This is a genomic window from Marinobacter sp. MIT930201, assembly GCF_047122665.1.
GTDB classification, from domain to species: Bacteria; Pseudomonadota; Gammaproteobacteria; order Pseudomonadales; family Oleiphilaceae; genus Marinobacter; species Marinobacter salarius.
On sequence record NZ_CP138916.1, the window covers coordinates 3047383 to 3275954 of the forward strand.

At 57.3% G+C, this 228572-nt stretch carries 215 protein-coding genes, 1 tRNA gene and 2 pseudogenes (2 of these 218 only partly in view); 114 read left to right on the plus strand and 104 right to left on the minus strand.

Annotated features, from left to right (window positions below; translation table 11 throughout):
- The 5 genes from SIC19_RS13865 to SIC19_RS13885 all read right to left on the minus strand — a co-directional run.
- Positions 1-305 carry the 5' portion of a calcium/sodium antiporter gene (locus tag SIC19_RS13865; RefSeq protein WP_127401863.1) on the minus strand. It extends 667 nt beyond the left edge of the window, so only the first 305 of its 972 coding nucleotides appear in the window; it begins with the start codon at positions 303-305; its stop codon lies off the left edge, out of view.
- A 276-nt stretch (positions 306-581) separates the two neighbouring features.
- Positions 582-657, minus strand: a tRNA-Phe gene (locus tag SIC19_RS13870).
- 106 nt (positions 658-763) lie between these two features.
- Complete coding sequence (locus tag SIC19_RS13875) at positions 764-1036, minus strand: oxidative damage protection protein (RefSeq protein WP_127401862.1); 273 nt, start codon at positions 1034-1036, stop codon at positions 764-766.
- Positions 1037-1088: 52 nt separating this feature from the next.
- Positions 1089-2153, minus strand: a complete 1065-nt coding sequence (gene mutY / locus SIC19_RS13880; protein WP_127401861.1) for an A/G-specific adenine glycosylase — start codon at positions 2151-2153, stop codon at positions 1089-1091.
- A complete protein-coding gene (locus tag SIC19_RS13885) occupies positions 2150-4351 on the minus strand; it encodes an AsmA family protein (RefSeq protein WP_127401860.1) in 2202 nt (733 codons plus the stop codon). The genes mutY and SIC19_RS13885 overlap by 4 nt, the downstream gene beginning before the upstream one ends.
- A gap of 185 nt (positions 4352-4536) precedes the next feature.
- Here SIC19_RS13885 and SIC19_RS13890 point away from each other — a divergent pair, with 185 nt between their 5' ends.
- From SIC19_RS13890 to hisF, 5 genes are all read left to right on the plus strand, one after another.
- Complete coding sequence (locus SIC19_RS13890) at positions 4537-4998, plus strand: SRPBCC family protein (protein WP_036208759.1); 462 nt, start codon at positions 4537-4539, stop codon at positions 4996-4998.
- A gap of 113 nt (positions 4999-5111) precedes the next feature.
- Positions 5112-5705, plus strand: a complete 594-nt coding sequence (hisB, locus tag SIC19_RS13895; RefSeq protein ID WP_007153401.1) for an imidazoleglycerol-phosphate dehydratase HisB — start codon at positions 5112-5114, stop codon at positions 5703-5705.
- A gap of 51 nt (positions 5706-5756) precedes the next feature.
- Entirely contained in the window at positions 5757-6398 is a 642-nt protein-coding gene (hisH, locus tag SIC19_RS13900) for an imidazole glycerol phosphate synthase subunit HisH (RefSeq protein WP_127401859.1), read from the plus strand.
- Positions 6392-7129: a 1-(5-phosphoribosyl)-5-[(5-phosphoribosylamino)methylideneamino]imidazole-4-carboxamide isomerase gene (gene hisA, locus SIC19_RS13905; RefSeq protein ID WP_036208766.1), complete on the plus strand. Its 738-nt coding sequence runs from the start codon at positions 6392-6394 to the stop codon at positions 7127-7129. The genes hisH and hisA overlap by 7 nt, the downstream gene beginning before the upstream one ends.
- Before the next feature lie 8 nt (positions 7130-7137).
- On the plus strand, positions 7138-7911 hold the full coding sequence (gene hisF, locus SIC19_RS13910) for an imidazole glycerol phosphate synthase subunit HisF (protein ID WP_127401858.1): 774 nt from the start codon (positions 7138-7140) through the stop codon (positions 7909-7911).
- 9 nt (positions 7912-7920) lie between these two features.
- Here hisF and SIC19_RS13915 read toward each other — a convergent pair whose 3' ends face one another.
- The 4 genes from SIC19_RS13915 to gpmM form a co-directional block, all read right to left on the minus strand.
- On the minus strand, positions 7921-8730 hold the full coding sequence (locus SIC19_RS13915) for a divergent polysaccharide deacetylase family protein (RefSeq protein ID WP_127401857.1): 810 nt from the start codon (positions 8728-8730) through the stop codon (positions 7921-7923).
- The gene (locus SIC19_RS13920; RefSeq protein WP_127401856.1) at positions 8727-10127 is read right to left on the minus strand and encodes a S41 family peptidase; all 1401 of its coding nucleotides are present in this window, start codon (positions 10125-10127) and stop codon (positions 8727-8729) included. Before SIC19_RS13920 ends, SIC19_RS13915 begins: the two co-directional genes overlap by 4 nt.
- Before the next feature lie 104 nt (positions 10128-10231).
- Positions 10232-11338 (minus strand): murein hydrolase activator EnvC family protein, encoded by a 1107-nt coding sequence (locus tag SIC19_RS13925; RefSeq protein ID WP_091642870.1) that lies wholly within the window; start codon positions 11336-11338, stop codon positions 10232-10234.
- A gap of 26 nt (positions 11339-11364) precedes the next feature.
- A complete protein-coding gene (gpmM, locus tag SIC19_RS13930; protein ID WP_091642873.1) occupies positions 11365-12912 on the minus strand; it encodes a 2,3-bisphosphoglycerate-independent phosphoglycerate mutase in 1548 nt (515 codons plus the stop codon).
- Positions 12913-13073: 161 nt separating this feature from the next.
- On the opposite strand from gpmM, the gene SIC19_RS13935 reads away from it, so the two are divergent.
- Both SIC19_RS13935 and secB read left to right on the plus strand, forming a co-directional pair.
- Positions 13074-13490 (plus strand): rhodanese-like domain-containing protein, encoded by a 417-nt coding sequence (locus SIC19_RS13935; RefSeq protein ID WP_007153393.1) that lies wholly within the window; start codon positions 13074-13076, stop codon positions 13488-13490.
- A 142-nt stretch (positions 13491-13632) separates the two neighbouring features.
- Positions 13633-14133: a protein-export chaperone SecB gene (gene secB / locus SIC19_RS13940; RefSeq protein WP_007153391.1), complete on the plus strand. Its 501-nt coding sequence runs from the start codon at positions 13633-13635 to the stop codon at positions 14131-14133.
- Between the two features lie 59 nt (positions 14134-14192).
- Here secB and SIC19_RS13945 read toward each other — a convergent pair whose 3' ends face one another.
- The 6 genes from SIC19_RS13945 to SIC19_RS13970 form a co-directional block, all read right to left on the minus strand.
- Positions 14193-14939, minus strand: a complete 747-nt coding sequence (locus SIC19_RS13945) for a substrate-binding periplasmic protein (RefSeq protein WP_177190627.1) — start codon at positions 14937-14939, stop codon at positions 14193-14195.
- The gene (trmL, locus tag SIC19_RS13950) at positions 14917-15381 is read right to left on the minus strand and encodes a tRNA (uridine(34)/cytosine(34)/5-carboxymethylaminomethyluridine(34)-2'-O)-methyltransferase TrmL (RefSeq protein ID WP_075194389.1); all 465 of its coding nucleotides are present in this window, start codon (positions 15379-15381) and stop codon (positions 14917-14919) included. The genes SIC19_RS13945 and trmL overlap by 23 nt, the downstream gene beginning before the upstream one ends.
- Before the next feature lie 7 nt (positions 15382-15388).
- On the minus strand, positions 15389-16567 hold the full coding sequence (locus SIC19_RS13955; protein ID WP_007153388.1) for an acetyl-CoA C-acetyltransferase: 1179 nt from the start codon (positions 16565-16567) through the stop codon (positions 15389-15391).
- 107 nt (positions 16568-16674) lie between these two features.
- Entirely contained in the window at positions 16675-17421 is a 747-nt protein-coding gene (locus tag SIC19_RS13960) for a pteridine reductase (RefSeq protein ID WP_091642876.1), read from the minus strand.
- Between the two features lie 7 nt (positions 17422-17428).
- Entirely contained in the window at positions 17429-18538 is a 1110-nt protein-coding gene (locus SIC19_RS13965) for a multifunctional CCA tRNA nucleotidyl transferase/2'3'-cyclic phosphodiesterase/2'nucleotidase/phosphatase (RefSeq protein ID WP_091642879.1), read from the minus strand.
- Positions 18539-18670: 132 nt separating this feature from the next.
- Positions 18671-19930 carry a conjugal transfer protein TraF gene (locus SIC19_RS13970; protein WP_177190628.1) on the minus strand — a complete coding sequence of 420 codons (1260 nt, stop codon included), beginning with the start codon at positions 19928-19930 and terminating at the stop codon, positions 18671-18673.
- A gap of 251 nt (positions 19931-20181) precedes the next feature.
- On the opposite strand from SIC19_RS13970, the gene SIC19_RS13975 reads away from it, so the two are divergent.
- Both SIC19_RS13975 and SIC19_RS13980 read left to right on the plus strand, forming a co-directional pair.
- Positions 20182-20724, plus strand: a complete 543-nt coding sequence (locus tag SIC19_RS13975) for an LPP20 family lipoprotein (protein ID WP_075194393.1) — start codon at positions 20182-20184, stop codon at positions 20722-20724.
- Between the two features lie 14 nt (positions 20725-20738).
- Positions 20739-21935, plus strand: coding sequence for a flagella assembly protein FlgT (locus SIC19_RS13980; protein ID WP_126811620.1), 1197 nt, complete (start codon positions 20739-20741; stop codon positions 21933-21935).
- Positions 21936-21945: 10 nt separating this feature from the next.
- Here SIC19_RS13980 and SIC19_RS13985 read toward each other — a convergent pair whose 3' ends face one another.
- Genes SIC19_RS13985 through sufB form a run of 7 tightly spaced genes read right to left on the minus strand, consistent with a single transcriptional unit; the run spans position 21946 to position 28198 of the window.
- Positions 21946-22407 carry a SufE family protein gene (locus tag SIC19_RS13985; RefSeq protein ID WP_007153381.1) on the minus strand — a complete coding sequence of 154 codons (462 nt, stop codon included), beginning with the start codon at positions 22405-22407 and terminating at the stop codon, positions 21946-21948.
- Positions 22407-22949: a putative Fe-S cluster assembly protein SufT gene (sufT, locus tag SIC19_RS13990; protein WP_007153380.1), complete on the minus strand. Its 543-nt coding sequence runs from the start codon at positions 22947-22949 to the stop codon at positions 22407-22409. Before sufT ends, SIC19_RS13985 begins: the two co-directional genes overlap by 1 nt.
- A 40-nt stretch (positions 22950-22989) precedes the next feature.
- The gene (locus tag SIC19_RS13995) at positions 22990-23343 is read right to left on the minus strand and encodes a HesB/IscA family protein (RefSeq protein WP_007153379.1); all 354 of its coding nucleotides are present in this window, start codon (positions 23341-23343) and stop codon (positions 22990-22992) included.
- 13 nt (positions 23344-23356) lie between these two features.
- Positions 23357-24610, minus strand: a complete 1254-nt coding sequence (locus SIC19_RS14000; RefSeq protein WP_127401855.1) for an aminotransferase class V-fold PLP-dependent enzyme — start codon at positions 24608-24610, stop codon at positions 23357-23359.
- Positions 24611-24616: 6 nt separating this feature from the next.
- Positions 24617-25903: a Fe-S cluster assembly protein SufD gene (sufD, locus tag SIC19_RS14005; RefSeq protein WP_085679189.1), complete on the minus strand. Its 1287-nt coding sequence runs from the start codon at positions 25901-25903 to the stop codon at positions 24617-24619.
- A 12-nt stretch (positions 25904-25915) separates the two neighbouring features.
- The gene (gene sufC, locus SIC19_RS14010; RefSeq protein WP_041334000.1) at positions 25916-26689 is read right to left on the minus strand and encodes a Fe-S cluster assembly ATPase SufC; all 774 of its coding nucleotides are present in this window, start codon (positions 26687-26689) and stop codon (positions 25916-25918) included.
- Between the two features lie 60 nt (positions 26690-26749).
- The gene (gene sufB / locus SIC19_RS14015) at positions 26750-28198 is read right to left on the minus strand and encodes a Fe-S cluster assembly protein SufB (protein WP_075194399.1); all 1449 of its coding nucleotides are present in this window, start codon (positions 28196-28198) and stop codon (positions 26750-26752) included.
- Positions 28199-28651: 453 nt separating this feature from the next.
- On the opposite strand from sufB, the gene SIC19_RS14020 reads away from it, so the two are divergent.
- Entirely contained in the window at positions 28652-29005 is a 354-nt protein-coding gene (locus SIC19_RS14020; protein WP_041334002.1) for a helix-turn-helix transcriptional regulator, read from the plus strand.
- A 62-nt stretch (positions 29006-29067) separates the two neighbouring features.
- Here SIC19_RS14020 and fabB read toward each other — a convergent pair whose 3' ends face one another.
- The 6 genes from fabB to SIC19_RS14050 form a co-directional block, all read right to left on the minus strand.
- Positions 29068-30279: a beta-ketoacyl-ACP synthase I gene (gene fabB, locus SIC19_RS14025; RefSeq protein ID WP_085679192.1), complete on the minus strand. Its 1212-nt coding sequence runs from the start codon at positions 30277-30279 to the stop codon at positions 29068-29070.
- A 10-nt stretch (positions 30280-30289) separates the two neighbouring features.
- Complete coding sequence (gene fabA, locus SIC19_RS14030) at positions 30290-30799, minus strand: bifunctional 3-hydroxydecanoyl-ACP dehydratase/trans-2-decenoyl-ACP isomerase (RefSeq protein WP_007153372.1); 510 nt, start codon at positions 30797-30799, stop codon at positions 30290-30292.
- A gap of 159 nt (positions 30800-30958) precedes the next feature.
- Positions 30959-31789 carry an ion transporter gene (locus tag SIC19_RS14035; protein ID WP_041334003.1) on the minus strand — a complete coding sequence of 277 codons (831 nt, stop codon included), beginning with the start codon at positions 31787-31789 and terminating at the stop codon, positions 30959-30961.
- A gap of 79 nt (positions 31790-31868) precedes the next feature.
- On the minus strand, positions 31869-32324 hold the full coding sequence (locus SIC19_RS14040) for an EVE domain-containing protein (protein WP_127401854.1): 456 nt from the start codon (positions 32322-32324) through the stop codon (positions 31869-31871).
- Positions 32325-32403: 79 nt separating this feature from the next.
- On the minus strand, positions 32404-33093 hold the full coding sequence (gene trhA / locus SIC19_RS14045) for a PAQR family membrane homeostasis protein TrhA (protein ID WP_081899296.1): 690 nt from the start codon (positions 33091-33093) through the stop codon (positions 32404-32406).
- Between the two features lie 91 nt (positions 33094-33184).
- Positions 33185-33895, minus strand: a complete 711-nt coding sequence (locus tag SIC19_RS14050) for a Crp/Fnr family transcriptional regulator (protein WP_085679204.1) — start codon at positions 33893-33895, stop codon at positions 33185-33187.
- 147 nt (positions 33896-34042) lie between these two features.
- On the opposite strand from SIC19_RS14050, the gene SIC19_RS14055 reads away from it, so the two are divergent.
- Entirely contained in the window at positions 34043-34963 is a 921-nt protein-coding gene (locus SIC19_RS14055) for an AEC family transporter (RefSeq protein WP_127401853.1), read from the plus strand.
- Here the strand turns inward: SIC19_RS14055 and rrtA are convergent.
- Positions 34953-35540, minus strand: coding sequence for a rhombosortase (rrtA, locus tag SIC19_RS14060; protein WP_127401852.1), 588 nt, complete (start codon positions 35538-35540; stop codon positions 34953-34955). The two genes, SIC19_RS14055 and rrtA, sit on opposite strands and share 11 nt — an antisense overlap.
- A gap of 93 nt (positions 35541-35633) precedes the next feature.
- Between rrtA and SIC19_RS14065 the strand changes: the two genes are divergently transcribed.
- On the plus strand, positions 35634-37295 hold the full coding sequence (locus SIC19_RS14065) for a M12 family metallo-peptidase (protein ID WP_127401851.1): 1662 nt from the start codon (positions 35634-35636) through the stop codon (positions 37293-37295).
- On the opposite strand, the gene SIC19_RS14070 is transcribed toward SIC19_RS14065, so the two are convergent.
- The 3 genes and pseudogenes from SIC19_RS14070 to thpD all read right to left on the minus strand — a co-directional run bounded on the left by SIC19_RS14070 (position 37267) and on the right by thpD (position 39397).
- Positions 37267-37917, minus strand: a complete 651-nt coding sequence (locus SIC19_RS14070; RefSeq protein ID WP_041334016.1) for a cation transporter — start codon at positions 37915-37917, stop codon at positions 37267-37269. The two genes, SIC19_RS14065 and SIC19_RS14070, sit on opposite strands and share 29 nt — an antisense overlap.
- 80 nt (positions 37918-37997) lie before the next feature.
- Positions 37998-38450, minus strand: coding sequence for a Cd(II)/Pb(II)-responsive transcriptional regulator (gene cadR, locus SIC19_RS14075; RefSeq protein WP_085679212.1), 453 nt, complete (start codon positions 38448-38450; stop codon positions 37998-38000).
- A gap of 33 nt (positions 38451-38483) precedes the next feature.
- A pseudogene (gene thpD, locus SIC19_RS14080) lies at positions 38484-39397 on the minus strand (ectoine hydroxylase).
- Between the two features lie 282 nt (positions 39398-39679).
- Here thpD and SIC19_RS14085 point away from each other — a divergent pair.
- Together SIC19_RS14085 and SIC19_RS14090 are read left to right on the plus strand one after the other, a co-directional pair.
- Positions 39680-40273, plus strand: coding sequence for a DUF2845 domain-containing protein (locus tag SIC19_RS14085; RefSeq protein WP_036208860.1), 594 nt, complete (start codon positions 39680-39682; stop codon positions 40271-40273).
- Positions 40274-40275: 2 nt separating this feature from the next.
- On the plus strand, positions 40276-41964 hold the full coding sequence (locus tag SIC19_RS14090; protein ID WP_127401850.1) for an HAD family hydrolase: 1689 nt from the start codon (positions 40276-40278) through the stop codon (positions 41962-41964).
- Between the two features lie 2 nt (positions 41965-41966).
- On the opposite strand, the gene SIC19_RS14095 is transcribed toward SIC19_RS14090, so the two are convergent.
- Positions 41967-43214, minus strand: coding sequence for a substrate-binding periplasmic protein (locus tag SIC19_RS14095; protein WP_127401849.1), 1248 nt, complete (start codon positions 43212-43214; stop codon positions 41967-41969).
- A 141-nt stretch (positions 43215-43355) separates the two neighbouring features.
- On the opposite strand from SIC19_RS14095, the gene SIC19_RS14100 reads away from it, so the two are divergent.
- From SIC19_RS14100 to SIC19_RS14135, 8 genes are all read left to right on the plus strand, one after another.
- On the plus strand, positions 43356-44072 hold the full coding sequence (locus tag SIC19_RS14100) for a response regulator (protein WP_091642905.1): 717 nt from the start codon (positions 43356-43358) through the stop codon (positions 44070-44072).
- Positions 44059-45528 (plus strand): ATP-binding protein, encoded by a 1470-nt coding sequence (locus SIC19_RS14105; protein WP_127401848.1) that lies wholly within the window; start codon positions 44059-44061, stop codon positions 45526-45528. Before SIC19_RS14100 ends, SIC19_RS14105 begins: the two co-directional genes overlap by 14 nt.
- A 109-nt stretch (positions 45529-45637) precedes the next feature.
- On the plus strand, positions 45638-46144 hold the full coding sequence (locus SIC19_RS14110; protein ID WP_267285177.1) for a carbohydrate porin: 507 nt from the start codon (positions 45638-45640) through the stop codon (positions 46142-46144).
- Between the two features lie 10 nt (positions 46145-46154).
- Entirely contained in the window at positions 46155-46502 is a 348-nt protein-coding gene (locus SIC19_RS14115; protein WP_267285176.1) for a carbohydrate porin, read from the plus strand.
- A 41-nt stretch (positions 46503-46543) separates the two neighbouring features.
- Complete coding sequence (locus SIC19_RS14120; RefSeq protein ID WP_127401847.1) at positions 46544-47803, plus strand: ABC transporter substrate-binding protein; 1260 nt, start codon at positions 46544-46546, stop codon at positions 47801-47803.
- Positions 47804-47857: 54 nt separating this feature from the next.
- Positions 47858-48784: a carbohydrate ABC transporter permease gene (locus SIC19_RS14125; RefSeq protein WP_036208877.1), complete on the plus strand. Its 927-nt coding sequence runs from the start codon at positions 47858-47860 to the stop codon at positions 48782-48784.
- Entirely contained in the window at positions 48777-49646 is an 870-nt protein-coding gene (locus SIC19_RS14130) for a carbohydrate ABC transporter permease (RefSeq protein WP_036208880.1), read from the plus strand. Before SIC19_RS14125 ends, SIC19_RS14130 begins: the two co-directional genes overlap by 8 nt.
- Before the next feature lie 6 nt (positions 49647-49652).
- Positions 49653-50768, plus strand: coding sequence for an ABC transporter ATP-binding protein (locus SIC19_RS14135; protein ID WP_127401846.1), 1116 nt, complete (start codon positions 49653-49655; stop codon positions 50766-50768).
- A gap of 22 nt (positions 50769-50790) precedes the next feature.
- Here SIC19_RS14135 and SIC19_RS14140 read toward each other — a convergent pair whose 3' ends face one another.
- Both SIC19_RS14140 and moaA read right to left on the minus strand, forming a co-directional pair.
- On the minus strand, positions 50791-52323 hold the full coding sequence (locus SIC19_RS14140; RefSeq protein ID WP_127401845.1) for a cryptochrome/photolyase family protein: 1533 nt from the start codon (positions 52321-52323) through the stop codon (positions 50791-50793).
- A 100-nt stretch (positions 52324-52423) separates the two neighbouring features.
- Positions 52424-53416, minus strand: coding sequence for a GTP 3',8-cyclase MoaA (moaA, locus tag SIC19_RS14145; RefSeq protein WP_127401844.1), 993 nt, complete (start codon positions 53414-53416; stop codon positions 52424-52426).
- A 185-nt stretch (positions 53417-53601) separates the two neighbouring features.
- Here moaA and SIC19_RS14150 point away from each other — a divergent pair, with 185 nt between their 5' ends.
- Entirely contained in the window at positions 53602-54039 is a 438-nt protein-coding gene (locus SIC19_RS14150; protein WP_127401843.1) for an RrF2 family transcriptional regulator, read from the plus strand.
- On the opposite strand, the gene SIC19_RS14155 is transcribed toward SIC19_RS14150, so the two are convergent.
- Both SIC19_RS14155 and SIC19_RS14160 read right to left on the minus strand, forming a co-directional pair.
- Positions 54036-55130: a fatty acid desaturase family protein gene (locus tag SIC19_RS14155; RefSeq protein ID WP_127401842.1), complete on the minus strand. Its 1095-nt coding sequence runs from the start codon at positions 55128-55130 to the stop codon at positions 54036-54038. The genes SIC19_RS14150 and SIC19_RS14155 overlap by 4 nt on opposite strands.
- Before the next feature lie 68 nt (positions 55131-55198).
- A complete protein-coding gene (locus SIC19_RS14160; protein ID WP_127401841.1) occupies positions 55199-56302 on the minus strand; it encodes a ferredoxin reductase in 1104 nt (367 codons plus the stop codon).
- Positions 56303-56484: 182 nt separating this feature from the next.
- Here SIC19_RS14160 and SIC19_RS14165 point away from each other — a divergent pair, with 182 nt between their 5' ends.
- Positions 56485-57111 (plus strand): TetR family transcriptional regulator, encoded by a 627-nt coding sequence (locus SIC19_RS14165; protein WP_036208900.1) that lies wholly within the window; start codon positions 56485-56487, stop codon positions 57109-57111.
- 19 nt (positions 57112-57130) lie between these two features.
- Here SIC19_RS14165 and SIC19_RS14170 read toward each other — a convergent pair whose 3' ends face one another.
- Both SIC19_RS14170 and SIC19_RS14175 read right to left on the minus strand, forming a co-directional pair.
- Positions 57131-57724: an HD domain-containing protein gene (locus SIC19_RS14170; RefSeq protein WP_127401840.1), complete on the minus strand. Its 594-nt coding sequence runs from the start codon at positions 57722-57724 to the stop codon at positions 57131-57133.
- Between the two features lie 13 nt (positions 57725-57737).
- Complete coding sequence (locus SIC19_RS14175; protein WP_007153342.1) at positions 57738-58508, minus strand: class II aldolase/adducin family protein; 771 nt, start codon at positions 58506-58508, stop codon at positions 57738-57740.
- Between the two features lie 110 nt (positions 58509-58618).
- Between SIC19_RS14175 and SIC19_RS14180 the strand changes: the two genes are divergently transcribed.
- Positions 58619-59311 carry a Crp/Fnr family transcriptional regulator gene (locus tag SIC19_RS14180; protein ID WP_075194420.1) on the plus strand — a complete coding sequence of 231 codons (693 nt, stop codon included), beginning with the start codon at positions 58619-58621 and terminating at the stop codon, positions 59309-59311.
- 26 nt (positions 59312-59337) lie between these two features.
- Here the strand turns inward: SIC19_RS14180 and SIC19_RS14185 are convergent, their stop codons facing one another.
- Positions 59338-60795 (minus strand): WS/DGAT/MGAT family O-acyltransferase, encoded by a 1458-nt coding sequence (locus tag SIC19_RS14185; protein WP_127401839.1) that lies wholly within the window; start codon positions 60793-60795, stop codon positions 59338-59340.
- 267 nt (positions 60796-61062) lie between these two features.
- On the opposite strand from SIC19_RS14185, the gene SIC19_RS14190 reads away from it, so the two are divergent.
- The 4 genes from SIC19_RS14190 to SIC19_RS14205 all read left to right on the plus strand — a co-directional run bounded on the left by SIC19_RS14190 (position 61063) and on the right by SIC19_RS14205 (position 65229).
- A complete protein-coding gene (locus tag SIC19_RS14190) occupies positions 61063-61974 on the plus strand; it encodes a bile acid:sodium symporter family protein (RefSeq protein ID WP_127401838.1) in 912 nt (303 codons plus the stop codon).
- 64 nt (positions 61975-62038) lie between these two features.
- Positions 62039-62419, plus strand: a complete 381-nt coding sequence (locus SIC19_RS14195; RefSeq protein WP_075194425.1) for a CidA/LrgA family protein — start codon at positions 62039-62041, stop codon at positions 62417-62419.
- The gene (locus tag SIC19_RS14200) at positions 62412-63137 is read left to right on the plus strand and encodes an LrgB family protein (protein WP_036208912.1); all 726 of its coding nucleotides are present in this window, start codon (positions 62412-62414) and stop codon (positions 63135-63137) included. The genes SIC19_RS14195 and SIC19_RS14200 overlap by 8 nt, the downstream gene beginning before the upstream one ends.
- Positions 63138-63156: 19 nt before the next feature.
- Entirely contained in the window at positions 63157-65229 is a 2073-nt protein-coding gene (locus SIC19_RS14205) for a TonB-dependent receptor family protein (protein WP_228712262.1), read from the plus strand.
- A gap of 16 nt (positions 65230-65245) precedes the next feature.
- Here SIC19_RS14205 and SIC19_RS14210 read toward each other — a convergent pair whose 3' ends face one another.
- The 4 genes from SIC19_RS14210 to tmpT all read right to left on the minus strand — a co-directional run bounded on the left by SIC19_RS14210 (position 65246) and on the right by tmpT (position 70928).
- On the minus strand, positions 65246-66793 hold the full coding sequence (locus tag SIC19_RS14210; RefSeq protein WP_127401837.1) for a SpoVR family protein: 1548 nt from the start codon (positions 66791-66793) through the stop codon (positions 65246-65248).
- A complete protein-coding gene (locus tag SIC19_RS14215; RefSeq protein WP_208855183.1) occupies positions 66790-68079 on the minus strand; it encodes a YeaH/YhbH family protein in 1290 nt (429 codons plus the stop codon). Before SIC19_RS14215 ends, SIC19_RS14210 begins: the two co-directional genes overlap by 4 nt.
- Positions 68080-68118: 39 nt before the next feature.
- Complete coding sequence (locus tag SIC19_RS14220; protein ID WP_127401836.1) at positions 68119-70041, minus strand: PrkA family serine protein kinase; 1923 nt, start codon at positions 70039-70041, stop codon at positions 68119-68121.
- Positions 70042-70274: 233 nt separating this feature from the next.
- Entirely contained in the window at positions 70275-70928 is a 654-nt protein-coding gene (gene tmpT / locus SIC19_RS14225; protein ID WP_036208925.1) for a thiopurine S-methyltransferase, read from the minus strand.
- Between the two features lie 97 nt (positions 70929-71025).
- Between tmpT and SIC19_RS14230 the strand changes: the two genes are divergently transcribed.
- The 4 genes from SIC19_RS14230 to SIC19_RS14245 all read left to right on the plus strand — a co-directional run bounded on the left by SIC19_RS14230 (position 71026) and on the right by SIC19_RS14245 (position 76511).
- Complete coding sequence (locus tag SIC19_RS14230) at positions 71026-71961, plus strand: D-2-hydroxyacid dehydrogenase (RefSeq protein WP_036208928.1); 936 nt, start codon at positions 71026-71028, stop codon at positions 71959-71961.
- Positions 71962-72123: 162 nt separating this feature from the next.
- Positions 72124-73341, plus strand: a complete 1218-nt coding sequence (gene malE, locus SIC19_RS14235) for a maltose/maltodextrin ABC transporter substrate-binding protein MalE (RefSeq protein ID WP_036208930.1) — start codon at positions 72124-72126, stop codon at positions 73339-73341.
- A gap of 11 nt (positions 73342-73352) precedes the next feature.
- On the plus strand, positions 73353-75089 hold the full coding sequence (locus tag SIC19_RS14240; RefSeq protein WP_036208933.1) for a methyl-accepting chemotaxis protein: 1737 nt from the start codon (positions 73353-73355) through the stop codon (positions 75087-75089).
- A 99-nt stretch (positions 75090-75188) separates the two neighbouring features.
- Entirely contained in the window at positions 75189-76511 is a 1323-nt protein-coding gene (locus SIC19_RS14245; RefSeq protein WP_041334063.1) for a YihY/virulence factor BrkB family protein, read from the plus strand.
- On the opposite strand, the gene SIC19_RS14250 is transcribed toward SIC19_RS14245, so the two are convergent.
- The 4 genes from SIC19_RS14250 to SIC19_RS14265 all read right to left on the minus strand — a co-directional run bounded on the left by SIC19_RS14250 (position 76508) and on the right by SIC19_RS14265 (position 81249).
- Positions 76508-77548: an HDOD domain-containing protein gene (locus tag SIC19_RS14250; RefSeq protein ID WP_036208938.1), complete on the minus strand. Its 1041-nt coding sequence runs from the start codon at positions 77546-77548 to the stop codon at positions 76508-76510. The genes SIC19_RS14245 and SIC19_RS14250 overlap by 4 nt on opposite strands.
- Positions 77549-77662: 114 nt before the next feature.
- Positions 77663-78892 carry a DUF445 domain-containing protein gene (locus SIC19_RS14255; protein ID WP_127401835.1) on the minus strand — a complete coding sequence of 410 codons (1230 nt, stop codon included), beginning with the start codon at positions 78890-78892 and terminating at the stop codon, positions 77663-77665.
- A gap of 261 nt (positions 78893-79153) precedes the next feature.
- Complete coding sequence (locus SIC19_RS14260) at positions 79154-79888, minus strand: 16S rRNA (uracil(1498)-N(3))-methyltransferase (RefSeq protein WP_127401834.1); 735 nt, start codon at positions 79886-79888, stop codon at positions 79154-79156.
- Positions 79889-79896: 8 nt separating this feature from the next.
- Positions 79897-81249, minus strand: coding sequence for an adenosylmethionine--8-amino-7-oxononanoate transaminase (locus tag SIC19_RS14265; protein ID WP_041334068.1), 1353 nt, complete (start codon positions 81247-81249; stop codon positions 79897-79899).
- Positions 81250-81431: 182 nt separating this feature from the next.
- Here SIC19_RS14265 and SIC19_RS14270 point away from each other — a divergent pair, with 182 nt between their 5' ends.
- Positions 81432-81920 (plus strand): DUF2505 domain-containing protein, encoded by a 489-nt coding sequence (locus tag SIC19_RS14270; RefSeq protein ID WP_036208948.1) that lies wholly within the window; start codon positions 81432-81434, stop codon positions 81918-81920.
- A gap of 18 nt (positions 81921-81938) precedes the next feature.
- Here SIC19_RS14270 and SIC19_RS14275 read toward each other — a convergent pair whose 3' ends face one another.
- From SIC19_RS14275 to SIC19_RS14305, 7 genes are all read right to left on the minus strand, one after another.
- The gene (locus SIC19_RS14275) at positions 81939-82685 is read right to left on the minus strand and encodes an amino acid ABC transporter ATP-binding protein (protein WP_036208977.1); all 747 of its coding nucleotides are present in this window, start codon (positions 82683-82685) and stop codon (positions 81939-81941) included.
- A 13-nt stretch (positions 82686-82698) separates the two neighbouring features.
- Positions 82699-83370: an amino acid ABC transporter permease gene (locus tag SIC19_RS14280; protein ID WP_041334074.1), complete on the minus strand. Its 672-nt coding sequence runs from the start codon at positions 83368-83370 to the stop codon at positions 82699-82701.
- A gap of 69 nt (positions 83371-83439) precedes the next feature.
- The gene (locus tag SIC19_RS14285; protein WP_075194435.1) at positions 83440-84198 is read right to left on the minus strand and encodes a transporter substrate-binding domain-containing protein; all 759 of its coding nucleotides are present in this window, start codon (positions 84196-84198) and stop codon (positions 83440-83442) included.
- A gap of 228 nt (positions 84199-84426) precedes the next feature.
- On the minus strand, positions 84427-85296 hold the full coding sequence (gene metF, locus SIC19_RS14290; RefSeq protein ID WP_041334077.1) for a methylenetetrahydrofolate reductase [NAD(P)H]: 870 nt from the start codon (positions 85294-85296) through the stop codon (positions 84427-84429).
- A gap of 15 nt (positions 85297-85311) precedes the next feature.
- A complete protein-coding gene (gene ahcY, locus SIC19_RS14295) occupies positions 85312-86706 on the minus strand; it encodes an adenosylhomocysteinase (protein WP_127401832.1) in 1395 nt (464 codons plus the stop codon).
- A 57-nt stretch (positions 86707-86763) separates the two neighbouring features.
- On the minus strand, positions 86764-87954 hold the full coding sequence (gene metK, locus SIC19_RS14300; RefSeq protein ID WP_127401831.1) for a methionine adenosyltransferase: 1191 nt from the start codon (positions 87952-87954) through the stop codon (positions 86764-86766).
- 147 nt (positions 87955-88101) lie between these two features.
- The gene (locus tag SIC19_RS14305) at positions 88102-89103 is read right to left on the minus strand and encodes a metalloregulator ArsR/SmtB family transcription factor (protein WP_091642941.1); all 1002 of its coding nucleotides are present in this window, start codon (positions 89101-89103) and stop codon (positions 88102-88104) included.
- Positions 89104-89348: 245 nt separating this feature from the next.
- Between SIC19_RS14305 and tkt the strand changes: the two genes are divergently transcribed.
- The 4 genes from tkt to fba all read left to right on the plus strand — a co-directional run bounded on the left by tkt (position 89349) and on the right by fba (position 94818).
- Positions 89349-91349: a transketolase gene (gene tkt, locus SIC19_RS14310; protein WP_127401830.1), complete on the plus strand. Its 2001-nt coding sequence runs from the start codon at positions 89349-89351 to the stop codon at positions 91347-91349.
- Positions 91349-92377 (plus strand): type I glyceraldehyde-3-phosphate dehydrogenase, encoded by a 1029-nt coding sequence (gap, locus tag SIC19_RS14315; protein WP_036208995.1) that lies wholly within the window; start codon positions 91349-91351, stop codon positions 92375-92377. Before tkt ends, gap begins: the two co-directional genes overlap by 1 nt.
- Positions 92378-92404: 27 nt before the next feature.
- Positions 92405-93565 carry a phosphoglycerate kinase gene (locus SIC19_RS14320; RefSeq protein WP_127401829.1) on the plus strand — a complete coding sequence of 387 codons (1161 nt, stop codon included), beginning with the start codon at positions 92405-92407 and terminating at the stop codon, positions 93563-93565.
- 188 nt (positions 93566-93753) lie between these two features.
- A complete protein-coding gene (gene fba / locus SIC19_RS14325) occupies positions 93754-94818 on the plus strand; it encodes a class II fructose-bisphosphate aldolase (RefSeq protein ID WP_127401828.1) in 1065 nt (354 codons plus the stop codon).
- 139 nt (positions 94819-94957) lie between these two features.
- Here the strand turns inward: fba and SIC19_RS14330 are convergent, their stop codons facing one another.
- Both SIC19_RS14330 and SIC19_RS14335 read right to left on the minus strand, forming a co-directional pair.
- Positions 94958-95740 (minus strand): substrate-binding periplasmic protein, encoded by a 783-nt coding sequence (locus SIC19_RS14330; protein WP_127401827.1) that lies wholly within the window; start codon positions 95738-95740, stop codon positions 94958-94960.
- Positions 95741-95788: 48 nt separating this feature from the next.
- Positions 95789-95962, minus strand: a complete 174-nt coding sequence (locus SIC19_RS14335) for a DUF6435 family protein (RefSeq protein WP_127401826.1) — start codon at positions 95960-95962, stop codon at positions 95789-95791.
- A 283-nt stretch (positions 95963-96245) separates the two neighbouring features.
- On the opposite strand from SIC19_RS14335, the gene SIC19_RS14340 reads away from it, so the two are divergent.
- Entirely contained in the window at positions 96246-98186 is a 1941-nt protein-coding gene (locus SIC19_RS14340) for a methyl-accepting chemotaxis protein (RefSeq protein ID WP_127401825.1), read from the plus strand.
- A gap of 15 nt (positions 98187-98201) precedes the next feature.
- Here the strand turns inward: SIC19_RS14340 and SIC19_RS14345 are convergent, their stop codons facing one another.
- Positions 98202-99167, minus strand: a complete 966-nt coding sequence (locus SIC19_RS14345) for an NAD(P)H-dependent flavin oxidoreductase (RefSeq protein WP_036209028.1) — start codon at positions 99165-99167, stop codon at positions 98202-98204.
- Between the two features lie 107 nt (positions 99168-99274).
- Here SIC19_RS14345 and SIC19_RS14350 point away from each other — a divergent pair, with 107 nt between their 5' ends.
- The 3 genes from SIC19_RS14350 (at position 99275) to SIC19_RS14360 (ending at position 101980) form a co-directional block, all read left to right on the plus strand.
- A complete protein-coding gene (locus SIC19_RS14350; RefSeq protein ID WP_127401824.1) occupies positions 99275-100006 on the plus strand; it encodes a DsbA family protein in 732 nt (243 codons plus the stop codon).
- Positions 100007-100215: 209 nt separating this feature from the next.
- Positions 100216-101226, plus strand: coding sequence for a rhodanese-related sulfurtransferase (locus tag SIC19_RS14355; RefSeq protein ID WP_075194440.1), 1011 nt, complete (start codon positions 100216-100218; stop codon positions 101224-101226).
- Between the two features lie 19 nt (positions 101227-101245).
- A complete protein-coding gene (locus SIC19_RS14360; protein WP_041335563.1) occupies positions 101246-101980 on the plus strand; it encodes a YdiY family protein in 735 nt (244 codons plus the stop codon).
- A 7-nt stretch (positions 101981-101987) separates the two neighbouring features.
- Here SIC19_RS14360 and SIC19_RS14365 read toward each other — a convergent pair whose 3' ends face one another.
- The 5 genes from SIC19_RS14365 to SIC19_RS14385 form a co-directional block, all read right to left on the minus strand.
- Positions 101988-102935, minus strand: coding sequence for a YbgA family protein (locus tag SIC19_RS14365; RefSeq protein WP_127401823.1), 948 nt, complete (start codon positions 102933-102935; stop codon positions 101988-101990).
- A 92-nt stretch (positions 102936-103027) separates the two neighbouring features.
- Positions 103028-105244 (minus strand): glycosyltransferase, encoded by a 2217-nt coding sequence (locus SIC19_RS14370; protein WP_127401822.1) that lies wholly within the window; start codon positions 105242-105244, stop codon positions 103028-103030.
- A complete protein-coding gene (locus SIC19_RS14375) occupies positions 105241-106299 on the minus strand; it encodes a lysylphosphatidylglycerol synthase transmembrane domain-containing protein (RefSeq protein WP_127401821.1) in 1059 nt (352 codons plus the stop codon). The genes SIC19_RS14370 and SIC19_RS14375 overlap by 4 nt, the downstream gene beginning before the upstream one ends.
- A gap of 65 nt (positions 106300-106364) precedes the next feature.
- A complete protein-coding gene (locus tag SIC19_RS14380; RefSeq protein WP_127401820.1) occupies positions 106365-107417 on the minus strand; it encodes a DUF6160 family protein in 1053 nt (350 codons plus the stop codon).
- A 423-nt stretch (positions 107418-107840) separates the two neighbouring features.
- A complete protein-coding gene (locus SIC19_RS14385; RefSeq protein WP_127401819.1) occupies positions 107841-108506 on the minus strand; it encodes a GntR family transcriptional regulator in 666 nt (221 codons plus the stop codon).
- A gap of 351 nt (positions 108507-108857) precedes the next feature.
- Here SIC19_RS14385 and SIC19_RS14390 point away from each other — a divergent pair, with 351 nt between their 5' ends.
- The 10 genes from SIC19_RS14390 to gloA all read left to right on the plus strand — a co-directional run bounded on the left by SIC19_RS14390 (position 108858) and on the right by gloA (position 131908).
- Positions 108858-109685, plus strand: a complete 828-nt coding sequence (locus SIC19_RS14390; RefSeq protein WP_127401818.1) for an OmpA family protein — start codon at positions 108858-108860, stop codon at positions 109683-109685.
- A 76-nt stretch (positions 109686-109761) separates the two neighbouring features.
- Entirely contained in the window at positions 109762-121407 is an 11646-nt protein-coding gene (locus SIC19_RS14395; RefSeq protein ID WP_412535526.1) for an Ig-like domain-containing protein, read from the plus strand.
- Positions 121404-122678, plus strand: a complete 1275-nt coding sequence (locus SIC19_RS14400; protein WP_127401817.1) for a TolC family protein — start codon at positions 121404-121406, stop codon at positions 122676-122678. Before SIC19_RS14395 ends, SIC19_RS14400 begins: the two co-directional genes overlap by 4 nt.
- Positions 122675-124837 carry a type I secretion system permease/ATPase gene (locus SIC19_RS14405; RefSeq protein WP_127401816.1) on the plus strand — a complete coding sequence of 721 codons (2163 nt, stop codon included), beginning with the start codon at positions 122675-122677 and terminating at the stop codon, positions 124835-124837. The genes SIC19_RS14400 and SIC19_RS14405 overlap by 4 nt, the downstream gene beginning before the upstream one ends.
- Positions 124830-126020 (plus strand): HlyD family efflux transporter periplasmic adaptor subunit, encoded by a 1191-nt coding sequence (locus SIC19_RS14410; RefSeq protein WP_085679371.1) that lies wholly within the window; start codon positions 124830-124832, stop codon positions 126018-126020. Before SIC19_RS14405 ends, SIC19_RS14410 begins: the two co-directional genes overlap by 8 nt.
- A 199-nt stretch (positions 126021-126219) precedes the next feature.
- Positions 126220-127179 carry a TAXI family TRAP transporter solute-binding subunit gene (locus SIC19_RS14415; protein WP_036209044.1) on the plus strand — a complete coding sequence of 320 codons (960 nt, stop codon included), beginning with the start codon at positions 126220-126222 and terminating at the stop codon, positions 127177-127179.
- A gap of 127 nt (positions 127180-127306) precedes the next feature.
- A complete protein-coding gene (locus SIC19_RS14420) occupies positions 127307-127714 on the plus strand; it encodes a DUF1850 domain-containing protein (RefSeq protein WP_052479571.1) in 408 nt (135 codons plus the stop codon).
- On the plus strand, positions 127711-129750 hold the full coding sequence (locus tag SIC19_RS14425; RefSeq protein WP_228712260.1) for a TRAP transporter permease: 2040 nt from the start codon (positions 127711-127713) through the stop codon (positions 129748-129750). The genes SIC19_RS14420 and SIC19_RS14425 overlap by 4 nt, the downstream gene beginning before the upstream one ends.
- A 145-nt stretch (positions 129751-129895) precedes the next feature.
- Entirely contained in the window at positions 129896-131032 is a 1137-nt protein-coding gene (locus SIC19_RS14430; RefSeq protein WP_127401814.1) for an alkane 1-monooxygenase, read from the plus strand.
- 318 nt (positions 131033-131350) lie between these two features.
- Entirely contained in the window at positions 131351-131908 is a 558-nt protein-coding gene (gene gloA, locus SIC19_RS14435) for a lactoylglutathione lyase (protein WP_007155583.1), read from the plus strand.
- A gap of 19 nt (positions 131909-131927) precedes the next feature.
- Here gloA and SIC19_RS14440 read toward each other — a convergent pair whose 3' ends face one another.
- The 5 genes from SIC19_RS14440 to SIC19_RS14460 form a co-directional block, all read right to left on the minus strand.
- Entirely contained in the window at positions 131928-132848 is a 921-nt protein-coding gene (locus SIC19_RS14440) for a DMT family transporter (protein WP_127401813.1), read from the minus strand.
- Positions 132845-133504 (minus strand): LutC/YkgG family protein, encoded by a 660-nt coding sequence (locus SIC19_RS14445; protein ID WP_127401812.1) that lies wholly within the window; start codon positions 133502-133504, stop codon positions 132845-132847. The genes SIC19_RS14440 and SIC19_RS14445 overlap by 4 nt, the downstream gene beginning before the upstream one ends.
- Positions 133501-134952, minus strand: coding sequence for a LutB/LldF family L-lactate oxidation iron-sulfur protein (locus SIC19_RS14450; protein WP_127401811.1), 1452 nt, complete (start codon positions 134950-134952; stop codon positions 133501-133503). Before SIC19_RS14450 ends, SIC19_RS14445 begins: the two co-directional genes overlap by 4 nt.
- Positions 134949-135725, minus strand: coding sequence for a (Fe-S)-binding protein (locus tag SIC19_RS14455; protein WP_041335553.1), 777 nt, complete (start codon positions 135723-135725; stop codon positions 134949-134951). The genes SIC19_RS14450 and SIC19_RS14455 overlap by 4 nt, the downstream gene beginning before the upstream one ends.
- Before the next feature lie 168 nt (positions 135726-135893).
- On the minus strand, positions 135894-136163 hold the full coding sequence (locus SIC19_RS14460) for a ComEA family DNA-binding protein (RefSeq protein ID WP_041335550.1): 270 nt from the start codon (positions 136161-136163) through the stop codon (positions 135894-135896).
- Between the two features lie 802 nt (positions 136164-136965).
- On the opposite strand from SIC19_RS14460, the gene urtA reads away from it, so the two are divergent.
- From urtA to urtE (SIC19_RS14535), 15 genes and pseudogenes are all read left to right on the plus strand, one after another.
- Positions 136966-138276: an urea ABC transporter substrate-binding protein gene (gene urtA / locus SIC19_RS14465; protein ID WP_036209057.1), complete on the plus strand. Its 1311-nt coding sequence runs from the start codon at positions 136966-136968 to the stop codon at positions 138274-138276.
- A gap of 97 nt (positions 138277-138373) precedes the next feature.
- Entirely contained in the window at positions 138374-139972 is a 1599-nt protein-coding gene (urtB, locus tag SIC19_RS14470) for an urea ABC transporter permease subunit UrtB (protein WP_127401810.1), read from the plus strand.
- 3 nt (positions 139973-139975) lie between these two features.
- Complete coding sequence (gene urtC, locus SIC19_RS14475) at positions 139976-141112, plus strand: urea ABC transporter permease subunit UrtC (protein WP_127401809.1); 1137 nt, start codon at positions 139976-139978, stop codon at positions 141110-141112.
- Complete coding sequence (gene urtD, locus SIC19_RS14480) at positions 141109-141933, plus strand: urea ABC transporter ATP-binding protein UrtD (protein ID WP_127401808.1); 825 nt, start codon at positions 141109-141111, stop codon at positions 141931-141933. Before urtC ends, urtD begins: the two co-directional genes overlap by 4 nt.
- A gap of 17 nt (positions 141934-141950) precedes the next feature.
- A complete protein-coding gene (gene urtE / locus SIC19_RS14485; RefSeq protein WP_127402419.1) occupies positions 141951-142649 on the plus strand; it encodes an urea ABC transporter ATP-binding subunit UrtE in 699 nt (232 codons plus the stop codon).
- A complete protein-coding gene (locus tag SIC19_RS14490) occupies positions 142646-143557 on the plus strand; it encodes an urease accessory protein UreD (RefSeq protein ID WP_127401807.1) in 912 nt (303 codons plus the stop codon). Before urtE (SIC19_RS14485) ends, SIC19_RS14490 begins: the two co-directional genes overlap by 4 nt.
- 351 nt (positions 143558-143908) lie before the next feature.
- On the plus strand, positions 143909-144211 hold the full coding sequence (gene ureA / locus SIC19_RS14495; RefSeq protein ID WP_007152777.1) for an urease subunit gamma: 303 nt from the start codon (positions 143909-143911) through the stop codon (positions 144209-144211).
- Positions 144212-144221: 10 nt separating this feature from the next.
- A complete protein-coding gene (locus SIC19_RS14500) occupies positions 144222-144536 on the plus strand; it encodes an urease subunit beta (RefSeq protein WP_075194453.1) in 315 nt (104 codons plus the stop codon).
- 213 nt (positions 144537-144749) lie between these two features.
- A complete protein-coding gene (gene ureC, locus SIC19_RS14505) occupies positions 144750-146453 on the plus strand; it encodes an urease subunit alpha (protein ID WP_075194499.1) in 1704 nt (567 codons plus the stop codon).
- 10 nt (positions 146454-146463) lie between these two features.
- The gene (ureE, locus tag SIC19_RS14510) at positions 146464-146994 is read left to right on the plus strand and encodes an urease accessory protein UreE (RefSeq protein WP_075194454.1); all 531 of its coding nucleotides are present in this window, start codon (positions 146464-146466) and stop codon (positions 146992-146994) included.
- On the plus strand, positions 146984-147679 hold the full coding sequence (locus tag SIC19_RS14515; protein ID WP_178380757.1) for an urease accessory protein UreF: 696 nt from the start codon (positions 146984-146986) through the stop codon (positions 147677-147679). The genes ureE and SIC19_RS14515 overlap by 11 nt, the downstream gene beginning before the upstream one ends.
- A 38-nt stretch (positions 147680-147717) precedes the next feature.
- Positions 147718-148356, plus strand: coding sequence for an urease accessory protein UreG (gene ureG / locus SIC19_RS14520; RefSeq protein ID WP_075194456.1), 639 nt, complete (start codon positions 147718-147720; stop codon positions 148354-148356).
- 45 nt (positions 148357-148401) lie between these two features.
- Positions 148402-148986: a HupE/UreJ family protein gene (locus SIC19_RS14525; protein ID WP_075194457.1), complete on the plus strand. Its 585-nt coding sequence runs from the start codon at positions 148402-148404 to the stop codon at positions 148984-148986.
- A gap of 112 nt (positions 148987-149098) precedes the next feature.
- Positions 149099-149230 (plus strand): annotated as a pseudogene (locus SIC19_RS14530) (ABC transporter ATP-binding protein); the annotation flags it as partial.
- Entirely contained in the window at positions 149230-149916 is a 687-nt protein-coding gene (gene urtE / locus SIC19_RS14535) for an urea ABC transporter ATP-binding subunit UrtE (RefSeq protein ID WP_075194458.1), read from the plus strand. The pseudogene SIC19_RS14530 and the gene urtE (SIC19_RS14535), both read left to right, overlap by 1 nt.
- A 310-nt stretch (positions 149917-150226) precedes the next feature.
- Here urtE (SIC19_RS14535) and SIC19_RS14540 read toward each other — a convergent pair whose 3' ends face one another.
- Both SIC19_RS14540 and SIC19_RS14545 read right to left on the minus strand, forming a co-directional pair.
- The gene (locus tag SIC19_RS14540; protein ID WP_178380753.1) at positions 150227-152698 is read right to left on the minus strand and encodes a toll/interleukin-1 receptor domain-containing protein; all 2472 of its coding nucleotides are present in this window, start codon (positions 152696-152698) and stop codon (positions 150227-150229) included.
- 178 nt (positions 152699-152876) lie between these two features.
- Complete coding sequence (locus SIC19_RS14545) at positions 152877-154223, minus strand: hypothetical protein (protein WP_228712259.1); 1347 nt, start codon at positions 154221-154223, stop codon at positions 152877-152879.
- Between the two features lie 419 nt (positions 154224-154642).
- Here SIC19_RS14545 and SIC19_RS14550 point away from each other — a divergent pair, with 419 nt between their 5' ends.
- The 3 genes from SIC19_RS14550 (at position 154643) to SIC19_RS14560 (ending at position 156399) form a co-directional block, all read left to right on the plus strand.
- Positions 154643-154957 carry a hypothetical protein gene (locus tag SIC19_RS14550; RefSeq protein ID WP_075194460.1) on the plus strand — a complete coding sequence of 105 codons (315 nt, stop codon included), beginning with the start codon at positions 154643-154645 and terminating at the stop codon, positions 154955-154957.
- A gap of 246 nt (positions 154958-155203) precedes the next feature.
- Positions 155204-155644: a thioredoxin TrxC gene (trxC, locus tag SIC19_RS14555; protein ID WP_075194461.1), complete on the plus strand. Its 441-nt coding sequence runs from the start codon at positions 155204-155206 to the stop codon at positions 155642-155644.
- A gap of 125 nt (positions 155645-155769) precedes the next feature.
- A complete protein-coding gene (locus SIC19_RS14560) occupies positions 155770-156399 on the plus strand; it encodes a glutathione S-transferase (RefSeq protein ID WP_412535611.1) in 630 nt (209 codons plus the stop codon).
- A 23-nt stretch (positions 156400-156422) separates the two neighbouring features.
- Here the strand turns inward: SIC19_RS14560 and SIC19_RS14565 are convergent, their stop codons facing one another.
- The 3 genes from SIC19_RS14565 to SIC19_RS14575 all read right to left on the minus strand — a co-directional run bounded on the left by SIC19_RS14565 (position 156423) and on the right by SIC19_RS14575 (position 159868).
- The gene (locus SIC19_RS14565) at positions 156423-157622 is read right to left on the minus strand and encodes an MFS transporter (RefSeq protein WP_075194462.1); all 1200 of its coding nucleotides are present in this window, start codon (positions 157620-157622) and stop codon (positions 156423-156425) included.
- 258 nt (positions 157623-157880) lie between these two features.
- Entirely contained in the window at positions 157881-158981 is a 1101-nt protein-coding gene (locus SIC19_RS14570) for a mandelate racemase/muconate lactonizing enzyme family protein (protein WP_127401806.1), read from the minus strand.
- A gap of 119 nt (positions 158982-159100) precedes the next feature.
- The gene (locus SIC19_RS14575; RefSeq protein WP_075194464.1) at positions 159101-159868 is read right to left on the minus strand and encodes an SDR family oxidoreductase; all 768 of its coding nucleotides are present in this window, start codon (positions 159866-159868) and stop codon (positions 159101-159103) included.
- A 440-nt stretch (positions 159869-160308) separates the two neighbouring features.
- Between SIC19_RS14575 and SIC19_RS14580 the strand changes: the two genes are divergently transcribed.
- On the plus strand, positions 160309-160635 hold the full coding sequence (locus SIC19_RS14580) for a hypothetical protein (protein WP_075194465.1): 327 nt from the start codon (positions 160309-160311) through the stop codon (positions 160633-160635).
- Positions 160636-160984: 349 nt separating this feature from the next.
- Positions 160985-161164: a hypothetical protein gene (locus tag SIC19_RS14585; protein WP_412535527.1), complete on the plus strand. Its 180-nt coding sequence runs from the start codon at positions 160985-160987 to the stop codon at positions 161162-161164.
- 61 nt (positions 161165-161225) lie between these two features.
- Here SIC19_RS14585 and istB read toward each other — a convergent pair whose 3' ends face one another.
- Both istB and istA read right to left on the minus strand, forming a co-directional pair.
- Complete coding sequence (gene istB / locus SIC19_RS14590; RefSeq protein ID WP_127400812.1) at positions 161226-161966, minus strand: IS21-like element helper ATPase IstB; 741 nt, start codon at positions 161964-161966, stop codon at positions 161226-161228.
- Positions 161967-161975: 9 nt separating this feature from the next.
- Positions 161976-163517, minus strand: coding sequence for an IS21 family transposase (istA, locus tag SIC19_RS14595; protein WP_127401805.1), 1542 nt, complete (start codon positions 163515-163517; stop codon positions 161976-161978).
- 224 nt (positions 163518-163741) lie between these two features.
- On the opposite strand from istA, the gene SIC19_RS14600 reads away from it, so the two are divergent.
- The 3 genes from SIC19_RS14600 to SIC19_RS14610 all read left to right on the plus strand — a co-directional run bounded on the left by SIC19_RS14600 (position 163742) and on the right by SIC19_RS14610 (position 165328).
- Positions 163742-163906, plus strand: coding sequence for a hypothetical protein (locus tag SIC19_RS14600; RefSeq protein ID WP_412535528.1), 165 nt, complete (start codon positions 163742-163744; stop codon positions 163904-163906).
- Positions 163907-164004: 98 nt separating this feature from the next.
- On the plus strand, positions 164005-165033 hold the full coding sequence (gene rho / locus SIC19_RS14605; protein WP_228712258.1) for a transcription termination factor Rho: 1029 nt from the start codon (positions 164005-164007) through the stop codon (positions 165031-165033).
- A gap of 172 nt (positions 165034-165205) precedes the next feature.
- The gene (locus SIC19_RS14610) at positions 165206-165328 is read left to right on the plus strand and encodes a metallophosphatase family protein (protein WP_228712257.1); all 123 of its coding nucleotides are present in this window, start codon (positions 165206-165208) and stop codon (positions 165326-165328) included.
- Positions 165329-165381: 53 nt separating this feature from the next.
- Here SIC19_RS14610 and SIC19_RS14615 read toward each other — a convergent pair whose 3' ends face one another.
- The gene (locus tag SIC19_RS14615; RefSeq protein WP_156105514.1) at positions 165382-165555 is read right to left on the minus strand and encodes an RSP_7527 family protein; all 174 of its coding nucleotides are present in this window, start codon (positions 165553-165555) and stop codon (positions 165382-165384) included.
- A gap of 126 nt (positions 165556-165681) precedes the next feature.
- Here SIC19_RS14615 and gcvA point away from each other — a divergent pair, with 126 nt between their 5' ends.
- On the plus strand, positions 165682-166560 hold the full coding sequence (gene gcvA, locus SIC19_RS14620; protein ID WP_041334084.1) for a transcriptional regulator GcvA: 879 nt from the start codon (positions 165682-165684) through the stop codon (positions 166558-166560).
- 63 nt (positions 166561-166623) lie between these two features.
- On the opposite strand, the gene rlmF is transcribed toward gcvA, so the two are convergent.
- Together rlmF and SIC19_RS14630 are read right to left on the minus strand one after the other, a co-directional pair.
- Positions 166624-167556 carry a 23S rRNA (adenine(1618)-N(6))-methyltransferase RlmF gene (gene rlmF / locus SIC19_RS14625; protein WP_075196940.1) on the minus strand — a complete coding sequence of 311 codons (933 nt, stop codon included), beginning with the start codon at positions 167554-167556 and terminating at the stop codon, positions 166624-166626.
- Positions 167557-167761: 205 nt separating this feature from the next.
- Positions 167762-168193 (minus strand): tautomerase family protein, encoded by a 432-nt coding sequence (locus SIC19_RS14630; RefSeq protein ID WP_075196941.1) that lies wholly within the window; start codon positions 168191-168193, stop codon positions 167762-167764.
- 148 nt (positions 168194-168341) lie between these two features.
- Between SIC19_RS14630 and SIC19_RS14635 the strand changes: the two genes are divergently transcribed.
- Together SIC19_RS14635 and SIC19_RS14640 are read left to right on the plus strand one after the other, a co-directional pair.
- Positions 168342-168797: a metallophosphoesterase family protein gene (locus SIC19_RS14635; RefSeq protein ID WP_075196942.1), complete on the plus strand. Its 456-nt coding sequence runs from the start codon at positions 168342-168344 to the stop codon at positions 168795-168797.
- A gap of 158 nt (positions 168798-168955) precedes the next feature.
- Positions 168956-169192, plus strand: a complete 237-nt coding sequence (locus SIC19_RS14640; RefSeq protein WP_075196943.1) for a PAAR domain-containing protein — start codon at positions 168956-168958, stop codon at positions 169190-169192.
- A 135-nt stretch (positions 169193-169327) separates the two neighbouring features.
- On the opposite strand, the gene SIC19_RS14645 is transcribed toward SIC19_RS14640, so the two are convergent.
- Both SIC19_RS14645 and SIC19_RS14650 read right to left on the minus strand, forming a co-directional pair.
- Complete coding sequence (locus tag SIC19_RS14645) at positions 169328-170470, minus strand: hypothetical protein (protein WP_075196944.1); 1143 nt, start codon at positions 170468-170470, stop codon at positions 169328-169330.
- 216 nt (positions 170471-170686) lie between these two features.
- Entirely contained in the window at positions 170687-172414 is a 1728-nt protein-coding gene (locus SIC19_RS14650; RefSeq protein ID WP_075196945.1) for a tetratricopeptide repeat protein, read from the minus strand.
- Positions 172415-172868: 454 nt separating this feature from the next.
- Here SIC19_RS14650 and SIC19_RS14655 point away from each other — a divergent pair, with 454 nt between their 5' ends.
- Positions 172869-174137: a dicarboxylate/amino acid:cation symporter gene (locus SIC19_RS14655; RefSeq protein ID WP_085679442.1), complete on the plus strand. Its 1269-nt coding sequence runs from the start codon at positions 172869-172871 to the stop codon at positions 174135-174137.
- A 36-nt stretch (positions 174138-174173) separates the two neighbouring features.
- Here the strand turns inward: SIC19_RS14655 and SIC19_RS14660 are convergent, their stop codons facing one another.
- Positions 174174-174626, minus strand: a complete 453-nt coding sequence (locus SIC19_RS14660) for a DUF3010 family protein (protein ID WP_075197071.1) — start codon at positions 174624-174626, stop codon at positions 174174-174176.
- 538 nt (positions 174627-175164) lie between these two features.
- Between SIC19_RS14660 and SIC19_RS14665 the strand changes: the two genes are divergently transcribed.
- Positions 175165-176166 (plus strand): nuclease-related domain-containing protein, encoded by a 1002-nt coding sequence (locus SIC19_RS14665; protein WP_228712256.1) that lies wholly within the window; start codon positions 175165-175167, stop codon positions 176164-176166.
- A 32-nt stretch (positions 176167-176198) separates the two neighbouring features.
- On the opposite strand, the gene SIC19_RS14670 is transcribed toward SIC19_RS14665, so the two are convergent.
- Entirely contained in the window at positions 176199-176759 is a 561-nt protein-coding gene (locus tag SIC19_RS14670; RefSeq protein WP_127401801.1) for a hypothetical protein, read from the minus strand.
- 247 nt (positions 176760-177006) lie between these two features.
- Between SIC19_RS14670 and SIC19_RS14675 the strand changes: the two genes are divergently transcribed.
- Entirely contained in the window at positions 177007-177459 is a 453-nt protein-coding gene (locus SIC19_RS14675; RefSeq protein ID WP_228712255.1) for a hypothetical protein, read from the plus strand.
- Between the two features lie 357 nt (positions 177460-177816).
- Here the strand turns inward: SIC19_RS14675 and SIC19_RS14680 are convergent, their stop codons facing one another.
- Positions 177817-178473, minus strand: coding sequence for a GntR family transcriptional regulator (locus tag SIC19_RS14680; RefSeq protein ID WP_075196948.1), 657 nt, complete (start codon positions 178471-178473; stop codon positions 177817-177819).
- A gap of 135 nt (positions 178474-178608) precedes the next feature.
- Here SIC19_RS14680 and SIC19_RS14685 point away from each other — a divergent pair, with 135 nt between their 5' ends.
- From SIC19_RS14685 to SIC19_RS14695, 3 genes are all read left to right on the plus strand, one after another.
- Complete coding sequence (locus SIC19_RS14685; RefSeq protein WP_075196949.1) at positions 178609-179970, plus strand: FAD-dependent oxidoreductase; 1362 nt, start codon at positions 178609-178611, stop codon at positions 179968-179970.
- A gap of 10 nt (positions 179971-179980) precedes the next feature.
- Complete coding sequence (locus SIC19_RS14690; RefSeq protein ID WP_075196950.1) at positions 179981-181207, plus strand: benzoate/H(+) symporter BenE family transporter; 1227 nt, start codon at positions 179981-179983, stop codon at positions 181205-181207.
- 221 nt (positions 181208-181428) lie between these two features.
- Positions 181429-183207, plus strand: coding sequence for a DEAD/DEAH box helicase (locus SIC19_RS14695; protein ID WP_127401800.1), 1779 nt, complete (start codon positions 181429-181431; stop codon positions 183205-183207).
- Between the two features lie 106 nt (positions 183208-183313).
- Here the strand turns inward: SIC19_RS14695 and SIC19_RS14700 are convergent, their stop codons facing one another.
- Entirely contained in the window at positions 183314-185725 is a 2412-nt protein-coding gene (locus tag SIC19_RS14700) for a response regulator (protein WP_127401799.1), read from the minus strand.
- Between the two features lie 216 nt (positions 185726-185941).
- On the opposite strand from SIC19_RS14700, the gene SIC19_RS14705 reads away from it, so the two are divergent.
- Positions 185942-186421 carry an FKBP-type peptidyl-prolyl cis-trans isomerase gene (locus tag SIC19_RS14705; RefSeq protein WP_085679461.1) on the plus strand — a complete coding sequence of 160 codons (480 nt, stop codon included), beginning with the start codon at positions 185942-185944 and terminating at the stop codon, positions 186419-186421.
- A 90-nt stretch (positions 186422-186511) separates the two neighbouring features.
- On the opposite strand, the gene SIC19_RS14710 is transcribed toward SIC19_RS14705, so the two are convergent.
- From SIC19_RS14710 to SIC19_RS14725, 4 genes are all read right to left on the minus strand, one after another.
- Entirely contained in the window at positions 186512-187990 is a 1479-nt protein-coding gene (locus tag SIC19_RS14710; protein WP_127401798.1) for a flavin-containing monooxygenase, read from the minus strand.
- A gap of 4 nt (positions 187991-187994) precedes the next feature.
- Positions 187995-188921 carry a ferritin-like domain-containing protein gene (locus tag SIC19_RS14715; RefSeq protein WP_127401797.1) on the minus strand — a complete coding sequence of 309 codons (927 nt, stop codon included), beginning with the start codon at positions 188919-188921 and terminating at the stop codon, positions 187995-187997.
- A complete protein-coding gene (locus SIC19_RS14720; protein ID WP_127401796.1) occupies positions 188914-189786 on the minus strand; it encodes an SDR family NAD(P)-dependent oxidoreductase in 873 nt (290 codons plus the stop codon). The genes SIC19_RS14715 and SIC19_RS14720 overlap by 8 nt, the downstream gene beginning before the upstream one ends.
- Before the next feature lie 206 nt (positions 189787-189992).
- Positions 189993-191984, minus strand: a complete 1992-nt coding sequence (locus SIC19_RS14725) for a hypothetical protein (RefSeq protein WP_127401795.1) — start codon at positions 191982-191984, stop codon at positions 189993-189995.
- 221 nt (positions 191985-192205) lie between these two features.
- On the opposite strand from SIC19_RS14725, the gene SIC19_RS14730 reads away from it, so the two are divergent.
- The 12 genes from SIC19_RS14730 (at position 192206) to SIC19_RS14785 (ending at position 200266) form a co-directional block, all read left to right on the plus strand.
- Positions 192206-193354: a mechanosensitive ion channel family protein gene (locus tag SIC19_RS14730; RefSeq protein WP_127401794.1), complete on the plus strand. Its 1149-nt coding sequence runs from the start codon at positions 192206-192208 to the stop codon at positions 193352-193354.
- A 187-nt stretch (positions 193355-193541) separates the two neighbouring features.
- On the plus strand, positions 193542-193826 hold the full coding sequence (locus tag SIC19_RS14735) for a hypothetical protein (RefSeq protein ID WP_075197073.1): 285 nt from the start codon (positions 193542-193544) through the stop codon (positions 193824-193826).
- A 74-nt stretch (positions 193827-193900) separates the two neighbouring features.
- Positions 193901-194797 carry a DUF692 domain-containing protein gene (locus tag SIC19_RS14740; protein WP_198324909.1) on the plus strand — a complete coding sequence of 299 codons (897 nt, stop codon included), beginning with the start codon at positions 193901-193903 and terminating at the stop codon, positions 194795-194797.
- Positions 194794-195597, plus strand: a complete 804-nt coding sequence (locus SIC19_RS14745; RefSeq protein WP_036209219.1) for a DNA-binding domain-containing protein — start codon at positions 194794-194796, stop codon at positions 195595-195597. Before SIC19_RS14740 ends, SIC19_RS14745 begins: the two co-directional genes overlap by 4 nt.
- 58 nt (positions 195598-195655) lie before the next feature.
- Positions 195656-195991, plus strand: coding sequence for a DUF2282 domain-containing protein (locus tag SIC19_RS14750; RefSeq protein ID WP_127401793.1), 336 nt, complete (start codon positions 195656-195658; stop codon positions 195989-195991).
- Positions 195992-195993: 2 nt separating this feature from the next.
- A complete protein-coding gene (locus tag SIC19_RS14755) occupies positions 195994-196833 on the plus strand; it encodes a DUF692 domain-containing protein (RefSeq protein WP_127401792.1) in 840 nt (279 codons plus the stop codon).
- Positions 196826-197611 carry a DUF2063 domain-containing protein gene (locus tag SIC19_RS14760; RefSeq protein WP_007152731.1) on the plus strand — a complete coding sequence of 262 codons (786 nt, stop codon included), beginning with the start codon at positions 196826-196828 and terminating at the stop codon, positions 197609-197611. The genes SIC19_RS14755 and SIC19_RS14760 overlap by 8 nt, the downstream gene beginning before the upstream one ends.
- Positions 197595-198122 carry a DoxX family protein gene (locus SIC19_RS14765; RefSeq protein WP_127401791.1) on the plus strand — a complete coding sequence of 176 codons (528 nt, stop codon included), beginning with the start codon at positions 197595-197597 and terminating at the stop codon, positions 198120-198122. The genes SIC19_RS14760 and SIC19_RS14765 overlap by 17 nt, the downstream gene beginning before the upstream one ends.
- 84 nt (positions 198123-198206) lie before the next feature.
- On the plus strand, positions 198207-198362 hold the full coding sequence (locus tag SIC19_RS14770) for a hypothetical protein (RefSeq protein WP_007152729.1): 156 nt from the start codon (positions 198207-198209) through the stop codon (positions 198360-198362).
- 45 nt (positions 198363-198407) lie between these two features.
- Entirely contained in the window at positions 198408-199340 is a 933-nt protein-coding gene (locus SIC19_RS14775; protein WP_228712254.1) for a DUF4124 domain-containing protein, read from the plus strand.
- 51 nt (positions 199341-199391) lie between these two features.
- A complete protein-coding gene (locus SIC19_RS14780) occupies positions 199392-199772 on the plus strand; it encodes a DUF6152 family protein (RefSeq protein ID WP_127401790.1) in 381 nt (126 codons plus the stop codon).
- A gap of 8 nt (positions 199773-199780) precedes the next feature.
- Complete coding sequence (locus SIC19_RS14785; protein ID WP_127401789.1) at positions 199781-200266, plus strand: hypothetical protein; 486 nt, start codon at positions 199781-199783, stop codon at positions 200264-200266.
- Positions 200267-200312: 46 nt separating this feature from the next.
- Here SIC19_RS14785 and SIC19_RS14790 read toward each other — a convergent pair whose 3' ends face one another.
- Positions 200313-200720 (minus strand): hypothetical protein, encoded by a 408-nt coding sequence (locus SIC19_RS14790; protein WP_127401788.1) that lies wholly within the window; start codon positions 200718-200720, stop codon positions 200313-200315.
- Positions 200721-200871: 151 nt separating this feature from the next.
- On the opposite strand from SIC19_RS14790, the gene SIC19_RS14795 reads away from it, so the two are divergent.
- Both SIC19_RS14795 and SIC19_RS14800 read left to right on the plus strand, forming a co-directional pair.
- Positions 200872-201654 carry a helix-turn-helix domain-containing protein gene (locus SIC19_RS14795; RefSeq protein ID WP_085679478.1) on the plus strand — a complete coding sequence of 261 codons (783 nt, stop codon included), beginning with the start codon at positions 200872-200874 and terminating at the stop codon, positions 201652-201654.
- Between the two features lie 178 nt (positions 201655-201832).
- Entirely contained in the window at positions 201833-202282 is a 450-nt protein-coding gene (locus SIC19_RS14800; RefSeq protein WP_007152723.1) for a hypothetical protein, read from the plus strand.
- 43 nt (positions 202283-202325) lie between these two features.
- Here SIC19_RS14800 and SIC19_RS14805 read toward each other — a convergent pair whose 3' ends face one another.
- Genes SIC19_RS14805 through phnD form a run of 6 tightly spaced genes read right to left on the minus strand, consistent with a single transcriptional unit; the run spans position 202326 to position 207407 of the window.
- A complete protein-coding gene (locus tag SIC19_RS14805) occupies positions 202326-203108 on the minus strand; it encodes a DeoR/GlpR family DNA-binding transcription regulator (protein WP_228712253.1) in 783 nt (260 codons plus the stop codon).
- Positions 203109-203122: 14 nt separating this feature from the next.
- Positions 203123-203932, minus strand: coding sequence for an HAD-IIB family hydrolase (locus SIC19_RS14810; protein ID WP_127401787.1), 810 nt, complete (start codon positions 203930-203932; stop codon positions 203123-203125).
- 17 nt (positions 203933-203949) lie between these two features.
- Entirely contained in the window at positions 203950-204759 is an 810-nt protein-coding gene (gene phnE / locus SIC19_RS14815) for a phosphonate ABC transporter, permease protein PhnE (RefSeq protein ID WP_007152720.1), read from the minus strand.
- Complete coding sequence (gene phnE / locus SIC19_RS14820) at positions 204753-205571, minus strand: phosphonate ABC transporter, permease protein PhnE (protein ID WP_085679484.1); 819 nt, start codon at positions 205569-205571, stop codon at positions 204753-204755. Before phnE (SIC19_RS14820) ends, phnE (SIC19_RS14815) begins: the two co-directional genes overlap by 7 nt.
- A complete protein-coding gene (gene phnC, locus SIC19_RS14825; RefSeq protein WP_127401786.1) occupies positions 205568-206362 on the minus strand; it encodes a phosphonate ABC transporter ATP-binding protein in 795 nt (264 codons plus the stop codon). Before phnC ends, phnE (SIC19_RS14820) begins: the two co-directional genes overlap by 4 nt.
- A gap of 52 nt (positions 206363-206414) precedes the next feature.
- A complete protein-coding gene (phnD, locus tag SIC19_RS14830) occupies positions 206415-207407 on the minus strand; it encodes a phosphate/phosphite/phosphonate ABC transporter substrate-binding protein (protein WP_007152717.1) in 993 nt (330 codons plus the stop codon).
- Positions 207408-207630: 223 nt separating this feature from the next.
- Between phnD and SIC19_RS14835 the strand changes: the two genes are divergently transcribed.
- The 7 genes from SIC19_RS14835 (at position 207631) to SIC19_RS14865 (ending at position 215199) form a co-directional block, all read left to right on the plus strand.
- Positions 207631-208773, plus strand: a complete 1143-nt coding sequence (locus SIC19_RS14835; RefSeq protein ID WP_040474320.1) for an iron-containing alcohol dehydrogenase — start codon at positions 207631-207633, stop codon at positions 208771-208773.
- A gap of 86 nt (positions 208774-208859) precedes the next feature.
- Entirely contained in the window at positions 208860-209912 is a 1053-nt protein-coding gene (locus SIC19_RS14840; protein WP_041334125.1) for a helix-turn-helix domain-containing protein, read from the plus strand.
- 223 nt (positions 209913-210135) lie between these two features.
- On the plus strand, positions 210136-211722 hold the full coding sequence (locus SIC19_RS14845; protein WP_127401785.1) for a parallel beta-helix domain-containing protein: 1587 nt from the start codon (positions 210136-210138) through the stop codon (positions 211720-211722).
- Between the two features lie 13 nt (positions 211723-211735).
- Complete coding sequence (locus tag SIC19_RS14850) at positions 211736-213019, plus strand: SO2930 family diheme c-type cytochrome (protein WP_036209259.1); 1284 nt, start codon at positions 211736-211738, stop codon at positions 213017-213019.
- A gap of 106 nt (positions 213020-213125) precedes the next feature.
- Entirely contained in the window at positions 213126-213581 is a 456-nt protein-coding gene (locus SIC19_RS14855) for a CopD family protein (RefSeq protein WP_127401784.1), read from the plus strand.
- Positions 213582-213718: 137 nt separating this feature from the next.
- Entirely contained in the window at positions 213719-214672 is a 954-nt protein-coding gene (locus SIC19_RS14860) for an adenosine deaminase (RefSeq protein ID WP_127401783.1), read from the plus strand.
- 92 nt (positions 214673-214764) lie between these two features.
- On the plus strand, positions 214765-215199 hold the full coding sequence (locus SIC19_RS14865; RefSeq protein WP_007152710.1) for a DUF4399 domain-containing protein: 435 nt from the start codon (positions 214765-214767) through the stop codon (positions 215197-215199).
- Positions 215200-215213: 14 nt separating this feature from the next.
- On the opposite strand, the gene SIC19_RS14870 is transcribed toward SIC19_RS14865, so the two are convergent.
- Positions 215214-215705 (minus strand): MOSC domain-containing protein, encoded by a 492-nt coding sequence (locus tag SIC19_RS14870; RefSeq protein ID WP_036209269.1) that lies wholly within the window; start codon positions 215703-215705, stop codon positions 215214-215216.
- A gap of 92 nt (positions 215706-215797) precedes the next feature.
- Entirely contained in the window at positions 215798-216763 is a 966-nt protein-coding gene (locus SIC19_RS14875) for a DUF6635 family protein (protein WP_127401782.1), read from the minus strand.
- 186 nt (positions 216764-216949) lie between these two features.
- On the opposite strand from SIC19_RS14875, the gene SIC19_RS14880 reads away from it, so the two are divergent.
- Together SIC19_RS14880 and SIC19_RS14885 are read left to right on the plus strand one after the other, a co-directional pair.
- Positions 216950-218086: a zinc-dependent alcohol dehydrogenase family protein gene (locus SIC19_RS14880; protein WP_127401781.1), complete on the plus strand. Its 1137-nt coding sequence runs from the start codon at positions 216950-216952 to the stop codon at positions 218084-218086.
- Positions 218087-218101: 15 nt separating this feature from the next.
- Positions 218102-218518 (plus strand): acyl-CoA thioesterase, encoded by a 417-nt coding sequence (locus tag SIC19_RS14885; RefSeq protein ID WP_007152706.1) that lies wholly within the window; start codon positions 218102-218104, stop codon positions 218516-218518.
- 27 nt (positions 218519-218545) lie between these two features.
- Here the strand turns inward: SIC19_RS14885 and SIC19_RS14890 are convergent, their stop codons facing one another.
- Positions 218546-219043: a DUF2780 domain-containing protein gene (locus SIC19_RS14890; RefSeq protein ID WP_127401780.1), complete on the minus strand. Its 498-nt coding sequence runs from the start codon at positions 219041-219043 to the stop codon at positions 218546-218548.
- 160 nt (positions 219044-219203) lie between these two features.
- Positions 219204-219872 (minus strand): glutathione S-transferase family protein, encoded by a 669-nt coding sequence (locus tag SIC19_RS14895; RefSeq protein ID WP_091640794.1) that lies wholly within the window; start codon positions 219870-219872, stop codon positions 219204-219206.
- Positions 219873-220113: 241 nt separating this feature from the next.
- On the opposite strand from SIC19_RS14895, the gene SIC19_RS14900 reads away from it, so the two are divergent.
- The 4 genes from SIC19_RS14900 to SIC19_RS14915 all read left to right on the plus strand — a co-directional run bounded on the left by SIC19_RS14900 (position 220114) and on the right by SIC19_RS14915 (position 223384).
- Positions 220114-221244, plus strand: coding sequence for a M14 family zinc carboxypeptidase (locus tag SIC19_RS14900; protein WP_127401779.1), 1131 nt, complete (start codon positions 220114-220116; stop codon positions 221242-221244).
- A gap of 161 nt (positions 221245-221405) precedes the next feature.
- On the plus strand, positions 221406-221861 hold the full coding sequence (locus tag SIC19_RS14905; protein ID WP_075196972.1) for a GatB/YqeY domain-containing protein: 456 nt from the start codon (positions 221406-221408) through the stop codon (positions 221859-221861).
- Positions 221862-221907: 46 nt separating this feature from the next.
- The gene (locus SIC19_RS14910; protein ID WP_127401778.1) at positions 221908-222603 is read left to right on the plus strand and encodes a VWA domain-containing protein; all 696 of its coding nucleotides are present in this window, start codon (positions 221908-221910) and stop codon (positions 222601-222603) included.
- A 58-nt stretch (positions 222604-222661) separates the two neighbouring features.
- Entirely contained in the window at positions 222662-223384 is a 723-nt protein-coding gene (locus tag SIC19_RS14915; protein ID WP_127401777.1) for a DnaJ domain-containing protein, read from the plus strand.
- 23 nt (positions 223385-223407) lie between these two features.
- On the opposite strand, the gene SIC19_RS14920 is transcribed toward SIC19_RS14915, so the two are convergent.
- Positions 223408-223731 carry a 2OG-Fe(II) oxygenase gene (locus tag SIC19_RS14920; RefSeq protein ID WP_127401776.1) on the minus strand — a complete coding sequence of 108 codons (324 nt, stop codon included), beginning with the start codon at positions 223729-223731 and terminating at the stop codon, positions 223408-223410.
- Positions 223732-223921: 190 nt separating this feature from the next.
- Here SIC19_RS14920 and SIC19_RS14925 point away from each other — a divergent pair, with 190 nt between their 5' ends.
- A complete protein-coding gene (locus SIC19_RS14925) occupies positions 223922-224347 on the plus strand; it encodes a GFA family protein (RefSeq protein WP_127401775.1) in 426 nt (141 codons plus the stop codon).
- 143 nt (positions 224348-224490) lie between these two features.
- Positions 224491-224835: a PBPRA1643 family SWIM/SEC-C metal-binding motif protein gene (locus SIC19_RS14930; RefSeq protein ID WP_085679529.1), complete on the plus strand. Its 345-nt coding sequence runs from the start codon at positions 224491-224493 to the stop codon at positions 224833-224835.
- Positions 224836-224846: 11 nt separating this feature from the next.
- On the opposite strand, the gene tenA is transcribed toward SIC19_RS14930, so the two are convergent.
- The 4 genes in view from tenA to SIC19_RS14950 are tightly spaced (at most 41 nt apart) and all read right to left on the minus strand, a layout consistent with a single transcriptional unit that may run on beyond the window.
- Positions 224847-225515, minus strand: a complete 669-nt coding sequence (tenA, locus tag SIC19_RS14935; RefSeq protein WP_085679532.1) for a thiaminase II — start codon at positions 225513-225515, stop codon at positions 224847-224849.
- Between the two features lie 15 nt (positions 225516-225530).
- The gene (locus SIC19_RS14940; protein ID WP_127401774.1) at positions 225531-226511 is read right to left on the minus strand and encodes a ribonuclease Z; all 981 of its coding nucleotides are present in this window, start codon (positions 226509-226511) and stop codon (positions 225531-225533) included.
- A 2-nt stretch (positions 226512-226513) separates the two neighbouring features.
- Positions 226514-227695 carry an AAA family ATPase gene (locus SIC19_RS14945; protein WP_127401773.1) on the minus strand — a complete coding sequence of 394 codons (1182 nt, stop codon included), beginning with the start codon at positions 227693-227695 and terminating at the stop codon, positions 226514-226516.
- 41 nt (positions 227696-227736) lie between these two features.
- Positions 227737-228572, minus strand: partial view of a diguanylate cyclase gene (locus SIC19_RS14950; RefSeq protein WP_127401772.1) — the 3' portion only. It continues 4219 nt past the right edge of the window; only the last 836 of its 5055 coding nucleotides appear in the window; its start codon lies off the right edge, out of view; the stop codon is at positions 227737-227739.

Genomic DNA, 228572 nt, shown 5'->3' on the forward strand with positions numbered 1-228572 from the left:
CGCATTACCTGCGAGTGAACCGCAATCGGGCTGATCAACGCCGTAATACCCAGAATCAGGGCGATGTTGGTGATATTCGAGCCATAGGCGTTACCCAGAGCCAGTCCCGGATTACCCTGAGTGGCGGAAAGGGCAGACACCACCATCTCCGGCGCCGATGTGCCAAAACCAACCACCACCATGCCGATCAACAGCGGTGGCATACCAAAGTATCCGGCCATGGCCGCGGAACCCTCAACAAACTTGCCGGCGCTCCACACCAGAACGGTGAGGCCGATGGCGATAGCCAGAAACGAAAGAAGCATGGATGGTTCCCTGAAAAATCGCGCTGTTGGCAGTGGTGTTAATGATGTAAGTTATTCTGGTTCCAGAGAATGTTAGATGCAAATATGAGCGTTGTTATCTCAGCAGTTATGCGGATGGAGCGGTAGAGGATAAAAGCAGGTATTTTCCCGTGTGTGGCAACACGCATTCGGGTTCGGCGAGAAAAAGGCACCGGTCTCGTTTAAGCCGGTGGAGCAAAAGTAGGGCGACAGAAATAACAAAGCCCGCACAATGGCGGGCTTCGTCAGAAATCTTAATGGTGCCCGGAGGCGGAATCGAACCACCGACACGGGGATTTTCAATCCCCTGCTCTACCGACTGAGCTATCCGGGCGTGTTGCGGTGCTGCTGCAACGGGGCGCTATTAAACCGGTTTAGGTTGCCTGAGTCAAGGCCGTTCCGGGAAAATTTTGATAGGCGCTTCCACAAGTTGGGTGCGCCTACTTCTCTGGCGGCACATAGCCCTCAGCCTTATCGAACGGCTCGTTGTTGAAGAAGCGTTCCATCTGCGCCTGCAGGTACTTGCGGGCGTTGGGGTCCATCAGGCTCAGGTGTTTTTCGTTGATGAGCATAGTTTGCTGGGCCTGCCACTCTTCCCAGGCTTTCTTGCTGACGTTCTCGTAGATGTCTTCGCCTTTCTTGCCGGGCATGGGGGGGAAGTCCAGCCCTTCGAGTTCTTCCTGGTATTTGCGACAGAATACGGTGCGGCTCATGTCTGCTCCTGTTTGGAGGTGGTGTTGCTGAATCTGCTGGGATGATAACAGATCAAAGCAAGAGGGTTTGTTCCGGCGCGGTCAGCAGTGTGCGAATGGGGGCCGGCAGGCCGAGGGTAAGGGCCTGGCCCCGGTGGACCCATTTGTAGCTGTCCCGATCATTGATGTGAGCGGGGCTTTGTACGGTGAGCCGTGCCGGCTGGATATGAAGGTGGTAATGGCTGAAGGTGTGCCGAAAGCCGCTGGTGAGTTCCGGTTCGCCACAGTGGAAGCCGAAGGCCTGTTCGCAGGCGTCTGGCAGTTCTTCCGGGCCGTAGGCCGGGTCCAGTTCCGGAAGGCTCCAGAGGCCGCCCCAGATGCCGCTGGGAGGCCGGCGTTCCAGCAGGATGCGCCCTTGGTGATCTTCCAGTATCACCATCCAGGTGGTTTTTTTGGGCTTGGTTTTCTTTGGTTTTGAGCCAGGGTAGAGGCTGGTTTCGTTGTTGGCATAGGCGTCGCATCCGTCTTGTAGCGGGCAGCTGTCGCACGCTGGACGGCTGCGGGTGCAGACCATGGCGCCCAGGTCCATGATGGCCTGGGTGTAGTCGCGGATGCGTGCATCGGGCGTGTGTTCTTCAGCGCGCTCCCAAAGCTGGTTGAGCACGTCGGTCTTTCCTGGCCAGCCGGGGATGGCGTGGTAGCGGGCCAGCACCCGTTTTACATTGCCATCCAGTATGGCCGCCCGTTGCTGGAAGGCCTGGGCAAGGATGGCCGCGGCAGTGGAGCGGCCAATGCCGGGCAGGGCCTGGAGTTGTTCCAGGTTGCCGGGAAACTCGCCTCCGTGCTCGTTGGCCACCTGTTGCGCCGCTTTCTGGAGATTGCGGGCGCGGGCGTAGTACCCAAGGCCGGACCAATGGCTGAGAACGTCATCCACCGGTGCAGAAGCGAGCGCCTTCACATCTGGAAAGCGCTGCATAAAGGCTTCGAAGTAGGGAATAACAGTGGTCACCTGGGTTTGCTGAAGCATGATTTCCGAAACCCACACGCGGTATGGGTTCCGGTCATGATGCCAGGGCAGGTCGTGCCTGCCGTTTTCGTCGTACCAGGCGAGAAGCTTTTGGGCAAAACCGTCGTTCATTGACCGAACAGGCCCTTGAGGGCGTCTTTCACCTTTTCGCCACTCTCTTCACCCAGCTTTTCTTGCAGTTTTTCGGAGACTTTGTCTTCCGCTTTGGATTTGGCCTCGTCCACTTTTTCGCGGGCCTTGGCTTTTGCAGCGTTGGCGGCAATGGTTTTCAGGGTGTCGCGGAAGCGCGACCCGTCAAAGGAGCAGAGGCCGGCCGGGTCTTCCGCGAAGTCGCCGCGGCACTCAACCGGGATCACCACGTTTTCCACGTATTCGGTCACTCGGCAAGCTTCGTCCCGGTGGATCTCGCCCACGATCCGCAGGCCAACTTCGTAATCCAGATCGGAAGCAGCCAGGTCCACCGTGCCGTCGCCTTCCAGTCTCATGCCGGCGAGGGCAGCCACAAGGTCCGTGTTGTTCAGGGTGTTGCCGTCAATCTTGAGGGTGCCCTTCATGTCGTTGAACGGCGTGCTGGTGCCCCAGTCTGATGTAGAGAGGCTTTCCTGATTGGCCAGTGCAATGCCCTGGCACGCTATGCGTGTGAGGTTCATGCGGGTGAACTCACCCTCGGCCAGATCAAAGTTGATGTTGCCTTTGGCATTGCTACGCAGGGCGGAAATGCGATTGCCTGTGGTATTCACATCCACGGACAGGTTGGCGCCACCGGCAAGCATGTCCACTTCGGCAAGGTCGGTCAGCAGTGGCAAAGTCTGTACGTTGTTGACCTTGGAACCGATGGTCCACTTCGGATTGTCGGTGCGGGCATCCAGGGTCACTTTGGCGCCGAAGGAGCCTTCGTACAGTTTGCCGCTGAAGTCCTGCACTTGCAGCACACCATTGCGTGCGGTGATGACCGATTTGATTTCCTTGATGGTGAGATTGCTGACAATCAGTTCGCCCAGCCCGAGTTTGATGTCCAGAGCCAGTGACCGGAGGGTTTCCAGGGGCAGCAAATCGCCCTCTTCCGCCGGGGCGCCACCACCTTGCGGTGCTTCCTCGGCAGCCGCTTCGGTCTGTTCCTCACTGGCAGGCGGCAGATAGCGGTCGGCATTGATCGCGTCGCCCTGCAAGTCCAGGCCAATACCGCTGTTGGCCAGGGCGTAACTGGCACTGCCCTGGAAGGTGGTGTCGTCCAGGCTGATGGTCAGATCGCTGAGTTCCACGGTGCCGGCGGGGCCACCGATGTTGGTGGAGAAAGCGACGGCCTTCATGACGTCAGGGTCTTCTGTTTCGATGGCGGGTTGGCCAAGGGCCGCCAGAAGCGCTTTGAGGGAAAATTCGTCAATGCTGAGGCTGCCTTCGAGTTTCGGTTTGTCGCCAAAGCCGTTCACCGTCAGGTCTGTGTTGAGCGTCAGGTCGGCCAGGCTGGCGGTAAAGCCATTAAGCGTGGCGGTTTCGTTTTCCAGATTAGCTTCCACGGAGCCAGCTATTTCGGCGCGAACGGATTCGCCGCCAAAAGGCTCGCCGTTCATGTCGAAGATGGCTTCCAGGTCAGACACGCCAAATTCGTTTAACGCTTCATTGGCGGCCAGGCGGGCACTGATGTCGCCCTGAACTTCAAACTGCGGCTGGTTGGTGGCGAAGCGGAACGAGACGTCCAGTGGGAAGCTTGAACCCAGGGTGATCTCGCTGGCGTTTACGGTGAAATCTTCCAGGGTAAATGCCTGGCCCGTGCCCTTGTCTTCGTAATGAACGCGGGCGTTGCTGATTTCCACGCTCTCTACGTTGAAGTTCAAGGGCTCGCTGGCGCCGCTGCTCTCTGGCTGTTCTTCAGCGGTTTCGGCTGGCGTGGCGGGTTCTTCCTGCTGCGGCTGTTCTTCACCTTCCGGCATGATGCGGGTCCAGTTACCGGTACCGTTGGCATCAACGGACAGGTTGGCGTCCAGCCCGCTCAACAGGAACGTATCCACCCGGGGCGACATGGTTACCAGGGACCAGAAGCTGACCTGGGCCACCAGTTGGTCAAGCTTGACCAGGCGTTCGTCTTCCAGGGTGGCCTCAACGTCGTTCAGTTCCAGGCCCAGTGGGATGAAAGACCAGCCAATATCCCCGGCCAGTATCAGGTCCAGATTGGTCTTACTTTCGACCACTTTCTCAATCTGTGGCTTGTAGGTGTTTGGGTCAATAACGGCGACCGCGATAGCGACGGCGGCAACGGCAAGAATGAGCAGGCCAACGATGGCAAGAGCCACATAGCGAACAGCTTTCATGATTTTGGCGTCCTTCCGATAATTCGTGTCCGGTAACTGGGCTTGTGATTAGCCCAAGGATAACCCAGGGGTAACAAAATAAAAGCCTGAGTGTATGACAATACGTTAGTGATCAGCCAAAATAGGCACCTTATTTCTACACAACGATATAAAGCGCGTCTTACAACGATAAAAAGGAGTAAACAGTGGCTATTACTGTCTCTATTGAGCTTAACCGGGAACTGGATCTGCCGGCCGGATATGACGAAGTATTCGAGCTGCTGGCGGACGTGCCCGCATCGGCCAGCCATTTTCCCAAGGTGCATAACCTGGTGGATCTGGGCGACAACGCCTATCGCTGGGAAATGGAAAAGGTGGGCGTGGACAAGCATGCCATCCAGTCTGTATACGCGTGCAAATACTTCGCGGACAAGGACAACGGCAGGATTACCTGGGAGCCGGTGAAAGGCGAGGGTAACGGTGTGGTAAAAGGCTCCTGGACCCTCAAGAAGAAAGACGACAACACTACTTCAGTGAAATTCCAGACCAGCGCCGAGTTGACCGTTCCGCTGCCGAGCCTGTTGAAACTGGCCATCAGCCCCGTGATCAAGCACGAGTTCAACAGCCTGGTCGATACCTACATGAGTAACCTCAAGAAAGCGTTCTGATGGTCGTCGCTATCAAGGCTATAAAGGCCATTGCGGGACGCGGGGAATCATAAAAGGTATAATGCGCGCAGACACTTTTCCGGCATGTGCCGACTGATGACTTTGGAGTCCCCATGGCCGAACGCAAGGCTCGGGTAGAAAGAAATACCCTGGAAACACAGATCACCGTCGAGATCGATCTCGACGGCACCGGCAAGTCCAGCTTCGACACGGGCGTGCCTTTCCTTGAGCACATGATGGATCAGATTGCCCGCCACGGGCTGGTGGACCTGAACATTGTCTCGAAGGGCGACCTGCACATTGATGACCACCACACGGTGGAAGACATTGGTATCACCCTGGGCCAGGCCTTCAAACAGGCGGTTGGCGACAAGAAGGGCATCCGTCGTTACGGCCATGCCTACGTGCCGCTTGACGAAGCACTGTCCCGCGTGGTGATTGACCTGTCTGGCCGTCCCGGCCTGATGATGGATGTGCCCTATACCCGTGGTGCTGTGGGAGGCTTCGACGTCGACCTGTTCGAGGAGTTCTTCCACGGCTTTGTGAACCACTCCATGGTCACCCTGCACATCGATAACCTGAAGGGTAAGAACACCCACCACCAGATCGAAACCGTGTTCAAGGCCTTCGGTCGTGCCCTGCGTATGGCCATTGAAATGGACGAGCGAATGGCGGGTATTACCCCGTCCACCAAGGGGTCGCTGTAAGCGGCCCTGGGCTCAACTAAAAGAACCACGATTCAGGAAGTCTCTCTTCGCATGAAAACCGTTGCCATTATCGACTACGGCATGGGTAACCTTCATTCCGTCAGCAAAGCGGTTGAACACGTCGCGCCGGATACACAGGTGCTGGTCACCGACAACGCCGAGCAGATCCGCAGCGCGGACCGGGTGATCCTCCCTGGCGTGGGTGCCATCCGCGACTGCATGGCGGAAATCCGCCGCCTGGGAATTGATGAGTTGGTGCGGGAAGTCTCCGCTGACCGTCCGTTGCTCGGCATTTGCGTAGGCATGCAGGCGCTGATGTCCCGCAGCGAGGAAAACGGCTGGGTGGATTGTATCGACCTGTTCCCGTCGGAGGTGCGCTTCTTCGGTGACAATCTCACCGAGAACGGCGAACGCCTGAAAGTGCCTCATATGGGCTGGAACGAAGTGCGCCAGACCATGGATCACCCGCTTTGGCACGATATTCCCGACGGCGACCGCTTCTATTTCGTGCACAGCTACTACGCTGAAGCCGAGGGCAACCCGGATATTGCCGGCCGTACCCATTACGGCGTTGACCTGGCTGCAGCCGTGGCGAGAGATAACATCTTTGCGGTGCAGTTCCACCCTGAAAAAAGCGCTCGGGCGGGGCTGCAGTTACTGAAAAACTTTACCAACTGGACTGGAACATGCTGATCATCCCGGCCATAGATCTGAAAGACGGCAAATGCGTAAGACTGCGCCAGGGCCGTATGGACGACTCCACCGTTTTCGGTGACGATCCTGTTGATATGGCAACCCGCTGGGTGGATGCTGGCGCCCGCCGCCTGCATCTGGTGGACCTGAATGGTGCCTTCGCCGGTGAGCCCGTCAACGGCGAAATCGTCCAGGCCATCGCTCGCAAATACCCGGATTTACCCATCCAGATTGGCGGCGGTATTCGTTCGGCGGAAACCATCGAGGCCTATCTGAAAGCCGGTGTACAGTGGGTCATTATTGGTACCAAGGCGGTGAAAGAACCGGAATTCGTCACCGAGATGTGCAAGCGCTTTCCCGGCCACATTATCGTGGGCCTGGACGCCAAAGACGGCCGCGTTGCCACTGACGGCTGGGCGGAAGTGTCTGAAGTCATGGCGACCGACCTGGCGAAACGTTTTGCCAACGACGGCGTCGAGTCCATTGTTTACACCGACATCAGCCGCGACGGCATGATGCAGGGCGTGAACGTGGAGGCCACCGCTGCACTGGCGGAAGAAGGCGGCATTCCCGTGATCGCTTCTGGCGGCGTTACCAACATGGACGATCTCAAGCGCCTTGCTACCGTGGCTGACAAGGGCATCCTCGGTGCGATTACCGGCCGAGCCATCTATGAAGGCACCCTGGATGTGGCCGAGGCCCAGGCCTTCTGCGACAGCCTGAAGGGGTAAAACGAATTATGGCTCTGGCAAAACGCATTATTCCCTGCCTGGATGTCGATAAAGGCCGCGTTGTAAAAGGCGTGAACTTCGTCGATATCCGCGATGCCGGTGACCCGGTGGAAGTGGCCCGCAAGTACAACGAACAGGGCGCCGACGAAATCACTTTCCTGGACATCACCGCCAGTCACGAAAGCCGCGATACCACCTATGAAACCGTGGAGCGCATGGCGGCTGAAGTGTTTATCCCGCTGACAGTGGGTGGTGGTGTGCGCACTGTTGAGGACATCCGCAAGCTCCTGAATGCAGGCGCGGACAAGGTTTCTATCAATACTGCGGCGGTGTTCAATCCGGACTTCGTGCGCGAAGCGTCTGACCGTTTTGGTAGCCAGTGTATCGTTGTCGCCATTGATGCCAAACGTGTCACTGGTGAAGGAGAGGAGCCCCGATGGGAGATCTTCACCCACGGTGGGCGCAAGCCGACAGGGCTGGATGCCGTTGAATGGGCTCGCAAGATGACCGCGATGGGTGCCGGTGAGTTGCTGCTGACCAGCATGGACCGTGACGGCACCAAAATCGGATTCGACCTGGGGCTGACCCGCGCCATCAGCGACGCTGTATCAGTGCCGGTCATTGCTTCAGGGGGTGTGGGCGAGCTTCAGCATCTGGCAGACGGTGTGACCGAAGGTCGCGCGGATGCCGTACTGGCGGCGTCCATCTTTCACTTCGGTCAGCATACGATTCCCGAAGCAAAGGCATTCATGAAGGCCCAGGGGATTGTGGTGCGGGATTGAGGCCGGGCCTCATTCCTGCTTCGCCAGCGCGGGCCGAATCGCCCGCTTTTCCCCTTCCGCAAACATTGGCCGGTTGCCATTCCTCATCGCCCATACGCCGCTGACGGTCGCTACGGCAATTCCCTGCTCGTCCAGCTCTGGCAGACGTTTCTCCAGATAGTCCACCGTTACCTTGTGAGGATGGCCAATGCCGATGGCGCTGCCGTTTTCCTTTGCCCGCTTGATAAGAAGCTCGAACTGCTGATTCACGAATTCCTCGGTTTGCTCGTGATCCAGGAACACGTCGCGGGTGAGGGTGGGTATGCGGTAAGCGGCTGCGACTTCGCCCGCAATGGAGGAAGCGATGGTGCGGCTGTCCACGAAGTAGACCGGGTAGTGATCGAGTTCAGACATCACCCAGTCCATCGGCTGAAGTTGTTGAGTTAGCAGGCTGCCCATATGGTTGTTCACGCCCTGCACATGGGGAATGGACTGAAGCGCTCGCCGCAAGGTAGTGGCCAGGCTGTTCTGGTCCATGTCCGGGTTCAGGCCGCCGGGCCCAAGGCCGATGTTACGGGTATTGGCCATTGGCGCATGCAGCATGATTTCCTTGTGCTTCTGGTGCGCCAACTCCGCCAGTCTGGTGGTGTATCTGCGGTAGGGCAGAAAAGCCAGGGTGATGGGCTGATCCAGGGCGATCAGTCGCTCACCCTCCACCAGGTTATGTCCCATGTCATCGATGATGATGGCAATAGTGGGCGGGAGTTGCCCCTCGTGCTCCCCGGCAACAACCGGGGAGGTGGCCAAAAGGGCGGCAATCAGTGTTGCTAGAACTTTCAATCCGCGCTTTCCTGTGTCGGCTTGTTACGCTTGTTGAGAATGCCCATGCCTTTCAGCAGGTTCAGTGCAGAGCGTAGCTGGAAGTCCTTGTTCGCCGGCGACGTGCTTTGTGCGTCCTCCTGCTTTTGCGGTTCTTCCTGCTTCCCCTCATCCTGCCCCTCAAGGTGGCCGCTGAGATCCGCCTCGGTAAAGAACGGCTGACTGTCGAGCTCCGTCAGTTGCGCCGGCTTCACTTCAATATCCGGTTTGATCCCCTTGGCCTGGATGGAGCGCCCATCCGGGGTGTAATAGCGGGCGGTGGTCATCTTGATGGCGTGAGTCTCATCCAGGGGGATGACGGTTTGCACGCTGCCTTTGCCGAACGACTGGGTGCCCATGACCACGGCACGCTGGTGATCCTGAAGCGCGCCCGCAAGAATCTCGGATGCAGAGGCGGAACCGCCGTTAATCAGAACGACAATGGGCGTATCCGGCATCACATCTCCGGGTTTGGCGTTGAAGCGCAGGCGCGAGCTCTGGATGCGGCCTTCCGTGTAGACGATCAAGCCGCTATCCAGCAGGGCATCCGCTGCTTCAACCGCCGCCTGGAGAATGCCACCGGGGTTGTTGCGCAGGTCGATCACCAGGCCGTCCAGGTCGCTGCCATGTTCTTTCTCCAGGGCTTCCAGTGCCTTGGTGAACTGGGTGCCGGTATCCGCCTGGAACTGGGTTATGCGAACGTAGCCATAGCCGTTCTCGATGATGCGGGATTTGATGCTGGTGACCTTGATGATGTCACGTTCCACATCAATCTCGATCGGCGCTGATTCTCCCTCGCGTATGATGGTCAGGGTGAGGACGGTTCCGGGCTTGCCGCGCATCAGTTTAACGGCTTCTTCCAGCGACATGCCTTTCACCGGCTGGTCACCCAGCTTGATGATCAGGTCACCCGCCTGTACGCCGGCCTTCTGAGCAGGGGTGTCATCGATGGGGGAGATAACTTTTACGAAGCCATCTTCCATGCCCACTTCGATGCCCAGGCCGCCAAACTCGCCGGAGGTGCTCTCTTCGAGCTGTTCGTAGTCTTTCGGGGCCAGATAGGTGGAGTGCGGGTCCAGGTCAGACAACATGCCTTTGATCGCGCTTTCGAGGAGCTGTCGGTCGTCCACCTCTTCCACATAGGCGTCCTTGATTCGGCCAAACACTTCGGCGAATTTGCGAAGGTCGTCCAGTGGTAGCTGTTCTTCCGGATCGGGCAGCTGTATTTCCACCTGCTCACCGTGCTGGATGCCTTCCAGCAGGCGTCGGGTTTCTTCATCGGCTTCCTGGGCATGAATAAGGCCGGGCAGAACGGTTAAGCAGGTGGCAAGGGCGAGTGCGCGTGTGCTGGCGTGGTGTAGACTTCTTACCCGTCTCATTCACATGTCCTGTGTTAATCCGATGACTGGTTGTTCCCAAGTATTGCTGGACAGTATGGCGTTACCGGGCTGATTTGTCAGCCTTTGGGGTAGCGTGAACCAGTTCATCGGTTGCCGAGCCAGCGTCGGGGATTGTCCGGTTTTCCATTGTGGCGGACCTCGAAATACACCGCGGGGTCATTGGTCCCGCCGGTTCGGCCAGCCTGGGCAATTGCCTCGCCCGCTTCAACCCAGTCTCCGGGGCTGGTGAACAGGCTACTGCTGTGGCCGTAGAGCGTCATGTAGCCGTCGCCGTGGTCGAGGATGGTGATCAGGCCAAACCCGCGTAGCCAGTTGGCGAAAACAACGCGGCCATAGTGAACGGCTTTTACGTCGCCTTCCTCGGCGGTGTTGATCAGCAGTCCGTTGTGCTTGAGTTTTCCGCTGGCGTAACTGTCTCCGAAGTTGCGGACGACTTTGCCTTCCGCCGGCCACGGCAGTTTGTTCTTGAGTGATCCGAACGGATCTGACTCATTGGGCGTGGGGATGTTGGCGATGGCCTCTTCGACCTCCCGCAGCAGTTTTTCCAGGCGCTTGCGATCCTCTTCCAGTTCCTCGCGTTCGCTCAGCCGATTGCTGATGTCGGTTTTCAGGGCCGCCAGGGTCTGTTCCCGTTCCTTTTTGCTGCTGCTCAGCTTTTGTTGGCGGTCGGCGACATTCTCTTCCAGTTCTGCCAGCCGCATCCGCCCGGCCTTGACCTGCTTTTGCGTTTCTTTCAATTGGCGGAGATTGGCAGCGAACGCCTCGAGGCGGTCAATGGTGTCCCGGCTGAGGTACTCGTAGTAGGTCATCGTGCGGGCGATCTTGTCCGGGTCAATCTCGTTGAGCAGGACTTTGACGGCGGGTGCGTCGCCTTCCATCCAGGCGGCGCGGATCTGTTTCTTCAGGCTGTCGCGCTGGCTTTCCAGCACGCGGGTGAGTTCGGTCTCTTCCTTGCCGAGCTTGGTCAGGCGCTGTTGCTGTTCCCGTGCCTGCTGGCGGAGCTCCCGGCGTTCGCGGGTGAGCCGGCCTATTTCCTGTTCGAGCCCGGAGAGCTGTTGCTCCAGCGAGGAACGGTCTTCCTCGGCGTCGGCAAGCCACTCATCAATATCGGCAATCTCTTCCTTGAGATCTTCTATCTGGCCAGGTGTGACCTGTTGCTCCGCCAGTGCTGGCGTGACGACTGCAAGCATCGTCACCGCCAGCCAAAGACGCAGACTCAACCGATCTCCACCAGGCTGTGCCCGGTCATTTCAGCCGGTTGTTCGAGGTTCATCAAGCTCAGCAGGGTGGGTGCCACGTCGCTGAGGCTACCGTCGTCCCTGAGGTTGACCTTGCGTGGGCCAACGTAGATAAGCGGTACGGGGCCGATCGTGTGGGCCGTGTGTACCTGGCCGGAATTGGGGTCGGTCATCTGTTCGCAGTTGCCGTGGTCAGCGGTGATCAATGCTTCACCGCCCACTTCCTGCAAGGCTTCGGTAATACGGGCTACACACTGATCGATGCATTCCGCGGCCTTGATGGCGGCATCCAGCTTGCCGGTGTGGCCCACCATGTCGCCATTGGCATAGTTACAAACAACCAGGTCGTATTTCCCGCTCTTGATCGCCTCGACCAGCTTGTCAGTGACCTCGGGCGCACTCATTTCCGGTTGCAGATCGTAAGTCGCCACTTTGGGCGAAGGAACCAGGATTCGGTCCTCACCTTCAAACGGTGTTTCGAGACCGCCGTTAAAGAAGAAGGTAACGTGTGCGTACTTCTCGGTTTCGGAAATCCGCAGCTGGGTTTTGCCGAGGCTGGCCACATACTCGCCCAGGCCATTGGTCAACTGCTCCGGGGGATAAGCGCAGGAAGTGTTAATGTCGGCTGCGTACTCGGTCAGCATGACGAAGTCAGCCAGTTCCGGATGCTTGCGACGCTCAAAACCGTCGAAGTCCTTTTCCACGAAGCAGCGTGTCATCTCGCGGGCGCGATCGGCGCGGAAGTTCATGAATATAACGGTGTCACCGTCGTTGATGGTGCCTTCGTTATCGCCGCTGGCCATGATACGGGTGGCTTTTACAAACTCGTCGTTCTCGCCGCGCTCGTAGGCTTGCTCCAGCGCGGACACCGGATCAGCTGAGGTGAACTCTGCTTCGCCCAGGGTCATAACGTTGTAGGCTTCTTCCACACGGTCCCAGCGATTGTCTCGGTCCATGGCGTAGTAGCGGCCAACAATGGAGGCCACCCGGCCCACGCCCAGGTGCTTGAGTTTGGTGGCGGCTTTTTCCAGTGACGCTTTTGCACTGCGGGGAGGCATGTCGCGGCCATCGAGGAAGGCGTGGATATAGACTTCCTTCGCGCCGCGCTTGGCTGCCATCTCAGCGGCCGCCAGTACGTGGTCTTCATGGCTGTGAACGCCGCCGGGGGAAAGCAGGCCCATCAGGTGCACAGCACGGTTGCTGCTGACGGCTTTATCAATGGCGGCGCAAAGTACGGAATTTTCCGTAAAACTACCTTCTTCTACATCTTTGTCGATGCGTGTCAGGCTCTGATAAACCACCCGGCCAGCGCCCAGGTTCATGTGCCCAACCTCGGAATTACCCATCTGTCCCTGGGGCAGGCCGACAAACATGCCGGAGGTGTTGATGAGTGTTTTCGGCTGATTTTCCCAGAGCTTATCCCAACACGGGGTGTTGGCGTTGCTGATGGCGTTGTCTTCAGCCGGGTCACGGTGGCCCCAGCCATCAAGAATGATCAGTGCGGTAGGCTTACGCGTGGCAGTCATCACTTAGTCCGATGGTAGTTTGGTAAATTTACTAAAACGAACATTGATTCTAAACATTTTCGCACCCTCCGGCCAGTGGCGTCACCTTCGGCCTGGTCACCTTCTGTCCTTGGGGAAGGGTGTGTATAATCCCGCCACAAACTATTCAGCAAGGTGTTTTCATGGAAAGGGTGTTCGAGTTCGCGGTTAACCATTACATTCTGGTATCTCTGTTTGTCGCTTTCCTGCTGGCCATATTGGTGCTCGAGTCTCGCCGTGGCGGCAAGAAAATCTCTGCGCAGGGAGCCGTGAATCTGATTAACCGCGACGAAGCTGTCGTCGTCGATATCCGTGATCGCAAGGATTTTAACGAGGGCCGGATAACCGGTTCAATCAATATTCCCCTTAATAGTATCAAAAGTCGTGCGTCGGAACTGAAGAAGTTCAAGGACAAGCAGATTATTGTGGCTGACAAGATGGGTCAGCATTCCGCCATGGCGGTCAAGCAGTTGAATGCGGAAGGCTACGCCAATGTGGTTCGCCTCAACGGTGGCGTTGCGGACTGGAAAGGCAGCAATCTGCCGTTGGTGAAGAAGTAACGGCCCTGCCAGGCCTTGAACTGAACGGTAAACTGTCGCACTGTTTCACATCGGCCGGCGGAGCCAGGCATTACACTGTTCCGGCAGCACTGACATAACAACGGGCCCTGGTTGCCCCTTATCGAGAATGAAAGGATAGAACATGGCTGAAAATGAGCAGGCCGCAGCAGGCAACGAAAACCAGAATCAACCACAGTTCGCGCTCCAGCGTATCTATGTGAAGGATCTGTCGTTCGAGTCGCCGAATTCCCCGACGGTTTTTCAGGACCAGTGGAAACCTCAGGTTAATCTGGATCTGAACACCTCCCACAACAAGATCAGCGATAACCAGTACGAAGTGGTCCTGTCTCTGACTGTGACCGCGAAAGTCGATGAAAAAGTGGCTTACATCGTCGAGATTCAGCAGGCGGGCGTTTTCCTGGTGAAAGGTATTGAAGGCCCGCAGCTTGGCCAGATGCTGGGTGCCTATTGCCCCAACATCCTGTTCCCCTACGCTCGGGAAGCCATTGACGGCGTGGTCGGTCGGGGTAGCTTCCCGGCGCTGATGCTGGCACCGGTTAACTTTGATGCCATCTACGCACAGGCATTGAAGCGCAAGCAGGAAGAGGCGTCAGGGGAAGCGAAGGAAGAGCAGACTCACTGATACGCTCTCGTCACAAGCGTCAGAAAAACCCCGCCAACGGTTCAGGTTCGTGGGGTTTTTTATTGGGCGATTTCCTGCCCGATACCGTCACTGATTATCTGGTCGATCTCGCCGGATGCCTTCATGGACTCCAGCGCCCGGGACAGGCAAGGGATATCGTCTTTTCGGGATTCATGAACCCAGTGATAGAGGGGGGCTTGCAGCAGTGGCTCGCCAATGGACAGGTTTGGGTTCTTGCGTTTGGCCGCCAGGGCATCCCACTCCAGGGTCAGTGCCACGTCGATACGGCCTCGTTCCAGCAGATCGATCAATTGAAAGGTGTCACTGGTGGCAACCTGTGTCACATCCTCGGGCAGCACCCGCGCAATCATTCGATAGCCATTGAGGAAACCAATCCGTTTTCCCTTCAAAGAGGCCTTTGAATCGCCGGCCTTGCCGTTGAGAACCACCGAAACCAGGCGCGCCTCCTGGATGGGCGTCGTCAGCGGTAGCAGCGGGGCATTGTCGTTGACGGCCATCGGGATTCGGGCAAGCTCGCCGTCTGACTGGCCTTTCTCCGCCATAAGCACGGCCCGTGCAGCCGGGACATCCAGATATCTTATGTCCAGCCCGCAGCTGTCATAGAGCTTTCTGATGATCTGTTTGCCAAGGACCACAGACACTTCTGACGTTGTCGAGGGCGTGGTGATAACACGGGTAGCCAGCGTATTGTTATTGGACCAGGCGTTGCTGGTGGTCAGCATGAGCAAAACGGCAAAAACGGGCCATCCGCTCTGGCGAGGGTTACTGCGACCCTTCAAATCCAAACTGCCTCCACGCTTCATAAACCACCAGTGCTACCGTGTTGGATAGGTTAAGGCTGCGACTTTCCGGTCGCATGGGCACTCTCAGGCGATGGTGCTCCGGCATCGCCTCTCGGACGTCCTGTGGCAGCCCGCGAGTTTCGGGGCCGAACATCAGATAGTCACCGTTCTGGTATTCGACATCATGATAGCCGCGGCTACCTTTGGTGGTCAGCCCGAAAAGCCTTGAAGGTTGCTCACTCTCCAAAAAGGCCTGGTAGTCGGAGTGTACCGTTACCGTTGCGTACTCACTGTAGTCCAGGCCCGCCCTGCGCATCTGCTTGTCCTCCAGGGTAAAACCCAGGGGTTCAATCAGATGCAGCCGGCAGCCGGTGTTGGCGCAAAGCCGGATGATATTGCCGGTATTCGGCGGTATCTCCGGCTCGAACAGCACCACGTTCAACATCCTGTGATCAACGCTCCACGGCGAGGGCAACACCCATGCCGCCGCCAATGCACAGGGTGGCAAGACCCTTCTTTGCATCCCGGCGAGCCATCTCGTGCAGCAGGCTGACCAGAATCCGGCAACCGGAAGCCCCGATTGGATGGCCCAGTGCGATGGCACCACCGTTCACATTGACCTTCGCGGTATCCCATCCCAAGTCCCGATTAACGGAAATGGCCTGGGCGGCGAAGGCTTCGTTCGCTTCCACCAGATCCAGATCGTCCACCGACCAACCGGCCAGTTTCAGGCAGCGTTGGCTTGCCGGGATCGGGCCGGTGCCCATAATGGCCGGGTCGACACCGGCATTGGCATGAGCCCTGATCGTGGCCAGAGGCTCAAGCCCAAGTTCCTTGGCCTTGTCGGCGCTGCACACGATGACGGCCGCCGCGCCGTCGTTAAGGGAAGACGCATTGCCGGCGGTGACGGTTCCATCCTTTTTGAACGCGCCACGAAGCTTGCCCAGGCTGTCCGCGGTTACGCCAGCGCGCGGGTTCTCGTCCGTGTTGACGATCAGTGGATCGCCCTTGCGCTGAGGAATAGTGATGGGAACAATCTGGCTTTCGAAGTAGCCCGCGTCGATCGCGGCGGCCGCCTTCTGTTGGGACGCGGCAGCAAACTCATCCTGTTCTTCACGGGTGATGCCGTACTTCTCCACGATGTTTTCTGCGGTGACGCCCATGTGGTAGTCGTTAAAGGCGTCCCAAAGGCCATCGGAAATCATGGTGTCCACCATGTTCCAGTTACCCATGCGCTGGCCGTTGCGGCTGTTGGGCAGCACGTGGGGAGCCTGGCTCATGCTCTCCTGACCACCGGCAATCATCAGCTCGGCATCGCCGCAGCGAATGGCCTGGACCGCCATGTGCACCGCCTTCAGTCCCGAGCCACATACCTTGTTGATCGTCATTGCCGGTACAGAGGCGGGGATGCCGGCGTTGATGGACGCCTGGCGTGCCGGATTCTGTCCGCAACCGGCCGTCAGAACCTGGCCAAGGACCACTTCGTTGACCTGATCGGCAGCAACACCGGTTTCTTCAAGCAGGGCTTTGATAACGGCGCTGCCCAGCTTATCGGCACTCAGGCTGGACAGCCCGCCGCCGAAGCTGCCGACGGCGGTACGTTTGGCGGCTACGATAACTACATCACGCATGGAGTCTCTCCGGTTTGCACGCAGATTTTAAAAGCTGGCTTCATTGTATCGGAAAGCGAGAGTGGGCCAAAGCAGGCAGCTGCGATGGTCTTAAATATTGAGGGATCTTACATATTGAGGCTGCGTCCGCCATCCACCGCGAGGATCTGGCCGGTGACAAACGGGGCGTCGCACAGCAGGAAGGCGATGGCGCCAGCAATGTCCTCCGGCTTGCCGGTACGGGCCAGGGGCGTTTTGGCCAGTATACTCTGCTGGTAACCTTCGTCGATCGCCGCATCACCCTCTGGCCAGAGGATCGCGCCCGGTGAAACCCCATTTACACGTACCTCCGGTGCCAGGTCCTTCGCCCACGACTGGGTCAGTGAAGCGAGCCCGGACTTGCTGGCGCAGTAAAGCGGATGGTCGGCCAGCGGTCGTTGGCTGTAGATATCGATAAGATTCACGATGGCGCCCTGTGACTGTTTCAAGGCAGAGAGGCAGGCCTGGCCGAGAAAAAAAGGCGCCCGCAGGTTGGTGTTCATGATCGCGTCCCAGTCACCTGCGCTGGCGTCCTGTGTAGGGTTCGGGTAGAACACCGAGGCGTTGTTCACCAGGCCATCAAGCCGACCCCAGGTGGAAATTGCCTTGCGGGCCAGCAGTTCTGTCTGATCCGGGGCGGCAAGATCGGCCTGGATGACAACCGCCGATTTCTGTCGGATGCTGTTGAGCTCGTCACGAAGGGCATCCGCGTCCGCCTCCCGCGAACGGTAATGAATGACCAGGTTCCAGCCGCGTTGGTGGAGATGTCTGGCGGTATGGGCGCCAAGCCGATGCGCTGCGCCGGTAATGAGCACTACAGGTGTTGAGGATGCCATCGCGTGTCTACTCTTTGTTGAGAAATGCGAGGATACGCCGCAACCGCTCTTTGCGGATTGCTTCACCCAGTTCTTTTCCACGAAACCCCTGTTCCATCAGGGTTTTCGCCTGCACCCCGGTGGCGGCGTGTTGCGCGGATTCCAGCCAATCCACCTTGTGCCGCTCTGTCTCCGGCAGCGCGCATTTCAGAGCAACCAACAGGCCGGAAAATCGGTCTGCCCGACGCCACACGTCTGCTCCATCCAGCATGTCCAGCAACAGGTCGGCGTCGTGAGACGTCATAGTGTGAATCTTTGGTATCACGTCGGTGATGAGGCGGGTGAGATCCTGGCAGTCGTTGGGGGCTTTCAGTGCCCTGGCTCGATTCCGGGCTTCGGCTGGCGCCAGGGGGGAAAGCAGCGCGGCGAAGCGGACACTGGTGTCGTCGCTGCTTTCGTGGGCACGGCGCAAGGCGCCGATGGCGCCTGAAAACGCCTTGAGTGGCTCAAGCTCCGGTATAAGGATGGCCAGTGCGCCGCATTCATGCAGGACCTCGAAGAAGGTGCCGGGTTCCTGCTCATGCAACGCTCGCTGGATTTCCTGCCATACCCGCTCCGGCACCAGGTCGCCGACCTCTCCCTGGTCCACCATCTGCCGCATCAGCGCCATGGTGGGTTCGGCAATGGTGAATCCCTGGGGCTGCAGGCGGGCAGCAAAGCGTGCAGTGCGCAGTATGCGCAGCGGGTCCTCGGCGAAGGCCTCGGAAACGTGGCGTAGTTTGTGATCCTGCAGGTCCTGGCGGCCGTGGAAGGGGTCGACAATTTCACCTGCGGTGGACTTTGCCATGGCGTTGATGGTCAGGTCACGGCGCTTCAGATCGTCCTCAAGGGGCACGTCCGGGGCGCTGTACACGGCAAACCCGTGGTAGCCTCGTCCCTGCTTTCGTTCCGTTCGTGCTAATGCGTATTCCTCCCGCGTGTCTGGGTGAAGGAATACCGGAAAATCCGCGCCTACCTGCTTGAAGCCCTGTCGCAACATGTCTTCCGGCGTTGCACCGGTGACCACCCAGTCCCGGTCTTTGACCGGCAGACCAAGAAGTTCATCACGGACGGCTCCGCCCACCAGATAGGTTTTCATGGATCGGGTTCTGCTCCTTGAGGGATGTTGCTCTAGGGATTATCCCGGCAAGGCGGGCCACAGGCAAACCGGTTGGCCACAAAAAAGCCCGGTATCAAACCGGGCTTGGTGGACTGCTTCTATACAACAGGCTCAGAATGCAGCACCGAGCTCAATCGCCGCGCCCAGATCGGCATCGCTGATCAGGCCGCCGATATCGAGGCGGGCACCGAAGGGCGACAGGCCGATACCGGCCGTAAACTGGGTGTCTTCCTCGATGCCATCGTTGTCGTCATTGCTGGCCAGGTTCTGGCGCACGCCGAAGCGAAGTTGGGCGTAGCGGAAAGCGTCGAATTCCGCGCCGAGGGCAACCCACTGGGTGTCATCCTCATAGCCGAAGGCTTTCTTTTCCGTCAGGTCCACTTCTGCGGTCAGCACGTGGAAGTCGCCTTTATGGGCGATGCCCGCGGTTACCATCGGGTCAAGTTCCAGAGTGCGCTTTTCCTCGTCGGGGCGGCTGGCTGCAGAGTCCAGCTCCATGGGGATCAGGTTCTTGACCGCAATGCCGGCATTCCACTGGTTGCGGGATCCGAAAGCGTAGGCGGCGCCCACGTCCAGGTTGAACCCGCTCTTGTCGGTCTGGTATTCGTCGCTGTCGAACTCGTCGTCTTCAAACCCGGAGACGGTTTCGGTGTATTGGAAGGTGCGCAGTTGAACGTATTTTGGCGATACGCCGAGTTGCAGCCGTGAGCTGTCCTGAAGCTCTATGGAAGTGGCGATGGAAAGGCCTACTTCGGCGACAGCGGAGGCCAGGATGCGGCCGCGGGACTCCAGGTCACGGTCGAGATCGGCGGCAATCAGGTCGACGGTGCTTGCGGTTTCCAGGTCGGCCAGAAACTGCTCGTCGTCCTCGTCAAACTCCCCGCGGACGGTGGCGCGGATGTTGCCGTTGGTGAAAAAGCCGACGGCAAAAGACTCCGTGGGCACGGCCAGGGCGACGCCCAGGCCGCCGTCAATCCGCACGGTGTCGCGGTCAAAGTCGTTGAGCTGACGTCTCAGGTCGCCGGCGGCTTGGCGGGCATCGTCCGGGTTGGACGTCTTGTCCAGTTCCTGGAAGCGATCAATCGTGTCCTGAATATCGTCGATCTGGTCAACGGTTTCCTCTTCGTCCGCAAAGCGGGCGTTGACGGAGGGCAGCATCAGACCAAAATCGTTGGACCATTCATGGTGGTCCGCAGCCATCATCGCCGGATTGGTGGCGCCCGCCGCAGCCGGATGGGCGACGGCGACACCGGTGCCGCCCATGGCAAAGGAGCGTGACGACATGAACGCCTGCGGGCTCGCGATGGCGGAGGTGGTGGCGATGGAAAGGCCGATGGCCAGTGATAGCTTGGTCAGACGGGTTGGGGTCATGATGAGTCCTGATGAAGCGATGATGCTAAGTTAAAAGTGACATGCAGTTCAGGTTAATCCAGTTGCCGCCGTGACTCACCGGTGATGCGGTAACGGTTTGTTTTTTTACTGTAAATAGCGGTAGTTTTTTGCCGCCTGGTTTCTGTGTGGCGGGCCCGGTGGGACATGAAATTATGGAATTCAGTCGGTTACAAAGGTTGGCGTGAATTTTTCATAAGGGCAGTGAACAGATGTTTTTTCGGAGAACCAACATGACCCTGCGGTGGATACTGATACCTGCGCTGATGGTGACAATGATCGGCTGCGCCCCCGTGGGCCAGCACCGGAACGCCGGTGCCGACGGGCAGCAGACCGAACTGGACCCGATTACCGTGCGAGTTAGCGGCTTCGGGACCTATGAGGAAGTGTCGAAAGATCGCCTGAACACGCGCAAGCGCCTGCTTGCCCGGCGTGCGTCCCAGTTGGATGCCTATCGCAACCTGGCGGAGCGGGTTTATGGCACCGTGATCTACGGCAGCTCAACGGTTAACGATTTCGTATTGCAGAACGATATGTTCCGCACCTACGTTGATAGCTACATCCGTGGCGCCAAAATGGTTGCCGTGAATGAACACAGTGACGGCGTGGTGGAAACCGTTATGGAACTCAAGCTGGAGCCCAGGTTCCGTGCCTGTGTTTCCCGCGTAACCGATCGGGAAGTGCAGGACCTGTGCCCAATTCCGATGCCCAGAGGCAATGACAGCACCGGAGATTTCCAGAGCCGGGGCGTTGATTCCCTCTACTACCTCGAATAAGAGAACGATTTCCCATGAAGCTGGCTATTTCCGTTGTCACAGCACTGTTGGTAATTGCGTGTGGCGGTGCCCAGGCAGTGGTGCTGGAGGGCGTCGGCCACGCCACCATTTACAACGATGACGTCGACAGCGCACGGCAGGAGGCTAAGAAGGCGGCGTTAAGGGATGTTTCCCTGCAGTACGAAGCCAGGATCAGTAGCCGCGACACCATGGAAAACGGTGTGGTGACGGAATCCCGCCTACAGGTTGCCTCGTCAGCGCGGGCAAAGTCCGTTGAAGTGGTGGACGAGTACCGGCGGGGCAATCTGTTACGTGTCACGGTTCGCGCCGACATGTCGGCCGGCGGCCAGTGCCAGGCCGGCGATGCCGCAGAGTTGAGAAAGCGCGTGGCCGTGACCGGTTTCCCCATGGTGTATCCGGATCAGGCCCGGATAGGGCGCATAGGGGATGCCGGCGAAGTCTTGCCGCAATTGTTGCAGGCAGATCTACAGAGTGGTGGCCAACTCCAGGTTTTTGGTGCGACCACCCAGCGCCTGTTTGATGACCTGCTTAATGCCCCAACGCACCAGAAATTCAACAATCGATTGAGCAACGTGATCCAGGTGGCTCGCGAGCTTGGGGTGCAGTTTGTGGTTACCGGTGTCATCCGTGATGTTGGCGTGTCTGACCCGGACGCCTGGGGAAGTTCTGTTATCGACCGCCTGCAACGGGGCATTGGTGCGGCGAACCAGAACCGGCGGTTTGTGGTGGACATGATGGTTTATGACGGCTTCAGCGGCGCACCTGTCTATCAGGAGCGGTTTTCGGCGGAGGCACGTTGGAATGCTGGGCCGGGGTCTTCTGATGGGTTCGGGTCGGCGGGTTTCCGGGAAACCGAGTACGGACAGGCTGTTGCGGGATTGATGAACAACATGGTGTCCGCGGTCAATGATGCGCTTGCTTGTCAGCCATTCATCACGCGGGTGACGAGAGTCGACGGTAACAAGGTCACGCTCGATTCCGGAGCCACGGCAGGCTTGCGCCCGGGGGATGAGCTGAAACTCTATCGCAGTGCCAGTTTCTTCGATTCACCCGGGGCGACCCCGGAACTGGTGGACAGCCGCGCCACCATGACAGTGAACAACGTTCACCCGGATTTCAGTAACGGCAGCATTCCTGTCTTTGGCGGGCTGATTAATATACAGCGGGATGACGTGGCTATCGTCTGGTAGGGCTGCTCAATCACGCTGCGGCGGTTTCCGCAGCCACATCCCGGATTTTGCCAACCATGGCTCTCAGGCCGTTGCCCCGTGTGGGCGAGATGTGGCGGAACAGATCCAGTTGTTCGAACAGCTCGTCGATGTCCGTGGCCAGCAGGTCCCTGGGAGACTTGCCATTCAGGGCCACCAGGATAATGGCGGCAAGGCCGCGAACGATGATGGCGTCAGAGTCAATCAGCAGGTACAGCTTGCCACTTTGCTCATCGTAATGATGGATCAGCCACACCTGGCTCTGACAGCCGTGAACGTAATTCTCTTCCCTGCGCTCGTCGTCCGGAAATGCCGGTAGCTGCTTGCCAAGGTCGATAATGAACGCGTAACGCTCTTCCCAGTCGTCCAGGAATTCAAAGCCATCGAGGACGTCTTCGAGGGTGGTGTCTTTCCCGAGCGGATTGTTCAAAAACTCCTGTTCAGCGGCAGTCATTACAGCATCCCCAATTCAAGCTTGGCTTCGTCGGTGAGCATGTCATTGTTCCAGGGTGGATCGAAGGTCAGTTCGACGGTCACCTTGTCCACATTGGGTACATGCTCAAGCTTGGTCTTGACGTCTTCAGTGATCACCGGGCCCATGCCGCAGCCGGCGGCCGTGAGTGTCATCTTGACGTACACATGGTTGCCGTCTTCCGTGCCATTCTGTATTTCACACTCGTAGATCAGGCCCAGCTCCACCACGTTGACCGGAATTTCCGGGTCGTAGCAGTTGCGCATCGCTTCCCACACCTGGTTTTCGTTCACCGTACCGTCTTCAGGGGTGTCGAAGCTGCTTTCAAGGGGTTTCTTGCCCAGGGCATCGGCATTGTGGCCTTCAATACGAGCGAGGTTGCCGTTCACGGCCACGGTGAAGCTACCACCCAGTGACTGTGTGATGGTGACGAAGGTGTCCGACGGAATCATGATTTCGGTTCCGGCGGGCACCAGGCGCGCCTCTACTTCGCGTTTGGTCAGGACCACTTCCCGTTCTTGCATGCCTTAATGGGCCTCGTATTCGCTATCTGGTTTGTCGGGTTCAGGCGACTGTAAAGCTCTCGCCACAACCGCACTCTGCCGTCGCATTCGGATTCCGGAACTGGAACAGGGAGTTCACCCCTTCGGTCACGAAATCAATTTCAATGCCGTTCACCAGAGGCAGGTGCTCTTCCTTTACAAAGACGTCCACACCGTCGATGTGAAACACCTTGTCGTCCGCTGCGGCTTCTTCCACCCACTGGGTTTCATACTTGAAGCCGGAACAGCCGCTTTTCTTGATCGCCAGGCGGATACCTTTCGCCTCAGGCTTCTTGTCCAGTTGTTTGCGTACGTGTTTCACCGCTGTCGGGGTCATGGTGACCGCCACGGTTGGTGTGAAGACTTCGGCTGTCATATTTCCACCTCCATCAGGCAAACAGACGCTGGATTTTCTGCAGGGCAGTGAATAATTGTTCCACTTCCTCCAGCGTATTGTAAAACGCAAAGGATGCCCGGGCTGTACCGGGAACCCCGTAAAAGTCCATCAGCGGCATGGCGCAGTGGTGGCCAGTGCGAATCGCGATGCCCTGCTGATCCAGCAGTGTTCCTATATCACTGGGGTGCAGGCCGGCGATTTTAAAGGACATGACTGGCACCTTTTGGCTGGCCGTACCGATGATTTCCATACCCGGGACCGACTCGACCAGTTCGTTGGCACGGGTGAGAAGCGCGTTTTCCGCCGCTTCCATGCCATTGCGATCCAGGTCGCCCAGATAATCAATGGCCGCGCCCAGGCCGATGGCCTCGGCAACCGGCGGTGTGCCGGCCTCGAACTTGTAAGGCAGCACGTTCCAGGTGGTGCGCTCGAACGACACCCGCTCAATCATTTCACCGCCACCCTGGAACGGGGGCATTTCTTCCAGCAACTGGGCCTTGCCGTACAGCACGCCAACGCCCGTCGGGCCGAACAGCTTGTGGGACGAGAACACGTAGAAATCACAGCCCAGAGCCTGTACGTCCGGCTGGAAGTGCGGCACCGCCTGTGCGCCATCGATAACGGTGATCACGCCGTGAGCCTTGGCCTGCTCAATCAGCGGTGCAATCGGGTTCACCGTGCCCAGGACGTTGGACACGTGCGTCAGTGCCAGTACCCGGGTGCGGTCGCCCAGCAAACTATTGAACGAGTCCGGATCCAATTCACCCTGTGGAGTGATCTGGATGGGAACCACCTTCGCGCCCGTGCGCTCGGCCACCATCTGCCAGGGCACGATGTTGGCGTGATGTTCCATATGGCTGACGAGAATTTCGTCACCAGGCTTGAGGCGGCCGGCCAGGCCATTGGCCACCACGTTGATGGCCTCGGTGGTGCCACGGGTCCAGATAATCTCGCGGGTGCTGTCAGCGTTCAGGAACGCGCGAACCTTCTCCCGGGCGCCCTCGAAGGCGCTGGTGGCGCGGTCGCCAAGCGTGTGGGCGCCCCGATGGACGTTGGAATGCATTTCCCGGTAATAGCGATCCATGGCGTCCAGCACGGCGATGGGCTTCTGTGACGAAGCGCCGTTGTCCAGATACACGAGGGGCTTGCCGTTGATCTGCTGATCAAGAATCGGAAAGTCCCGGCGAATGGCCTCGACGTCGAACGCCGCAGTGCCCGCCTTTTTGGCCATGGAAAGGTCTGTCATAACCGGTCAGGCCTCCTGAAACGTCTGATCGAAAAATTCATTCAGCCGGAGCTGGGCAGCGTCTTTGACCGCCTGAACCGGAATCTGTTCAACAAGTTCGTTAATAAAGGCCATTGTCAAAAGGGTATTGGCCTCACGGCGACCGATGCCGCGGGATACCAGATAGAACAGGGAAATCCTGTCGAGCTGGCCGATGGTGGCACCATGGGCGCATTTGACGTCGTCCGCGTAAATCTCCAACTCGGGCTTGGTGTCGATTTCGGCGCCGGTGGAGAGCAACAGGTTCTTGTTGTTCATGTTCGCGTTGGACTTCTGGGCATCCTCGTGGATATGGATGCGGCCATTGAACACCGCGTGGGACTCGTCTGCAGCGATATTGCGATAGGTTTCCTCGCTGTCGCAGTGGGCGGCCACGTGTTCAATAGAGGTATGGTTGTCGTAGTGCTGCTTGCCCTGGGTGACAACCACGCCGTTCAGCTTGCACTCACCGCCTTCGCCTTCCAGCCGAACCTGCAGGTCATGGCGACGCAGTGGCCCACCGAAGCCCACGCAGTGGCTCTCGAAGCGGGAATTGGCGGCCTGGCGAACACCGGTAGCCCCGATGTGCTGTACATTTTCGCCTTCCATTACCAGCCGCACATTCGTGACCTGGGCTCCATCTGCCAGTACAAACTCGGTGACGGTATCCACCATGACCGGCTCCTCGCCACTGGAGAGGTATTCCTCTACCACCGTAATCTGGCTGTGACGCGCGGCATCCACATAAATGCGCGGGTACGCCGAGCCGGAAGCTGTGCCGGTCACTTCGTGCACGATGAACAGCGGCTGATCGAGAACCGCTTCCTTGTCCAGCTGGATGTACAGGCCGTCTTCAAAGCGAGCGGAGTTCAGTCGCGCCATCTGTACGGCACGGGTGTCCAGCGTGTTGTCCAGGCGTTCGGCCAGGGCCGCGGCCTCGTCATCGTCCAGATCGGCGAAGCGTTGAATGCGGATGCCATCCAGGTCCGGAAAGTCCGAGGCCTCCGGAATCATCACGCCGTTGTGGAACACCACGCGATAACCGGGAATCGACAAGCTGCAGCCGTCCTTGCCGGTTGCGGGCAGGGTGGTGGCCAGTTCGTCGGTCAGCTTCAGGTGCCGGCTGGAGTATTTCCAGTTCTCGGTTTTGCGGGTGGGCAATGGCATATCCACCAGTGCCGTGCCCCGCTGTTTGCGCAGTTCAAGCAACGGCTCGGGCAGCGAATGCCCGCCCGGCTCAAGGAAGGCGCTGGAAATGGTTGGTGCTGGTTTCATTCCACGGCCTCCTTAGCTGGCTGCACTGGGGGTGGCTTCTTCGTCTTTCACGCCGAGCCAGCCGTAGCCACGCTCTTCGAGCTCGAGGGCCAGCTCGCGACCCCCGGATTTGACGATCCTGCCACCGGCCAGTACATGAACATGGTCTGGCACGATGTGGTTCAGCAGACGCTGGTAGTGAGTCACCATCAGAATGGCACGGTCTTCGGCGCGCAGGGCGTTTACGCCCTTGGAAACCACCTGCAGGGCATCAATGTCGAGCCCTGAGTCTGTCTCATCCAGAATGGCCAGCTTTGGCTGCAGCAACAGCGCCTGAAGAATCTCATTGCGCTTCTTCTCGCCACCGGAGAAGCCTTCGTTGACACCGCGCTTGAGGAACGCCGGGTCCAGGTCCACCTGTTTGGAAACCTCTTTGGCCAGCTTCATGAACTCCGCGGCGTTCATTTCCTGCTCGCCGCGGTGTGTGCGCATGGCGTTGACGGCGGTGCGCAGGAACTGCAGGTTGCTGACGCCGGGAATCTCCACCGGATACTGGAACGCCAGGAAAATACCTTCACGAGCCCGCTCTTCGGTTTCAAGGTCCAGCAGGTTCTCGCCGTTCAGGCTGATTTCGCCCTGGGTTACCTCAAATGTCTCATTGCCTGCCAGCACCTGGGACAGGGTGCTCTTGCCTGAGCCGTTGGGGCCCATGATGGCGTGAACTTCCCCGGCCTTGATCTCCAGGTTGATGCCCTTGAGGATCTCTTCACCCTCAACGGATGCGTGCAGGTTCTTGATGCTTAGCATTTCTGGCGTCTCTCTATAATCTGAAAACTGGAATCTGAATATCTGTATATGAGCCTGGGCTTAACCAACGGACCCTTCAAGGCTGACTTCAAGCAACTTGCCAGCTTCCACGGCAAACTCCATCGGCAGCTCCTTGAACACCTCTTTACAGAAGCCGTTCACAATCATGGAAACCGCCTGCTCCGGGTCGATGCCACGCTGGCGGCAGAGGAACATCTGCTCGTCGCTGACCTTGGAGGTGGTTGCCTCGTGCTCAACGATGGCCGACTTGTTCTTGCTCTCGATGTACGGGAAGGTGTGGGCGCCACAGCGGTCGCCGATCAGCAGCGAATCACACTGGGTATAGTTACGTGCACCTTCCGCACCCGGGCCGAACTTCACCAGCCCGCGATAGGCGTTGGAGCTCTTGCCGGCGGAAATGCCCTTGGAGATGATGGTGCTGGACGTGTTCTTGCCCAGATGAATCATCTTGGTACCGGTATCCGCCTGCTGGTAATTGTTGGTCAGTGCCACCGAGTAGAATTCGCCCACGCTGTTGTCACCACGCAGCACGCAACTCGGATACTTCCAGGTCACCGCGGAACCGGTTTCGACCTGGGTCCAGGAAATCTTGGAGTTCTTGCCAATAGCGGCGCCTCGCTTGGTGACGAAGTTGAAGATGCCGCCTTTGCCATTCTCATCGCCCGGGTACCAGTTCTGCACCGTGGAATATTTGATCTGTGCATCGTCCAGGGCTACCAGTTCAACAACGGCAGCGTGAAGCTGGTTTTCGTCGCGCATCGGCGCGGTGCAGCCTTCCAGATAACTGACGTAGCTGCTGTCCTCGGCGATGATCAGGGTGCGCTCGAACTGCCCGGTATTGGCCGCGTTAATGCGGAAGTAAGTGGACAGTTCCATGGGGCAACGAACACCCTTGGGTACGTACACGAACGTGCCATCTGAAAACACGGCGGAGTTCAGGCCCGCGAAAAAGTTGTCGCCTGCAGGAACCACAGAACCCAGATACTTTTTCACCAGTTCCGGGTAGTCCTGGATGGCCTCCGAAATGGAGCAGAAGATTACGCCTGCCTTGGCCAGCGGCTCCTTGAAGGTGGTCGCCACCGAAACGGAGTCGAATACGGCGTCAACAGCCACGCCGGCGAGCTTTTCACGCTCGTGCAGGGGAATGCCCAGTTTCTCGTAGGTCTTGAGCAGCTCAGGGTCGACTTCGTCGAGGCTCTGGGGCATGTCTTCCTTGCGCTTGGGCGCGGAGTAATAGGAAATCGAGTTGTAGTCGATTTTCGGATAACCCACGTGTGCCCAGTCCGGCTCGTCCATTTCCAGCCAGCGACGGTAGGCCTTCAGGCGCCATTCCAGCATCCATTCCGGCTCTTTCTTAATGGCGGAAAGGCGGGCAATGACGTCTTCGTTCAGGCCGGGCTCGAACGTGTCGGCTTCGATGTCTGTTACGAAACCGTGTTCGTATTCCCGTTTGATCAGCTCGTTCACCTCTTTATCGGTGGTCGCCATGATCGTCGCTCCGTATTCTCTCATCTCGGGCCTTGCAGCCCCTGGTGTCGCCGGTAGTCTCGTGTTCAGGGCTGCCGGGCGGATGTCATAAATTCATGCGTCGCAGTGATCGCCCCAGATCTGGGTGCGCCCTGCAATCGGTTTTTGGATGACGGATTGGGTGCGGCCCTGTTGAAAATCAAGGGCAATATCCGTTTCTTCTGGTGAGTGAGTATACAATACCAGAGTAAAATAGTCAGGTATTAAATTGCGCGTGTCGTGATTATACCTTAATCGACCCTTGTGGCACTAAGGGTGCGGTAATCGGGTCGATAGCCCGGCTCTTTGTGCTATTAGGCGGAGTGTGTCTTCCTGTCTGCGACTAAAGCCCAATATGGTTATTTTCGGCTAACATGTGTACGCTGACCAGCGCAGGTAAAGCGTGCCTGCAGGGAATGATCAGGAGACCGTGACATGCACTCAGAACCGATGAAGCCCCGCGCGGCTATGGCACCGTTCAGTGCGCGAGTGACTTCGTTGATTGCCGGGCATCTGGAGCGAGGTCGGGTAGGGGTGGAGGCTGTTGCCTCTCAACTGCACATGAGCCGGCACACGCTCCATAAAAGATTGAAAGAAGAAAATCTGACCTTTGCTGCGTTGCTTGAGGACATCCGGCGTGAACGGGCGCTGGCCTACCTGAAGGATCGCAGTAAGCCCCTGGTGGAAATCGCTGAACAGCTCGGGTTCTCCGAACTCAGTGCTTTCAGCCGTGCGTTCAAACGCTGGATGGGTAAATCGCCAGGAGCCTACCGCTCGCGGGTTGCTTAAGGAATATTGAAAACGCCGGGGCCGCAAATTTGTGCGTGCCCCGGCGGCTTGCTGCCGGGTGGTCAGGCTTTCTTGAAGATCAGCGTGCCATTGGTGCCGCCGAAGCCAAAGCTGTTGCTCATCACCAGGGGCAGATCCACGTTGTCCTGCCGTTCCCGCACGATGGGGTAGCCTTCGGCGCCCTCGTCCAGGTTCTCGATATTGGCTGACGGAGCAATAAAGTTCCCCCGCTGCATGATCAGGCTGTAGATGGCCTCGTGCACACCGGCTGCGCCCAGAGCATGGCCGCAAAGTGGCTTGGTTGAGCTCAGTGGCGGTATCTTGTCGCCAAAGGTTTCCTTCAGGGCTTTGAGTTCGGTGACATCCCCCGCTGGCGTGCTGGTGCCGTGGGTGTTGATGTAGCTGATCTCGCCATCGATGTTTTTCATCGCCTGCTGCATGCAGCGAATGGCGCCTTCACCGCTGGGCGCCACCATATCGGCGCCGTCAGAGGTTGCGCCGAAGCCCACCAACTCGGCCAGGATGTTGGCTCCGCGAGCTTCCGCATGCTCCAGGGCTTCCAGTACCAGGATGCCGCCGCCGCCAGAGATGACGAAACCGTCCCGGTCCCGATCGTAGGTGCGGGAGGCTTTTCCGGGGGTGTCGTTGTATTTGGTGGACAGCGCACCCATGGCGTCGAACATCAGGCTCAGCGTCCAGTGGATGTCTTCACCGCCACCGGCAAACATCACGTCCTGGCGGCCCAGGGCAATCATATCGGCAGCATGGCCAATGGAGTGGGCACTGGTGGCGCAGGCTGAGGTGATACCGTAGTTGATGCCGGTAATGCCAAATGCCGTAGCAAGAGAGGCGTTGATAGCGCTGCCCATGGTGCGGGGCACACGATAAGGCCCTACACGACGGATGCCTTTCTCACGGTGGGTGTCGATGGCGTCCATCAGCTCCACCGTTGATGCACCGCCAGCGCCGGTAATGACGCCGGTAGAGTTGGCGCGGATATGCTCTTCTGTCAGCCCGGCTTGTTCAATGGCTTCTTTCATCGCCAGGTAGGTGTAGCCGGAGGCCGGGCACATGAAGCGCATCAGTTTGCGGTCGATCAGTTCCGGCAGATTCAGGTCAATCTGTCCGCATACATGGCTGCGCAGACCGTTGTCCTTGGCTTCCTGGCTAAAGCCAATGCCAGGAATTGAATCCCGCAGGGACCGGGTTACTTCGTCTTGATTGGTTCCGAGGCTGGAGACGATTCCCATGCCTGTAATAACAACACGACGCATTTAATGGCTCCTAGAAGTCATCCGTAGAATTGAACATGCCGACCTTCAGGTCTTTGGCGGTGTATATTTCCCGGCCATCCACTTCCATACGGGCATCGGCAATGGCCATGGTGAGCTTGCGGCGGATGACCCGTTTGATGTCGAGGTGATACCGAACGAGTTTGTTCGTGGGTAGCACCTGGCCGGAAAACTTCACCTCACCGCTTCCAAGCGCACGCCCCTTGCCTTCACCTCCGGTGGCTGCCAGGAAAAAACCCACCAACTGCCACATGGCGTCCAGGCCCAGACAGCCGGGCATGACCGGATCGTCCACAAAATGAACCTTGAAGAACCAGAGGTCCGGGTTGATGTCCAGCTCCGCAACGATGCTGCCTTTGCCATAGAGCCCGTCGGTTTCGCTGAAATGGGTAACGCGGTCCATCATCAGCATTTCATTGATGGGCAGTCGCATCTTGCCGGGGAAGAGCGTGCCTTGTCCGCAGGCTTCCAGATCGGCCTTGGTAAAGTGATCAGGGGTCATAATGCCAGTGTTCCTGTTACAAAATGGTTTCTTATACTTTAGCTGGTATTACCGCTAAGGCTATTGACCATTGGTTGCAGTTTGCAGTCGGGCACAAATTTTCTGTGACGATTTTTCACTTCGCCATGGCGACGCCACCCTGGCCAACGACTCCGGAGGTCAGCGCCCCCCGGATTTCTCGGATACCTGCTTCGTCAGTTCCTGCAACTGTTGCTGAACCGCCTTTAACTGGCGTGCGATCTCGTCCCGTTCATCGTGGGCTTTTTGGGCCTGCTCCGCATTCTGTTCCTCACTCATGACTTCCAGGATAGCCCCGATCATCATGTTGAGGAATACGAAGGCCGTCAGGAATATGAACGTCAGGTAGTAGAGCCAACTGAGCGGGTAGGATTCCATCGTGGCATACATCACATCCGTCCAGTCCTCGAAGGTTGCCACCCGGAACAGAGTAAGCATGGCTATGGCGACATCGCCCCAAAGGGTCTCGTCCACGTCGGCAAAGAACATTGAGCCCATGGCCGCATAAATGTAGAAAATGATAAACATCAACAGGGCGATGTAGCCCATGCGCGGGATGGCTTTCAGAAGAGAGTTGATCAGGAAGCGCAGCTCTGGCACCACAGAGACCAGGCGCAACACCCGGAACACACGCAACAATCGACCAAGCAGCACGGCGTCGGAGTTGTCCAGGGGGATGAGGCTACCAACCACGACCAGTGTATCGAACAGGTTCCAACCATCCATCAGAAAGCGTTTCTTGTTGGGGCAGGCAGCAAAGCGGAACAGGATTTCTATCAGAAAAAATACGGTGATGGCGCTGTCCATCACGCTAAGGGAACCCTCCACCAGTGGCGGAAGCTCATAGGTCTTTGCGCCAATGGTGAGCGCCGACAGGATGATAATGCCGATAACCACGCTCTGGAAGATCCGGCTGGACTCTATGCGGCGCAGTTGTTCGAATCCGGTTGTAGGGCTTGGTTGGGCAGACATGGGAAAACAGCAACTCCATAACGATCGCGGAGCCTGAATTCTAAAGGGAGTAGGGCGGATTGGGTAGCGGGAACTTTGCTCAGGCGTTGGCGAGTATGATCCGCCACTGCTCTTCAGTAACGGGCATCACCGACAGGCGGTTGCCACGCCTGATCAATGCCAGACCCTCAAGCCCTGGCAGGGACTTGATTTCATCCAGTGGGATCAGTCGTGGCAGTTTTTTTTCAAAGGCCATATTCACGGCCTGCCAGCGCGGTTTTTCCGGTGTGCTTTTGGGGTCGTAGTAGGGCGAATCTTCCCGGAACTGGGTCGGGTCCGGATAGGCGGAAGTCACGACGCGGACAATCCCCGCCACGCCAATGTGTTTGCAGCTGGAGTGGTAAACAAACACGTCGTCCCCCTCGGCCATTTCCCGCAGGAAATTTCGCGCCTGATAGTTGCGCACTCCGTCCCAGGGGATGGTCTGATCCTTCGCGTTCTCAAAGTCATCGATGCTGCATTCGGACGGTTCGGTCTTGACCAGCCACTTTGCCATTGTTCGGCTCCCGACATGGTGAGGTTATACAGTATAACCAAAATCCGGCTCGTCTGGCCGTTATGGCACGGTCACGCTGTCACAGGGTATGGGGCAGGACGCCGTAGTAGATTGCGCTGAAGTGCAGGGCGCTGCCGCCGATGACGAACAGGTGCCATACCGCATGCATGTAGGGAATGCGGTCCGCAAGGTAGAAGCCGACGCCGGCTGTATAGACCACGCCACCCGCGATGGTCAGGTAGAGGGCTGTCTCGCTGATGCTAGCTACCAGGTCCGATGAGGCGAAGGTGATCAGCCAACCCATGGCAATGTAGATACCTACACGTGCCAGTTTGAAGCGGTTCTGGAAGATGACTTTCAGAACCACGCCGGTAGCCGCCAGGGACCAGATGATGGCAAACAGGGTCCAGCCGCTGGTGCCGCGCATGTTGACCAGCAGGAAAGGGGTGTAGGTGCCGGCGATCAGCACGAAGATGGCGCAGTGATCCAGGGTCTTGAACAGTGCTCGCATCCGGGGATGGCGAGCGCCATGGTAAAGCGCCGATGCCAGGTAAAGCATGATTAGGGACGCGCCAAAAATGCTGAAGCTTACAACCTTCCAGACATCACCCAGTTGGCTGGCCGCGACGATCAATGCAACCGTGCCGATCACGCTAAGAAGGGCGCCGAGGCCGTGGGTGGCACTGTTCAGCCATTCCTCGATACGGTGATGGACGGATTCTTCGGGGTTCTCGCGAGCTTTCATGGGTACCTGGTTCGGTTCTGTCATGCCGCTACGGTACTTCAGCGTACAGGTGTACGCAATAGACGAAGTGTGACGTGTTGTTCAGCTCGAACCTGTAATGACACTGTTCGATGGATTATCCCGAGCTGCGGCCGTTGCCGGACGCCTTTTTCAGCCTTGAGAAGGTTGCCGGCACCACGCCCAGCCACGACGCCAGCTGGTTGTCCGGCACCCGCTTGATCAGCTCGGGATACTCGTCCAGCAACAGCCGGTAACGCTCCTGGGCCGGCATGGTTTGCTTGCGGAACTCCCTCATGCTGGTCAGCTCGGCGACTTCCTCCGTCAGCACAATGGCGAACTTTTCCCAGGCGCCATCCCCCTGTGCCTGGACTGCTGCCCGGAACGCGGAAAAATCGGCCACCCAGAGTGTTGCGGGGGTAACGGCTGTGAGGCACAGGGTGTTGCGGGAAGTTCGGCTTCTGCCAAAGACAGGCCAGATCAGATCCCCTTCCGTGAAAAAATGGTGGATGGCCACCTTTCCCGCCAGTGATTCCCGGAACAGTCGAAGCACACCGTGCTGGATCAGGTACACGTTACCCCAGGGGCGGTTGTGTCGCTCCAGATCGGTTTCAGCGTCCACCCGGCATTTCTGGAACAGTCCGCCCAGTTCACTGACGAAGCGCTGTTGGGGGTTGTCGCTGTCGTTGCTCAGATGAATGCCAAAGCAGTGGCTGAGCCCACTGAGTAACGCATGGGACTCCGGCGCGGGCTCATGCCAGATAATATCCCGGTGTCGCTCTGCCAGCATGCAGGGGGGCGATGAGCTGGCAATCGGTTCCTGTTTCATGGGAGCACCTTGGCTGAGTCGGTTGTCGGAGTTTGGCATCTGGATAGGTACATTCAAAATAAATTAAACCAGTTTGTCTTAGCGGCTGAATCAATATTCCTGCTGGTGTTAAACTCGGTGCCTTTCTTGCCCTGTACCGGAGTCAGCATGGCCGCGGCCCTCGCACTGTTCTACAAACTGCTCCCCCTGTATATCACGGTTGCCCTGGGTTGGGTTGCCGGGCGTTATCTTCAGGCCAGCGGTAAACACATCGCCGGTATCATGCTCTACATTGTAACGCCCTCTGTGGTGTTTTCCGGCGTTATGGCGGCACCGCTCTCGACGGAAGTGATCCTGTTGCCACTACTGGTTTTTACGCTGTGTTCGGTGCTCGGTTTTGCGCACATGAGGATTGCCCGCGGAATAATCTCGGACGGCAGTGCCAGTCTTATTCCGTTGTCGGTGGGCACGGGCAATACCGGTTATTTTGGCATACCGGTGGCATTGCTGCTGTTTGGTCAGGAAGGACTGGCGCTTTATATCGTGTGCATGCTGGGTACGACGCTGTTCGAGAATTCCGTGGGCTTCTATCTGGCCGCCCGGGGACGGTACAGCCTCAAGGATTCCCTCGTGAGGGTGGCGCGGCTGCCTTCGGTCTACGCCTTTATGTTGGCGGTTGTGCTGAACCTGAACGGATTTTCCATCCCGGATGTTTTCACGCCGCTTTTCGACAACCTTCGTGGGGCCTACAGCGTCCTCGGCATGATGATTATTGGCATGGGGATTCTCAGTTTTCGCGGGCTGGCGGGCAACCCGCGTTTTACCGGCCTGGCGTTCTTCGGCAAGTTCGTGTCCTGGCCGCTGGCAGCCATCCTGCTCTGGTGGCTGGATGCCCGTTTCTTCGGTATCTATAACCTGGCCGTCTACCAGGCGATTTTCCTGATTTCCATAACGCCCATTGCCGCCAATACGGTGGTCATAGCCACGCTGCTGGACACCGCGCCAAAACAGGCCGCCGGCACTGCCTTGCTGAGCACCTTGTTTGCCCTGGCGTTTATTCCGGTGATGGTGGCCCTGGTTATGCCGTAACCCGGGGAGCGGTGCGTAAGGTGAACAAGCCCGCTATCAGGCCGGTGAGCGCGCCAAGCCAGTGGGATTGGACGATGACATGGCCCCCAATCAATGGGTTTTCGCCAACCGCCGGGTATAGAAACACCTCCGTTGCCATCTTCAGCAGAATGAATGCCAGTATGGTGATGCTCCAGCGGGTATCCGTTTTGATATTGAACAAGGCCGTAAACACCAGAAGCCCATGAAGACAGCCTGAAAACCCCCGATACCAGTCAACCTCGGGCGCCGCCAGAAACAGGCCTGAAGAGATGGCGAGAGGGGAGAGAATCAGGTAGCTTATCCAGCTCGGCAGGGGGGGATGCCTTGTGAACAACAGGCCGGTTACCAGTAGCCCCGCCAGGTTGAGTAGCAGGTGGTTCGGGCCCAGGTGGGTCCAGTGGCCGGTGAGCAGCCGCCAGTACTCGCCGCCAGGAATACCCTCACGAGACCATTCCAGAGCGCTTGCCGGCCACAGGAATGCAGCCGCCAGCAGCGCTGCCAGTACCGTGAATCTCGGCCAGTAAGGGAACAGTTGTGGTGATCGTGTGTGTGTCATAAATACACGGCGTTACGCAAAACGCCTGGTGCCCTGTTTGCGAAGTGATTAGATTTTGTGCACCCCCTTTAAACAACAAAACAGGGATGTTCAATGCAGTTCAAGTTTATACAGGTTGTTGCGGCCATAATCACCCTCATGCTCCTTGCTGTAACCCCTGTGGTTGCGGACACCAGCACGGCTCGTGATATCTGGATCGACGGCCATGATTACGCAGCGGTGTTGGAGGAGAACTTGCGGGTGGACAACACCCGGGATTCCGACCTTGCCGGCACTCACTATAAAGGGCACTTCCCGGAAGACCCGGACAGTTGGGTGAGGGTTTCCCGCCTGGACAGCGGTTGGGAAGGCTTGGCGTACGTTTTCGGGCGTATGCATGCCATCGGCGATGCCCCTCGTGCCAGTCGCGTGACCAGTTTTAGTACCAGCCAGTTGGAGGCGCCGCAGTGCGGTCTTGATCATCTCCATGGCCGAACATTCATCACTCCGCAAAGCTTGACCGGTCGTGCCATGGCGCAGGCGGTCTCCGCCAGTTACGACACACTCTGCGCAAACAAGGTAGACGGCGCCTGCTTGATGCTGGAACTTGAGCTGGCATTTGACCAGCAGTTCCAGGATCGCTTCCCGGGCGACTTCCAGGGCCGTGCAGGAGCCATACTGAATATGGTGGAGGGCTTCTACGCCGATCAGTTCGGGATTGTGTTCGATACCTTATCGCTGACGTTCACCGGGCCGGGGACGTTCGACAGCACCACGGATGCGGGAACCCTGCTGGACGACGTAACTGCCCGGAGAGGCAGCCGAATTTTACCGTTCCTGGAAAGCGAACGGTCGATATTTCACCTGATCAGTGGTCGCGATTTTGCTGGCTCCACGGCAGGTCTGGCGTGGGTTGGTACGGTGTGTTACTCGCAAGGCTATGCCTCCGGTATTACCAATGCTTATAACTCTAACGCAACCACTGCGGTTGTGATCGCCCACGAGATTGGCCATAACCTGGGGGCAAGCCACGACTCGCCAGATAATGGGTGCGATGAAGGCGTAAATATCATGAGCCCTTATGTGGTGTCCTCGGCCACGCAGTTTTCCCAGTGCTCCGACGATGCCATTACCAACAGGATTTCCCAGCTAAATTCGGTCGAACAATGTTTTAACTTCCCGGCGGATGCGGGGCTCACCGCCGTCTCCGGAAACCCGAGTGAGGTTCAGGCTCAGTCGTCGTTTCAGGCGCATTTCGACATTGCGTATCGCCGGGCTGCCGAGCCAGCAGACGGCCTTGTCGTTGCAGGGGCTATCGGTGATCAGGAGGGGCGCTTGCTTGGCGTCAGTGTAGGTGGCGCAGCCTGTACCTTGCTGGGCACCGATGCCTATGACTGTGGTGAAATACAGGCTAGAACGGGGCTTCAGCTCAGCGTTCACGCGGTTGCCGGCGATCGCCCGACTTTCAGTTTGCTGCAGAATGTGAGTCTGGCCAGCAACAGCGGTGACGTTAAGGATATCCGGCCGATAAACGATTCGATACTGACGGAAATTGCGGTTACCGACAATGAGTCTGGGACGACGGGAGATCCGGACGACGCTGAACCGACATCAGGCACGCCGGAAGCCACCGGCTCGGATTCCGGAGGCGGTGGTGGCGGTGGTTCCGTTTCCTGGTGGTGGCTTGTGGCCGCAGTATTCGCGGCAGGCCTTCGTGGTCAGGGCCGTGTGGGCCAGCCAGTACGAGTTATCGGACTTCCGGGCTGGCGGAACTGACTGACGCCTGTTTGGCGCCTTCAATATCCTTCCGGGCATGACGCACTACGCTGACACCCGCGGTAATAGCCAAGCCGCCCATGATGGTCGCCACGGCCAGGTCAGGCCACGCGGTGCCAGTACCAAATACCCCCAGGGCGGCCACCATGACAGCGACATTGCCGATAGCATCGTTGCGACTGCACAGCCACACCGAGCGCATGTCAGAATCACCGTCCCGATAGCGGAACAGTATCAGTGCCACAACGACGTTTGCCACCAGTGCCATAAGGCCCACGACCCCCATGGTCAGCGGCTCCGGTGTGATGCCGCTCTGAAGTACCCAGATGGCCCGGGCGAGTACGATGACACCGAAAACGGCCATCGTAATACCTTTCACCAGGGCGGCCCGGCCGCGCCAAAGCATACCCATGGAAAGTACGGTCAGGGACAGCACGTAGTTGGCGCTGTCGCCAAAGAAGTCGATGGCATCGGCCATCAACGACACCGACCCGGATTGAAGGCTTGCGATGCCTTCCACCAGAAACATTGCAAGGTTGACCCAAAGCGCAATCCACAATGCCTTTCGAAAGCCTGGAGCGGGGGATTTTGGGTTGGGGGCGGAGCAGCTACTGCAGGCCATGAATACCTCCTTATGTGAGACTGTATTCATTAAAAACCCTGTAGCTACTACAGAGTCAAACCCCGTCGCGAAAATGGTGTTCAACGAGAGCCGTGAGTGCCGGGAATATGGTTGTGGTTGCCGGAGGACGCTTCGTGGGCCGGCTCCGAAGTCAGTCCGCCGAGGATGCCGCACTCGCTGACTGTACGGCCTTCGGAGCAGGCATGCTGCAGTTGTTCAAGGGTATCTTCCAGGCTTTCAAGCTCCTGCAAACGCTCGCGTACATGGCTGAGGTGCCGAGCCAGAAGGGCATCCACCTCACTGCAATCAGAGTCCGGCTGGTCGGCCAGGCGTATGAGCTCCCGGATTTCGTCCTGTGCCATATCCAGGTTACGGCAACGTTTGATGAACAGCAGACGATCAAGGTGGCTTTGCCGGTATTGGCGATAGCCACTGGCCAGGCGGTCGGGTGCCGGCACCAGCCCGATTTTTTCGTAGTAGCGAATGGTTTCTACCGGAATGCCTGTGGTTTTCGAAATTTCGCCAATTTTCATGGTTGTTCGCCTGCCGTTTGTCCGCCAAGACCGTTATGGGTTCCTGACCGGCTTCAATGGTTCCAGATTTTTCCGGTTGGCCAGAAATTCAGGCCGTGGTTTATTGCCACAATAAGGCTCTTCCAGAGTATTGTGAACGCTGTTGTAAACGAAAAACAGGTTGCTTCGCGGCCAGCACGACATATTCACGTTGGAACCATGCAGCGTGTTGCACTCGAAGATGATCAACGACCCCGGTGGGCCCTTCGGTGCCTCAATGGCGTTCTCGTCCATCAACCGGGTCAGACTGGCGGCGTCCGGCACCCCGAGATCCTGGCTCTTGAGGGATTCCTTGTAGTTGTCCTCCGGCGTGCGACCGACGCAGGGGATAAAATACTTCTGGGAACCCGGAATCAGCATCAACGGGCCGTTGAACTCGTTGTTGTCGGTCATCACGATGGAACAACTGAGGCTGCGCATGCGCGGCATGCCATCCTCGCTGTGCCAGGTTTCGAAATCGGAATGCCAGTTGAACCCCTTGCCTTTGAAACCGGGCTTGTAGTTGATCCGCGACTGGTGAATGTAGACCTCGCTGTCCAGCAACTGACGCACGATGTTGAGAAGGTGAGCATCACGGGTCAGCCGGTCAAAGCGCTCCGAAATGTCATGAATGCCGAAGATGGATCGAATCTCCTCCTTTCCGGGCTCAAGAATGGTGCCCTCAGACAGCTTGAGGTCGTCATCGTCCTCGTAGTCTTTAAGCTCTTTGATAAACCCGTCCATCTCGTCCTTGGAGAAGAAGGAATCAAAAAACAGAAACCCCTCTCGTCGAACTCTCGCACCTGCTTGGCGGACAGTGGGCCGTCTGACAGGCGCTCCGAAGGGGTGTGTACCACAGGATCCAGTCGCTCAAACATGCCCAGTTTGCGTTCGAGGCGTGTCGGAAACAGGTCTTGTGGGCGTGCCATATGTGTCCTCCTTATTGCGTAGGTAACCTGATTCGTTGGGGTCTTAAGATGTATTTCAACCGTTGATATGGAGGAGACCCTTGAAACATCTTCGAGCGAGGCCGCAGTTTGAAAAGTCCACTACCAACCCAACCGGCCATGAGTCGTGGTCCTTTGAACAGTGAACGTTGATTGCCGAGGATCAGACGGTGGTTGTTTACGTGTTTTTTACGATTTACGGGTGCCCAACTCCTTTTCATGCTTCTACTATGGAAGGTTAGGAGCGTTCAGGGGAGGAAAGGTATGCGGTTGCCGTTATCAATCAGAGTGTTGTTACTTTTGGTTCTTCCGGGGTTGGCTGCCTTGCCGGGTGCCGCCAATGGTGCTTTTCGCTGTGGCTCGTCACTGGTGGACGTCGGCGACTGGCCAGTGGAGGTTGAAGAGCGCTGCGGTGCGCCGGATTACGTAGCGACCTACCCAACGGCCACCGTTCCCGGAATAGGTGTTGTGGGCGAAGTCGAGCATTGGTACTACAACCCCGGCCCACAGGGATTTATTCGCCGCCTTGAATTCAGGAATGGCAAGCTCCGGCATGAGCACAGCCTGGGCTATGGCTTCGCCGGCGACAGTGCCGGTGACTGCTCTCCGGCGCGGCTGCAAAGCGGGCTCAGCGAATTCGAAATGGTGGCCTATTGCGGCGAGCCGCTTTCCCGGCGGGTCACCTGGGAACCCGTTGGCCGTGGATCAACGGTCGCCGGTCACTACCGTGCCGATCAACTGGTGCCTGTGGAAGAGTGGCTGTACGAGACTGGAAAGACCCAGTTCCGCCGCATCGTCAAGTTGCGTAATGGGCGGGTGGTTCACGTGGAGACCGCGAAGAAACCAACGGGAAACTGATTATGGCCCGATTCAGCGATGGACTGCCCGCACCCTCGGTATTGATGTTTGACTGGCATGGCACGCTGGTGGATACGCACGACGCCATGTTCAGCGCCATGGAAGAGGTGCTGCCGCAGCTGGAAGACCTGGGCCTGGTGGACCGGCTGCTGCCCGAGGACAAATGTCGCACCTCAGACGATGCTCGCCTGGTCCGTTACATACGGATCTTCAGGCGGCTGCACCCGCGCATTCTGGCGGAACGGCGGGTATCACGAACCGATATCTTCAACGCCATCTTTGGCGACGATAAAGACGCCAAGCTGATTGCCCATAAAGCCTACAATGATTGTTACCGGAAATACTTCGGCAAGGTGCGGCCCTTCCAGCAGGGCGCCTACGAGTACCTGACCGCCATGAAGGAAATGGGCATCCAGCTGGCGGTGTCCACCAACCGCAACCGGGAGTTCCTGGACAAGGAGCTGAGCATGGTGGACGAGGGGCGCTGGAGCAACCTGTTTGACGCTACGGTGTGCGCTGACGATGTCACCGAGTACAAGCCCGACCCGGAAGTGATTACCCGCGTGCTGGAGAAACTGGGGCTGCCAGTCGACGAACAGGCCTGGTATGTGGGCGATAGCTACGTGGATATGCTCACGGCCAACCGTGCCGGGGTATCGGGTGTTTTCTACAATGGCGCCTGTTGGGAGCCGGATCGAATTGACAGTTGGTTCAGTTATCGCGACGCTCCGGCCGCCATACTGGACAGCTTCGAAGACCTCATAGACCTGTTGGCGTTGCTGGAGCGACATCAGCCAAAGGCGTTTCGGGCCACTCCGGCGGAAGTCCGGCCACGGCCCTATCCTCGGCCGGAACCGCCACAGCCCCGCATTGAGCCGGATTGGCATCCTGCCGTTGTCAGCCTGATCCGCCCGTCGGTGGTGTTGTTCGACTGGCACGCCACGCTGGTGGATACCCTGGACGCCATGTATCACGCGGTGGATGATATGTTCCCGGAATTCGAGGAACTGGGCCTGGTCAGCCGTATGCTGGCGCCGGAAGACAGCAAGACACCGGAAGACGCTCGGCTGGTGGCTTACGTGCGGGAGTTTGCCAAGCTTCACCCCAAGGTTCGGGCCGACCGCAAGATTTCGCGCACCGATATTTTCGAGGTCTTGTTCGGGGAGGATCAGGAGGCCAAGCAGATCGCCCACAAAGCGTTCAATCGTCACTACCGCGAGCACTACGGCACGGTGAAAGCCTTTGAGCCGAAGGTGCGGGCCGTTCTTGAGGGACTTCGGCGGATCAATATTCAGGTGGGTGTTATTACCAATCGTGACCGGGAGTTCTTCGAGCATGAGTTGGCCGCCGTAGAGGACACCGGTTGGACGCATCTGTTTGATGTGGACGTCTGTGGAGACGACACGCCGCTGAGAAAACCTCATCCCGATCAGCTTTATCTTGCCGTGCAGAAGCTGGATTACCCGCCAGACCCGAGCGTCTGGTACGTAGGTGACAGCACCACAGACGTGATAGCCGCCAAACGCGCCGGCATGACGGCGGTGTTTTTCAACGGTGCGCAGTGGGATTTGCCCTGGCTGAACCGGATCTTTCCGGGCACTCACAAGCATCCGGATAAGCCGGATGTGGTGGTCAATGACTTTTCGGAATTCTGGGCGCTGGTGCTGGCCTGCGAAATCGGCCCGCCGTAATCTCAGTGAGGCCGGCTGTTCGCCAGCGCCTCTTCGATGTCGAGTCCAAGGGAGATAACGCCCTTTGGCAGCTTGTCGGTAACGGGCCCAACGGGGGCGCTGACCGTCACCTGAAAGCGGGACGTCGAGGCATCGTATCGAATGTCCGAAAGGTACATGGCCTCCAGCCCGGTTAAGCCGGAGCGGATGTTTGATACGACAGCGTTGAACTTTGGCTCATCCCCCTGCCAGTAATCCGAGGTAAGTTGGCTCATGGCGACCAGAGTGCCCATGTTATTGGAGAGCAATGCCTCGGTGACCAGTTCCGGGTGAGTAAGCGTCCAGGCATTCAGAGTTCGCGATCCCGGCAACTCAAGTATGGTAGTGGCAAGGTCGGTTGCCTTTTCCGGTGCCCGTGCCTGCCACATGCTGTCGAAGGTCAGTACGTCCGCCAGGGTTTCGAGGCGTGGGCCGGCATCAATGGCTTGTTGCAGGTCCAGCATGCTGTCGAGCTCGCTGAACAGCCGGTCCGCCAATTGCCTTATGCGCTTGTCCTCCTCTGCGGAGAGTGTAATCTGCCCCTCCATGCACCCGGGTAGATAGCGGTTAAAGCTTGAGATGAAGCCCGGGTTGTTGGCGGTGAAATTCTCGCTCATATACAGATACAGCGGCGCGTAGCGAAGAAAGTGTGCGTTCAACTCGTTGTAACCCGTACCCTCCATGTGTTGCAGGCCACTCATGGTTCGCTCATCCATCAGAGCGGCGTCAATTCGCCCGCGCCTGAGCAGGGCTGGCAATTGGCTTGGTGATGACACGCTCAGAAAAATGTTATAACCATTGGCTTCGAGCCAGGCTTTCTCGTTGCTGCCGTCGACAACGCCGATACGGGCGGTGTCTGGGATGGGGCCGGGTTCTGTGTTGAAAAGGTACCACTTCTCCAGCGATACCGGGTCACTTCTTTTTGCCGTGATATCCAGCTCTGTGGACGGATCTATGGCAAAGTATCCGTCAATGAGATTGCGGCTGAGTGAGTGCGCAGCCCGGTTCTGGGGAGCGAGCCGAATGTTCGTGGACCAGCCGGCCTGGTTGGCCGCGCAGGTCACGGTATCTACGGTTTCGCCAACCACATTCGCTACGCCATCCGCTGTCTGTGCAGGCATCTGGTAAGGCGGGGATTCAAATGTGTAGAGAGTGAGTGTGGGAGGCCCGGCGTGGCACACGGAAACAGCTAGGGTGCCGAGTACGCTCAGGGCCATAGGCCGAAGATCCATGATGACCGTGTCATCCCTTTTGTTGACAATGCTGACTGAAGACTAGCATTTGGATGTGGGTTTTGCGTTATTTTGTCTGACAGCGGCCCGACAAAGTTCAGGCATCTCCCCGCTCGAATGAATAACAATAAAGGCTTATGAATGTCTGATGTAAAAACATCGATTCTGGTTGTTGACGACGACCTGGCAATCCGTGAATTGTTGCATGAGCACCTGTCTCGTGTCGGCTACGATGTCATGACCGCGGCCGAGGGCGACAGTATGCGCCGCACTCTGTCAGAGGCACGGGTCGATCTGATTGTCCTTGATGTCATGTTGCCGGGCGACGATGGCTTCACGCTGTGCCGTGAGATTCGTGAGCACTCACAGGTGCCGATCATCATGCTGACCGCGAGCTCGGACGAAACCGACCGTGTGGTCGGCCTTGAAATCGGTGCCGACGACTACCTGGCCAAGCCCTTCAGCGCCCGGGAGTTGCAGGCCCGGGTCAAGGCACTGTTGCGACGCTCCGGGTTCAATCGTGCGGACAATCCCCGGTTCGTATGCTTTGATCGCTGGCGGCTGGACACCCAGGCCCATGAGCTTATCTCGGACCAGGGAGAGGCCACGCCGTTGTCCGGCGCGGATTTTTCGTTGTTGCAACTGTTCCTGGCACACCCCAATGAAGTCCTGGACCGTGACACCATTTCCGGCGTTACCCGGGGGCGGGAGTCCATGCCGCTGGACCGGGTGGTGGATGTGGCGGTCAGCCGCCTGCGCCAGCGCTTGGGAGATCAGGGGCGCAGCCCCAGGCTAATCAAGACGGTGCGAGGGGCAGGGTATCTGCTGGCGGCAACGGTGACCCATGGCGCGGAATAATGAGGGGGCCGTAGAAACCGGCCGCAAGGTCTGGCGTCTTGTGCCCTCGTCGCTTCTCGGACGCATCCTGTTGCTGACTCTGCTGGCAATGGGCGTTGCCCAGGTCGCCTCCAGTGTGATCTGGGTAGGCACATTCCGCGCCCAACAGGTGGAGGGCCTGGTGAACACCACCCGCAACCTGGCCTCATCAGCGGCGGCAACGACACAGTTCTTCAAGTCTCTGCCACTGGAATACCGGCATATCGTGCTGGACCAGCTGCGGGATATGGGAGGCTCCCGCTTTTTTGTCTCCCTCAACGACAAACACATCGATATGCGTGCGTTGCCTGACAGTGAACGCAAGCGCCTGGTGACAGACGAAGTCGTGGCGGTGTTGAAAAGCCGGTTGGGCAAATCGATCAATCTGCACGTGGAATTTGTTCACCCCGATGATCTGCGAATACTGAATACCCAGTTGCCATTGGATGCGTTGCCGAAATCCTGGGCTCACTATGCTTTGACACTGGAACCCATCAAACCACCTGTTCTGGTGACCCAGGTGGAGATTGCTACAGGAGAGTGGCTGTACCTGGCTTCGCTGTTGCCGGCGCCCTATGTCTCGCTGGATGATGAAAGCATCCCGGGCCAGCAGATCGTGTTTATCCTGGTGATGATAGGGGTTCTGTTCCCGGTGCTGGCCTGGCTGGTGCGTCGCCAGACCCGACCACTGCACAAGCTGGCCAGGGCAGCGCGGGACCTGCCACTGGATGAACACCGATCACCATTGAGAGAGCAGGGTAGTGCGGAAATTGTGGCGGTAACCCGTGGCTTCAATACCATGCATCGGCGGCTACAAAGTTACATCAGCGACAGGGATCAGCTGTTCCGCGCCATCTCCCATGATCTGAAAACCCCGATAACCCGGCTTCGCCTGCGCGCCGACCTGATTGACGATGCCGACATTCGCGAGCGATTCGAGAGCGACCTTCAGGAGCTGGAATTGCTGGTGAAGGGGGCCTTGCAGGGGATGAAGGACACCGACATCCATGAAAACGTGGAGTTGGTTGATATTGACGGCATGTTACGGCGAATGGCGGAAGCGTATGGAGGAGAGAGCCCGCGGGTAGTCGTGGAAGGAAACTGCGCGGCTTATCGCGGCAAACCACTGGCGCTCAAACGATGCCTGGGTAACCTGGTGGACAACGCTGTCAAGTATGGGGACTCTGCGACCATCTGTGTGGAGGACTCTCCAGAGCAGTTGACGATCCACGTCAGGGATTACGGGCCGGGTATTCCGGAGGCCGAACTTGGACGGATTTTCGAGCCCTACTACCGCCTGGGCCAGGAACACCGGCGGGGGCATGGGCTTGGTCTCGGCATAGCCCGTAACATTGCCCAAAGCCATGGTGGCGACCTTGAAATCGCGAATTGGCCAGGCGGTGGCCTGGACGTCACCCTCACGCTGCCCCGACATTGAGGTGGCATGTAACAACCGTGTTACATCGGCCTTTCAGTTTGATACGTTCCTCCCCGAGGTATTGCCATAGACTCCGATATTGCTAATACAACAAAAACAAGGAGTCATTATGAATACCCATAAAACGTATCGTTCTGCCCTGATCCTGGGCGCCAGTCCCCTTCACAGACTGACAGCCGCCGTAGGCGTGGCGTCGTTGGGGTTGTTTGCCGTCCAGGCGCATGCCCAGGAGAGCGTGGAAGAACGCTTGTCCGCCCTGGAGCAACAATTGGCTGAGGTCGAACCCCATGCCAAGGGTGAGCAGGGCTTCTCCTTCAACACCTACGCCCGTTCGGGCCTGCTGCTCAACAGCGATGGTAAAAGTGCTCCCGGCGGCCCCTACCTGACCCCCGCTGGCTCTGTTGGTGGGGCCGTGGGTCGGCTGGGTAACGAGCCGGATACCTATCTCGAAGCCATCCTTACCGCCAATAATTATTTCGGCAACGTGCAGTGGCTGATCAATGGTATGTCTGCTGCGGATAACGATGAGCGTGTCGTAGGGGGCGTTATGGAGGCCGCTGACTCAGGTGTGCAAACCATGCTGGCCTACCACGGCAATCCTGGCAGAAACCAGTAAGGACCGCTACGTGGAAGGGGCCGAGTACCAATGGCTGACCTTCAACACCCGCCTGGCCAACGAACTGGGCGCCAACTTTGAAATGCAGTACGAAGCCTCCTGGCAGGTGATGGACCTGCAAACCGAAGGCTACGAAGGCCGTGGTGATGTGGATGGCGACTACGCCCGCTTTACCATTGCACCGACTTTCAAGCCTCAGGTAGGCGGCTTCTGGAACCGCCCGGAAATTCGGGTTTTTGCTACCTACTCCACCTGGGACGACGAGCTTAACCGCTACGACGGCGGCGATGCCCTGGGGCAGGAAGACTTTGGTGGCAGCCAATGGACCTTTGGTACCCAGATGGAAGTCTGGTTCTGAGCCTGACAAACGTCTCCACGACAAGAATAAGGAGTCATGATATGAAATCGTTCAAGCGTCATCTTACAGCTCTGGCGGTCTCTGCCGCCCTGATGCCAACAGCGGCCGTTCAGGCCGGAGAAGTCGAGGTTCTGCACTGGTGGACCGCCGGCGGTGAAGCGCGTGCTGCGGCCGCTCTCAAGAAAATGATGGAAGAGCAGGGCCACACCTGGAAAGACTTTGCCGTAGCCGGCGGTGGTGGTGAAGCCGCCATGACCGTCCTGAAAACCCGCGCCGTTTCTGGCAATCCTCCTGCTGCCGCCCAGATCAAGGGCCTGGATATTCGTGAATGGGCGGAGCTGGGTTTTCTGACCAGCCTCGACGGCGTCGCTGAGGCGGAGAACTGGGATCAGCTCATACCGCCAATGATTTCCGACGTTATGAAATACGAAGGCGAGTACGTGGCTGTGCCCGTGAACGTCCACCGGGTGAACTGGTTGTGGGTGAACCCGGAGGTCATGAAAGATGTTGGTGTTGAGGTTCCCACTACGCTGGACGAGTTCTTTGAAGTGGCCGATAAGCTGAAGGCTGAAGGCTATATTCCGCTCGCGCACGGTGGCCAGCCCTGGCAGGACGCAACGGTATTCGATGCCGTGGCGCTGGCTGAGCTGGGCCCCGATGATTACCGCAAGGCGTTTGTCGAGCACGACATGGACGTGATCAACAGCGCCAAAATGGAAGAGGTCTTCGCACAGTTCGCCAAGGTCATGAGCTACGTGGATGACGATGCCGCGGGCCGTGACTGGAATACGGCGACGGGCATGGTGATTCGCGGTGAGGCGGCCATGCAGATCATGGGCGACTGGGCCAAGGGCGAATTCACCGCGGCCGGCCTGACACCGGGAGAGGATTACCTGTGCGCACCGGCGCCGGGCACCGCAGGCCAGTTCACCTTTAACGTGGATTCCTTCGCGATGTTCACGCTGTCCGAGGAGGAGGACATCAAGGCCCAGAAGGATCTCGCCCGAACCATCCTGGAACCGGAATTCCAGACCCTGTTCAACCAGAACAAGGGCTCAATCCCGGTTCGTACCGACATGGACATGAGTGATTTCGATACCTGTGCCCAGGCGTCGATGGATACCTTCAAATCCAGCGCGGATGACGGCGGTCTGGTGCCAAGCTTCTCCCACGGCCTGGCGACCACCAGCTACATCCAGGGCCAGATCTTCGATGTGGTCACCAACTTCGTAAACTCCAACAACCCGGACCCGGCAAAAACCACGGACCAGCTGGCAGCCGCCATCCAGTCCGCCATGTAATGCCGTATCAGGCCGCCCGGTGGGCGGCCTTCGGGTTTCTTCAGGGGATTCCTCATGGAACACACTCAACGTCGCGCCACCGGGGTGGCCAGGGCATCGTCTGGCCTGATGGATGGCCTGCAGCGCTGGTTGCCCAAACTGGTGGTGGCCCCGACCTTCCTGCTGGTTGGCATCGGGATCTATGGCTACATGCTATGGACGGGCGTGCTGTCATTTACCAATTCCAGCTTCCTGCCCAGTTACAATTTCGTCGGCCTTGAGCAATACGCCAAGCTGATGGAGAGCGAGCGCTGGATCGTCGCTTCATGGAATCTGGCGATATTTGGCGGGCTCTTTATCGGCATCTGCCTGTTGATCGGCGTGGTGCTGGCGATCTTTCTGGACCAGCGCATCCGCCAGGAAGGCGCGATCCGGACTATTTATCTCTATCCCATGGCGCTGTCCATGATTGTCACCGGCACCGTCTGGCGCTGGATTCTTAACCCGCGCCTGGGCCTGGAAAAACTGATGCACGACTGGGGCTGGACGTCCTTCAGCTTCGACTGGCTGGTGAACTCCGACTTCGCCATCTACACCATTGTGATGGCCGCTGTCTGGCAGGCCTCCGGCTTTGTGATGGCGCTGTTTCTGGCCGGGCTGCGGGGCGTCGACTCATCCATTATCCGTGCTGCCCGAGTGGATGGTGCCAGCCTGCCGGTGATCTACTGGAAAATCATCCTGCCGTCCTTGCGGCCGGTGTTCTTCAGCTCCGTGATGGTGCTGGCCCACATTGCTATCAAGAGTTTTGACCTGGTGATGGCGATGACGGCGGGTGGCCCGGGCTATTCCACCGACCTGCCGGCGGTGTTCATGTACGCCCATACCTTTACCCGTGGCCAGATGGGGCTGGGCTCTGCCAGCGCCATGCTGATGCTGGGTGCGATTCTGGCATTGCTGGTGCCTTACCTGTATTCCGAACTGAGGGAGAAACGCCATGACTGATATGGTTCGTACCGGCTTTCGCCCCAGCCGCATTGCCATCTATGGCGTGCTGCTTCTGGCCTGCCTGGTGTACCTGATTCCGCTGATCGTGATGTTGATCACCAGTTTCAAGACGCCCATGGATATCCGCTCTGGCAACCTGTTGGCACTGCCCACCGACTGGACAACCATCGGTTGGACCAAGGCCTGGTCCGAGGCCTGCACCGGTGTGCAGTGTGAGGGCGTGAAAGGGTATTTCTGGAACTCGTTCAAGATGACGGTGCCAGCGGTGATGATTTCCACCCTGCTGGGTGCCTTTAACGGCTACGTGCTGTCGAAGTGGAAATTCAAGGGCTCGGATCTGTTGTTCGGGATGTTGCTGTTCGGCTGTTTTGTGCCCTTCCAGGTGGTGCTGCTGCCCATGGCGGCCACCCTTGGCAAGCTGGGCATGGCCAACACCACCGCTGGATTGGTGCTGGTCCACGTGATCTACGGGGTGGCCTTTACCACGCTGTTTTTCCGCAACTATTACGTGGCCATTCCCGACGCTTTGGTGAAGGCGGCCCGGCTCGACGGCGCCGGCTTTTTCACCATCTTCTTCCGCATCCTTCTGCCCATGTCCACGCCTATCTTCATGGTGTCGCTGATCTGGCAGTTCACTCAGATCTGGAACGACTTCCTCTTCGGCGTGGTGTTCGCCAGTGGCGACAGCCAGCCCATCACCGTGGCCCTGAATAACCTGGTGAACACCAGCACCGGGGTGAAGGAATACAACGTGGATATGGCCGCCGCCATGATTGCCGCCCTGCCAACGCTGGTGGTGTACATCGTGGCCGGCAAGTACTTTATACGCGGCCTGACGGCCGGCTCCGTTAAAGGGTAAAACAACATGTCACAACTTGAACTGCGGGACATCCGCAAGACATACCCGGGGGCCCTCGATGAGACCCTCAAGGGCATCAACATCGACATTGCATCCGGTGAGTTCCTGACCCTCGTTGGGCCGTCCGGCTGCGGCAAGTCGACCCTGATGAACAGCATCGCCGGCCTGGAAACCATTACCGGCGGCTCAATCGTGGTGGATGGCAACGACATCTCCAACATGGAGCCCAAGGACCGGGACATCGCCATGGTGTTCCAGTCCTACGCGCTGTACCCCACCATGTCGGTGCGCGAGAACATTGCCTTCGGCCTGAAAATCCGCGGCATGCCGAAAGACGAGATCCAGCAGGAAGTGGAGCGGGTGGCCGACCTGTTGCAGATTTCCGCATTGCTGGACAAAAAACCAGCCCGGCTTTCAGGCGGTCAGCAGCAGCGAGTCGCCATGGGGCGCGCCCTGGCTCGCAGGCCGAAGATCTATCTGTTCGATGAGCCGTTGTCCAACCTGGACGCCAAGCTGCGGGTGGAAATGCGCACCGAAATCAAGAAGCTGCACCAGCGCCTGAAAACCACCATTGTGTACGTGACCCACGACCAGATCGAAGCCATGACGCTGGCGGACCGGATCGCGGTGCTCAAAGACGGCGAACTGCAGCAACTGGGCACGCCGAAGGAAGTGTACGACACGCCGGAGAACCTGTTTGTGGCGGGCTTTATGGGCTCGCCGTCCATGAGTTTTATCAATGTGACGGTAGAGCAGGCTGGATCAGGCCTGGTGGTCAACGTTGAGGGTAGCGATGGCCGGAAACTTGCCCTGCCAGTGCCGGATTACCTGAAGGGCTGGGCCGGTAAACAGGTGGTACTCGGCATCCGACCGGAGCACATAAGCCAGCCAGATGAACAGAAAAGGGATAGCCAGATGGTGGCCGAGAGCCGGTTTACGGTGGAGGTGACCGAACCCACCGGGCCGGACATCCTCGCCGTGATTCGCCTTAACAATGTTGATGTGCAGTGCCGGCTGGATGCGGAACACCCGGTGAACTGGGGTGAAGAAGCGGAGCTGATGTTCGACATGAGAAAGGTCGTGTTTTTCGACCCGGACAGCGAGAAGCGCATCCGCCCATAGTCGCGCCAGCCCCTCTCCGTTTTCAGAGTTGCTCCAGGTGTGCCAGCAAGTTGTCGGCACGCTGGAGCAGCGCCTCCCTCCTTTCTGGTTTCTGCTTGTCCCAGTTGCGGTACATCATGCCCATGCGCGGATTGCTGGCAAAGTCTGCCCGATGACGATTGATGAAATGCCAATAGAGCGCATTGAACGGGCAGGCGTCGTCTTCCGTGGCCTTGTTGACCTTGTAGTGGCAGTTGCTGCAGTGGTCCGACATGCGCTGGATGTATTTGCCGCTGGCGGCATAGGGTTTCGATCCCAGATAGCCACCGTCTGCGTGCATCACCATGCCCAGCACGTTGGGTAGCTCCACCCAGTCGTAGGCATCGGCATACACGGCCAGGTACCAGTCACAGATCTCCTCCGGCTTGACGCCGGCCAGCAGCGCAAAATTACCGGTCACCATCAGCCGCTGGATATGATGTGCATAGGCGTTGCGACGAGTGGCATCAATGGCCTTGTGCATGCAGCGCATCCTGGTGTTCCCGGTCCAGTAGAACCAGGGCAGGGAACGGGTATTACCGAGCCGGTTTTCCTGTGCGTACCCTGGCATATGCAACCAGTAGATACCCCGCACAAACTCACGCCATCCCAGGATCTGGCGGATAAAGCCCTCCACTGCGTTAATCGGCGCACGCCCCGAATACCAGGCCTGTGCGGCGGCCTCGCAGACGGCCAGTGGATCCAGCAAGCCGCAATTGATGTAGGGCGACAGGATGGAGTGGAACAGCCAGTCTTCATTGTCGGACATGGCATCCTGAAAGTCGCCGAAACAGGGCAGGGCGAAATCGATGAAGTACTCCAATGCCTGCTCTGCGTCCTCGTGGGTGACGGCAAAGTGAAAATCCTCTGTGGTGCCGAAGTGTTCGGTAAAGTGTTGCTCTACCAACTCAATCACCTCCCGAGTCACCTTGTCGGGCTCAACGCGGTAGGGAGCCGGAGCCGCCGGTTTTCCCGTCCACTTACGGCGGTTGTCGGCGTCGAAATTCCATTCGCCGCCCTCAGGCTTGCCATCTGGCGTCATCAACAAACCGGTTTTTCGTCGCATTTCCCGGTAGAAGAATTCCATTCGCAGCTGTTTACGCCCCTCTGCCCAGTCCGAAAACGCCTGCTTGCTGGCGATAAAACGCGTATCCGGCCGGATCTCGACCGGCACACCCAGGCGCTTATGCCAATGGCTAACCTGCTCGTGCAATCGCCACTCGCCGCACTCTGTCGTGATCACCCTGTCAGCGCCGGTTTCCTTGAGCTGATTGGCGATGACAGACTCGAGATTTCGGGTTTCGTTATCGGGGTGGTAAGTCTGGTAGTGAACCTGCCAGCCATCATCCTCCAGCCGCTGTGCGAAATGGCGCATGGCGCTGAACAGCAGAACCAGTTTTTTCTTGTGGTGATTGGTGTAGCTGGCCTCGTCGTGGACCTCTGCCATCACGATTCTGTCTCGTTTTCTGTCAGCGTTGTCGAGTGCGCTGATGGCGGTGGTCAGCTGGTCACCGAGTATCAGAATCAGATTGGACATAGCGGGAAACGACCTCCATACCTGGGGCAGCAATCACCCATGATCGCCACGATGTGGTACGAAGGATACGCCAGCGGCGCAAGGCTGGTTCAGCTGGAAGCTAGCCGCCGGTCATATTCATAAACCGAAGAATCTGAACGTCACCCTCGCTGGAAAAGTGATGGCGCTCCGGTTTCAGGTCCATGGCGTTGATGATGGTTTCACGGAGTTTGTCATCGGTTTCCGGGTGGCCGCGCAGCACGCGGCGCAGATCAACGGAATGCTCGTTGCCCAGGCATAGCAGCAGACGGCCTTCCACCGTGACCCGAACGCGGTTGCAGGTAGAGCAGAAATTGTGGGAATGGGGCGAGATGAAACCGACCCGAATGTCGCTGTCCGGCATGCGGTAGTAGCGGGCGGGGCCGCCGGAATCTTCCGGTGTGGGAACCAGCTCATGGCGCTGGCTGATGATATCGCGCACTTCGTCGCTGGTGCACAGCACCTGACCACGATCATGATCGGAAATTTCACCCAGTGGCATTTCCTCAATGAAGGTAATGTCCACTTTCTTTTTGCGGGCAAACTCAACCAGCTCTGGTACTTCCTGGTCGTTGCCACCTTTCATGACAACGGTATTGAGTTTGATGCCCTCAAACCCCGCCTCTTTTGCAGCGTCTATACCATCAAGAACCTGGGCAAGCCGGCCGGTGCGGGTGATGCGGCTGAATTTCTCGGCATCCAGGGAATCCAGGCTGATATTCAATCGTTTGAGCCCGGCCTTGCGCAGTGGCTCTGCCATGGTGGGCAACTGGCTGCCATTGGTGGTCATGGCGAAGTCCCGTAGGCCAAATGTGCCGATTTCCTTGACCAGTTCCAGAATGCCCCGTCTGACAAGCGGCTCTCCCCCGGTCAACCGAATCTTTTCGGTGCCCAGGGATACGAAGGTCTTTGCCACCTGGGCAATCTCTTCAAGCGTCAGCACCTGCTGCCGTGGCAGGAAGGTCATCTCCTCGGCCATGCAGTACACGCACCGGAAATCGCAGCGGTCTGTGACGGACAGACGCACATAGTTGACGGTGCGACCAAAACGGTCTGTCAGCGCGGCGTTGGGCATGGGTAAGTTCCCCGTCTGGCTTTGTATACAACAAGCATAACCAATGTGTGGCGAATAACCCAACCCAATATCGACAAAAGAACCATTCGGGCATAAGAACCGGTTTCATGAATCCTGCGTATACAAGTATCGGTTTAGCCACTTTCGGTGTGAACCTGATATCGATGACTTATTGGAGTTGATGAATGCACATCACCCGTTACACCGATTACTCCCTGCGTGTTCTGGTTTACCTGGCGGTCCAGGGTGAAGAGCTGGCGACCATTCAACAGATCGCCGACAGCTATGAGATCTCCAAGAATCACCTGATGAAAGTCGTTCATCAACTCAACAAGAAGGGCTACATCGAAACCGTCCGTGGCAAGAAAGGAGGGATGCGCCTGCAAATGGCGCCGGAGGACATTAATGTTGGCATCCTGGTCAGGGAAACCGAACAGGATCTCAGTGTTGTGGAGTGCTTTTCCTCCAGGAATGCCTGCCGCATCACGCCGGTCTGTGGGTTGAAATCAATGTTTGGCGAGGCCTTGACGGCATTCCTGGAAGTGCTGGACCGATACACGCTGGCCGATATTATTCACGACCAGCATCGCCCTCAGTTGCTACGACTTTTGCAGATCGCTTAACTCAAGGCCCGGTTGCTGAATTCCGGTAGCAGCCGGTTGCGCATCCGGTCCGGCAGTGAATAGCCGAAAATGCGTTTCAGCACGGTTGAATACTGTTTGGCGAAGGTGCCAGTGTTGTAGGGAATGCCGTGCTTTTTACACACCGCTTGAACTTTCTCCGACATTTCGGGGTAGCGGTGGGCCGGCAAGTCCGGGAACACATGGTGTTCAATCTGATAGCTCAGATGGCCGCTCAGCAGGTGCACCCACTTACTGCCGGTAAAGTTGCTGGAGCCTGTCAGTTGGCGCAGGTACCAGTGCCCCTTGCTTTCTCCTTCGCACTCTTGTTCGGTGAACGTCTCCGCATCCTGGGTAAAGTGGCCACAGAAAATGACCGTGGACGACCACAGGTTACGGATCAGGTTGGCGCCAATGTTGCCTGCCAGTACCACCGGAGCCACCGGAAAGGTGATCAGCGGGAAGAACACATAGTCCTTGAAGGCCTGACGGCCGCCCTTGCGGAAGAAGTCCTTCAGGAACGGAATCTTTTCCCGTACCGAGATTTCCCGGCGGCGGATTCGTTCAGACTCCAGCTCATGCAGCCCCACGCCCCACTGGAAGAACACGCTCAGCAGGATATAGTTGATGAGCTGCAAGCTATGGGCCGGCTTCCATTTGTCGTCGTCGCTCAGGCGCAGCAGCGCATAGCCATAGTCCCGGTCCTTGCCAATAATATTGGTGTAGGTGTGGTGCTCGTAGTTGTGGGTGCGGCGCCAGGAATCGCCAGTGCACACCGTATCCCATTCATAGGTCTGCGAGTGGAGCGACGGGTCGTTCATCCAGTCGTACTGGCCGTGCATGACGTTGTGGCCGATCTCCATGTTTTCGATAATCTTGGAGATACCCAGCGCCGTGGTGGCGGCCAGGAACACGGGTGGGATAAACCCGAAGGGCATCAGCACCCGGCCACCGATTTCCAGGGATCGGTGAAGCCGAACGATCCTGCGGATGTAACGTGCATCCCGTTCGCCAAGATCGGAGATCACCTGATCACGAATGGTGTCCAGGTCGTTTTCAAGCTCTTTCAGTTGTGTTTCGTTCATCGTTTTCATGGTGACTCCTTGCAGAATGGTCGAACCATGTCTGCCAATAATGGGTTCAGGCGTTGTGGTGCGGCCGGTCAGAGTTCAACAGACACCGGCCCGCTCGGAACAGACACACAAAGCTGAATGGTTTCCTCGCCCGGGCCGGAGGCTTTCCCGGTCAGGCGGTTGATCACAGTGCCGCTGGTCTTGCGGCAACTGCACTGGTGACAGATGCCCATGCGGCAGCCGTAGCGTGGCGAGAGTTTCGCGGCCTCGGCAATGTCCAGCAGCACCGCATCGCCTTCGGACGAGACATCCAGGTTGCTGCGTTGGAAATGCACCGCTCCTCCGAGGGACTCGGTGTCGAGATTTGCGGACGGTGCGGAGAAGAAGGTGCTGTGAATGCGGTCTTCGCCAATCCCCCGCCGATACAGGAGATCGTTGGCCAGATCCATGAGCCCTTTCGGCCCGCAGAGATAGCACCGCCGGGCCGCAATGCCGGGAACCTCATCCAGGTGTTGCTCGCTGAGGAACTGGGGCGGGTGGGTGTCGCTGGTGGCAAACACCTTCAGGGTGAAGGCCGGCCAGCGACTGGCCAGCGCGTGCAGCTTTTCAGCAGCAATCACATCGGCCTGGGTGCGCACGAAATACAGCAGGGTCACCGGTGCCCGATAGTCTGATGCCGCCATGGTTTCCAGCTGGCTCAGCACCGGGGTGATGCCGCTGCCACCGGCGATGTACAGGGCTGGCTCCTGCGGATCGGGAATCTGGAAGTCGCCGAACGCCTCGCCCAGCCCGATGACAGCGCCTGGCTCCAGGTGGTCGTGCATCCAGTTGGTCACCAGGCCACCGGGAAGCCGTTTGATGGTCAGGGTGACGGTGCCGTCTGCGCGCCATTGAATGGGCGAACTGGAGAGGCTGAAGGTTCGGTTGCGACGCACGCCGTCGACATTGATGCCAATATTGACGTGCTGGCCGGCGGCAAAGCCTTTCCAGCGGCCGGCCGGCGCCAGGACAAAGGTTTTGGTGTCGGCGGTTTCGTTGTAGATGGCCTTCACCCTGGCCGGCGTGTATTGCCGTACCCACATCGGGTTGATGCGCTCCAGCAGGGGATCAAAAAAGGCAGCCGGGTCGTCCCGGTTAAAAAGCTGCCTGCCCAGCCAGTGCAGGGTCGGTGACTTTTCCAGTACAGATATCATGATTGCTCTCCTTTGTACTGATGTGTACAAGTGTTCACTAATGTGTACGACTGTACACACCGAGGTGTTAGGCGGCAATCAAGCCACTAACATTGTCCTGTAATGACAAGTTCGGGTTATTTTTAGTGTGGGCCTGTGTACACTTGTTGGCTTGTGATCAACCGATGAGCTAGTTCCAGGCGATGGCAGAAAAACAACGACGTAAGCCGGGTGAAACCCGCGAGAAACTGATGAACGCGGCATTGGCCCTGGTGGGAAAGGGGCGGCATTTTGCCAGCCTGGGCATCCGCGAAGTCACCCGACAGGCAGGCGTGGTGCCGACGTCTTTTTACCGGCACTTCCGCAACATGGATGACCTTGGGCTGCAGTTGGTGGACGAATTGGGGCTGGTGCTTCGACGGATGATGCGCGAGGCGCGGGCGAACGTATTGCAGGCGGACAAACTGATCGACGAATCAGTCGGTATTTTTATCTCCCATGCCCGCAATAATCGCAGCTTTTTCATGTTTATGGCCCAGGGGCTGGCGGGGGAGAGCCGGGCGGTACAGGAAGGCATCCGCAGCGAAATGCGTTATTTTGCCAGCGAACTGGCCAATGATCTTCGGCGTCTGAAAGTGGCGGATCACCTGAGCGATGCCGACCTGGATATGACCTGCGACCTGGTGGTGCGCAGTGTGGCCTTCAGCCTGACGGACATCCTGGGGATTTCTCCCGACGACGACTATCAGGAAGAACAGGTGCGGCAGCGAACCGCACGCTTTCTACAGCTGATATTTGTGGGCGCAGCCAACTGGAAGAGTCAGTCCTGAGCCCACGTTGTGTTCCGGGTCACATGACGCTTTCGGCCTCCTTGTAGAGGGATCGCACAGGCTGAGCGAACACCCGTTGCACCATGGGCTCGAAGTAGGAAAGCGGTAGCGTTTCCGCATCAGGGTCGAACGCGGGTGAGTCATACTTGTGAACAAACTCGATGGTGCGTTCGAAGTGTGGATGGTCCCGGTACTGGTCTCTCATATCCCGGTTCATACCGAGATAGTGAAAGAAAAAGTAGCCCTGAAAGATGGCGTGGTGTTTTACCATCCAGTAATTAGCGTCGCTGACGAACGGTTCCAGTAGCACTGCGGCGACATCCGCATGGTTGTAGGTGCCCAGGGTGTCACCGATGTCGTGTAGCAGAGCGCAAACCACATACTCGTCGTCCTTCCCGTCCCGGTGTGCCAGGGTAGCCGTTTGCAGGCAGTGCGTCAGCCGGTCAACCGGAAAACCACCAAAGTCGCCCTCCAGCATTTTGAGGTGCGATAGAATTCGATCTGGCAGGCCTTTGGCGAATTCCCCGAAAGACGACGCGATGACCTGCCAGTCTTCGGCCTTGCCGTCTTTCATATGAGTAAACGTGGCCTGGTTCTTTGTCGGTTGGTTCATACTGTTCTCCCCCTTATTCCCGGAAACTGGCATCAATGCGGTCGAGCTTGCGTAGCAGGCCCGGCCAGGCCAGCTTGCCGCCCAGGCCTTTGGTCACCTGATCCGCCTGTTGCCGGATGGTATCCACAATGCCGGCAGGAATTGGCGTCAGTGGGCGATCGCCCGACAGTGCCCTGATCTGAATCTGACAGGACGTTTGCAGTATGTACATGGCCAGGAAGGCATCGGGAATACTGGAGCCGGTGGTCAGCAGGCCGTGGTTGCGAAGAATCATGAAATTGGTATTACCGAGATCCTTTTGCAGGCGGGCCTTCTCGTCTTCCCTTAGCGCCACACCTTCATAGTCGTGATACGACAGGCTCGCCAGTGCAAACAGGCTCTGCTGGGATAGCGGCAGCAGGCCCTCCTGTTGGGCGGATACAGCAATACCGTCGGTGGTGTGCAAATGCATGACGCAGGCGGCATCGTCCCTGACCTGGTGGATGGCGCTATGGATGGTAAAACCCGCGGGATTGATATCGAAGTCGTCGGGGTTGATCTTGTTGGCGTCCTGATCCACTCGCACCAGGCTGGAGGCTGTAATTTCCTCGAACATCATACCGTATGGATTAATAAGGAAGTGGTGCTCGTCACCGGGTATCCGTGCGGAGATATGGGTGAATACCAGATCGTCCCAGCCGTATAGGGCGACCAGACGATAGGCCGCGGCGAGATCGACTCGGAGCTGCCATTCCTCCTTGCTGACCTGATCTCTTTTTGACGGAATTGAAAGTTGTTCGGACATGGTGCGGCCTCTCAAATCGGGTGTTCTTGTTGTGGTGAGTGTTTAGCCATTCATTGAGTGTAGGTGCGAGTGATCGGCGAAGACTGTCAAATCGTTTACAATTCTTTCCCATGAAGAATATCAAGACTGTCCTTGCCCGCTGCCCTTTATTCTCCGGCTTTTCAGAGTCGGCGATTGATGACCTGGAAGGTATCGCACGGATTCGCCGTTTTGAGGCTAACGAACTCATCTACAGTAAAGGTTCGGCAATATCGACCCTCAACATCATTGCCAGCGGGGTGGTTCGCATCAGTTCTGTGAACCCTGCAGGTCGGGAAGCCACCCTGATCATGTTCAGCGCGGGTACCTGGTTCGGAGATTCGGTGTTTTCTCCCGGGATGCGACGGGTATACGGCGCTACTGCCCACGAGGCCGTAACGCTGATAGAAATACCGGGCGAGGCATTTCGCGAACTCATGGCGACATACCCGGAAAGCTACCCGGTTATTCTTGATATGGTCAGCCGGCGGCTATGGGCCGCTATGTCCATTATTGAGGATGATGCACTACGAGGTGTTGCCGCCAGGATAGGGCGACGACTGTTGTTTCTGGCGGAAATCCAGGGCAATGGCGACGTCGGCACTGACCCGGTCACGATCTGGATCACCCGCGAGCACATTGCCAATATGATGGGCATGACCCGCCAGGGCGTGCATAAGTGGATTAAAGACTTTGAGCGTTCAGGGCTGCTGGAGCTGGCTTACGGCCGGATCGTATTACCGGATCCGACCGCATTGCAGCGACACCTGGAGACCATTGAGTAACTCTCTCCACGGGCACCGGAGCCCTGTTAGCTCTTTTCCGCAGTCTTTTTGCGAGGCGCCTTTCGAGCGTTGGATTTGGTCTGATTTGGTGGTGGCGAAACCAGGCTTTCCAGTTCATCCAAAGCCTCACCGGTGTAGACCGCCAGCTTCTGCATACTGGGCAACGTATCGCGGCAGCCCGTGAAACCGAAGTTGAGCGAGCCGGCGTAGCTCAGGCAAGTAATGTTGAGCGCACCGCCGTGGGCAATAAGCGAAACCGGGTACATCGCCTCCAGTCGTGCTCCTTCATAGTAAAGGGTTTCCCCTGGCCCTGGCACGTTGGAGATGGTCACGTTGAACACCGGGCGCATTCGCCCGCCCAGGCCTGACATCAACTGCAGGATGTAGGGCGACATCAGTAGCATGGTGTATTGGGTCAGGGCTTTACGCGGCAGTTTCTGAAGGTGCTGTTTGGCCCTGCGGGTAGAGTGTTTGATGTTCTTCAGCCGCTCGAGGGGATCGGCTTCGTCGGTCGCCAGTGAGGCAATCATGAAGCTGATCTGGGTGCCCGTGCCCTGATCATCGGAGGGGCGGATATTCACCGGAATTCCGGCGGTGAGTGGCGTATCCGGCAAACCATCCTGTTCAACAAGAAAGCGGCGCAGGGCAGTGCCACAGAGGTAGAGCACAATGTCGTTCAGGGAGCCGTTGGATGCCTGGGCGACCTGTTTGATCCGTTCGAGCTGGTAGTGCTGAGTGGCAAACCGCCGCTGACCGGTGACCCGGTGATTGAGGGCGGAAACCGGGCCGGCAAAGGGCGCGGTCAGCCCCTCTTCCGGGTGCCGTGCGGACTGGATCAGGCGGTTCATCGCATTCCAGAGCCTCGGCGCCATGTCGGCCTGAATCCTCAGGGCTTCCATGGCCTGGGACAGGGCGGCTGAAATGCTGGCTTCGGAATCTGTCTTGCTGCCCCGTGTCCGCTCCGGGCGTACCGACCATGGCGGCAGCATATTAATCTCACCGGGGTCCTTGCTGAGCACTCGCTGCATCAGTCGAACACCGCTTATGCCATCAATCATGGAGTGATGCATCTTGGTGTAGAGGGCAAAACGGTTGTTCTCCAGGCCCTCGATAATGTGGCATTCCCACAGCGGGCGGGAAAAATCCAGCGGGTTGGAATGCAGCCTGGATACCAGGATGCCAAGTTCCCGTTCACTGCCGGGGCGCGGCAACGCCGAGTGTCGAACGTGGTAGTCGAGATCCAGCTTCTTGTCGATCTTCCAGGACGGGGCGACCAGGCGGCCCAGGAACCCCGAAAAGGCGAGCTTGTAGCACCAGGGCGGCGCTACATCGGCATCGGCTTTCATGCGGGCGAGCATGTCTCTTAGAAACGTCTCCGGAGCATCTTCCGGTAGTGAAAAAATCTGCAGGTTGCCGACGTGCATCGGGGTGTCTTCCGATTCCACCGCCAACCAGGAAGCGTCCAGTGTGCCCAGGCGTTTCATTGATCGTCCTCTTGCTTTATGAAGCTGCCAAACTGCACTGAATCTGATGCGTTTGGATTCGTATAGTTGTTGTTCGAAAGTATACGCAACAACCGGGACAATCACACGAACAAGCAGGTTGAAAGGTTCAGGTTTTTGCGCGCAATCCCATTCCTGTCCTTCCTGCAATTACATGTTGTTGCGAATCCACATTCACTCTTTTTCGGTGGCTTATGCTATTTTCACTAGCTGGCTAATCTAATCACAACAACAATCCTTGGAGGCTTTGTGGAATCGAGTCCACTGATCTCTGCGGGGCTGCCGATTGCCCTGTTTATTATCATGATCGGTATAGGTATGACCCTGACGGTCAGGGACTTCCGCCAAGTGGCTGTGTATCCAAAAGGGATGGTGGTGGGTACCGTTGCCCAGATACTGCTCATGCCCATGGTGGCCTTTGCCATTGCCTCCATGCTCGACCTGTCATCGGCCATTGCCGTGGGGCTGGTGATCATTGCGGCCTGTCCGGGCGGCACTACCTCCAACCTGTTCGTGTTGCTGTCCCGGGGGAACATTGCCCTGTCGATCGTGTTGACGGTCACGGCCAGTCTTATAACCATCGTGACTCTGCCGTTGTTCACCAACTATGCGCTTCAACTCTATGCCGGCACGGAGGAGTCCATCACGCTGCCGGTGGGAAGAACGGTAGGCATGCTGGTGGGGATTGTCCTGTTTCCTGTGGCGATTGGGATGATCTTCCGTACCCGGGCACCAGAGCTCTCACGCCGTGCTGAAAGCGCAGTCAGCGTGTTCGGGGGTGTGGTTCTGGCGTTGCTGGTTGTCGGTCTGATCTGGGGCGTGCGCGACCAGATCTGGGACCTGCTGCGACAGGCCGGCCCGGCAACCCTCCTGTTGAACATTGCCGGTATATTCCTGGGGCTCCTGGCGGGCCGCGTCGTGGGCCTGACCCAGCGCGAATCCATTGCAGTTGCCGTGGAGCTGGGCATCAAAAACAGCACCATTGCCCTGTTGGTAACGCTGACGCTGCTGGAGTCCAGCACCATGTCGATTCCCGCGGCGGTATACGGCGTGCTGATGTTCCCGATCGGTTTCCTGCTGGCGGCCTATGGCCGGAAAGTGATTCCCGCGACTACCATCACGACCACCACCCCGCCGCGCACAGAGACCAAGGCCGGGTAGGCAAGGGGCCGCTTAGTGGCTATGCTCCTGACTTGGGCCGTTTTTTCTGTCGGGAGCTGCCACCATGAATTTTCTCAACGGAATAACCCTGCTGCTGGTGTATCAGTTGGTAGGGGAAGTCACTGTTCGTCTTCTCTCTCTGCCGATTCCAGGGCCCGTGCTGGGTATGGTGATGTTGTTCCTGACGCTGATGATTCGGGGCGCCACGCCAGAGCCACTTGAGAACGCTTCCAGCGCATTGCTCAGCCATCTGTCGCTACTGTTCGTGCCGGCGGGTGTTGGCATGATGAGTCATTTTAGCCGGATTGCGGATGAGTGGCTGCCGATCACGCTGGCCCTGTTTCTCTCCACTATTATCACCATGGTCGCCACCGCCGGCATTATGCAGGTAACCTCGCGATGGTTTGCCCGACCCGAAAATGCGGGAGGGCAGCGGGATGAATGAGCCGGTCATTCGTGATATCTGGGTTTATCTTTCAACGTCGCCGTTGCTTGGCCTGACCATTACGCTGGTGGCCTATGGCCTTGCCTATCGGCTCTATCTCAAGTCCAACTCCAGCCCCCTGGCCAATCCGGTGGTTACCTCAGTGGCGATGCTGATTGCCCTGTTGATGCTCACTGGTACCTCCTACGAGGAGTACTTCGAAGGCGGGCAGTTCGTTCACTTCCTGTTGGGGCCTGCCACGGTGGCGCTGGCGGTTCCCCTTTACCAGCAGTTTTCCCGGCTGCGCCAACTCTGGTTGCCGGTATCCATTTCCCTGGTGTGTGGTGTTGTGATTGCAGCGGGCAGCTCCATTGGGCTTGCCTGGCTTCTTGGCGGCTCCACTGAGATTCAGGTGTCCCTGGCGCCCAAATCCGCCACGGCGCCGGTTGCCATGGGGATCTCCGAAACCATCGGCGGCATTCCGTCCCTGACCGCCGTTCTGGTGGTGGCCACTGGTATTGTCGGTGCGGTGCTCGGTACCAAACTGTTTGAATGGATGCGTATCACCGACGACAGTGTGAAAGGCATCGCCATGGGTGTGGCGGCCCATGGCATTGGCACAGCACGGGCATTTCAGGTCAGTTCCCAGATGGGCGCTTTTTCGGGGCTGGCGATGGCGCTGTCGGCGTTTGCGACGGCATTGATTGTGCCCTGGTTGGTGGATTTACTCGGTATTTAACCCGGCAGCAGGAGGTAAAGTGGTCATTATCAGAATGTTGATCGTGGTCTTTTCGGCGCTGATATTCGCTGGAACATGGGGCACCGCCAATGCGCAGCAAAGCGTGGAGTCGCAAGACAATGTCATCAAGGTGACGTCGCCCCGCCTTGAGAGAGACCTCTACGAGACCCCCGCTGCGGTGTCCGTGACCAATGCCCCGGACATCCAGGAGGGCCAGCAGAGGCTGCAACTGGACGAGTCCCTGGATACTGTCCCTGGCCTGTTCTTCCAGAACCGCTACAACTTCGCCCAGAATCTGCGGCTGTCCACCCGTGGTTTTGGTGCCCGGGCGCCATTCGGCATTCGCGGCATTCGTATACAGGTGGATGGCATCCCCTACACGTTGCCCGATGGGCAGTCTCAGATTGATGCGGTGGACCTGGACTCGGCACAGCGCATTGAAGTGATTCGCGGGCCGTCGTCGGTTCAGTACGGTAACGCCTCCGGTGGGGTGATCGACATTACCACGGCCCGTGGAGACGAAATGCCGCCGGGCGCGCGCCTAAGTCAGGATGTGGGAAGCAACGACTATTACAAAACCACGTTCCAGGCCAACGGAAGTGAGGGGGCGACGAGTGGCATCGCAACTGCGTCCTGGCTTAACTACAACGGTTACCGCGATCAGAGCCAGGTTGAGAAAGGCCTTTTCAATGGGCGGGTGTCTCATGGTTGGGGAGCCGGGCAGCGTTTAACGGCCACCTTCAATGCCTTGCACACGCCAAAAGCAGAAGACCCCGCCGGCCTGACAGCGAGCCAAGTGGAACAGGATCGCCGCCAGGCGACGGCCAATGCCGAACGGCTCGACGCCGGCCAGGACGTTGACCAGCAGACGCTTGGGTTGCTGTATGAAACCGCCGAGATGGGTACTGGGGACCTGGCCGTTAGTACCTTTTTTACGCACCGTGATTTTGCCCAGCAACTGCCGTTTCCCGGCCCCAGCCGAATTGCCTACGACCGGCAGTTCTACGGCGTCAGTACGGATTACCAGCAGGGCAGCGAGGTAGCGGGCCTTCCGCTGACCTGGGTGGTGGGCGTTGACCTTCATCGCCAGGTTGATGAACGCCGGCGCTATTCGGTGTCGTTTAACGGTGATGTCACCGGACAAACCCAGGACGAAACCCAGAACGGCACTACCGCCGCGGTGTTTGCCCAGGGTGACCTGGCATTGACGGAGCGCCTGAACGTGTCTCTGGGCACCCGGTTTGATCGCCTGCGGCTGTCGGTGGATGACCACAGGATCAGTGACGGAGACGATTCCGGCAGCCGCACCTATCGGGAATTCAGTGGTTTTGCAGGAGTCAGCTATCGGTTGGCGCCACGCCAGCAGTTCTACGCCACGGTGGGCACGGCCTTTGAAGCACCCACCTTCACGGAGTTTGCCAATCCCGACGGCAGCGGTGGCTTCAATCCAGACATTGAGCCCCAGCAGGCGCTTAACCGGGAAGTCGGTATACGCGGCAGCCTGGGGCAGGGGGTCCGTTATGACCTGGCACTGTTCTCCATCCGGGTGGACGACGAAATCCTGCCCTATGAGATCAATAACCGTACCTTTTACGAAAACGCCGGCCGCACGGAACGGAATGGGGTAGAGCTCGGCCTGAAGTGGGATATCTCCTATACCTGGCGGGTAACCAGTGCCGTGACCCTCGCGGACTACACGCTTAAGGACTTTACCGACGAGCAGGGCAATGACGCCGATGGCAATCGCCTGCCGGGGTTACCGCAGGAGCAATGGGTTACGGAAGTGGAGTGGCGTGGTGACGGGCAACGGTTTGCTGCCCTGGAGTGGCAGTACGTGGGTGACCTGTACGCTGAGAACAGCAACCAAACCAGGGTCAGCGATTACTGGCTGCTGGGGATTCGGGCCGGTGACAGCGTTCGCGTGGGCAGTCAAAAATTCAGCGTCTACGGCGGTATCCGCAATCTTCTGGATGAGGACTACTTCAGCAATATCCGCATTAATGCCAACGTGGACAGGCCCATAGAAGACCGGGGCTACTATGAGCCTGCGCCCGGCAGAACCTTTTATGCCGGGCTGGAGTGGGCATTCTGATGATCAATGGCCGCGACTAATCCGCGTCATCCAGCTCCCGTTGCGGGCAGTGGCATTCTTCCATGACCACGCCGTTTTCGACGCTTTCCAGGTGGACATCAAAGCCCCACAAACGATGCACGTGGCGAAGAACCTCGTCAGTGTCGTCGCCAAGTGGAACCCGGTCGACGGGAATATGCCGCAGGGTGAGTGAACGATCCCCCCTGACATCCACGTTCCATACCTGAATATTCGGTTCTCGGTAGCTCAGGTTGTATTGCCGTGCCAGCTTTTCGCGCAGGTTACGGTAGCCCGGGTCATCGTGAATGGCGGTGATCCGATAGACGTCCTCTTCGTCATCGTTCTGAATGGCAAAGAATTTCAAATCTCTCATCACCTTTGGAGACAGGAACTGCTGGATAAAGCTTTCGTCCTTGAAATTCTTCATGGCGAAGTGCAGGGTTTCCAACCAGTCAGAACCGGCAAAGTCCGGAAACCACTCGCGGTCCTCGTCGGTGGGATTCTCACAGATCCGACGCAGATCGGTAAACATCGAAAAACCCAGGGTGTAGGGGTTGATGCCCGAATACCAGGGGCTGTCAAAAGGCGGTTGGTAAACCACGGCCGTATGACTTTGCAGGAACTCCATCATGAAACCGTCGTTCACCAAGCCCTTGTCGTACATTCTGTGTAGCAGGGTGTAGTGCCAGAAGGTGGCCCAGCCCTCGTTCATGACCTGGGTCTGGCGTTGTGGGTAGAAGTATTGGCCCAGTTTGCGAACGATACGGATGATTTCCCGCTGCCAGGTTTCCAGCAGCGGTGCATTCTTTTCGATGAAGTAGAGAATGTTCTCTTGCGGTTCTTCCGGATAGCGCTGCTTGCGCTTGACGGGGTCGTCGTCCTCGCCCATCTTCGGAATGGTACGCCACAGGTCATTCAGCCTGCGTTGCTGGTACTCTTCCCGTTCTTTTTGCCGGCGTGCCTCCTCTGCCGCAGAGATCGGCGCCGGGCGCTTGTAGCGGTCGACCCCGTAGTTCATCAGGGCATGGCAGGAGTCCAGGATTTCCTCCACGGCATCCAGCCCGTAGCGTTCCTCACATTCCGATACGTAGTGACGGGCAAACACCAGATAATCGATGATTGCGCTGGCATCCGTCCAGGTGCGGAACAGATAATTCCCTTTGAAGAAAGAGTTGTGGCCATAGGACGCATGAGCAATCACCAACGCCTGCATGGGCAGGGTGTTTTCCTCCATCAGGTAGGCAATGCAGGGATCGGAGTTGATCACGATCTCGTAGGCAAGGCCCATCTGCCCCCGCTGATACCCTTTTGAGGTAGACAGGAACTGCTTGCCGAAGGACCAGTGGTGGTAGCCCACGGGCATGCCGACGGAGCTGTAGGCGTCCATCATCTGTTCGGCGCTGATCACCTCCACCTGGTTGGGGTAGGTGTCGAGGCCGAACTCTGCCGCGCATTTGGCGATTTCCTTGTCGTATTTCTCGATCAGCGGGAAGGTCCACTCGGAACTGGTGGATATGGGTTCCCGGGTTTTCGGCTCGTTGGGTCTGTCGATGGTGTCAGTCATGCGGCTTTCCTCTCGAACAGCTGGCGGAAGACCGGATAAATTTCACCAGGATCGGCAATCTGCTGCAGCGCGAAGCTCTGCGGGAACCGCTCCTGAATCTTCTCGTATTCGTACCACAGCATCTGGTGATCCTGGGGCGTGATCTCCACATAGGCGTAGTACTGCACCAAAGGCAGGATGCTGTCGGCCAGCAACTTGCTGCAGATGGGAGAGTCATCGTTCCAGTTGTCACCGTCCGAAGCCTGGGCGGCATAGATGTTCCACTCCGCAGGGGAGTAGCGGGACTCGATGATCTTGTGCATCAGTTTCAGAGCACTGGATACGATCGTGCCGCCGGTTTCCCGGGAGTAGAAGAACTCTTCCTCGTCCACTTCCTTGGCGCTGGTGTGGTGGCGGATGAAGACCACTTCGATCTTCTTGTAGTTCTTCTTCAGGAACAGATACAGCAGAATAAAGAAGCGTTTGGCGATGTCCTTGTGCATCTGGGTCATCGACCCGGACACATCCATCAGGCAAAACATCACGGCGCTGGTGGCCGGTTGTGGCTTCTTGATGTGCTGGCGGTAACGCAGGTCAATCTCGTCAATGAACGGAATGCGCCGGACATTGGCCTTGAGATCGGCAATTTCATCCTCCAGGGCTTTGATCTGGTCCTCGTGGCTGAACGCCGGGTCCAGATCCTCCGGTGCACTTCTCAGTGCGGCCAGCTCTTCCTCCATTCGGCGGATTTTCTTGCGGCGCGCGCCACCGAGGCCAAGGCGTCGGGCATGGGCGCCCCGCAATGAGCGAACCACGTCCAGCTTGGCGGGGATGCCCTGGGTTGAAAAACCGGAGCGAACGTATTTGAACGCCTCGGTGTCTTTCAGTTTTTTACGGGCGAGATTGGGAAGCTCCAGATCATCAAACAGAAAGTCGAGGAACTCTTCCTGGGTGATCTGGAAGGCGAACTCATCCATGCCTTCGCCATCCGGGCTGGCCTGGCCTTGTCCCTGGCCTCCGCCGCCACCTCCCGGAGGTTTGGGCACAGTGTCACCGGTGACGAACTCCTTGTTGCCCGGATGCACCATCTCCCGTTTGCCGCCCTGGCCATGGTGGAAAATCGGTTCGTCAGTATCCCTGGACGGAATACTGACATTCTCGCCACGCTCAATATCCGTAATGGAGCGCCGATGAACCGCGTCCGCCACGGCCTTCTTGATATGATGGCGGTAACGGCGCAGGAAACGTTCCCGGTTTACCGCGCTCTTGTTCTTGCCGTTCAGTCGCCGGTCGACTACGTGAGTCATACCCATAGTTTCACTCCAGTTCAGCGTATGAAGGCTGACTTATTGAGACTTACGAACCCGCAGGTACCATTCCGCAAGGAGACGGACCTGTTTCTCCGTGTAGCCTCGATCGACCATACGTTCGACGAACTGCTTGTGCTTGTTCTGATCCTCCTGGCTGGCCTTCGGATTGAAGGAAATAACCGGCAGCAGGTCCTCGGTATTGGAGAACATTTTCTTCTCGATCACGCTGCGCAGTTTTTCGTAGCTGAGCCAGGACGGGTTGCGACCCTGGTTGTTCGCCCGTGCCCGCAACACGAAATTGACCACCTCGTTACGGAAGTCTTTCGGGTTACTGATGCCGGCCGGTTTCTCGATTTTCTCCAGTTCGTCGTTAATGGACGAGCGGTCGAGAATTTCTCCGGTTTCCGGATCACGGTATTCCTGATCCTGAATCCAGAAGTCGGCATAGGTGACGTAGCGATCGAACAGGTTCTGGCCGTATTCGCTGTAGCTTTCGAGGTAAGCCGTCTGGATTTCCTTGCCAATAAACTCAACGTAGTGAGGCGCCAGGAACTCCTTGATAAACCGCAGGTAGCGGTCGTGGGTCTCGGCCTGGAATTGTTCCTGCTCGATCTGTTTTTCCAGCACATAGAGCAGATGAACCGGGTTTGCGGCTATTTCCGTGGTGTCGAAGTTGAAGACCTTGGACAGAATCTTGAATGCGAAACGGGTGGACAGTCCGTCCATACCCTCGTTTACGCCGGCTGTATCCCGGTATTCCTGAATCGATTTAGCTTTCGGGTCGGTGTCCTTGATGTTCTGGCCATCGTAAACCCGCATCTTGGAAAAGATACTGGAGTTTTCCGGCTCTTTGAGCCGCGACAGGATGGAGAACTGCGCCAGCATATCCAGGGTGTCCGGTGCGCAGGGGGCGCCGGAGAGGGAACTGTCGCGCAGCAATTTGCGATAGATATCAATCTCTTCCGTCACCCGCAGGCAGTAGGGCACCTTGACGATGTATACCCGGTCAAGGAAGGCCTCATTGTGCTTGTTGTTACGGAAGGTCTGCCACTCGGACTCGTTGGAGTGGGCCAGGATAATACCGTCGAACGGCACGGAGCCCATGCCTTCGGTGGTGTTGTAGTTGCCTTCCTGGGTGGCGGTGAGCAACGGATGCAGCACCTTGATGGGCGCCTTGAACATTTCCACGAATTCCATCAGGCCCTGGTTGGCCTTGCACAGGCCGCCGCTGAAGCTGTAGGCGTCCGGGTCATCCTGGGAGAAGTCTTCCAGCATGCGGATATTCACCTTGCCTACGAGGGCGGAGATGTCCTGGTTATTGTCATCACCCGGCTCGGTCTTGGATACACCCACCTGGTCCAGTACCGACGGGTACATCTTGACCACACGGAACTGACTGATGTCGCCGCCATACTCGTGCAGGCGTTTTACCGCCCAGGGCGACATGATGGACTTGAGGTAGCGGGGCGGGATGCCGTATTCCTCTTCCAGAATGCTGGCATCCTCGGCTGGATCGAACAGGCCTAGTGGCGACTCGTTAACGGGTGACCCTTTGATCGCATAAAAGGGCACTTTCTGCATCAGTGACTTGAGTTTTTCAGCGAGCGAGGACTTGCCGCCACCGACGGGGCCGAGCAGGTAGAGGATCTGTTTCTTCTCTTCCAGGCCCTGGGCAGCGTGGCGGAAGAAGGAGACAATGTTTTCCACGGCTTCTTCCATGCCATAGAACTCGGAGAATTCCGGGTAACGCTTGATCACCTTGTTGGAAAAGATACGTGACAGCCGGGAGTCACGGGATGTGTCGATATGTTCCGGCTCGCCAATGGCCAGTAACATCCTCTCTGCGGCAGTGGCGTATGCCGCCGGGTCCTTTTTGCAGATCTCCAGGTATTCCTCAAGAGTGTATTCTTCTTCTTGAGTTGCTTCATACCGGTCTTTGAAATGCTGCATTATGCTCATAGATGGCCCCTCGCTTGCTCTCTTGCCATGAAAAGACAGCTTTTAGTTCACACAATATCCCCGTTGCTGTTGGGTCCGCCGCTCCAGGCGGTCGTTATGGTTATGGGTGGAAGTAAAGGGAGTAACAGACCGATTTACGCTGACGCGTTTATGTCGGTCTTGTTACTGTGAGCTTAGTTCAAGCTTCGGGACTTGGACAGGCGTAAAAGCGTTAAGGTTCATTAAATTGTGTATCAGCGCTTGCTGAGACGGAACACACTCTCCGTCGCGCCAGCAAGCCCTTTACGCTTGGTAAAAGGGTGATCTTTTGCCAGCGTATTGGTGAGTATATGTTCGATCTCGTAATCAGCGGAGTATAGTTTCAGTACTTCTTCGTCACTGACATTGAACGGCGGGCCCTTGATGTCGGTGTCGTAGTCCAGGGTGATCAGAAGTATGCGGGTGCCATCCGGAATCACGGCGGTCAGGTGGTCGACATAATCCTGGCGCATGTGGGGTGGCAGGGCGATCAGGGCAGCACGATCGTACACCAGCCGGACGTGCTTCAGGTCCTCCGGCACCAACTGGAAAAAGTCGCCGCACCAAAGCTGGAGATCGTCGTGGGCAAATTTGGTGAAGGGTTCACCCGGGTGAACCTTCGCTTTCTCCTGGCCCTCTTCGAAGAAGTCCTTGCAGGCAACGTCACTCAATTCCACGCCGATGACAGCGTGGCCGCGGTCATGGAGCCACCACATGTCATGGGCCTTTCCGCACAGGGGAACGAGCACGGTACCGGTGCCATTGCCGGCGAGCTCTGGCCAGTGGTCATGGAGGTACTGATTGACGGTGCCTTCGTGGAAGCCGATTTCTTTCTTGGCCCAGCGTTCGTGCCAGAACTGATGTTCCATGAGTGTTCCCCTTTTCGCCAATTGGAGGTTTCGCTCAGTCTAACTTAATCTGGGGCTCTGTTGGTCGGCCAAAAACTTCATGAATAAGGAACGACGAATGAAAGCCGTATTTCTGGATGCAGACACACTGGGTAACGATGTGGACCTCTCGCCGATTGAGGCAGTGACCGGGGAAATGGTCAAACATCCGCGAACGTCCCCCGAGCAGGTGCAGGAGCGCATACGGGGGTTCGACACGGTATTGGTGAATAAGGTTGTGCTGTCGCGGGAGCACTTCGAGGCCTGCCCGGAGCTAAAGACGGTTGCGGTGGTGGCGACGGGGCTGAACAACATTGATAAGGACGCGGCGAAAGACCACAGCGTAACGGTGATGAACGTGACCAACTATGGCCGCTCCACCGTGGCGCAGCACACCATGGCGTTGATTCTCGCGCTGGCCACGCGCTTGGTGGATTACGACAAGGACGTGCGGGCCGGGCGCTGGGGGCAAAGCTCGATGTTCTGCCTGATGGATCATCCCATCATGGAACTGGAAGGGCGCACGCTGGGGGTTGTTGGCTATGGCGACCTTGGGCAGGGCGTTGTGGAGCGCGCAAAGGCGTTTGGGATGAATATTGTGCTTGGCGCAAGGCCCGGACAGGCAACTGGTGAGGTGGATGGTTACCCCCGGATTCCCCTGGATGAGCTGCTGCCCAAAGTGGATGTGCTGTCGCTTCACTGCCTGCTGACGGACGACACCCGGAATATGATAGGCGCCCGCGAACTGAAGATGATGAAAAAGGAGGCGCTGCTGATCAATACCAGCCGTGGCGGCCTGGTGGACGAGCAGGCGCTTGCGGATGCCCTGCGGGCGGGGACTATTGGCGGTGCCGGCTTTGATGTGCTGACGGAGGAGCCGCCCCGAAATGGCAATGCGTTGCTGGCGGATGATATTCCCAACCTGATTGTGACGCCACATTCGGCCTGGGCGAGTCGGGAAGCGCGGCAACGGATCGTCGATATTACGGCGCGTAATCTGTCTTCGCTGGTCTGATTTTCTGACGGTTTTCCCGGGTACGCCCCCTCACTCCCCCCTGAAAAGTTCGCAGCCGTATGACGCGGCTGCGGTTCTTCCCCGCCTAAACTCCCTGTGAAATGCCCCCGATAGGGGCATGCGTTTCACCAACGCTCAAACAATAACAACAGGGCGATACCTATGATCAGACCTCTCCTGGCTCTTATGCTTTCCTGTGTTTTCTTTTCTGCACCGGCATTCTCCTTTGAACGCGGTGAATTGCTTATCTGGATCAACTCCGACAAGGGGTATGAAGGGCTGGCTGAGGTTGGCCGACGCTTCGAAGCCGAAACCGGCATTCCTGTGACCGTGGAGACGCCGGACGATCTCACCTCCGAGTACGACCATTATGGCTATTCCTCCAAGGCGCCCGATATCGTGATCTGGCCCCATGATCGTTTTGGAAGCTGGATCAATGAGGGCCACCTGCGCCCCATCGAGCCGTCCGAGCAGGTGCGTGAGGCTATTGCACCCTTTGCCTGGCAGGCGGTTTCCGTGGGCGATCGGGTGTATGGCTACCCAATCGCCATGGAAGTGGTCAGTCTGCTCTACAACAAGGATTTGGTCTCAACACCGCCCGCCACTCTGAAAGGCGTGAAAGCTGAGCATCAACGACTGAGCGCACAGGGTATTGAGGCCATCTCCTGGGACTACAAGAATGTGTATTTTTCCTGGCCAGTGTTCGCCGGATCCGGTGGGTACAGTTTCGGCCTGGAAAACCAGGTTTACGACCTCTCCGATGTTGGTGTGGACACAGATGGCGCTGTCGGTGCCGTGGCAGGCATAAAAGACTTGCTGGATTCCGGTGTGCTGTCGGCAGATGCGGATTACGGCACCATGATGGACGGCTTCAAGGCCGGTCAGACTGCGATGATCATTAACGGTCCCTGGGCCTGGAGTGAGATACGGGACGCCGGTATAAACGTGGGCATAGCCGACGTGCCCACTGTCAGCGGTGAACCTGGAAAACCCTTTGTGGGCGTGCTGGCCGCGGGGATCAGCGCGGTATCCACCAACCATGAACTGGCCCGTCAGTTCATGGAGGACTATCTGCTGACCGAATCCGGCCTGCACGCCGTGAATGACGACAAGCCCCTTGGCGCCGTGGCCCATCTGGAAGTGGTGAAAACCCTCAGCGAAGACCCGTTTATTGACCATACCTTCCGCTCCGCCAGTCGTGGGGAAATCATGCCCAACATTCCTGAGATGAAACGCTTCTGGGATCTGATGACCATCCGCTTTGACGGCATGCTGGCCGATGATTACCCCATAGCGTCCACGCTCAAGGAGGCTGCAGGTCGGCTTGAAAGGCTGGATGACATGCGGGGCTGGACACGCCGGCATTACGTTACGAACTGAGTGAGCTCGCTATGGCATTCCCCCGATTAGAATTGACCATCCGTTCCCGGGTGATCCTGTTGTTTACCCTGTTGATTGGCCTGTCCGTTGCGTCATCGGCCCTGGTTTACCAGCGCATAGCCGGCATTGGTGACAGTGTTGATCAGCAGGCACGCGGCATCGCCGGCCAAATGGTTGCCATTGATGAGCAGTCCGAACTCATTGACCAGCAAAGGGCGTTGGGCAAGCTGTCCGAACGCGTTACGGTCGCCCAGCAACATATGGGTGCGATGCAGTATTGGTATTTTCACGCCGCTCTAAATGCGGACATGGAGTCCCTGGACAAGGCTCAAGCCGCCTCCGAACAGTTGGTGGACGAACTGGCTGCCATGGTGGCGGCCGATAGCAGCCTGCAGGCGGAGATCGCGGAAATGACAGAAACCGTGGAGCAGTACCGCACGCTCGGCGAAAAAATGTTCGAGTTCTTTGAAAAGTCCATGATGCTGATGGGGCGTTCGATGGCGGAGGTCGCCCGGGAACAGGCCGTTAGTCTCACGGCTAGCCTCAACGATATCCGCAGCGGCTACCAGCAACGGGAGGCCGTACTCACCGGGGGCGTGTTGGAAGCCGGAGAGACAGTCAGACGTGCCAGTGATCAGGTCGCCATAAGTGGCGGTGCTATTCGACACGAAATTGATCGGGCTGGATCGGTCAGCCTGATAATGGCTGGCGCGCTCGTTATCTCGGCATTGTTGCTGGGCACGCTGTTCCTGCGTTCACTGCTTCGTCCGGTGCGCAGGTTGGGGCAGCGTATTGGCGAAATACAGGCCGACAATGACCTGCGGGGCAGCCTCGAGTACCGCAAGAACGATGAATTAAGCGTGATCACCCGCGCCTTTGATCAGATGCTGGCGCGATTTGGCGGTCTGATCGGTCATGTCGCTGCCTCCACCAATGAATTGGGGGATATGGCGGCTCAGGGACGGGAAAGCAGTCAGAGTCTTGCCGACCAGGTTGGACGCCAGCAACAGGAAACCAGTCTGGTGGCGACAGCTGCAAACGAAGTTACTGTCACTGCGGAAGAAGTCCGGAAGAGTGCCAACCACGCGGCATGCCTTGCCGATGAGGTTGGTGGATTGACGCACAGTGGCGGTCAATCGGCGGATGAAGCCGTTGCCGCCATGGCTAGGCTGGAAACACGAGTGGAAGCCGTGGCCGAAACCATCGCCGGGCTGGCCAGCCAAAGCCAGTCTATCGGCCAGGTCGTGGATGTAATCCGGGGCATTTCGGAGAAAACCAACCTGCTGGCATTGAACGCTGCCATTGAAGCGGCCAGGGCCGGTGAAATGGGCCGGGGGTTTGCCATTGTGGCCGACGAAGTGCGGGGTCTGGCCAGCCAGACGGCGAACTCGACCGGGCAGATAGACGATCTCGTGTCATCGTTGCAGGCACAATCCCGTGATGCCGTTGAAGCGGTGGAGGCGGGGCGGGAGGAGAGCCGTACAACCGTCCAGCGCATCCGGCAATGCAGCGAGAGCCTGGGGCTGATCGATGAGAAGGCGGGCGAGATGCGTTTGCTCAACCAACAGGTCGCCCAGGCTGCGGCTGAGCAGAGCGAGGCTGTCAGCAAAATCGACGAAAACCTGATCAACCTCAAGCGCCAGATTGAAGACATTTCAGACAATGCCCGCGATACCGGAAGCATGACCGATTCCCTCGCGTCACTGAGCGAAGTGCTGAGAGGAAATATCAGCCAGTTCCGATACTGAGCCGAAACCGCTAGTAAAAGCCACACAATACGCCATACTTTGTTGTGATTTGGTATCTGACTGATAATCTGTACAAAACACTGGCAAACAGGACGTTGTGTGGCTTCATTTCAATTCAAAGATCGGCTTCAGTCTGCGGAAACCTGGATTCTCGCCAATCCCAATCCACCGCAACACTGGCCATGGACCTGGCTTTATAAAACCGGGCGTACCGCCTATGCGCTGGTGCGGGACGTCGTTAGTGGCAACCTGACGCTTCATGCCATGAGCCTGGTGTATACCACCTTGCTGAGTATTGTGCCGTTGCTGGCCTTGAGCTTTTCGGTGCTCAAGGCGCTGGGCGTACACCAGCGTATGGAACCCTTCCTGTTCCAGTTCTTTCGGCCCATGGGCCCCCAGGGCGTCGAGATTGCCGAGCAGATTCTGGGCTTCGTGGATAACATGAAAGTGGGTGTGCTCGGCTCGGTCGGCCTGGCACTGCTGGTTTATACCGTGGTGTCACTGGTGCAGAAGATCGAGCGTTCTTTCAACATGATCTGGCGGGTGCCGGACATGCGCTCGATGGCCCAGCGCTTCAGTAATTATCTCAGCGTTATCATGGTGGGGCCGTTGTTGATGGTGTCGGCCATCGGTATCAGTGCCACCATTTTCTCGTCGGCGTTCGTGCAGGCGCTGATGGAAATCGAACCGCTCGGCTCCATGATTGTCTTCGCCACCCGCTTTACCCCATTCATGCTGGTGGTCGGGGCGTTCACCTTCGTATACGTGTTCATTCCCAACACCCGGGTGAAGCTTCGCTATGCGTTCATCGGTGGACTGGTGGCAGGTATATCCTGGCAGGCGGCGGGTATGCTGTTTGCGTCGTTTGTCGCCGGTTCCGCCAAGTACGCTGCCATCTATTCCAGTTTCGCAATCGGCATCATCCTGTTGATCTGGGTGTACCTCAACTGGATGATTCTGCTGCTGGGGTCCAGCATTGCCTTCTATCTCCAGAACCCGGGCTCGGTGGCCAAACGCCGCCAGGTGCGGTTGTCGCCGGAACTTCTGGAAAAAACCGGGCTGGCGTTGATGTGGCTGGTGGCGAAACCCTTCAGCGAGGGCCGGCCGGCACCGCAGCAGGAAGCGGTTGAGCAGCAACTCAGGGTGCCGGGGGAGGTGACCCGTGGTATCAGCGACAAGCTGATCCGCGCCAGACTGCTGACATTGGCCGGTCGCAACGGCGATTGCCTGGCCCCGGGCCAGTCCCTCGAGAGGATCACCGTTGGCAGCGTGCTGGAAGCCATACGTCGTGATGAGGATCGGGTTGCTGACCGTTTACCTTATGCCGTGCCGAGCCATCTGATGGAACGCCCTCCGGAGCACGAATCGGTGTCCTTCGCCGAACTGCTGAAGCAGGAAGGGGGTTACGGAGAAAAAACCTAGGCGCGGGTTTTTGCACCCGCTTCCAGGGTATCGAGGATCACCTTGCGTACCCGCGTAAACTGCTCCCTCGAGATGTTAGTAATACGCAATACGTCGTCTTCCGGCATATTGCGCTGGTGGGCATGGCGTAACACCTCCCGGGTGCCGATAATAATACCGTCGTTCAGCGGGGTGTGTTGCTGCCTCGGCGCCGGCCGCTCCGCCGCCAGAAGCTGGGCGTGGTATTTAGGCGGCAGCCCCCATTCATTGGCCAGTAGTTGTGACGTGGCCCACTGGTAGCGGGAAAGGGCGATGTGGATCAGCGAGGGTGGCGGTTCCGCCAGCCCGGATTCCGTCCTGCAGACGCGCTGCAACTCCCTTCGTAGTGTGATGTAAGAGAGTGCTGGCAGTAGGCCTGCCATGAAATAGACGCTGCTATCCTGGCCCTGAATCTTCGCAATCAACTCCGCACTACGGGCACAGGTGAGCCCCCAGCGCCATACCCGTTGTGCAAAGAGTGCTTCCCGACTGTTCCTGGCCGCCATCATCGGCCGCATGATGGCGGCGGAAATAACGTTGCGAATACCGTCCATACCCAGAACAAAGACCGCCTGGTCCACCGAGTCGATGGACTGGTCGCCGGTGCGGAAGTAAGGGCTGTTGGCAATTTGCAGTAGTTGGTCGGTCAACGCGGGGTCATTGAGGATGATCTCCGTCAGTTGGTTACGGCCTGTATTGGCATCGGAGAGTGCCCGCATCAGCATCGGCAGGGTCATGGGTTGGCGCGGTAATTCGTCCAGTTCACTATTGGCGATTCGCCAGCGCAGTTTTTCCAGCACTTCATCCCATTGCCCGGTTTCTGAGCGCAGCGTGGCAGGGGGTGAGTCAAGCAGCCAGCAAAACAGACGTTCTTCCAATTTGTCGATCAGGGCCGGGTCTATGTCCGGGCTGTCGTTTGTTGAAACAACCGGGTTGAGCAGGCGGGATTCAGGTGCTGTTGCGGTTGTTGGTTTGTCGGACGAGAAAAGTCCTGAAATCCAGGAAATAAAGCCTGGCATCCGATGCCTCCGGGAAAAGAATAGTCGCCGGGAAATACATACCCGTACACCGCGAGTATAGAATGAGCTAGCGGCTATGCACAGTATAACAGCAGGCTTTTTGGCACTAGAGCCTCAGAAAACAGAGCCTCCGAAGACGAACACCAATTGGCAGATACCGGCGGCGAAACCCAGGAAGGCGCCCACCAGGATCAGTTTGATTTCGTCCTCCTGGAAGCAGGGTCGAAGAAGGTCTTGAAATTCCTCAGATGAGAGGGCAATCATGCGCTCCACCATGATGCTTTCCACGGCCCTTGCCCGGTCGGTTTCGAACACCGGGTTATTGAAGGAGGTTTGCGAAATTTCGATGGCTTTTTTGCCGACCTGGTTCTTTAGGGTCGCAAAGCCTGTTGGTCCAAACGCCATCTGAGTCAGGGCCTTACCCATGCCGGCGGTTTCGTCCACCAGGGGTTTAATGTGTTTTTTGACCATGTTGCGGGCCCGGTCGCCCTTTGGGCCCTCCAGTATGGCGTTGATGATGTTGCCAACCGTGAGTATTTCGTGGGTGACGATGTGGCAGAAGGATTCGGCGACTTCCTGCTGGCGTTTGAGGAACAGTCCCTGGAATCGGAAAGGGCCGACTTTCTTTTCGTGCAAGGGCCGGAAGATCACGTTCAGCGCGATCCAGTTGGTTGCCCAGCCCACCATCAGGCCGAAGAAAGGCAGTACCCACCAGCTTTGGTAGAAATACCAGACGGTCATCTGAACCAGGCCGAACAGGAAGCCGAAATAGAACCCGGAGTTGATGATGAAACGGAATTCCACTTCCCCGCACTCGATGAAGATCCGGTTCAGCAGCCGTTTGTCCTTGGCCAGGCGTTCGATGACCATGCTTTTGATGTCGAGCAGGTCTTCGATGTTGTCGGAAACGTCACCCACCAGGTTGTCCACCAGTTGCGGGGTGGACTTGCGTACCCGGTCGTAGACCATGTTCCTGGCTGAGGAGGGCAGGTTTTCCCAGAAGGTGGGATATTCCTTGAGCATCAGTTCGTCGACGTATTCTTCGGTGCGGGGTTCGACGGTGTAGAGGATGTGGGCTGCCAGTACCTTGGGGTCGATTTGCTGGAAGATTTCCTGCACGGTGCCAATCTTGGAGATGGTGGCGTCGACGCTGATGGCGGCCATTTTTCGGGCCTTTGAGGGGATGATGCCCTGCCAGCCCAGTAACGGGGGCTTGCCGACGAATTCCAGCGGGTAGAAAGTCATTTTGATGGCCAGCCAGTTCGTGGTCCAGCCGATCAGGGCGGCAATGACGGGGATACTGAGGTATTGCCAGAATTCTGGGGTGCTTAGCAGGCTTGTCATCCGGTGTTCGCTTTTTGGGTTCTGGAGTTTGCTGCATTACGGGGAGGCCTTTCCAAAACACGCTCCTTGCGGCACATCCCTGTGGCGCTTGGGCTCCGCCATCCATGGCTCCGCACAGTTTTGGAAAGGCCTCCCCGTAATACAGCCCCGACTACAGAGCTATCCTCAACAGACTTATCACTCGACAGGGATAATGTTGTCGGGGGCCGGCTCTGTCAATGACTTGCGCGCCAGATTGAGATGGCGGCACAGTCGGTAGGCTCAACCGCCGATATCACCCCACAACCACTGACACAGCGCCATGGCGGCAACCGGGGCGGTTTCGGTGCGTAAAACGCGGGGGCCGAGGGCAACGGGGAGGAAGCCGGCGGTTTCGGCAGCGGTGATTTCGTCCGGGCTTAGGCCGCCTTCGGGGCCGATCATCAGCGCGACGCGAGCGGGCTTGGCAAGGGTGTCCAGGGATTGTTCGGTGCGGTGGTGTAGAACCAGGCGCAAGTCGCAGTCACCCGAGCTTTCAAACCATTCCGACAGTGTCATCACCGGTACTATCTCGGGCACCCGGGCTCGGCCGCATTGTTCGGCGGCGCTGATAGCGACGGATTGCCAGTGGCGCAGGCGTTTGTCTTCACGGTCGCCTTTGAGTTTGACGTCGCAGCGTTCGGTGGTCAGCGGTACGATGCGGGTAACGCCCATTTCCACGGCTTTCTGAACGGCGTAGTCCATACGGTCGCCTTTCGACAGGGTTTGCCCGAGTACGACCTCCAGATGGGACTCGGTGACATTGGCGGACGGCGTTCCTACCTCGACCGACACGTGTTTCTTGCCGGCCTCGGTGATGGTGGCGGGGTAGTCGTTGCCGTCGCCATTGAACAGCAGCAGCTCCTGGCCGGGTTGCATGCGCAGCACACGGCCGACGTGTTGCGCTGCATTGTCGTCCAGGCCGGCCGTGGCGCCTTCACTCAGGGGTGAGTCGGTGTAGATGCGGGGGATGCGCATGGTGTTTGTCAGTCCCGTACGGCGATTTCGATGCCTTCTGTGGCCACTTGGGCCAGGTGGCGGATCTGTTCTTCGGTGATCACGTAAGGGGGCATAAAGTAGACTACGTTACCCAGTGGCCGCAATAGCGACTGGCGGGTGAGCGCATGCTGGTATACGCGGATGCCGCGCCGCTCCTGCCAGGGGAAGGGCTCTTTGGTGGCTTTGTTTTTCACCATTTCCACCGCCAGGGTCATGCCGTGCTGGCGGATGTCGCCGACGTTGGGGTGGTCCGCCAGGTGGGCGACGGAGTCTGCCATACAGGTGCTCAGGCGTTTGTTGTTTTCGATGACGTTGTCGTCGCGGAAGATGTCCAGGGTGGCCAGCGCCACGGCGCAACCGATGGGGTTGCCGGTGTAGCTGTGGCTGTGCAGGAAGGCCTTCAGGGTTTCGTAATCGTCGTAGAAGGCGTTGTAGACGGTGTCCGTTGTCAACACCACCGACAATGGCAGGTAGCCCGCGGTCAGGCCTTTGGACAGGCACATGAAATCCGGAGTGATACCGGACTGCTCGCAGGCGAACAGGGTGCCGGTGCGGCCGAAGCCAACTGCGATCTCGTCGGCGATCAGGTGCACGCCATATTTGTCGCAGGCTTCGCGCAGTTTGGTGTGGTAAATCGGATGGTGCATGCGCATGCCCCCTGCGCACTGAATCAGTGGTTCGACCACCACGGCACAGATTTCGTCATGCTTTTCGGCCAGTAGCGCGTCCATGGCCTCGAACTGCCGCAGCGCGTACTCCTCGTCGGTCTCGCCCGGCTCCTTGTTGAACGCATCCGGGGAGGGCGCGGTCATGACTTCCATCAGCAGCGGCTGATAGGTGTCCTTGTAGAGGGCAACATCGCCCAGTGCCAGTGCCCCCAGGGTTTCGCCATGGTAGCTGTTGCTCAGGTTGACGAAGTTTTTCTTGCCCGGTTTGCCCTGATTCTTCCAGTAGTGGAAGCTCATCTTGAGCGCGGCTTCAATCGCAGAAGAGCCGTTGTCGGCGTAGAAGCACTTATTGAGGCCTTCAGGGGTCACTTCGATCAGTCTCTCGGAGAGGCTGACCACCGGCTCGTGGGTAAACCCCGCCAGGATCACATGCTCCAACTGACCAATCTGCTCCTGAATAGCCGCGTTGATTCTGGGGTTCGCATGGCCGAACAGGTTGACCCACCAGGAGCTCACGGCGTCGATGTAGCGGTTGCTTTCGAAGTCCTCAAGCCAGACACCTTCGCCCCGTTTGATGGGCACCAGGGGCAAGGTGCCTTCGTGGTCTTTCATCTGGGTGCAGGGGTGCCATACGGATTTGAGGCCGCGGGCGACGAGGTCAGCGTTGCGCATGATAAATCTCCATCAAACGGTGGGGTTCTGTCAGGTTCCAACAAAAGGTCGGCTGTTAACCAGTGCGAATATTACAGTTAACAACGCCTGCTGACCACTATGCCATCCACCGATGACCGGCGGGCCAATGTGTGAATGAAACTCACCGCGCACAATCAGGCCATTCTTTTACGGAGGCCTTTATGGAACTGGAATTGAGACATTCATACGATGCTGGCCTGGACCGGGTGCTTGGGGCTTTCTTCGACGAGGCCCATATCCAGGAGAAAAACCAGCGGCTGGGTTCGCGCAATGTGAATATACCGGAGCTGACCCGTGACGACTTGTCCGCGAAGGTTGTGGTTGAGCGTGAAATGACGGCCTCCACCGAGGTGCCCGGCATCCTGGCGAGCTTTCACAAAGAGTGGAATCGCGTACGCCAGGAAGAGCACTGGTTCCGCAAGGACGACGGGGAATGGCATTGCGAGTTCCGGGTAAAAATTGAAGGCGTGCCCGCGAAGATCAAGGGCAATATGCGCCTGCAGGGCACAGACCAGGCCTGCATCAACTACGTTACGCTGAATGTCTGGTGCGAAGTGCCGTTACTGGGCAAGAAGATTGCGCGGTTTCTGGCGGATGATTCCCATACCAAGATCGAGAAGGAGTACAGGATCACCCGCCAGTTGCTTTAACGCGTCTGGCGGGGTAAGTCAGTGCGCCAACACCCGGCTCAGGAATGCCTGGGTGCGTTCATTCTGCGGATTGTCGAACACATCCGCCGGTTTGCCTTCCTCGACAATCTGGCCTTCGTGGATGTAGATCACGCGGTCGGCCACTTCCCGGGCGAAGCCCATTTCGTGGGTGACCACCATCATGGTCATACCTTCCTTGGCCAACTCTCGCATCACGTCCAGCACTTCGCCGATCATTTCCGGGTCCAGCGCGGAGGTGGGTTCGTCGAACAGCATCAGCCGGGGTTCCATGGCCAGTGCGCGGGCAATGGCTACGCGCTGCTGCTGGCCGCCCGAGAGCTGGCTGGGAAACTTGTCAGCCTGACTGCCGATACCGACGCGGTTCAACAGTCTCTCCGCCGTGGCGTTGGCGACGGTTTCGGGGGCATCCTTGACCTTCCTGGGCGCCAGCATGATGTTCTTTTTCACCGTCAGGTGCGGGAACAGGTTGAACTGCTGGAACACCATGCCGACTTCCTTGCGGATTTCAGCCAGGGCTTTCGGGTTGCCACTCTTCGGGGCAAGCTCGTTACCGTCCACCACCAGCTTGCCGGACTCGAACTCTTCCAGGCCGTTAACGCAGCGGATGAGGGTGGATTTGCCGGAGCCACTGGCGCCGATAACCACCACCACTTCGCCGGCTTCAACGGTCAGGTCAATTTCCTTGAGGACATGCAGGGTACCGAAGTACTTGTTCATGCCCTGCATTTGCACGATCTGTGTCATGGGTACCTATCCTTCAGACAGAAGCCAGTCCGCGCCGCTCTATCAGGCGGAGCACGAGTGAGAGGGAGAGGGTAATCGCGAGGTACATGATCGCCACCACGAAGTAGACCTCGAAGGCGGTAAAGGTGTTGGCGATGTACACCTGGCCCTGGCGAACCAGCTCGCCCACACCGATGACCGAGAACAGTGACGTGTCCTTGATACTCACGATCGCCTGATTGCCCAAGGGCGGAATCATGCGGCGGAAGGCCTGGGGCCAGATAATCGACCAGAAGGTCTGGGAGCGCGACAGGCCCAGAGAGAGGCCGGCCTCGGTCTGACCCTTGTCGATGGATTGCACGCCGCCCCGGACCACTTCGGAAATATAGGCGCCGGAGTTCAGGGCAATGGCGGCGATACCGGCGGTCAGCGGGTCAATCGGGCCGCCAACCAGATCGGGCAGACCGTAGAAGATAAACAGCACCTGCACGAGAATGGGGGTGCCGCGGAAAATTTCGATGTACGCGGTTGCGGGCCAGCGAAAAAACCATTTTTTGTTGATGCTCAGCAGGCCGAAAATAATGCCCAGCACAAAACCAATGGCGAGGCCGCCAAAAGAAATAAGCAGGGTATAGGGAATACCTTTGAGCAAATAAGGAACGGCGTTGATGGCTGCCTGCCAGTCAAACTGAAACTGGAATTCCACAGTGGATGTCTCCGTTGGATGGGGAGTTACCAGCCGGGGCGTTGTACACCCCGGCTGTGGTTTTCAGTTTTACATGTCTTCCGGCATGGGGCCGAACCACTTCTCGTAGATTTTCTTGTAGGTGCCGTCTTCCTTGATGGAAGCCAGGGCTTCGTTAACGTCATCCACCCACTCACTGCCGTTTTTCAGGGCGATGCCGTACTGCTGGCCTTCGTACAGCTTGCCAACGGTTTTAACTTTGCCTTCACCACGGGTGCTGGCGAAGTAGCCAACGTTAGGCGCATCGTAGAACACAGCGTCAACGGCGCCTGACATAAGCGCCATGTACATGTCTGAGCTGCCTGGGTAGGGCGTTACGCCGTCATTTTCGTCCAGCGTTTTCATCAGGTAGTCGTAGCTGGTGCTGCCGATCTTGGTGCCGATCTTCACACCTTCGAGGTCTGAAATTTCCTCGACTTTTCCATTGTCCTGGCGCACCAGGATGCGCAGGCCGGAGTCGTAATACGGATCGGAGAAATCAACGATTTCTTCACGCTCTTCGGTGATGGTGATCCCGGCAATGGCGATGTCCACGTTGCCCGTCTGCAGGGCAGGGATGATGCCGTTAAAGTCCATGGTGTTCAGGTCGATCTCAAAGCCGGCACGGTCTGCCACTTCGCGGATGATCTCCATGTCGAAACCGATCATCTCGCCGGTTTCCTGATCCATCATTTCGAACGGCACGAAGCTGGGGTCGGTGACGACGCGCAGGGTCTCTGCGCTGGCAGTGCCTGCGGCAACGGTAAGTGCCAGTGTTGCGCCAACCGTCTTAAGCCATTTGGTGCTCATACAATCTCCTGTTTTTACTTTTGTTGCCCGTGCACCCGGTGGAGTGCTCCAGAAATGCGGGCTGATCAAGCCTGTTCTTTCCGGGGGCGGTTTGTGGAACTGCAACCCTTACACTTTAGACCATCAGGCGGAGAAATGCAGAAAATCAAATGGTTGGAGGGGGAGCCCTCTCCCATGGAGGGAGAGGGTTTGGGGAGCGTTGGGGAGAGTTGGGGAAAGCAGCGAATCTTAAAACGCAATCTTCTCCCGCTCACCAATCCCCAGGTTTTTCCAGATACTCTGGCTCGGTTCCGCCTGGTTCAGGGTATAGAAGTGAAGCCCGGGCGCCCCGGCGGCAAGCAGTTTCGCGCACATTTCGGTGACCACTTCCTCACCAAACTTGCGGATGCTGTCGCTGTCGTCGCCGTAGGCTTCCAGCTGCTTGCGGATCCAGCGGGGGATCTCCGCACCGCACATGTCCGAGAAGCGGGTCAGGTTGGAGAAGTTGACGATGGGCATAATGCCCGGCACCACCGGAATGGTAACGCCCATCTTCTCCAGACGGTCGATAAAGTAGAAGTAGCTGTCCGCGTTGAAGAAGTACTGGGTGATGGCGCTGTTGGCGCCTGCTTCAACCTTGCGGGCGAAGTTCTTCAGGTCGTCTTCCGCGGTGCGGGCCTGGGGGTGGAACTCCGGGTAGGCCGCTACTTCAATATTGAAGGTATCGCCGCTGTACTCGCGGATAAAGCTGACCAGCTCATTGGCGTACCGCAGTTCACCGGCGGCGCCCATGCCTGATGGCATGTCGCCACGCAGGGCGACGATGCGGTTAATGCCGTTGTCGCGATAGACATCCAGCAGTTCCGCAATGCTGTCGCGGGTGGCGCCCACGCAGGACAGATGCGGTGCGGTGGACACGCCCCGTTTGTGAAGGTCCAGCACCGTCTGCACGGTGCGGTCCCGGGTGGAGCCGCCGGCACCGAAGGTGACCGAGAAGAAATCCGGGTCAACCTCGGCCAGCGTATTGCGCACGCCCTGCAGCTTTTCCCAGCCCTTGTCGGTCTTGGGCGGGAAAAACTCAAAGCTGAAGCGGCGTTTGAACTGTTTCTGGGTTTCCATGCTGCTACTACCTGATCAGTACTTGTAACTTTCCGGCTTGTACGGGCCTTCGACCGGTACACCAATGTATTTCGCCTGCTCCGGTGTCATTTTGGTGATCACGCCACCAAAGCCTTCCACCATGGCACGGGCCACCTCCTCATCCAGCTGCTTGGGCAGAACCTGAACATAGATACCCTTCTCGCGGGCGTCCTCCGGAAGATCGGCAAACTTGCGCTCGAACAGGTGCATTTGCGCCAGCACCTGGTTGGCGAATGAGCCGTCCATGATCCGCGACGGGTGGCCGGTGGCGTTACCGAGGTTCACCAGGCGGCCTTCGGACAGCAGGATCAGGTGGTCGTTGGTGGCCTTGTCGCGATACACCACGTGCACCTGCGGTTTGACCTCGTCCCACTCCCAGTTCTTGCGCATATAGGCGGTGTCGATTTCGTTGTCGAAGTGGCCGATGTTGCACACCACGGCACCGCTCTTGATGGCCTTGAGCATGTTGGCGTCACACACATTCATGTTGCCGGTGGTGGTCACCAGCAGGTCGGTGTTCTGCAGCAGCGCCTTGTCCACGCCCGCTTCGGTGCCGGTGTTCACACCGTCCAGGTATGGGGACACTACCTCGAAGCCATCCATGCACGCCTGCATGGCACAGATCGGGTCGGCCTCGGTGATCTTGACGATCATGCCTTCCTGGCGCAGGGAGGCCGCAGAGCCCTTGCCCACATCACCATAACCAATCACCAGCGCTTTCTTGCCGGCCATGAGGTGGTCGGTGGCGCGCTTGATGGCGTCGTTCAGGCTGTGGCGGCAGCCGTACTTGTTGTCGTTCTTGGACTTGGTAACCGCGTCGTTGACGTTGATGGCCGGCACTTTCAGCTTGCCGTCACGCAGCATTTCCTGCAGGCGGTGTACGCCGGTGGTGGTTTCCTCGGTGACACCGTGGCAGTTAGCCAGAATCTCCGGATACTTTTCATGGAGCAGGGCCGTCAGGTCGCCGCCGTCGTCCAGAATCATGTTGGGTTCCCAGCCCTCTACGTCGGCGCCAACGGTGCGTTCGAGGCACCAGTCGTATTCTTCGTCGGTCTCACCTTTCCAGGCGAAAACAGGGACACCACTCTCGGCAATCGCGGCGGCTGCCTGATCCTGGGTCGAGAAGATGTTGCACGATGACCAGCGCACTGTGGCGCCCAGCTCAACCAGTGTTTCGATCAGCACGGCGGTCTGGATGGTCATGTGAATGCAGCCCATGATGTTGGCGCCTTTCAGCGGCTGCTCGGTTTTGTATTTCTCACGCAGGGCCATCAGCGCAGGCATTTCGCCTTCGGCGATGTTGATTTCCTTACGGCCCCAGCCCGCGAGAGAGATATCGCGAACTTTGTAATCATCGAATTGCTTCAGTTTTTCTACCGGAGTGCTCATGGTGTTCTCCCGTCGTATAAATAGTGGTGATGGTCGTGTGTACGACCGGTCTTCAAATCAAATACCAGAGGCATCCTTCAACAGGTCAGCCCGATCTGTCTTCTCCCATGGGAAGGCAGTAAACGTCTTGCCGCCAACCGTCATCTCAACCGGCTCGCGACCAAAGTGGCCGTAGGCCGCGGTGGCCCGATACATCGGGTGCAGCAGGTCCAGCATGTTGGTAATTGCATACGGGCGAAGGTCGAAGTGCTCGCGGACCAGCTTGATGATCTTGTCGTCGCTGATCTTGCCAGTGCCGAAGGTGTTCAGGGAGATGGACGTTGGCTGCGCCACGCCGATGGCGTAGGACACCTGGATCTCGCACTTTTCAGCCAGGCCAGCGGCGACAATGTTCTTCGCCACGTAACGGCCGGCGTAAGCGGCTGAACGGTCCACCTTGGACGGGTCCTTGCCGGAGAAGGCGCCGCCGCCGTGACGGGCCATGCCGCCGTAGGTGTCGACAATGATCTTGCGACCGGTCAGGCCGCAGTCGCCCACAGGGCCGCCGATCACGAACTTGCCAGTCGGGTTGATGTGGAACTGGGTATCCTTGTGCAGCAACTCCGCCGGCAGAGCGTGCTTGACGATCAGTTCCATGACGGCTTCTTTCAGATCTGCCTGGGACACGTCTTCGTCGTGCTGGGTGGACAGAACAATGGCGTCGATGCCGGTGACCTTGCCGTTTTCATAGCGGCAGGTGACCTGGCTTTTCGCATCGGGGCGCAGCCATGGCAGCAAGCCGCTCTTGCGGGCTTCGGCCTGGCGTTGTACCAGACGGTGAGAGAAAGTGATCGGGGCCGGCATCAGCACGTCGGTTTCGTTGCTGGCGTAGCCGAACATCAGGCCCTGGTCGCCGGCGCCCTGGTCTTCCGGCTTCTGGCGGTCAACGCCCTGGGCAATGTCCACGGACTGCTTGCCGATGATGTTGATAATGCCGCAGGTGTCACCGTCGTAGCCCACGGTAGAGGAGGTGTAGCCGATGTCCTTGATCACGCCGCGCACCAGGTCTTCCAGATCCACCCAGGCGCTGGTGGTGATTTCCCCACCGACGATAGCGACCCCGGTCTTTACCATGGTTTCGCACGCAACCCGGGCATGGGGGTCGTCGACCAGAATGGCGTCGAGGACGGCATCGGAAATCTGGTCAGCCAGTTTATCAGGGTGGCCTTCAGAGACCGATTCGGAAGTAAAGACGCTGTAATCAGACATAGGGTTGTTCCTCTGTGAGCGTTGCAAATTCGGGCCGGCAATGGGTTCTTGATTGAGGCCGGCAGTTTTGATGTTGGTATCGTAAATCAGTTTTCTGAGTCTGCATATTTCTATATCAAAAAAAATTGATACAGTTTTGTTTCTGTCCTATGTGGACTCTGCGGTTTTCCAGAATTCTCTCACCTGCACCTGGAAGCCGTTTCTCAGCCCGATGAACAGCGACTCACCCGCAGCCAGGCCTGCATCGGTGGCCCAACTGGTAAGCTCTTCCGGTTCAAAACCCAGCCACAGATCGCCGCAGGCTTCCTTCGCCCAATCCTGGTCATGGCTGCACAGATCACTGACAAACAGGCAGCCACCGGTGTTCATCAGTGCCGAGGCATCCAGAAAAATGTCCGCGGGGCTGGGTACGTGATGCAGGACCATGTTGGCCACCACCAGGTCAAAATCGTCACCACGAGCCAACAGGTTGTCGGTAACACCTTCAATCAAATCGACGTTGTTCAGACGTTCTTCGATGCAGGTACGGGTGGCCTTGGCCAGCATGTCGCGGGAGTTGTCCAGTGCCACCACGTGATTGCAGATCTTCGAGAGCACCGGCAGGAATGCGCCTTCACCGGGGCCGATTTCCAGGGCCGTTTTCCAGTCATGACGCTCGGAACGATTACGAATCAGGTTCGCCACCGGTTCGGCGTAGAGGTCAAACGCGGCAATGAGTTCCTGTTGCTCCCGGAATTTTTCGGCGTAACGGGAGAAGAAGGCCTGGGACTGGTCCGCGCGCTGATTGCGGATGGCTTCGATCTTTTCCTGCAGATGCTCAGGCAGCGGAATACGGTCCACGCTCTGGAAAACCTGGCGGATGGTCTGGTCCGTCAGCTTGTCGCTTTCGAGGTTCAGGGGGCGCCGGTAGAAAATGGCGTTGCCTTCCCGCTGGGGTTCCAGCAGTCCTGCCTTGTGCATCACCTTCAAATGATGGCTCATGCCCGACTGGCGCATCTCGAAGAGCTGGCTCAGCTCCAGTACGCCAAAGGTGTCCCGACGCAACACCCGCAGAATCTCCAGGCGTAACGGGTCACCGCTCGCTTTGAAGATCGGTGCCAGGGCGTCCACGGAGGACAGGTCAGTTGCAGGTGTGGTCATGGATGTCATGGGAAAGAAGTGTAGGCATGTCTTTCCGGGCAATCAACATCTATATCAAAATAAATTGATATAGATTTAGATCTGTTTGAAAAATCAGATAAAATTTCTGTGCAAAAATTCCGGCGTTGAAAACATCCGTAAAACTTCCATAAAAAGAGTGTCGCCGATTTGCCCCGGTGGTCACTAATCGGCGAAAATACGCGCCTTCTTTTTAACCGTTCACCTTTTGCCGACCAAAAACTGGAGAAACGTCAATGCCGTCTCGCACAGATCTCGCCAACGCCATTCGCGCGCTGAGCATGGATGCGGTTCAGAAAGCCAAATCCGGCCACCCGGGCGCGCCCATGGGTATGGCGGACATCGCCGAGGTCCTCTGGAACGATTTCCTTAGCCACAACCCGGCAAATCCCAATTGGGCTAACCGTGACCGGTTTGTGCTGTCCAACGGCCATGGCTCCATGCTGCAGTATTCCCTGCTGCACCTGAGCGGCTATGACGTCTCCATCGACGACATCAAGAACTTCCGTCAACTGCACTCCAAAACCCCGGGCCACCCTGAGTACGGTTATACACCGGGCGTTGAAACCACCACGGGGCCGCTCGGGCAGGGCATTGCCAATGCGGTCGGCTTTGCGCTGGCGGAGAAAACCCTGGCGGAGCAGTTCAACCGCCCTGGCCACAATGTTGTTGATCACTACACCTACGCCTTCCTGGGCGATGGCTGCCTGATGGAAGGCATTTCCCACGAGGTGTCTTCCCTGGCCGGCACATTGGGCCTTGGCAAGCTGATCATGTTCTACGACGACAACGGCATTTCCATCGACGGTGAAGTGGACGGCTGGTTTACCGACGACACGCCCAGGCGTTTCGAAGCTTATGGCTGGCAGGTCATTCCCGAGGTTGATGGCCATAACCCGGAGGCCGTTCGCGCTGCGATTGAGGCCGGCCGGGCGAACACAACTCAGCCCACACTGATTTGTTGCAAGACCATCATTGGTTTTGGTTCACCCAACAAGCAAGGCACCGAAGCCTGTCACGGCGCTGCGCTGGGTGAGGACGAAATTGCACTGACCCGCGAGAAGCTGGGTTGGAACCACGGTGCTTTCGAGATCCCGTCTGAAGTATACGGTGCCTGGGATGCCCGTGAAAAAGGCGCCGCCGCGCAGGCTGAGTGGGAGCAGGCGTTTGCTGCCTACGAAAAGGCGGAACCGGAACTGGCCGCTGAGCTCAAGCGTCGTATGGCCGGAGAACTGCCGGCGGACTTCTCCGAGAAGGCCCAGGCGTATATTCAGGAGTGCCAGGACAAAGGCGAAACTGTTGCCAGCCGCAAGGCGTCCCAGAACACCCTGAACGCCTATGGCCCGATGCTGCCGGAACTGCTGGGTGGCTCTGCCGACCTGGCGGGCTCCAACCTCACCATCTGGAATGGCAGTAAGCCACTGACCAAAGAAGACGCCAGCGGTAACTACGTTTACTACGGTGTTCGCGAATTCGGCATGGCAGCCATTATGAACGGCGTCGCCCTGCATGGCGGCTTCGTACCTTACGGCGCTACCTTCCTGATCTTTATGGAGTACTGCCGTAACGCCGTGCGCATGGCCGCGTTGATGAAACAGCGCTCCATCTATGTGTTCACCCACGACTCCATCGGCCTGGGCGAAGATGGCCCAACGCATCAGCCCATCGAGCAGTTGGCGAGCCTGCGCACCACGCCTAACATGAGCACCTGGCGTCCGGCGGATGCCGTTGAGTCAGCGGTCGCCTGGAAAGCTGCCCTGGAGCGTGTCGATGGCCCGACTGCGCTGGTCTTTTCCCGTCAGGGACTGCCGCACCAGCAGCGTGATGCCGAGCAACTGGCCAACATCGCCAAGGGTGGCTACATCCTGTCAGACAGCGAAGGCACGCCGGACCTGATCCTCATCGCCACTGGTGGTGAAGTGGGGCTGGCTCAGGACGCGGCCGAAGCGCTGCGCCAGAAGGGTAACAAGGTTCGCGTGGTGTCCATGCCATCCACAGACACCTTCGACGCCCAGAGCGCCGCGTATAAGCAGGAAGTACTGCCGCTTGAAGTGACCAACCGGATCGCCGTCGAGGCCGCTATTGAAGATTACTGGTACAAGTACGTTGGCCTGGACGGCCGCGTGGTGGGCATGAGCACCTTCGGTGAGTCTGCGCCTGCCGGTGAGCTGTTCAAGGAATTCGGCTTTACGGTAGACAACATTGTCGCTGTGGCCGGGGAGCTGCTGGAAGCCTGATGAGCACCGCTGCACCGTATCGCATCGCCATCAATGGATACGGCCGTATCGGCCAGTGCGTCTTGCGTGCACTCTACGAGAATCGTTTTCGCGATCACCTTCAGGTGGTCGCGATTAACGAGCTGGCGGACATCGATACCATTGCCCATCTCACCCGCTACGACTCCACCCATGGTCGATTCCAGGGTGAGATAAACGTTGAGGGAGATTCCCTGCTGGTAAACGGGGACCGTATTCGCGTCGTCCGTTGCGCCGAAGCATCGGAGCTGCCCTGGGACGAGCTGGGCATTGATCTGGTGCTGGAGTGCTCCGGTGCTTTCACCGACCGCGCGACGGCCGAGCAACACCTGAAGGCTGGTGCTGAACGCCTGCTGTTCTCACAACCGGCGGAATCCGATGTGGATCGCACCATTGTTTATGGCGTGAATCAGGACCAACTGGCCGAGTCTGACCGTATCGTGGCTGCTGCCTCCTGCACCACCAATTGCCTGGTACCGGTTATCCAGGTACTTGATGAAGCATTGGGGGTGGAGCACGGCACGACAACCACTATTCATGCGGCCATGAATGACCAGCCGGTGATCGACGCCTACCACCATCAGGACCTGCGCCGAACCCGCAGCGCCCTGCACAACATTGTTCCGGTCGACACAGGCCTTGCGAAGGGCATTGAGCGCTTGCTGCCTCACATGGAAGGCAAGTTCAGCTCGGTGGCCATGCGGGTGCCCACCATGAACGTGTCGGCAATCGACATGGTGGTGAATGTCAGAGAAAACACCTCGGTGGAGGCGGTGAACAACTTACTAAAAAACGCCGCCCATGGCCCGCTGAAACACATTCTGGGCTACACCGATGAGCTTCTGGCCAGCTCCGATTTTAATCACGACGCCCACTCCGGCATCGTCGACGGAGGCCAGACGCGCGTAACCGGCGGCACCATGGTGAAGGTGCTGTGCTGGTTTGATAACGAGTGGGGGTTCGCAAATCGGATGCTGGACGTCAGCAAACACTGGCTCTCCAGCCACTGACACATTTTGATCAGGGGATGAACAACGATGACTATCAAGAGAATGACCGATCTGGATCTCGCCGGTAAGCGGGTACTGATTCGTGAAGACCTCAACGTACCGGTAAAAAATGGTGAAGTGTCCAGCGACGCTCGCATCCGTGCCTCGCTGCCGACGATTAAGGCGGCGAAGGACGCAGGCGCAAAGGTCATGCTGATGTCCCATCTCGGCCGCCCGGAAGAAGGCGTTTACGACGAAGCCTCCTCCATGAAACCGGTGGCCGACCACCTCAGCAAGGTACTGGGTCAGGACGTTCGTCTGATTACCGATTACCTCGAGGGCGTTGATGTAGCCGACGGCGAAGTCGTCCTTTTCGAAAACGTCCGTTTCAACAAGGGCGAGAAAAAAGACGACGAAGAGCTTTCCAAAAAGTACGCTGCGTTGTGTGATGTCTACGTGATGGACGCCTTCGGCACCGCCCACCGCGCCCAGGCCTCTACCCATGGCGTTGCCCGCTTCGCCCCGGAAGCCTGCGCTGGCCCGCTGCTGGCCGCAGAGCTGGAAGCCCTCGGCAAAGCCCTGGATAACCCGGCCAAACCCGTGGTTGCGATTGTCGGCGGCTCCAAAGTATCCACCAAACTGGACGTGCTCAACGCCCTGGAAAAAGTCTGCGACTCCATCATCGTCGGTGGCGGCATCGCCAACACCTTCCTGGCAGCCGCTGGCCATCCGGTCGGCAAATCCCTGTGTGAACACGACCTGATCGACACGGCCCGCGAAATCGCCTCCCGCGTTGAAATTCCGCTGCCTGTAGATGTAGTTGTCGCCAGCGAATTCGCTGAAACAGCGAAAGCCACCACTAAAAAAATTGACGACGTGACCGAAGACGACATGATTCTGGACGTCGGTCCCGAAACCGCCTCCAAATTCGCCGGCTTGCTGAAGTCCTCCAAGACCATTCTTTGGAACGGCCCGGTCGGCGTCTTCGAATTCGACCAGTTCAGCAACGGCACCCAATCCCTGGCGAAAGCCATCGCCGAAAGCGACGCTTTCTCCCTGGCTGGCGGCGGTGATACCGTCGCTGCCGTTGACAAGTACGGTGTGAGTGACAAGATTTCGTACATTTCCACCGGTGGTGGTGCTTTCCTGGAATTCGTGGAAGGTAAAACCCTGCCAGCGGTTGCTGTACTCGAACAGCGCGGCGTATAGCACAAGCTTGAATCGCGAGGAGGGCAGAGACACTCTCCCGGGACCGTCAAAAACATGGATGTTTTTGTCGAGCGTACACGGACGTATTTACAGCGTGTCCCGGGAGAGTGTCTCTGCCCTCCGACGCAGACTCCAAACCAGAGAAGTCTGCCAAAGACATTGTTTAATAAACCAAGGAGACAACCCCAATGGCCCTGATATCGATGCGGCAACTGCTGGACCACGCCGCCGAGCATGGTTACGGTGTACCGGCGTATAACGTGAACAACCTTGAGCAGATGCGCGCCATCATGGAAGCGGCTGACAAAACCGACTCCCCGGTGATAGTCCAGGCCTCAGCCGGTGCCCGCAAATACGCCGGTGCCCCCTTCCTGCGTCACCTGATTCTGGCGGCCATTGAGGAGTTTCCCCATATTCCGGTGGTTATGCACCAGGACCATGGCACCAGCCCGTCCGTGTGCCAACGCTCTATCCAACTGGGCTTCAGCTCGGTGATGATGGACGGCTCCCTGGGTGAAGACGGCAAAACCCCGACCGACTACGAATACAACGTCGATGTTACCCGTCGCACCGTTGAGATGGCCCACGCCTGTGGCGTCTCTGTAGAAGGCGAGCTGGGTTGCCTGGGCTCCCTGGAAACCGGGCAGGCCGGCGAAGAAGACGGCATTGGCGCAGAGGGCACCCTGGACCACAGCCAGATGCTGACCGATCCGGAAGAAGCGGCGGATTTCGTCAAGAAAACCCACGTGGACGCCCTGGCCATAGCCATCGGAACCAGCCACGGTGCTTACAAGTTCACCCGTCCGCCGACCGGTGACATCCTTGCCATCGAGCAGATTAAAAAGATCCATGCCCGCATCCCGGACACCCACCTGGTTATGCACGGCTCCAGCTCCGTGCCCCAGGAGTGGCTGAAGATCATCAACGAATACGGCGGCGAGATCCCGGAAACCTACGGTGTGCCGGTTGAGGAAATCGTTGAAGGCATCAAGCATGGCGTTCGCAAGGTCAACATCGACACCGACCTGCGCCTGGCCAGTACCGGTGCAACCCGTCGCTTCCTGGCCCAGAACCCGGCCGAGTTCGACCCGCGTAAATTCCTGAAGGCGACCATGCAGGCGATGACCGACGTTTGCGTCGCCCGCTACGAAGCCTTCGGTACTGCCGGCAACGCCAGCAAGATCAAACCGGTCAACCTCGAGCGTATGTTTGAGCGGTATGCTTCTGGTGAGCTGGATCCTAAGGTTCGATAAGCACTGGGCTTTGCCTCTGTAGCCTGCTGATTTCGCGGGCGCGCACCGGTGGCAGAGACTGCTCAGAAAACGCCCGTAAATACGTCCATGTAGGGCTTGGTTGCGTCACCCCTGGCGCGCCAAATTTCTGAGCAGTCTCTCAGTGTCTGTCGGCTCCAAAGATCCGGTTGATGGTTCCATCCTGTTTCATGTCCTCCAATGCCTCATTGAAGCGAGGAACCTCCGCCCCGATTGGTGACGACTTTGACAGACCAATGAAGAATGGAACCGCCTTGAACGGACCCCGCTGGTGAGTGAGCTTTTTCCGCAGGTTCGGGCGGTCTTCAATGGCAGATTCACCAGCAACCCGATTGACAAGAAAAATGTCGATTCGCCCCAGAGCAAGCCTCAACATGTTGCTGAGAATGGTTGGGCCCGGGTCTACCTTCAGCCGGTATTCCTTAACCGCCTGGTCAAAGGCCTCTCCATAGTTGAATCCTTCCGTCAGCCCTATCCTCAGTCCCTGAAAGTCTTTGAAGGTTCGGAAGTCTCGCTCAAAAGTACGGCTTTTCAAGGCCCAGACCACGTTGGCATCCTGATGGACCGCCACGGAGAAACTCAGGTATCGGGATCGATCCTTATTGCGGGTCAATAACATCACGCCATCGTATTTGCCTTCTTTAGCCCATAAGAGGCAGCGCTTCCAGGGCAGAAGCCTGAGGTGAAATGCCATGCCCAGGCGTTGTTCCAGTTCCTCGAAAAGCTCAACCGCCATGCCGGCTTTGGGGGGCAGGCTGGTCTCGCCGACTGTGTAGGGGGGCCAAGGGTCTTCGCAAAAGCGGTAGGTGGGCTGAAGCTGATCGTTCGCGGCAGAATGGAAGCTGAGAGCCGCAAGCAATGGCATCAGTATGTATCCGACAAAACGCCGTAGTGTATGGTTCATGATGCCATCTGTTTTCTATATGTAGACCGATTCACCGGAAAATACGTTTTAGCCTTTGGTGGAAAGCTTTTCAATCTCTGCGTAAATTTTTTCCGCTTCCTCCATCAACGTGCCATGGGTACGTAAGTCACCGTTGCGCTGGGCGTGGAGCGCCTTCTGCAACTTGGCCTCGTATTCCTTCTGCAGCTTTTTCTTCGGATCGCCCTTCGGAAATCCCAGCATTCTCGATCACCTGCTTTCATTGATGTGTCCAGTAGCTTACGCCCATTGGCCTGGAAAGTTCACAAACGAGTCCCCGTATCGCTAACGGTCTTCGTCAGGCGGGCGCCAATGAGAGAGCGACTGACTCCCAATTTCAAACAATTTCACGGGGTTGTTACAAAATCGGTACACGAACACGTCACCCCGTGGTCTACGTTTTGCTCTATAGTCAGGCATAAGCATGGCCGGGCAGGCCACGTCCTGCCGCCGGGATGTGTGATTCAAACGTGTTGACGGAGTCCGTATGCCCCCTCGTTTTCTGAAGGCACTGGTAACCAGCCGCTTGCTGCGACCTGTTTTCCTGATCCTGATTGTTGCTGGCGTGGTGCAGGTGGCCATGAGCCAATGGCTGATTTCCAACCAGGTGAACAGCCTGGTCGAGACCGCCGGTTCCGCTCTTGAGGCCAGTAGTCGGGAAGTCAGTGCGTCGTTTGGTGACACGCGCGAAGACGTCCGTAATCGCCTGCAGCTCATGCAGCAGAGGACCACGGAAGAGTTGGCGGGTGAATTGACGCGTCAGCAGACGGCACAACAGGAGCGGGTGGCGAACAACGTTCGGTCAGCGGTCATGTCTGAAGCGCAGGGGCTGGCGGAGGTACTGGCGGCGGTCGCTGCGCCACTGATCTGGGATCGGGACGTGCCGCGGTTGACGGATCTTATTGAGCTGGCGGATGCCCGGGAGTCGGTTCTTTTTGCGATTTATTACGATCAATATGGGGAAAGGCTGACCCGTTATGTTGATCGCACGGATGATCGCGTACGCACCTTAATGGAGCAGGGGGAAGGCCGTGGTGCAGCAAACAAAGTTCTGGATGCGGCAAGTCGCGATCCCAATGTGGTTATTATCACCGCCGATATAAAACCCCAGGGCACGGCGATTGGTCAGCTGAAAATGGGGCTCTCACTGGAAGGGATCAACCGTGACCTCGCTGCCCTGGAAGAAGAATTCAGTGAGACCATCACCGGCAGTATCGACGCGCTGCGCCAGACTTTGGAGGCTGAGACCGGAGAGGTCAACCAGCGCCTGCAGCAACAGCTTGCCACCATGGGTGAAGACACGCAGGCACGTATTGATAGCACCGTGGAGGCACTGGATCGTGAGGCAGATAGCCTTTCCTCCAATCTCTCATTCCTTGCCATCGGCTCCGTGGTTGTGCTGATCGTTCTGGTGGCGGCCGTGCTCGGCGGCGGTCTTCTTCCCCGTGTGCTCCGGTTGAGTTCGGCGATCTGGCAGATAGCCGACGGTGAGGCCGATCTGACCCGACGGGTATCCCTCAAGGGCCGCGACGAACTGACGGAAATGGCACGGGGCATGAACCAGTTCATTGCGCGCATCCAGGAGTTGGTGTCAGAGGTAAAGTCGTCCGCCGAATCAGCCGCTGAGAGAGCCAGAGAACAAGGTCAGATCAGCCGCGATGCGGTATCGGCCGTTAATCGCCAGCAGCAGGAAGTGGCGGAGGTGTCGGAGACCATGTCGGCAATGTCGGGCAGCATTGCCGAAGTGGCTGACAGCGTCCAGGAAATAGCCGGTTCCGTCCAGAACGTAAACGCGGAGAGTGAGGCAACGGCATCGATTTCCCGTGATGTAAGAGGGCGTCTGGATCAGGTTGTTGCTAACGTGGAGCAGGCCGTCGCGGCGGTCAATGAGCTGAACAGCCAGAGTACGGAAATTGATTCCGTGCTCTCGGTAATCGGAGCTATTGCTGAGCAGACCAACCTGTTGGCGCTTAACGCTGCCATTGAAGCGGCGAGGGCGGGCGAATCCGGGCGCGGCTTTGCGGTCGTGGCCGATGAAGTGCGTACCCTGGCCAGCCGCACCCAGGAATCCACCACGGAAATTCAGGGCATTATTGATCGCCTTCAGCGGGGCAGCCGCCAGACCGTGACCGTGATTGATCAGGTTTCGGGGCAGGTGGCGGAATCGTCCGCCGAATTCCGTCGCGCCGACGAGCACTTCGACCAGATCAACCAAATGCTGGGTAGTTTGCAGAAACGCGCGCTTGAGATTTCGGCGGTTGCGGAAGAGCAGAGCAGGAATGCGGGGGAAGTCAGCGTCAGCGTGACGGACATTGCCCGCCTGTCCGGTGAAACCGTTGACGCCATTGAGCGCTCAGATCAGGCCAGCGGGCAGATCGGGGAACTACTGGACACCCTGCAGGGCAAGGCATCCCAGTTCCGGGTATAAGTGCGCTCGGCGGCTCTACTCACAGAGCCGCGCACGGGCACGTCGATATTCATCACCAATTCGCCCGACAAGATCGCTGACCGATACAACGTCGGTGATCTGGCTGACGCCCTGGCCGGCGGACCAGACGGTTTTCCAGGCTTTGGCTTCGTCGTCCACGGGCTTGAGCTTATCGCCGTAATTCAGCTCACCGGCCTGGTTCAGTTTATCCATGGGGTAGCCGGCGGCTTCCAGACTCTGACGCATAAAGTTTGCGGGAATCCCTGACACCGCCGGCGTGTGGATGATATCGCCCGATACCGCTTCGATGATCATGTTCTGGTAGGCCGCTTCCGCCCGCGATTCCGTGGTATTGATAAATCGCGTGCCCAGATAGCAAAGGTCAGCGCCCATCGCCTGGGCGGCCAGAATATCTTCGCCTTTGGAAAGCCCGCCGGCAAGCAGGATCACGCCCTCGAATACCTCTCGGATTTCGTGCACCAGCACGAACGGATTAATGATGCCGGCGTGTCCGCCCGCACCGGCAGACACCGCGATAATGCCATCCACACCTGCTTCGGCTGCTTTGCGGGCGTGTTTCTGGTTGGTGACATCGTGGAATACCAGGCCGCCGTAACTGTGCACCGCTTCGGTCACTTTGGTGGCGGCTCCCAGTGAGGTGATCACTATGGGCACCTGGTGTTTCACGCACAGGTCCAGATCGGCCTCCCAGCGCGGGTTCGTGCGATGAACGATGAGGTTCACGGCGTAAGGCGCGGCTGTTTGGTCCGGATGGGTTTCCCGAAAGTCTTTCAGGCCTTCGTTCATCTGAATCACCCATTCCTCGAAGCCTTCGCTGGTGCGCTGGTTCAGGGCCGGGAAGCTGCCAACAATGCCCTGCTTGCAGCAGGCCAGCGCCATCTCCGGGCCGGAGATCAGGAACATGGGTGCCGCCACCAGTGGGAGGCTCAGCGATGTCTTCAGGGATTCGGGTAAGGCCATGAGAATTCCTTAATTTTTGTTGGAACTTATGTAATGTATAAAGATCTTAGCGTGCTCATTACCGCGTGAAAACGTCCACGAATGAATAAACAATAAGGAGCTCTACCATGGGCGAGGCAAAAAGAAGAAAAGAGACCGGCGCACCGCCGCCCAACAGGAAGAAAGATCGTAAGTCGTTGTATATCGGCATCAGTGTCATCGTTCTTGTTTTTGTTGCGGTGGGCGTATTTTTCCTGACCGCGAGCCCGGCCCCCACCTCGGATGAGTTGCCGGTTGCCGGCCCCAATGCCGACCCGTTTCCTGCCCAACTGGATCGCTTCGGCGTCTCCGTTGGTGACGAAGACGCACCCGTGGTGGTGCGGGAGTTCGCAGACTACCAGTGCCCCGCCTGCGCGCGTTTTTCGGACGCCAGCCAGCAGTTGAAACAGGAATACGTGGAGTCCGGCAAGGTGCGGTTTGTGTACTTTGATCTGCCACTCCAGCAGCACGACAACGCCATGCCAGCGGCACAGGCCGCTCGTTGCGCGGGTGACCAGGATGGCTACTGGGCCATGCACGACAAGTTGTTCGACATGCAGACCGAATGGAGCGGTTCCAGCAGCCCGGTTGATACCTTTAGCCGCTACGCCGAGGATCTGGGGCTTGATGACCGCCGTTTCAGTCGGTGTATGACCACGGATCTCCACGTCGAAGAAATCGAGCAGAGCCGTCGAGTGGCCATGCAGCTTCGCGTTACCAGTACCCCAACCGTGTTGGTGGACAATATCCGCCTGACCCGCCCCGGATGGGGGCAGTTGTCGGCGATGGTTGAGCGGGAGCTGGCCGGTTCCCAGCGATAATACGGCGACAGGTTCTCCCTGGAAAACTTCCGTACGGCGGGAGTTTTCCAGGCCGAAAACTGCAGCGCCGGGCATTGTTAATGACGTCCCTGTAACTCCCCGTAATACTCTCCTTCGTCCGTATTCGTTAGAATGGCTGCCTCGCGCCCGTCGGCGATTATCAACCATGCTCCGGATTTACGGTCCGGCCCGCAGGAGAAACCAGACTCATGAGCCAGGATGTTGTTGTCTGCGCGCTTTATAAGTTCGCAGTTCTGAATGATTACAAAGCCCTTCGTCAGCCATTGCTGGACCTGATGTTGGAGAAAGAGGTGCACGGCACATTGCTGCTGGCTCGTGAGGGCATTAACGGCACCATAGCCGGCAGCCGTGAAGGTGTGGATGCCATTCGCGACTGGTTGGAGGCTGACCAGCGGTTCGAGGGCATCGACTACAAAGAATCGTTCGTCGACATACAGCCCTTCAAGCGAACCAAAGTGAAGCTCAAGAAAGAGATCGTCACCATGGGAGTGGAGGGCATTGACCCGAAACGGATCGTGGGTACTTATGTGGATCCCAAAGAGTGGAATGATCTTATTTCAGATCCGGACGTATTGGTGGTAGACACACGCAACCAATATGAAGTGGAGATCGGCACCTTTGAGAATGCCAGAAACCCGGCCACAGATACGTTTCGTGAGTTTCCGGAGTATGTGAAAGAGAACCTGGACCCTTCGAAGCACAAGAAGGTCGCCATGTTCTGTACCGGTGGTATCCGCTGTGAGAAATCCACGGCGTTCCTGAAGGAGCAGGGGTTTGATGAGGTCTACCACCTGAAGGGCGGTATTCTCCGGTACCTCGAGGAAGTCCCGGAATCACAAAGCCTGTGGCAAGGGGAGTGCTTTGTATTTGATGACCGAGTAACGGTGAACCACAAGCTGGAACGGGGTGAGTTCGATCAGTGTCACGCCTGCCGCCGGCCGATCACCGAGGAAGACAAACAGCGCCCGGAGTATGAGCCGGGCGTGAGTTGCCACCGTTGCATCGATTCGTTGACGGCGGAGCAGAAAGCCCGTTTTGCCGAGCGTGAGCGGCAAATGCGGTTGGCAGAACGGCGCGGCGAAGCCCATGTAGGTGGCGCAGCGGCGCGCATTGTAGCGGAGCGTAAAGCCCGGAAAAAGGCGGAGCGGGAACAGCAGGCCCGCAAGAGCGCCATGGGAGAGCGTTGCGCAAAATCCTGACAATAATCAAGGAGATTCCATGCAGTTCAGAGCAACCCTGGCGATCATTACTCTGACGGTATCGCCGACGATGGTCGTTGGCGCTGAGTTTGACAATTGGGAAGGTGAAGGGGAAGCGGGTGTGCTTGTCACGTCCGGCAACACCGAGGAGACCAATATCAACGGCCGTCTGGGCCTACTCCACGAAGTTTCAGAGTGGCGGAATACCGGTGATTTTCGTTCATATTATTCCGAAACCGATGACACCACAACGGCTGAAAAATACAGCGCTGAAGTGCAGTCTGATTACAAGTTCGAGGGCAGCCAATACCTGTTCGTACGCGGAGCGTATGAAGACGACCGTTTTTCCGGGTATGACTTCCAGTCCTCGTTGACCACCGGTTACGGTAACCGGGTCTGGCAACGTGGCAAGCGCTCTTTTCTTGATCTGTCTGTCGGTGGCGGTTATCGGTTTAACAGGCTCGAGGAACCGGAAGCAGACGGCAATCAAGAGGAGGAAGAAGCCATCGCGCGCTTGGCAGGAAAGTTCGACTACGCCCTCTCTGAGACTGCGTTGTTTCGTCAGAAGCTGAGTGCCGAAATCGGCTTGTCGGAGAACAACACCATCAGTGAGTCGGAAACATCCATACAGGCAACGGTTGTGGGTAACCTGTCAATGAAGGCTGCGTATCTGGTTCAGTATGTTTCAGATGAGCCTGAGGGCTCCGAAGACACCGATACTCAGGTGTCCGTGTCACTGCTCTACGGATTCTGACCAGGCGTTATACTCGATTCCTGAGCCCCAGCTCATCCGGGTAGGGGGTCAGGTATTTCTGGCTGCTGAGATAGTCCACCGGCTCCCGCCGCTGGGCCATCCGTAGCAACGTCATGGGCACCACCAAGGGCACCTCGCCCCGGTGGTAGGCGTCTATCTGCTCCATCAGTACCTGCCGGTCTTCGTCTGCCATGGCATCCCGCAGATAGCCCATCAGGTGCTGCATGGCGTTCACGTGGGAACCCCGGCTGACGCGCTGGGTCATCGCTTCCATGAACGACGAGATGTATCGGTCAGCAATGTCTTTCAACGGTTCTGATTTCAGGTCGCCGAGCATCGGCCCCAACTGCCGATAGATCTTCTCGGAATGAGCCAGTAGCTGGAACTTGTGGCGGGTATGGAACTCGATCAATGCACGGGCGGTGAGGTTGTCGCCAGCCACGTTCTGCATCCAGTCATCGTAGGCAAATACCCGCTCTATAAAGTTTTCCCTCAGCATGTCGTCGTTCAGACGGCCCTCTTCTTCCACCGGCATCAGCGGGTAGCGACGAATCAGTGCCTCGGCAAACAGGCCCCGGCCATCCCTGCGGGTGACATTGCCGTCTTCATTGTGCACCTTGATGCGCTCCATGCCGCAGCTGGGAGACTTGGCCATCAGGATGTAGCCCCGCAAATCCGCCAGAGTCGGTAGAACCTGGTCGATAAATCCCTGCATGGCATCCGTATGGTCCGCCGTGCCTTTGGTTTCGATCAGCTTCAGGCCGTCGTGATATTCACGCAGGTGAATGGCGGGCCGGGGCACACCGAGGCCCGCTTCCAGCTCCGGGCAGATGGAACGAAACTCGAAATGGCGGGAAAGTACCTGGGTGCAGAAGCGGGAATGCTTGTGGCCGCCATCATGGCGAACTTCCTTGCCCAACAGGCAGGTGCTGATGCCAACGGGAATACCTATCACTGTCAGTCTCCGAATCGAAAAAGATCCTTTAAAGTACGCTTTTCCAGTTTAAACCGATCATCTCCGATGTTAAAAACGGCGTGGTAAGTCACTCAGCGGGAGGCTGATCGCGCCAGGGTCAGGGCGTAGATTTCCCGCATGTCCCGGGCAAACTGCTCGACGGAATAGTCCGCCGCGAACGTCAGTGCGTGGTCGGCCAGTTCCTGACGCAAGGCATCGTCTTCCAGCATCTGTTGCACTCGCTCACACCACTGGTCCTGTTTTTCCGGCGTTTTGAAGCCGTTGTAGCCATGGCGCACCACGTCCTCGATGCCACTGGAACGCACCGCCACCACCGGTAACCCGGCTGCCATGGCCTCCAGGATCACCATGCCCTGGGTTTCGGATTTGGAAGCAAACAGGAACGCGTCGCCCAGGTGATACCAGGTGGCCATATCGTCCGGCGGGATGGAGCCGACGAGTGTAAAGCAATCCTGAAGTCCCAGCTCATCAATGCGCTGCTGCAGTCGTTCGTGCTGGTGCCCTTCACCAATCATCAGGAACCGGAAAGGGCGGTCGGTGCGCCGGCGAAGCTCCTCAATGGCATCGATCATGAAATCAATGTTCTTCTCGTTGGACAGCCGCGAGACGCTGACAAACACGGTCTCATCGCTGATGCCCAGGGAGTCCCGTAGTTTGCGAACATCACCGTCGTCCACTTCCTGAAATGTCTGGTACTCAATGCCCGTAGGCTGCACGAATGTGGGGCTTTTCACGCCGATCATCCGCAGGTACTCCTCGGTGGAGTCGGTGGGCACAATCACACCATCGCATTTGTTGGCGAAGCGTTTGATCAGCTCGTGGGAGATCAGGTTGCGGAACAGATTGCCCGGCAGCGGCACGAAATGGGCGTAGTGCTCAAGTCGGGTGTGGTAGGTGTACACCGCCGGTACTTTCAGGCGCCGGGCCACGAACAGCCCCAGCGAGCCCAGCCAGATGGGGTGGTGAATGTGGATGATGTCGGGTTTGAACGCTCTCACCTGTCGGCGGATCCTTGCCAGGAAGACGTTGGCAAGGCGGAACTCCCGTTTCTCCCCCATAGCCAGCAGGGACGGCACCCGCACCACGTCGGTTTCCTCGGTCGGTTGGTCGCGATAGCGGGGGCAAACGATGAGGATGATGTCCCCCAGGGTTTCCAGGCCTTTGCGCAGGCGTGCGATGGAGATGGGCACGCCGCCAATGAACGGCAGGTAGTTGTTGGTGAACATGGCTACCCGCAAGGGTTTCGACAGCCAGGGCTGGGGGTCCAGATCGTAGTCCGGGTAGTAGTCCTTCGCCACGAAAATGGCGCTGTACAGCTTGGTGCTGATCAGTACGAACACCGCCACCAGCAGGATGAAGTTGATGTAGCCCACATAGAACAGGGAATAGATAAAGAACCAGAGCGATTCCAGCGTGCTCAATACAGGGTGCTGTCTCGCCTCCAGGCGCGCCATCGAATGGCTGATTTCGCCGTCGTCGTTCACGTCGATGCGGACATAGTGGTAGAAGCTGGTGTCGTTGTTCAGCACCAGCCCGCCCGCTCCGCCGGTGGTGATGAAGCGTGTATCACCCTCGACCTGATCGGCATACAGCGAGAGGTTGGCGGAGAACACCATATCAACATCATGGCGGTCGATGGCGTCCAGCAAGGCCGTTCTGAATTCCGGGGGTTGCAGGAAATCATCGTCCTGCTCGAAAGGGGCTTCCTGATCCGGGTGGAGCAGTGGGTGACCGATGAAGAGAAAGCGCAGCCGGTTGGGCTCCTGGCTTAACAGATCATTCAGCCAGCGGATCTGCCATTGCCAGGGCGTCTTGCCGGTGCTGTCGAGGAAGATCAGGCGGGCGCCGCCGGCCTTGATGCTGAAGAAGTGAGGGCCGAAGTGGTCGTAAAATCGGTAACTGCCGAAGTTTTCGTACTCATTCTCGCCGAACGTCAGCAGGTAGGGAATCTCCAGATGGGAGAGTGTGCCCTGGATGGCCCGGTACTTGTCCTCGCCGCCGCCACTCACCGCGTTACCGGCGGACACCATAAAATCCACGCCGGACCGGTTGAGGGCCGGTATCATGCGTTCCTCGAACACGCCCACGGAATTGTTGATATTGCCCACGACCGCGAAACTGAAACCGCCGTCATCGGAGAGCATGTCGTGGATACGGGCGACCTGTTCCGTGTGCAGGGCCTCGAAATCCGGCTCGAACAGGTTCAGGTAGGCCTTGTATCCGATCAGCAGTACAACGATCGTCAGGCTGATGTAGAACAGCACTTTTAACGGGTGACGTCGCTTCATTCGGATGCCTTCCTGTTTCTCACCAGTTCCCGTTGCAGTATCACCAGGCCGACCAGCATGCCTAGGTAGATGGTGATGAATCGCCAACTGATGGTTACCAGCACCAGGTGGTTGGCTGTGAGTATGTCCCGGAAGAAACTGCCGAACACCCCTTCCGAAATGCCAGACGCACCGGGTGTGGGTGAAAAGTACATCACAAAAGTTGTGACCACCAGCAGTCCCGTGCTCACCAGGTAGTCTACCTCGTAATCCAGTGTTGAGATCAGCAACGCTGGAAAACTGAAGAGACTGAGCAGGAACACAAAGGTGAACAGCACCGATAGCGCAACGAACCGTTTGGGGCCTCTGAGGTAGTCGCCAAAGCTGTGGGAGAATCGCATCATCTCTCGCTTGGCCTTGAACTGCCAGCGTCGATGCCGGCGTTCACTGATCAGGTGAAACCGGTGCAGTGAGCTCAAAAGCCGGGCCAAGGGTGCCATCAGCCAATGGGTGCGGAACAGCACCACCATGAAAAAGCCGAGGTACAGGAGGATCAGCACGGCGAGCACCGGCCCCAGTTCACCGACCAGGGGTTGATTATCCAGAGCGCTGAGCGTGAGCAGGAATACCGGTGTGAGGGAAAAGATAAAGATCACCGCGATCACGGTGCGGATGGTGGTGGCCGCCGTGGCGCGGCCCACCGGCACGCCATGATGCTGGAGATACCAGATTTGCGCAAAGCCGCCCCCGGTGGCCATGGGCGTCACATTGGAGAAAAACAGGTTGATGAACACCAACCGGAAAATCGCCGGGAAGGGCAGGCGGTGCCCCAGCGCCCGCAGGGTGAAGTGCAGCCGCAGGCCGTCAGATGCGAAATAAACGACCAACAGGCCAATGATGGAGGCGAGCGCTTGTGGTGAGACCAGGCGCGTGTCGAAGGTTACGCTGCGCCCGGCAAACTGGTCGTAAACCGCGTAGAGCCCGGCGGCGGTCATGGCGATGAATATCAGGCTGAATACCGTGAGCCGGCGCCAGGACGCGCGCTGCTGATAATCTTGATCCGGGATGTTGGTCATGGACTGCCCGCCGTTAAGAGACGGGCAGTTTACTGTTGGTGGCGGGGGGCTTGTCCAGTGTCTTGCTAGTGGCCATACACCATCATGGTGGTGTTTTTAATGGCAAAATCCGTGAACTGTACGGAGCCGATACTGGTGCCACCGACTTTGAACACCGGCATATCGATGTCTGCCCGGAAATCCACCTCATGGATGGAAAGGCCTTCTTTGCCAGAAGCGGCGCTGGTGCCGCGGGAGAGCTTCGCCGTGGCACTCGCCATGCCAAAGTGGCCCAGGGTGTCATCGCCCCGGCGGTTGTGAATCTGCAGCCCTTCAATACCAACGGCAGCGAAGTTGAACAGCAGAATCAAATCGGCGGCGTCCCAGTCCAGGCTACCGTCGGTGATCTCAAAATGGGTATCCAGTTGCAACTCTGAGCCTGAAACGACGTTGCCATTGGTCAGTGTGCGGGTGTTACTGCCCTGGTTACGAATCACCAGATCAGTAGGGCCGATATAACCCTGCAGCATGATATTGGAGAACAGGCTGGCAGTGCCGCCGGAGCCGGTTGCTTCAACACTGTCTACGGCCAGCTCGAAATCCACGGCCTGCAGGTAATCGTCCAGGCTGGTCGGGTCGCCGTAATCTGTGGCACCCAGGTGAATCACCAGGTCACCGCTATCGAACTGTTTGCCGTAACCACCACCCACGGCATAGCGGGCGAGGGCATCGGCCACATCCGGATTGGAGACATCCAGAAGGCCGGCGTCGGCGCGGCGGGCAATCTCGGAGAAGCCGTATTCAAGCACCTCATCCTGGCCGGCAATGTCCAGCGTCAGCTTGAGGTTGTCCAGCACTGTATCGTTCTGACCGGACAGGCGAATGCCATTGACGTTCAGCGAGCCTTCATCCGTCCAGCTCAGGCGGTCCATCTCAATCTTGGTTTCCATCTCGATGGTGACGCCTGTCTGGCCAGTGACGTTGCCCAGGGTACTGTCGTCCAGTGGGCGAAAGTCGGCCATCACCGGCAATGCCGACAATGCCGACAATGATAGACTGGCGGTCAGGCTCAGGGTAAAGAACCTGCGCAGGGCAGGTTTGAATGGTTTCAGGCGCTTGCGGGCGTTTCGACGTGTCATGGTGGCCCCGGATCGTTGTTGTTATGCCGGCTTCAGACCGGTCTCAGTCATTGTGTAGCCGCAGGGGACAACCTGACCAGCGCAGCGGACTTAGGAGTTTGTTACAGACTGTTACGATAGGTGGGATAGGGACAGGAGTCTGTGAGTCAGGTCACAGACTAGTGTCCCGTTTGGCTAATTCGCTGGCCTACTGCGCGGCGCTGGGGCTCCTGGCCAAGGCGCCAGTGCGCAGGTGTGGTGGCTCCACATCAAGTGCTGGCAACACAGGCCTGGGGCCCTAGCGCCGCGCCCTTCGGGAGCCACTGAGAGCCTTGATAGCAGTGTTGCGCTGACTCGATTTGGAGCCACCAAACCTTCGCCATCGCGCCTTGCTATCAAGGCTCTCAGTGGCTCAGTAGGTCAGCGAATTAGCCAGACGGGACACTAGGCCGAAGGGGCCAAGGCCTGGTGAATCAGCGCCTTCTGGTGAGCGCCGAAATCCGCCACCAGTGCCTCGGATTCACCAGCATCCCGCGCCAGGATGGCATTCGTCAGATTGGTAAAGAAACGGCCGGTACGGTCCAGATCCTGCCGGTATCGGTCTGCACTCAGATAGTAAGCCCGGCTGACAGCGGGCTTGAAGTTGGTCAGAGCCTCCGTGAGGTAGGGATTGCCGACGACTTGGCAGCAGACGCCCATTACTTCAAAGCTCGCTTCCACAATGGCCGTGATATTGGCGTCCTTGCGCTGCATCTGGCCAGTGACGTGTCCAACCGCTGACAACAACGCGGCTTTGTCCTCTTCCCGCCAACGCTCACACAAATGCCGCGCCAGCATGATTAACAGGTGCATGTACACGTCATAGAGCTCTGAGGCATGCACCGCATCCAGCTTGGTGGCCGACGCGCCCTTACGTGGGGTGATCTCGATCAGGTGCCAGCGTTCCAGGGTATATAGGGCCTCTTTCACAGATGCCCGGCTTACCTTCAGTTCCGTGGCGGTCGTCGCCTCCTGCAAACGCTCTCCGGGTTTTATCTGCCCGGTCATAATGCGCTCGGCCAGATAGTTGGCAATCTGCTCGGCGAGGGTGTTGGGGACCTGGAAATCCATGGTTTAAAAGGCCTTATTATCGTCCAGACGCAAAAGTAGCACTATATTAATGGGCTGGCGGAAGAGTTGATACTGGGTTGCGAGAGAATTTGCCAGGGAGTTTAGGGACAGGCATTGCCGCGTGGATAACAGACTGAGTTGAACCTCGCTGTTTGTTTGCTTGGACGTAAACGCTGATTTGGTAGAAATCGTGTTTACCTGCTAGCTTAATTGTAGTGAATCGACTTTCAACTTGATGATAGTGATTATTCCGCTTCATGACTCTTGTCATGGAGGTCAGTGGAATGTAATTGATTTATGAGTTGTTGCTTTGCTTCTTAATGAGAGAAGCAAAACAGTAAGGAGGCATGGATGAGCCCCACCAGATTTTTGTCTGTTCCGAACTTAGTCGTCGGCCTTGTAGCGATACTCTCGTTTTCAGCGAATTCCGCAGAATCACCTTTCCCCGACGAAGTTGTCCAGCCTACCGAGCTAGGGGCGACGCCGCTACGCCTTGGGCGTGATTACAGCATCCTGGATCTTGGAAATATTTCCTCTGAAATGTCTGGCAGTCAAGTAGAGGCGTTGTTGGGGCCTCCTGCTGACCGTACCTCCCATGGCAACCTTTCCCACTGGCACTATAACGTCAACTTTTCCATCGCAGGCGGTGACAGTGAACTGGTCTGCCAATACAAAATCGTTTTCAGGCCTGATGGAACAGTCGAGTCGACTCACTGGCGCCGACACACGTGTGAGAACCTGGCTCAGACATTGACCGTCCCGCCACCGGCGGAGGCGAAGCCTGAACCGAAGGTACAGGTAGTAACTCTCTCCGCAGATATTCTCTTTGGTTTCGGTGAGTCGGAACTGACCTCCCAGGGCAAGGACCGTTTGCGAGAAGTCGCCGAAAATCTGCAGGCCGCCTATCAGAACCCGATGGTCACGTTGATCGGACACACGGACCGGCTCGGCTCTTTCGACTCCAACATGGGCCTCTCTCAGCGCCGGGCTGAGGCGGTGCGACGTCAGTTGGCGAAATCCGGCCTGAGTAATAGCGCAATGATCGCTGAGGGGCGAGGCGAGACGGAGCCTGTTGTGGTCTGTCAGACCGATCAAGTGGAAGAGCTGAAGCAATGTCTTCAGCCGAATCGTCGAGTTGAAATTGAAGTTTTCGAGCGGCGAGTCGGGGATAGCTCTTAACGAATAGCGTGAGGGATAGAAGGTGCTACGAAGAGGCTAGTTGAGCTTCTTTGCGTATTTGTTAGTGGGGGGGAATATGCGTGACCTGACAGCAGTGATGGTAACCAACAAGGAAACTGGTCAGAGCTCAGACGTAGAGCTCGATGCGTTGGATAACCCGACTAACAGCGTAATAACGCTTTCGGTTGGCCCCGAGGAAATTGCGTCCATTGACACGGTGGCAGACGATTTGCTGGTCACCCTCACGTCGGGAGAGTCGATTGTCATCGAGGGGTTTTTCGCTCCGGGTGACGACCAGAGAAACGAACTGGTTCTCAAAGACTCCAGCGGTATTTTTTGGTGGGGGCAGTACGATTCGCCCTGGTCTGAATTTTCCTTTGCTGAGATAACCGTTGATGAAATTGCGGGTGCGGGTGCGGGTGCGGGGGATGGGTCCGGCTGGTGGCTGCTAGCGGGGATTGGCGGAGCTGCCGCGGTGGCCGGTGCAGTGGCTGTTGGATCATCTGGTGGATCCTCATCGGGTGACTCCGCAGGAGATGACGTTCCTCCTGACGTATCCCGGGCCAGCGTTAGCGATACTGGTGACCAGGTTAGAGGCGTTGCTGAACCGGGTAGCACCGTAATCGTCGCCTATGCCACCAGTGGTATCGAGCTGGGCCGGGCTACCGTCGGTGATGACGGCAGGTACAGTATCGACTTGGACGAGCCGCTAACCAACGGCGAAGTGATGGTGGTTACTGCGACCGATGAGGCCGGCAACGAATACTACCGGGCCACAGTGACTGCGCCTGACATGACAGCTCCGGATAGCCCGAGCGTCGACTTCAACGACGCTGGCAATGAAGTTAGCGGCACGGCCGAACCGGGCAGCGTAGTGACCGTCACCGATGGCAGCGGTAACGAACTGGGCAGCGCCACCGTTGACGATAATGGTCAATACCTGGTCAGCCTGGATGAACCGTTGACCAATGGTGAGAGTGTTGAAGTCACCAGTACCGATGGGGCGGGCAACGTGTCTGCCCCGACCACTGCTACCGCTCCGCATATCCCGACGATTGATACGGCCACTGACGATACCGGTAGTGTGACGGGCGATCTACCGGCCGGATCGAGCACCGATGAGACCACGCCGATCTTGAGCGGTACTGCCGAAGCGGGCAGTACGGTGACAGTGTTCCTGGATGGTAATGCGATCGGTACAACGGTGACGGATAGTGGGGGGAACTGGAGTTTCGAAACACCGGCCCTGGCGGAAGGTGGCCACAACTTCACCGCCATGGCCACTGATGTGGCAGGGAACGAATCGCCTGTCAGTAGCACGTTCGAACTGACCGTAGACACAGTGGCTCCGAATGCACCGACGCTGGCGTTGGCGAACGACACCGGCACCGACGGCGATGGCGTGACCATCGACGGTACCGTCACGGTCGCTGGCCTGGAGCCCGGAGCCACCTGGTCGTACTCCACCGATGGCGGGGCCACCTGGAACGAAGGTGCCGGCAATGGTTTTGAGCTCCCGGCGGGCGAGTACGCCGAAGGGGAGGTACTGGCGCGCCAGACCGACGAGTCGGGCAACACCAGTGATGAGGGCAGCCTGATTGGGGTGACCGTGGACAACACCAGCCCCGGTGGTGCGGACGGCACGGATGCGCCCACGCTGCAGATCCCTGAAGCGGACAACGGCTTCATCGGCAACGATGAGTTGAGCGATGGCATTCAGGCGGTGGTCAGCCTGACGGTGGGGACCGAGGAAGGGGACACCGTCAGGGTAACCCTGACCGACGGTAACGGGGTTGAGCACACGTTTGAACATCTCGTAACAGGCGCAGACCTGGCCGCCGGCGACGTTGGCCTGGACCTGACGGGCCCGTTTGCCGAAGGGCTGTCGAATGCCGTGGCGGAGATTACCGACGGGGCGGGCAATGCCTCGCTGGCCACCAACGAGGTCACGTTCACGCTGGATACGACGGTTCCGGAGGCCGGCGCTAACAGCATCGCCTTCGATGATGGTGGTGATGACATGTTGGGTGCCGCCGATGCGAGCGCCGTCAGTCTGAACGGCCAGGTGGAAGCGGGCGCCACCGTTGACAGTATCGAGATCACCGACGGTGTCTCAGGCATCGTGACGGTCCCTGCGAGCGCGATCAGCGTCGACGGCAGCGGCAACGTCAGCGTGACAGGCCAGGACCTGAGCGGTCTGGCCGATGGTGAACTCACCGTGACCATGACGGTGACGGACGAGGCTGGCAACAGTGGCTCAGTGGCCAGCACCACCACGCTGGATCAGACGGCTCCGACCGTGGGCGTGAACCCCCGAACCACCAACGACACCACACCGGCACTGACCGGCACGGTGGATGACGCCAGTGCCGACGTCACCGTGACCGTGAATGGTAATGACTACAGCGCCACCAATAACGGTGATGGTACCTGGACCCTGGCCGACGACACATTGCCAGCGTTGGGTGCGGGGGATTACACCGTCACCGTAACCGCGGTTGATCCGGCGGGTAACGAAGGGTCGAACACCGGCACCCTCACCGTGGATACCTCCGTGCCGGCGGTGACCTTCGACAGGCTGTCCACGAACGACACGACCCCGGCGTTGAGCGGAACGGTGGACGATGCGGCCGCCGACGTCACCGTGACGGTGGACGGTAACGACTACAACGCCACCAACAATGGCGATGGCACCTGGACCCTGGCGGATGATCAGTTGCCGTCCCTGGCCGAGGGCGATTACACCGTTGAGGTAACCGCCACGGGTGCGTCGGGCAACGTTGGTAGCGTCAGCGGTACGCTGACGATTGATACCACGCCGCCGTCGGTCACCGTTGACCCGGCGGGGGATGGTGACCTGACCGGTACAGCGGAGCCGGGCAGCACGGTGAGCATTGACACGGATGGAGACGGCACGGCGGATTACACCCTCGAAGCCGATGTGGATGGCCGCTGGTCGGTGACGCCCGATGCGCCATTGGCCGATGGCACCGATGTGAGCGTGACGGCCACCGATGAAGCCGGTAATACCAGCGACCCGGTTACGATCACCGTGGACACGGTCGCGCCGAATGCACCGACGCTGGCGTTGGCGAACGACACCGGCACCGACGGCGATGGCGTGACCATCGACGGTACCGTCACGGTCGCTGGCCTCGAGCCCGGAGCCACCTGGTCGTACTCCACCGATGGCGGGGCCACCTGGAACGAAGGTGCCGGCAATGGCTTTGAGCTCCCGGCGGGCGAGTACGCCGAAGGGGAGGTACTGGCGCGCCAGACCGACGAGTCGGGCAACACCAGTGATGAGGGCAGCCTGATTGGGGTGACCGTGGACAACACCAGCCCCGGTGGTGCGGACGGCACGGATGCGCCCACGCTGCAGATCCCTGAAGCGGACAACGGCTTCATCGGCAACGATGAGTTGAGCGATGGCATTCAGGCGGTGGTCAGCCTGACGGTGGGGACCGAGGAAGGGGACACCGTCAGGGTAACCCTGACCGACGGTAACGGGGTTGAGCACACGTTTGAACATCTCGTAACAGGCGCAGACCTGGCCGCCGGCGACGTTGGCCTGGACCTGACGGGCCCGTTTGCCGAAGGGCTGTCGAATGCCGTGGCGGAGATTACCGACGGGGCGGGCAATGCCTCGCTGGCCACCAACGAGGTCACGTTCACGCTGGATACGACGGTTCCGGAGGCCGGCGCTAACAGCATCGCCTTCGATGATGGTGGTGATGACATGTTGGGTGCCGCCGATGCGAGCGCCGTCAGTCTGAACGGCCAGGTGGAAGCGGGCGCCACCGTTGACAGTATCGAGATCACCGACGGTGTCTCAGGCATCGTGACGGTCCCTGCGAGCGCGATCAGCGTCGACGGCAGCGGCAACGTCAGCGTGACAGGCCAGGACCTGAGCGGTCTGGCCGATGGTGAACTCACCGTGACCATGACGGTGACGGACGAGGCTGGCAACAGTGGCTCAGTGGCCAGCACCACCACGCTGGATCAGACGGCTCCGACCGTGGGCGTGAACCCCCGAACCACCAACGACACCACACCGGCACTGACCGGCACGGTGGATGACGCCAGTGCCGACGTCACCGTGACCGTGAATGGTAATGACTACAGCGCCACCAATAACGGTGATGGTACCTGGACCCTGGCCGACGACACATTGCCAGCGTTGGGTGCGGGGGATTACACCGTCACCGTAACCGCGGTTGATCCGGCGGGTAACGAAGGGTCGAACACCGGCACCCTCACCGTGGATACCTCCGTGCCGGCGGTGACCTTCGACAGGCTGTCCACGAACGACACGACCCCGGCGTTGAGCGGAACGGTGGACGATGCGGCCGCCGACGTCACCGTGACGGTGGACGGTAACGACTACAACGCCACCAACAATGGCGATGGCACCTGGACCCTGGCGGATGATCAGTTGCCGTCCCTGGCCGAGGGCGATTACACCGTTGAGGTAGCCGCCACGGGTGCGTCGGGCAACGCCGGTAGCGTCAGCGGTACGCTGACGATTGATACCACGCCGCCGTCGGTCACCGTTGACCCGGCGGGGGATGGTGACCTGACCGGTACAGCGGAGCCGGGCAGCACGGTGAGCATTGACACGGATGGAGACGGCACGGCGGATTACACCCTCGAAGCCGATGTGGATGGCCGCTGGTCGGTGACGCCCGATGCGCCATTGGCCGATGGTACCGATGTGAGCGTGACGGCCACCGATGAAGCCGGTAATACCAGCGACCCGGTTACGATCACCGTGGACACGGTAGCGCCGAATGCGCCGACGCTGGCGTTGGCGAACGACACCGGCACCGACGGCGATGGTGTGACCATCGACGGTACCGTCACGGTCGGTGGCCTGGAGCCTGGCGCTACCTGGTCGTACTCCACCGATGGCGGGGCCACCTGGAACGAAGGTGCCGGCAATGGCTTTGAGCTGCCGGCGGGCGAGTACGCCGAAGGGGAGGTGCTGGCGCGCCAGACCGACGAGTCGGGCAACACCAGTGATGAGGGCAGCCTGATTGGGGTGACCGTGGACAACACCAGCCCCGGTGGTGCGGACGGCACGGATGCGCCCACGCTGCAGATCCCTGAAGCGGACAACGGCTTCATCGGCAACGATGAGTTGAGCGATGGCATTCAGGCGGTGGTCAGCCTGACGGTGGGGACCGAGGAAGGGGACACCGTCAGGGTAACCCTGACCGACGGTAACGGGGTTGAGCACACGTTTGAACATCTCGTAACAGGCGCAGACCTGGCCGCCGGCGACGTTGGCCTGGACCTGACGGGCCCGTTTGCCGAAGGGCTGTCGAATGCCGTGGCGGAGATTACCGACGGGGCGGGCAATGCCTCGCTGGCCACCAACGAGGTCACGTTCACGCTGGATACGACGGTTCCGGAGGCCGGCGCTAACAGCATCGCCTTCGATGATGGTGGTGATGACATGTTGGGTGCCGCCGATGCGAGCGCCGTCAGTCTGAACGGCCAGGTGGAAGCGGGCGCCACCGTTGACAGTATCGAGATCACCGACGGTGTCTCAGGCATCGTGACGGTCCCTGCGAGCGCGATCAGCGTCGACGGCAGCGGCAACGTCAGCGTGACAGGCCAGGACCTGAGCGGTCTGGCCGATGGTGAACTCACCGTGACCATGACGGTGACGGACGAGGCTGGCAACAGTGGCTCAGTGGCCAGCACCACCACGCTGGATCAGACGGCTCCGACCGTGGGCGTGAACCCCCGAACCACCAACGACACCACACCGGCACTGACCGGCACGGTGGATGACGCCAGTGCCGACGTCACCGTGACCGTGAATGGTAATGACTACAGCGCCACCAATAACGGTGATGGTACCTGGACCCTGGCCGACGACACATTGCCAGCGTTGGGTGCGGGGGATTACACCGTCACCGTAACCGCGGTTGATCCGGCGGGTAACGAAGGGTCGAACACCGGCACCCTCACCGTGGATACCTCCGTGCCGGCGGTGACCTTCGACAGGCTGTCCACGAACGACACGACCCCGGCGTTGAGCGGAACGGTGGACGATGCGGCCGCCGACGTCACCGTGACGGTGGACGGTAACGACTACAACGCCACCAACAATGGCGATGGCACCTGGACCCTGGCGGATGATCAGTTGCCGTCCCTGGCCGAGGGCGATTACACCGTTGAGGTAGCCGCCACGGGTGCGTCGGGCAACGCCGGTAGCGTCAGCGGTACGCTGACGATTGATACCACGCCGCCGTCGGTCACCGTTGACCCGGCGGGGGATGGTGACCTGACCGGTACAGCGGAGCCGGGCAGCACGGTGAGCATTGACACGGATGGAGACGGCACGGCGGATTACACCCTCGAAGCCGATGTGGATGGCCGCTGGTCGGTGACGCCCGATGCGCCATTGGCCGATGGTACCGATGTGAGCGTGACGGCCACCGATGAAGCCGGTAATACCAGCGACCCGGTTACGATCACCGTGGACACGGTAGCGCCGAATGCGCCGACGCTGGCGTTGGCGAACGACACCGGCACCGACGGCGATGGTGTGACCATCGACGGTACCGTCACGGTCGGTGGCCTGGAGCCTGGCGCTACCTGGTCGTACTCCACCGATGGCGGGGCCACCTGGAACGAAGGTGCCGGCAATGGCTTTGAGCTGCCGGCGGGCGAGTACGCCGAAGGGGAGGTGCTGGCGCGCCAGACCGACGAGTCGGGCAACACCAGTGATGAGGGCAGCCTGATTGGGGTGACCGTGGACAACACCAGCCCCGGTGGTGCGGACGGCACGGATGCGCCCACGCTGCTGATCCCCGAAGCGGACAACGGCTTCATCGGCAACGATGAGTTGAGCGATGGCATCCAGGCGGTGGTCAGCCTGACGGTGGGGACCGAGGAAGGGGACACCGTCAGGGTAACCCTGACCGATGGTAACGGGGTTGAGCACACGTTCGAACATCTCGTAACAGGCGCAGACCTGGCCGCCGGCGACGTTGGCCTGGACCTGACGGGCCCGTTTGCCGAAGGGCTGTCGAATGCCGTGGCGGAGATTACCGACGAGGCGGGTAATGCCTCGCTGGCCACTAACGAGGTCACGTTCACGCTAGATGTGGATGCCCCGGATGCTCCAACGATTGATTCCGCCACTGACGATACCGGTGATGTGACGGGTGGTCTACTGAGTGGGTCGAGCACCGATGAGACCACGCCAATCTTGAACGGTACTGCGGAAGCGGGCAGCACGGTGACGCTGTTCCAGGACGGTAACGCGATCGGTACGACGGTAACGGATACCGGAGGTAACTGGAGTTTTGAAACACCGGCCCTGGCGGAAGGTGGCCACAACTTCACCGCCATGGCCACTGATGTGGCAGGGAACGAATCGCCTGTCAGTAGCACGTTCGAACTGACCGTAGACACAGTGGCTCCGAATGCACCGACGCTGGCGTTGGCGAACGACACCGGCACCGACGGCGATGGCGTGACCATCGACGGTACCGTCACGGTCGCTGGCCTGGAGCCCGGAGCCACCTGGTCGTACTCCACCGATGGCGGGGCCACCTGGAACGAAGGTGCCGGCAATGGCTTTGAGCTCCCGGCGGGCGAGTACGCCGAAGGGGAGGTACTGGCGCGCCAGACCGACGAGTCGGGCAACACCAGTGATGAGGGCAGCCTGATTGGGGTGACCGTGGACAACACCAGCCCCGGTGGTGCGGATGGCACGGATGCGCCCACGCTGCAGATCCCCGAAGCGGACAACGGCTTCATCGGCAACGATGAGTTGAGCGATGGCATTCAGGCGGTGGTCAGCCTGACGGTGGGGACCGAGGAAGGGGACACCGTCAGGGTAACCCTGACCGATGGTAACGGGGTTGAGCACACGTTCGAACATCTCGTAACAGGCGCAGACCTGGCCGCCGGCGACGTTGGCCTGGACCTGACGGGCCCGTTTGCCGAAGGGCTGTCGAATGCGGTGGCGGAGATTACCGACGTGGCGGGTAACGCCTCATCGGATAGCAATGAGATTACGTTCACGCTGGATGTGGATCCCCCGGATGCTCCAACGATTGATTCCGCCACTGACGATACCGGCAGTGTGACGGGTGATCTACCGACCGGATCGAGCACCGATGAGATCACTCCGATCTTGAGTGGTAGTGCCGAGGCAGGTAGTACGGTGACAGTGTTCCAGGACGGTAACGCGATCGGTACGACAGTGACGGATACCGGGGGTAACTGGAGCTTTGAAACACCGACCCTGGCTGAAGGTGGCCACAACTTCACGGCCACAGCGACGGATGCGGCAGGGAATGAATCGCCAGTCAGTACCACGTTCGACCTGACGGTGGACACGGTGGCCCCAAATGCGCCGACACTGTCGCTGGCGAACGACACAGGCACAGACGGCGATGGTGTGACCAGCGATGGTACGGTCACGGTCAGCGGCCTGGAACCTGGAGCCACCTGGTCGTATTCGCTCGACGGAGGGGCGACCTGGAGCGAGGGCACAGGCAATGGCTTTGAACTCCCGGCGGGTCAGTATGCCGAAGGAGATGTGCTGGCGCGCCAGACGGATGCGCCGGGCAACACCAGTGGTAACGGCAGCCTTATCGGGGTGAATGTGGACACCACGGCTCCGGTTGTTGGCGATGCCCTTAGTGCTGTTTCGGAAGAGGGCCTGCCGGGTGGCGAGCCGGATAATACCGGTACGCCTGATGACACAGGGAACTCCGCGACCGTGGGCGGCACGTTGTCTATCACGGAGGACACCAGCATCTCCGAGGTCACGGTTATCGAGCCTCCACCGGTTACCTCCGGCGGGGAGGCCGTGTCCTGGCAGGGCGCGTTCTCGGGAGACACCTATACGTTGACGGGTTCAACTGTCAGTGCTGGTACCGTTGCTACCCTGACGCTAACAACGGCGGGCGCATACAGTTTTACGCTGGAGGCGCCGCTGGACCACCCCGGTGACAGTGTTGAAGATGTCCTGACATTGAACTTCGGCGTCAGTATGACCGATGCCGCTGGCAATACCAGTAACGAGGGCGCGCTGGCCGTGAATGTCGAGGATGACATGCCGGTGGCGGCAGACCCGGTGTTATTCAATATCACTTCTGCACCAACGACGGAGAACGGTTCATTTGTCGAGTCGTTTGGCGCCGATGGTGGGCATATTTCCTCGGTAACGGTTGATGGCTATACCTTTGAACTCGACTCGGCAACCAATTCGGTGTCGGCGAGTGGGACCACTGATAGTGTCCTGACGTTCTCTTCGGAGGACTACAACACCACCACTGGAGAACTCACGGTCCAAACCGTTAAAGGTGAGTCGTTGGTGGTCAATATGTTTGATGGTAGCTATGAGTACACGCACACAGGCGTTTCTCAGTTGCCGGTTGAACAAATGGTCGGCCCAGAGGTGTCTTTGGGCGATTCGAATAGCCTCCTGGGATTGGTTGGCGCAGATGCATTGAATCTGATCAATTTCAGCGAGCAACAAGCTTTTGCTGCAACTGATGAAAACAATGACATTGAGTCAGTTACCCTTAGCTTTACCGTTCTCAGCGTTAATTTGGGGCCCTCAGGTTTTCGGGGGGCGGAGGATCTGGCTGACGAGTTCGGCTTCTCCATAGAAACCGACGATCTTGGCGCATTGTTGGGGCTGACCGCGTCTATGACAATTTCAGCCGCGGACGGAGGCGCCCTCGATAACCAGCAGCTCAACGAGTATCTGGGATCCGTTTATTTCACAAGTCCGGTTCTTAGCGTGGGCGTAGCGCCGACGCTCTCTATTGAAGCGACTGATTCCCAAAATAACACGGTGAGTGAGAGCAGTAGCGATCTGTTGGCACTCAATCTGCTGAACGATAACTCGCCCGATTATCTGTTCGAAGGGGATGGTGGAAATAACTCTCTGACTGGTACCGAGGGCTCAGATCGTTCTTATGGCTACGCTGGGAATGACAGTCTCAACGGTCTTGGTGGCTCGGACATCCTGCGTGCCGGCGCTGGCGACGACACGCTCGATGGGGGCGACGGCAACGATATCCTGATCGGTGGCGCCGGCGCCGATACCCTGACGGGCGGCTCTGGTCGTGACGTGCTCCGCTGGGAAGACGGTCATCAAGGGGTAGCTGGTACGCCAGTGGTAGATACCGTGGCCGACTTCAACTTCGTATCGGTGGCCGCCGATGGCGACATACTCGACTTAACGGGTTTGTTGCAGGGCGAAGGTCGGATTGGCTCGAATCCTGGCAACCTGGCGAATTATCTGCATTTCGCTTTTGATGGTACGAATACCACGATCTCTATTAGCAGCACCGGAGGGTTTCTCGGGGGCTTTAATGCTGCAGAGGTTGATCAGGAAATCGTGGTGGAAGGCGTTGATCTGATAGAGGGCGCTGCTACCGATCAGGACGTGATTGCCGCTCTGCTCAACCAGGGTAACCTGCTTGTGGACGAAGCCACGGCTGATACTGACCTGGTAGGAGGGACGACCACGGTTACCGCGGGTGTTTCGGACAACGATGGCGACACGGCTGATACCCAGGTGGAGTTTGACAGCACTGGTGGTACACCACCGGCGCCATCGCCAGGCCAGCCTGCTCCTGTTGTTCAGGTCGACACCTCCGCGTTGCTGGGCGTCGTTGGCGTGGAAGCGCTTGGTCTGTTTAACCTCAATAATCAGGATTTCACTGCGGTGGATGCGGGGGGCAAGCTTCGCTCCGTCGAAGTGGCCTATCAACCAATACTCAGCGTCAACCTTGACGAGCAGAGTTTGACGGCATCATCGCAACTGGCCGATGAGCTTGGACTGCAGTTTCGTGTGGAGAACGATCCAGGCTTGCTGGGCTTGCTGGGCTTGGTCGCTCCCTCGTCCGTGCTGACCATCACGGCGGCCGATGATGGCGACATCGACAACTTCGCAATCAATGAACTCCTGGCCACCGTACGTTTCGAGAATGGCCAGTCCCTTCTGGGGCTTGATATCGATGTGCAAGCAGACTTGCTGGCTGCCACTAGCATCACGGCCACCAATGCCGACGGCCTCACCGACTCTGCCTCGCTTGGCCAGTTGACCTCGGTCGATGTTCTCAAAACGCTTCTGGGCGCCGACGAAATCATCGAGGGTGGCGACGGTAACGATACGCTTATTGGCTCAGGAGAAGGCGAGCGCCTGTATGGCTACGACGGAAGTGACGATCTCTATGGCGGGGGCGGGAACGACCTTATTCGGGGAGGTTCAGGTAATGACACGCTGAATGGTGGCGATGGCAGCGACACCCTGATAGATGGATCCGGCCAGGACACCTTTAATGGAGGTAACGGTGATGACTTTATCTGGGCGACCAGTGATCAGTTTGCGGCAGTTGATGGGGGCGACGGCTTCGATGAGCTGATGCTTGATGGGGGGATCAATCTGGACATGACCGATCCCGGTACGGGGCCTGTTTCGGGAATAGAGCAGATTGATCTGGGCCAGAGTGACGGCTCCAGTACCCTGACGCTTGATAGCGCTGAGCTTATCGAACTGACGGACGAAGACAACACACTGATCGTTCAGGGCGACGAGCAGGACACCCTGAATATCGGCAGTGAGAGTTGGGTTGAGGGTGCTTCGGTCGTGCGTGGTGGTGTGACTTACTCCGAGTATTCGCTCAATGACGCCACTCTATTGGTGCAGGATGGGATTAACGTGGAGGTTTCTTGACGCCCGGACGGAGCTTTTGCGCATTGCTCGTAGGCGTGGCCTTCATCGGGCTGGTGACGCCATTACCCTCGGAGGCCATAAGTCTGGAAGAGGCGGTATACCGAGGAATGCTTAACCACCCTTCCGTTGCCGCAGCCCGTGCCGAGGTTGAAGCAGCCGGTATAAACCTTGATATCGCTGTTGATGGGTACTGGCCGACGGTACAGGCCAGCGCCGGTCCAGAGAATAGCTTGTGGGGTGAAATCGGTTACGAAGTTACTGCACGCCAGACGCTATACGACTGGGGAGAGGTTAACTCCCAGGTAGAGGGCGCGTCAGCGGTGGAGCGCCAGAAGCTGGAGGCTCTCAAGATTGCGAGTGCCGAGGCAGCTCTGGACATCATTGAGGTTTACCTGGATGTGCTGCTCTACGAGTCACGAGCAGAAGCAGTGAAACGTCATATAACGCGGCTGGGGCAACTCGCGGAGCTCAGCCATGATCGTAGCGAACTGGGTTACGTAGGTCGGTCCGAGGCGGGGCGGGCGGAGCTGGAACTGGCCCGTGCTCGGGAACAACTGGCTGTTGAAAGGGGGGCGCTGGCAGACGCCAAATCGCAGTTTCGCGAGCTTGTCGGCTATGCCGCCGAAGATCTTTCTCAACCTGATCCGAAAGCCATCATTGGCCGTTTGCGGCGCTCCGGAGAGCTGGATAAAGCCGTGGCCGAGGCGCCGGAGTACCGGCGGGTCCGCGAAGAAGTTGATGAGGCAATCGCCCGGCGTGATGAGTCCCGTGCAGCGCTGAAGCCTCGTCTCAACCTGGAAGGCTCATTGATGCGTCGCGAGATTGGTGGCCGCATGGAAGAGGACGCGGTGATCGCCCTGCGTTTGCGCATAGATACGTTTCAAGGACTCTCCAATTTTCGTCGCGTGGAGTCGGCAGGCCGTCAGGTTGAGGCCGCGAGGTGGGAACAAAGGGCGACACGCCGGGAACTGCGTCGGGAGCTTACCGCCTGGTTCGAGCAACACGAGGTCCTTGGCTGGCGACTTGAATCTCTTGAGGTGCAGCTTCGTCGCGCTGAAGAGGTTGCTGAGGCATATCACGAACAGTTCGAGGCTGGGCTTCGGGACATTGAAGATTTGCTCCCTATTCAGCGAGACATGTTTGATACCGAACGACAGATCCGTGAAGTCGAGAGCCAGAAGGTCCGTCTTCAATATCGCGTCGCTTCTCGGCTGGGCCGATTGAATGAGGTATTGAGCTCAAAGGTCGATGACGGAAACGAAGCGCTATGACAAGGAAGCAGGAACAGGTGCAGCGTCCGGAAGACCCCTTGAGGGAGGGGTTGGTGGTGCTTTGTCGGCAGCTCGGTGTGACGGCCACGGTGGCTGAACTGGGTGATGGCCTGGCGCTTGAAGAGGGGCGGCTGCCATTGGCGCTCGTCTCGCGGGCGCTGCATCGGGTTGGGGTCGAGGGGCGGGCTTTGGCGTTGCCTTTCGAACAGATGGATTCTCGCCTTCTGCCAGCTTTGTTGATTCAGCGTGACGGCAGTACGGCGCTGTTAGTGGAGTGGCAGGAAGACGACGCGGTGATCCTGGTGCCTGAGAGCGGCGGTGGCCAAGAAAAGGTAACCCGGGACTCTTTGGCGCACTGTTACGCTGGCAGCGCCATCGTCGCGCGGAAGGCCTATAGGCCCGACCAGCGAGCGGGCGATTTCGCCCGAGCACAGGACGAGCATTGGCTTAAGGAGCCGTTAAAACGGCGTTGGCGCACCTGGGTTGAGGTAGGCGTGGCGGCGCTGATGGCAAATGTGTTGGCCATATCAACGGCGATCTTCGCCATGCAGGTCTATGACCGGGTCGTGCCTACCTCCGCTTACGATACGTTATGGATCCTGGCTAGTGGTGTGGCGTTGGCGGTGGTGATGGAGTTCATGTTGCGCAGTCTGCGCGCCCACCTGCTGGATGTAACCGGTAAGGGGTTGGACCTTCAGCTCTCGGGGCTGTTGTTCGACCGGGTGATGCAACTCAAGTTGGCCGCTAAACCTGGCTCCACCGGCGCCTTCAGTTCCCAGATCCGTGAGTTTGAGGGAGTCCGTGAGTTCTTTACCTCCTCGACGGTTGGAGCGATTAGCGACATGCCTTTTGTCGTTCTGTTCCTCGGCGTTATTGCCTACATCGGTGGGCCGTTGGTTTGGGTGCCGCTGGTTGCCGTGATACTGATGGTGTTGCCGGGGCTCTTGGCTCAAGGGCATCTGGCCAAGCTTTCCCGACAGAATCTGAGCGAGGGCGCCGTACGTCAGGGCGTGCTGCTGGAGTCTATAGAAAACCTGGAGACGGTCAAAGCGACCAGGGCTGAGGGGCGCAACCTCCGGCTTTGGGAGCACCTTTCAGCGGATCTCGCTGAGGTAGGCGTTCGGGTGCGCCGGCTTTCATCGATGCTTGGCTACGGTGCCATCATGGTGCAGCAGCTTTGTTACATCGGCGTGGTCATGGTCGGTGTATACCAGATTGGTGCTGGCGAGATGACCATCGGTGCGTTGATTGCGTGCACCATTCTGGCTTCGCGTACGGTTGCACCAATGGCTCAGGTGGCCGGCATTCTCACGCGGTGGCAGCACGTCAAAGTGGCCATGGAGGGGCTCGATGAGCTGATGAACGCGCCGGTAGAGCGTCCGGCGGGACGCGCCTTCGCACACAAGCCTTCGCTGAAGGGCCACTATCAACTGGAAGACGTAACCTTGCGCTATGAGGAAGAGGCTCCAGCGGCGTTGGCCATTTCATCGTTGGAGGTGCATGCCGGCGATCGTGTGGCTCTGCTGGGCGGAAACGGGGCTGGTAAATCATCGCTACTGCGCCTGATGGCCGGGCTGACCGATCCGGATGGTGGGCGTGTGGTTCTGGATGACGTCAATCTGGGTCAGATAGAGCCGGCAGATCGCCGACGAGCGATCGGATACCTGCCTCAGGATGTCGGATTGTTCTATGGCACCCTGCGTGAGAATCTCCTTCTGGACAACGCCGCCCATGATGATGCGACTCTGCATACTGAACTGGAAGCTGTGGGCCTGGGGCCATTTGTGCGCCGTCATCCGCTGGGCCTGGATCTACCCATTCAGGGCAGTGGTAGTGTCTCAGGTGGTCAGCGTCAGGCAATCGGGCTGGCGCGCCTGTTGCTTCAGGATCCTCGTATCGTACTGATGGATGAGCCAACATCCGCCTTCGACCAGGCCAACGAAAAGCAGATTATTGATTACCTGCAGCATTGGCTGGAGGGACGAACTCTGGTGGTGTCGACACACAAACGGGCACTGCTGTCATTGGTGGGTCGTGCTGTGGTGCTGCGGGATGGCCGGGTAGTGATGGATGGCCCGGTGGGGGCGGTGGTTGATGGCAATCTGGTGCGAGCACCTAAGCGGGATGCCGTGGAGAAGAGTGAGGGCCAGGATGGCTAGTCGGGATACTCAAACACTGCGCATTCTGAATGAACTGGGTGATACAAAGGTTAGCCGTCACTATCGGGCCAGCCATCCGATACTTTGGTTCAGTCTATTGGTCATTGCGGTGTTCATTGGTTGGTCGGCCTGGGCGGAGGTTGACGAAGTCACTCGTGGTGAGGGGCAGGTCGTGCCTCTGAGCCGCATGCAGACTATTCAGAGCCTGGATGGCGGTATTCTGGCCGAGCTTATGGTACGCCGCGGTGATCGTGTGGAGCGGGGGCAGCTCCTGGTACGCCTCGACGATACGCAGTTCCGGAGCGCCTACCTCGAGATCGCGAGTCAGATCGCCGTATTGCGCGCATCCATTGCACGATTGAAAGCCGAGGTGCTGGAGAAGAGTGACATTGATTTTCCCGAAACACTGGATCCTGAAGGCGAACTGGTCCAGTCAGAACGAGCGTTATTTCATGCCCGGCGTGAGCGGATGCGTGAGGCGGAGCGATCAATCAACAAGGAAATGAGTCTGGCGCGCCGACAGCTGGAACTGGTAGAACCGTTGGTCGAGCGACGTTCTGTCAGCGAAATGGAGTCTCTGAAACTGGGCCAGACCATTGCCGGCCTGGCCGGACGGCTGGCAGAGCTGCGTAATACCTATGTGCAGGATGCCTACACCGAACTGTCCGCCAAACAGGCGGAGGTGAGCTCCCTTGAACAGAAGTTGATGCAGAGGCGAGATAAGCTTGAACGTACGAACATATACTCCCCGGTGCGAGGCAGAGTTAATGACATTCTGATCAATACCGAGGGTGGGGTGATTCGGCCCGGTGAGCCGATCATGGAAATCACACCTATTGAGGGGCAATTGCTGATTGAGGCCAAGGTGAGGCCTCAGGATGTCGCCTTTGTGGCACCCGGCATGCCTGCCAGCGTGAAGATTACAGCTTATGACTACACCATCTATGGTGACCTCCAAGGTGAAGTAGAACAAATCAGTGAAGACACCATCGAAGAGGAAACGCCACGGGGTAAGGAAGCCTTCTACGAGGTGCTGATTCGCACCGAGAAGGCTTATCTGGAGCGCAACGGTATAACCTTGCCGATCCGCCCGGGCATGGTGGCACAGGTTGACATCCAGACGGGCAAGCGCACCCTGCTGAGCTATCTTCTGAAACCGATTATCAAGGCGCGCTTATACTGAGACGTAAGCGCACCAAGGGCCCTGGGAAAGTCGAAGAAAACCGTGCGTTGTCCTGCCATACTTGGTGAATTTCCGCCTATTCATTTCTAATGTCTAATATCGACGCTTCCCCGAAGATTGATATACAAGCTGCTATCCTATGATGACGTCAAAGGATCAAACGTCCCGACGCTAATCCAACAAAAACGAGGTGAGCAACATGCGAAAGCTATTTCTGGCACTGGGCGCGACCGCGCTGATCGGTGTTTCTCCGGCACAGGCGGATACCAATCTCTCCATTGCCACGGGCGGCACCGGTGGTACCTATTACCCTCTCGGGGGTGGCCTTGCGGAGTTGATCAGTCAGCATATTGAAGGGTACAGCGCAGTTGCCGAAGTCACCGGTGCTTCGGTTGAGAACATGGGGCTGGTTCATCGTCAGGATTCGGATCTGGCGATTGCCCTGGCAGACACCGTCCATCAGGCCTATAACGGTGGCGAACGTTTCAATGGCAACAAGCTGGATGTGCTGGCCATTGCCTCGCTTTATCCGAACGCGGTTCAGATTGTCACCCTGGCGGACTCTGGCATTACGTCGCTGGCAGACCTGGCTGGCAAGCGTGTGTCGGTTGGTGCGCCGGGCAGCGGTACCGAAGTGAACGCCAAGGCCCTGCTGGAAACCAACGGCATGAGCTTCGACGATTTCGACGAGCGTGGCCTGAACTTCAATGAATCTGCAGATGCCATTCGCGATGGCGACATCGACGCCGCGTTCTGGAGTGTTGGCCCGCCAACAAGCTCTATTGTCAGCCTTGCCACCACCCGTGACATTGCACTGATACCTCTCTCCGAGAAGGAAATCGCCAACGCCAGAGCAGAAGTGCCGGTGTTTGCGCCCTACAAGCTGCGTTCCGGTACCTACGAGGGTGTCGATTCGGACATTGCAACGATCGGCATTCCCAACGTTCTTACCGTCAATAGCGCCATGTCGGAAGATCTTGCCTACAAGATCACCAAGCTGCTCTTCGAGAAGGTAGAGGCCCTGAGGGCGATCCATCCGGCCGCTGACGACACCACCGTGGAGTTCAGCCTGGATTCCACACCCATTCCTCTCCATCCGGGTGCCATTCGCTATTACGAGGAAATAGGTGCAGAAGTGCCGGAGGCACTGCGCCAGTAATCGAGAATCCGTCGTTATCATTCGTCGGTTCATGGTTTGCAGGGTCTGTTGCCTGCTCGCGTCACTGCTGTGGGGATTATGGCCCACAGCAGTCGGCGCCCAGAGCAAAGCGGTCTGGCAACTGTCGGTGTCTGATACCAGTCAGACGTCGCTGGTGCAGCTCGGCCTGCCCGAGGGCGGGCGGTGGTGCCTGATCTGGAATCACTCGGTGCAGGGGTTTCCTGTGACGGACTGCTTTCGCATGGAAGCGGACCAGTTGATTCTGGACAGTAGCCACACACCGGACTTTGCAGCCGGCCTTGGCCATACCCGTGGCCGGGGCACACTGACGTCGGATGACGACCACGGCTACCGCATCGTCGATATGCAGGTGCCCATACCCAATAATCGTCTCTCGCTGCGCGTTGGCGCCTTGTCGGTGAATCACCGCATTGAGGTGGATTCGCGCGTGGTGAGTCTAAGCCGTCTGGCAGCTGACAAACTCGTTGAGATTCGAGTACGGCCTGCAGGGGATAAAGGAAGCACGCTTCAATGAGTCAAGAAACGGCCATCTACCTGAAAACCAATGGCGCATGGCAGCCGACCAGAATGAGCGGGCCCAGGGCACTGCTCTGGCTGATCGCACTGATTGGTATCGGCCTATCGCTGTTTCAACTATACAGCGCCGGTATTCAACCGCTGGGACTGTTCTATCAACGGGGCATTCACCTGGCGTTGGTGATGATGCTGTGCTTTCTGCTGTTTGGGCCCCGTCCTGGCCGACCGCGTGGCGCCATAACGGCGTTGATTGATACCGGCTTTTTGATAGCCTCGGGCGCATCCGGTTTCTATCTGGTCTGGTTCCTCGATGAGATTACCGGCCGGGCCGGGTTCTGGAACCAGACCGATATTGTCATGGCCTGGGTATGCACCATCACCTTGCTGGAGGCCAGCCGCCGGGCGGTAGGCACCGGGCTGACGGTGATCGGTGTGATTGCAATTCTCTACGCGATGAGTGGCCAGCGTGGGCCGCTGTCGGAGCTGGGGGAATGGCTGCCGGGCATTCTCAACCATCGCGGCTACTCCCTCGACCGTATCGGTGCCCAGTTGTATCTGGGGCAGGAGGGTATTTTCGGCCTGCCGTTGGGCGTTGCCGCTACGTTCGTGTTCATCTTTGTGCTGTTCGGCGCCATGCTGGAAGTGACCGGCGCAGGCCGCTTCTTCATCGATCTGGCGTTTGCGGCGACGGGCCGTCAGCGCGGCGGCCCCGCCAAGGCTGCGGTTCTGGCCTCGGCCAGCATGGGGTCCATCTCCGGCAGTGCCATCGCCAACGTGGTAACCACGGGCGCGTTTACCATTCCGCTGATGAAGAAACTGGGCTTTCGTCCGGCCCAGGCGGGCGGCATTGAAGCCGCAGCCAGTACCGGTGGCCAGATCATGCCGCCGCTGATGGGCGCCGGCGCCTTCCTGATTGCGGAATACACCCGTGTGCCGTACCTCGACATCGTAAAAGTCAGTGTGTTTCCGGCCCTGCTGTATTTCGCCACGGTGTATCTGCTCGTTCATATCTGCGCGGTGAAGCAGGGCATGAAAGGCCTGCCTGCCAGTGATCTTCCCCAGCTCCGGGAAGTGATGGCTTACGGCTGGTACTTCCTGTTGCCGATCATCATGCTGGTGTACCTGCTGGTGATGGGCATCTCCCCCATGCGGGTCGGGTTTTATGCCGTGGTCGGCATCATTGGTATCGCCGGGCTGAACGGCCTGTACCTTGCCTATAAACAGGGGCGGGCGGACAACCAGCTTGGAAAAGCCCTGACGCATGCGCTGCGTGAAGGCGTTGTAAAACTGCTGCAGGGCCTCGAACTGGGTGCCCGCAACGCGGTCCCCGTCAGCATTGCCTGCGCCATTGCCGGCATTGTGGTGGCGGTGGTTGGCCTGACCGGGCTGGGCCTCAAGTTCTCATCAATGATGATCGCGTTCGCCGACGGCAACATTCTGATGGCGCTGTTCCTGGTGGTCATCGCCAGCTTGATTCTGGGCCTGGGGCTGCCGGTGACTGCCAGCTACATCGTACTGATCGTGCTGGTGGGGCCGGCGTTGACCAACGAGTTCGGTATCCCGCTGTTGGTCGCGCACCTGTTGGTGTTCTGGTACTCCCAGGATTCCAACGTCACGCCGCCTGTGGCGCTGGCCGCCTTCGCGGGGGCGGCGATCGCGGGCAGTAAAACCATGGAAACCAGCGTACAGGCCTGGAAGTTCGCCAAGGGCCTTTACCTCATTCCGCTGTTCATGGTGTTCAACCCCGTGATCATCGAAGGGGGGCCGTTACCGCTGGTTCTCTGGAACGGCTTCATCGCCATACTCGCCCTTGCGGCCTTTGCAGCGGCGCTTGAAGGCTTTCTGTTCACCCACATGAAACCCTGGATGCGACTGGCATTGAGTGGCGCGGTGATCGCAATCTTTTACCCGGACCTGCAAGTGGAAGTCGCCGGTGTGGTCGCGATGCTGGTACTGCTGGCCATGAATTACTGGCACCGACGCCGGGAACTGCATGGGGCTGGAACCCCCGAAACAGAGGAGCAATCACAGTGAGATAGCGCGATTGGGGCTGTATTGATAAATGCAGTGATTAAAAAGTACCACGGTTTTCTTGACGACTGTTATATTGTAGGACAATAATGCAGTTAACAAGAAGCGATCGCCCAGATCGAAAGTAACAGCCGATGAGGGAAAACACGTGAGTACGAAACCATTGATCCTGAGCACCGAGTCCGCCCGCCGGAAAGTGCTGCTGACACTCAAGAAATACAGCTACCTGATCGCCATGCTGCCCCTGGCCCTGCCGCCCCTGTTGTTGGCGGCCGGGCAAGCCACCGGATGGATCAACCTGTTCGCCTGGGGCGTACCGGTGGTCGTCTTCGGCATCATCCCCATCCTCGACCTGCTGCTGGGCAAAGACGCCCTCAACCCGGACGAGGAAGCCGATACCCCACGCATGAACACCGAACGCTTCTACAAGTTCATCACCCTGGGCTGGGTTGCCGCCTTTGCGGTGTTGCTGGTGTGGAGCATGTTCGTGCTGGCGTCCGGCCTGTTCAATGTGGCCGGTGGCATCGGCTGGATCTTCTCCGTCGGCATCGTTGGCGGCCTGGGCATCAACGTTGCCCACGAACTCATCCACAAAGACGGCAAACTCGAAACCTGGGCCGGCGGTTTCCTGCTGTCACTGGTCAGCTACGCCGGCTTCAAAGTCGAACACCTGCGCGGCCACCACGTGCATGTCTCCACCCCGGAAGACGCCTCGTCGTCGCGCTACAACCAGTCCCTCTACAACTTCCTGCCCCAGGCCTATGCCCGCAACTTCATCAACGCCTGGAAACTGGAAGCCAAACGCCTCGAGAAAAAAGGCCATAGCGCCCTCAGCTGGCGCAACGAACTCATCTGGTGGTACAGCATCACCGCGCTGGCCTTCACGGCCTTCACCGTCGCCTTTGGCTGGCTCGGCGCCGTGTTCTTCCTCGGCCAGAGCTTCATCGCCCTCAACCTGCTGGAAATCGTCAACTACCTCGAACACTACGGCCTCCACCGTCGCAAGCTCGAAAACGGCCGCTACGAACGCACCGGCCCGGAACACAGCTGGAACTCCAACTACTTCCTCACCAACGTCTTCCTGTTCCACCTCCAACGCCACAGCGACCACCACGCCTGGGCCAAACGCCGCTACCAGGTCCTCCGCCACCACGAAATAGCACCCCAGCTCCCCGCCGGCTACGCCGCCATGGTCGTCCTGGCCATGATCCCGCCACTGTGGAAAAAGGTGATGAACCCGAGGGTAGAGGCGTACTACGAAGGCGAAGAACACCAGTTGGCATGAGTTGAGTCGAAACAAATACAGGAGGCACACGCCTAAAGGCGTTACCTGGAAAGTCAGATCGGTCCGAGCGGGTATGCCCCTCCCAGACCGTGCATTGCCAGGGATGGCAATGCCGAGCCCCCATGGATGGGTTAACGGCGTGTCTGGGAGGGGCATACCCGCTTGGACCAGCCCCCCCCCAACCATGCAATCAAAAAAGTTTCCAAGGCCCCACAGGTTTTGTGTCTCTGACTGTGGGGCCTTTTTTTGCCCTTGAAATCTCCCCGCAACGCCCGCAAGTATAATGGTTGAATCCTGAACCCATAAAAGGGAGCTCCCATGCCCAAACACTTCGAACAAGCCCCCGGCCTGCACGAAGCAACCGTCCCCGAAACCGAAGGCTACGTCTTCAACCAAACCATGATGCGCATCAAAGACCCCGAGCGCTCCATGGACTTCTACACCCGGGTAATGGGCATGCGCCTCGTCAGAAAACTCGACTTCCCGGAAATGAAGTTCACCCTCTACTTCCTCGCCTACCTCGACGACCGCCAGGCCAACATGGTCCCCAACGACGACGCTCACCGCACCACCTTCATCTTTGGCCGCGAAGCCATGCTCGAATTGACCCACAACTGGGGCACCGAAAACGATGAAGAGTTTGGCTACCATAATGGCAACGACGAGCCCCAGGGCTTTGGCCATATCGGCGTAGCGGTGCCGGACGTATACAGTGCCTGCGATCGCTTTGAAAAACTGGGCGTGGACTTCGTCAAGAAGCCGGACGACGGCAAAATGAAGGGCCTGGCGTTCATCAAGGACCCGGACGGCTACTGGATCGAAATCCTGCAGCCGAACATGCTCGAAAAGCAGCGCCGGGTAGAAGAGGAAGAGTAAACCGCCTGACTCGGCGGTATCAGGCAGTGTCGGGACGACTCCCGGCACTGCTGCGAGAGGCCACGATCACCGCCGCCGTCAGAATCAACGCCCCGGCAATACCGATCACCCCCAATTCCTCACCCAGAATCACCCACGCAAGCATGGCCACGAACAGCGGCTCCAGAGTCACGATAATGCTCGACAGAGTAGCCGGTGTTGTCTTCATACCGCTGAAGAAACTCACATACCCCAGGCAGGTCGGCACCACGCCGATGTAGCCCACCATCAGCCATTGTGAAATGCCCAGGCTCTGTAGCCCGTCAAAACCACCGCTCAGCGCAACGACAGGCAGCAGGATCAGCGCAGCGGTAAAAAAGCAGATGAACGCCGTGGTGAACACCGGTGTGCCGGTGGACGTGTACCGGCTGGTGAGTGTGAAGCCTGCGTAAACCAGCGCGGCCAGAACCGCCACCAGAATACCACCGAGGCGAAGATGGCCAGCACTGTCCATGTCGCTGATCACCAGCATCGCGGTGCCGGCAATAGCCGCGGCCAACGCCAGCATTGTCACCACGCCCGGTTTCTCGCCCAGCAGGGGCGCCGCCATGATGGCGACAAGCACGGGTGCCAGGCACAGGGCAATCAGCGTGGCGATACCTGCACCGGTCATGTCCACGGCCAGCAGGTAGCTGCCCTGATAGACCGCCTGGAAGAAACCCAGGGCCACAAGCGGAACCAGAGCTTTACGGGTGAACTTTGGTGGAGAGGTTGCACTGCGAGCGAGCGCGCGCTGCTCCCTCAGCATCAGCCCAAAGAAGAAGGGTAAAGCGACCGCCAGGCGCAGGAAGCCCAGTGTCACTGCCTGCAGGTCGGAGCCGGAAAACAGGAATTTTGCCACGATACCCGTGGTCGCCCAGAGCAGGGCGGCCAGGGCAATCAGTAATGCGCCTCGGATCATTCAATAACCAGTACGATGAGTTCCTTGGGACCGTGAACACCGTAAGCGAGAGTTTGCTCGATATCAGCGGTCTTCGAAGGCCCGGAGACTAACAGCGCATTGGTTGGCATGCCAGCGGCCCAGTTCTGGGATTGCATGGCATCGTGGAACGTGGTGTACAACTCACTGGCCTTCAGGATCGCAATATGAATGGGCGGCACCAGGCTCATCAGCCGGGGTTCATTCGCCGTCGGCCAAAGAATCAGTGACCCGGTTTCGGCAATGCCGCCCCGGGTAGAGGTGATGCCGGCGTCCACCTCATTGAACAGTGCTTCCTGCCAGCTTTCGATGGGCTCGTCGTACACCAGCAGTTGCGGCAGGTCCTCGCGGTTTTTGGTGGCGCTTCTCAGGGCCTGGCCGATCTCATGTTCCTTGGCAATCAGCAGGGTCTGGGCGCCGCGGCTCTGAAGGATTTCAGCCAACCGGTCAATCCAGCCGGATTCCGTGGTGCGATGCACTTCCCCGTGAACCGATTCGATGGTCCGTTCGAACATGTCCAGCCGTTCAGCGGTGCTCCAGTCCGGACGATCAAGCACTGAAAAATCGCATTCCGGGGCCGTCAGTTCACCGCCGGTGCGGTTGCGCAGGCGCTGGAGAATGGCGTCTCTGGAACTCATTGGCCACGCTCCTTCATCCGTTCGTGGAGGGTTTTGGGCGCCAGTTTTGGCGCGGTTCGGTATTGCGTCCAGGCGCCCATCTTGCCTGGTTGCAGCTTGCGGAATCGTGCGCCCAGGCTGGTGCCAAGGCGATAGAGGCCTGGTTTGGCGTGCATCCAGCTCCAGCCCTTCCAGATCATGGCTTCCACGCCACTGCGCTTGGCACCGTGGCCGCGCACCTTGGCCGGATGCAGCTTGTCACCGTCCACGGATTCCTGTCGCAGCCGCACCAGCAGGTCCGGAATCGGGATCTTAACGGGGCAGACTTCACCACATGCCCCACACAGGCTTGAGGCCGTCGGCAGATGCCGGCCTTCATCAAGGCCCACCATATGCGGCATCAGGATTTTACCAATGGGGCCGGGATAGGTGGTGCCATAAGTATGGCCGCCCACCCGCGTATACACCGGGCAGTGGTTCATGCAGGCGCCGCAACGGATGCAGCGCAGGGTGTCCAGCAGCTCGTCGTCCTGATAGATGGTGGAGCGGCCATTGTCCACCAGCACCACGTGAACCTCTTCCGGGCCGTCCATGTCGTTGGGCTTGCGGGGGCCGGAAATCATATTGAAGTAAGTGGTAATGTGCTGGCCGGTGGCGGAACGGGTCAATAACGCCAGCAGGGCGGTGACATCTTCCAGGTTGGGCACCACCTTCTCGATGCCGGTCACGGCAATGTGGCAGGGCGGTACGGTGGTGGTCATACGGCCATTGCCTTCGTTTTCCACCAGGCACAGGGTGCCGGTTTCGGCCACGGCGAAGTTAACGCCGGAAATGCCCACGTCGGCATTGCGGAACTTTTCCCGCAACTGCAGCCGGGCGTTCGCGGTCAGGTATTCCACATCGTTGGAGAGGTCGGTGCCGGTTTTGTCGTGCAGCAGTTGGGAGATCTCGCCAGTGTTCTTGTGAATTGCCGGCATGATGATGTGCGAGGGTGTTTCTTCCGCCAATTGCACAATGTACTCGCCAAGGTCCGACTCCAGCGCCTCGATGCCCTGTTCCTCAAGGTAATGGTTCAGTTCCATTTCCTCAGAGACCATGGACTTGCCTTTGATCGCCGTCTTGGCGTCCCGCGCCACGCAGATATCGCGCACGATACGGCAGGCTTCATCACCGTCGGTGGCCCAATGCACGGTAATGCCGTTCTCGGTCAGCTTCTGTTCCAGTTGCTCCAGCAAATCCGGCAGGCTGGCCAGGGCCCGCATGCGAATGTTGGCACCCAAGTCCCGAAGGGTTTCCAGGTCCCAACCTTCAAAGGCGGACTTGCGCTTGGTCATCAGACCGTCCATCGCCTTGCGAAAGTTCTGGCGAACCTGCGGGTTGTGGATGGCCGCCCGGGCGCGCGGGTGGAACTCTTTTACATCGATGTGATGGGCGGAATGGTGTGAAGAGCCGTGTGTTGTCTCGCTCATGACTGTTCACCTCCACTGCTGGTGCGTTCCCAGAGGAAACTCAGAATGTGCTGGCCGGTCACCGGCTTCTGGTTTTTCTCAGCGTACCCGGCGATGTTCATCAAACATCCGCAGTCCGTGGTGACAAACTCTTTGGCGCCGGTGTCCACCAGGGTGTCCACTTTCTCGCTGACCATGGCCCCGGAAATTTCCGGATGGCGCACCGCGAAGGTACCGCCAAAGCCGCAGCATTCCTCCGCTCGAACCTGTTCTACCAGGTTGACGTTTTTTAGCTGCCCCAGCAGCTTGGGGCCGACTTCCGCCACACCCATTTCACGGCGGGCGGAGCAGGAGGTGTGCATGGCTACGGTGGTGGGTTCACCCAGGTCATCCAGTTTGATGTGGCACACGTTCACCAGAAAGTCCGTCAGCTCCCATACCCGCCCGGCAATTTCAGCGGCCGCGACTTCATCGGAGGTGTCCTTGAACAGCGCCGGGTAATGCTTGCGCATCATGCCGCCACAGGAACCGGAGGGCACCACAATCGGCCAGTCTTCCGGAAACAGCCCGAGTTGGGCGTGGGCGACTGCGCGGGCTTCGTCGTGATAGCCGGAGGTGTAGGCAGGCTGGCCACAGCACGTCTGGTCTTCAGGGTAGATGACCTGAATGCCTTCCCGCTCCAGCAACTGGATGCCGGCCATGCCCGCGTCGGGATAGAACATGTCGACCAGGCAGGTGCCGTAGAAATAGACCTTGGAAGGTTTGGCCGGGTAAACCTTGATGGGATCAACCATAGTGCCGTCGCTCGCGATTATTATTGTCTCTCTGAGCCACAATAATAGGGCGGGGCCATGGTAGTTGCCAGGCGACTTTATGGGGAGTCTGCGTGCTCGGAAAACGGGTGGGGTGGTAGCTGGTGACTTGGGAGCGGGCAGTGGCAGCCGGCCACTGCCCGAATAGCGTTATTCGACCGTCAGGCGCTCGGCGTTCTTTTCAACCGTGCGCTCACCAATGCCCTTGACGTTGGTCAGGTCGTTGCTGGACTGGAAAGGACCGTTGGCATCGCGATAGGCCACAATCGCTTCGGCTTTGCTCTGCCCGATGCCGTTGAGACTGGCCAGGGTTTCGATGTCGGCGGTGTTGATGTTGATGGTGGCGGGTTCAGCGTGGGCGAAACCGGTGAACAGGCTGAACAGAAGGACCATCATGGCGATAAAGGGGGTGCGTTTCATGCTTGCGTTGCTCCTGAGAGTGATTTTACGTGTCTGATTATTCGTCAGGACGTAAAAGCGGCGGAGCTGGTTGAATAGAAAAGACGGTAACCGGCGGGATGGGGAAGTGCACGGACAGGAACACATTCCTTATGCTCCTGAGCCCGTGGCTGACCCCATGCCTGATCCTTCAGGCTGCGCAACATCCTGTGCGCGTCTTCCCTGTTGTTCGTCCCTGCAGCCCTGATTCCCTGGGCAACTCCCGATCCCTGGAGTTATCTTCCCTGAGCCAGCTTTCCTTGCCAGCTTCTCATCCTTGACGTTAACCATTCTACATGGGAGCCATTCTCAAGAAATCGGACATTCGCTCCCTTATCTGTGCGATATCTCTTACAGATTTGTAATCAAGCGGACAGGTGAAGGTTGAACGTATGTTCATGCATTTTCTGGATTTTCCCGTTTACAGCTCCGGTGCACGATTAAGGGTCTGGAGCACCAGAGTTGACCATTCTGTTGCCCCATTTTTTTACAATAACCGGAGGCCAGTTGGCATCAGAATAAAAACAATATTTAAAACAACAGGTTATTTTTTAAGTTCATAGAATTGCAGGTTTGTGGGTTTGGCGCATCGTAATAGTGCGTTTAGCGGAGTGGCGATTCATCGTGGTGCATTACTGCTGGTTCGAAAGCCCGGTAAGTGGTTATCAAATGTCATTTAACTAACTGAAAAATAAGGCGTGTTTTTCATTCTGGAACAGCTGATGCAGAGGTGTTGGTGCATTTTGGGGCAATAACACCAATCAATCCGAAAAGGATGCACAACATGACGATTAGAAAACACGTGAAACTGGGCCTGTCAGCACTGGCTCTCTCAATGTCTCTTAACGCAGCGGCCGCCGAAGATCCCATCAAGGTCGGCATCCTCCATTCCCTCTCCGGCACCATGGCCATCAGTGAAACCGTGCTGAAAGACACCGTCGAAATGCTCATCGCCAAGCAGAACGCCGAAGGTGGGGTTCTGGGCCGTGAACTGGAAGCGGTTGTGGTTGACCCTGCCTCCAACTGGCCGCTGTTTGCCGAAAAGGCCCGTGAACTGCTGGCCCAGGAAAAAGTGGACGTGATTTTCGGCAACTGGACGTCTGTTTCCCGTAAATCCGTACTGCCGGTGGTTGAAGAACTCAACGGCTTGCTGTTCTACCCGGTTCAGTACGAAGGTGAAGAATCTTCCGAGAACGTTTTCTATACCGGTGCCGCTCCCAACCAGCAGGCCATTCCTGCGGTGGACTACCTGATGAACAACATCGGAGTTGAACGCTGGGTGCTGGCCGGTACCGACTACGTGTACCCGCGCACCACCAACAAAATCCTTGAGACCTACCTGATGGACCAGGGCGTGGCCAAGGAAGACATCATGATCAACTACACGCCTTTCGGTCACTCCGACTGGCAGAATATCGTGTCTGACATCAAGCGTTTCGGCTCCGCCGGTAAGAAGACCGCCGTGGTCTCCACCATCAACGGCGACGCCAACGTGCCGTTCTACCGTGAACTGGGTAACCAGGGCATCTCCGCTTCCGACATTCCGGTGGTGGCGTTTTCCGTGGGTGAGCAGGAGCTTTCCGGTATCGACACCGGCCCGCTGGTTGGCCACCTGGCGGCCTGGAATTACTTCATGAGCGTGGACAGCGATGCCAACTACGACTTCATCGACCAGTGGATCGAGCACACCGGCAACGAAGAAGCCGTCACCAACGACCCGATGGAAGCTCATTACATCGGCTTCAACATGTACATCGAAGCGGTGAAGAAAGCCGGCACCACCGACGTGGATGCGGTCAAAGACGCCATCGTCGGCGTGAGCGTACCGAACCTCACCGGCGGCTACGCCACCATGATGCCCAACCACCACATCACCAAGCCGGTACTGATCGGTGAAATCCAGGACAACGGCCAGTTCTCCGTGGTCTGGGAAACCCCGTCTACCGTGGCTGGCGATGCCTGGTCTGACTTCCTGCCGGGTTCCCGTGACCTGATCGCCGACTGGCGCAAGCCGATGTTCTGCGGAAGTTTCAACACTGCAACCGGCAAGTGCGGCGCCTCCGCTGGAGAAATGGCGGCTGAAGAAGCCGAATAAGGCATAGCAGCCAACAGCGCAATACAGACAACCGGGAGCGGCGATGCTGCCCCGGTTGTCGCCCCCGCAACTCGCTTTCAACCGACAGGACACCATCATGAGCATCCTTCGATCGCTCACATTGCTGTTTATCGCCCTGGTTTCCGTGCTCTCGCTTCCGGCCTCCGCCCAGGAAGACGACCCCGGAACGGCCTTGCTGAATAACCTTGCAGAAGCGCCCGCCAGCCGCATTGAAGAGGCCATCAATGCCATCGTCAGCAGCGGTGATGAAAGAGCCAGGGGCTGGCTCGAAGCTTATGGCAACAACCGCCTGAGCCGGATAGACGACACCGGCCAGGTCGTGATCGTACTGAACAACCGGGGCCGGGACTGGGAAATCGCCAACCCGCTGACCGGAGAGAACATGGGCGAAATGTCCCGCCGCGAGCTGGACCGAATCGCCATCAATAACCGGATACGGGGCCAGCTTGAGGGTATTCTCGCCATGCTGGACCTGAACGCCGCAGACCCTGACGTGCGTGAAGCCTCCGCACAGGACATGATGGGCAAAGTGGACGCTTCCCTGGTCAAGCCGCTGCAAGCGCAGCTGGAACGGGAAGAGAACGCCTCGGTGCGCAGTCGCATTGAAGAGGCACTGGCCATTTACAGAGTGGGTGAGGGTAATCTTGAGGCCGTGGACGTACTGGCCGGCAGTCTTCACCCCCGAGCCCGAGCTGCCCTGAACGAAGCCGTGCGCAGCGACAACCCGGCCCTGGCCGACAAGGCCGAGCAGGCCCTGGCTTCCATCGAACAGAAACTGAAACTCAACCGCGCCGCCGAAACGCTCTATTTTGGCCTCAGCCTGGGTTCCGTGCTGGTCCTGGCCGCCATCGGCCTGGCCATCACCTTCGGCGTGATGGGCGTCATCAACATGGCTCACGGCGAGCTGATCATGCTGGGTGCCTACACCACCTGGGGCATGCAGCAACTGTTGCCGGGCCAGCCGGGCTTGGCATTGATTCTCTCGATTCCCGCCGGCTTCCTGGTGGCGGCCACCGCCGGCATCATCATCGAGCGCAGCGTAATCCAGTTCCTCAAGGGCCGCCCGCTGGAAACCCTGCTGGCCACCTTTGGTATCAGCCTCATCCTGCAGCAACTGGTGCGTACCGTGATCTCGCCCCAGAACCGCACCGTGGTCACACCGGACTGGATGAGCGGCTCGCTGGTGATCAACGACGCGCTCTCCCTCACTCTTAATCGCCTGTACGTACTGGCGTTCGCACTGATCGTCTTCGCCGCGCTGATGATGATCATGCGCAAAACCCGCCTCGGCCTGGAAGTGCGCGCCGTCACCCAGAATCGCGCCATGGCACGCTCCATGGGCATTCGCGCCACCCGCGTGGACATTATGACCTTTGCCCTGGGCTCCGGTGTTGCCGGCCTGGCCGGTGTGGCGCTTTCCCAGCTCACCAACGTGGGCCCCAACCTGGGCCAGAACTACATCATCGACTCGTTCATGGTGGTGGTGTTCGGTGGCGTGGGCAACCTGTGGGGCACGCTCATCGCCGGGCTGTCGCTGGGCACCATCAACCAGCTTCTGGAACCCTGGGCTGGTGCTGTGCTCGCGAAGATCATTGTGCTGGTCTTCATCATCCTGTTCATTCAAAAACGGCCGAAGGGGCTCTTCCCCCAGAAAGGCCGGGCTGCGGAGGGTTAAGGTATGTGGTTGACTCGACCCTTGCGTGAGCGATCCACGCAGATTTTCCTGGGCGTTCTGTTTGCAGCCCTGGCCATCGTGACTTTCCTTCACGTGGCCATGCCGGAAGACAGCGCCCTGTATGTCAGCGCCTACACGGTGACATTGCTGGGCAAATACCTGTGTTACGCCTTGCTCGCGGTGGCTGTGGATCTGGTGTGGGGGTACCTCGGTATCCTCAGCTTGGGCCATGGCGCCTTCTTTGCCATCGGCGGCTACGCCATGGGCATGTACCTGATGCGGCAGATCGGCGATCGCGGCACCTACGGCGACCCCATCCTGCCGGACTTCATGGTGTTCCTGAACTGGCAGGAACTGCCCTGGTACTGGCTCGGGTTCGACATGGCCTGGTTCGCCTTCATCATGGTGCTGCTGGCCCCGGGCCTGCTGGCGCTGGTGTTCGGCTTCCTCGCCTTCCGTTCGCGGGTCACCGGCGTGTACCTGTCCATCATCACCCAGGCGCTCACCTTCGCGCTGATGCTGGCGTTCTTCCGCAACGAGATGGGCTTCGGCGGCAACAATGGCCTGACCGACTTCCGCGACATCCTCGGCTTCAACCTGCGCACCGACGCCACCCGTTTGGGGCTGTTCATCGCCACCGGCATCGCCTTGGCCATTGGCTATGTGATCTGCCGCGGCATCGTTACCAGCAAGCTGGGCCGGGTCAGCATCGCCTGCCGCGATGCCGAAGCCCGCGCCCGATTTCTGGGCTACCGGGTGGACCGGGTGCAGCTGTTCGTGTTCGTGGTCTCCTCCATGCTGGCGGGTGTGGCGGGCGCCTTGTACGTGCCTCAAGTGGGCATCATCAACCCCAGCGAATTCTCCCCCCTGTTCTCCATTGAAGTGGTGGTCTGGGTCGCGCTCGGCGGCCGCGCAACCCTCTATGGCGCAGTGATTGGCGCGGTACTGGTGAACTACGCCAAAACCGTGTTCACCGGCGTGATGCCGGATGCCTGGCTGTTCGCCCTGGGTGGCCTGTTCGTGCTGGTCACCGTGTTCCTGCCCAAAGGCATCGCCGGCCTTCTGGCCAGCCGCCGCAAGGGAAAACAGGATGAACAGGACACCCCAACCGCCCCATCCACCACGGAGGCGACCGCATGAGCATTATCGAGGAGCTTTCCAACCGCGACCGGGTGTTCGAATTCCTGACCCCGGCGGTTTCCCCCGTGGACACCCGCCACGGGCCCATCCTCTACATGGAAGACGTCAACGTGAGCTTCGATGGCTTCCGGGCCATCAACAACCTCAACATGACCATCGACGACGGCGAGCTGCGTTGCATCATCGGGCCGAACGGCGCGGGCAAAACCACCATGATGGACATCATCACCGGTAAAACCGCCCCGGACACCGGTTCGGTCTGGTTCGGCAGCCGTCACAACCTGCTGACCATGAACGAGCCGGAAATCGCCACCCTCGGCATCGGCCGCAAGTTCCAGAAGCCCACCGTGTTCGAAGCCTTAACGGTGTTCGAAAACCTCGAACTGGCCATGGCCACCGACAAGCGGGTGATTCCCACCCTGCGGGCCGCCATGAAAGCGGAGTTTCGCGAACGCATCGGCGAAGTGCTGGAAACCATCGGTTTGCAGGAACTGCGAAACCAGCTGGCGGGCATCCTCTCCCACGGCCAGAAGCAGTGGCTGGAAATCGGCATGTTGCTGATGCAGAAGCCGCGCTTGCTGCTGGTGGACGAACCCGTGGCCGGCATGACCGAACAGGAAATGGAACGCACCGCCGAACTGCTCACCAGCCTCGCCGGCAAGCAGTCGGTTGTGGTGGTGGAGCACGACATGGGCTTCGTGCGCTCCATCGCCCGCAAGGTCACCGTATTGCACCAGGGCAGCGTGCTGGCGGAAGGCAGCATGGACCAGGTCTCCAACGACCCGGAAGTGATCAAGGTGTATCTCGGGGAGGAAGCCTGATGCCAACTGAAAGCCAAATGCTAAAGATCGAAAAACTGAACCAGTTCTACGGCGAAAGCCACACCCTGTGGGAGCTGGAGCTGGACGTGCCCAAAGGCCAGTGCACCTGCGTGATGGGCCGCAACGGCGTGGGCAAAACCACCCTGATGAAATGCGTGATGGGGGAGGAAACCACCAGCAGCGGCAGCATCCAGTTTGATGGCGGCACCGAACTGACCAAACAGAAACTGGAAGAGCGCTCCCGCCTGGGCATCGGCTACGTGCCCCAGGGACGGCAGATATTCCCGCTGCTGACCGTGGAAGAAAACCTGCGCACCGGCCTGGCCGTGCGCAAGGACGGCAGCAAGAAAATCCCCGAGCGCATCTACGAGCTGTTTCCCGTGCTCAAGGAAATGAAAAACCGCCGTGGCGGCGACCTCTCTGGCGGCCAGCAACAACAGCTCGCCATCGGCCGCGCCCTGGTGATCGAGCCTCAGCTGCTGATCCTCGACGAACCCGGCGAAGGCATCCAGCCCAACATCGTCGCCCAGATCGGCGAAGTCATCCGCCGGTTGATCAAGGAAGACGGCCTGACGGTGTTGCTGGTGGAGCAGAAACTGCCCTTCGCCCGCAAATACGCCGACCGCTTCGCCATCATGGACCGGGGGCGCCGCGTGGCCGAGGGAGGCATTGCCGAGCTGTCTGATGAACTCATCAAGAAGCACCTGACGGTATGACCGCCTACGAATCGATCGCCCTCAACGCCGCCGACGCGGCCCACGACTCCGGCCACCGCTTCGACGCGGACCGGCGCTGGGCCGCCACCCTGGACCTGGCCTTCGAAACCAGGCAGGAGCAGGGCGCGCAGGTCACCCGCATGACCCGCACCCGGTTCAAGGGCCCGTTGCGCGTGCAGCGGCCGTTCTACCCGGAAGGCAAAACCGGCTGCTGCCACGTGTACCTGCTGCACCCGCCCGGCGGCCTGGTTAGCGGCGATGCCCTGAATATCAATGTGTCCGTCGGCATTGGCGCGCACACCCTGGTGACCACCCCGGCGGCGGCAAAACTCTACAAAGCCGACCGCAACGGCGTCGCCTGGGCGCAGCACACACATCTGAACGTCGCCAACGGCGGCGTTCTCGAATACCTGCCCCAGGAAACCCTCGGCTTCAACGGCTCCCGGGGCGAGCAGACCACTACCATCGACCTGGAAACCGGCGCCAAATGCCTGGGCTGGGAAATCCTCGCCCTGGGTCGCCCGGTCAGCAACCTGCCATTCGTCACCGGCCACATGGAGCAACGCTTCAGCCTGAACATGGACGGCAAACCGCTGTGGCTGGAGCGCCAACTGTTAGACCCCACACACGCCCGTTTCAACGGCAAATGGGGGCAGGGCGGCGCCACCGTTCAGGCGACCTTGTGGGTGGTTGGTTTGGAAGACGAAGCCGGCGCCATCGAAGCCATCCGTGAACAACTGCCGGCTTCAGCCCACTGGGCCATCACACGCCGGCGTGGCGTTGTGTTGTTGCGGTACCTGGGTAATGAAAGAAACGAAGCCTGGGATGTTTGCCAGCGGGCCTGGGAGGTACTTCGGCCTCTGTTGGCCGGCCAGTCCGCGGTTGTTCCGCGGATCTGGTTGACTTGATGGTTGGTGCGGGAACAGGGCGGGGCGAACCGTCCGGGGCACGCTGTGAATACGTCCATGTACGCTTGACGAAAACATCCATGTTTTCGACATCCCCGGACGGTTCGCCCCGCCCTGTTAAGCGGAAAAATGAGTTAGCGCACTAGCTCGATAGGGTCAGAAACAACTATTTGGAACAACGGAAGTTAATCCAACAGGCAACTCAGAATTCAGACAAGGCAGGAGGGAAGGGGTGCACGGGATCGTAAAAAACATGGATGTTTTTTCCGAGCGTACAGGGACGTATTCACCGCGTATCCCGTGCACCCCTTCCCTCCTGCCGACAAACTCCAGAACCCGAGGAGAACAAAAATGGAATTAACCCCAAGAGACAAAGACAAACTGCTCCTCTTCACAGCAGCACTGTTAGCAGAGCGCCGCAAGGCCAAAGGCCTGAAGCTGAATTACCCAGAAGCCGTCGCCCTCATCAGCGCCGAAATCATGGAAGGCGCCCGCGAAGGCCGCACCGTGGCTGAAATGATGACCGCCGGCACCGAAATCCTCACCCGCGACGACGTCATGGAAGGCGTGGCCGACATGGTTGACGAAGTCCAGGTAGAAGCCACCTTCCCGGACGGCACCAAACTCGTCACCGTCCACAACCCCATAGTTTGAGGAGGCTGCCATGATCCCCGGCGAATACCAGCTTAAAGACGGCGACATCGAACTCTGCGAAGGCCGCCAGCGCATCACCATCGAAGTCGGCAACACCGGCGACCGCCCCATTCAGATTGGCTCCCACTACCACTTCGCCGAAACCAATCCCGCTCTCGATTTTGATCGGGCCAAGGCAAAGGGCTACCGCCTGGACGTCGCCGCCGGCACCGCCATCCGCTTCGAACCCGGCCAAACGAGAGAAGTGACCCTTATCCCGTTCGCCGGAAAACGCGAAATCTACGGTTTCCGCCAAGAAGTCATGGGAAAACTCGACAAGAACTGAGGACAACAGGAGCAAGGGGTTAAAGAAGGCTCGAATGAACTCTGAGGGTCGGGCGGATAGGGCTTTCCAGGAATGTGCGGAGCCATGGATGGCGGAGCCCAAGCGCACATGGATGTGCTTGTAGCGTTTCCTGGAAAGCCCTATCCGACCGGCCCAGGCACCGAAGTTTTAGGCCTCAGTAACCCAGGCACCCAAGCAAAAACGAGGGACAGCATGAAGATAACAAGACAAGCCTACGCCGACATGTACGGCCCCACAGTGGGTGACCGAGTCCGCCTGGGCAACACCGAACTGTGGATCCAGGTTGAAAGCGACGCCACCCACTACGGCGACGAAGTAAAATTCGGTGGCGGCAAAGTCATCCGCGATGGCATGGGCCAGAGCCAGCGGGCTGATGACACCGTCATGGACACCGTCATCACCAACGCCTTAATTCTCGATTGGTGGGGCATCGTCAAAGCCGACGTCGGCCTGCAAAACGGCAGAATCGCCGCCATCGGCAAAGCCGGCAACCCCGACACCCAGCCGGACGTCACCATCGTCATCGGCCCCGGCACCGAAATCATCGCCGGTGAAGGCAAAATTCTCACGGCTGGCGGCATCGACGCCCACATCCACTTCATCTGCCCCCAGCAGATCGAAGAAGCCCTCATGAGTGGCATCACCACCATGCTTGGCGGCGGCACCGGCCCAGCGACTGGCAGCAATGCCACCACCTGCACCCCCGGCCCCTGGCACATCGGCAAAATGCTCCAGGCCGTCGACGACATGCCCATGAACATCGGCTTCCTCGGCAAAGGCAACGCCAGCCTGCCAGAGTCCCTCGAACTGCAGATCAAAGCCGGCGCCATGGGCCTCAAACTCCATGAAGACTGGGGCACCACACCGGCCAGCATCGACAACTGCCTCACCGTGGCTGACAAGTTCGACGTACAGATCGCCATCCACACCGACACCCTGAACGAATCCGGGTTTGTGGAAGACACCCTCGCCGCCTTCAAAGGCCGGTGCATCCACACCTACCACACCGAAGGCGCCGGCGGCGGCCATGCCCCCGACATTATCACCGCCTGCTCCAAGGACTACGTACTGCCGTCCTCCACCAATCCCACACGGCCGTACACCGTCAACACCATCGACGAACACCTCGACATGCTGATGGTCTGCCACCACCTGGACCCCAACATCCCGGAAGACGTGGCCTTCGCCGATTCCCGCATTCGCCGCGAGACGATTGCAGCGGAAGACATCCTCCAGGACATGGGCGTGATCTCCATGATCGCCTCCGACTCCCAGGCCATGGGCCGGGTGGGGGAAGTGGTGTGCCGCACCTGGCAGACCGCCCACAAGATGAAAGTGCAGCGCGGCCTGCTGCCGGACGACGAACAACTGGGCGCCGACAACCTGCGCGCCAAACGCTACATCGCCAAATACACCATCAACCCCGCTATCACCCACGGCATCGCGCACGAAGTGGGTTCCGTGGAAGTGGGCAAGCTGGCGGACCTGGTGCTGTGGGACCCGGCCTTCTTTGGCGTAAAGCCTGCGCTCATTGTGAAAGGTGGGATGATTGCCGCGGCCCCCATGGGCGATCCCAACGCCTCCATTCCCACGCCCCAGCCCGTGCACTACCGCATGATGTTCGGGGCGCTGGGTCGGGCCGCCAGTGCCACCCGCCTGAGCTTTGTCAGCCAGGCCGCGCTGGATGCGGGCATTGGCAAGGAACTGGGGCTGAACAGCACCCTCGCGGCCTGTAAAAACGTACGCAGCGTTCGTAAGGGCGACCTCAAACTCAACGACGCCTGCCCACACCTGACCGTGGACCCACAAACCTACGAAGTGCACGCCGATGGCGAACTGCTCACCTGCGAGCCCGCCACCGAACTGCCACTGGCGCAGCTATATCATCTTTTTTAAGGAGCCCGACATGCTTGAGCTGACACAGAGAGTCGGCCCAGTGGAAACCAGCGAAATCCACGACCACCTCACGCTGCCCTTTGAGCTGCGCATGCGCGGCCGCCTGCGCGCCAGAACCGACACCGGTTACGATGTTGGCCTGTTCCTCGACCGCGGCCCCGTGCTGCGAGAGGGCGAATTCCTGCAGGCCCAAAGCGGCGAAATCATCCGCATCCGCGCTGCGGACGAACCCGTCGTCACCGCCCGCATCGAACCCGGCCTGCCGTTGGCACGGTTGTGCTACCACCTGGGTAACCGACATGTGTCGCTGTCCATCGGCAGCGAAGACACCGCAACAGATGGAAAGACCGGATGGGTACGCTTCCCGCCGGACCACGTACTGGAAGAACTGGCCGAACGCCTGGGCGCCACCCTGGTACACCACCAGGCTCCCTTTGATCCGGAGCCCGGCGCATACGCCCAAGCAGGGCATGCTCACGGCCATGGCCATTCACACGATCACAGCCACGGGCACGACCATGACCACCCTCATGCTCACTGACAGCAGCCAGACCGCCGTAGGCGACCTGTCCCTGCTGGGCTTGATGCAACTGGTCAGCCCCGCACTGCCCATCGGGGCCTTCGCCTGGTCCCAGGGCCTGGAAAGCGCCTTCGAACTGGGCTGGGTGAACAATGAAGACCAATTGGGCGACTGGTTGGAAGGCGTACTGGAAGACGGCCTCACCCGCTGCGAGTTGCCCCTGCTCGTGCGCCTGCAAACCGCCTGGGCCAACAGCGACAGCGCCGAATTGGTCCACTGGAACCAATGGCTGCACGCCACCCGCGAGACCGCTGAATTGAGCGACGAAGACGCCCGCCTGGGCTCTGCGCTCATTCGCCTGCTGGGCAGCCTGGAACTGATGCCGGCCGAAGGCCGAATGCCGGAAGACCCCGGCTACGTCACTGTCTTCGCCTGGGCCGCCCACATGCGCCACGTACCCGTGCGCCAAACCCTGCTCGGCTTCGCCTGGGCCTGGCTGGAAAACCAACTCGCCGTCGCCTGCAAAGCCATGCCCCTGGGCCACACCGCCGCCCAGCGGCTGACCGAACGGCTGCGCCCCAAACTGGTACACGCCGTCGACCAGGCGCTGACGCGGGAAGACAACGAACTCGGCCCGGTACTGCCCGGCCTCGCGCTCGCGAGCGCACACCACGAAACCCAGTATTCACGGCTTTTCAGAAGCTGAACAAAAACGATCTTGATTAGAGAAACGGAGAACACGCCATGAAACATTGTCTGAGAGTAGGAGTCGGCGGCCCGGTTGGCTCAGGTAAAACCGCCTTGCTGCGTCAACTTTGCAAAGCCCTAAAAGATCACTACGACATCGCCGTCGTCACCAACGACATCTACACAAGGGAAGACGCGGACTTCCTCCTGAAACACGATGCCCTCCCAGCCGACCGCATCCTGGGCGTAGAAACCGGCGGCTGCCCCCACACCGCCATCCGCGAGGATGCCAGCATGAACCTGGCCGCCATCGACGACCTGCAAAGCCGCCACCCCAATCTGGAACTGGTACTGGTCGAATCCGGCGGCGACAACCTCTCCGCCACCTTCAGCCCGGAACTGAGCGACTTGACCCTGTACGTGATCGACGTGTCCGCCGGCGACAAAATCCCCAGAAAAGGCGGCCCCGGCATCACCAAATCCGACCTGCTGATTATCAACAAAATCGACATCGCCGAACAGGTACACGCCTCCCTGGATGTGATGAACCGGGACTCAAAGAAAATGCGCGGCGAGCGCCCGTTTGTGTTCACCAACCTGTACGACGGAGTAGGGCTGGAAACCATCATCAGCTTCATCCTCGAGCGCGGCATGCTGCCGGAACGGCGCCCCAACAAAGTGGCCGAAACCGCCTGACACCGAACCACAAACACCGAATTCAGCAACACAAGGAAGAACACCATGAACCAGACGACCAAACTCCTAGTGGCCGCCGGCCTGCTACTCACCGCCACCACCGCAGCGGCCCACACCGGCCATGGCGCCCACGCAGAAAGCGGCTTCCTCAGCGGCCTGCTGCACCCGATGCTGGGCCTGGACCACCTGCTGGCCATGGCTGCTATCGGGTTCTGGAGCGTGCGCCAGAGCAACACCATGAAGCAGATTACGCCGCTGTTTGTGATTGGCGGGATGGTGCTGGGTGCGGGGATTGCCTGGGCTGGGATGAGCCTGCCGAGTGTTGAAACCGGTATTACCTTCTCCGTACTGGTGGCCGGCATTCTCATCGCCACCCTGGCCAAATTGCCCACTGCTGTTGGCGGCACGCTCGTCGGCGTTTTCATGCTGTTCCACGGCTTTGCCCACGGTACAGAAATGCCTGCAGGCGCCACGCTCGCGGCTTACCTGGCCGGTTTCTCCATGGCTACTCTCGCCATAACCCTGGTTGGACGTGGGCTGGGTAGCCTGTTGCTGAGGGCTGACAGCCGGTTTAGCCGTGGTATTGGTGGTGTGTTGGCGGTTGCTGGGGCATATCTGGCGGCTGCCTGATAGCCGATTACAGAAGTAAGCGAAACTAGAAGCCGTTCGGGATCCCGTGCGGCTTTTTTCTCAGTAAACAATCTGGTCTGCAAATAGTCCGTCATGGTGGCCGAGCAATTACATCGGCTTCGTGCGCTCCATTACCCGCCAGGTGACCGTACTGCACCAGTGCAGCGTGCTGGCCGAAGGTTCCATGGACCAGGTCTCCAACGACCCGGAAGTGATCAAGGTTTACCTCGGGGAGGAGGCGTAATGCTCAAGATCCAGAAGCTCAACCAATACTACGGAGAAAGCCACACCCTCTGGGATCTGGACCTGGACGTACCCCAGGGCCAGTGCGGCCGCAACGGCGTGGGTAAAACCACCCTGATGAAATGCATCATGGGCGAGGAAACCACTACAAGCGGAAGCATCGAGTTTGCGCAGGATGTGGAGCTCACCAAAAAGAAAACCGAAGACCGCTCAAGACTGGGTATCGGCTACGTGCCCCAGGGAAGACAGATCTTCCCGCTGCTGACCGTGGAGGAAAACCTGCGTACCGGCCTGGCCGTGCGTAAGGATGGCAGCAAGAAGATTCCCGAGCGGGTGTATGAGCTGTTCCCGGTGCTGAAGGAAATGAAACACCGCAGAGGCGGTGACCTTTCTGGTGGGCAGCAACAGCAGCTGGCCATTGGCCGGGCGCTGGTGATTGAGCCCAGGCTGCTGATTCTGGATGAGCCGGGGGAGGGGATTCAGCCGAATATTGTGGCGCAGATTGGGGAGGTTATTCGCCGCCTCATCAAAGAAGACGGGCTGACGGTGTTGCTGGTTGAGCAGAAGTTGCCGTTTGCGCGGAAGTATGCGGATCGGTTTGCGATTTTGGATCGGGGGAGGCGGGTTGCTGAGGGGGGGATTGTTGAGTTGTCGGATTGGTTGATCAAGAAGCATTTGACAGTTTAGAAGCTGTGAACCTGACCCCCGCATTCGGTTTCTGGTGTGCAGAACGTGAGCGTTACTAAAGATACTAACCTCGTCAACACTTCGAACTCCCGAGTAATAGAGCATGATCAAAGCTTACAACCACTCATAAACTCTATCAATATCCCCGGAAGGGAAGTCCAAGGCTGTGGTGAGTTGAGAAAACCGGGAATTATTTTCTGGGTGAGAGAGCAAACGTTCACTACTTGGGAGTTGGGTGTCGACCCTCTCGAGACTCACCCTTTCAGGGGGTAGAAATGCCCAAATGGAAGACGTTTTGAGAGCCTTTTTGTTAGGTCGATATTCTACCTTTGAACTTGGGCTTGTAATCGATCTTCAACGTGCTACATACAGACTGATAAACTGAGCTTTCTATCTCATGTGTGTTAATAAACTGCTGAGTTCGAATAGAAATAATTCTGTGCAAAAAAGAGTGCTCCTTTCCCTGGTACTCTCTAACTAGTCCTTCGAGTTGTTCTTTGTTTCTTTTGGTAAAATTTTCAGAGGTGTCGAGAGAGAAGAAGTAATAAATTATTTTGTAAGCAGGTGTATTTTTTAGTAATGAAAGTTCTTTTATTACGGGGCTGATTTCTGGCTTGTTTATGGAAGAAACCACCCTTTCTATGTTCGACATTATCCATAAGAAAACGTGAAAAATTACTGCTTTTCTAATATCGTCCTCCTTGATCTTTAAATCAATTTTATCATTATCTGATCCACTGATTCGAAGTCTCTCATGAATATAGTTGATAAGCTCATTTATTTCGTTTTTACTCGTAACTAATAATCTTGATAGCCTGAGGCCGGCATCACAGATTGTCTCTGCTATTTCAGCTATCTTTTTTCTCTCTAGGTTTCCAACATTATTTCTTAAGACTTGGCTCAAAACTTCTATATTTTTGTTGCAGTGATATATATCATTTAGGATTTTATTGTCTCTTTCAGAGTCATCTATATTTTCAATTTCTGATAGTTCTTCATCTTTTTGTTCAACCAAGTCTCGTCGCGCTCGTTCGGATTCTCTATCTTCTTTTACACCATTGGATTCAAGTTTCTCAGGAATTGCGGTCAGCAACTCATAGAATATCTCAGTCTCATCGGTATCCAGCGTGGCCGGTGCTAGTTGATCGATCGCACAGGCGGTGTGAGTGAGGATTTCATCGATTATTTTTAAGTCATGTGCGTGATGTATCGTAAAAATAAGTGTTGTTGAATTATTCTTTTTATGGCTGTTCTCGATTAGTTCGCTCACAATATCTTCAATTTTGTTTTCGTTATAGTGTTTTGATAAGTAACCGCCGAGAAAATAATAATAGCTGTAGCTTAGGTTAAAACAAATGTTTCCATTTGTTTCAGTCTTTAGTATTCCATATCTGCCTTTAAGTCTGTTTATAAGTGACTTGTTTATTATATATTTTTCATTATAGCGATCATCAAATGACTTCAGTTGTTCATTTGTAAGGTAAAGCTCTTTGGGGTTTTTTGTAAAAATTTCGAAAGCTAGATTTCTTGAATAATTAAAGCATGCAGATATGGATTCGTCTTTTGGTTCAACCCCAGATTTCACAAGGTGTGCCACTATCAGAGCATAGTAACAATGCCCATACGCTGTAATTTCAATATTTTGAGGCATGAATGCCTCATATGTTTGAAGTATAGACAGAATAAAAAACGGATATCTTGGAAGTATTTTGTTATGTATTATGATTGAGTTGATGTTGTTTTCGATTTGGTCTATTTTTCCGTGGTGGCCCTCAAGGTTGTTTTCTTTTTTGCTTTCTTGAAGCCAGTTTTTGATGAGTGATTCTTGTTTTACATGAGTGAAGGGTAGTATTGATACAGGCGTGTAATGTGCTAGCCTTATTTCGTCAGAAAAGTATGAATTGTAGTCATCATCTGATGTGGAGAGTATGATTTTATCAAAATGTTTCTCTGCGAACGAAATGTGGTCTAAGCAGTTCTTTTCGTGAGAGAGGTTATCAAAAATTATAGTTTTCTCTTTTTGTTTTAACCAACATTGAAAATCTCCGTGATATTGGCTTTCATAAAGTTCTTGTAAATTTGAGAGTGATGGCTTCTTGTGCGCAAAGGCGTTTAGGTTAACAAATAAAGCAGGTTTTTTGTCATTAATGGTTTCCAGAAATAGGTGGCTGCATAATTTTGTTTTCCCGCTTTGAGTATCCCCGTGAATTATCAATTTTTTATATTTTCGTAGGTCCGACGAATTTTTTATATTTACTTGCTTTTCATCCTTTTCTGAAATTTTGCTCAGGTTAGGAAATACAAAGATCTTTGAGAAGTCCAGGTCTTGATTGGATTGGGAGCAAAATTCTAAAGACTTTAGTTCCTTTAAAAAATCTTCCTTTACTTCAAAATTTTTTTTTAGGTCCATGATTACATTTTTGAAGTCATTGTAAACGTATGTCCACGCTTCATCTTCGTCTTGCCAGGTATTGATAGCTTTTCCATCTCGGGGAGTTGCTAGATACGGTGCAATGCTATCATGGTCTTGCCATGGGCACTCACGAACAATTACAGAGATTAACTTCTTTCCATTTTGTTCTGCCAACTCTTTTGCTAGGGAAAGTTCTTTTTGGCATGCATTTGAAGATAAGAAATCAACACTTATAAGGAATGCTACGATGTCTGAGGACCGAATTTCATCTTCGATGATCCTTTCGATATGCTGACCAGCTAAAATTTTACGATCATACCAGTGCTCAACTAATCCTTGGGTTTGCAGCAATTTTAAAAATTTCTCCATTTGATCTCGATATTTCTCATCTTGATGTGAGTAGCTATAGAAAATTTTCACTGAAAAGCTTTTCATGCCTGCAACCCTTTGACATTATTGGTATTTATAAGCAATTTATTTGATCTTCCCTGTTAATTCAAGCGCCTTTTGCCAGAGCAAAAGAGAGTTAGCTGAAATTTTTTGAGATCTATCTTTCTAGGGCCGCATCCTTGACTCTATCCCTCACTTCACTGTCAACTTTCGAAATTTTCGGAGGCGGCTGCGTCCAGGCCTTCAACAACTGCCCCGCCTCCTGATAAAAATGCGGCACCGCCTTTTCCAGCTCCTCAACAAATACTTTCCGCCCACTGAACTTCCCGGCAAGATCCACCTCATAAACCACTTCCAGCGTCGTGGCCGCTGTGTTGGAGGTATCTGATTCCAGCAACTCCGGCGAATCCCGCAGGTCTTTCAGTGCCTGGTAGGTTGTTTCTGCCTTGCCGGGCCTGGTGGCGCGAATGAAGAACCCGGTGGGAGCGGTCTTCTTCAATTGTCGCAGAAGCCAGTTAACCCTGGCTTTGGTGCTCTGTTTGTCTTTAGGAGCCGTTAGGCGCATTGAGCTGTAAATCATTCGCCGCTGAAGGTCGGCCGTTACTTCCAGGTCCGCCGCTGCGTTGATGATGTGGAGCGCGCAGTTCAGTGTCGGTGCTTTGCAGAAGGCATCGGCATCGTCTTTCAGGCGTTTGGCAGGGTCCAGGCGGTGGTCGTTTTTCAGTTTTAGGGAAACGTCGCTGCCGGTAAGGCGGGACATGATCAGGCAAAGGTCCCGTTGTTCCTGGTGCCAGGCGGCGATGGTGTTCTGTACCTCATCGCTGGTTTTGGCGAGTGGGGCGTTGCTCTTCACTTTGTTGACGACGTCTTTCCACTCCGCATTCATCTGGTCGAAGTGGCTGATGCCGGAGCGGTCGCTTTCGAGGTATCGCAGTATTTCGCTGAGGATGAATACCTGGTCTTCATCTTCAACGCCATCGTTCTTGAGCAGGAGCTGGCACTGGGTTCGGATGAAGGCCCATGACCAGTGGAAGAGGGCGACGGACTTGGTGGCGTTCTTCGGGAGTTTTACGGGGTGGTGCGTCGGCAGTGCTGCAAACTGGTTGGTGATGGTGATCACGGCATCCAGTTTGTGGTTCTTTGCCTGCTGGAGGTAGCGCGATACTTGTTCCTCACCGATGGTGTCGTTGTTGACCTTGGCCTCTATCAGCGCCCGCCATTCGCGCCGGCCGGTGCGAAGAATCAGGAGGCCGTCAGGTCGGTCTTTGTTTTTGACCGCTTTCTTGTCCTCGTTCTGGAATACCGGCTCTATCCATGCCTCAAGGGTGGCGTTGGTTCCGACGCGCACTCCCAGGGATTTCAGCAGGGACTGTCTCAGCTCAAGCACGGAGCGCAGGCCGGCGAGGATAACGGAGACGGATTTTAGTTCTCTGGCGCTGTCTGGTGTTACCGGGATAAGGCGTGCTGGTTCACCGCCGGTGAGGAAGTCTGGGCGTGGCATCATGGCGCTCCATGCTTTTTATTAGATTTAGTTTCCTAATTAAGGTTAGCAGTGATTTCCGGGGGCGCCGGAGATTTGGGGACTTGTTTGTGAAATCTTGAAAAACGCTGAAGGCCGTATGAGGGCTTAAAGTCTTTTCCCTGGGCGTATTTGGTTGTGTTCATGCATGCACCTTTTGCGTACATGTCCTAGTCTGGTGGGAGGGAAATCTCGACTATGAGGGTGGGTATGAAGAAGTAGTTGGGGGTTATTGTCTTTACCGTTTTGCTATCTGGCTACTACAGATTAGCCCAAAGTATGGTTTACGAAAAGGATACAAAAGCATCTAAGTAATCCAACAAGTTCCAATAATGCAGGTGCTAAAGTGACGTTAAAATATACTGATCTAAGTAGCTTTTATAGATATAGAAGAGGGATCGAAAATGAACAAAAAGCAGAAAGCCGAAAAAATTCTTGGTGACAAAGCTCAACTGAGTGCGTTTGCGGCAGTTAACGGCCTAGCAGTCGATGGCGCACGAGCGCTGCTTCAGAGACTTCTGGAGAAACCAGAGTCCTCGCCAGAGTTTGATAAGTATAATTTTGACCCCGAGAGGAGTGACGATTTTAAAGCGTACAGAGCAGGTCTCAACGATGGTAAAAAGGATGGAAATGAAATGGGCTTCGGTAAAGGAGTCGCTATCGGAATGATGGTTGGGGCTGCCGGCGCAAGCTTCGCTTTTAGTAAACTCACCAAGTAGTACTCTTTTTCGAGTTCCACGATTTTCCTCAGAACTCCCAGCCATTGCCTGTTGTGACTTGGTCAATACCAAGTCACTGCATATTCCTTAAGCGTCCGGCGAGGGAAAACCGGGCCAGATTTATTTTCGATCTTCTTTCAGCCCTTGTTGCCCACGCACGCCGGCAATGCAGCACGTCGCGTCGCTTGATTTCTCTCCGTATGCCCTGATTATTCCTACAAATAGCCAATCAGAGGCAGATCCATCATGACTGACGTTCGACACCTGGTGTGTCCCCATTGCCACAAGGTGAACCGTGTACCTGCCGACAAGTTGTCCTCCGGCGGCAATTGCGGCGCCTGCAAACAACCGCTCTGGCCGGATCAGGTTCTGGAGTTGACGGAGCAGAGCTTTGCTACCCACACAGGACGCAGTGATGTGCCCGTGCTGGTGGACTTCTGGGCCAGCTGGTGCGGCCCCTGTAAAGCGATGGCCCCCCAGTTCGAGCAAGCTGCGAAAGCCTGGCGAGGCAAAGTGCGCTTTGCCAAGCTGAACACCGAACAAGCCGCTGGGCCGGCCGGTCAGTTTGCGATTCGCAGCATACCCACCTTGATTCTGTTTCAGAATGGCCGGGAAGTCGCTCGCCAAAGTGGTGCCATGAATCAGGCGCAGATCAATCAGTGGTTGAAATCGAAAGGTATTCGTTAGTGAGATGGGAAAACCGGGACAGATTTATTTTCCCTACAATGACCGGCTTCGTTAATTCAGCCAGGAGCTACGCTATTACCGTGCCATTGCCTCGTTTATATTCTTTCCGTCGTTGCCCTTACGCTATGCGCGCTAGGCTCGGGATCTTGTTTGCCGGACTGACGGTGGAGCTGCGGGAGATCGTGCTAAAAAACAAGCCGGCGCAGATGCTGGCGGTCAGTCCCAAAGGCACGGTTCCTGTTCTGGAACTGGCAGGAGGTGATCGTTCTGAGAGGCTCGTTATTGAGGAAAGCAGGGAAATCGTCGAATGGGCGTTGCGGCAGAGTGATCCGAAGGGTTTGTTGAACACTGATTTAGTAAGCGCCAATGCCCTGATCGACCGCAACGATAACGAATTCAAACACTGGTTGGATCGTTATAAATACGCGGATCGCCATCCAGAACTCTCCCAGTTGGATTACCAGCAAAAGGGTGAGGTGTTTTTGCAGGCGTTGGAGAGCCTATTAGCCAAGAACCGGTATCTCCTGGGGAGCAACATCAGCATCGCTGATATTGGCATCATGCCCTTTGTACGCCAGTTCGCCCATGTCGATCGGGAGGTGTTTTACAGTCTGCCCTATCCGAATTTACAGAAATGGCTGAGGGATTGGCTGGAACATCCAGTGTTCCTGCAGGCCATGGTCAAATTCCCGTCTTGGCAGGAAGGCGATGATGAGGTGGTATTTCCACAAATAACCGCGTTCGCAAGATCTTAAAAACCGTAAAATCCGGGACAGATCTATTTCCCCCCAGCCCGTTCCCGCCGAATTAGTAGTAACAAAGCTAGCGCCGCCAGTGATCCCATCACAGCGGCGAAAGTGATCCCGGTCGTCTTCAGGCTGGTCACGCTCGCCATCAACCCCAGGCCGATCACCGGCACCGAGATAGCGATATAGGCCACGACAAAGAACGTGGACGTAACCGCTGCCTTCTCTCTCACAGGGCTGGCCGCGGCGATGGCTCCCATGCCGGCGCGGAATGAGATGCCCTGGCCCATTCCGGCAATCACAGCACCGAAGATGAACAGCGCGAGAGACTGGGTGTATATGCCGAGCGCGATCGGAATCACCCCGAGCATCAGGGAAACGCAGCCCAGAGGTAGGCGCAGCCTGAGAGGCAATCTGCCCTGCAGGAACTGACCCAGGGTTGAGGCGATGAAGATGCTGCCGGCCACAACGCCGATCAACAACCGATTGTCGTAGCCCAAGACCTTGCCCATCATCGCCGGGGCGATGGATGTGAAGAAACCGCACATGGCGAAGCCTGCGAAACCGGCAATGGCGGCGGGAATAAATACACCGCGGACTTCCGCTGGCACGTTCAGGCGCTGGACGGACAGTTTGGGGCGAGCGGGTTTCGAGATGGTCTCAGGCGCTGCCCAGATGCAGCATACGGCCAGCACAGCCATGACAATGTGCACCAGAAAGGTCAGGTGCAGTGGCCAGGGCAGGTACTGGGAAAGAGCGCCAGCTAACATCGGCCCCAGGCCCAGCCCGCCCATGTTCGCCGCCGTGGCAAAGAAAGTGGCTTTCTCCCGCCAGTGGGGCGGGGCAAGTTCAATGACGGCCACCGTGGCCGTGCCGGTAAAGATCCCTGCGGACAGCCCCGACAGCACTCGGCCGGTCAGGATCATCGCGAGGCCATCGGCCTGCAAGAACACCAGGTCACTGATGATGGAGCAGGCCAGGCCCGCAAACAGTAAAGGCCGGCGGCCTATCTGATCAGACCAGCGCCCGGTCAGTACCAGTGCGGCGATCACACCAAAGGCATAGGTGGCAAAGATGATGGTGATCATCAGGTCGGAAAACCCGAAACGGTCCTGGTAGATCGGGTAAAGAGGCGTCGGCATGGTGGTGCCGATCATCGTGACACTGAAGGTGAAGGCTGCGCCCAGGAAAATAAGCAGCGGAAACAAGCGGTGTTGCTTGGGTGAGGGCATGCAGGGGTCCTGGTCGGCAATCTTAAAAGTTGGTGTGCTCGTTTTTGGTCTGTTCACACCCGATCAATAATCCCACACAAGGCATCCAGCCCATCCGTCAGCGCCGCCGATGGCGTAGAGGGTCTCTGTGGTTTCTTCGGTTAGGCAGACGATGCGTTGGGGATAGTTCATGGGGGCACTATACCGTGAAAGTGGGGCTTGACCACTCATGCAAATCCGCGTGATCGCAGACACCCACAGCAAAATGCGCCCTGGCATCTACTCGTAGACGTCTCGCAGGGAAAGCAGCTCAAAGTCCGGGGTAACGCCCAGCCCGGGTCGATCGCTGAGCCACATGCGGCCATTGGCGACCTCCGGGGCGCCTGTGGCGAGTTGCACTGTGTTGTAGTTGTGCAGATCGGTGGTGTTCAACAAGGCTCTGGGGGATGTACTGGCGGCCAGATGCGCATAAGCCGCTGTCGCAATACCGCTGCCCCAGGCGTCTTCTACGGTCATGGGTATGCCGGCATCTGCACAGACGTCGCGAATGATGCGGGATGGCGTCAGCCCACCGAATTTGCTGACCTTGAGGGCAATGGCATCCATGGCGTCGTCCCTGATGCCGCGCTGGAGCTCATTTAGGGTGTTGAAAGCTTCGTCCAGTTTGATCGAATGCCTGGCACGGCGCCGGACCGACAGGCACTCTTCGTAGCTGCGGCAGGGCTGTTCCAGGTAAATATCCACATCCTCGACGGCCTGTGAAAAACGCAGCGCCTCGTCGCGCCGCCAGGCCGCATTGATATCACCGATCCAGAGCTCATCCGGCTGTTTGAGTTTGCCAAGCCTGCGAACGAGGTCAATGTCTTCTTCAACCTCATGGCCCAGCTTAATTTGAATGTGGCGGAACCCCTCGTCGCGGTAACGTCGTAGTGATTCTTCCATTTCCTCTGGCTCGGCCAGTGGCACAATCCGGAGCAGGGGCATGGAGGGCGATTGAAGCCCGCCAAGCAAGGTGTAAACCGGAAGCCCGGACACCTTGCCCAGTAGATCCCAGCAGGCAATATCGATGGCCGCTTTGGCAACAGCCTGGCCGGTAAGGGCCTGATTCATCCGTTCCTGGATGACTGACACTTGCCGCGGGTCCTGGCCGAGTATTTCAGGAGCGAGCAGGGACAGGCAGGAGGGAAGGCCCTCGGCAAACGCCGGCATGTAGTTGGGGCCGCAGGGGCACACCTCGCCATAGCCTTCGAGGCCCGTGTCTGTTGAAAGTACAACCACCGTCGTTTCGAAAGCCTGATGAGAGCGGCCACCAGCGAAGGCATAGGCTTTTCCAGTATATTCCAGGCTCGCCGTGTATACGGCCATTCGCTCGATACGCATAGACCACTCCGCTCTGTACCCATCCCTGATCAAGTAAATCTAGTTCAGCTATGTGGGGATAGATAGCAGAGCCGGTCGCCTTGAATGTCACGTTTGGCGACAAACGCTTCGGCGGGAGCCTATTCCTCGTAAATCATCTTCCGCGTCATGCCGCCGTCGATCACGAAGTTCTGACCGGTCACAAAGCTTGCGTCCGGCGACACTAGGTAGTCCACCATAGCCGCCACGTCCTCGGGTTTGCCGACACGCCCACTGGGGTGTTGCCCATGATCGGTAGCGGAAAGAGGCTGCGGTTCAGAGGGCGCATGGGCCTGCCAGGCACTGACATCTATCCAGCCCGGGCTGATGCTGTTGGCTCGCACATCGGGCCCCAGGCTCATTGCCAGAGCGTGGGTCAGGGCGAGCAGGCCGCCCTTGGTTGCCGCATACGCCTCGCTATTGGGCTCGGACTGCAAGGCGCGGGTAGAGGCGATGTTGACGATGCAGCCCCGGCGTTGGCGCAGGTGCGGTGTCGCGTGCTTTGCCAATAAAAAGGCGCCGGTCAGGTTGACGTCGATTCTTCGTTGCCACTGATCCAGTTCAAGCATTTCTATGGGGCCAGTGTCTGGATCTGCGATCCCCGCATTATTGACCAGAGCATCCAGTCCCTGGCCCCATCGCGCGGCCTCCTCTACGGCCGAGGCTACGTCGGGCTCGCGGGATACATCCGTGGTGATCAGTAGCAGGTTGTTCGGATCGCCGAAATCCTGTCTGCACGCGCTGATGGCGTCTGCATTCTGGTCCAGGACGACCACTCGCCAGCCCTTGTTCAGGAAATGGGCGGCGATACCCTTGCCGATGCCCTGGGCGCCGCCTGTTATCAGTATGACCGGGGGTTGCTGTGCCATGTGTTCGGGCTCCTTTTGAAAACTGGGACAGGGCTATCTTCTCCCGCTGCCCTCTAAATCTCTACAAACCGCGGCACCAACATCAGCCCGTCACCCACTGCCAACATCTCCCAGGAGCTGCTTGCAAGGTACGGGTACAGAATCATCCCAATGCCGCAGTAACGGGTGACGATGTTTTTGTGCGCCTACCATACATGAAGTGCCCGAATCCGATGCAGGTCCAGATCGGCCAGTGGCTGCAATTGAAAGGAGTGCGCATCCCTTAAATTTTCGTAACCTGTTGAAAGATAAATAAAAAATAATAGGTGGAGCAGCGTGTATTTCTGGTATTCTCAAATGGTTCATAAAACTGGCAAGTGCCTGATGGGAGGATGGAGAAGATGGTCTCCTTCCCGTCATACCGGGCAGATCAGACCACCTGAACAATGGGATTTATATCAATGAAAATGAAATCACTGCTCGTTTTGTTATCTCTGAGTGCCACCTCATTGGGGGCCGTTGCGGGTGACACAGCTGACGCCGCGCTAGGCGGCGGTATTGGCGGAGCAATGGGGGCTGCCATCGGCAACGAGGTAGGTGGCAGAGATGGTGCTATTCTCGGCGGTGCCCTCGGTGCGGCAACCGGAACAGCCATTACCACCAGAGATCATAGAAAATACGATCGCGACCATGATCGCCATCGTCATGACTACGATGATCGCCGGCCTTACCGGAAGTCTGGTGGCCATTTCTGCCCACCGGGCCAGGCGAAAAAGGGCAACTGCTGAAACGCTACACGCCTTGCGCTGCCATTTTGAACTCCAGCGCCATGTTGTACGCGGCTCCACGCAAACATATGACGTGGTGCTCTCGATCATATATATCCATCTATCTCTCCCTGATGCTTCTCGCCACCTGTTTGTAGCGTGCGTCTTTTCCTTTGACGACAATATGATGAATAGCGGCTCGGTCAAAAATGTAGATATGCCCAAGACCGTGGGGCTCGCTATAACCTCCCAGTATGTCGAATGAATCGAGCGAATCTTTATAAACCGCATGGTCGGGTATATCGAAGGCTTCCCGTTGCTTGGATGTTCATATAGCACCCAGATAACAAGCGCAGCGACAGGCCTTATTATGCATTTGGATAAAGCAAAGAAGCGTATCGCAAAGCAGGTCAAGAAGGGCTTTCATGGCTATCCGTTGGTTTCGCTGGAATACTTTGGTAAAGCGCCGGATTCAGCCACCGAGGTCGTTGTTTCATTTACTGAGGAAGAGGTGCATATTCCGGCGAACGTGAACGCCCATTCTGGCTGAACGTGAACACCCTTTTTCTTAACGCATCACCCACCGGAGTTTGTACTCCGGGTGTTCACGTTCAGTCAATTTCCTGAAGTCTTTTTCTCATTGATTCTCCTTTCAGAGCCCAGCGGTGGGCGTTGTGCATGAGTCTGTCCAGGATGGCGTCAGCCAGGGTGTTGTCACCGATAGCGGCGTACCATTGATCGGTAGGCAACTGGCTGATGATCATGGTTGAGTGAGTGCCGTGACGGTCATCCATGATTTCCATCAGGTCGTTTCGCTGTGCCGGTTTCAGAGCTTCCAGCCCCCAGTCGTCCAGGATCAGCAGCTTTACTTTGGCCAACTGGCTGAGAGCTTTCTGGTAGGTGCCATCGGCTTTGGCCTGGGTCAGTTCCAGCAGTAATCGGGAGATCCGGTAATACCGGGTGCTGAGGCCGTTCAGGCAGGCCTGGTGCCCCACGGCGCAACCGAGGTAGGTCTTGCCGCTGCCGCAAGGGCCGGTGATCAACAGGTTCTGGCCCCGTTCGAGCCAGTCGGCCTGGGCCAGTTGAGCTACCTGGGCCTTTTTGAGGTTGCGCGGGTGCTGGTAGTCGATGTCCTGAACGGACGCCCGGAGCTTGAAGCGAGCCTGGCGCACCAGACGATCCTGCTTCCGGTGGTCCCGGCTTTGGAACTCCCGATCAAGTAACAGTTCCAGGCGTTCGGTGAACGATAGCTCGTCATAAGTCCCCGGCTGATTTTGTTGATGCTCCAGGGCGGCAGCCATGCCGCCGAGCTTCAGGTCTCTCAGTCGTGTCAGGGTTTGTAAGGTGTTCATACGGGGGTCCTAGTGGAAGCTCTTTGGGCCACGGATGTTCTCGTGATGCTGGGGCAGTTCGGTGTGTAAGGGCAGCTGTTCCGGCAGCTTGTCCCGGTTGCTCCGGAGGATGGCCTTGATGTGTTTCAGCCGGTCCAGGCCTTCGCGGTTGGCAATGCGGCAACTGGCATTCAGGCGCTCGGCGGGGTACGCCTTGCTCAGGTTGAGTAACCCGAGACAGACCCGATAGGCCTGCTCCGGATGTTCCCGCTCATCCATCCGGCCACTGACCCAGACCAGGGTGTCCGGTCCGATATCCCGGGCCCAGCTCTTGAGGCGTCCGGGCGTCCACTGCTGTTGTTTTTGATGGCGGGTGGGCATGTGCCCTGGCTCGGTGGTGATGCCGTACTGATGGCTGCGTGGGTGACTGGTGATCAGTTGCTGCCGGAAGTAGATCTGCACCAGTCGCTCACCGGCATGGAGGTCTACCTGCTCGCCGACATACTGGTGCGGCACCGAGTAATAATGGCGCTGGAACTCAATGTGGTAGTCGATGTTGACCCGGCAACGCCGGATCTCGACGTACTCATAGGGGTGTTTGGGTAACGCTTTCAGGGCGGGCTGATCGAGTGTCTTGAAGGCTTCCTGCCGGTTGCCCGGCAGCGCTCGGAAGGGGCGGCTGTTCAGGTCGTCCAACAAGGCCCGGATACACTGGTTCAGGTCGGCCAGAGTGAAGAAAGTGTGGTGGCGCAATCGCGCCAGGATCCAGCGTTCAACGATCTGTACGCCCACCTCCGCCTTGGCTTTATCCTTGGGCTTGTAGGGCCGCGCAGGCAGTACCGCGACCTGATAGTGCGCGGCCAGTTGCTGGTAGCTGGGGTTCAGGTCCGGATCGTACCGACAGGCCTTGTTGACACCGCTCCGGAGATTATCGGGAATGATCATCTCCGGAACGCCGCCAAAAAATTCAAAGGTGCGCACGTGGCTCATCAGCCAGTCCTGCAATACCTGGCTCCAGGTCGCCTCCGCGTAGGTGTAATTGGACGCCCCCAGCACGGCGACAAACACCTGGGCCGTGCGGATTTCGCCGGTTTGCGGGTTAATGATCGGAACGGTGGGGCCACAGTAGTCAATAAAGCACTTTTCACCGGCCTTGTGGATCTGGCGCATGGAGCGCCTTTGCTGCTTTTGCCAGTGCCGGAAGCGGTCACAGTATTGAGAATAGCTGTAACACCGGTTGGGGTATTGGGCGGTGTATTCCTCCCACAGCAACTGCTTGGTAACGCCCTTCTGTTTGAGGTTCTGATGGACGGTCAACCAGTCCGGTACCTGGTAACGGCTGGAGCTGGTGGGGTCAGCACCGGGATAGAGCATGGCCGCCAGGCGGCCATCGTCCAGATTCTCGGGTAAGGGCCAGGTGATTTCTAAAGCCTGGGCTCGGGTCAGGAGCTTCTGGATAGCCCCGACACTGGTTTTGGTACTGGCGCTGATCTGCCGGATCGAAAGCCCGGCTTCCAGCCTCAGACGAAGCACTTCTCTGATTTTGCGCATTGGATTTCTCTTTGCTGCCATGACCCTGATTCCCAAAAAAAGAACCAGAGTAGCAAGCGGTTGAATAAACAATGCGTTAAGAAGGATTCTGGTGGAACGTGAACACCGATTCCGGGAACGTGAACGCCAATTCCGGCATGGTGAACACCGATTCCGGAAATTCTTGAAAAGTGTTCATCTTCGACCAGAATGACTGTTCACGTTGAACCAGAATAGGTGTTCACGTTCGTCCGGAATGGGCGTTCATGATGGGCCGGAATATGCAAGAGGGTGCCGATCCTCAGAAGCAAACGTTTGTAAGCGGCGGTGATGCCCGGGAAGATGAAACAATCCAATCCACCCTCGTGAAAATTATTGAGCGGGCGGATGCCAAGACGGTGACCGAGATCGAGGGCATTTCCACTCTATAATTAAAACAGACGTGTTAGCGCCATGATGACTTGTTCATGCAAGCACAGAGCCCCTCAGAGGTAATCTTGGCGAATAAGCATCTTTTGGAAAGAGTTACTTGGAGTTATCAGCCCATTTCGAAAAATATCTATCAAACAAGAGCTATCAAACAGACATGACGAGAAAGACATTAGGCTTAACCCGGAAACCCATTAAAGACGCCAAACCAGTGGCTGAGGAAGCCGAAGCTAAGGTTGAGGTTGAGGCTGATCCACAAAAACGTTTTTTAAACGGTGTGGTTATCAATCCAACGCCGGGGATTCGTTTGGAGTCAGGTTCAGAAAAACTCACGGTGCGTGCGATGGATTTGATCACGCCGCTTGGAATGGGGCAGCGAGGTTTGATAGTTGCACCGCCGGGGTCTGGAAAATCGACGATCTTAAAAGATATTTGCCAGGCGGTGGGAAAGGCGTATCCCGAGATTAAACTTTACGCGTTATTGATCGATGAGCGACCCGAAGAGGTCACTGATTTCAGGCGTAGCGTCCCGGCTGAGGTACACGCTTCTTCTTCGGATGAAAGCTATGCTCATCACGTTCGCGTTGCCGATGAGCTTCTTGATATCGCCCGCCAACAAGCTGGTGAGGGTCACAACGTCATGATTGTGATTGATTCTCTCACGAGGCTTTCGCGTGTGCATAATGCGGAGCGAAAGAGCAGCGGTCGTACTATGTCTGGCGGGGTTGATGCGCGAGCGATGGAGATCCCGCGGAGGTTGTTTGGCGCTGCACGAAACATTGAGAATGGCGGGTCGCTGACCATTTTGGCAACCGTTCTGGTTGATACCGGCAGCCGTATGGACCAGGTTATATTTGAGGAATTTAAGGGCACGGGGAACATGGAGCTGGTTTTATCAAGAGACGTTGCGAATCAGCGAATCTTCCCCGCGCTGGACATTTCGAAAAGCAGTACACGCCGGGAAGAGCTGCTGTTAGATCCGAAACATTTAGACAAAATAAGAGCTTTGCGCCGGGCGCTCAGTGGTCTCAAACCGCTGGAGGGCACGAGAAAGCTGGTTGAGTTGCTTGAGAAATACCCCACAAATGCCGAGCTTCTGAACAGCATCCCCGGAACGCACACCGATTGAATCTGCGATACGAGGTCAGGCCTGCGAGAAAGCCGCAAAAGTGATCTCGCTGGAATCCTCGCATGTCAGGTTGGCAATGATGGCCTTGCAGCTGGCCAGATCTTTTATTTCGGTTATTTGGGTAACCTGGGCCTCTTTTCTGGAGTCATCGAGGGATTAGGAGGGCGTAAACATGCAAATCGGAGTGATCGCAGACACCCGCAGCAAGATGCGTCCCGAAGCCCTGGAGGTTTTGGAAGGCTCGGATCTGATTCTTCATCGTTCAACGCGCAATCAGGCTGGTTCGCCAGTTTGAGCAAAACCAGCCAGTCTCCACATAAGGCCATCGAGCGCTAAACGGAACACGAATTAATGGCTAATGGACAGTTTCGGCAGCTTCACGTGGAAGAAGGACTTGATTTTGGCTTTGAGTGACACTGCCATCTGCGCGATATATTCGCTTCGTTCCTGCGATGCAAGCTTTGTGTAGTAATCAATGTCGATAGTGCCCTGTTCGTTCAGTTTCGGAGCCTGATAAGTCATGGTGGTGTGTCCTGGTTCGATAAGTGAGTATCTTCTACAGGACTTATGGTAATGAGTACGAGGCTCTTGAAAAAGCGATCCTTTCTCATCAGACTGATGAATTAATCTCATCAGTCGAGCGAAGTTATGCGCCACCTGCCACCCCTGAATGCGCTTCGGGTATTTGAATCAGCGGCTAGACACCGCAGCTTTGTCGCAGCTGGCAAGGAACTTTTCGTGACGTCATCGGCGGTCAGTCATCAGGTGAAGACACTTGAAGAATATTTAGGGCTTTCACTGTTTGATCGAAGCAGGCGAGCGGTGACGTTAACCCCTGAAGGCGAGCAATATCTCTCATCGGTCAGGCATGCGTTCGATGAGATTGAAATGGCCACCCAACGACTGACCGCGAACCAGGAATCCAACGTGGTCAAGATCAGTGTTGCCCCCAACTTCCTAACCCGCTGGCTGATGCCACGCATGGCACGATTCCAGGCCCTATACCCGGATATTGAGCTGGAAATTAATGCGTCCATGGGGCTGCTGGATTTCGATCGCACCAGTACCGATATGGCGGTTTATTTCGGGAATGGTGAGTGGGACGATATTGAAGTGCATTTCCTGCGCAAAGTTATGCTGGTTCCGGTGTGTAGCCCGCGGCTACTGGACGGTGAGTTGCCGCTGGAGAAGCCTGAAGACTTGGCTAAACACACTCTGATTTATGTCAGCAAACGGAAGTGGGAGTGGGAGAACTGGCTGGAACAATCAGGCGTGGATTTTATATCCGCCCGGGGCAGCTTACAGATGTCCAGCGGGCAACTTGCCACGGCGGCGGCCCAAGAGGGCCTTGGAGTGGCGCTGGCTGATAGCACCCTGACGTCCCGTGAGATTAAATCGGGGAAGTTGGTGGTGCCTTTCGACATCCAATTGGATACGAATCGGGCCTTCTATCTGGTCTACCGCAAGCAACGTCCGCTGACCATCGGAATGAAAGCCTTCAAGGAGTGGCTGATGAGCGAGATATAGGGAGCCCTCGGGCCTGATTCTGGGAGGAAAACCGGGACAGAAACGGCTTAAACTCGGGGCGGCTCAGATGAATGTCCAGGCCAAGACCCGCGTAATCTTATTTCCCTGCTTCATCTCAATTTCCCTTATATCGACTGCACCAAGCTTACGAATCAACTTCTTTGCGGGCTTAACATTGTCGGCTTTTGAAACCAGGCTGGTAAACCAGCGACATTGAGTTGAATACGCCTGGCTTTCTCTTATCAGCTTTTTCAGAAACAGCTGCTCACCCCCCTTGCACCAAAGCTCTGCTCCCAGACCGCCAAAATTCAGAGTAGGGGATTCGGATTTTGTTTTTTGTTCACCGCGACTGCGAGCAAGGTTATTGAGTTTTAGCCGGCTACCTTTCATCGCGTCATCGAGAGATGCATGGAAAGGCGGGTTGCATACGCTGACGTCAAAGAACTCACCAGCTTGGATGATCCCTTCGAACATGTGGTTTTTATCGTGCTGGGTGCGGAGCGTGAAGCGACCTTTGAGTGTGGGGTTGTTGGTGACGATTGTGGCTACGTTCGCAAGCGACTCCGTATTGATGTCGCTACCGACACACTGCCAGCCGTAAATTTGGCAGGCCAGCAGCGGGTAGATGCCATTGGCTCCCGTCCCTATATCCAGCAGCTTGATGCTGGGCTGATCAAGCCCGGGCAAGTCAGCGATGTAATGGATATAGTCGGCCCTGCCCGGGATTGGAGGGCAAAGTGCCCCGTCCGGAATGTCCCAAGCGACAATGTTGTAGTATCGGTTTAATAACGCGGCGTTGAGAGTTTTTACTGCCAATGGGTCTGCGAAATCGATGGAAAGGTTGCCATGAGGGTTCGTTTTCACATGGGGGGCTAGTGCCGGGTGGGTTTCTACGAGAGCTGGGAGGTCATAGCCCTGATTGTGCAGATTCCTCGGGTGTAGATCCTTGCGAGCAGGCTTTGTGGAAATCGGAACAGGATTATTTTTTTGGTTCATAAGCAGGGGGAAACTGTGACAGACCTATTTTTCGGGGCTTTCGCGTAGGTTCTCTGTGTAGATGAATTGCGAACAGGCGTTTACGAAAGTCATCGGATGGCAAAGTTGCATGCTATCACTCAAACGGTTGTTACACATTTCTGGAAGTTAAACATGTACTTCATGAATACATGTTCTAATCTGGTCGACAAGAGTGAGCGTTTGGTTAATCGGGTAACCTGGTTCGCTTTCCCGGAGTCATTCCCCGCTCCCACTCAGCTTCGTCTCCTGGCGCCGGAAGAAACCGGCCAAACTCGATCATCTGAGTGGCTGGAATGTCCTGCAGGTAGATCCACACGTCCTCAGCAGTTATGCCCGCAATTCGGGCTATCTCTTCAAGCATCTGGCTCATCAGGGCCTGCTTGACCTCGGTATTGCGGCCCTGCCGGATCAGGCCGTGCACATACACCTGGGGCGCGGTGTTCACGCTGCCACCGACAAAGTGATCGCCCTCATCGGTAGAAAAAAACCAAACCTGGGCAAAGAAACGGGGCGCTCCTGTTTGTGTGCTGTGGGCCGTTGTTATGGCCTCCGCGATCTGTGATTTCTGCTGCTGCGACAGAGAAAGATTCGCGACCGTGACGGTATAAGTGGGCATGGGGGAATCCTACCGGGAGTGACATGTATTTACCTGTTCTGGCCGACGTTGAGAATCAGGTGGTCTTGTTTCACTATAGCAATGCTTACCTGCATGGCCATACGCACGGGCCGGGTTGGCGTCATTGGGGAATCTGGAGGGCGTAGGCATGCAAATCGGAGTGATCGCAGACACCCACAGCAAGATGCGTCCCGAAGCCCTGGAGGTTTTGGAAGGCTCAGATCTGATTCTTCATGCCGGTGACGTGGGGCGGGACGAGGTTCTGGAAGCGCTGGAGCAGATCGCCCCCTTGGTTGCGATCCGTGGCAATATCGACAAAACCGGCCGCGCAGCCACTCTTCCCGATGTTCAGGATCTGGAATTCCTCGGCCAGGCTTTTTACATGCTCCACGACGTCAAAACCCTCGACCTCGATCCGCAAGGCCGTTACCGCGTGGTCATCGCTGGGCATTCCCACAAACCCCGTAATGAATGGATTGGAGATGTGCTTTATTTCAACCCAGGCGGCGCCGGGCCCCGGCGTTTTACTCTGCCGATCACGGTGGGGCGGCTGCAGGTGAGTGAGGGCGGTGTGGTTGGTGAGATTGTTGAACTGCCGGTTTGATGAGTTGGAAGAACCGGGGCAGATCTGTTTGATCGCGCGGGTTGATTCCTTCCTGATTATTTTGGAAACTCCGCTAGGTATTGCAGCGGCAGGAGCCAGTGAAGGCGATCCTGCGCAAAGATGGACAAATCTCCCTCAAGGACAGAAGGAGCAAAGGAATGAGCAAGAAAGTTGTTTTATTAGGTGATGTGGGTACTGATCACTCCGGGTTCCCACCAACCCCGGTAATCGCCGGTTCCTCCGATGTGTTGATTGATGGCAAACCTGTTGCCCGCGTTGGTGATCCCCTCGCACCACATTCCAAACCCAAGCATCCGCCTCATCCACGGGCTATAGCAGCGCGGTGGCTGGTGGCCAGGTTGTGTATGGTGCATCCAACCCATTCTTCGAAGTAGACCCGCGGATGGTCGGGTCTCGCGCTTCTGCCCTTACTTCGGTCTGATCTTGTTGTTTCCACCCGGTCGGATGGCAGGGGTAAAGGCGGATTCCATTTTAAAGCTGATGGCACCGCCGGCAAATTAAGCCCCAGATCACAATCCCGTCGCTTTGATATTTGGCTCTGAAATCGCCGAAACGCCGATGCGCTCGGCCAGGTAATCGCAAAAGTGTTGGGCGACGTCCTGACCGTCAAGGTCTTCGGCGATGGTGATCTTGTTTTGCTGGTTATCAACCGCAATAAGCTTGAAGTGTTCCACTTTGTCCACGCCCTGGCCCGTGCTACCCGTGCGCTTGATTGCCAAATGCCTAACCTGATTCATGGCCAGCTTGCGGCTGCGTACAGGCAGATAGAGCCAGCTTCTTAACGTACGAATTCCGTGGCGGTCGATACGAACGACCAGGCGGTTGAAGGGCAGGTACAAAGCCGCAGCACTTGCGGCGATGGCCACCAACACAAAGGGGATGGTGAACAGACCCGCTAGCAAGCCAAAGCCCCCGCCCGAGAAAGCGGACATCAGCATCATTGAGCTGGCAAAGCCGAAACCGCCGGCAAAAAACCAGGCGAATAAGGTGAGCACTTTATTGCGGAACATGGGGAAGCGCATTTTTATCTGATGGCCATAATCCTGGTAGTGCATGGCCCGGGAAAGGCCAGGCAGATCCAACCGCCCCGACTGTATGGCTTCTTTAGCGGCCCGTGATTTTTCGTCGCGTAAGGCGCGCACTTGCGCACTGATATCATGCCCTGCACTTTGAGAACGGGCATCGCCTTTGAACGCCGGAATGTCGTACTGGCGCTCCAGATCCACGCCCTCGATATCCGCTTTTACGGACAGGCGCCAGAAATGGTATTTGCTGGAACGTTTAGCATCTGCCTCTGGCAAGTCTTTCGGCAAGTCAAAGCTAAAAGCAAGGCGTACACCGGGCCCTGCAGCTTCAACTCGCGGCGTTCCGCGCTCGGCCCAGAGGATTCTCTCTACGCGGGAGCGGTTTTTCCCGGAGCCGGAGACGTAGGTATAAATGCACTCCAGCGTCACGGTGACTTCTGCACCGGGAGTTATCAGGTCCTGGGCCCGAAGCCGGGGCACAAGAATTGTGCCACCCATCTGACCACCAATGGCTGCCGGATAGGGGGTCATGACAAGCTCGACTGTGCCGTAGTGACGATATGCTCGGGTCATGGTTACCGCTTTCCACAATAGCCCGAGGCCCACTGCAGGAAAAAGCAATGCCATTAAAACCGTCCAGAGGCTTTGATCCCAGGCTTTGGGTAGGGTCCACAGTAGCGGCGTGCTTATGGTGTTCCACACAAGGGCTACTACCCATATAAGCAACAGGGTGCGTTTACGATCAGATCGGATGTGGGGGCTTTCCCAGCCCTTGCGGCTTTGCCAGTTGGAGTTTTTGGGTGCCATTGGTCCTTCTCGTTGCGGACAGAAAACCGGGACAGATCATTGAGCTTTTTCGTTAGCCAAATGCACTTTCAGCAGATTACATCCTAAATTGGATCCATGCTCACAGGCACGCGTCAATAACTTTAACCCTTTCTTCAGGTTCTTGGTCACTCCTTGACCGGAGGCATACATAGTTGCCAAGAAAGAACAGCCAAGCATAGAATTATTTGAGCACGACTTTTGAAAGTATTCTAAGGCTCGTTGGTAATCGATAGGTACGCCTCGGCCATGCAGATAAATTGCACCCAGCGCATCGCAGCCTATAGTCAGGTCCCTGTCACAGGCCATCTTATTGTAGTGAAGCATTTTTTGGATATCACGCTCCACGCCTAAACCTTTGTAGTAAAGACCGCCTAGATTGTTACATCCCCAAACTGCCTCATCGTTGCACGACTTCTCGTAGAGAGATTTTGCTTTTCGAATATCTTTTTCAACACCTCTTCCCTCTTGGTAAAAATAGCCTAAATTATTGCAGCCCTGCAGGGCGCCCCTTTCACAGGCCAAATGATATATATCCCTTGCGGCCGAATAACTCTGATCAACTCCCGCGCCGTTCTCGAACATGAAGCCAATGTTGACGCAGGCTTCAAGATCATCTGCTTTACATGCGACATCATAAAACTTTATTGCTCGCACGTAGTCTGAATCAACACCAAATCCAGTCATATAAAGCCAGCCAGCCCATTTGCATCCATCAGGATGCCCGAACTCGCAGGCTTTCTGGTAGAGGTCAGCTGCTTTCTTTCCATCATCGTCTAGGTAATAGTCGCTTGCTGCGATAATGCAATTTTCTAATCCACCTCCATCACAATTCTTTTCTAAGAAGAAAAGTGTTTGTTTCTCATTCGTGGAGAGCCGAGCCAGGTCATCGCAGGTGGCCTTTGGAAAAGTATCACATAGGTATCTGTCGAATAAGCTTGTGTTCGAGAGTTCTGAATCTTTAAAGAAAGGAAAAAGAATAGCGATGATCAGAAATATTGCAATGCCGCCTATTAGTGCGATTTGATGGCCCGGATTATGCTCGATATCTAAGAGTTCGTTGAGTCGTGTTTTTGAAATTAAACGAACACACCATGATGAAAGGCAGTAAAGCCATGCCCAAATGGATGTTAAAAAGGTGGAGTAGAAGAATATGGAAAATATACTGAAAACCGCCACCAATTCCACAAGCGATGGAGCTGGTTTTCCAAGAACAAAAAGATAGGCCTCAATGGCGAACCAGATAATGCCAGCAGTGATAAGTGCATCGAATGCCAGTAAAGCTAGCTGGTTCCATATGCTTGATATGGAGCTAAATTTATTAAGCAACCAACGCGTTTCAAATAATGATAAGTAATCAGAAATTACATTAAGTATCAGGGCATAAATGATAAGGTCCTTGGTGTCAAGATATACCCCAATTCGGCCTTTCTCTTGGAGGATGTCGCCCAGTAAAAAATACAATATAAATACTGTAATAAAAGATGCAACAGATGACCTTAGGAAACAAGCCCAGCTAAGATGTCTTCGGCCAAAAACAGCGTCGAATAATAGACAGAACTGCCTCAGCCAAGTGGACTCATAGCTTCCCCACAGCCAGAGTGACAAATGTTCCTTACTTTCTTTGGATAAATGTTTAGAACTAAACCAACTCACTGTTCCGTAAAAGCTGACAGCGATGCCCAGGGCGTAGGCCCAATAATTCGATATTTCAGAAAAATTAAATGTACTCAGATCAATGCTCATCGGTCGCGTTTGCCTATCTGGTTACATATGATCGGCCTAAGTGCAAGAAATAGCCGCTTAGAGCTATAGCAACCCTCATACATCCAGCTTGAGGACCGGCCATATTTGGACGAGTCCACGACCGTAGGATTCAGCTTAATTTACCTTATGGAGCTTTGCATAGAAAAAGCCCCGCCTAAACGGAAAACCGGAACAGGCTCCCCCTGCTGAGACGGATTCCTCATATCCATATACCACTCGCGTATAGCCCATAATTGCACCAAATTTCCTGAGGCCTTGTGGCACAAGGCTTATGGGCACTTAACCCTAGGTTCCTAACAAACTTATCCACAGCTTCTGTGAGTAAAGTACGTGGCAATACCGGTTTACCAACGAGCCGGTACTGACCAGAATCCTCGCCCTTACGTTTTTGAATGCCTGCTCACTAACGGGCCAGGGTATAACGGGAGCCTCCATGAAAGCTGTACTTGATGCTTATCTGAATACGTCGCTGGTTCTGCGCATTGGTATTGCGCTTGTTCTTGGTCTGATTGTGGGACTGGTGGGCGGGCCCGCGGTGGCCGAATGGCTGGACCCTCTGGGAGAACTGCTGCTTCGGTTGCTGAAGTTCCTGGTTGTGCCGATTGTCCTGTTAACACTGATGGTGGGAATCAATCAGGCCAATCTTGGCAGTATGGGGCGTGTGGGCCGGAAGATGCTGGGCTTCTATGTGCTGACTTCGGCGTTGGCGATCACGGTGGGGCTGGGTGTAGCGTCTGCTTTCTCGCCTGGCAGTGGCCTGGAATTGACGTCTTCGGAAAGTGTCGAAGTGCCGGAGAATCCGGGCTTTATCCAGGTACTTCTGAACATTGTTCCCACCAACATGGTTGAGGCCTTTGCCGAGCCGAACCTGCTGGGGATTATCTTCACCGCGATTGTTTTTGGCATTGCTCTGTTGAAACTGCGGGAGTCAAAGGCTCACGGCGAAGTCGCTGAGCGGGTGTATGGCGTGGTTTCAGGTCTGAACGAGGTCACCATGAAGGTGATGGCCGGGGTGCTCCAGTATGTTCCGATAGGTGTGTTTGCGATTGTGGCCAGCACTGCAGGTGAGCAGGGCATGAACACGATACTGGCCCTCGGGGATATGGTCATGGTGTTGTACATCGCCCTGGCGGTACAGCTGGTGGTCTACGGGGTTCTTATGCGTCTTAACGGCGTAAACCTGATGGACTTCGTTCGCGAGGCCCGGGCTCCGGTCGCCACGGCCTTTGCCACCCAGAGCAGTTCCGGAACGCTGCCCCTGACCCTGAACGCAGCGCGGCGTTTGGGTGTTCCCCAGAGTATCTATGGCTTCAGCTTGCCGCTGGGCGCCACCATCAATATGGACGGAGCCGGCATCCGCATTGCCATTTCTGCAGCCTTTGCGGCCAATGTGATAGGGGTGCCCCTGGACTTTGTCACCATGCTGGAAATCGTTCTGATCGGCACTCTGGCCTCCATCGGTACGGCCGGTGTGCCGGGTGCGGGTATCGTGATGATTGCTACGGTGTTTGCCCAGGTGGGCCTGCCCATTGAAACCGTAGCGCTGCTGGTGTCCATCGATGCCCTTGTGGGTATGGGGGCCACGGCGATGAATGTCACCGGGGATCTGGTGTGCACTTCAGTGATTGCCCGTTCCGAGGATAAATATGAGGCGGCAGAGGCAGGCTCAAGCCAGGCGGTGCCGCAGGAACAGCTGTCCTAGGGGCAGCGTGTCAGTGGGAGCCGAGCATCGACTGACTCACATTGATGCGGCCCCTTTCATGCTGGTCACCTGAGCGACATAGGCGGTGATAAAGGCGGTTTCCTGAAACACCTTCAACTCCGTGTCGGCGAACGCAATGGGCAGTGGGTTGGATGCCAGGGTAGATTTGATCATTGCCGGGGGCAGCAAGGTCACGGTTAACTCAGTGTCGGTGATCAGTTGAATGGCCGCTTCCAATTTGAAGCTGATGGCACCGCCGGCAAACTTGCCTTTCGGCATCCGCTCCTTGATCGCGACACGGGTGACCCCGTACTCGGCCATTAACTCCGCAAAGACCGCCTGGAACCGCTTCAGGTCTTCACGGCTATGATTTTTCGGCAGTGACAGTTTGCGCACCTTGCACTCCGGCAGGTTGAACTGCCCTCTGTCCATATTCAGCAAACACACCACCGCATCGCTGCCCGTCAGTTCAACTCCGCAAACAATCATAGCCATTGTCCTCTGTGCTCCAGTTGTGATCAGCCACGAATGACTTTACCAGCATGCACTTGTCCGATGTGGTTCTTGGCAAACTTTTACAATTGACTACATTTCGCTATTTCATTTTTGCAGTAAAAACATAAGCTTGTGCCGTTGGTCTGACTGACCTTGTCATAACCAGTCTGCAGCAGGCGTTCCTGGTTGGCCGGATAGGGTTCCGTGTAGAGGGGAATCTGATTATCGACGAAGAGATCGACGGTTGCAGCGCAAACGCATAGTTCAGATTCTTGCGCGCTAAGTACCTGGAATTCTCTCGGCCGGCAGTTTCTGTCGGCCTTTTCAGCTCCGAACTCTCAAAGCACGTTTTTGTTGCTCGGCCACAGTGGCCGATGTTTCCTTGGCGAGTAGTTACAAAAATCCTAAGGCGCCGAAACGAAGACTGATTTATGTTTCACGTCGGATGGATTTAGGAAACGAAGCAAGGATGTTTGAGAAATGGATTTGAGCCCGGTCTACCAGCTCCTTATCACTTCTACTCTGGTACCTGTTGCCCCTTGCAATCATGCTGGGTGTAATCAAGTCGCCCTGGTTCAAAGGTAAGTTTGGCGAGTTTCTGGTCAACTTCTCCGCACGGTGGTTACTGGATAAATCCCGCTACCATCTCATCAAGAACGTTACCCTCCCCACAGAGGACGGCACCACGCAGATTGACCATGTTCTGGTGTCGGAATTCGGGGTCTTCGTTGTCGAGACAAAAAACATGAAGGGCTGGATATTTGGTGGCCCTCATCAGCGCTTCTGGACCCAGAAGATTTTCCGCTCCAATCACAAGTTCCAGAACCCGCTGCACCAGAACTATAAGCACGTAAAAACGCTCCAGGCATTGCTCGGGTTAAACGACCATCAGGTGCACTCGGTGGTGGTGTTTGTGGGGGACAGCACGTTCAAAACACCCATGCCGGAAAACGTGACTCAGGGGCTGGGGTATGTTCGTTATATCAAGTCGAAGATTGATCCTTTGCTTAGCCTGGAGCAGGTGGCGGAGGTTCGGGAGAAGGTGGCAGCTGGTCGCCTCAAGGCATCTTTCGCCACCGACCGGGCCCATGCTCACCATGTGAGAAATTTGGTTGCCGAGCGCTACGCTGAAGCGCCTCGTCGGCCGAGTAGGGGACGCCTCAAGTTCTTGGTTTTTCCAGCCTTGATGTTGGGCGTCGGCGCGATCGGAATGAACGCCTATTGGAATTTTGCTTCGCAGGAGATGGCAATAGACACAAAAAGGGTGCCTGAGCACAGGGTTCAAAGCGCACCGCAGCCCACTCGTCACAGACCTGAAAGCGAGCCCAAAACCGATTCACGGACGGTGGAGCCTGAGCCTTCGTCAAGTGCTGTTATTCAGCGTGTTCATCAATCTTCCTCCGAGTTTCTTTTGGCGCGGCAGGAATGTAACTCCCTGATTGCGGCTGCTATTGGTAGCTCGGATCCGCGCCTTCTAAGAGACAGGGACAAGGCGTGTGCTCGGTATAAGGTTTTGCGAGGGGAAGAGCATTGAATCTGAAAGGGTAGCGCCCCTGGGCAAGTAACCTAGTTCAGTCGATAGAATGGACGATCATAATCGAGACTGGTTGGCCGCTGGTCTGGCGAACTGGTTGTGCCTTCTCCTGTGTAGAGAATATTGTTGTTGATGTAAACGACATTGTACTCGTCGATCTCGAAGTCGGCGCCATTGAACTGAGTCACATGCGACGTGAGTTCGGTAGCGGTGAGGCCGGAACTCAGTAAAACGTCTTCACCGAGTGTGAAGTTGCCTGATGAGGTAGGATTTGGAGCTTCCGGTAACGGGGTGGTGCAAGCGCTATCGATGTAGTTCTCGATACTTGTGGCAAATGCGCTGCGGGTGAAAGAGACCGTCACGATATCGTAGTGTGCTTCGCCCTCCACGTGCCCGCATGGTTTCTTCCAGGTGCCCTCGAGTACCGTGACTTGATCGGGTGGCGTCACGGGGTCGCTATCGTCGTTCCCGTCAGACGAACCTGAACCGGGAGTGGTATTTTCGTTGGTTTTTTCCAGATCGCTCCCACTTCCGCCGCCTCCGCAACCGACCATTAATGCCGAAATAAAGGTGCACGCCAAAATCCTTTGCATCGTTCTGTTTCCTTACAATGTTATCTAAATAGAATATTGTTATATCATTGTTGCATAAGGTGGATGGCCGCGATAGACCTGGCTCTCTCTGGAGAGGGCGGCATACTCTCCTGTTCATCCAGGATGAGCCGAGGTGTTCCGATCTCCGGCTTTCGGAGTCAGCGCCACTGCTGGCTATAATGGCCTACCTCAAACCGTTGCAGAAAACGTTATGCCAATCGAAAAGATTAAGTGGTCAGACGCTGTTGTGAATAAGTTTCAGGTGTTGGTGATTCCATTGCTGTCGTTAATCGCCGGCTGTACCAACATGGCCGGCGATGTCGCCAGAACCATTCATCCGGCGCCGTCGTCTGCTCTGGATGAAAACACGCTGTTTTCCGTTGCCAGTGAGTTCTTCATCGGGAAGGACTATGAGTGTGATGCCAGGCATGACCTGAGTACGCTTAGGTGTGCCAAAGAACTTCGTGATCTTTATATTCACCAGACCCAAGCGGTGGTGCAGATTTATCCCGGCGACGATGTGGCGTATCCCCATACTTTGGTGACGTCTCGATGGGATGAAGGGCTGATTCCGGGTGAGTTCATTTCCAGTGAGTTCACGAATCCCGATGTGACGGCGTTTTGTGAGTATCTTCAGGCGCAGGCGGTGGGGAGTTGCCGATTGTTGACCGAACACCGCTCTGCCCGGGGGCCGGAATGATCAAGCCGAGTTGCTACAGCTGTCGGAAAAAATTTGACCCATCCGAGCTGAGGCTTTCCTACTCAAAAAACTACTGTGAGGGCTGCGGCGTTGGGCTGTTTGGTGACGACTATTTTCGTTTCGCCAGAAAGCCCGCTCCAACGGCCCGGAAGAACCTGGCTGTTCATGTGGCCGTGCTTCTTTCTGTGGTTGCCGGCTTGTCGTTATGGCTTTTGATGGGTAGGGCGTGACGGCTCCAGGCTATTTGTAGACCTCCCGCAAGGACAGTAAGGCAAAGTACGGTACAACGCCGATCCCGGATTGGTCACTGAGCCCCATTCGACCGTCTGCCGGCATGGATGCACAGTTTTGCAAATACTACCGAGCCGTACCCGGGAACCGTCTGATCGTGTGGTAAGCGAACTCCGTGAGGTAATCGTTGACGGCCAGCGAGGATTCCGCTGCTTTGCTTTCGTCCCCATGACAGATGGCCTTCAGGGTTGCTGCATGTAGTTTGCCGGCAATTCCGAACTCAAGGTTGAATGACTGAATGTGAGCGAACCAGAACCGCCTTGAGAGCCCCTGTAGAGGAAGAATGGCCATGGTGAGGTATTCGTTCTGAGTGGAATCCGCAACGGCACGGTGCACCTTCTTCAACGTCTCTCCATACCGTTTAGGGTTTCCATAAAGGGTCTCGTCCAGCAGCTGTTCTGCGAGCTGCAGCATCGCTTCTTTCTGGGCGACAGTTGAGCGATGAGCCGCAAACCGTACCGCCTGTTCCTCCAGGGTTCTCCTGACTTCAAGCAGTTTTAACTGTACTTCGACCGACATTAACGGAATCAGAATCCCTTTGCGTGGATGTATCTCCACCATCTTTTCTGCTGCGAGTTTCTGTAGGGCTTCTCGAATAGGGGTTCTGCCCAGCTCCGTCTGCTTCATCAGCTGACTCTCCGAAACCATGGTTCCTGGCTCCAGTTCCCGGAAGGTAATCAACTGCTCCAGCAAATCGTAGGCAACGTCGCTTTTGTTCTTCATCCGTCAGGGGCTGCTTATGGGTGAATGTTGGAAAAGGATTGATCGCCAGCATAGCAAAATCGTTTGACACTGACTATATCTTCTGAATACGATTGATGTTCAACTGATATATCACAACAACAAGAGGTGAGTATTATGGATTTCAAATCGTGGAAAACAGTGTGCCGCTATGAGCAGCAGCCGGATCTTCCGGTGCTGGACGAGGTAGATGTACTGGTGGTTGGCGGCGGTGCCGCCGGGGTTGCAGCCGCAACAGTGGCTGGAGAAGCCGGGAAATCAGTGCTGCTGATCGAGAAGTATGGTTTCTGTGGTGGCGCGGCTGTGGCTGGAATGTCGGGCACTATTTGCGGCATGTATCTGGCGAGGGAGCAGCACCCGGATGGCCCGGAGCAGGTGGTTTTCGGGTTTACGGAGAGATTTCGCACGGAACTGCGCCGTCGGGGCGGCCTGACTGAGCCGCAGGCCTACGGCAAAACGTTCACAGCAACTCATGACCCTCTGATGTGGAGAGAGGCAGCAGATCAGTTCCTGCTGGAGGCCGGCGTCAAGCTCTACCTGCATACGGCGGTCACCGGCGTGATCATGGAGGGCGATCATTTCCAGGGTGTTGTGATCGAATCCAATGCCGGGCGCTCTGTGGTTCTTGCGAAGCGGATCATTGATGCATCCGGGGATGCGGCGGTCATCGCACGGGCGGGGCATCGCTATTTTTACGGGGACCAAGGGCGAATCCAGAATCCAACGATGTTCTTCCGTGTGGGGGGCGTCGATATCGATACCTATCTGGACTATTACGGTGACAATACCATTTGTCCGCCGAAGGTCACGGCGGCCATTGATGAGGCCAGGGAAACCGGGGAATACACCCTTCCCAGAAATAAAATCTGGATGTTCCCGACGACTCGACCGGGCGAACTCATGGTGAATGCGACCCGCCTGGCCGGTCAGGGTGGTCGGGTTCTGAACGTCATTGATCCTGCGGACTTCACTGAAGCGGAGATCGGTGGGCGATTACAGGTCAGGGACTACACAAGATTCCTCAACAACTTCGTGCCCGGCTGTGAGAACGCTTACGTGGTGGATACGGGGGTCGAAGTGGGGATTCGCCAGACACGTTCTATAGTCGGCGTTGAGATGCTCACCAATGAAGACGTCGTCAGTTGCCGGAAGAGAGACGACGGGATCTGTCGGGTACCTTGGCCCATTGAATTGCACAATGGCGAAAAGCCGAAGTTGCACTGGTTGCTGGATGATTATTATGAAGTGCCCTATGGCGCACTGCTTCCGGAAATCGGAGAAAACATTATTGTTGCGGGCCGATGCCTGAGTGCTGAACATGAGGCGCTGGCGTCTGCCCGTGTCACTGCACAGTGCTTTGAATATGGCCATGCTGCGGCTACAGCGGCGGTTTACTCTCTCAACGCAAGCATTCCTATGCGCAGCATTGAGGGTACAACTATTCGCGCAATGATGCGTGACAACGGCAGCGCTCTCTGAGGACAACATAATGAAAACAACACAAAATCTTCGCAATCCCCTTCGGGACCTGACGCAGGAAAACATCTCTGCGGGTTTGCTGGCCGCTATCTTCGGCTGTGTTGCCACATCTCTCATTATCATTAACTCGGGAGCGCAGGCAGGGCTGACGGATGGCCAGATCGTGAGCTGGCTGTTTTCCTGTTGGTTCTTTGGCGGGTGTATTGGTGTGTATCTGGCCTGGAAAACGGGCCAGCCGATCAGTGGCGCCTGGTCGATTCCGGCGGCAGTGATGCTTGGCGGAACTCTCGGACATTTCCCGTTTGAGGAAGCCGTGGGTGCCTATTTCATGGCTGGCGCTATGGTGTTTGTACTGGGAGTAACGGGGTTGGTGAATCGCATCATTCGCCTGATCCCTATGCCTATTATCATGGCGATGATCGCGGGAGCCCTTATGCGGTTTGCGACGGGCATCATGGGAGGGTTGTCGGACCTGCCCCTGATTGCAGGGGCCACAGTGGCTACTTATTTCTGCTCTCTGGCTCTTCTTCCCAGGGTGACACCCATTATCCCGGCGCTCGCGGTTGGGCTGTCACTGTTCTTCGTCTTTGGTGAAGCCGCACCGGTAGCAACGGCCGCCCAGTTTCAGCTGCCTGGTTTCTATATGCCTGCGTTCTCATTCGAGGCATTCATTGCCATCTCGTTGCCTGTTGCCGTTCTGGTGGTTGGTGCTGAAAACGCCCAGGCGACAGGGGTGCTTATGAGCGAGGGGTACAAGCCGCCGGTGAATACCATGACTACGCTGTCCGGAATTGGAGGCATGGTCGCGTGCTTTTTTGGCGCTCATAATGCCAACATCGCCGGGCCGATGACGGCCATCTGTTCGTCCGAGGTAGCAGGGAGCGAGAAAGAAAAGCGCTATGTGGCTTCGATAATCTGTGGGCTGATTTGCCTGACTTTCGGGATCCTTTCCAGCTATGCGATCAGCTTTATCAAGCTTGTGCCCCTGGCCCTCATCGCCACTGTTGCAGGGTTGGCAATGATTAACGTCCTGCTTCAGTCACTGCAACTGGCGTTCACAACTGAGAAAAAAGCGTCCTTCCAGCTCGGTGCTTTCACCGCTTTTGTGGTTGCCTTGAGTGGCGTTAGTTTTCTGAACATCACTGCGCCATTCTGGGCATTGGTGGCGGGGCTGGTCATCACTCTGATTACAGAGAAGCAGCAGTTTAAACAACTCTTGGTCCCGCAAACGCCATAACTCCCTTACCGCTCTGGAAACGGCCAGACTGGCGAGCCAGTCTGGCCGTGGAGTCGATGTCTCGGAAACAGTCCTTCCGCCGCCAGTGGCTATAAATTACCAGTGGTTACTTCTTTGGGCGGTAGCAAGTACTGAAAGAATTATCGGGGCTCACAGGTAACGTCAGCCGTGTCTGCTAGTATGGCCGCCTTGTTACCCTGAAAACGATTAAGCCCCAAAAAATGAATGTTCCCTTCAAGCTCCGGCCTTACCAGCAGGAAGCCGTCGACGCCACGCTGAATCATTTCCGCAGATCCGATGAGTCTGCCGTCATCGTGCTGCCAACCGGCGCCGGCAAAAGCCTGGTCATTGCCGAGCTGGCCCGTCTTGCCCGGCGCAAGATTCTGGTGCTGACCCACGTCAAAGAGCTTGTGGAGCAAAATCACGCCAAATACCAGAGTTATGGGTTGGCCGGCGGCATCTTCTCCGCCGGGCTGAAGCGCAAGGAAAGCCACCATCAGGTGACGTTTGCCAGTGTGCAGTCGGTATCGGCGAATCTGGATCAGTTCCGGGATGAATACTCGCTGGTCATCATCGATGAGTGTCATCGGGTCAGCGGCGATGAAACCAGTCAGTATCAACGCATTATTGAGTTGCTACGGCAACAGAATGACGTCCTCAAAGTGCTCGGGCTGACCGCTACGCCCTACCGTCTGGCCATGGGCTGGATCTATCGTTATCACTACCGGGGCTTTGTTCGCGGCTCTGTTGACGAGCAGGACAAGCCCTTTCAGCACTGCATTTACGAACTGCCGTTGAGCTATATGATCAATCGGGGGTATCTCACCCGGCCCGAGTTGGTGAATGCGGCAGTGGCGCAATACGATTTCTCCGCGCTGGCTCGGGACCGCTTTGGCGAGTATGCCGAGAAGGACGTCAACCAGCTGCTGAGCAAACACAAGCGTGTGACCCGCGCGATCATTGAGCAGGTGATGGAACTGGCCGCTGAGCGCCAGGGAGTGATGATCTTTGCGGCCACGGTGGAGCATGCGAGGGAGATCACCGGTTATCTTCCTGAATATGAGACCGCTTTGGTAACTGGCGCGACCGATCAGAAAGATCGGGACATGCTGATTCAACGATTCAAACAGCGGCAGTTGAAGTACTTGGTGAACGTATCCGTGCTCACCACGGGCTTTGATGCGCCCCATGTGGACGTTATTGCCATTCTTCGGCCTACCCAGTCGGTCAGCCTGTATCAGCAGATCGTGGGCCGTGGTCTTCGCCTTGACGAGGGCAAGCAGGATTGCCTGGTGATTGATTACGCGGGCAACCACGTGAATCTGCATCATCCGGAGGTGGGCGAACCGAAACCGAACCCGGACAGTGAGCCGGTGCAGGTATTCTGCCCGGGCTGTGGCTTTGCCAATATCTTCTGGGGCAAAACAGACAGTGAAGGCCGTGTGCTCGAGCACTACGGGCGCCGTTGTCAGGGGCTTCTGGAGCCTGTGGACGGAGACGAGCCTGCTTCGCAGAAAGGTCGCCTTGAGCAGTGTTATTACCGTTTTCGCTTCAAGGAGTGTCCCCACTGCGGTGGCGAGAACGATATTGCCGCCCGCAACTGTCACCGATGCCAGAAAGCCATTATCGACCCGGATGATCAGCTGAGAGATGCGCTGAAGCTCAAGGATGCCATGGTGATCCGTTGCGCTGGAATTGCACTCAGTGTTGATGGAAACAAGCTGAGAGTGACCTATCACGGCGAGGACGGGGAGGAACTCAGGGAGTCGTTTGATTTCAGCAAGCCTGGCCAGCGCACCGTTTTCAACAAGCTGTTCGGGCGGCGTTTCGCGAACGGCCGAGCGCCGAAAACATTCAGCAAGGCGGAGGAAGTACTTGAGAGCCAGGCCTTGTTGCCAGCGCCGGATTTTGTTGTTGCCCGCAAGCAGAAGCATTATTGGCAGGTGCAGGAGCGGATTTTTGATTATCGGGGTAGCTATCGTAAGGCGAATGAGGTGTAAAACCGATGGTCCGTAAAGCCCTGACCTTCTATATCGAATTGACTGAAGTGCACGCTGCCGAACCGGGGGGCGTTAGCGCCTGGTTGCGCGCACAAGGTCGTGATGCTCAGAGCTCGAAGGTCATGGCCACTTCCGGCGCCTGGATGAAGTGCCCCTGAAAATGGCGGATGCCACGGTCCCAGAACCACGTCAGAGCCTTGGCGTCTTCGACCCGGGTGGCTACGATTGGCTGGCTCGACCCGAAGACCCCGGTAAGCTGGCGAAGCATGTTTTCCAGTTCAGCCGTCTGCTCGGCGCTGGTGCCATACTTTGGAGCCAGCTTCACGAATTCCACGGTCGGCAACTCTTTCAGCAGTTCAATCGATGCCGGGCCGGTCTCAACGTGCTCGATGATAAGACCACAGTTCATGCCGTGCAGCACGTTTAATACCTGCTTGGCCTTTGCGACGTCTTTGATCACGGTTGGGCTGGACAATGCGAGGTAAATGCGGCGTTTGCCTTTGATGCTCGCGTTGCGCATACCGCTGCTGAGAAAGGGCATCATTCTGGCTACATCCGCCATGGGGGACGCGAGTTTGATCGCCACGGAGTAACCCGCTGCGGCTTTTCCCGAAAGCTCTGAGAGTCCCTCAAGCGCGTGCTCCACGACCCAACGATCGAGATCATGCAAGGTGCCATGATTTCCCTCTGTCAGCTGTGGCAAGAACTGGCCGGGCAGATACAAGGCATCGTCTTCATCCACTAGCCGTACCAGGGCTTCAAAGACAGTATCTCCGGAGTTCATATTCACGATCGGCTGGTAGTGCAGTTTGAAGGCCTGGGCATCTAGCAGTTCCCGAATGCGATCATCCAGTTTGCTATGATCGGAACGCTCCGGCGCCCGCCGCCAGACCACCCGAGCGTTGTCCGCCTGCATGGCCTCACAACAAGCCTGCTCGACTTCCATCAGGGCCTTGTCTTCATTCACCGCTTCTGTAAGAGGCAATACGCCCATACTGACGGTAACGGAATTCGGCGGTTCACCCAGGGACCATGCCGGGCTGTTCAGGCGTTGGTGAAACTGGTCCAGATAGGCACTTGCGTCCTCGGCTACAGGCGCGGTTATTTGAAACAGGAAGCTGCCGCCGCCCAGGCGACAGCCGGAATCCCTGGCACCCAATTGGTCCGCGAAGTGGTGCTCCATGCGGGCAGTTAAACTGGCCAGTGCGCGTGCGCCATGCTGTGCGCGCAGGTACTCCTCGCGGTCGATTCCCACCTGGACCAGAAACCGCGCCTGGTTGTTAGGCGAGGCCTCAAGATAAGCGAGGGAGGAGGCCAGTTCGGTCAGAAAAAAGTCATGGTTCTGCAAGCCCTGACGTTCTTTGCGTTGACTGACCAGGTTGATGCGCGCCGAGATGCGTTGAGCCTGTGCCAGGTGATGATGCAGCGCCGCCAAGAATCGTTGATTGTCGAGTGGTTTCTGGAAGAACTCATTGCCCGCCATGCTGTTCGTCTCGAGGTGGTCGGCTACTGCCTGCGACGCTGACACAAACAGGATGGGGATGGTGAGATATCTTGGGTCCTGGCGCAGCGCGCGGGCAAGTTCCAGACCTTGGACGCCCGGCATTTCGTGGTCCAGCACGATGGCGTCAGGTTGGAACTGTTCGATGCGCTCGAGAATTCTCGCGGGCTGGGAAAGGCCTTCTACTTCGTAACCTTGATTGAACAGTAAGTCTTGATAGTAGGCGAGCAGGTCGCTGTCGTCATCCACCCAAAGTACCCTTTGCCTGACACTGGTGCTGAGTAGCTGATCGATCCGCTTCTCCAGCGCGTCCATATCCAGGGGTTTGGTGATGTAGCCATCCGCGCCGGCCCGCATAGCCCGCATACGTGCGACGATGTCATTTCGGGCTGACATCATGATCACCGGGCTACAGGCATCCACCTGGTGCTTGAGGCGGTCAAGAAGCGTTATTCCCTCCAAAGCGCCGTCGGGGAAGCTGATGTCCAGAAGAATCAAGTGGTAGTAGTCGTTTGTTTGTTGGCTAAAGGCGTTTGGCGTGTCGAACGTGTCAACATCAAAGCCCCGTTGTTCCAACCAACCCTGCAGAAAAACCGCCTGGTTGCGATCGTCCTCGATGACGGCGATTCGGTGATGGTTTATGACAGTCACAGCCGCCGGGGCCGTTTCGTTCGGGGTGGCGGTATTGATAGCCTGGTCAATGGCCCGCTCCAGAGCCTGGAGCGAGGCTTCAATCTGGTCACGTTCTATGGGAGTTGCTACCGGTTTATTCAGCACGTGCTGCAACTGGCTCTCGAGGACCTGTGCACTTTCGCTGATGGCAGAAAACTGGAACGTAGTTCCGCTGCCCGACAGCTTGTGGGCGCACCGGTCCATGAGCAATAGTGTTTTCTTGTCCCAATTGACATGTTGCAAATGGCTCCAGGAAGCTCTCAGTTCCTTTGCGCGGCTTGGAAGGTTTTGAGCATACTGCTGTCTGAGCTCCTGATACTTTACTCCCAAGTTGGCGCCTACCATTCATGAACCTCATCTGCTGTTGGAGGAAAATCAGAGTGTGGGTCAGATTTCGAATTAACGGAGAGTGTTGTTACCTGATCATAGCTTGCTGAAAAAAGTTCCGCGACTTGTTATCAGATGGAAGTGAACCGAGGCAGGTCTGATTTGCCTTCACTGAAGTCAAGGCCGCCACTGGGTATAATGGCGTACTTTGAACCGTCGAAGAGAACCTATCCTATGCCAATCGAAAAGAATCAGGTGGTCCTGTTTCACTACAGTGTCCGTGATGAACAGGGCAACGAAGTTGAGAATTCCCGTGGTGGCAAGCCGAATGCCTACCTGCATGGCCACGGCGGTGTTATCCAGGGTCTGGAAGAAGCCCTGGAAGGTCGTGAGGCTGGCGATACGTTCAGCGTTACCGTCACTCCGGAAAAAGCCTACGGTCCGCGCAAGGCCGATGCCGTTCAGCGCGTGCCGGTCAAGCATCTGATGGGGGCCAAACGCTGGAAGCGGGGCATGATCGCCCAGGTGCAAACGGAGCAGGGCCCGCGCCATGTGATCGTCGCCAAGGTCGGCCTCAAATTTGCCGATGTCGACACCAACCACCCGATGGCCGGTAAAACCCTGACCTTCGATATCGAAGTGATCGAAGTACGTGCCGCCGATGCGGAAGAGATAGCGCACGGCCACGCGCATGGGCCGGGTGGGCATCACTGAAGATAAAAGGGGGCGTAGATGCAAATTGGTGTGATCGCAGATACCCACAGTAAAATGCGCCCCGAAGCCCTGGAGATTTTGAAAGACTCTTCAGCTATGCGGCAGAAGCCGATAGTCTTTCAGAACTACCTCTTTCATTTGCAGCGCATACTGTGTGGCAAATCCTGGATACATGGTCGCGTTAAAACCATCCTCGGTGAGATACCAGCTTTTGCAGCCGGTGTTCCAATTGGTTCGTGACAGGCGCTTTTGTATCGCACGATTGTGACTTTCCTGTGCGCTCTGGCGCACGTCCAATCCTTTCAGGTCAAGGCTGGTGATGGTGCGCACGGCTTTAACAATATAGTTAATCTGCGACTCCATATACACCAGAGCGGAGTTATGCCCGGGGCCGGAGTTCGGGCCGAATGTCAGGAAAAGGTTCGGGTAGCCGGAAACATTGATGCTTTTGTAAGCCGATGCGCCCCGTTTCCATTCTTCGTTCAATTGCCGGCCATCCACACCGGTTATCGGAAACGGTGTGCCGGCGTTGCTGACGTTGAAACCGGTGGCAAAAATCAGGCAGTCGAACTGGTGCTCGATGCCCTCAACCGTGCGCACTCCGTTTTCATCGATCCGGGCAATGGGCCAGGTGATCAACTTGCAATTGGGTTGCTGTAGGGCCGGGTAATAGTCGCTGGATACCAATACCCGTTTGCAGCCCAGGCGGTAGTTCGGGGTTAGCTGGCGGCGAAGCCAGCGATCCTTCACTTGATTGCGCAGGTGCCACTTGCCCAGCCGCTCTGCCAGGCGAGTGAGGGGTGAGTTCCAGATCACCCCAAGAGCCATGGATTCGTGGGCGAGGTAGAGCGCCTTGCGCAATGCGTTCTGGCTCAGGGGCAGTTTTCGAAACGCCAGCTTCTGCCAGTCCGGCGTTTCGAAATCTGGCCGTGGCATCACCCAGGGTGGTGTCCGCTGGAACACGGTCAGCTTGTCGACCTTGCCCACGATGCTTGGCACGATCTGGATGGCGCTGGCTCCGGTACCGATTACCCCGACACGCTTGCCTTCCAGGTTGTAGTTGTGGTCCCACTGGGCACTGTGGATTTTTTTGCCTTTGAAGTTTTCGATGCCTGCAATATTCGGAAAGCCCGGGTTCGATAACGGCCCCTGGGCCATCACCACGGTTTTTGCGTAGTAGGTTTCTCCGCCCTCGGTGGTGGCCTCCCATACGCCCCTGTCCTGATCCCAGTTCAGGCCGGTGACGTTGGTGCCAAAGCGAATGTATCGGGCCAGGTCAAACTGGTTCACCAGATGGTGGATGTAGCCCAGGATCTCGCGAGCACCGGAGAAGCTTCGGGACCAATCCGGGTTTGGCGCAAACGAATAGGAATACAGGTTTGAGGGGATGTCGCAGGCGGCACCGGGGTATTGGTTATCCCGCCAGGTTCCGCCTACCTGCTCGTCCCGCTCCAGTATGACCATGTCATCGATGCCTTCCTGCTGCAGGCGAATGGCGGTGCCGAGGCCGGCAAAACCGGCCCCGATGATCACGGTGGTAACCACAGGCGTCGTCTGTACGTCAGTCATGGCGTCAGGCCGTCGTCTGGTAGGTGATTTCGCGCACCCAGCTGGGTACAGCGGGGAAGGCTCGCCGGGGGATGGCGTCGGTCACTTTGACCAGGGCGTCGATCGGCTTGTGGTAGAACCGGTTACCCCGATCCACCACGAAACGCCCGTGGTATTTGATGATCTGGAACCAGGGGTTGCGCCGGCCGTCTTCTGAGCGGCCACCAATCTTTTCGAATTTCTGCATGGCTGCGTACAGTTTCTCTTCCGGCAGGCCCATTTCGATGATGTTGTCGCGCATCTTGTTCAGCAACGGAAAGTAGGAGGCGATACCGAGGATCAGCCGGGGGTCTATCAGCTGGGCCACCATACGCGCCAGTTCCCTGTAGGTTTTTCCATGGCCTTGCATTTCCATCACCGTGAAGCCAACGCCAAGGTGCCGGGACTCGTCGTTGTTGATCAGCTCAAAGGCCTGATGGCAGACGGGGTCGTCCACGGTTTCCAGCAGGAACTTGCAGAGGGCACCATCAAGCGCAATCTCCAGCATGGGGACCACGGTGCCCAGCACGTACACGGGCTGGTCGTCGGCAAAGCGGTCCAGCCACTCGATCACCAGGCGCAGGTTGTTGTTGGGCTCGGGCAGCTCGTTTTCTTCCAGCATGCCCCAGCGCTTCATCAGCGCCATTTCGGCGTTGGCGTGGCGCTGTTCTTCGGCGTGGAAATAGGTGTAGATTTCCCGCAGCGTGTCATCCGGTGCTTTCTTGGCCATGGCTGCGAAAGCGCGGGCACCTACATGTTCGATCCACATCAGGTCGGCCATGAAGGCTTTCAGTTTGGGCCACTGTTCGGCGGTTATCAGCTCGGCTCCCGGTGCGTCCCAATCCACGTCGGACAGTGACCACTGGGAGCTCTTGATCTTCTCCAACATCTTGTCCAGGTCGATTTTAGCCATGGAGTCTACCTCTCGCTGTCTCTTCTTCGGTTACGCTCCCGGTCTTACTGACAAAACGGTTCAGCAAGCCTGTGCCGACGGCGTAGCCGCCTGGCAGCAGTCGTTTCAGGCGCCAGATCAGTTTTGCGTCCAGTTGCGGCATCACATACAGCTGGCCCCGGTCCAGGCCATTGAGGGTGATTCTTGCCACCTGTTCGGCTGACATTCCGAAACGGTCCATCAACCGGTTGAACAGGGCACCGGAATCGCCAGTGATCCGGCCATTGGCGGCAATGTTGGTTTTCACCAGGGTGGGGCAGAGCGCGGTGACCTGAACGTTGGTTTCGGAGAGCTCCGCAGCCAATGTTTCCGAAATCGCCAGGGCGGCCGCTTTGGTGGCGTTATAGGGCCCCATCAACGGTGCCGCGGAGAAGGCCGCAGTGGAGGCAACATTGATAATGCCGGCGGCTGGCTGGCCCTTCAAAAGCGGCGTGAACACGTGGCAGCCGTGGATAACGCCCCACAGGTTGATGTTGATGGTCCAGGCCCAATCCGCGATTGGGACGTCGCCGATCTTCTGGCCGCCGATACCGATGCCGGCGTTGTTGATCACCAGGTTCAGGGGTTGCGGCAGTAGCTCCTGAGCTTGCTGGGCCAGTGCCTCAACCTGCGCCAGATCGCTAACGTCGCAGGCGACAGCCCAGGCCTCGCCGCCTTCTGCCCGAACCTCCCGGGCGGTCTGCTCAGCCGCTTGCAGGCTGATGTCCGAACAGACGATGAGCCCCTTGCGACGGGCCAGCTCCAATGCGAGGGCTTTGCCGATGCCGCTTCCAGAGCCTGTGATGACAGCCCGTGACTGATGGGTGAGTCTTTGCTTTTGAAACATTGCCGATTCCGCTTATCAAGTTTCAAACAGGGTCGCACGAGACGGCCGAGCTTTTTGGGCCGTATGTGATTCGAGAGAGGACGATTTACTTGCGGACTGTTACCAGATTGCGAACCTGGCCGGCGTTGGAGAGCGTGGTCCAGAGCCTTGGGAAACCGTAGGCTGGCGCCTGATGCGGTTCTTGGAAGGTCAGCACATTGCGTTGTCTACCGCCCCGAAGCCCAACTGCCCCGGGCCAGGTCCATGGCCCGGTTGACTTCATCGGCAGGGATGTCGCCCGGCTCGCCTTTTTCTATCGGGTCATAGTGGAACACGTACAGTCGGGAGACGAACTCGGCTACCGGTAAGGAAGCTTCGCCGAAGAGTTCACCGTAGCCATGGGTGGAGGTGATGACGCCCTGGCCCCAGTTCTGGCCGCTGTCGTTGTTGGGGTTGAAAAAGTAGACGCGCATGGTCTTGTCTGGGTCCATGGCGAGCCGTTGGATGGTGATGGCGTGCCAGCCGAGAAAGCGCGTGGCGCTGTCGGTCACCGCGATACCGGCCGGCTGTGGATTGATCACGGGAATGTTGCCGTTATAGAACGGGTGATAGGCGGCGTAGAAATCCCGGACAAACCCTTCGAAGTCTTTCAGGCCGCCGGTGAAAACGTCCACGGCGATGCGAAATCCGTGGCCAACGTGGTCGCCGTGAAACTCGGCGTTGACCCATTTGTGGGGATCCTCTCCGCGGCCAATACTGCGCCGCCCCATTTCAAAATAGATACGGTCCAGATGCGGCACGGTCAGCAGGGATACGGCATCGACATCCACGGGCGGTTCGGTTGCCAGTCCGGCGCCAAGCTCCTTTGAAGAAATGCTGTTGCCTTCGAAGCGCATAACGATCTCATCGTCCCGTGCTGCCCAGGCAAGGATGCGCAGCAGTTCTGCCGGCATGTTGTACGCCCACATGGACAGGGCGCGGGTGGACTGGCAGGTCGGGTAGTTGCCCTGGCCCACGCCCAGTGGCCGCCCCAGCACGTTGAGTACGTCGGCAAGCAAAAAACATTCGGGGGAACGGCTGCTGCCGAAGACCGTCGCGATCTTCTCGGCTGCGGCGTCGCAGAGCGTCATGCGTATCTGGCGCCACAGGGATGGCGCTACCGGTGGCGAGTAAAGAATGCCCCGCTCCAGCATCATGGCCAGGCCGTAAGTGCATTGACTGGTTTCCGGAAACACGGCGTCGTCGATCAGGCGGTGAATCAGTGCAGGGTAGCAGTGGAATGCATCGGCACCGGTGTAGCTCAACCCGAGGGCTGTGGGGATCAGGGCGTTCCAGCGCCCGCGCAGGTAGCGTATGAACACCGGCATGTAGGCCGACACCAGGCCGGTGTTGTGCATGGCCTGGGCAAAGGCGATGGCTTCCTGCATCAGGGCGGCGTCGTCCATGTCCGCCAGTCGTTCGGAATAGACTTCAAAGCCAGGGTCTTCACGGCAACCTTCGGTGGGGCTGAATACGGCGTTGATCAGTTGCAGGGCGTCGTCGCCGACTTCTCCGCCCAGGGCGTCGGGTTTTTCCAGGCAGACGGCAATCTGGGTCACCATGTGTTTGACGCCCTCAACCTGCACCGGGCGCTGCTCCAGAATCCGCCAGACTTCGGCCACCAGGTGCTCCAGCAGGTTTTCATATCCCAGATGCTGGAGCAGGTAGTGATACAGGTTCTGCACGGCATGGCCGAGCTGATCGGGCCGCAGCCGGTCGCTCTCCTGCAGGTCATCACTGACCACCAGGTCCAGGTTCATCGCCATCACCTGGGCGAGGAAATTATGGGCATGTTCCGCCGAGATAGAAGCGTGGACGTAGTCGCCTTTGGTGACCGCCAACAGGCGAACCTGACTCAGGCATTCGACCAGTGTTGCGGTGGGCTCCCCGTGGCGGACCGTACGCGCAGCCAGGGAAGGCACCAGTGTCTGGGGGTAGTCCCAATCGCTGCCACCAAAGAACCCGGCGGATTCAATGGCCGGAACGCGTTCGTAGATTGCGTCCAGCCCTTCGGAGCTGAGCACCAGGGGCCTTGCCGCATCAATTACTTCGAATACGGGCGAAACGCCCTCGATCGCGTTGATTGCAGCAAGGCGGCTAACGGCATCGTCAAATGCATTTACAAGTTCCGTTGGCGCGCGGCTGTTCTGGTTTTCGGTTGCTTTTTTTTGTCTGGCCATACAACCATCCTTGAGCCAACCTCGGACTGTGTCAACCTGGACTGTCGAAAACATCCGTGCCCACCGGTTGGCTGAAGCCAGGAACCTGTTGGTCCACCATTTCGGATAGGATCAATGGCTGATGATTGGTAAACAGGCTGACGTTAACCTACATATCATTATGAGCAAGAGATCCGATAAAGTGACGCCCGCCCCCACAACAAAAGAAGAGCAGACACCTGATGGCTGAATCCTTTGGTACCGAGCTGGTTGAACAGCTCCAGCGAAATATTGGCGATGCCTTCCTGGCCGTGTCAGGTGAGGATTTGGACTGGGGCGCGCTTGTCGTACAGATGCTTGGCCAGTTGTTGGTCTCTGTAATCTATCTTGGGGTGTTTTTCGGGATCTATCTGGTGGTGACAGGTGCTATCCGGCTGGTCTTGGGCAAGCAGCGGGCCAAAACACCTCTGTTCATTCAGGTGCGAAGCACTCTGCGTTATCTGGCCGGGTTAGGGGCGCTGGTCTTCATTCTTGCACAGTTCGGGACGTCTCCTGAGGTTCTCAAGGCGATGGCGAGGGCGGGCTTTATGGCCCTCGGTTTCTATGTGGCCTGGCTGGTTCTGGCACGCCTGATCAAGGACAGCATGGTGCGCTACAAAATGGATCCTTCGATTCGTCAGCTGGTCGAGAACCTGTTTTCGGTGGTCGTCTCAGCGCTGGCTGTGGTGACGGTGCTCGCCCAGTTCGGTTTCGATGTGACTTCGATTGTGGCGGGGTTGGGGATCGTCGGTATCGCCGTTGGCTTTGCGGCGCAATCAACCCTCTCCAATTTCATTGCCGGTATCACCCTGCTGATTGAGAGGCCGTTCCGCATTGGTGATTGGGTGACCATCAACGGGCAAGACGGCAAAGTGGTCAAGATTGCCTTGCGCACCACCTGGCTGCGCACCCGGGATAATATCTTCGCGATGATTCCAAACGACAGTGTGGCGTCATCCGACATCATCAATTACAGCGCAGAAGGGGTCACCCGCCTGAATATCCCGGTGGGCATTGCTTACAAAGAATCCGCGAAGGCCGCGAGGGATGTGCTGATGCCGGTTCTGCTGACGCACCCTGAAGTTTTACAGGGTGCTGGTATGGAGCCCCGTGTTCTGCTTAAAAGCCTGGGCGATTCTTCAGTGAACCTTGAAGCCAAGGTGTGGATTACTCCCGATAATCTGGATGTGCAGCCCAGAATCATGGCTGATGTTCTGGAACAGATGAAAGAGGCGCTGGATGCCGCCGGCATTGAGATTCCTTTCCCTCATTTGCAACTGTTTATAGATGATGCAAAAGGGCTCAAGCCGGTTCTGGAGCCCCTCTACAGCAAGCGGGAAGCTAACGGATAACTCCTTGCTCCCCCCCCTCCTCTCTCCCACGCCGGGTGACGTGAACCCTGTTATGACAATGGTGACACTCTCGTGATCATTCCGTGATGATCTGGTCGGCCCATGCAGCGCACTATTTGTTCAGGCGGGAAACACATGCTGAATGGTTGCCTGCCGCTCCGAACTCATAGATGAAAAGGAAACAGATATGAACACGATGCTAAACGGTGCCCGCATTGCAGCTCTCGCCGCCGCCTTCGCGACTTCAGGAATGGCCTATGCCGCTGAACCACCTGCCGGCTCCAGCGGTGCGGCGGTCTCCGGCAGCGATAAAGTGCATTGCTATGGGGTGAACTCCTGTAAGGGAACGGCCGACTGCAAAACCACCGAAAATGCCTGTAAAGGACAGAACGCGTGCAAGGCCCAAGGCTTCAAGGGGATGTCAGCAAGCGACTGCCTGTCGGAAGGTGGTGTGATTGGCGATCTGGGCTGAGTAGGCCAGATCAAATGTGTTTGTCCGGAGGCGCGTTCCGGCGCGCCCCGGGTTTTCAACGGGAGATTTAACGGATGATGAATCACTCTGCCAAAGCCAAACTGAATGGGCTGAAGAACAGTCTCCGTGAGCCGTTCCAGGGTTTTGGGCTGGGTTTGCGCCCGCGTCATTACAACAGCTTTCTTGCCCAGCCGCAGGCGGTGGATTGGCTCGAGGTCATCTCCGAAAATTACATGGTCCAGGGCGGAAAACCGCTTGCGATGCTCGACAGGATTCGCGCCGACTACCCAATCGCGATGCATGGTGTGTCGATGTCGATTGGTTCTGTTTCTCCCTTAGACCATGGCTATCTGCAGCGCCTGAAAGCGCTTGCGGACCGTATCCAACCGATGTGGGTTTCTGATCACTTATGTTGGACCGGTGTGCACGGCACGAACCTGCACGATCTTTTTCCATTACCTTATACCGAAGAAGCCTTGCGACACGTTGCCGCGCGCGTTCGCGAGGTGCAGGAAACGCTTGGGCGCCGTCTGGTGCTGGAAAACGTTTCAAGCTATATCGATTACGCCAGTTCAGAGATGAGCGAATGGGCGTTTCTGACCGCCCTTGCGGAGGAAGCCGACTGCTTGCTGCTACTTGATGTAAACAACATCTACGTAAGCGGTATGAACCACGGCTTCGACCCGCGTGACTTCATCGACGGCGTGCCAGCGCACCGCATCCAGCAGATTCATGTGGCCGGGCACTCAAACCTGGGTGACGTCATCATCGATACCCACGATGCGCCGGTACCCGACGAAGTGTTTGATCTCTACGCCTATGCATGCCGTCGCTTCGGGCCGGTCAGCACGATGATCGAGCGTGACGATTCAATTCCGCCGCTGGAGGACCTGATCGTGGAACTCGACCGGGTGAGGGCCGTGGCGGCTCGTCACACCCCTGTATGGGATCGCGAGGAGGCATTCGCATGACTGATTACGCCCCTCGTTCGTTAGCCGATCTGCAAGCAGGACTGCAAAACTATGTTTTGGGCGATGGTGTTTCGGACGACATTCTTTCCGAGCTGACGGGCGGTGCTTCTGACCAGAGTAAGCGGCGCCTGCATATCTACCATTCTGGCTATCGCTCGCGGATGAACGAGGCGCTCCAGTCTGCTTTTGAGCAAACTTGGGCCTATCTCGGTGACGACGCATTCGACGCAATTTGCACTCGCTACACCGAGACGAATCCATCGCACTCGCCGAATCTGGGCGACCATGGCCGCAACTTCCCACGCTTTTTGCAGCAAGCTTTGTCTTCCGATCCGGAAATCGCCGAGCTGGCAACCATGGACTGGAGGCTCCACAGCGCCTTCGATGCACCGAATGCCGCCATTCTCACCGGTGAGCAATTGGCAAATGTCGGCGAGGCGCAGTGGGCATCGCTGGGATTCGTCTTCCACCCGTCCGTTTCGCTCGCTCAGTTCGAGTGGAACGCACTGGAAATCTGGCATGCGCTGGATCAGAAACAAACACCGCCCGTCGCCGAAAAGCTGAACGAGCCGGTAGGGCACCTGTTCTGGCGCAGCGACCAGCGAAGCTACTTTCGCACACTTGAGTCGGATGAGTATGCCGCACTTAAGGGCCTGCTTGAGGGGCTCAGTTTTGCACAAGTGTGTGAGCAACTCGCAGAAGGCTATCCGAATACCAGTATTGACGCGTCGATTGGCACCTGGCTGGCGCGTTGGCTGGCGGATGGGCTGTTGTCGGAGGTCAAGCCGGGGCCTGTTTGAGTGACACCGTAACCCTTATCGGCGTGCTTTGGCCGACCGTAAAATTCAGGAGTCTGACATGTCCAAATCCAAAATCTCACAGTCCGAGATCACCGAAACCAACACCACCCGCACCATGACCGCTGCTGCCATGGCACTCGCCCTGGGTTCTGCGATCTCCATCGCTGCCGTTCCGGACGTTGCCCACGCGGAGGGCATGGAAAAGTGCTATGGAGTTTCGCTCGCCGGTAAGAACGACTGCGCCGCCGGGCCGGGCACTACCTGTGCGGGCACGTCCACTATCGATTATCAAGGGAATGTCTGGACGCTGGTTCCGAAAGGCACTTGCGAGGAGACCGCATCCCCGACTTCACCCACAGGCTTCGGACAACTCGAAGCCTTCGAGGAGAAGTAGCAATGCTGCCCTCACGGGCAGGCTTGGGCCTGAAACCAGAGCACTTTCGGAACATTCTGGAATCGGGCCCAGACATTGGTTTCTTTGAGGTTCATGCCGAGAACTACATGGTTTCGGGTGGCCCTATGCACCATTATCTGGGGAAAATTCGTGAGCACTACCCGTTGTCATTGCATGGGGTAGGGCTCTCGATCGGAGCCGACGCTCCCCTGGACAAAACACATCTTGATGCGCTGGCGGTGCTGATTGACCGTTATGCGCCGCAGGTTTTTTCTGAGCACCTGGCCTGGTCGAGTCATGGTGACTTCTTTCTCAATGATCTGTTGCCGCTGCCATACACGGCCACCACCCTGAACCGTGTGTGTGACCACATCGATCAGGTGCAGACGCATCTGGGTTGCCGCATGTTGCTGGAGAACCCGGCGACCTATCTGGAGTTCTCGACCTCGACCCTGTCGGAGACCGACTTCATCAGCGAAGTAATACGCCGCACGGGCTGTGGCCTGCTGCTCGACGTCAACAACGCCTATGTTTCGTGCATCAACCATCACCGCGAGCCCGGGGCTTATATCCGTGCATTACCGCTTGACCGGGCGGAGCAGATTCACCTTGGTGGTTTTGCCTCCCAGGCCGATGCCAACGGCGACCCGCTGCTTATAGACAGCCATAGCGCACCCGTTGCGCAAGACGTGTGGGCACTCTATACCGAAGTACTTGAGCAAATGGGGCCGACTGCCACGCTGATCGAACGCGATAACGACATTCCGCCATTTGACGTTTTGCTGGCCGAGGTCAATCTCGCCGACTCGTACCTTGTTGAAGCAGGAGGCCAACGTGAGTGAGCAGACAGTATTCGCCAGCGCATTGCTTGATCCGGCGCAACCCTGCCCGGACGGGTTACGGGCGTGGAACGGTTCCGATCCGAACCAGCGCTTTGCGGTGTATCGCAACAACATCGTGGTATCACTGATTGATGCACTCGCTGCCACGTTTCCTGTGTGCCAACAACTGGTTGGCGAAGCCTTCTTCCGCGCCATGGCCAGGGTGTTTGTGGTGGCGCAACCACCGCGTTCGCAAATCCTGACCTTCTACGGGCGCGAATTTCCGGCCTTTATCGACACCTTTAGCCCGGCATCATCAGTACCCTATCTGGCCGACGTGGCCCGACTCGAAAGACTACGACTCGACGCATTCCATTCTGCCGATGTTGAGCCGCTTGGCACGGAGGACATAACCGGAGTGCTGTCTGCTCCCCCTCGGCTACCCGGGCTTCGCATGGATATCCATCCCTCGGTGGCAGTGCTGCAATCACGGTTCGCCGTGTTTTCGTTGTGGGCCGCGCACCAGCAGGCAGACCCTGGACTGGCCCGTGTTGACCCTCTGCAACCAGAAACCGTATTGGTGCTGCGTTCCGGGCTGGAAGTCCAGTGCATCGATATCGCAGAGGCCACCGGCGTTTTTATGGATCGACTGATACAGAAGGAAACGTTGTCGCAGGCTGAACAGGACGCCAAGGCATGCGAGCCCGGTTTTGATCTTGTTGCAGCGCTGACCCTTTTGCTGCGCTGGCAGATCATTACCTCCCTTTACCCCGGAGATGAACATGGACAACTCGACTGAAACCGCTGCTCAAACCTCAACCGGCACGGGTGTCCTGCCAGGCCTGATCAAGCAGGCAAACACTCTTTTCGGACGCATTCCGGACACCCTGATCGCTATGATCGCCCGCTTTTCGATTGCCGGCGTGTTCTGGAAATCAGGCCAGACCAAAATTGAAGGGCTGGCCATCGACATTGTCTCCGGTGAGTTCAGCCTGGGGGTACCACGGTTGTCGGACAGCGCGCTCTTTCTGTTCAAGGAGGAGTACAGTCTGCCATTGATCGCCCCCGAGCTGGCGGCCTTGATGGCGGCGTTCGCCGAGCATCTGTTTCCGATTCTGCTCTTGTTGGGGCTGGCCACCCGATTCTCGGCGATGGCCCTGCTGGTGATGACGCTTACCATCCAGATATTCGTCTATCCCGGTGCCTGGCCAACGCACGGGGTATGGGCGGCGGTGCTGCTTTATCTGATGGCTTACGGGCCGGGTTGGTGTTCAATGGACCGCTTCATCGCGGCACGTTACCGGCGCTGAAGTACATCCAAACACTTTTTTCCTATTTCATATATCATGGGTGTTTAGTTGTTGGATAAGCCAACAGTTAACGTGGAGAACACCATGAGCAAGAAGCCCGAGAAAGTGACATTAACCTCTGCCACCATTGAAGAGCAGACGGCAGCTTTTTTAAAGGCTGGTGGGGCCGTTGAGTACGTAGGTAAGGGTAAGAGTGGCCAAGAAACCTCAGCGGGCCCGAAGCAGATTAGCGTGAAATAGTCACCGGGGCAGATCTGGTTCTGAAGCGCAGGGATTAAAGCGTTAATGAAAGTCGTAAACCCAGTCCTTGTTTTTCTACTCTCTATGATCTTTGCAGTCTCTGGTCATGCAAAGATTTATAAATGGGTGGATGAAGACGGGAAGATTCATTTCAGCGATCGGGAAGACCATCGCGTTGAGCAGGAAGTTGTCAACGTGAAGCCTGGCGCGTCGAAATGGTCGCGTTTTGATATCAAGATTAAAGCCGTCGATGTGGAGCTGAGTGAAGAGGAAAATCAGCAGATTGTTGATGGTGTGAACAACGTCTACGAGTTCTTTGACCGTGTGATGTCCTTTGATATGTACAGGACGGTTCCGGTCAATATAGTGATGTTCAAGGATAAGGCTGAATACCGGAATTACCTTGTTCGCAGGAATAAAGGTCTGGCGGTTGCTTCATACGGCCTGTATATACCTTCCGAACACCAGATAGTCGTCTATGTGCAGGAAAACAGAAGCCGCACCTTTGAAACGATCAAGCATGAGGTGAGCCACGCGGTTGTCGATACCATCGTTCCTTATGCGCCGCTCTGGTTGAATGAGGGGCTTGCCGAGCAGATGGAAATGCTGGAACGTGATGAATCGGGCCTGTACTTTGAACGTCATCAGGAAAACAGTTGGGTGGTTGCTCAGGCCCGTGAACAGGGCCGTTTAACGGGCATTTCACAGTTTCTGAAATTATCCAGTTATAAGTGGCGCCATTCAGAGCTGTCGGGGCATGGGAGTTTGAGGGCTCAGTCCGGTCAATTCCTGAGTTTCCTGCTCTCCAAACCGACCCGCCGCAACTTCGTGGTGCGGCTGATGCACAACTTCAACCGGGGTGATCGCACTCTCGCATACTACCTGGTGGATGATAATTACATCGGCGGAGTCAGTATGTTGGATTTGGACTGGCGGCGTTGGCTGCACGAACAGGGTAACGACATCATCCGGTTTTAACCGTCGGTCGTTGCTCTTCATCTTTGAAAACCCGCAATGAGAGGACTCACTATGCCTCACCTTCGTTTTACCCACCTGCTCGGTTTTGCGTTTCTTGTTGCTGTTCTCGCTGCCTCTGCCGCTCATGCTCATCACGGTTGGGCCTGGGCCACGGACGAGGAATTTGAAATCACCGGTACCATCCAGTCAATGCGCCTTGGTAATCCCCATGGCGAGGTCACGATAGACGTTGATGGCGAGGCATGGGTTGTGGAAGTCGGCCAACCCTGGCGTAACGACCGTGTCGGGCTCAGTAAAGAGATTTTGAGCGTCGGCCGGGAAATGACCGTGCACGGTCACCGTTCCGCCAAAGAGGGCGAACGGTTGGTCAAGGCCGAGCGGATTGTCATCGATGGGACGAACTACGACTTGTATCCCGGTCGTGATTCCTGAGCCTGGGAATGATTGAGCCGGCGCTGGTCTTTGTTGAAAACCTGGCCTTTGTATCGGCGCTGCGCAATTCCACCCTCGCATACCCGCTGATCAACGCCGGGCATATTCTTGGTGTTGCCCTGCTGATTGGTGGAATTGTGCCGCTGGATCTGCGTTTGCTGGGGCTCTGGCGCCGCTACCCTGTGATGGTGTTTGTCGATGTGCTTCGAGTCACCTCCGCGTTTGGTTTGGGGTTAGCGGTGGTCTGTGGCTCGCTTCTATTCGCCACAGCGGCGGTGGACTACGCCGGGTCGATATTGTTCCGGGTCAAGATGGTGGTTGTCCTGTTGGGATTGTCGAACGCGTTGCTACTTGCTCGGGTGTTAAAGCGCCGGGATATACGGAGCCTCCCAATGAGTGCTTCCATGCCTTTGCCCTTGAGGGCAGGTGCCTTGATGTCTCTGGTGTTCTGGATGAGTGCGCTGACTATTGGCAGGCTATTGGGCTACTTCTGAGCAGGCGGGTAGCGACAGGAGTTGCCGCTACCCGGTGTTTCGAAGGCTAGCTGAATGCAGGTTCAAGAGGTTTACTGCCAGCAACCCGTTTCATCCACGCCATGTCCAGTGGAACAAGAATGTTCACTGCGAACAGCACCCAGCCCAACGCCTGCAGGCTCTCCGCAAACCACAGCATCAGGGCGAAAGACAGCAGGGCCCAGCTAACATCCACAACCATCATCAGGTTGAAGTATTTCTCCAGCCACCGTGCGTTCATGGCCATAGCGGCCATATCAACGCACCAGAGCAGCATCACTATGCCCACCACCAGATAGAAGGCTGCACCTGGCCCTCCCGCTAGCTCGGCGATCGGCTCTGCGGCCAGGATCAGTGCCAATGCCAGTGGCGTAGAGAGGAAAACATCGCTCAGGACGATCTGTTTTACGCTGAATTGACGGACGAAGTTTTTCATAGGATCACCTCAATCGGGTTTCACAATGTGTTGGACTACGCTACAAAGCATCTACCTGGGCGGTGATGGGCACAATTACCTGTGAGGTAATGGTGCAGCACACCCTTGAGGAAGATAATCGCTGAACACTCGAATATTCACAGGAACTACCATGAGCGCCTTCGGTACGCTTTTTAGAGAAATGCGGCAGGGTAAACGGTTGAGCCAGATGGATTTCGCCCTGGAATGCGAAGTATCGGCGAAGCACATCAGCTTTCTGGAAACGGGCCGAAGCCAGCCCAGTAAGGGCATGGTTCTGCATTTGGCGCAGATGCTTCAGACGGATCTGGCGGCGACCAACCGCCTGCTGTCTGCGGCGGGTTACAGCCAGGTTTACAGCGATCAGGATTTGAACGCGCCAGGCATGGCAATGATCAAAGAAGCGCTTGATCACCTCTTGCAGGCGCACCTGCCGTACCCGGCGGTTGTCTTTGATCACGAGTACTATCTGGTGATGGCTAACACGGCCATGCAGGCGATGATGGTAAGAATGGTGGAACTGGGTGCTCACTTTCCCGCAAGGCCGAACTTTCTGCTATCGCTGTTGGACAACGAGGGCATGAAACCCTTTGTGGGAGATTGGGGAAACATCGCATGCCACATGCTGCAGCGGGTCTACCATGAGCATCTAGCCGGCCCCTTCCGGGACCAGCCCAACCGATTGCTGGAGCATGCCTTGACTCTGCCCGGTGTTCCACAGAACTGGAAAAGCCACGTGGTGGAACATCTCGACTACCCGGCGATTCCTTTTACCCTGAACCTGGGAGATCAGCAGCTTAGAATCTTTTCGACCATTGCAACGATAGGCACGCCTTTGGATGTCACCGCACAGAACTTGCGGATCGAGCATTTTTTCCCAATGGATGAGCGTAGCAAGGCTTTCTGGCAAAGCTGAAGCGGGCTGCTGCCGGGGAAAAGACTTCCGGGCCGGCGAGGTAGATGCGTTTGGGTCGTGTCATGGGGAATCAACTGGTCATCAAAGGCCGAAAGATAGGTGTTTCCTGTTTTATCCTACCGCACCGTCTTTCCAGTGGCATAATTCAGCCTGTTAATAATAACCACGGAGCGACGGCATGTCTCTGGCTGAAAAAATCTGCCTTTCAGCGGCTTTCCTGTTTTTTATGACAGGCCTGCTTACCGGCATTTGGAAATACCGGCATATGGCGCGGAGTGAGGACGCTACCTCGCCGGTATATGTGGATATCGCTCACCGCAGTTCGCTGCTCTACAGCTTTGCGGCGCTGCTGCTGGCGGCGTTCAGCGCTCATAGTGTGCTGGCTGATTGGGTTAACACGACTGCCGCCGTGGCTGCACTGGTGTTCTTCGCTTTTGCAATTGGTACCTATGTGATTCACGGCCTGCTTCAGGATACAGACAACCAATTGCGCCGGCCCCACCGCCTGGGTAAGCGGCAGTTGCCGTCCTGGGTGACCGGGTTCTTCATGCTGTTGCTGATCGTCGGGGAAGTCGGCGGGGCGCTCGTTCTGGGTGCAGGCGCAATGCTGGGAATCTGGCAGGGTTAAGTAGGAGATATTCACTGCACCGCCTTGCGAACGTTCGGACTCGTTAAGCTCCAACGCACTCGATGATTTCAAGCGACGCAGGCAGGCCTATCTGTTTTCCGGCACTAATGAAGTCGGTGTAGAAGCGATCCACATACTTGAATGAGGCGACTTTACAATGAGAGCTTTGGGTCCATTTGCTATGGTTGGCCACCAGCAAGCGTGACCGGGTGTTGGAAATGATGGCCCGGCTGACTTCGGCCTCGCGGATATCAAAATCCATCAGGCCATGCTGTGGGTCCATGCTACCGGTGCTGATGATGCCAAAGTCGGTGATGAAGGAGCTGAAAAATCCGGTCACTTCCGGCCCGACCACATCATGGTGATTGTGCCGGTATTGCCCACCGGAAACGATGACTTCGATGCCGGAATTGCCGGAAAGCGCAGAGGCTACACTGAGATTGTTGGTCAGGATGCGCAGTGACTGATGATGAATCAGCGCTTTCGCCACCAGTTCGATGGTGCTGCCGACGCCCAGGCTGACGGTGGCGCCTTCAGGAATATCCATTGCAACCCGCTGAGCCATCTGCTGCTTGGTGACATGATGATGGATCCGCGCGTTTTCAACGGGAGAAACCGTGGCACTGGCCGGTAGGCTGACGCCGCCATAACGACGACGTAGCACACCCTGTTCGCACAGTTTGTTGATGTCTCGGCGAATGGTTTGGGTGGTGACTCCAAAGCGTTGGGCAATGTCTTCAACCTCGACATGCTTCTGCTCGTTCACCCAATCCAGAATGCTTTTTTGCCGATCTTTGGCGCCCATCAGATTAGATACTCGGTCCATTACCCCTGGCTTGATCACACAGGATGTGTTTCGGCCTGAGGCAGGTCGGATTCGGTCCGTTGCCTCAGCCAGTTTTCGGCCATCTCCGCGAAGCCCAGCCCGGAACGCTGGCTGACAACGGCGGCCGGCCGATGGGTCATCCCGGGCAGATGCTTGCGAATGTTTGCCACGCCAACACTTAATGGAAAACATCGAAACATGCTTTCATCATTGGGTGCATCGCCGATGAAAACCGCGCGCTGCTGCAACGCCTGACGATCCAGTCCCAACACTTCCTGCCCTACACGCACGGCCATCGTGGACTTGTCAAAATCGCCGAGCCAGACGTTGAGGTGGATCGAGCTTTGCCGAACGTTGAAGCCCCGGCCAACCAGAGCATTATGAAGAACCGCTACTTGCTCTGAGCTTAAAGACTGCTGCTGGTTGTAGTCGACCGCTACATCGACATAGCGGAAGGCCTGGTCGCTGGCGAGTTGTGGCTCGAAGTCCAGATCCAGTGCGGCGACTGCAGTCAGTATGGCCTCTTGGTCGCGCTTATGGCCGGCTGCGTCGTTCCAGTAGTGCCAGCGGACCGTCTGGGGGGCGGTCCGCTCGGCGTAGAAGGCGCCGCCTTCACCAATTACGGCAGTGACCGGCCACGTTCTGATGATCTGGTCGCACCAGCCGGCGCAACCCCCGGTCACCGGAATCACGCGAATACCAGCCGCTGCCAGCCGACAAAGGGCCAGATAGGTTTCTGGCAGCAATTGACCATCGGTGGTCAGGGTATCGTCCACGTCGGTGAACAATACGTCCGCTTGGCCAAAGTTAAAGCTGTTTGTCATGGACTGGGTTTTCCGCGTCAGATAACTTTCTTGCGCAAGGCGCTGGTTAGTGCTTCGCCCAGAATTACCAACACCACAATAGCGAGCAGAATCGTGGCCACCGTCTGCCAGGCAAACAGGTCGATAGACCCTTGCAGCAGCACTCCGATGCCACCGGCGCCCACCAAACCAAGCACGGTGGATTCACGGATGTTGATATCCCAGCGCAGGATGATGATGGCAAAAAAGGCTGGCATTACCTGCGGCACGATCGCGTACAGCACTACTTTCATTTTGCTGGCGCCGGTTGCCTGCATAGCTTCGACGGGGCGGCGATCGATCTCCTCGATAGCCTCGCCCATCAGTTTACCAATGAAACCGATTGACCGGAACATAACCGCCAGAATGCCCGCAAGTACCCCGGGGCCGAAAATGGCGACGAACAGCAGGGCCCAGATGATGGTGTTTACTGAGCGGCTGGACACAAGAATAAACCGACCGAGCCACAGGGTGGCCTTGTTCGGCGTGGTGTTCTGCGCGGCGATATAGGACACCGGCAGGGCAATGAATATCGTGAGCATGGTAGACAGGGTGGCAATGTGTACGGTTTCCAGCATGGCCGCGAAGATGGCATTCCAGGTGCTGAACTCCGGTGGCCACATGCGTGCACCCAGGTTCTGGATCTGGTTGGGGGCGTCCCACACCCAGGGCCAGAAAATGTCGATGTCACGCACCGCCCAGACAATCGCAATCAGGGTTACCAGGTAGATCCCATAGCGGGTCCACTGTTCTTTCCGGTCGTAGCGGGACCAAACACGGTCAGTCAGTTTCGCAGCGTGATCTACCATACTTTTTTCCTCACCCATCCGCTTATGCCTTCGCTGACCAGAATGATGCCAATAATCATCAGCAGAATGGCAAAGGCGAAGTCGTAATCGTAACGTCCGAACGCATTCATCAGTGTGCCGCCAATACCGCCTGCTCCGACAATGCCAACCACCGCGGAAGCGCGCAGGTTGCTGTCGAGCTGGTACATGGATAGCCCAATCTGGCGTGGCATGATCTGCGGAAACACGCCGTAGATCAGCATCTTCAGATACCCTGCGCCGACGGAGCGCATGGCTTCCACCTGGCCCCAGTCGATTTCTTCGATTTCTTCGGCCAACAGTTTGGCCACGAACCCGATGGAATAGAGTGTCAGGGTCAGAATGCCTGCCATGGGGCCAAACCCGACGGCCGCCACAAACAGGATGGCCACGATGACCGGGTGGAAGCTGCGGGAGATAATGATGATAGCGCGCCCCACTAGATAGACTGGCTTCGGAGCCACGTTTTTGGCAGCCATCACCGCAATAGGTATCGACAGAAACACCCCAAGCAGGGTTGCCAGGAATGCAATCTGGAAGCTTTCCTTGAAGCCGGTCCACAAGAGTCCGGCACGCTCAAAGCTGGGAGGAAAGGCTCCACCGAATATTTTGGCGGCTCGGGGCAGGCCCTCGGAAATTCGCGCCCAATCAAACGGCAGCGTGGAGAAAGCCCAGTAGAGATAGGTCAGGGTAACGGCGATCAAGCCATAGCGGAGCCAGGGGTTGGCTATGAACGGGGGCTTCTTCCAGACCCTGCCCGACGTCATGTCGGTTGCAGTTCTGCCGGTGGTCATACGGTCGCCTCCTGGGTTTGGGCGCCGGCCTCAGCCGCATCCTCGTCCGGGGACTCAATGCCGCCGTAAATGGCATCCAGCGCATCCTGGTTGAAGTCCTTGGGAGAGCCGTCAAAAATCATCTGACCGTGACGCATACCCACAATGCGATCCGTGTACATCCGCGCCTGAGTGACGTTGTGGATGTTGATCAGCACCGGCAGCGACATTTCGCTGGCCAGGGTTTGGAGCAGGCTCATGATCTGCTGAGAGGTTTTGGGGTCCAGCGACGCGGTTGGCTCATCCGCCAGCAGAATCTCCGGCTCCTGCATCAGTGCCCGCACTACGGCTACCCGTTGCCGTTCACCCCCGGACAACTGGTCGGCTCGATTATTGGCGTAGTGGGCGATACCCACGCGCTCCATCAGGTGGAAGGCGCGATCGATATCCGATTGAGGGAAGCGGCGGGTCAGGGCCTGGAACAGTGACACATAGCCCAAGCGTCCAGACAGCACGTTTTCCATGACCGTCAAGCGATCAATCAGGTTAAATCCCTGAAAAACCATGCCGATACGCCGGCGGGAATGTCGCAATTCGCTGCCGCGAAGATTGACCAGTTGGTGGCCATTCAACTTGATCGAACCCGATGTGGGCTCAACCAGCCGGTTGATGCAGCGCAGCAGTGTGCTTTTCCCCGCTCCAGAGGCGCCGACGATGGAAACGACGCTGCTGCCGTCAACCTCAAGATCCAGGCCTTTTAGCACCGGCTCATTGTGCCCGTATCGCTTTACCAGGTTGGTAATTTCTATCATGAATTCACTCCGGCCAGAGCTTCCGGCCATTGGCCGGAAGCGCCTGTTGCTCTTATTTCAGATTGTCGGGCGTGTACTGAACGCCGTTGGACGCCTGGATGGTGCGAATTACGCGCCAGTTGTCCTTGTAGTTGATGGGGATGAAGGTTTCGACGCCCTCAAACTCTTCGCCCAGCTCGGTGCCGGAAAACTTGAAGCTGTAAAAGGCTTCACGAATTTTCTCGACCAGCTCGGGATGCAGGTTGTGGGCGTGGTTATAGGAGGTTGTCGGGAACCGGTCGGACTCCCACACCAGACGCACATCTTCCTCGTCGTAAAGCCCTCGCGCGGCCATACGCTCAACCACTTCCGAGGCCACAGGAGCCGCGTCGTAATCCTTGGCCACCACGCCGAGCATGGACTGGTCATGGCTGCCGGAGAAGGTGATTTCATAGTCGTCACCTGGTACCACGCCCATTTCCGGGAACAGGGCACGGGGGGCCTGGTTACCGGAGTTCGAGGTAGGGGAGGTGTGTGCGACGCGCTTACCTTTCAGGTCGGTTATTTCATGGATGTCGGAATCGACGTGGGTGTAGACCTGAAGCGAGTAGCCGAACTGCCCGGAGTCTGAGCCCATCAAGGCGAAGGGCACCGCACCGGCGAGATTTACCGCGAAAGGCGTCGGGCCGGTAGAAAAGCCCGCCACATGCAAACGGCCGCTGCGCATGGCTTCCACTTGCGCGGCGTTGGATTGCACGGCGAAGAAGCGAACATCCTTGCCTGTCACTTCAGACAGATGATCGATGAAGGGCTGCCAGATGTCGGAATAGATGGCGGGGTCTTCGACCGGCGTGTAGGCAAAGATCAGAGTGTCGGGATTCACCCACTCTGATTTGTCCGCTGGCAGGTCAGCAACCATATCGCCGTTTTCGTCGCAGTACTTGGCGTCTAGCGAGCCTCGTTCGCAATCCGCAAATGCCTGACCGCTGAAGCCGACCAGCAAGGCGGATGCCGCCAGAGTCACCGACGGGAGAATACCGGGAAACACTTTCTTAGACAGGTTCATTCTTTTTCTCCATGTGGAGCGGTCCATGCCTGAGGTTTCTCTGCCTCGCATTGAACATCCGGGAAGGACCAGCTCACTCAGCTTGTTATTATCAGATGTTCAATTGAACATTCAGCATAACAGTAAATGAGCATTAGACAAGGTGAGAGGCATCGGAACACTTGGATCGACACCGTAATTAGTGTTCAATTGAACATCATCCATATCGAGGACGATCTTCTCTATGCCCGACACTTTTAGCCTGGTAACTCCGACCGACATTGTCTTCGGGAGAGGACAGATAGCCCAGCTGAGCGACCGGGTGACAAGGCTGGGTAAGCGAGTACTGATCGTTCATGGTCGCCATCCTGATCGACTTGCCAGGGTATTCGAGTCACTGAATGCCGTTGATATTGTCCAAACGATGTCTGTGCATAAGGAACCAGATTTACAGACATTGAATGCTGCCATTCGGCAAGGCAAAGCATTGGGTGTCGATCTGGTCATCGGCATTGGTGGTGGTTCTGTCATGGATTCAGCGAAGGTACTGGCTGCGATGCTGTCCAGCCAGACTGAGTTGATGAGCCACCTGGAGGTGGTCGGAGAGGGGCTGCCGTTATCCACCCAGCGCCTGCCCTTGATCCTGATTCCAACCACTTCGGGAACGGGGGCAGAGGCGACCCGAAACGCGGTTATTGATATTCCGGAAGCTCAGCGGAAGGTGAGTCTGCGGGATAACCAGTTGCTCCCTGACCTTGCCCTGATAGATCCTGCGCTGACCGACCATTGTCCCCGGGGTGTTACCTTGCACTCAGGGCTGGATGCCATTACCCAGGTCATCGAGCCGTATCTCTCATCACGCTCCAATCTGTTCACCGACATGTTGTGCAAAGAGGCAATCCCCAAAGGCCTGGCCGCGTTAAAACAACTGATGGATGGTGAGTCTGAAGAGGCGCGTGACGCCATGGCTCAAGTGAGTCTGTTTGGTGGGCTTGCACTTGCAAACTCGGGACTGGGTGTCGTTCATGGCATTGCCGGTCCGTTGGGAGGATTATCTGGTGCGCCCCATGGTGCCCTCTGTGGTGCCTTGTTGCCGGCAGGTATAGCCGCCAACCGCGATAGCGTGGTTGAGGCGGAGCATAAGGCTCGTATTGATCGGGTAGTTGGCTGGATTGCAGACATATTTGAGGCGTCCGCGGATCAGGCGCTACCACGTTTTCGTGAATGGATCTGTCAAAGTGGCTTGCCCGGGCTGGCATCCATTGGAGTGACGGAAGAGCACATTATTGCCGCTTCACAGTCGGCTGCAAGCTCTTCTTCCATGAAGGCCAACCCCGTTGTGTTGCCAAGGCCAACCATTGAAAACATCATGCGCGAGTCGTTTTGAAAAGTGAGTTGCTATCAAAACGTTCAACACTTCGGCTAACATCCGTTATCAAGCGTTAAGATAACAACAAGAAGGTAAAAACAGTGATGTTGCTAACCGGCTTCGGGCTTGGCTGCCTGTTGCCCCTGTTTGTGATTACGTTGCGAGACTTCCGGCATTTGCTGGTTGGCCAGTTGTTCCTGCTGGTGATTGTTGGGTCTGTGGCGTTCCTGGTCGATCCTTTGATTCCAGCCGAATGGCGCTGGATCACTTCCGACCTGCAAACCGCGTTGCCCGCCTTGTTCTGGCTACTGTGTCAGCTGATTTTTGCGCCGCGACCGCGTTTGAAGTCAGTGTGGGGCGCGATGGCGCTATACAGCTTTCTGGCGCCAGCGTTGGCGCGGCCCTTCGTAGAGCCCGGTGACGCGTGGACTCCGGCGGTGTTCTTCGGATGGCGGCTGGGCCAGTTCTTCGAGTACGTGGTGCTGCTGCATGGCCTCAGTTTTGTGATTCGGTACTGGCGAAACGATCTGGTGGAAGCCCGCAGGAAGGCCCGTCTGGCCTTTTTGTTGATTGTCGGCAGCGCCGTAGGCGTGGCGACGGTCAGCCTGAACTTCGGGCTTTACCATGAGTACATCCGCGGGATCATCACGGGGCTGGCGGCTTTCGCAACCCTGATCTGCCTGGTTACGGCGCGGGAGGGAATCATGGATCTGGTGGGCAGCGATCGGCCTGCCGGCTCGCCACAGCCACAGCCCAGACCAACTCCAGAGACAGAGCCCCAGGAGGCTAACGAGGCACACTTTGCACAACAGGAGCAGGACGCCTCAGTGCTTTGCCGAACCATGGATGCCGGCTTCTATCGAACAGAGAAGCTGACTCTCAAAAAGCTGTCGGAAGCCACTGAGATTCCTGAATACCGTTTGCGCAAGGTGATTAACCAGGCTTTGGGTTATCGAAACTTCAATGACTACATCAACCAGCTCCGGGTAGCCGACGCCGCTGAACGTTTGCGGAACGAACCGGGCACACCCGTGCTGAACATCTCTCTGGACGTTGGCTACCGTACCCTGAGCTCGTTCAACCGGGCGTTTCGGGATATCCAGAACGCCACCCCAACAGAGTACCGTCAGCAGTGCCTCGGGGCTGACATCAGCTGATCAAAACCTGCAATTTCCGGAATTGCAGGTTTTGCACAGTGCCCTTCTTTTCTCCTCTCAAACCCCTGGTGCACGGGCCGTTGCAGAATTTGCACAGGGCGTGAGGCTTTCTGCACATCGGTTGTTCTCGCCAACGTGTCGCATCCTGCTTAGTGTCGTTCGGGACACCGCGTTCTTTTTGGGAACGCCTGAATAACAACAACACGATCAAGCAGAGGTTACGATGCGCCAGGCCAGAACGTTCAAGAAACTATTGTTGGTGACTGCCATTTCAAGTGGGTTCCTACTCGCCGGTTGTGATGGGGACGATGGAGAAGACGGCAAGGCCGGAGCCGATGGACAGTCCGCCGATGTCGTTGCCCAACTTGCAATGACCACGTCTGGTTTTTCCATTCCTGAAGACGCCATCCTTGTAGCGCCGGATGCTGCAGACGGTGACGACATTACCGAGGCACTGTCCGTGGCGTTGTTCGATTTGCCGGAGGATGCCCTGGTGGTTCTGCCAAAAGGGCGGTTTGTGGTGACCGAGAGCATTGTCATCAACAGTGCCAGTGGGTTGACCCTCACCGGCTACGGCATCAACGAAACTGCGCTGGATTTCAGCACGTCCAATGGCGACGACGCGTTCCGCTTCCAGGGCGGGAACGGTATTACGGTGCGGGACTTCGGTGTGTACGAGGCGCCGAAGAACGGCATCAAGGCCACCAACGTCAACGGCATCCATATGACTTATACCGCCACGGTCTGGGAAGGCGAGTTGGAGTCGGCCAACGGCGCCTACGGGCTGTACCCGCTGAAAAGCCAGAACGTGCTGCTGGAGAACAACTACGCCTTCGGGTCGGCGGATGCGGGCATCTACGTGGGGCAGTCCGAAAACATTGTGGTTCGGAACAATACCGCCAAACAGAACGTGGCCGGCATTGAGATTGAAAACTCCACCATGGCGGATGTGTACAACAATATTGCGCTCGGAAACTCCGGTGGCATTCTGGTGTTCGACTTGCCAGGGCTGGATAAGGCCTACGGCGGCAATGTTCGTGTTTTTAACAACCAGGCCTACAACAACAACGCCGATAACGTAGGCGCTGGCGTGGTTGGCACGGTGCCACCGGGAACCGGCGTCCTGGTGCTGGCCACCAGTGACGTGGAAATGTACAACAACCAGATAACGGACAATGACACCACGGCGGTCGCGATCACCAGCTATCTGCTGGTTGATGATGACCTTGCCAGTTACCCGGCCAACTACGGCGCCACCATGGGCAATGGTTGGAGCCCGACACTGAAGAACGTCTACCTGCATAACAACACCATTGCCCGGAACGGCGATAACCCGCGAGGTGCGCTACTTCAGCCGGTTATTGATGGTTACTCCTCGAACATGAACAGCAAGGGGGCGCCGCAAACCTTTCCTGCGATTCTGTATGACGGAATCGGTGAACTGCTGTCGAATGCCGGAGAGTTGGCTGGCTTCAATGCCCTGGTTGGCGCCGAGGCGCAGGCCGATGGGGTGAACTACGACCCTTACGGCGCAGGCGACCAGATTTGTGCCAACAGCAACATCAATGGCAACCCGGCGCCAGACTATGACGAAGTGAATACCGGACTGGTCTATCCGGATGATCCTGCCGACGTAACCATGGTTGATGGCGATGGCAATCCTCTGCCCCACCTGTTAATCGATCAAATGGTCAACAACACCTACTTGAACTGCGTCCAGCCGCGACTGGCGCCAGCGGTGGTGAACTTCCGCAACAACATCTACGGCTGCACCGGGGATGATCTGGCCGAAGCGGCCTGCGCGCTGTAAGGGAGAGTCTCCAATGAAACACAGTAATAGAACGATTGCGGCGGGTGTGGTGACGTCTTTTCTTCTGGCTGCGTGTGGCGGCGGAGGAGGTGGTGATTCGTCGGACGATAGTGGCTCCAACCCGACTGGCAGCGCACTGAATGCCGGTGCTGGTGCGCCGACAGGAGCAGAGGGCAGCTGCAGTGCAACCACGAATGGGGTGAACTGGGACGCCTTGATGACGGAGGTGTGCCCGAAGCTCTCCGACTACAATCTGTTTACCGATGCCAGTGATCCAACGGCCGGGCCGACCCGGGGCGGGGTGCCTTATGATCTCTCCACGGCGTTGTTCTCCGATTACACCAGTAAGTACCGTTTTGTGTTTGTGCCGGAAGGCAAGACCGTGGGTTACAACCCATCAGAGGCGCTGGATTTTCCGGTTGGGACGGTCATTACCAAGACTTTCGCCCTACCGGAAAATACCGCCATGCCTGACGGTGCGGAGCTGGTGATCGAAACCCGCCTGTTGATCCACCGGGTCGATGGCTGGATGGCATTGCCGTATTACTGGTCGTCAGAGTCCGAGGCGACACTCGCCATTGCGGGCAAACGCCTGACCGACCTGACCACCATCAACAACCAGGGACAGACGCTCACCTTTGATTATGCGGTGCCCAAAGCTGCGGACTGCAACTCCTGCCACTCCATTGTGCCGGACCTGGCGGGGCCGGATGACCAGCGTGAGCAGATTTTTCTGCCCATTGGCCCCAAGGCCCGTTATCTGAACAAGGATTTCAGCTACCCGGACGGCACGGTCTACAACCAGCTTCAATACTGGTCGGAAGGCGAACTGCTCACTGGGTTACCGGCGGATTTCAACAGTGTGGAACAGGCACCGGTGTTCAATGACGAAACCCACATCCCGTCACTGAGCGACGCAGAACTGAACGACAAGGCCAGGGCCTACCTGGACATCAACTGCGCCCATTGCCACCGGGCAGACCTCACCCTGCCGGCCGACTATGCCGGCCCCGCAGGCAGTAGCGGCGTGCAGTTGGAGTACAACCGCGTCTACGCTGACTCGCCGGGTAAATTCGGAGTCTGCAAGGACCCGGTGGCCGGCGGCAAAGAGGGCTATCCGTACGACGTGATTCCAGGCAACGCGGATGAGTCCTACCTGCTGTTCCGCATCGAAACGACAGACAGCCGGCACAAGATGCCCGAGCTGGGCCGTAGCACAACGCATCAGGAGGGTGCTCAACTGATTCGCAGTTGGATTGACCAATTGCCCAGTGCCAGTTGCTCGCCGATGCCGTAATAGCGTCCCACCCTGGCGGGTTTAGCCGGGAATCCGGTCAAGAGAGTTGGTTTTGTGGCGGGTGAGGCTTATGCTCGTCACACATTTCTTATCCGGGAGTCGCTTTATGGGTCTGGCTATCGCATTGCATGTTCTCTCTGCCGTGATTTGGGTCGGCGGTATGTTTTTCGCCTATATGGCCATGCGGCCAGCAGTGGTGGAGGTCATTGATGCATCGCAGCGGGGTACGCTTTGGTGTCACACCCTGTCCCGGTTTTTCCGCTGGGTATGGCTGGCGATCATACTGTTGCTGGTGACCGGTTACTGGATGGTCTTCAGCGTATTCGGTGGCATGGCGGGTGCCGGCTGGCATGTCCATGTGATGCAGGGGCTGGGGATTGTGATGATGCTGCTCTATTGTCACGTCTATTTTGCACCTTTCCGGCGGTTGAAGCAGGCCGTTGCCAATCAGGATCCACAGGAAGGCGGGCGCCAGGTGGGACAGATCCGCAAGCTGGTGGGCACCAACCTGATTCTTGGGCTGATTGTCGTGGTGATTGGTGCGGGCGGGCGGTATCTGTAGGCCTATCTGGTAGCTGATAACGCCTCATGCTGACGTCCTGTCGTCTTATTTCTTTGCGAATCGCACGGGGATTTGCAAGAACTCATGGCTTTCCGGGATGATTTGTTGATACACGATAAATCATCCCGGAGAGTGTGATGAACGAAGCCTGGCTGAAAACCCTACCCAAAGCGGAGTTACACCTACACCTGGAAGGGGCGCTTGAGCCTGAACTGATGTTTGCACTGGCTCGGCGCAACGGCATTGAATTGCCGTGGAGCGACGTTGACGTGCTGCGACAGGCCTATTCCTTCAATAACCTGCAGGAATTCCTGGATCTTTATTACCAGGGTGCCAATGTGCTGCGCACGGAGCAGGATTTCTACGATCTCACCTGGGCGTATCTGCAGAAGTGTCAGGCGCAGGGCGTTGTCCACGTTGAACCTTTCTACGATCCGCAAACCCATACCGAGCGCGGGATTCCCTTTGAAGTGGCCATCAACGGCATCAGCGGTGCCATGCGCGATGGGCGCGAGCAGTTGGGCATTACCGGTGGGCTGATTCTCAGTTTCCTGCGGCACCTGTCTGAAGATGACGCCTTCCGGACACTTGAACAGGCGATGCCATTTCGTGATCAGTTTTTTGCGGTGGGGCTGGACAGTGCCGAACAGGGCCATCCACCCAGCAAGTTTGAGCGGGTGTTCGCCAAAGCGAGGGCTGAGGGCTTCCTGGCGGTTGCCCATGCCGGCGAAGAGGGGCCGCCTGAGTACATCTGGCAGGCCCTGGATCTGCTCAAGGTAAACCGTATTGACCATGGGGTCCGTGCCGCGGAAGATCCGAAGTTGTTGGACCGACTGGCGGATGAGCAGATCCCGTTAACGGTTTGCCCGTTGTCGAACATCAAGCTGCGTGTGTTTCAGGACATGACCCACCACAACATTCTGGACCTGTTGGAGCAGGGTTTGAAGGTTACCGTGAACTCGGACGACCCGTCCTATTTCGACGGTTATGTGCTGGAAAACTTCGTGGCTCTGCGTGATGGCCTGGGGATGACAGAAGAGCAGGCCCGCCGGCTGGCGCAGAACAGTATGGACGCTCGGCTAGCTCCGTAGATGCAGCTTGTACAAGGCAGTATCGATATTCGGCAAGATGCGAGAATCTGTCCTACCATTGAACAGTCAATCCCGCGTTCAAGGAATGAGTCATGAGCATGATCAGCAGCACACAACGTTTATTGCTTGGTTCGGTTCTTGCCTTCTCAATGGTTGCCGGGGTCCATGGAGCGACACCCGCCCCTGAAGGCGCGTCGGTGTATTTTATTACACCAACTGATGGCCAGACCGTGAGTTCTCCAGTCACCGTGAGATTCGGTCTGGATGGGCTGGGTGTGGCGCCAGCGGGCGTGGAACGTAAGGGCACCGGCCACCATCACCTGCTTGTGGATGTAGACGATATGCCGGCGATGGACCAACCGGTTCCGTCCGATGATCGTCATATTCATTTTGGTGGCGGACAAACCCAGACGTCCCTGGAGCTGTCACCGGGCGAACACACCTTGCAGTTACTGGTGGGGGACCACCTGCACGTACCTCATCAGCCGCCTGTGATGTCCGAGAAGATCACCATCACGGTGGAGTAGTAACCATAAATGGCTCAGAGGCAGGCCAGAACGCTGTCGCCAATTGCCACCTCGCCCCCTTCAATCACTCGCGTCGTTATACCGCCATGCCCACGCATGGCGTTATAACCGCCCGGCCCAAGGGCGGTCTCCATCTTGCTGCAGGGGTGACACAGGCCGGTGTATTCCAGCACCACACCCCCGATTCGGAACGTTTTGCCTTTCAGGGCCAGGAGGTTCAGGCCAGAGACCACAATGTTGCGCCGGAAAATGTCTGGGTCAAGAGCATCCCGCCCGAGGCAGGAGGCAATGGCATGCAGGTGCTCTTTCTGGATCAGGGTGACCTGCCGCTTGCTGGTCTCGCGGCCCTCGAATCGATCGCCTTCTAGGCCTTTGCCCGGCGTGATCATCACGTTATCGAGTATTGTCATGGGCTCATCACGGGCAGGGCGGATGCCAATCCATTCAACCCGGCCGCTCTGAGGAAGGGTGTCGAATAAGGTTTGAAGCGGGGTTGGTTGCGCCATGGGTGCCTCATGTGAGTTCTGGTCAGTTTGGCCCTGCCGGTACTGATTGTAGTTCAGGAACAGTCAGTCCTCGCTGCCTGGGAGGCTCTTGCCTAAATCAACCCGGCTCGGATCATGTCGAACGTGTCCAGAATGCGGGCCACATACTGGTCTTTCGGCCGAAAGCTGCTTTGGGTGCTGAGCGATACGTCCCGCTCCAGGTGATCCAGCAGCTTGTGCAGGCGACGACGATGAAGGCCGAGTGCCGCCTGCACGGGGTCGGAAATAACGCCAGACAGCGCTGCGAACGCTGCCAGGGCGGCCATGACCGCGAGCATGACGCCGGCGGTCGTTGCCAGCGACGGCTCCGGTGGAAAGACGCTGTAGTACCACGTGCCAATGGTTTCGCCGAGGATAAAGTCCCGTGCGGCCAGGGTCTTTGCAAGCATGGACGCCAGCACCACTCCGAGCCCTATGCCCCCAGGCGTAAACTTCTGGAATGCAAACGCGCCCAGCACGGTGCATGAAATGCTGTTGGTGATATCGGCAGAGGCCGTCCGCGTTACGCGGTACTGACGAAGAGCGTCGGCAATCACGGGCTCTACCAGTTTGATAAAGTGCTGGTGGTCGACTGGCTCAGAGCTGTGGCGCTCGTAAACCGCCTCCAGCGCTTCCACCAGATAGTCCTCCAGCAAGTGGCCCGTTGGCTGGCCATTGTTCAGCAGGTCGGCCTGAATAAGGCTCGAGATGTGCTGTTGTACGCGGGTGGTAAAACCAGCAGGCACACGATCAGCCATTCCGTGCAGCCATCTCAGACCGGCTCGTTTGCGCGTGGGAATTTTTACCAGGCAGGCAAGGGCGTAAACCGGCGCCCAAAGCAGATTGATCGGCGCCCGCAACATGTCCCAGCCCAGTGCCATCCGGTTGGTTGCCACAGCGCCGGGATAGTGGAAATGTCGGTCGATAAACGCCGGCACCCGCGACCGGCAGTCGGCGAAATACCGTTCAATGCCCGAGCCTATGGCCAGCTCTATCTCTGCTTCAGAGATGGTCTGCTCGGGTGGTATGGCAATGGGCATAAGTGACAGGTGCAGTTACCGGTAAGTGGGACGGAGTCGTTTACAGGCGCTCACTTTATCAGGAATCGTTACGGTTTCCTGTTAACGCCCTGATCATCCGGTAGAGAAACTTCAGAACTTCCCTAAATCAGAGAAACTTAGTACCTTGCGGACATTCCGAACAAAAACACCAACAGGATCATCGTTATGAAAATCCGTGCCGCTGTATTGGAAACGATAGGTGCGCCACAGCCTTTCGACGAAAACCGACCGCTGACGATTGAAGAGCTGGAACTGGATCCGCCGGGCGATCATGAGGTGTTGGTTCAGATACGGGCAGCGGGTTTGTGCCATTCAGACCTGTCCGTGATTGACGGCAACCGGCCAAGGCCCGTACCTATGGCCCTGGGCCATGAGGCGGCAGGCGTGGTCAAAGCCGTTGGGGCAGGGGTGACAGATCTCAGCCCGGGTGATCACGTAGTCACTGTCTTTGTTCCCAGCTGTGGGCACTGCAGCCCCTGTGCCGAAGGTCGCCCCGCCCTGTGCGAACCGGCGGCCGTCGCGAACAATGCCGGTACGCTTGTTGGTGGCGAACACCGGCTGCATCGGGCGGATGGTACGCCGGTGAATCACCACCTGGGCGTCTCTGCGTTCGCCGATCACGCAGTGGTGTCCCGACATTCACTGGTACGGATTGATCCAGACCTGCCGTTTCATCATGCCGCCCTCTTTGGCTGTGCCGTGCTGACGGGCGTGGGCGCCGCCATCAACTCGGCCGATATCAAAGCCGGCCAGACGGTCGCCGTTATCGGGCTTGGCGGCGTGGGCCTGAACAGTGTGTTGGGTGCGCTGGTGGCCGGGGCAGGACAGGTCATTGCCATTGATCTGGATGAAGACAAGCTTGCGATGGCCAAGAGCTTGGGCGCCAGCGCTGGCATCAACGCGGCGGACGAAGATTGCGTGAGCCAGGTGAAAGTCTTGACCAACGGAGGCGTTGATTGTGCGATCGAAATGGCGGGTTCTGAAAAGGCGCTGGAGTTGGCTTATCAACTGACTCGTCGTGGCGGTACAACCGTAACAGGTGGGTTGGCACACCCTGACAGGAAGGTGTCGATTCAACAGGTGAGCCTGGTGGCAGAGGAACGAACCCTCAAGGGTAGCTATGTGGGAAGCTGTGTGCCGGTGCGAGATGTGGCCCGCTACGTCAGCCTGTTTCGCCAGGGACGGTTGCCGGTCGACAAGCTACTGAGCGACACCCTGACCCTTGATGAGATCAACGAAGGCTTTGAGCGATTGGCAAACGGCAAGGCCATTCGCCAGGTCATTCTTTTTGACGACCACTGACGCCAGGCTGCCTCCATGGAACGATCTGACTTTCCCGTGTTTTACCCCATCATCACCCGATGGATGGATAACGACATCTACGGTCACGTCAACAACGTGACCTACTATTCTTACTTCGATTCGGTCATCAACCGCTATCTCATTGAAGAAGGCGGTCTTGATATACACAACGCACCGGTAGTGGGTTTCATGGTGAGCTCCAGCTGCCAGTTCAAGAAGCCGGTTGCCTACCCCGATGCCCTCGAAGCTGGCGTTCGGGTTGCCAGAATTGGCACCCGTTCTGTGACCTACGAGGTGGGGATTTTCATGGAGAACGACACCCAGGCAGCCGCACATGGCGAGCTTGTCCATGTGTTCGTTGATCGAGCCACCCAGTCCTCGACACCGATTCCCCCAGGGATTCGGGAGGCCCTGGAGCGAATTACGGTGTAAACGTCGCTCTCGGGAAGGGCGACCGCTTCAGGCGTCCGGTGTCCAGAGGCCCTGCAGTTGCCCCAGCAACGAAGAGCCAACCCCCTGGTTCCCCAGGAAGCTCATGATAACCGGGACAAACTGCTGGATCATTCCGCTGTCCATACCCAGAGCTGTAAAGGCCGACCGCACGCCGTCCATCGACGATATATTGGAGAGCAGGCTTTCGCTCAGGCTGCTACCACCGCCCAACAGGCTGGACAGGCCCGAGGCTTTGCTGGTGAGGGTGCTCATGGAGTCGTTGCCCAGCTGGTTTTTTGCGAGCTGTAACAGGGCGCCAGTACCACCTGTTGCCTGGGCCTGCGTGACGCCGAGCTGGCTTTGGAGTTGGCCGACCAGTTGCTGGGCTTCACCGCTGACCTCTGATGCCGAGGTCATTGCTTCGGTGCCGCTGGAAAGCGCGTCGTTAAGGTCGAAGGCGTTAACGGTTGGGGCGAGTAGGTAGATGCTTGAAACCAGGAGGAATTGCTTGATGGTCGCGTTCATGGAGTGATCCTGAGGGATGTGTGGTCGAAGTCTGTCTCCTTTAGATGGTGGCGAACGGTGTTTAATAAAAGTGTGGGAAACCGAGACATATCTGCATGTCGGTTTGGTGTTGCCTTCTCGCTTCTAAAAAAGGGAGGGCAGTGAGCCCTCCTCCGTGCGTTCAGGCAAAGTCGTATTCACCGCCCTTCTCGAGTGCCTTTTGGTAAGCCGGCCTGGCGTGAGCTCTCTTAACCCACGCATTGATATGGGGCCGGTCTTTGCCAACGATACCCCGTGCTACTGAGGCTTCCAGTGGAAAGCTCATCTGAATGTCCGCCGCGCTGAGGTTATCCCCCAGAAACCAGGTGTTTTTTGCCAGGTGAGCTTCGACAAAATCCAGGTGTGTTTTGATCATCGGGCCGATGAAGGTAGCAGTGGTTTTATCGGCAATGCCTTTGGCCACCGGCTTGATAAAAAACGGCATCGGGCTGTTTTTTACCTTCTGGAACACCAGGCGCATTACCAACGGCGGCATCAGGGAGCCTTCGGCGTAATGCAGCCAGTAGGTATAATCCAGCCACGCCTGGCCGCCGGTTTCCGGCAACATGGTGTCTTTGCCGTAGGTGTGGGCCAGATACTCGATAATAGCGCCTGACTCCGCTACCACCAGATCGCCATCGGTAATCACCGGTGATTTACCCAGCGGGTGCACTTTTTTTAGGCTGGCCGGTGCCAGCATGGTTTTAGGGTCACGCTCGTAACGCTGGATTTCGTAGGGCACTCCCAATTCTTCCAGCATCCAGAGAACGCGTTGTGAACGGGAATTGTTGAGGTGGTGAACGGTAATCATGCAGTGACTCCACTGGTGTCAAAAGAATGAGCAGGTTAGCAGTGTAGTCTGCAAATAGCTTTTTGGATCACCACGGGTTTTGCTTCGAGTCGTTTTCCAGTGAGTGTTCTTGCACAAGGCAGTTTTCCGAGCTAGATAAGGATAACAATAATATTGCGAGAGGCATCTGTAGTGGATGCATGTTGGTATCCTGATAGTTAGATAATCATTCGATGAAACATACATAGAGGAAGGATTTCTCATGAAAACATGGTTATCGATCATCGCTATTAGTAGCTTAATCTTCACGGGGTTGGCGAATGCGGCTCCCCAGAGTAAACCCAACGGCCCCTGGGTCACCGACGAACAGAATGTGTCTTTGGCTGCGTTACGAAGTTATGCCCAGCTTTGGCATACGCTCGAGCAACTGGATCGGTCGGCCAAAGGAGAGTTTGTCCTTTCGAGCGCTCCTCGCCTCAGTAATACTGGCCGGGAAATCCCCGTGGTTACCATAGGGAGCGGGCCTCAGCGCATAATGATCATCGCTCAGCAACACGGCAACGAGTATGTCGTGAGTGAGGCTATGGTTGATTTGGCCAGAGATCTATCCGACAACTCGAGGGAATCGAGAGCCATACGGGATGCGCTCACGCTCACCATCGTACCCAGGGTCAATGTCGACGGGTTTGACGCAAGCGTTGAAGATGCTTTCGGGAATACGCCACCGTGGCGCCAGAATTACGATCCATCATGCGTATCGGGTCCTTGTCCCGCGTTTTATCAGCGCGGACGCGGTTATGACATCAACCGCTACCATTCATTTCTAGAGGATGGTCCGGAGGTCGATCCATACGTTGGTGGCCCCAATCCTGTGCCCGAGTCGGTTGCCATGCGTTTGTTGTTTGACGAATTTCAGCCTTCGGTGGTTATCGATTTCCACCACCAGGGCTCTTACGTTGATGCCGACGGCAATTTGATCACCGGATCGACGCTATGGCCGAATGCCACATCGGCGGCTGAAGCGTTGGGTGTGGTGGACCAGTTTGAGTCTGGAGTGGAACTTGCAAAAAAAGTGGTCACGGTTATGGCCACAGAGCTCGACCAGTACGGTTATGCCAACATCACGCTCTATCCCGGTACCACAACGCCCGGAATCGCCCGTAACGCGTATGGATTGTTGGGTGCCGGATCGGTGCTGTTCGAAATGCGTGGGGGTATTGGAACCAAGGGCAATGGGTACATTACCAAGACTGCGTACAATGCTGCCAAAGCCGTTGTCGCCGCCATGGCCGACGGCACTTTGTTCGACGCGGACATTACGATCGCGGAAAGCCTTCCCCCCAGGGGACCGGGAATTGGCGCGCCTAACGAGGAGGGAGGAGAAGTAGAGTAACAAGGTAAACCCATGAATGGGTTAGCCTCATCCCCACATATAGGGGATGAGGCTCCAGCCATATGATCATAACGATTGAACCTGCCTCGCTTTTTCGTTACATCTACCCTTTCGTTTCATCTGAAATCAGTCACCTAATTTGATAGATCAGGAGGTCGGCAATGTCGGAACCATCACTGAAGGAACAACTCAACACCGCGGTGAAAGACGCGATGCGGAACAAGGATAAGACCCGGCTTGTCACCCTGCGTATGGCGCAGGCGGCAGTCAAACAGATTGAGATTGATGAGCGCCGTGATTTGAGCGACGAGGATGTCCTCAAGGTGTTGGACAAGATGCTCAAACAGCGCCGTGACGCCGCCAGTCAGTACGATGAGGCGGGGCGCGAGGAGTTGGGTGACAAGGAAAGAGCGGAAATGGTAATCATTGAGGAATTCATGCCTGCGGCCCTGAATGAGGATGATCTGGACGGCCTGATTCGAATGACCATCAGCGCTACCGATGCACAGGGAATGCAGGATATGGGCAAAGTGATGAACGAGCTAAAGCCCCAGGTGCTTGGCCGGGTTGATATGGGCCACCTGAGCAAGAAGGTGCGGGCAGCACTGGCGGGCTGATGGGAACCCAGGTGCGTGACGCACTGGTAAACGAGAAAGGACCACTATGGCCGACAAAGAACTGCGCCCCAAATCCGATAGACAGGCCATCGACCAGTTTATCAACGAGGTTCGCACACTGCCTAAACAGGGTGGCGGGCAGGGCAGGCTGATATTCGCGCTGGATGCCACCGCCAGCCGGGAGGCAACCTGGGATGAGGCCTGCCACTTGCAGAGTGAACTGTTCATGGCGACCCGGGATTTGGGTGGTTTGGCTATCCAGCTTTGTTACTACCGCGGCTTTGGCGAGTTCAAGGCCACAGGGTTTGTGACGGAGACCGGTCAGTTGTTGAACCTGATGAACGGCGTTTCCTGCCTGGGTGGGCGCACCCAGATCAGCCGGGTGTTGGCTCATGCCGTGAAGGAAACCCGGGAAAAGGCCGTCAGGGCGGTGGTGTTTATTGGCGACTGTTGCGAGGAACCGGTGGACGAACTGTGCCATACCGCGGGGGAGCTGGGGATGCTGCGAACGCCGGTGTTCATGTTCCACGAGGGCGCCGACGCTCATGCCAGAGCGGTGTTCCAGCAGGTGAGCAAGTTGTCTGGTGGCGCCTATGCCCCCTTCGATCGCAACAGTCCGCAGGTTCTCAAGGATCTTATGGCTGCGGTGGCGGTCTATGCTTCCGGGGGAGCCAAGGCCCTGCAGGATTTTTCCAGCCGCAGCTCTCCAGAGGTCAAGCGCTTGACCCAGCAGATCAAGTAGCGCTTGTTTCAATCCACGTTCAAGCCATCGATGGACCGATGAGTTCCGGGGTATCTGAGTGCCACTAACGCTTCTGGTCATAGCACTGTCGGTTGTCGCGTGGGTCTGGCTGCGCAACCAGCCCGCCAGCCAACGTAAGCCGGCGATGATAAAGCTGGCCTTGATGGCCGCTATCGGGATAGTGGTTCTGATGGCCGTTACCGGCCGCTTACACGCTCTGTTCGCGTTGCTGGCGTTTCTCTACCCACTGCTACGCCGGGTGCTGCCGTCATTATTGACAGGACGCATGGCGGGGGCCGGAACGGGAGATGCAAACGCAAGTTCGGGCAACCAATCCCATGTCTCCGGCGACATTCTGGAAATGAGCCTGGATCATGACTCCGGCACCATGAGTGGCAAGGTCCTGAAAGGCCCCATGGCCGGGCGAGAGCTGGCGGACCTGGGCGAAAGTGAATTTCTTGAGCTGTTGCGATACTGCCGGGCGCACGACGAGGACTCCGCCCGGCTGCTGGAAAGTTATCTTGACCGCCGGTTTGGTGACTCATGGCGTGCTGACGATGAGGCCAGCGCTGGAGGCGAAGAATCCGAAGAACAAGCCAATGCTGGCGGTCCACTTACCGAGAGCGAAGCACTGGACATCTTGGGGCTGAAGCCCGGTGCAACACAGGACGAGATCATTCAGGCCCACCGCAGGATGATGCAGAAAGTACACCCGGACCGCGGTGGGAGTAACTATTTGGCCGCCCGCATCAACGAGGCCAAGGCGTGTTTGTTGGGCTGACGGCTTCTGTCGGATCTAGGCGATCATTGTGCCAGGGGAACGTTACCCAATGTGTTAAGTGCAAAGCTGAGCAACCAACGATTCCCACGTTCAATCTTCGAAACCCGGTGTTGGTAGAGATCTGGTCGAAACAGGTATACCCGGCCAAACAAGTTGAAAATGTTCTTTTCGCAGATGAACTCACCGCCTGCTTTGGGCTTTACCAGAACACAATTGAGTTTGTACAGCCGGCCTTCGGACGTCATGTCCAGGTGCGGTCCCACCTTGTGACCTTCCGGGTAGCGGACGAGGTACAGGTTCAGGCGTTTGGAGCGGAACAAAATCCGGGTTTTGACGTTTGCGGGCATTGAATGTGCGTTCTATCTTGGGAGGGTTGAGCTGTTAGTTTGTGCGGTTTGTCGGGTAGCCGTCAACCGTCGCTCCGAATCGTAACTTTCCTGCTACCAAAGTCCTGGCAGTTTCGTGATTTCGTATCATGTACAGCAAACGGGTGGCTCTGGGAAGGTGGTGTTTAACCAACGAACGGGGGAGATCGTTATGACTCAGTACCAGGGCAGTTGTTTCTGTGGCGCTGTTAAGTTTCAGGTATCTGGCGCACCCGAAGCGATGGGATATTGTCACTGTGATTCCTGTCGTCGCTGGTCGGCCGGGCCGGTGAATGCGTTTTCTCTGTGGCCATACGACAGCTTCGAGGTGTTAGCGGGTGCCGATCAGATTGGCGAATTCCATCTCACGGAACAAAGCTATCGCAAGTGGTGTAAAAAGTGCGGTGGTCACGTGTTTACCGATCATCCGGCGTTAAGTCTTATGGACGTCTATGTTGCCAACCTTCCGGACCTGACGTTTGAGCCCGCGGTCCATGTGCATTACCAGGAATCGGTACTGCCGATTCGCGACGGGCTGCCGAAGATGAAGGATGTTCCGGCCGAAATGGGCGGGTCAGGCGACACTTTGCCAGAGTGATGTGGTGAGAGCGGGGCGGGTGACGCATCGAATTTCCACTTATGCCTATATATCCAATTCAGTAAGCATGCTAAAACGTCTCGCCCGGTGCTCGCTCGCTTTTTTCGGGCGCCGGGTACTCTTCCATTCATCGAGATTTCAGCATGTCAGACAAGTTCTTCTACAAAGGCCGGCAGGACGCGCGCCAGCACCACACCGCCCATGGTGGCTTCCAGACCAAGGCCAGTCAGAAGAGTGGCAGCAAGAAGTTTCCGCTAACACTGGTGGTTACCAGTGAGGCGCGCAGGCAGGAGGTCGAAGCTCAGGTGGCGGAAGCCAATCTGCATGCCAACATTACTGTGGATGCCCGTGAGGGTGCGGTTGAATCCATCACCGAACTGACGGCGCTCCTGAACAAAGGGGCGACGGTGACCACGGCGAAACTGCCTTCCCGCAATGATCCTTGCCATTGCGGGAGTGGTGCCAAGTTCAAGAAGTGCTGTGGTTGACCACGCGTTTCTCAATCGCTCTGTTTCAGACCCATTTCCCAGAAATCGATTTCCAGCCGGGTGGCGTCGCTGAATATCCGGGTAAGCTGCTCGAACCTGGCGGGGGATACATCCGCCAGTCGTTCATCCAGCCACTGGATTTCCGCGTGCATGGCCTGCTGGAACTCGTCGCTTTCATACATGGCGATCCAGGCGTCATACGGGTTTTTGTCTCCCCGAATGGTTTCTGCCCGGTTATTCAGCCAATTGGCGATTTCCCCGTAGCCCACCATGCAGGGTGAGAGCGCAACATGCAGGTCGAGCAAATCGCCGCGGTTGCCCGTGTCGAGCACATAGCGTGTGTAGGCAAGGGTGGCGCGCGCTTCCGGCAGGTTGGCAAGTTCTGCTTCTGAAATGCCCCATTCCTTGCAGTAGCTGATGTGTAGGTCCAGCTCTACATCCACGATGGCCTGCAAGCCTTCCTTTGCCTGGCGGAGATCCAGCAAGGTTGGGCTTTTGTAGGCCGCCAGGGCGAAGGCGCGGGCAAACTGGATCAGGAACAGGTAATCCTGCTTGAGGTAGTGCTGAAACGCTTCGGGAGCGAGCGACGCATCGCCTAACTGCTTTACGAAACTGTGTTCAATGTAGTCGCGCCATTCTGTCCGGCAAGCCTTCCTTAGGTCTTCGAACTGATACGTCATTGTGAATATCCTTCGTCAGATTGAATGTGTTTGGGTCAGGCAACTCAACGACAAATCCTTTTCCAGCCGATAGGTATCAAAATCCTGCGCCAGAAACAGTTGGCCCTTGTAGTGCTGCATGGCTTCGGCCGCCAGTTGGTTGATGTGGGGCGCGCCTCCCGGCCCGGACTGGTAACGTGAGCTGAAATGGGTCAGCACCAGGTTGGGCAAGTGAGCCTGTTGGGCGAAGCGGGCCACCTGTTCAGCGGAGCTGTGTTGTGGCCAGGGGCCGACCCGGTCGGCCACGTCCTGGGTATAGGTGGCTTCGTGGATCAGCACGTGGGTGCCGTTGCAGGCATCGGCCAGCAGGTCCGGGGTGTCGTTGTCGCCGGCGACGATCAGGCGGCGGGCCGCGCGGGGAATGTGCGTGTATTCGTCACTTCTGAGCCGGCGGCCATCCTCCAGCGTTATATCGTTGCCTTTCTGCAATTCGCCCCAGCCGGGACCGGGCTCGATGCCTTCCGCCCTTAATTTGTCCTGAAGTAGTTGTCGCTCCAGGCTTTGCTCGGTGAACACATAGGCGCGGCAGGCGACACGATGGGACAGTGCCACATTGGTAACCCTGACGTGCTCATCCTGCCACTGGAAATCCGATGCTTCGGAATCGATGAAGTTTAGCGAGTAGCTGAGACTGGAGTCGCTGTTTGCGAGCACTGCGCTGATGAAACGTTGTACCTGGATGGGGGCAACGATGTCCAGCGGTTCCGTGCGGCCAAGCATGGAGGCGCTGGTGAGCAGCCCTGGAAGGCCGAACGTGTGATCGCCGTGGATATGGGTGATAAAGATGGCGCGCAATTGCACAACCGAGTAGCGGGTGCGAAGCAACTGGTGCTGCGTGCCTTCACCGCAGTCGATCAGGTACCAGGGTTTGGGGCCGGCGTGGCATAGGGCCAGCCCGCTCACATTTCGTGACCGTGTCGGGGTGCCGGCGGATGTGCCCAGGAAAGTGAATTCCATTATTAATCCGCCCATTGCCAGGGTGGCGCATCCAACAAACCCTGCCCCAGGACTATAGTTTCGCCAAGGTCTTTGTTCAGGGCGATGGAGCTACAGTCGCCATCCTGTTCCAGAGTTGCCACCAAACGTGGTGCGTGGGAAACGACCCACACCTGGGTTTCACGTGATGCGCGATTGATCAGGCGCCCCAAGGCAGGCAGCAAATCCGGGTGCAGGCTGGTTTCCGGTTCATTAAGCACCAATAGTGACGGTGGTCTTGGCGTGAGTAGTGCGGCTACCAGCAACAGGTAGCGAAGCGTGCCGTCCGACAGCTCCGCCTGGTTTAAGGGGCGCAGCAACCCCTCCTGCAAAAACTGCAGTATGAAACGGTTGCCGGAGTCTGCCTCAAAGTTGATGGTTGCCCCGGGAAAGGCATCCTCAATGGCATCGTACAACGCCGCCCGGTCGCCAATCTCGTGGATGGTCCGCAGAGCCGCGACCAGGCTATGGCCGTCGTGATCAAGCACCGGCGTTCGCGTACCGATTTGGGGAGTGCGGATGATGGACTGGGGATCGGTTCGGAACTGGTCGTAGAAGCGCCAGTTGCGGATGGTTTGCCGGACAGCATGAACCTCGGGCACAGCCACCGGATCGCTGATTTCGTTGAGGATGCTTTCGTAGGTGTTGAGGTGGGCGTTGTAGACTTCCCATTTACGACCGTTGCGCACTTTCACCACAGGCCCGACCCGGTCAATCAGGCAACTGCTGGGACGGCAGACGTCTCCCGCCCAAATGCACTCGCGCTTGATTTCCGGGTCAAACTGAAACATGGACGGGTCCTGGTAGCCCGCAAACCCCTGAGGGGCGGGCATACCCAGTGAGATGGCGTAGCCGAAGTCTTCACCCACGAAGCCGAGTCTGAGCCGGCTGTTCTGTTTTTTGGCAGAGCCTTGTACGGGATCGACACCGTCTTTCATGCCTTTGGTAAAGGTCTCCGGCCCTGCCCAGAACGTGTAATCCAGCCCGCCTTCCTGCGCGATCGACGAGATTAAGTTGCCCTTTGCGGTTTCAGCCAGTAACCGCAGAGACTTGTAAAGGTTGGATTTGCCGCAGCCGTTGGGCCCGGTTACCACATTGAGGCCGGTCAGGGGCGCGACGATACTCTTGAGGCTGCGGTAGTTGGATACGGCAAATGCGTTGATCATAATCTCAAGATCACTGAGTTTGGTAAAAAGGTCTCGTTATCTCAAGCGCTCTCAGCCGCTTGAATTCGGTTTCGGCCGCTCTCTTTGGCTTTGTAGAGTGCCGCATCGGCGGCAAAGACCAATTCTTCGAGACTGCTCTTGTCATCGGGAACGATGGTGGCGCAGCCCACGCTGACGGTGATGCAATCTCGCGCCGTTGAATGGTCGTGCCTGATGTCCAATGCTTCGATGGCAACGCGGGCATTTTCAGCGACCTGTATCGCACCATTTTCGTCAGTATTGGGGAGTATCAGAATGAACTCTTCTCCCCCGTAGCGCGCCACCATGTCGGTTGAGCGCTGCAGTTGCGCCTGCAGTGTTTCGGCAACCCGGATCAGGCATTCGTCACCCATCTGGTGGCCGTAATTGTCGTTGAAGTGCTTGAAGTGATCCACATCGAGCATAACCACAGATAGGGGCTGGGGCTGCCTTCGCAGGCGCAGCCAGGTGTCTTTGAGGTAGGCGTCACCGGAACGCCTGTTGGCGACGCCGGTCAGGCCATCGCGGTCGGCCAGGCGTTGCAGTTCTTCATTGAGTTCTTCCAGCTCTGCCGTGCGTTCAACCACTTTCTCTTCCAGGAGCCGGGAATGGTCCTGTACCTGGGTGTAGAGCCGGGCGTTTTCGATGGCGACAGCCGCCTGGGCGGAGAGCAGTTGAATCAATTCCACCCGGTCGTCGGTGAAGACGGCGTCGGTCAGGTTGTTCTCCATGTAGACCGCCGCCTCAAAACGTTCCCGCACGATGATAGGGACACACAGTACTGATCGTGGATGCAGGTGAATAGTGTAGGGGTCGTTCACAAACGGGCCGTCGGCCATGGCATCGTGCAGGACCACGG

Excerpts from the sequence above, each read along its gene's own strand:
- SIC19_RS13875 (WP_127401862.1), bottom strand. The coding sequence starts at position 1,036 with ATGAGCCGCACCGTATTCTGTCGCAAATACCAGGAAGAACTCGAAGGG.
- mutY (WP_127401861.1), bottom strand. The coding sequence starts at position 2,153 with ATGAACGACGGTTTTGCCCAAAAGCTTCTCGCCTGGTACGACGAAAAC.
- SIC19_RS13885 (WP_127401860.1), bottom strand. The coding sequence starts at position 4,351 with ATGAAAGCTGTTCGCTATGTGGCTCTTGCCATCGTTGGCCTGCTCATT.
- hisB (WP_007153401.1), top strand. The coding sequence starts at position 5,112 with ATGGCCGAACGCAAGGCTCGGGTAGAAAGAAATACCCTGGAAACACAG.
- hisH (WP_127401859.1), top strand. The coding sequence starts at position 5,757 with ATGAAAACCGTTGCCATTATCGACTACGGCATGGGTAACCTTCATTCC.
- hisA (WP_036208766.1), top strand. The coding sequence starts at position 6,392 with ATGCTGATCATCCCGGCCATAGATCTGAAAGACGGCAAATGCGTAAGA.
- hisF (WP_127401858.1), top strand. The coding sequence starts at position 7,138 with ATGGCTCTGGCAAAACGCATTATTCCCTGCCTGGATGTCGATAAAGGC.
- SIC19_RS13920 (WP_127401856.1), bottom strand. The coding sequence starts at position 10,127 with ATGAGACGGGTAAGAAGTCTACACCACGCCAGCACACGCGCACTCGCC.
- SIC19_RS13925 (WP_091642870.1), bottom strand. The coding sequence starts at position 11,338 with ATGCTTGCAGTCGTCACGCCAGCACTGGCGGAGCAACAGGTCACACCT.
- gpmM (WP_091642873.1), bottom strand. The coding sequence starts at position 12,912 with ATGACTGCCACGCGTAAGCCTACCGCACTGATCATTCTTGATGGCTGG.
- SIC19_RS13935 (WP_007153393.1), top strand. The coding sequence starts at position 13,074 with ATGGAAAGGGTGTTCGAGTTCGCGGTTAACCATTACATTCTGGTATCT.
- secB (WP_007153391.1), top strand. The coding sequence starts at position 13,633 with ATGGCTGAAAATGAGCAGGCCGCAGCAGGCAACGAAAACCAGAATCAA.
- trmL (WP_075194389.1), bottom strand. The coding sequence starts at position 15,381 with ATGTTGAACGTGGTGCTGTTCGAGCCGGAGATACCGCCGAATACCGGC.
- SIC19_RS13955 (WP_007153388.1), bottom strand. The coding sequence starts at position 16,567 with ATGCGTGATGTAGTTATCGTAGCCGCCAAACGTACCGCCGTCGGCAGC.
- SIC19_RS13960 (WP_091642876.1), bottom strand. The coding sequence starts at position 17,421 with ATGGCATCCTCAACACCTGTAGTGCTCATTACCGGCGCAGCGCATCGG.
- SIC19_RS13965 (WP_091642879.1), bottom strand. The coding sequence starts at position 18,538 with ATGAAAACCTATCTGGTGGGCGGAGCCGTCCGTGATGAACTTCTTGGT.
- SIC19_RS13970 (WP_177190628.1), bottom strand. The coding sequence starts at position 19,930 with ATGACCCCAACCCGTCTGACCAAGCTATCACTGGCCATCGGCCTTTCC.
- SIC19_RS13975 (WP_075194393.1), top strand. The coding sequence starts at position 20,182 with ATGACCCTGCGGTGGATACTGATACCTGCGCTGATGGTGACAATGATC.
- SIC19_RS13980 (WP_126811620.1), top strand. The coding sequence starts at position 20,739 with ATGAAGCTGGCTATTTCCGTTGTCACAGCACTGTTGGTAATTGCGTGT.
- SIC19_RS13985 (WP_007153381.1), bottom strand. The coding sequence starts at position 22,407 with ATGACTGCCGCTGAACAGGAGTTTTTGAACAATCCGCTCGGGAAAGAC.
- sufT (WP_007153380.1), bottom strand. The coding sequence starts at position 22,949 with ATGCAAGAACGGGAAGTGGTCCTGACCAAACGCGAAGTAGAGGCGCGC.
- SIC19_RS13995 (WP_007153379.1), bottom strand. The coding sequence starts at position 23,343 with ATGACAGCCGAAGTCTTCACACCAACCGTGGCGGTCACCATGACCCCG.
- SIC19_RS14000 (WP_127401855.1), bottom strand. The coding sequence starts at position 24,610 with ATGACAGACCTTTCCATGGCCAAAAAGGCGGGCACTGCGGCGTTCGAC.
- sufD (WP_085679189.1), bottom strand. The coding sequence starts at position 25,903 with ATGAAACCAGCACCAACCATTTCCAGCGCCTTCCTTGAGCCGGGCGGG.
- sufC (WP_041334000.1), bottom strand. The coding sequence starts at position 26,689 with ATGCTAAGCATCAAGAACCTGCACGCATCCGTTGAGGGTGAAGAGATC.
- sufB (WP_075194399.1), bottom strand. The coding sequence starts at position 28,198 with ATGGCGACCACCGATAAAGAGGTGAACGAGCTGATCAAACGGGAATAC.
- SIC19_RS14020 (WP_041334002.1), top strand. The coding sequence starts at position 28,652 with ATGCACTCAGAACCGATGAAGCCCCGCGCGGCTATGGCACCGTTCAGT.
- fabB (WP_085679192.1), bottom strand. The coding sequence starts at position 30,279 with ATGCGTCGTGTTGTTATTACAGGCATGGGAATCGTCTCCAGCCTCGGA.
- fabA (WP_007153372.1), bottom strand. The coding sequence starts at position 30,799 with ATGACCCCTGATCACTTTACCAAGGCCGATCTGGAAGCCTGCGGACAA.
- SIC19_RS14035 (WP_041334003.1), bottom strand. The coding sequence starts at position 31,789 with ATGTCTGCCCAACCAAGCCCTACAACCGGATTCGAACAACTGCGCCGC.
- SIC19_RS14040 (WP_127401854.1), bottom strand. The coding sequence starts at position 32,324 with ATGGCAAAGTGGCTGGTCAAGACCGAACCGTCCGAATGCAGCATCGAT.
- trhA (WP_081899296.1), bottom strand. The coding sequence starts at position 33,093 with ATGACAGAACCGAACCAGGTACCCATGAAAGCTCGCGAGAACCCCGAA.
- SIC19_RS14050 (WP_085679204.1), bottom strand. The coding sequence starts at position 33,895 with ATGAAACAGGAACCGATTGCCAGCTCATCGCCCCCCTGCATGCTGGCA.
- SIC19_RS14055 (WP_127401853.1), top strand. The coding sequence starts at position 34,043 with ATGGCCGCGGCCCTCGCACTGTTCTACAAACTGCTCCCCCTGTATATC.
- rrtA (WP_127401852.1), bottom strand. The coding sequence starts at position 35,540 with ATGACACACACACGATCACCACAACTGTTCCCTTACTGGCCGAGATTC.
- SIC19_RS14065 (WP_127401851.1), top strand. The coding sequence starts at position 35,634 with ATGCAGTTCAAGTTTATACAGGTTGTTGCGGCCATAATCACCCTCATG.
- SIC19_RS14070 (WP_041334016.1), bottom strand. The coding sequence starts at position 37,917 with ATGGCCTGCAGTAGCTGCTCCGCCCCCAACCCAAAATCCCCCGCTCCA.
- cadR (WP_085679212.1), bottom strand. The coding sequence starts at position 38,450 with ATGAAAATTGGCGAAATTTCGAAAACCACAGGCATTCCGGTAGAAACC.
- SIC19_RS14085 (WP_036208860.1), top strand. The coding sequence starts at position 39,680 with ATGCGGTTGCCGTTATCAATCAGAGTGTTGTTACTTTTGGTTCTTCCG.
- SIC19_RS14090 (WP_127401850.1), top strand. The coding sequence starts at position 40,276 with ATGGCCCGATTCAGCGATGGACTGCCCGCACCCTCGGTATTGATGTTT.
- SIC19_RS14095 (WP_127401849.1), bottom strand. The coding sequence starts at position 43,214 with ATGGATCTTCGGCCTATGGCCCTGAGCGTACTCGGCACCCTAGCTGTT.
- SIC19_RS14100 (WP_091642905.1), top strand. The coding sequence starts at position 43,356 with ATGTCTGATGTAAAAACATCGATTCTGGTTGTTGACGACGACCTGGCA.
- SIC19_RS14105 (WP_127401848.1), top strand. The coding sequence starts at position 44,059 with ATGGCGCGGAATAATGAGGGGGCCGTAGAAACCGGCCGCAAGGTCTGG.
- SIC19_RS14110 (WP_267285177.1), top strand. The coding sequence starts at position 45,638 with ATGAATACCCATAAAACGTATCGTTCTGCCCTGATCCTGGGCGCCAGT.
- SIC19_RS14120 (WP_127401847.1), top strand. The coding sequence starts at position 46,544 with ATGAAATCGTTCAAGCGTCATCTTACAGCTCTGGCGGTCTCTGCCGCC.
- SIC19_RS14125 (WP_036208877.1), top strand. The coding sequence starts at position 47,858 with ATGGAACACACTCAACGTCGCGCCACCGGGGTGGCCAGGGCATCGTCT.
- SIC19_RS14130 (WP_036208880.1), top strand. The coding sequence starts at position 48,777 with ATGACTGATATGGTTCGTACCGGCTTTCGCCCCAGCCGCATTGCCATC.
- SIC19_RS14135 (WP_127401846.1), top strand. The coding sequence starts at position 49,653 with ATGTCACAACTTGAACTGCGGGACATCCGCAAGACATACCCGGGGGCC.
- SIC19_RS14140 (WP_127401845.1), bottom strand. The coding sequence starts at position 52,323 with ATGTCCAATCTGATTCTGATACTCGGTGACCAGCTGACCACCGCCATC.
- moaA (WP_127401844.1), bottom strand. The coding sequence starts at position 53,416 with ATGCCCAACGCCGCGCTGACAGACCGTTTTGGTCGCACCGTCAACTAT.
- SIC19_RS14150 (WP_127401843.1), top strand. The coding sequence starts at position 53,602 with ATGCACATCACCCGTTACACCGATTACTCCCTGCGTGTTCTGGTTTAC.
- SIC19_RS14155 (WP_127401842.1), bottom strand. The coding sequence starts at position 55,130 with ATGAAAACGATGAACGAAACACAACTGAAAGAGCTTGAAAACGACCTG.
- SIC19_RS14160 (WP_127401841.1), bottom strand. The coding sequence starts at position 56,302 with ATGATATCTGTACTGGAAAAGTCACCGACCCTGCACTGGCTGGGCAGG.
- SIC19_RS14165 (WP_036208900.1), top strand. The coding sequence starts at position 56,485 with ATGGCAGAAAAACAACGACGTAAGCCGGGTGAAACCCGCGAGAAACTG.
- SIC19_RS14170 (WP_127401840.1), bottom strand. The coding sequence starts at position 57,724 with ATGAACCAACCGACAAAGAACCAGGCCACGTTTACTCATATGAAAGAC.
- SIC19_RS14175 (WP_007153342.1), bottom strand. The coding sequence starts at position 58,508 with ATGTCCGAACAACTTTCAATTCCGTCAAAAAGAGATCAGGTCAGCAAG.
- SIC19_RS14180 (WP_075194420.1), top strand. The coding sequence starts at position 58,619 with ATGAAGAATATCAAGACTGTCCTTGCCCGCTGCCCTTTATTCTCCGGC.
- SIC19_RS14185 (WP_127401839.1), bottom strand. The coding sequence starts at position 60,795 with ATGAAACGCCTGGGCACACTGGACGCTTCCTGGTTGGCGGTGGAATCG.
- SIC19_RS14195 (WP_075194425.1), top strand. The coding sequence starts at position 62,039 with ATGAATTTTCTCAACGGAATAACCCTGCTGCTGGTGTATCAGTTGGTA.
- SIC19_RS14200 (WP_036208912.1), top strand. The coding sequence starts at position 62,412 with ATGAATGAGCCGGTCATTCGTGATATCTGGGTTTATCTTTCAACGTCG.
- SIC19_RS14210 (WP_127401837.1), bottom strand. The coding sequence starts at position 66,793 with ATGACTGACACCATCGACAGACCCAACGAGCCGAAAACCCGGGAACCC.
- SIC19_RS14215 (WP_208855183.1), bottom strand. The coding sequence starts at position 68,079 with ATGACTCACGTAGTCGACCGGCGACTGAACGGCAAGAACAAGAGCGCG.
- SIC19_RS14220 (WP_127401836.1), bottom strand. The coding sequence starts at position 70,041 with ATGAGCATAATGCAGCATTTCAAAGACCGGTATGAAGCAACTCAAGAA.
- tmpT (WP_036208925.1), bottom strand. The coding sequence starts at position 70,928 with ATGGAACATCAGTTCTGGCACGAACGCTGGGCCAAGAAAGAAATCGGC.
- SIC19_RS14230 (WP_036208928.1), top strand. The coding sequence starts at position 71,026 with ATGAAAGCCGTATTTCTGGATGCAGACACACTGGGTAACGATGTGGAC.
- malE (WP_036208930.1), top strand. The coding sequence starts at position 72,124 with ATGATCAGACCTCTCCTGGCTCTTATGCTTTCCTGTGTTTTCTTTTCT.
- SIC19_RS14240 (WP_036208933.1), top strand. The coding sequence starts at position 73,353 with ATGGCATTCCCCCGATTAGAATTGACCATCCGTTCCCGGGTGATCCTG.
- SIC19_RS14250 (WP_036208938.1), bottom strand. The coding sequence starts at position 77,548 with ATGCCAGGCTTTATTTCCTGGATTTCAGGACTTTTCTCGTCCGACAAA.
- SIC19_RS14255 (WP_127401835.1), bottom strand. The coding sequence starts at position 78,892 with ATGACAAGCCTGCTAAGCACCCCAGAATTCTGGCAATACCTCAGTATC.
- SIC19_RS14260 (WP_127401834.1), bottom strand. The coding sequence starts at position 79,888 with ATGCGCATCCCCCGCATCTACACCGACTCACCCCTGAGTGAAGGCGCC.
- SIC19_RS14265 (WP_041334068.1), bottom strand. The coding sequence starts at position 81,249 with ATGCGCAACGCTGACCTCGTCGCCCGCGGCCTCAAATCCGTATGGCAC.
- SIC19_RS14270 (WP_036208948.1), top strand. The coding sequence starts at position 81,432 with ATGGAACTGGAATTGAGACATTCATACGATGCTGGCCTGGACCGGGTG.
- SIC19_RS14275 (WP_036208977.1), bottom strand. The coding sequence starts at position 82,685 with ATGACACAGATCGTGCAAATGCAGGGCATGAACAAGTACTTCGGTACC.
- SIC19_RS14285 (WP_075194435.1), bottom strand. The coding sequence starts at position 84,198 with ATGAGCACCAAATGGCTTAAGACGGTTGGCGCAACACTGGCACTTACC.
- metF (WP_041334077.1), bottom strand. The coding sequence starts at position 85,296 with ATGGAAACCCAGAAACAGTTCAAACGCCGCTTCAGCTTTGAGTTTTTC.
- ahcY (WP_127401832.1), bottom strand. The coding sequence starts at position 86,706 with ATGAGCACTCCGGTAGAAAAACTGAAGCAATTCGATGATTACAAAGTT.
- metK (WP_127401831.1), bottom strand. The coding sequence starts at position 87,954 with ATGTCTGATTACAGCGTCTTTACTTCCGAATCGGTCTCTGAAGGCCAC.
- SIC19_RS14305 (WP_091642941.1), bottom strand. The coding sequence starts at position 89,103 with ATGACATCCATGACCACACCTGCAACTGACCTGTCCTCCGTGGACGCC.
- tkt (WP_127401830.1), top strand. The coding sequence starts at position 89,349 with ATGCCGTCTCGCACAGATCTCGCCAACGCCATTCGCGCGCTGAGCATG.
- gap (WP_036208995.1), top strand. The coding sequence starts at position 91,349 with ATGAGCACCGCTGCACCGTATCGCATCGCCATCAATGGATACGGCCGT.
- SIC19_RS14320 (WP_127401829.1), top strand. The coding sequence starts at position 92,405 with ATGACTATCAAGAGAATGACCGATCTGGATCTCGCCGGTAAGCGGGTA.
- fba (WP_127401828.1), top strand. The coding sequence starts at position 93,754 with ATGGCCCTGATATCGATGCGGCAACTGCTGGACCACGCCGCCGAGCAT.
- SIC19_RS14330 (WP_127401827.1), bottom strand. The coding sequence starts at position 95,740 with ATGAACCATACACTACGGCGTTTTGTCGGATACATACTGATGCCATTG.
- SIC19_RS14335 (WP_127401826.1), bottom strand. The coding sequence starts at position 95,962 with ATGCTGGGATTTCCGAAGGGCGATCCGAAGAAAAAGCTGCAGAAGGAA.
- SIC19_RS14340 (WP_127401825.1), top strand. The coding sequence starts at position 96,246 with ATGCCCCCTCGTTTTCTGAAGGCACTGGTAACCAGCCGCTTGCTGCGA.
- SIC19_RS14345 (WP_036209028.1), bottom strand. The coding sequence starts at position 99,167 with ATGGCCTTACCCGAATCCCTGAAGACATCGCTGAGCCTCCCACTGGTG.
- SIC19_RS14350 (WP_127401824.1), top strand. The coding sequence starts at position 99,275 with ATGGGCGAGGCAAAAAGAAGAAAAGAGACCGGCGCACCGCCGCCCAAC.
- SIC19_RS14355 (WP_075194440.1), top strand. The coding sequence starts at position 100,216 with ATGAGCCAGGATGTTGTTGTCTGCGCGCTTTATAAGTTCGCAGTTCTG.
- SIC19_RS14360 (WP_041335563.1), top strand. The coding sequence starts at position 101,246 with ATGCAGTTCAGAGCAACCCTGGCGATCATTACTCTGACGGTATCGCCG.
- SIC19_RS14370 (WP_127401822.1), bottom strand. The coding sequence starts at position 105,244 with ATGAAGCGACGTCACCCGTTAAAAGTGCTGTTCTACATCAGCCTGACG.
- SIC19_RS14375 (WP_127401821.1), bottom strand. The coding sequence starts at position 106,299 with ATGACCAACATCCCGGATCAAGATTATCAGCAGCGCGCGTCCTGGCGC.
- SIC19_RS14380 (WP_127401820.1), bottom strand. The coding sequence starts at position 107,417 with ATGACACGTCGAAACGCCCGCAAGCGCCTGAAACCATTCAAACCTGCC.
- SIC19_RS14385 (WP_127401819.1), bottom strand. The coding sequence starts at position 108,506 with ATGGATTTCCAGGTCCCCAACACCCTCGCCGAGCAGATTGCCAACTAT.
- SIC19_RS14390 (WP_127401818.1), top strand. The coding sequence starts at position 108,858 with ATGAGCCCCACCAGATTTTTGTCTGTTCCGAACTTAGTCGTCGGCCTT.
- SIC19_RS14395 (WP_412535526.1), top strand. The coding sequence starts at position 109,762 with ATGCGTGACCTGACAGCAGTGATGGTAACCAACAAGGAAACTGGTCAG.
- SIC19_RS14405 (WP_127401816.1), top strand. The coding sequence starts at position 122,675 with ATGACAAGGAAGCAGGAACAGGTGCAGCGTCCGGAAGACCCCTTGAGG.
- SIC19_RS14410 (WP_085679371.1), top strand. The coding sequence starts at position 124,830 with ATGGCTAGTCGGGATACTCAAACACTGCGCATTCTGAATGAACTGGGT.
- SIC19_RS14415 (WP_036209044.1), top strand. The coding sequence starts at position 126,220 with ATGCGAAAGCTATTTCTGGCACTGGGCGCGACCGCGCTGATCGGTGTT.
- SIC19_RS14425 (WP_228712260.1), top strand. The coding sequence starts at position 127,711 with ATGAGTCAAGAAACGGCCATCTACCTGAAAACCAATGGCGCATGGCAG.
- gloA (WP_007155583.1), top strand. The coding sequence starts at position 131,351 with ATGCCCAAACACTTCGAACAAGCCCCCGGCCTGCACGAAGCAACCGTC.
- SIC19_RS14440 (WP_127401813.1), bottom strand. The coding sequence starts at position 132,848 with ATGATCCGAGGCGCATTACTGATTGCCCTGGCCGCCCTGCTCTGGGCG.
- SIC19_RS14445 (WP_127401812.1), bottom strand. The coding sequence starts at position 133,504 with ATGAGTTCCAGAGACGCCATTCTCCAGCGCCTGCGCAACCGCACCGGC.
- SIC19_RS14450 (WP_127401811.1), bottom strand. The coding sequence starts at position 134,952 with ATGAGCGAGACAACACACGGCTCTTCACACCATTCCGCCCATCACATC.
- SIC19_RS14455 (WP_041335553.1), bottom strand. The coding sequence starts at position 135,725 with ATGGTTGATCCCATCAAGGTTTACCCGGCCAAACCTTCCAAGGTCTAT.
- SIC19_RS14460 (WP_041335550.1), bottom strand. The coding sequence starts at position 136,163 with ATGAAACGCACCCCCTTTATCGCCATGATGGTCCTTCTGTTCAGCCTG.
- urtA (WP_036209057.1), top strand. The coding sequence starts at position 136,966 with ATGACGATTAGAAAACACGTGAAACTGGGCCTGTCAGCACTGGCTCTC.
- urtB (WP_127401810.1), top strand. The coding sequence starts at position 138,374 with ATGAGCATCCTTCGATCGCTCACATTGCTGTTTATCGCCCTGGTTTCC.
- urtC (WP_127401809.1), top strand. The coding sequence starts at position 139,976 with ATGTGGTTGACTCGACCCTTGCGTGAGCGATCCACGCAGATTTTCCTG.
- urtD (WP_127401808.1), top strand. The coding sequence starts at position 141,109 with ATGAGCATTATCGAGGAGCTTTCCAACCGCGACCGGGTGTTCGAATTC.
- urtE (WP_127402419.1), top strand. The coding sequence starts at position 141,951 with ATGCTAAAGATCGAAAAACTGAACCAGTTCTACGGCGAAAGCCACACC.
- SIC19_RS14490 (WP_127401807.1), top strand. The coding sequence starts at position 142,646 with ATGACCGCCTACGAATCGATCGCCCTCAACGCCGCCGACGCGGCCCAC.
- ureA (WP_007152777.1), top strand. The coding sequence starts at position 143,909 with ATGGAATTAACCCCAAGAGACAAAGACAAACTGCTCCTCTTCACAGCA.
- SIC19_RS14500 (WP_075194453.1), top strand. The coding sequence starts at position 144,222 with ATGATCCCCGGCGAATACCAGCTTAAAGACGGCGACATCGAACTCTGC.
- ureC (WP_075194499.1), top strand. The coding sequence starts at position 144,750 with ATGAAGATAACAAGACAAGCCTACGCCGACATGTACGGCCCCACAGTG.
- ureE (WP_075194454.1), top strand. The coding sequence starts at position 146,464 with ATGCTTGAGCTGACACAGAGAGTCGGCCCAGTGGAAACCAGCGAAATC.
- SIC19_RS14515 (WP_178380757.1), top strand. The coding sequence starts at position 146,984 with ATGCTCACTGACAGCAGCCAGACCGCCGTAGGCGACCTGTCCCTGCTG.
- ureG (WP_075194456.1), top strand. The coding sequence starts at position 147,718 with ATGAAACATTGTCTGAGAGTAGGAGTCGGCGGCCCGGTTGGCTCAGGT.
- SIC19_RS14525 (WP_075194457.1), top strand. The coding sequence starts at position 148,402 with ATGAACCAGACGACCAAACTCCTAGTGGCCGCCGGCCTGCTACTCACC.
- urtE (WP_075194458.1), top strand. The coding sequence starts at position 149,230 with ATGCTCAAGATCCAGAAGCTCAACCAATACTACGGAGAAAGCCACACC.
- SIC19_RS14540 (WP_178380753.1), bottom strand. The coding sequence starts at position 152,698 with ATGGAGAAATTTTTAAAATTGCTGCAAACCCAAGGATTAGTTGAGCAC.
- SIC19_RS14545 (WP_228712259.1), bottom strand. The coding sequence starts at position 154,223 with ATGATGCCACGCCCAGACTTCCTCACCGGCGGTGAACCAGCACGCCTT.
- SIC19_RS14550 (WP_075194460.1), top strand. The coding sequence starts at position 154,643 with ATGAACAAAAAGCAGAAAGCCGAAAAAATTCTTGGTGACAAAGCTCAA.
- trxC (WP_075194461.1), top strand. The coding sequence starts at position 155,204 with ATGACTGACGTTCGACACCTGGTGTGTCCCCATTGCCACAAGGTGAAC.
- SIC19_RS14560 (WP_412535611.1), top strand. The coding sequence starts at position 155,770 with ATGCGCGCTAGGCTCGGGATCTTGTTTGCCGGACTGACGGTGGAGCTG.
- SIC19_RS14565 (WP_075194462.1), bottom strand. The coding sequence starts at position 157,622 with ATGCCCTCACCCAAGCAACACCGCTTGTTTCCGCTGCTTATTTTCCTG.
- SIC19_RS14570 (WP_127401806.1), bottom strand. The coding sequence starts at position 158,981 with ATGCGTATCGAGCGAATGGCCGTATACACGGCGAGCCTGGAATATACT.
- SIC19_RS14575 (WP_075194464.1), bottom strand. The coding sequence starts at position 159,868 with ATGGCACAGCAACCCCCGGTCATACTGATAACAGGCGGCGCCCAGGGC.
- SIC19_RS14580 (WP_075194465.1), top strand. The coding sequence starts at position 160,309 with ATGAAAATGAAATCACTGCTCGTTTTGTTATCTCTGAGTGCCACCTCA.
- SIC19_RS14585 (WP_412535527.1), top strand. The coding sequence starts at position 160,985 with ATGCATTTGGATAAAGCAAAGAAGCGTATCGCAAAGCAGGTCAAGAAG.
- istB (WP_127400812.1), bottom strand. The coding sequence starts at position 161,966 with ATGAACACCTTACAAACCCTGACACGACTGAGAGACCTGAAGCTCGGC.
- istA (WP_127401805.1), bottom strand. The coding sequence starts at position 163,517 with ATGGCAGCAAAGAGAAATCCAATGCGCAAAATCAGAGAAGTGCTTCGT.
- SIC19_RS14600 (WP_412535528.1), top strand. The coding sequence starts at position 163,742 with ATGATGGGCCGGAATATGCAAGAGGGTGCCGATCCTCAGAAGCAAACG.
- SIC19_RS14610 (WP_228712257.1), top strand. The coding sequence starts at position 165,206 with ATGCAAATCGGAGTGATCGCAGACACCCGCAGCAAGATGCGTCCCGAA.
- SIC19_RS14615 (WP_156105514.1), bottom strand. The coding sequence starts at position 165,555 with ATGACTTATCAGGCTCCGAAACTGAACGAACAGGGCACTATCGACATT.
- gcvA (WP_041334084.1), top strand. The coding sequence starts at position 165,682 with ATGCGCCACCTGCCACCCCTGAATGCGCTTCGGGTATTTGAATCAGCG.
- rlmF (WP_075196940.1), bottom strand. The coding sequence starts at position 167,556 with ATGAACCAAAAAAATAATCCTGTTCCGATTTCCACAAAGCCTGCTCGC.
- SIC19_RS14630 (WP_075196941.1), bottom strand. The coding sequence starts at position 168,193 with ATGCCCACTTATACCGTCACGGTCGCGAATCTTTCTCTGTCGCAGCAG.
- SIC19_RS14635 (WP_075196942.1), top strand. The coding sequence starts at position 168,342 with ATGCAAATCGGAGTGATCGCAGACACCCACAGCAAGATGCGTCCCGAA.
- SIC19_RS14640 (WP_075196943.1), top strand. The coding sequence starts at position 168,956 with ATGAGCAAGAAAGTTGTTTTATTAGGTGATGTGGGTACTGATCACTCC.
- SIC19_RS14645 (WP_075196944.1), bottom strand. The coding sequence starts at position 170,470 with ATGGCATTGCTTTTTCCTGCAGTGGGCCTCGGGCTATTGTGGAAAGCG.
- SIC19_RS14650 (WP_075196945.1), bottom strand. The coding sequence starts at position 172,414 with ATGAGCATTGATCTGAGTACATTTAATTTTTCTGAAATATCGAATTAT.
- SIC19_RS14655 (WP_085679442.1), top strand. The coding sequence starts at position 172,869 with ATGAAAGCTGTACTTGATGCTTATCTGAATACGTCGCTGGTTCTGCGC.
- SIC19_RS14660 (WP_075197071.1), bottom strand. The coding sequence starts at position 174,626 with ATGATTGTTTGCGGAGTTGAACTGACGGGCAGCGATGCGGTGGTGTGT.
- SIC19_RS14670 (WP_127401801.1), bottom strand. The coding sequence starts at position 176,759 with ATGCAAAGGATTTTGGCGTGCACCTTTATTTCGGCATTAATGGTCGGT.
- SIC19_RS14680 (WP_075196948.1), bottom strand. The coding sequence starts at position 178,473 with ATGAAGAACAAAAGCGACGTTGCCTACGATTTGCTGGAGCAGTTGATT.
- SIC19_RS14685 (WP_075196949.1), top strand. The coding sequence starts at position 178,609 with ATGGATTTCAAATCGTGGAAAACAGTGTGCCGCTATGAGCAGCAGCCG.
- SIC19_RS14690 (WP_075196950.1), top strand. The coding sequence starts at position 179,981 with ATGAAAACAACACAAAATCTTCGCAATCCCCTTCGGGACCTGACGCAG.
- SIC19_RS14695 (WP_127401800.1), top strand. The coding sequence starts at position 181,429 with ATGAATGTTCCCTTCAAGCTCCGGCCTTACCAGCAGGAAGCCGTCGAC.
- SIC19_RS14700 (WP_127401799.1), bottom strand. The coding sequence starts at position 185,725 with ATGGTAGGCGCCAACTTGGGAGTAAAGTATCAGGAGCTCAGACAGCAG.
- SIC19_RS14705 (WP_085679461.1), top strand. The coding sequence starts at position 185,942 with ATGCCAATCGAAAAGAATCAGGTGGTCCTGTTTCACTACAGTGTCCGT.
- SIC19_RS14710 (WP_127401798.1), bottom strand. The coding sequence starts at position 187,990 with ATGACTGACGTACAGACGACGCCTGTGGTTACCACCGTGATCATCGGG.
- SIC19_RS14715 (WP_127401797.1), bottom strand. The coding sequence starts at position 188,921 with ATGGCTAAAATCGACCTGGACAAGATGTTGGAGAAGATCAAGAGCTCC.
- SIC19_RS14720 (WP_127401796.1), bottom strand. The coding sequence starts at position 189,786 with ATGTTTCAAAAGCAAAGACTCACCCATCAGTCACGGGCTGTCATCACA.
- SIC19_RS14725 (WP_127401795.1), bottom strand. The coding sequence starts at position 191,984 with ATGGCCAGACAAAAAAAAGCAACCGAAAACCAGAACAGCCGCGCGCCA.
- SIC19_RS14730 (WP_127401794.1), top strand. The coding sequence starts at position 192,206 with ATGGCTGAATCCTTTGGTACCGAGCTGGTTGAACAGCTCCAGCGAAAT.
- SIC19_RS14735 (WP_075197073.1), top strand. The coding sequence starts at position 193,542 with ATGAACACGATGCTAAACGGTGCCCGCATTGCAGCTCTCGCCGCCGCC.
- SIC19_RS14740 (WP_198324909.1), top strand. The coding sequence starts at position 193,901 with ATGATGAATCACTCTGCCAAAGCCAAACTGAATGGGCTGAAGAACAGT.
- SIC19_RS14745 (WP_036209219.1), top strand. The coding sequence starts at position 194,794 with ATGACTGATTACGCCCCTCGTTCGTTAGCCGATCTGCAAGCAGGACTG.
- SIC19_RS14750 (WP_127401793.1), top strand. The coding sequence starts at position 195,656 with ATGTCCAAATCCAAAATCTCACAGTCCGAGATCACCGAAACCAACACC.
- SIC19_RS14755 (WP_127401792.1), top strand. The coding sequence starts at position 195,994 with ATGCTGCCCTCACGGGCAGGCTTGGGCCTGAAACCAGAGCACTTTCGG.
- SIC19_RS14765 (WP_127401791.1), top strand. The coding sequence starts at position 197,595 with ATGGACAACTCGACTGAAACCGCTGCTCAAACCTCAACCGGCACGGGT.
- SIC19_RS14770 (WP_007152729.1), top strand. The coding sequence starts at position 198,207 with ATGAGCAAGAAGCCCGAGAAAGTGACATTAACCTCTGCCACCATTGAA.
- SIC19_RS14775 (WP_228712254.1), top strand. The coding sequence starts at position 198,408 with ATGAAAGTCGTAAACCCAGTCCTTGTTTTTCTACTCTCTATGATCTTT.
- SIC19_RS14780 (WP_127401790.1), top strand. The coding sequence starts at position 199,392 with ATGCCTCACCTTCGTTTTACCCACCTGCTCGGTTTTGCGTTTCTTGTT.
- SIC19_RS14785 (WP_127401789.1), top strand. The coding sequence starts at position 199,781 with ATGATTGAGCCGGCGCTGGTCTTTGTTGAAAACCTGGCCTTTGTATCG.
- SIC19_RS14790 (WP_127401788.1), bottom strand. The coding sequence starts at position 200,720 with ATGAAAAACTTCGTCCGTCAATTCAGCGTAAAACAGATCGTCCTGAGC.
- SIC19_RS14795 (WP_085679478.1), top strand. The coding sequence starts at position 200,872 with ATGAGCGCCTTCGGTACGCTTTTTAGAGAAATGCGGCAGGGTAAACGG.
- SIC19_RS14800 (WP_007152723.1), top strand. The coding sequence starts at position 201,833 with ATGTCTCTGGCTGAAAAAATCTGCCTTTCAGCGGCTTTCCTGTTTTTT.
- SIC19_RS14805 (WP_228712253.1), bottom strand. The coding sequence starts at position 203,108 with ATGGACCGAGTATCTAATCTGATGGGCGCCAAAGATCGGCAAAAAAGC.
- SIC19_RS14810 (WP_127401787.1), bottom strand. The coding sequence starts at position 203,932 with ATGACAAACAGCTTTAACTTTGGCCAAGCGGACGTATTGTTCACCGAC.
- phnE (WP_007152720.1), bottom strand. The coding sequence starts at position 204,759 with ATGGTAGATCACGCTGCGAAACTGACTGACCGTGTTTGGTCCCGCTAC.
- phnE (WP_085679484.1), bottom strand. The coding sequence starts at position 205,571 with ATGACCACCGGCAGAACTGCAACCGACATGACGTCGGGCAGGGTCTGG.
- phnC (WP_127401786.1), bottom strand. The coding sequence starts at position 206,362 with ATGATAGAAATTACCAACCTGGTAAAGCGATACGGGCACAATGAGCCG.
- phnD (WP_007152717.1), bottom strand. The coding sequence starts at position 207,407 with ATGAACCTGTCTAAGAAAGTGTTTCCCGGTATTCTCCCGTCGGTGACT.
- SIC19_RS14835 (WP_040474320.1), top strand. The coding sequence starts at position 207,631 with ATGCCCGACACTTTTAGCCTGGTAACTCCGACCGACATTGTCTTCGGG.
- SIC19_RS14840 (WP_041334125.1), top strand. The coding sequence starts at position 208,860 with ATGTTGCTAACCGGCTTCGGGCTTGGCTGCCTGTTGCCCCTGTTTGTG.
- SIC19_RS14845 (WP_127401785.1), top strand. The coding sequence starts at position 210,136 with ATGCGCCAGGCCAGAACGTTCAAGAAACTATTGTTGGTGACTGCCATT.
- SIC19_RS14850 (WP_036209259.1), top strand. The coding sequence starts at position 211,736 with ATGAAACACAGTAATAGAACGATTGCGGCGGGTGTGGTGACGTCTTTT.
- SIC19_RS14855 (WP_127401784.1), top strand. The coding sequence starts at position 213,126 with ATGGGTCTGGCTATCGCATTGCATGTTCTCTCTGCCGTGATTTGGGTC.
- SIC19_RS14860 (WP_127401783.1), top strand. The coding sequence starts at position 213,719 with ATGAACGAAGCCTGGCTGAAAACCCTACCCAAAGCGGAGTTACACCTA.
- SIC19_RS14865 (WP_007152710.1), top strand. The coding sequence starts at position 214,765 with ATGAGCATGATCAGCAGCACACAACGTTTATTGCTTGGTTCGGTTCTT.
- SIC19_RS14870 (WP_036209269.1), bottom strand. The coding sequence starts at position 215,705 with ATGGCGCAACCAACCCCGCTTCAAACCTTATTCGACACCCTTCCTCAG.
- SIC19_RS14875 (WP_127401782.1), bottom strand. The coding sequence starts at position 216,763 with ATGCCCATTGCCATACCACCCGAGCAGACCATCTCTGAAGCAGAGATA.
- SIC19_RS14880 (WP_127401781.1), top strand. The coding sequence starts at position 216,950 with ATGAAAATCCGTGCCGCTGTATTGGAAACGATAGGTGCGCCACAGCCT.
- SIC19_RS14885 (WP_007152706.1), top strand. The coding sequence starts at position 218,102 with ATGGAACGATCTGACTTTCCCGTGTTTTACCCCATCATCACCCGATGG.
- SIC19_RS14890 (WP_127401780.1), bottom strand. The coding sequence starts at position 219,043 with ATGAACGCGACCATCAAGCAATTCCTCCTGGTTTCAAGCATCTACCTA.
- SIC19_RS14895 (WP_091640794.1), bottom strand. The coding sequence starts at position 219,872 with ATGATTACCGTTCACCACCTCAACAATTCCCGTTCACAACGCGTTCTC.
- SIC19_RS14900 (WP_127401779.1), top strand. The coding sequence starts at position 220,114 with ATGAAAACATGGTTATCGATCATCGCTATTAGTAGCTTAATCTTCACG.
- SIC19_RS14905 (WP_075196972.1), top strand. The coding sequence starts at position 221,406 with ATGTCGGAACCATCACTGAAGGAACAACTCAACACCGCGGTGAAAGAC.
- SIC19_RS14910 (WP_127401778.1), top strand. The coding sequence starts at position 221,908 with ATGGCCGACAAAGAACTGCGCCCCAAATCCGATAGACAGGCCATCGAC.
- SIC19_RS14920 (WP_127401776.1), bottom strand. The coding sequence starts at position 223,731 with ATGCCCGCAAACGTCAAAACCCGGATTTTGTTCCGCTCCAAACGCCTG.
- SIC19_RS14925 (WP_127401775.1), top strand. The coding sequence starts at position 223,922 with ATGACTCAGTACCAGGGCAGTTGTTTCTGTGGCGCTGTTAAGTTTCAG.
- SIC19_RS14930 (WP_085679529.1), top strand. The coding sequence starts at position 224,491 with ATGTCAGACAAGTTCTTCTACAAAGGCCGGCAGGACGCGCGCCAGCAC.
- tenA (WP_085679532.1), bottom strand. The coding sequence starts at position 225,515 with ATGACGTATCAGTTCGAAGACCTAAGGAAGGCTTGCCGGACAGAATGG.
- SIC19_RS14940 (WP_127401774.1), bottom strand. The coding sequence starts at position 226,511 with ATGGAATTCACTTTCCTGGGCACATCCGCCGGCACCCCGACACGGTCA.
- SIC19_RS14945 (WP_127401773.1), bottom strand. The coding sequence starts at position 227,695 with ATGATCAACGCATTTGCCGTATCCAACTACCGCAGCCTCAAGAGTATC.